This window comes from Pseudomonas sp. M2, from assembly GCF_015751845.1.
In the GTDB taxonomy this organism is placed as follows: domain Bacteria; phylum Pseudomonadota; class Gammaproteobacteria; order Pseudomonadales; family Pseudomonadaceae; genus Aquipseudomonas; species Aquipseudomonas putida_E.
Window position 1 is genome coordinate 1152501 of sequence record NZ_JADOUD010000001.1, and the last position, 227341, is coordinate 1379841.

General features: G+C 62.4%; 208 protein-coding genes, 1 tRNA gene and 1 rRNA gene (2 of these 210 only partly in view). 114 read left to right on the forward strand and 96 right to left on the reverse strand.

What is annotated here, in order from left to right:
* Nucleotides 1-654, reverse strand: a 16S ribosomal RNA gene (locus tag IWW33_RS05450) (it extends 883 nt beyond the left edge of the window).
* Nucleotides 655-1110: 456 nt separating this feature from the next.
* Between IWW33_RS05450 and IWW33_RS05455 the strand changes: the two genes are divergently transcribed.
* Both IWW33_RS05455 and IWW33_RS05460 read left to right on the forward strand, forming a co-directional pair.
* Complete coding sequence (locus tag IWW33_RS05455) at nucleotides 1111-2007, forward strand: formate/nitrite transporter family protein (protein ID WP_174142039.1); 897 nt, start codon at nucleotides 1111-1113, stop codon at nucleotides 2005-2007.
* 223 nt (nucleotides 2008-2230) lie between these two features.
* Nucleotides 2231-3316: a diguanylate cyclase gene (locus IWW33_RS05460; RefSeq protein WP_174142040.1), complete on the forward strand. Its 1086-nt coding sequence runs from the start codon at nucleotides 2231-2233 to the stop codon at nucleotides 3314-3316.
* Nucleotides 3317-3330: 14 nt separating this feature from the next.
* Here the strand turns inward: IWW33_RS05460 and IWW33_RS05465 are convergent, their stop codons facing one another.
* Nucleotides 3331-3654 carry a DUF2025 family protein gene (locus IWW33_RS05465; RefSeq protein ID WP_196914252.1) on the reverse strand — a complete coding sequence of 108 codons (324 nt, stop codon included), beginning with the start codon at nucleotides 3652-3654 and terminating at the stop codon, nucleotides 3331-3333.
* 185 nt (nucleotides 3655-3839) lie between these two features.
* Between IWW33_RS05465 and IWW33_RS05470 the strand changes: the two genes are divergently transcribed.
* Entirely contained in the window at nucleotides 3840-5021 is a 1182-nt protein-coding gene (locus IWW33_RS05470) for a GAF domain-containing sensor histidine kinase (RefSeq protein WP_115273743.1), read from the forward strand.
* A gap of 49 nt (nucleotides 5022-5070) precedes the next feature.
* On the opposite strand, the gene IWW33_RS05475 is transcribed toward IWW33_RS05470, so the two are convergent.
* The 7 genes from IWW33_RS05475 to IWW33_RS05500 all read right to left on the reverse strand — a co-directional run bounded on the left by IWW33_RS05475 (nucleotide 5071) and on the right by IWW33_RS05500 (nucleotide 9936).
* Nucleotides 5071-5937: an HlyD family secretion protein gene (locus IWW33_RS05475; RefSeq protein ID WP_115273742.1), complete on the reverse strand. Its 867-nt coding sequence runs from the start codon at nucleotides 5935-5937 to the stop codon at nucleotides 5071-5073.
* 11 nt (nucleotides 5938-5948) lie between these two features.
* Nucleotides 5949-6155, reverse strand: coding sequence for a DUF1656 domain-containing protein (locus tag IWW33_RS05480; protein ID WP_046787720.1), 207 nt, complete (start codon nucleotides 6153-6155; stop codon nucleotides 5949-5951).
* Complete coding sequence (locus tag IWW33_RS05485; RefSeq protein WP_196914253.1) at nucleotides 6142-8130, reverse strand: FUSC family protein; 1989 nt, start codon at nucleotides 8128-8130, stop codon at nucleotides 6142-6144. Before IWW33_RS05485 ends, IWW33_RS05480 begins: the two co-directional genes overlap by 14 nt.
* Before the next feature lie 180 nt (nucleotides 8131-8310).
* Nucleotides 8311-8427 (reverse strand): cytochrome c oxidase subunit CcoM, encoded by a 117-nt coding sequence (gene ccoM / locus IWW33_RS26850; RefSeq protein WP_008097462.1) that lies wholly within the window; start codon nucleotides 8425-8427, stop codon nucleotides 8311-8313.
* A gap of 135 nt (nucleotides 8428-8562) precedes the next feature.
* Complete coding sequence (locus IWW33_RS05490) at nucleotides 8563-8724, reverse strand: hypothetical protein (protein WP_174142042.1); 162 nt, start codon at nucleotides 8722-8724, stop codon at nucleotides 8563-8565.
* Between the two features lie 78 nt (nucleotides 8725-8802).
* Nucleotides 8803-9132 carry a hypothetical protein gene (locus tag IWW33_RS05495; RefSeq protein WP_046787722.1) on the reverse strand — a complete coding sequence of 110 codons (330 nt, stop codon included), beginning with the start codon at nucleotides 9130-9132 and terminating at the stop codon, nucleotides 8803-8805.
* A 108-nt stretch (nucleotides 9133-9240) separates the two neighbouring features.
* Nucleotides 9241-9936 carry a hypothetical protein gene (locus IWW33_RS05500; protein ID WP_174142079.1) on the reverse strand — a complete coding sequence of 232 codons (696 nt, stop codon included), beginning with the start codon at nucleotides 9934-9936 and terminating at the stop codon, nucleotides 9241-9243.
* Nucleotides 9937-10066: 130 nt separating this feature from the next.
* Here IWW33_RS05500 and rapA point away from each other — a divergent pair, with 130 nt between their 5' ends.
* The gene (gene rapA, locus IWW33_RS05505; protein WP_125924208.1) at nucleotides 10067-12913 is read left to right on the forward strand and encodes an RNA polymerase-associated protein RapA; all 2847 of its coding nucleotides are present in this window, start codon (nucleotides 10067-10069) and stop codon (nucleotides 12911-12913) included.
* A gap of 201 nt (nucleotides 12914-13114) precedes the next feature.
* Nucleotides 13115-15379: an EAL domain-containing protein gene (locus IWW33_RS05510; RefSeq protein ID WP_174142043.1), complete on the forward strand. Its 2265-nt coding sequence runs from the start codon at nucleotides 13115-13117 to the stop codon at nucleotides 15377-15379.
* Here IWW33_RS05510 and IWW33_RS05515 read toward each other — a convergent pair.
* Both IWW33_RS05515 and IWW33_RS05520 read right to left on the reverse strand, forming a co-directional pair.
* Nucleotides 15279-16166 carry an NAD(P)-dependent oxidoreductase gene (locus IWW33_RS05515; RefSeq protein WP_174142044.1) on the reverse strand — a complete coding sequence of 296 codons (888 nt, stop codon included), beginning with the start codon at nucleotides 16164-16166 and terminating at the stop codon, nucleotides 15279-15281. The genes IWW33_RS05510 and IWW33_RS05515 overlap by 101 nt on opposite strands.
* Nucleotides 16167-16326: 160 nt before the next feature.
* On the reverse strand, nucleotides 16327-16641 hold the full coding sequence (locus IWW33_RS05520; protein WP_046787726.1) for a DUF2288 domain-containing protein: 315 nt from the start codon (nucleotides 16639-16641) through the stop codon (nucleotides 16327-16329).
* Nucleotides 16642-17000: 359 nt separating this feature from the next.
* Here IWW33_RS05520 and IWW33_RS05525 point away from each other — a divergent pair, with 359 nt between their 5' ends.
* From IWW33_RS05525 to IWW33_RS05555, 7 genes are all read left to right on the forward strand, one after another.
* On the forward strand, nucleotides 17001-18116 hold the full coding sequence (locus tag IWW33_RS05525) for a branched-chain amino acid ABC transporter substrate-binding protein (protein WP_012313074.1): 1116 nt from the start codon (nucleotides 17001-17003) through the stop codon (nucleotides 18114-18116).
* Between the two features lie 186 nt (nucleotides 18117-18302).
* Entirely contained in the window at nucleotides 18303-19226 is a 924-nt protein-coding gene (livH, locus tag IWW33_RS05530; RefSeq protein WP_008097482.1) for a high-affinity branched-chain amino acid ABC transporter permease LivH, read from the forward strand.
* Entirely contained in the window at nucleotides 19223-20479 is a 1257-nt protein-coding gene (locus IWW33_RS05535; protein ID WP_125924211.1) for a high-affinity branched-chain amino acid ABC transporter permease LivM, read from the forward strand. Before livH ends, IWW33_RS05535 begins: the two co-directional genes overlap by 4 nt.
* Complete coding sequence (livG, locus tag IWW33_RS05540; protein ID WP_039604710.1) at nucleotides 20476-21243, forward strand: high-affinity branched-chain amino acid ABC transporter ATP-binding protein LivG; 768 nt, start codon at nucleotides 20476-20478, stop codon at nucleotides 21241-21243. The genes IWW33_RS05535 and livG overlap by 4 nt, the downstream gene beginning before the upstream one ends.
* Nucleotides 21244-21945: an ATP-binding cassette domain-containing protein gene (locus IWW33_RS05545; RefSeq protein WP_046787727.1), complete on the forward strand. Its 702-nt coding sequence runs from the start codon at nucleotides 21244-21246 to the stop codon at nucleotides 21943-21945. It abuts the gene before it with no gap.
* Between the two features lie 223 nt (nucleotides 21946-22168).
* Nucleotides 22169-22843, forward strand: coding sequence for a hypothetical protein (locus IWW33_RS05550; protein WP_115273736.1), 675 nt, complete (start codon nucleotides 22169-22171; stop codon nucleotides 22841-22843).
* 103 nt (nucleotides 22844-22946) lie between these two features.
* The gene (locus IWW33_RS05555; protein ID WP_174142045.1) at nucleotides 22947-24554 is read left to right on the forward strand and encodes an NAD(P)/FAD-dependent oxidoreductase; all 1608 of its coding nucleotides are present in this window, start codon (nucleotides 22947-22949) and stop codon (nucleotides 24552-24554) included.
* 77 nt (nucleotides 24555-24631) lie between these two features.
* Here IWW33_RS05555 and IWW33_RS05560 read toward each other — a convergent pair whose 3' ends face one another.
* The 6 genes from IWW33_RS05560 to dinG all read right to left on the reverse strand — a co-directional run bounded on the left by IWW33_RS05560 (nucleotide 24632) and on the right by dinG (nucleotide 32793).
* A complete protein-coding gene (locus IWW33_RS05560) occupies nucleotides 24632-25096 on the reverse strand; it encodes a glycine zipper 2TM domain-containing protein (RefSeq protein ID WP_012313068.1) in 465 nt (154 codons plus the stop codon).
* A gap of 200 nt (nucleotides 25097-25296) precedes the next feature.
* The gene (gene pdxH, locus IWW33_RS05565; protein WP_046787730.1) at nucleotides 25297-25944 is read right to left on the reverse strand and encodes a pyridoxamine 5'-phosphate oxidase; all 648 of its coding nucleotides are present in this window, start codon (nucleotides 25942-25944) and stop codon (nucleotides 25297-25299) included.
* A 19-nt stretch (nucleotides 25945-25963) separates the two neighbouring features.
* On the reverse strand, nucleotides 25964-26947 hold the full coding sequence (locus IWW33_RS05570; protein ID WP_174142046.1) for an OmpA family protein: 984 nt from the start codon (nucleotides 26945-26947) through the stop codon (nucleotides 25964-25966).
* A 99-nt stretch (nucleotides 26948-27046) separates the two neighbouring features.
* Nucleotides 27047-28192, reverse strand: a complete 1146-nt coding sequence (locus IWW33_RS05575) for a serine hydrolase domain-containing protein (RefSeq protein ID WP_046787732.1) — start codon at nucleotides 28190-28192, stop codon at nucleotides 27047-27049.
* 107 nt (nucleotides 28193-28299) lie between these two features.
* On the reverse strand, nucleotides 28300-30567 hold the full coding sequence (locus tag IWW33_RS05580) for a beta-galactosidase (RefSeq protein WP_115273733.1): 2268 nt from the start codon (nucleotides 30565-30567) through the stop codon (nucleotides 28300-28302).
* Between the two features lie 81 nt (nucleotides 30568-30648).
* Nucleotides 30649-32793: an ATP-dependent DNA helicase DinG gene (gene dinG, locus IWW33_RS05585; protein WP_115273732.1), complete on the reverse strand. Its 2145-nt coding sequence runs from the start codon at nucleotides 32791-32793 to the stop codon at nucleotides 30649-30651.
* 98 nt (nucleotides 32794-32891) lie between these two features.
* Between dinG and IWW33_RS05590 the strand changes: the two genes are divergently transcribed.
* Nucleotides 32892-33356 carry a CopD family protein gene (locus tag IWW33_RS05590; protein WP_046787735.1) on the forward strand — a complete coding sequence of 155 codons (465 nt, stop codon included), beginning with the start codon at nucleotides 32892-32894 and terminating at the stop codon, nucleotides 33354-33356.
* Nucleotides 33357-33372: 16 nt separating this feature from the next.
* On the opposite strand, the gene IWW33_RS05595 is transcribed toward IWW33_RS05590, so the two are convergent.
* The 3 genes from IWW33_RS05595 to IWW33_RS05605 form a co-directional block, all read right to left on the reverse strand.
* Nucleotides 33373-33648, reverse strand: coding sequence for a DUF1145 domain-containing protein (locus IWW33_RS05595; RefSeq protein WP_012313061.1), 276 nt, complete (start codon nucleotides 33646-33648; stop codon nucleotides 33373-33375).
* A gap of 19 nt (nucleotides 33649-33667) precedes the next feature.
* Nucleotides 33668-34381: an OmpA family protein gene (locus IWW33_RS05600; protein ID WP_119688370.1), complete on the reverse strand. Its 714-nt coding sequence runs from the start codon at nucleotides 34379-34381 to the stop codon at nucleotides 33668-33670.
* A gap of 87 nt (nucleotides 34382-34468) precedes the next feature.
* Nucleotides 34469-35161: an OmpA family protein gene (locus tag IWW33_RS05605; protein WP_115273730.1), complete on the reverse strand. Its 693-nt coding sequence runs from the start codon at nucleotides 35159-35161 to the stop codon at nucleotides 34469-34471.
* A gap of 159 nt (nucleotides 35162-35320) precedes the next feature.
* On the opposite strand from IWW33_RS05605, the gene IWW33_RS05610 reads away from it, so the two are divergent.
* From IWW33_RS05610 to pdeM, 11 genes are all read left to right on the forward strand, one after another.
* On the forward strand, nucleotides 35321-35815 hold the full coding sequence (locus IWW33_RS05610; protein ID WP_046787737.1) for a DUF6231 family protein: 495 nt from the start codon (nucleotides 35321-35323) through the stop codon (nucleotides 35813-35815).
* A 3-nt stretch (nucleotides 35816-35818) separates the two neighbouring features.
* Complete coding sequence (locus tag IWW33_RS05615; protein WP_046787738.1) at nucleotides 35819-36295, forward strand: YchJ family protein; 477 nt, start codon at nucleotides 35819-35821, stop codon at nucleotides 36293-36295.
* A 2-nt stretch (nucleotides 36296-36297) separates the two neighbouring features.
* On the forward strand, nucleotides 36298-36774 hold the full coding sequence (locus IWW33_RS05620; protein WP_119688369.1) for an LEA type 2 family protein: 477 nt from the start codon (nucleotides 36298-36300) through the stop codon (nucleotides 36772-36774).
* A gap of 7 nt (nucleotides 36775-36781) precedes the next feature.
* Complete coding sequence (locus IWW33_RS05625) at nucleotides 36782-36985, forward strand: SEC-C metal-binding domain-containing protein (protein ID WP_012313055.1); 204 nt, start codon at nucleotides 36782-36784, stop codon at nucleotides 36983-36985.
* Nucleotides 36986-37158: 173 nt separating this feature from the next.
* The gene (locus IWW33_RS05630; protein ID WP_115273729.1) at nucleotides 37159-39600 is read left to right on the forward strand and encodes a penicillin acylase family protein; all 2442 of its coding nucleotides are present in this window, start codon (nucleotides 37159-37161) and stop codon (nucleotides 39598-39600) included.
* 108 nt (nucleotides 39601-39708) lie between these two features.
* On the forward strand, nucleotides 39709-40047 hold the full coding sequence (locus IWW33_RS05635) for a hypothetical protein (RefSeq protein ID WP_115273728.1): 339 nt from the start codon (nucleotides 39709-39711) through the stop codon (nucleotides 40045-40047).
* Nucleotides 40048-40153: 106 nt separating this feature from the next.
* Nucleotides 40154-41170: a ligase-associated DNA damage response exonuclease gene (locus tag IWW33_RS05640; protein ID WP_115273727.1), complete on the forward strand. Its 1017-nt coding sequence runs from the start codon at nucleotides 40154-40156 to the stop codon at nucleotides 41168-41170.
* Nucleotides 41167-42828: an ATP-dependent DNA ligase gene (locus IWW33_RS05645; RefSeq protein ID WP_174142048.1), complete on the forward strand. Its 1662-nt coding sequence runs from the start codon at nucleotides 41167-41169 to the stop codon at nucleotides 42826-42828. Before IWW33_RS05640 ends, IWW33_RS05645 begins: the two co-directional genes overlap by 4 nt.
* A 97-nt stretch (nucleotides 42829-42925) precedes the next feature.
* The gene (locus IWW33_RS05650) at nucleotides 42926-44041 is read left to right on the forward strand and encodes a succinylglutamate desuccinylase/aspartoacylase family protein (RefSeq protein ID WP_046787744.1); all 1116 of its coding nucleotides are present in this window, start codon (nucleotides 42926-42928) and stop codon (nucleotides 44039-44041) included.
* Between the two features lie 68 nt (nucleotides 44042-44109).
* Nucleotides 44110-46563 carry a ligase-associated DNA damage response DEXH box helicase gene (locus IWW33_RS05655; RefSeq protein WP_174142049.1) on the forward strand — a complete coding sequence of 818 codons (2454 nt, stop codon included), beginning with the start codon at nucleotides 44110-44112 and terminating at the stop codon, nucleotides 46561-46563.
* Nucleotides 46560-47219, forward strand: a complete 660-nt coding sequence (gene pdeM, locus IWW33_RS05660) for a ligase-associated DNA damage response endonuclease PdeM (RefSeq protein ID WP_115273724.1) — start codon at nucleotides 46560-46562, stop codon at nucleotides 47217-47219. The genes IWW33_RS05655 and pdeM overlap by 4 nt, the downstream gene beginning before the upstream one ends.
* Nucleotides 47220-47232: 13 nt before the next feature.
* On the opposite strand, the gene IWW33_RS05665 is transcribed toward pdeM, so the two are convergent.
* Nucleotides 47233-47460, reverse strand: coding sequence for a hypothetical protein (locus tag IWW33_RS05665; RefSeq protein WP_046787747.1), 228 nt, complete (start codon nucleotides 47458-47460; stop codon nucleotides 47233-47235).
* Nucleotides 47461-47558: 98 nt separating this feature from the next.
* The gene (gene dcd / locus IWW33_RS05670; RefSeq protein ID WP_012313046.1) at nucleotides 47559-48125 is read right to left on the reverse strand and encodes a dCTP deaminase; all 567 of its coding nucleotides are present in this window, start codon (nucleotides 48123-48125) and stop codon (nucleotides 47559-47561) included.
* Between the two features lie 330 nt (nucleotides 48126-48455).
* Between dcd and IWW33_RS05675 the strand changes: the two genes are divergently transcribed.
* Nucleotides 48456-48665, forward strand: coding sequence for a cold-shock protein (locus IWW33_RS05675; RefSeq protein WP_012273869.1), 210 nt, complete (start codon nucleotides 48456-48458; stop codon nucleotides 48663-48665).
* Between the two features lie 200 nt (nucleotides 48666-48865).
* Here IWW33_RS05675 and apbC read toward each other — a convergent pair whose 3' ends face one another.
* The gene (gene apbC / locus IWW33_RS05680) at nucleotides 48866-49960 is read right to left on the reverse strand and encodes an iron-sulfur cluster carrier protein ApbC (protein ID WP_115273723.1); all 1095 of its coding nucleotides are present in this window, start codon (nucleotides 49958-49960) and stop codon (nucleotides 48866-48868) included.
* A 156-nt stretch (nucleotides 49961-50116) separates the two neighbouring features.
* On the opposite strand from apbC, the gene metG reads away from it, so the two are divergent.
* The 7 genes from metG (at nucleotide 50117) to IWW33_RS05715 (ending at nucleotide 55823) form a co-directional block, all read left to right on the forward strand.
* Nucleotides 50117-52162, forward strand: coding sequence for a methionine--tRNA ligase (metG, locus tag IWW33_RS05685; RefSeq protein WP_174142050.1), 2046 nt, complete (start codon nucleotides 50117-50119; stop codon nucleotides 52160-52162).
* A gap of 92 nt (nucleotides 52163-52254) precedes the next feature.
* On the forward strand, nucleotides 52255-52803 hold the full coding sequence (locus IWW33_RS05690) for an Rnf-Nqr domain containing protein (protein WP_174142051.1): 549 nt from the start codon (nucleotides 52255-52257) through the stop codon (nucleotides 52801-52803).
* Nucleotides 52804-52811: 8 nt separating this feature from the next.
* On the forward strand, nucleotides 52812-53783 hold the full coding sequence (locus IWW33_RS05695) for an RnfABCDGE type electron transport complex subunit D (RefSeq protein WP_115273720.1): 972 nt from the start codon (nucleotides 52812-52814) through the stop codon (nucleotides 53781-53783).
* Entirely contained in the window at nucleotides 53780-54382 is a 603-nt protein-coding gene (locus IWW33_RS05700) for an RnfABCDGE type electron transport complex subunit G (protein WP_046787752.1), read from the forward strand. Before IWW33_RS05695 ends, IWW33_RS05700 begins: the two co-directional genes overlap by 4 nt.
* Nucleotides 54375-54899, forward strand: coding sequence for an Rnf-Nqr domain containing protein (locus tag IWW33_RS05705; protein WP_046787753.1), 525 nt, complete (start codon nucleotides 54375-54377; stop codon nucleotides 54897-54899). The genes IWW33_RS05700 and IWW33_RS05705 overlap by 8 nt, the downstream gene beginning before the upstream one ends.
* Before the next feature lie 4 nt (nucleotides 54900-54903).
* Nucleotides 54904-55542 carry an endonuclease III gene (gene nth / locus IWW33_RS05710; protein WP_046787754.1) on the forward strand — a complete coding sequence of 213 codons (639 nt, stop codon included), beginning with the start codon at nucleotides 54904-54906 and terminating at the stop codon, nucleotides 55540-55542.
* A gap of 104 nt (nucleotides 55543-55646) precedes the next feature.
* On the forward strand, nucleotides 55647-55823 hold the full coding sequence (locus IWW33_RS05715; protein ID WP_046787755.1) for a hypothetical protein: 177 nt from the start codon (nucleotides 55647-55649) through the stop codon (nucleotides 55821-55823).
* A 45-nt stretch (nucleotides 55824-55868) separates the two neighbouring features.
* On the opposite strand, the gene IWW33_RS05720 is transcribed toward IWW33_RS05715, so the two are convergent.
* Nucleotides 55869-56495: a response regulator transcription factor gene (locus IWW33_RS05720; RefSeq protein ID WP_046787756.1), complete on the reverse strand. Its 627-nt coding sequence runs from the start codon at nucleotides 56493-56495 to the stop codon at nucleotides 55869-55871.
* 362 nt (nucleotides 56496-56857) lie between these two features.
* Between IWW33_RS05720 and IWW33_RS05725 the strand changes: the two genes are divergently transcribed.
* Nucleotides 56858-57316, forward strand: a complete 459-nt coding sequence (locus IWW33_RS05725) for a hypothetical protein (protein WP_196914254.1) — start codon at nucleotides 56858-56860, stop codon at nucleotides 57314-57316.
* Nucleotides 57317-57611: 295 nt separating this feature from the next.
* On the opposite strand, the gene IWW33_RS05730 is transcribed toward IWW33_RS05725, so the two are convergent.
* Together IWW33_RS05730 and IWW33_RS05735 are read right to left on the reverse strand one after the other, a co-directional pair.
* Nucleotides 57612-58829 carry an argininosuccinate synthase gene (locus IWW33_RS05730; RefSeq protein ID WP_046787758.1) on the reverse strand — a complete coding sequence of 406 codons (1218 nt, stop codon included), beginning with the start codon at nucleotides 58827-58829 and terminating at the stop codon, nucleotides 57612-57614.
* A 127-nt stretch (nucleotides 58830-58956) separates the two neighbouring features.
* Nucleotides 58957-59931 (reverse strand): OmpA family protein, encoded by a 975-nt coding sequence (locus tag IWW33_RS05735; RefSeq protein ID WP_046787759.1) that lies wholly within the window; start codon nucleotides 59929-59931, stop codon nucleotides 58957-58959.
* A 130-nt stretch (nucleotides 59932-60061) separates the two neighbouring features.
* Here IWW33_RS05735 and pyrC point away from each other — a divergent pair, with 130 nt between their 5' ends.
* Nucleotides 60062-61108, forward strand: a complete 1047-nt coding sequence (gene pyrC, locus IWW33_RS05740; RefSeq protein WP_046787760.1) for a dihydroorotase — start codon at nucleotides 60062-60064, stop codon at nucleotides 61106-61108.
* Nucleotides 61105-61779: a ribonuclease T gene (gene rnt, locus IWW33_RS05745; protein WP_046787761.1), complete on the forward strand. Its 675-nt coding sequence runs from the start codon at nucleotides 61105-61107 to the stop codon at nucleotides 61777-61779. Before pyrC ends, rnt begins: the two co-directional genes overlap by 4 nt.
* A gap of 123 nt (nucleotides 61780-61902) precedes the next feature.
* On the opposite strand, the gene IWW33_RS05750 is transcribed toward rnt, so the two are convergent.
* A complete protein-coding gene (locus tag IWW33_RS05750) occupies nucleotides 61903-62505 on the reverse strand; it encodes a peroxiredoxin (protein WP_012273884.1) in 603 nt (200 codons plus the stop codon).
* A 213-nt stretch (nucleotides 62506-62718) separates the two neighbouring features.
* Between IWW33_RS05750 and IWW33_RS05755 the strand changes: the two genes are divergently transcribed.
* Both IWW33_RS05755 and bfr read left to right on the forward strand, forming a co-directional pair.
* Nucleotides 62719-62940 carry a bacterioferritin-associated ferredoxin gene (locus IWW33_RS05755; protein ID WP_039601808.1) on the forward strand — a complete coding sequence of 74 codons (222 nt, stop codon included), beginning with the start codon at nucleotides 62719-62721 and terminating at the stop codon, nucleotides 62938-62940.
* 200 nt (nucleotides 62941-63140) lie between these two features.
* Nucleotides 63141-63614 (forward strand): bacterioferritin, encoded by a 474-nt coding sequence (gene bfr, locus IWW33_RS05760; RefSeq protein ID WP_046787762.1) that lies wholly within the window; start codon nucleotides 63141-63143, stop codon nucleotides 63612-63614.
* A gap of 57 nt (nucleotides 63615-63671) precedes the next feature.
* Here the strand turns inward: bfr and grxD are convergent, their stop codons facing one another.
* Nucleotides 63672-64007, reverse strand: coding sequence for a Grx4 family monothiol glutaredoxin (grxD, locus tag IWW33_RS05765; RefSeq protein WP_012313029.1), 336 nt, complete (start codon nucleotides 64005-64007; stop codon nucleotides 63672-63674).
* Between the two features lie 91 nt (nucleotides 64008-64098).
* Nucleotides 64099-66207: a molybdopterin oxidoreductase family protein gene (locus tag IWW33_RS05770; protein WP_174142053.1), complete on the reverse strand. Its 2109-nt coding sequence runs from the start codon at nucleotides 66205-66207 to the stop codon at nucleotides 64099-64101.
* 362 nt (nucleotides 66208-66569) lie between these two features.
* On the opposite strand from IWW33_RS05770, the gene argF reads away from it, so the two are divergent.
* Together argF and IWW33_RS05780 are read left to right on the forward strand one after the other, a co-directional pair.
* A complete protein-coding gene (gene argF / locus IWW33_RS05775; RefSeq protein ID WP_046787764.1) occupies nucleotides 66570-67490 on the forward strand; it encodes an ornithine carbamoyltransferase in 921 nt (306 codons plus the stop codon).
* The gene (locus tag IWW33_RS05780) at nucleotides 67487-68596 is read left to right on the forward strand and encodes an ABC transporter ATP-binding protein (protein WP_046787765.1); all 1110 of its coding nucleotides are present in this window, start codon (nucleotides 67487-67489) and stop codon (nucleotides 68594-68596) included. Before argF ends, IWW33_RS05780 begins: the two co-directional genes overlap by 4 nt.
* Before the next feature lie 38 nt (nucleotides 68597-68634).
* Here IWW33_RS05780 and ybaK read toward each other — a convergent pair whose 3' ends face one another.
* Entirely contained in the window at nucleotides 68635-69105 is a 471-nt protein-coding gene (ybaK, locus tag IWW33_RS05785; RefSeq protein WP_046787766.1) for a Cys-tRNA(Pro) deacylase, read from the reverse strand.
* A gap of 300 nt (nucleotides 69106-69405) precedes the next feature.
* Here ybaK and IWW33_RS05790 point away from each other — a divergent pair, with 300 nt between their 5' ends.
* The 4 genes from IWW33_RS05790 (at nucleotide 69406) to glpD (ending at nucleotide 74370) form a co-directional block, all read left to right on the forward strand.
* Nucleotides 69406-70257, forward strand: a complete 852-nt coding sequence (locus IWW33_RS05790) for an MIP/aquaporin family protein (protein WP_046787767.1) — start codon at nucleotides 69406-69408, stop codon at nucleotides 70255-70257.
* Nucleotides 70258-70298: 41 nt separating this feature from the next.
* A complete protein-coding gene (gene glpK, locus IWW33_RS05795) occupies nucleotides 70299-71798 on the forward strand; it encodes a glycerol kinase GlpK (protein ID WP_046787768.1) in 1500 nt (499 codons plus the stop codon).
* A gap of 113 nt (nucleotides 71799-71911) precedes the next feature.
* Nucleotides 71912-72667, forward strand: coding sequence for a DNA-binding transcriptional repressor GlpR (gene glpR, locus IWW33_RS05800; protein ID WP_115273715.1), 756 nt, complete (start codon nucleotides 71912-71914; stop codon nucleotides 72665-72667).
* 173 nt (nucleotides 72668-72840) lie between these two features.
* Nucleotides 72841-74370 (forward strand): glycerol-3-phosphate dehydrogenase, encoded by a 1530-nt coding sequence (glpD, locus tag IWW33_RS05805; protein WP_115273714.1) that lies wholly within the window; start codon nucleotides 72841-72843, stop codon nucleotides 74368-74370.
* A 36-nt stretch (nucleotides 74371-74406) separates the two neighbouring features.
* On the opposite strand, the gene IWW33_RS05810 is transcribed toward glpD, so the two are convergent.
* Entirely contained in the window at nucleotides 74407-74742 is a 336-nt protein-coding gene (locus IWW33_RS05810; RefSeq protein WP_196914255.1) for a hypothetical protein, read from the reverse strand.
* A 303-nt stretch (nucleotides 74743-75045) separates the two neighbouring features.
* On the opposite strand from IWW33_RS05810, the gene IWW33_RS05815 reads away from it, so the two are divergent.
* The 6 genes from IWW33_RS05815 (at nucleotide 75046) to IWW33_RS05840 (ending at nucleotide 81554) form a co-directional block, all read left to right on the forward strand.
* A complete protein-coding gene (locus tag IWW33_RS05815; RefSeq protein ID WP_115273713.1) occupies nucleotides 75046-75963 on the forward strand; it encodes a glutamate/aspartate ABC transporter substrate-binding protein in 918 nt (305 codons plus the stop codon).
* A gap of 142 nt (nucleotides 75964-76105) precedes the next feature.
* Nucleotides 76106-76852 carry an amino acid ABC transporter permease gene (locus IWW33_RS05820; protein ID WP_046787772.1) on the forward strand — a complete coding sequence of 249 codons (747 nt, stop codon included), beginning with the start codon at nucleotides 76106-76108 and terminating at the stop codon, nucleotides 76850-76852.
* Nucleotides 76853-77524 carry an ABC transporter permease subunit gene (locus IWW33_RS05825; protein WP_012313017.1) on the forward strand — a complete coding sequence of 224 codons (672 nt, stop codon included), beginning with the start codon at nucleotides 76853-76855 and terminating at the stop codon, nucleotides 77522-77524. It begins immediately after the preceding gene.
* Nucleotides 77521-78255 carry an amino acid ABC transporter ATP-binding protein gene (locus IWW33_RS05830; RefSeq protein ID WP_174142054.1) on the forward strand — a complete coding sequence of 245 codons (735 nt, stop codon included), beginning with the start codon at nucleotides 77521-77523 and terminating at the stop codon, nucleotides 78253-78255. The genes IWW33_RS05825 and IWW33_RS05830 overlap by 4 nt, the downstream gene beginning before the upstream one ends.
* Nucleotides 78256-78324: 69 nt before the next feature.
* Nucleotides 78325-80229: an ATP-binding protein gene (locus tag IWW33_RS05835; RefSeq protein WP_174142055.1), complete on the forward strand. Its 1905-nt coding sequence runs from the start codon at nucleotides 78325-78327 to the stop codon at nucleotides 80227-80229.
* Nucleotides 80226-81554 (forward strand): sigma-54 dependent transcriptional regulator, encoded by a 1329-nt coding sequence (locus tag IWW33_RS05840; RefSeq protein ID WP_046787775.1) that lies wholly within the window; start codon nucleotides 80226-80228, stop codon nucleotides 81552-81554. Before IWW33_RS05835 ends, IWW33_RS05840 begins: the two co-directional genes overlap by 4 nt.
* 30 nt (nucleotides 81555-81584) lie before the next feature.
* On the opposite strand, the gene IWW33_RS05845 is transcribed toward IWW33_RS05840, so the two are convergent.
* Entirely contained in the window at nucleotides 81585-82580 is a 996-nt protein-coding gene (locus IWW33_RS05845; protein ID WP_119688358.1) for an alpha/beta hydrolase, read from the reverse strand.
* Nucleotides 82581-82776: 196 nt separating this feature from the next.
* On the opposite strand from IWW33_RS05845, the gene metR reads away from it, so the two are divergent.
* Nucleotides 82777-83694, forward strand: a complete 918-nt coding sequence (metR, locus tag IWW33_RS05850) for a transcriptional regulator MetR (protein WP_012313012.1) — start codon at nucleotides 82777-82779, stop codon at nucleotides 83692-83694.
* Here metR and IWW33_RS05855 read toward each other — a convergent pair.
* Nucleotides 83678-84091, reverse strand: coding sequence for an NUDIX domain-containing protein (locus tag IWW33_RS05855; protein WP_115273710.1), 414 nt, complete (start codon nucleotides 84089-84091; stop codon nucleotides 83678-83680). The two genes, metR and IWW33_RS05855, sit on opposite strands and share 17 nt — an antisense overlap.
* A gap of 116 nt (nucleotides 84092-84207) precedes the next feature.
* On the opposite strand from IWW33_RS05855, the gene IWW33_RS05860 reads away from it, so the two are divergent.
* Complete coding sequence (locus IWW33_RS05860) at nucleotides 84208-88482, forward strand: DEAD/DEAH box helicase (protein ID WP_174142056.1); 4275 nt, start codon at nucleotides 84208-84210, stop codon at nucleotides 88480-88482.
* A gap of 101 nt (nucleotides 88483-88583) precedes the next feature.
* Nucleotides 88584-90203, forward strand: a complete 1620-nt coding sequence (locus IWW33_RS05865) for an FMN-binding glutamate synthase family protein (RefSeq protein ID WP_115273708.1) — start codon at nucleotides 88584-88586, stop codon at nucleotides 90201-90203.
* Nucleotides 90204-90317: 114 nt separating this feature from the next.
* Here IWW33_RS05865 and IWW33_RS05870 read toward each other — a convergent pair whose 3' ends face one another.
* Entirely contained in the window at nucleotides 90318-91736 is a 1419-nt protein-coding gene (locus IWW33_RS05870) for an amino acid permease (RefSeq protein WP_115273707.1), read from the reverse strand.
* A 393-nt stretch (nucleotides 91737-92129) separates the two neighbouring features.
* On the opposite strand from IWW33_RS05870, the gene IWW33_RS05875 reads away from it, so the two are divergent.
* The 3 genes from IWW33_RS05875 (at nucleotide 92130) to IWW33_RS05885 (ending at nucleotide 96653) form a co-directional block, all read left to right on the forward strand.
* The gene (locus tag IWW33_RS05875) at nucleotides 92130-95267 is read left to right on the forward strand and encodes a transglycosylase domain-containing protein (RefSeq protein WP_174142057.1); all 3138 of its coding nucleotides are present in this window, start codon (nucleotides 92130-92132) and stop codon (nucleotides 95265-95267) included.
* An 89-nt stretch (nucleotides 95268-95356) separates the two neighbouring features.
* A complete protein-coding gene (locus tag IWW33_RS05880; protein ID WP_174142058.1) occupies nucleotides 95357-95902 on the forward strand; it encodes a PadR family transcriptional regulator in 546 nt (181 codons plus the stop codon).
* Nucleotides 95895-96653 carry a siderophore-interacting protein gene (locus IWW33_RS05885; protein ID WP_115273705.1) on the forward strand — a complete coding sequence of 253 codons (759 nt, stop codon included), beginning with the start codon at nucleotides 95895-95897 and terminating at the stop codon, nucleotides 96651-96653. Before IWW33_RS05880 ends, IWW33_RS05885 begins: the two co-directional genes overlap by 8 nt.
* 9 nt (nucleotides 96654-96662) lie before the next feature.
* Here the strand turns inward: IWW33_RS05885 and IWW33_RS05890 are convergent, their stop codons facing one another.
* Together IWW33_RS05890 and IWW33_RS05895 are read right to left on the reverse strand one after the other, a co-directional pair.
* Nucleotides 96663-97343 (reverse strand): Pr6Pr family membrane protein, encoded by a 681-nt coding sequence (locus IWW33_RS05890; RefSeq protein ID WP_115273704.1) that lies wholly within the window; start codon nucleotides 97341-97343, stop codon nucleotides 96663-96665.
* 1 nt (nucleotide 97344) lies between these two features.
* Entirely contained in the window at nucleotides 97345-97566 is a 222-nt protein-coding gene (locus IWW33_RS05895; RefSeq protein WP_046787783.1) for a VF530 family protein, read from the reverse strand.
* A gap of 169 nt (nucleotides 97567-97735) precedes the next feature.
* Between IWW33_RS05895 and IWW33_RS05900 the strand changes: the two genes are divergently transcribed.
* From IWW33_RS05900 to cmoB, 7 genes are all read left to right on the forward strand, one after another.
* The gene (locus IWW33_RS05900) at nucleotides 97736-99787 is read left to right on the forward strand and encodes a TonB-dependent receptor (protein ID WP_174142059.1); all 2052 of its coding nucleotides are present in this window, start codon (nucleotides 97736-97738) and stop codon (nucleotides 99785-99787) included.
* 215 nt (nucleotides 99788-100002) lie between these two features.
* On the forward strand, nucleotides 100003-101349 hold the full coding sequence (locus IWW33_RS05905) for a carbohydrate porin (protein WP_119688354.1): 1347 nt from the start codon (nucleotides 100003-100005) through the stop codon (nucleotides 101347-101349).
* Nucleotides 101350-101377: 28 nt separating this feature from the next.
* Entirely contained in the window at nucleotides 101378-103789 is a 2412-nt protein-coding gene (locus tag IWW33_RS05910; RefSeq protein WP_174142060.1) for a glucose/quinate/shikimate family membrane-bound PQQ-dependent dehydrogenase, read from the forward strand.
* Nucleotides 103790-103923: 134 nt separating this feature from the next.
* Nucleotides 103924-106344, forward strand: a complete 2421-nt coding sequence (lon, locus tag IWW33_RS05915) for an endopeptidase La (protein WP_046787787.1) — start codon at nucleotides 103924-103926, stop codon at nucleotides 106342-106344.
* 108 nt (nucleotides 106345-106452) lie between these two features.
* Entirely contained in the window at nucleotides 106453-106845 is a 393-nt protein-coding gene (locus tag IWW33_RS05920; RefSeq protein WP_046787788.1) for a protease inhibitor I42 family protein, read from the forward strand.
* A gap of 89 nt (nucleotides 106846-106934) precedes the next feature.
* Nucleotides 106935-107678, forward strand: a complete 744-nt coding sequence (gene cmoA, locus IWW33_RS05925) for a carboxy-S-adenosyl-L-methionine synthase CmoA (protein ID WP_046787789.1) — start codon at nucleotides 106935-106937, stop codon at nucleotides 107676-107678.
* Nucleotides 107675-108631 (forward strand): tRNA 5-methoxyuridine(34)/uridine 5-oxyacetic acid(34) synthase CmoB, encoded by a 957-nt coding sequence (gene cmoB, locus IWW33_RS05930; RefSeq protein ID WP_174142061.1) that lies wholly within the window; start codon nucleotides 107675-107677, stop codon nucleotides 108629-108631. Before cmoA ends, cmoB begins: the two co-directional genes overlap by 4 nt.
* Before the next feature lie 99 nt (nucleotides 108632-108730).
* On the opposite strand, the gene pdxJ is transcribed toward cmoB, so the two are convergent.
* From pdxJ to rpoE, 10 genes are all read right to left on the reverse strand, one after another.
* Nucleotides 108731-109471: a pyridoxine 5'-phosphate synthase gene (pdxJ, locus tag IWW33_RS05935; protein WP_161872330.1), complete on the reverse strand. Its 741-nt coding sequence runs from the start codon at nucleotides 109469-109471 to the stop codon at nucleotides 108731-108733.
* A 43-nt stretch (nucleotides 109472-109514) separates the two neighbouring features.
* The gene (gene recO / locus IWW33_RS05940) at nucleotides 109515-110198 is read right to left on the reverse strand and encodes a DNA repair protein RecO (protein WP_012312994.1); all 684 of its coding nucleotides are present in this window, start codon (nucleotides 110196-110198) and stop codon (nucleotides 109515-109517) included.
* Nucleotides 110199-110251: 53 nt separating this feature from the next.
* Entirely contained in the window at nucleotides 110252-111154 is a 903-nt protein-coding gene (gene era / locus IWW33_RS05945) for a GTPase Era (RefSeq protein ID WP_046787792.1), read from the reverse strand.
* Entirely contained in the window at nucleotides 111147-111836 is a 690-nt protein-coding gene (gene rnc, locus IWW33_RS05950) for a ribonuclease III (protein WP_012312992.1), read from the reverse strand. The genes era and rnc overlap by 8 nt, the downstream gene beginning before the upstream one ends.
* Before the next feature lie 161 nt (nucleotides 111837-111997).
* Nucleotides 111998-112852: a signal peptidase I gene (lepB, locus tag IWW33_RS05955; protein ID WP_119688349.1), complete on the reverse strand. Its 855-nt coding sequence runs from the start codon at nucleotides 112850-112852 to the stop codon at nucleotides 111998-112000.
* 5 nt (nucleotides 112853-112857) lie between these two features.
* Nucleotides 112858-114657, reverse strand: a complete 1800-nt coding sequence (gene lepA / locus IWW33_RS05960; protein WP_046787795.1) for a translation elongation factor 4 — start codon at nucleotides 114655-114657, stop codon at nucleotides 112858-112860.
* Between the two features lie 182 nt (nucleotides 114658-114839).
* A complete protein-coding gene (locus tag IWW33_RS05965; protein ID WP_046787796.1) occupies nucleotides 114840-116279 on the reverse strand; it encodes a DegQ family serine endoprotease in 1440 nt (479 codons plus the stop codon).
* Nucleotides 116280-116455: 176 nt separating this feature from the next.
* On the reverse strand, nucleotides 116456-117421 hold the full coding sequence (locus IWW33_RS05970) for a MucB/RseB C-terminal domain-containing protein (RefSeq protein WP_115273696.1): 966 nt from the start codon (nucleotides 117419-117421) through the stop codon (nucleotides 116456-116458).
* 12 nt (nucleotides 117422-117433) lie between these two features.
* Nucleotides 117434-118024 (reverse strand): RseA family anti-sigma factor, encoded by a 591-nt coding sequence (locus IWW33_RS05975; protein WP_115273695.1) that lies wholly within the window; start codon nucleotides 118022-118024, stop codon nucleotides 117434-117436.
* Nucleotides 118025-118055: 31 nt separating this feature from the next.
* The gene (gene rpoE / locus IWW33_RS05980) at nucleotides 118056-118637 is read right to left on the reverse strand and encodes an RNA polymerase sigma factor RpoE (RefSeq protein WP_003252049.1); all 582 of its coding nucleotides are present in this window, start codon (nucleotides 118635-118637) and stop codon (nucleotides 118056-118058) included.
* Between the two features lie 435 nt (nucleotides 118638-119072).
* Here rpoE and nadB point away from each other — a divergent pair, with 435 nt between their 5' ends.
* The gene (nadB, locus tag IWW33_RS05985; RefSeq protein ID WP_125924242.1) at nucleotides 119073-120677 is read left to right on the forward strand and encodes an L-aspartate oxidase; all 1605 of its coding nucleotides are present in this window, start codon (nucleotides 119073-119075) and stop codon (nucleotides 120675-120677) included.
* A gap of 51 nt (nucleotides 120678-120728) precedes the next feature.
* Here the strand turns inward: nadB and IWW33_RS05990 are convergent, their stop codons facing one another.
* Nucleotides 120729-121187 (reverse strand): protein YgfX, encoded by a 459-nt coding sequence (locus IWW33_RS05990; RefSeq protein ID WP_046784945.1) that lies wholly within the window; start codon nucleotides 121185-121187, stop codon nucleotides 120729-120731.
* Nucleotides 121171-121425 (reverse strand): succinate dehydrogenase assembly factor 2, encoded by a 255-nt coding sequence (locus IWW33_RS05995; protein ID WP_008094993.1) that lies wholly within the window; start codon nucleotides 121423-121425, stop codon nucleotides 121171-121173. The genes IWW33_RS05990 and IWW33_RS05995 overlap by 17 nt, the downstream gene beginning before the upstream one ends.
* A 133-nt stretch (nucleotides 121426-121558) precedes the next feature.
* On the opposite strand from IWW33_RS05995, the gene IWW33_RS06000 reads away from it, so the two are divergent.
* The gene (locus IWW33_RS06000; protein ID WP_046784944.1) at nucleotides 121559-122500 is read left to right on the forward strand and encodes a folate-binding protein YgfZ; all 942 of its coding nucleotides are present in this window, start codon (nucleotides 121559-121561) and stop codon (nucleotides 122498-122500) included.
* A gap of 31 nt (nucleotides 122501-122531) precedes the next feature.
* Nucleotides 122532-123338 carry an HDOD domain-containing protein gene (locus IWW33_RS06005; protein WP_046784943.1) on the forward strand — a complete coding sequence of 269 codons (807 nt, stop codon included), beginning with the start codon at nucleotides 122532-122534 and terminating at the stop codon, nucleotides 123336-123338.
* A 40-nt stretch (nucleotides 123339-123378) separates the two neighbouring features.
* On the opposite strand, the gene IWW33_RS06010 is transcribed toward IWW33_RS06005, so the two are convergent.
* Both IWW33_RS06010 and IWW33_RS06015 read right to left on the reverse strand, forming a co-directional pair.
* A complete protein-coding gene (locus IWW33_RS06010) occupies nucleotides 123379-124758 on the reverse strand; it encodes a sensor histidine kinase (RefSeq protein WP_046784942.1) in 1380 nt (459 codons plus the stop codon).
* Nucleotides 124751-125422 carry a response regulator gene (locus tag IWW33_RS06015; protein ID WP_012312981.1) on the reverse strand — a complete coding sequence of 224 codons (672 nt, stop codon included), beginning with the start codon at nucleotides 125420-125422 and terminating at the stop codon, nucleotides 124751-124753. Before IWW33_RS06015 ends, IWW33_RS06010 begins: the two co-directional genes overlap by 8 nt.
* A gap of 200 nt (nucleotides 125423-125622) precedes the next feature.
* Between IWW33_RS06015 and IWW33_RS06020 the strand changes: the two genes are divergently transcribed.
* The 5 genes from IWW33_RS06020 to IWW33_RS06040 all read left to right on the forward strand — a co-directional run bounded on the left by IWW33_RS06020 (nucleotide 125623) and on the right by IWW33_RS06040 (nucleotide 131008).
* Complete coding sequence (locus IWW33_RS06020) at nucleotides 125623-126912, forward strand: OprD family porin (protein WP_161872334.1); 1290 nt, start codon at nucleotides 125623-125625, stop codon at nucleotides 126910-126912.
* A gap of 31 nt (nucleotides 126913-126943) precedes the next feature.
* Nucleotides 126944-127924, forward strand: coding sequence for a tripartite tricarboxylate transporter substrate binding protein (locus IWW33_RS06025; protein ID WP_012312979.1), 981 nt, complete (start codon nucleotides 126944-126946; stop codon nucleotides 127922-127924).
* 83 nt (nucleotides 127925-128007) lie between these two features.
* Nucleotides 128008-128466, forward strand: coding sequence for a tripartite tricarboxylate transporter TctB family protein (locus IWW33_RS06030; protein WP_115273690.1), 459 nt, complete (start codon nucleotides 128008-128010; stop codon nucleotides 128464-128466).
* Between the two features lie 3 nt (nucleotides 128467-128469).
* Nucleotides 128470-129984 (forward strand): tripartite tricarboxylate transporter permease, encoded by a 1515-nt coding sequence (locus IWW33_RS06035; protein WP_115273689.1) that lies wholly within the window; start codon nucleotides 128470-128472, stop codon nucleotides 129982-129984.
* Complete coding sequence (locus tag IWW33_RS06040; RefSeq protein WP_115273688.1) at nucleotides 129977-131008, forward strand: AbrB family transcriptional regulator; 1032 nt, start codon at nucleotides 129977-129979, stop codon at nucleotides 131006-131008. Before IWW33_RS06035 ends, IWW33_RS06040 begins: the two co-directional genes overlap by 8 nt.
* A 52-nt stretch (nucleotides 131009-131060) precedes the next feature.
* On the opposite strand, the gene ung is transcribed toward IWW33_RS06040, so the two are convergent.
* Complete coding sequence (gene ung / locus IWW33_RS06045) at nucleotides 131061-131753, reverse strand: uracil-DNA glycosylase (protein WP_115273687.1); 693 nt, start codon at nucleotides 131751-131753, stop codon at nucleotides 131061-131063.
* Between the two features lie 126 nt (nucleotides 131754-131879).
* Between ung and IWW33_RS06050 the strand changes: the two genes are divergently transcribed.
* Nucleotides 131880-132986 carry an enoyl-CoA hydratase/isomerase family protein gene (locus tag IWW33_RS06050; RefSeq protein WP_115273686.1) on the forward strand — a complete coding sequence of 369 codons (1107 nt, stop codon included), beginning with the start codon at nucleotides 131880-131882 and terminating at the stop codon, nucleotides 132984-132986.
* Nucleotides 132987-133017: 31 nt separating this feature from the next.
* On the opposite strand, the gene IWW33_RS06055 is transcribed toward IWW33_RS06050, so the two are convergent.
* On the reverse strand, nucleotides 133018-133458 hold the full coding sequence (locus IWW33_RS06055) for a hypothetical protein (RefSeq protein ID WP_125924245.1): 441 nt from the start codon (nucleotides 133456-133458) through the stop codon (nucleotides 133018-133020).
* A 246-nt stretch (nucleotides 133459-133704) separates the two neighbouring features.
* Between IWW33_RS06055 and IWW33_RS06060 the strand changes: the two genes are divergently transcribed.
* From IWW33_RS06060 to IWW33_RS06075, 4 genes are all read left to right on the forward strand, one after another.
* Nucleotides 133705-133935, forward strand: a complete 231-nt coding sequence (locus IWW33_RS06060) for a cysteine-rich CWC family protein (RefSeq protein WP_174142062.1) — start codon at nucleotides 133705-133707, stop codon at nucleotides 133933-133935.
* Nucleotides 133936-133969: 34 nt separating this feature from the next.
* A complete protein-coding gene (locus IWW33_RS06065) occupies nucleotides 133970-134662 on the forward strand; it encodes a 16S rRNA pseudouridine(516) synthase (protein WP_115273685.1) in 693 nt (230 codons plus the stop codon).
* Nucleotides 134663-135006: 344 nt separating this feature from the next.
* Nucleotides 135007-135897 (forward strand): alpha/beta hydrolase, encoded by an 891-nt coding sequence (locus IWW33_RS06070; protein WP_046784933.1) that lies wholly within the window; start codon nucleotides 135007-135009, stop codon nucleotides 135895-135897.
* Nucleotides 135898-136016: 119 nt separating this feature from the next.
* A tRNA-Gly gene (locus tag IWW33_RS06075) sits at nucleotides 136017-136090 on the forward strand.
* Nucleotides 136091-136182: 92 nt separating this feature from the next.
* Here IWW33_RS06075 and IWW33_RS06080 read toward each other — a convergent pair.
* Nucleotides 136183-137229, reverse strand: coding sequence for a glycerophosphodiester phosphodiesterase (locus tag IWW33_RS06080; protein ID WP_231386291.1), 1047 nt, complete (start codon nucleotides 137227-137229; stop codon nucleotides 136183-136185).
* Nucleotides 137230-137363: 134 nt separating this feature from the next.
* Between IWW33_RS06080 and IWW33_RS06085 the strand changes: the two genes are divergently transcribed.
* The gene (locus IWW33_RS06085) at nucleotides 137364-138377 is read left to right on the forward strand and encodes a DUF4917 family protein (RefSeq protein WP_174142064.1); all 1014 of its coding nucleotides are present in this window, start codon (nucleotides 137364-137366) and stop codon (nucleotides 138375-138377) included.
* 31 nt (nucleotides 138378-138408) lie between these two features.
* Here the strand turns inward: IWW33_RS06085 and IWW33_RS06090 are convergent, their stop codons facing one another.
* Nucleotides 138409-139638, reverse strand: a complete 1230-nt coding sequence (locus IWW33_RS06090; protein WP_174142065.1) for an SAM-dependent methyltransferase — start codon at nucleotides 139636-139638, stop codon at nucleotides 138409-138411.
* Nucleotides 139639-139737: 99 nt separating this feature from the next.
* Nucleotides 139738-140355: a membrane protein gene (locus IWW33_RS06095; protein ID WP_046784931.1), complete on the reverse strand. Its 618-nt coding sequence runs from the start codon at nucleotides 140353-140355 to the stop codon at nucleotides 139738-139740.
* A gap of 186 nt (nucleotides 140356-140541) precedes the next feature.
* On the opposite strand from IWW33_RS06095, the gene bglX reads away from it, so the two are divergent.
* From bglX to IWW33_RS06125, 6 genes are all read left to right on the forward strand, one after another.
* On the forward strand, nucleotides 140542-142833 hold the full coding sequence (gene bglX / locus IWW33_RS06100; RefSeq protein WP_174142066.1) for a beta-glucosidase BglX: 2292 nt from the start codon (nucleotides 140542-140544) through the stop codon (nucleotides 142831-142833).
* An 82-nt stretch (nucleotides 142834-142915) separates the two neighbouring features.
* Complete coding sequence (locus IWW33_RS06105; protein ID WP_174142067.1) at nucleotides 142916-144673, forward strand: ATP-binding protein; 1758 nt, start codon at nucleotides 142916-142918, stop codon at nucleotides 144671-144673.
* Nucleotides 144667-146001, forward strand: a complete 1335-nt coding sequence (locus IWW33_RS06110) for a sigma-54 dependent transcriptional regulator (protein WP_046784929.1) — start codon at nucleotides 144667-144669, stop codon at nucleotides 145999-146001. Before IWW33_RS06105 ends, IWW33_RS06110 begins: the two co-directional genes overlap by 7 nt.
* A 277-nt stretch (nucleotides 146002-146278) precedes the next feature.
* Nucleotides 146279-147598, forward strand: coding sequence for an MFS transporter (locus IWW33_RS06115; protein ID WP_046784965.1), 1320 nt, complete (start codon nucleotides 146279-146281; stop codon nucleotides 147596-147598).
* Between the two features lie 388 nt (nucleotides 147599-147986).
* Complete coding sequence (locus tag IWW33_RS06120; RefSeq protein ID WP_115273681.1) at nucleotides 147987-148274, forward strand: hypothetical protein; 288 nt, start codon at nucleotides 147987-147989, stop codon at nucleotides 148272-148274.
* A gap of 116 nt (nucleotides 148275-148390) precedes the next feature.
* Nucleotides 148391-148996, forward strand: a complete 606-nt coding sequence (locus tag IWW33_RS06125; RefSeq protein ID WP_125924252.1) for a flavin reductase family protein — start codon at nucleotides 148391-148393, stop codon at nucleotides 148994-148996.
* On the opposite strand, the gene IWW33_RS06130 is transcribed toward IWW33_RS06125, so the two are convergent.
* The gene (locus tag IWW33_RS06130) at nucleotides 148997-149230 is read right to left on the reverse strand and encodes a hypothetical protein (protein WP_115275480.1); all 234 of its coding nucleotides are present in this window, start codon (nucleotides 149228-149230) and stop codon (nucleotides 148997-148999) included.
* A 56-nt stretch (nucleotides 149231-149286) separates the two neighbouring features.
* On the reverse strand, nucleotides 149287-149580 hold the full coding sequence (locus IWW33_RS06135) for an antibiotic biosynthesis monooxygenase family protein (protein ID WP_012312958.1): 294 nt from the start codon (nucleotides 149578-149580) through the stop codon (nucleotides 149287-149289).
* Nucleotides 149581-149782: 202 nt separating this feature from the next.
* On the opposite strand from IWW33_RS06135, the gene IWW33_RS06140 reads away from it, so the two are divergent.
* On the forward strand, nucleotides 149783-150703 hold the full coding sequence (locus IWW33_RS06140; RefSeq protein WP_039604874.1) for an AraC family transcriptional regulator: 921 nt from the start codon (nucleotides 149783-149785) through the stop codon (nucleotides 150701-150703).
* Between the two features lie 12 nt (nucleotides 150704-150715).
* Here IWW33_RS06140 and IWW33_RS06145 read toward each other — a convergent pair whose 3' ends face one another.
* Nucleotides 150716-152353, reverse strand: a complete 1638-nt coding sequence (locus IWW33_RS06145) for a 5-guanidino-2-oxopentanoate decarboxylase (protein WP_174142068.1) — start codon at nucleotides 152351-152353, stop codon at nucleotides 150716-150718.
* A 113-nt stretch (nucleotides 152354-152466) separates the two neighbouring features.
* On the opposite strand from IWW33_RS06145, the gene IWW33_RS06150 reads away from it, so the two are divergent.
* A complete protein-coding gene (locus tag IWW33_RS06150) occupies nucleotides 152467-153345 on the forward strand; it encodes a LysR substrate-binding domain-containing protein (RefSeq protein WP_174142069.1) in 879 nt (292 codons plus the stop codon).
* Here IWW33_RS06150 and IWW33_RS06155 read toward each other — a convergent pair.
* Nucleotides 153339-153953: an NAD(P)-dependent oxidoreductase gene (locus tag IWW33_RS06155; RefSeq protein ID WP_174142070.1), complete on the reverse strand. Its 615-nt coding sequence runs from the start codon at nucleotides 153951-153953 to the stop codon at nucleotides 153339-153341. The two genes, IWW33_RS06150 and IWW33_RS06155, sit on opposite strands and share 7 nt — an antisense overlap.
* A 27-nt stretch (nucleotides 153954-153980) precedes the next feature.
* Entirely contained in the window at nucleotides 153981-154856 is an 876-nt protein-coding gene (locus IWW33_RS06160; RefSeq protein ID WP_174142071.1) for an MBL fold metallo-hydrolase, read from the reverse strand.
* 104 nt (nucleotides 154857-154960) lie between these two features.
* On the opposite strand from IWW33_RS06160, the gene IWW33_RS06165 reads away from it, so the two are divergent.
* Complete coding sequence (locus IWW33_RS06165; protein WP_115273676.1) at nucleotides 154961-155869, forward strand: LysR family transcriptional regulator; 909 nt, start codon at nucleotides 154961-154963, stop codon at nucleotides 155867-155869.
* 126 nt (nucleotides 155870-155995) lie between these two features.
* Complete coding sequence (locus IWW33_RS06170) at nucleotides 155996-156136, forward strand: hypothetical protein (protein WP_168216568.1); 141 nt, start codon at nucleotides 155996-155998, stop codon at nucleotides 156134-156136.
* Between the two features lie 20 nt (nucleotides 156137-156156).
* Here IWW33_RS06170 and IWW33_RS06175 read toward each other — a convergent pair whose 3' ends face one another.
* Nucleotides 156157-157026: an oxaloacetate decarboxylase gene (locus IWW33_RS06175; RefSeq protein ID WP_046784922.1), complete on the reverse strand. Its 870-nt coding sequence runs from the start codon at nucleotides 157024-157026 to the stop codon at nucleotides 156157-156159.
* 383 nt (nucleotides 157027-157409) lie between these two features.
* Here IWW33_RS06175 and IWW33_RS06180 point away from each other — a divergent pair, with 383 nt between their 5' ends.
* Complete coding sequence (locus IWW33_RS06180) at nucleotides 157410-158861, forward strand: MDR family MFS transporter (RefSeq protein WP_119688339.1); 1452 nt, start codon at nucleotides 157410-157412, stop codon at nucleotides 158859-158861.
* A gap of 71 nt (nucleotides 158862-158932) precedes the next feature.
* On the opposite strand, the gene ttgR is transcribed toward IWW33_RS06180, so the two are convergent.
* The gene (gene ttgR, locus IWW33_RS06185; RefSeq protein ID WP_046784920.1) at nucleotides 158933-159565 is read right to left on the reverse strand and encodes an efflux transport transcriptional regulator TtgR; all 633 of its coding nucleotides are present in this window, start codon (nucleotides 159563-159565) and stop codon (nucleotides 158933-158935) included.
* Nucleotides 159566-159820: 255 nt separating this feature from the next.
* On the opposite strand from ttgR, the gene ttgA reads away from it, so the two are divergent.
* The 5 genes from ttgA to IWW33_RS06210 all read left to right on the forward strand — a co-directional run bounded on the left by ttgA (nucleotide 159821) and on the right by IWW33_RS06210 (nucleotide 167760).
* Complete coding sequence (gene ttgA, locus IWW33_RS06190; protein WP_119688338.1) at nucleotides 159821-160975, forward strand: toluene efflux RND transporter periplasmic adaptor subunit TtgA; 1155 nt, start codon at nucleotides 159821-159823, stop codon at nucleotides 160973-160975.
* Between the two features lie 3 nt (nucleotides 160976-160978).
* Entirely contained in the window at nucleotides 160979-164131 is a 3153-nt protein-coding gene (gene ttgB, locus IWW33_RS06195) for a multidrug efflux RND transporter permease subunit TtgB (RefSeq protein ID WP_046784918.1), read from the forward strand.
* The gene (locus tag IWW33_RS06200) at nucleotides 164128-165582 is read left to right on the forward strand and encodes an AdeC/AdeK/OprM family multidrug efflux complex outer membrane factor (protein ID WP_046784917.1); all 1455 of its coding nucleotides are present in this window, start codon (nucleotides 164128-164130) and stop codon (nucleotides 165580-165582) included. The genes ttgB and IWW33_RS06200 overlap by 4 nt, the downstream gene beginning before the upstream one ends.
* Before the next feature lie 256 nt (nucleotides 165583-165838).
* A complete protein-coding gene (locus IWW33_RS06205; RefSeq protein ID WP_125924258.1) occupies nucleotides 165839-167092 on the forward strand; it encodes an OprD family porin in 1254 nt (417 codons plus the stop codon).
* 155 nt (nucleotides 167093-167247) lie between these two features.
* Nucleotides 167248-167760: an Mpo1-like protein gene (locus IWW33_RS06210; RefSeq protein WP_046784915.1), complete on the forward strand. Its 513-nt coding sequence runs from the start codon at nucleotides 167248-167250 to the stop codon at nucleotides 167758-167760.
* A 124-nt stretch (nucleotides 167761-167884) separates the two neighbouring features.
* Here the strand turns inward: IWW33_RS06210 and pcaC are convergent, their stop codons facing one another.
* The 7 genes from pcaC to pcaR all read right to left on the reverse strand — a co-directional run bounded on the left by pcaC (nucleotide 167885) and on the right by pcaR (nucleotide 175907).
* On the reverse strand, nucleotides 167885-168283 hold the full coding sequence (pcaC, locus tag IWW33_RS06215; RefSeq protein WP_115273674.1) for a 4-carboxymuconolactone decarboxylase: 399 nt from the start codon (nucleotides 168281-168283) through the stop codon (nucleotides 167885-167887).
* Between the two features lie 10 nt (nucleotides 168284-168293).
* A complete protein-coding gene (gene pcaD, locus IWW33_RS06220) occupies nucleotides 168294-169085 on the reverse strand; it encodes a 3-oxoadipate enol-lactonase (RefSeq protein ID WP_115273673.1) in 792 nt (263 codons plus the stop codon).
* An 11-nt stretch (nucleotides 169086-169096) separates the two neighbouring features.
* Nucleotides 169097-170449, reverse strand: coding sequence for a 3-carboxy-cis,cis-muconate cycloisomerase (locus IWW33_RS06225; protein ID WP_115273672.1), 1353 nt, complete (start codon nucleotides 170447-170449; stop codon nucleotides 169097-169099).
* Nucleotides 170450-170458: 9 nt separating this feature from the next.
* Entirely contained in the window at nucleotides 170459-171748 is a 1290-nt protein-coding gene (locus tag IWW33_RS06230) for an MFS family transporter (RefSeq protein WP_046784911.1), read from the reverse strand.
* A gap of 188 nt (nucleotides 171749-171936) precedes the next feature.
* Entirely contained in the window at nucleotides 171937-173142 is a 1206-nt protein-coding gene (pcaF, locus tag IWW33_RS06235; RefSeq protein WP_174142072.1) for a 3-oxoadipyl-CoA thiolase, read from the reverse strand.
* A 220-nt stretch (nucleotides 173143-173362) separates the two neighbouring features.
* Nucleotides 173363-174706: an MFS transporter gene (locus IWW33_RS06240; RefSeq protein WP_039602158.1), complete on the reverse strand. Its 1344-nt coding sequence runs from the start codon at nucleotides 174704-174706 to the stop codon at nucleotides 173363-173365.
* Nucleotides 174707-175031: 325 nt separating this feature from the next.
* Nucleotides 175032-175907: a pca regulon transcriptional regulator PcaR gene (gene pcaR / locus IWW33_RS06245; protein ID WP_012312936.1), complete on the reverse strand. Its 876-nt coding sequence runs from the start codon at nucleotides 175905-175907 to the stop codon at nucleotides 175032-175034.
* Nucleotides 175908-176374: 467 nt separating this feature from the next.
* Here pcaR and IWW33_RS06250 point away from each other — a divergent pair, with 467 nt between their 5' ends.
* Nucleotides 176375-176575 carry a hypothetical protein gene (locus tag IWW33_RS06250; protein WP_012312935.1) on the forward strand — a complete coding sequence of 67 codons (201 nt, stop codon included), beginning with the start codon at nucleotides 176375-176377 and terminating at the stop codon, nucleotides 176573-176575.
* A 317-nt stretch (nucleotides 176576-176892) separates the two neighbouring features.
* Nucleotides 176893-178365 carry an inorganic phosphate transporter gene (locus IWW33_RS06255; protein WP_046784907.1) on the forward strand — a complete coding sequence of 491 codons (1473 nt, stop codon included), beginning with the start codon at nucleotides 176893-176895 and terminating at the stop codon, nucleotides 178363-178365.
* Between the two features lie 207 nt (nucleotides 178366-178572).
* Here the strand turns inward: IWW33_RS06255 and IWW33_RS06260 are convergent, their stop codons facing one another.
* Nucleotides 178573-180048, reverse strand: coding sequence for a helicase HerA-like domain-containing protein (locus IWW33_RS06260; protein ID WP_046784905.1), 1476 nt, complete (start codon nucleotides 180046-180048; stop codon nucleotides 178573-178575).
* A 165-nt stretch (nucleotides 180049-180213) separates the two neighbouring features.
* On the opposite strand from IWW33_RS06260, the gene IWW33_RS06265 reads away from it, so the two are divergent.
* The 4 genes from IWW33_RS06265 (at nucleotide 180214) to IWW33_RS06280 (ending at nucleotide 185127) form a co-directional block, all read left to right on the forward strand.
* A complete protein-coding gene (locus IWW33_RS06265) occupies nucleotides 180214-182088 on the forward strand; it encodes a methyl-accepting chemotaxis protein (RefSeq protein ID WP_115273670.1) in 1875 nt (624 codons plus the stop codon).
* Between the two features lie 171 nt (nucleotides 182089-182259).
* Complete coding sequence (locus tag IWW33_RS06270; protein ID WP_046784903.1) at nucleotides 182260-183381, forward strand: glycosyltransferase family 1 protein; 1122 nt, start codon at nucleotides 182260-182262, stop codon at nucleotides 183379-183381.
* On the forward strand, nucleotides 183374-184138 hold the full coding sequence (locus tag IWW33_RS06275) for a DUF2334 domain-containing protein (RefSeq protein ID WP_115273668.1): 765 nt from the start codon (nucleotides 183374-183376) through the stop codon (nucleotides 184136-184138). The genes IWW33_RS06270 and IWW33_RS06275 overlap by 8 nt, the downstream gene beginning before the upstream one ends.
* Complete coding sequence (locus IWW33_RS06280) at nucleotides 184135-185127, forward strand: lysylphosphatidylglycerol synthase transmembrane domain-containing protein (RefSeq protein ID WP_115273667.1); 993 nt, start codon at nucleotides 184135-184137, stop codon at nucleotides 185125-185127. Before IWW33_RS06275 ends, IWW33_RS06280 begins: the two co-directional genes overlap by 4 nt.
* A gap of 188 nt (nucleotides 185128-185315) precedes the next feature.
* On the opposite strand, the gene purU is transcribed toward IWW33_RS06280, so the two are convergent.
* Nucleotides 185316-186167 (reverse strand): formyltetrahydrofolate deformylase, encoded by an 852-nt coding sequence (gene purU / locus IWW33_RS06285; RefSeq protein ID WP_012312928.1) that lies wholly within the window; start codon nucleotides 186165-186167, stop codon nucleotides 185316-185318.
* Between the two features lie 297 nt (nucleotides 186168-186464).
* Between purU and mvaT the strand changes: the two genes are divergently transcribed.
* Nucleotides 186465-186842: a histone-like nucleoid-structuring protein MvaT gene (gene mvaT, locus IWW33_RS06290; protein ID WP_012312927.1), complete on the forward strand. Its 378-nt coding sequence runs from the start codon at nucleotides 186465-186467 to the stop codon at nucleotides 186840-186842.
* 80 nt (nucleotides 186843-186922) lie between these two features.
* On the opposite strand, the gene sbcB is transcribed toward mvaT, so the two are convergent.
* From sbcB to IWW33_RS06305, 3 genes are all read right to left on the reverse strand, one after another.
* Nucleotides 186923-188359, reverse strand: coding sequence for an exodeoxyribonuclease I (gene sbcB / locus IWW33_RS06295; protein ID WP_046784900.1), 1437 nt, complete (start codon nucleotides 188357-188359; stop codon nucleotides 186923-186925).
* 46 nt (nucleotides 188360-188405) lie between these two features.
* Nucleotides 188406-188765, reverse strand: a complete 360-nt coding sequence (locus tag IWW33_RS06300; RefSeq protein WP_115275478.1) for a PilZ domain-containing protein — start codon at nucleotides 188763-188765, stop codon at nucleotides 188406-188408.
* 123 nt (nucleotides 188766-188888) lie between these two features.
* The gene (locus IWW33_RS06305) at nucleotides 188889-189275 is read right to left on the reverse strand and encodes a hypothetical protein (RefSeq protein ID WP_046784899.1); all 387 of its coding nucleotides are present in this window, start codon (nucleotides 189273-189275) and stop codon (nucleotides 188889-188891) included.
* Between the two features lie 171 nt (nucleotides 189276-189446).
* Between IWW33_RS06305 and pyk the strand changes: the two genes are divergently transcribed.
* Complete coding sequence (pyk, locus tag IWW33_RS06310) at nucleotides 189447-190901, forward strand: pyruvate kinase (protein ID WP_039604343.1); 1455 nt, start codon at nucleotides 189447-189449, stop codon at nucleotides 190899-190901.
* Between the two features lie 54 nt (nucleotides 190902-190955).
* On the opposite strand, the gene IWW33_RS06315 is transcribed toward pyk, so the two are convergent.
* A complete protein-coding gene (locus tag IWW33_RS06315) occupies nucleotides 190956-191876 on the reverse strand; it encodes an iron-sulfur-binding ferredoxin reductase (RefSeq protein WP_174142080.1) in 921 nt (306 codons plus the stop codon).
* Nucleotides 191877-192125: 249 nt separating this feature from the next.
* On the opposite strand from IWW33_RS06315, the gene IWW33_RS06320 reads away from it, so the two are divergent.
* Complete coding sequence (locus tag IWW33_RS06320) at nucleotides 192126-193649, forward strand: fumarate hydratase (protein ID WP_016488901.1); 1524 nt, start codon at nucleotides 192126-192128, stop codon at nucleotides 193647-193649.
* A gap of 73 nt (nucleotides 193650-193722) precedes the next feature.
* Here the strand turns inward: IWW33_RS06320 and IWW33_RS06325 are convergent, their stop codons facing one another.
* The 7 genes from IWW33_RS06325 to IWW33_RS06355 all read right to left on the reverse strand — a co-directional run bounded on the left by IWW33_RS06325 (nucleotide 193723) and on the right by IWW33_RS06355 (nucleotide 199247).
* On the reverse strand, nucleotides 193723-194313 hold the full coding sequence (locus tag IWW33_RS06325; RefSeq protein WP_115273664.1) for a GNAT family N-acetyltransferase: 591 nt from the start codon (nucleotides 194311-194313) through the stop codon (nucleotides 193723-193725).
* A gap of 190 nt (nucleotides 194314-194503) precedes the next feature.
* Nucleotides 194504-195082, reverse strand: a complete 579-nt coding sequence (locus IWW33_RS06330; RefSeq protein ID WP_012312917.1) for a DJ-1/PfpI family protein — start codon at nucleotides 195080-195082, stop codon at nucleotides 194504-194506.
* 52 nt (nucleotides 195083-195134) lie between these two features.
* The gene (locus IWW33_RS06335; protein ID WP_115273663.1) at nucleotides 195135-196292 is read right to left on the reverse strand and encodes a phosphatidylserine/phosphatidylglycerophosphate/cardiolipin synthase family protein; all 1158 of its coding nucleotides are present in this window, start codon (nucleotides 196290-196292) and stop codon (nucleotides 195135-195137) included.
* A 1-nt stretch (nucleotide 196293) separates the two neighbouring features.
* On the reverse strand, nucleotides 196294-196875 hold the full coding sequence (locus IWW33_RS06340) for a YceI family protein (RefSeq protein WP_174142073.1): 582 nt from the start codon (nucleotides 196873-196875) through the stop codon (nucleotides 196294-196296).
* A 44-nt stretch (nucleotides 196876-196919) separates the two neighbouring features.
* The gene (locus tag IWW33_RS06345) at nucleotides 196920-197216 is read right to left on the reverse strand and encodes a hypothetical protein (protein ID WP_046784895.1); all 297 of its coding nucleotides are present in this window, start codon (nucleotides 197214-197216) and stop codon (nucleotides 196920-196922) included.
* Nucleotides 197213-198295, reverse strand: a complete 1083-nt coding sequence (locus tag IWW33_RS06350) for a serine hydrolase (protein ID WP_174142074.1) — start codon at nucleotides 198293-198295, stop codon at nucleotides 197213-197215. Before IWW33_RS06350 ends, IWW33_RS06345 begins: the two co-directional genes overlap by 4 nt.
* 64 nt (nucleotides 198296-198359) lie before the next feature.
* On the reverse strand, nucleotides 198360-199247 hold the full coding sequence (locus IWW33_RS06355; RefSeq protein WP_174142075.1) for an acyl-CoA dehydrogenase: 888 nt from the start codon (nucleotides 199245-199247) through the stop codon (nucleotides 198360-198362).
* A gap of 141 nt (nucleotides 199248-199388) precedes the next feature.
* Here IWW33_RS06355 and olsB point away from each other — a divergent pair, with 141 nt between their 5' ends.
* Together olsB and IWW33_RS06365 are read left to right on the forward strand one after the other, a co-directional pair.
* Complete coding sequence (olsB, locus tag IWW33_RS06360) at nucleotides 199389-200144, forward strand: L-ornithine N(alpha)-acyltransferase (RefSeq protein ID WP_174142076.1); 756 nt, start codon at nucleotides 199389-199391, stop codon at nucleotides 200142-200144.
* Complete coding sequence (locus IWW33_RS06365) at nucleotides 200144-200932, forward strand: lysophospholipid acyltransferase family protein (RefSeq protein WP_174142077.1); 789 nt, start codon at nucleotides 200144-200146, stop codon at nucleotides 200930-200932. The genes olsB and IWW33_RS06365 overlap by 1 nt, the downstream gene beginning before the upstream one ends.
* Before the next feature lie 21 nt (nucleotides 200933-200953).
* On the opposite strand, the gene IWW33_RS06370 is transcribed toward IWW33_RS06365, so the two are convergent.
* Entirely contained in the window at nucleotides 200954-201535 is a 582-nt protein-coding gene (locus IWW33_RS06370; protein ID WP_115273660.1) for an ACP phosphodiesterase, read from the reverse strand.
* Between the two features lie 152 nt (nucleotides 201536-201687).
* Here IWW33_RS06370 and IWW33_RS06375 point away from each other — a divergent pair, with 152 nt between their 5' ends.
* Both IWW33_RS06375 and IWW33_RS06380 read left to right on the forward strand, forming a co-directional pair.
* On the forward strand, nucleotides 201688-201990 hold the full coding sequence (locus tag IWW33_RS06375) for a helix-turn-helix transcriptional regulator (protein ID WP_046784889.1): 303 nt from the start codon (nucleotides 201688-201690) through the stop codon (nucleotides 201988-201990).
* A gap of 18 nt (nucleotides 201991-202008) precedes the next feature.
* Nucleotides 202009-203058: an alkene reductase gene (locus tag IWW33_RS06380; RefSeq protein WP_046784888.1), complete on the forward strand. Its 1050-nt coding sequence runs from the start codon at nucleotides 202009-202011 to the stop codon at nucleotides 203056-203058.
* A gap of 132 nt (nucleotides 203059-203190) precedes the next feature.
* Here the strand turns inward: IWW33_RS06380 and IWW33_RS06385 are convergent, their stop codons facing one another.
* From IWW33_RS06385 to IWW33_RS06395, 3 genes are all read right to left on the reverse strand, one after another.
* Nucleotides 203191-204018 carry an ATPase gene (locus IWW33_RS06385; RefSeq protein ID WP_046784887.1) on the reverse strand — a complete coding sequence of 276 codons (828 nt, stop codon included), beginning with the start codon at nucleotides 204016-204018 and terminating at the stop codon, nucleotides 203191-203193.
* Between the two features lie 87 nt (nucleotides 204019-204105).
* Nucleotides 204106-205101 (reverse strand): NAD(P)-dependent oxidoreductase, encoded by a 996-nt coding sequence (locus IWW33_RS06390; RefSeq protein WP_046784886.1) that lies wholly within the window; start codon nucleotides 205099-205101, stop codon nucleotides 204106-204108.
* Between the two features lie 46 nt (nucleotides 205102-205147).
* Nucleotides 205148-206038 (reverse strand): LysR family transcriptional regulator ArgP, encoded by an 891-nt coding sequence (locus IWW33_RS06395; protein ID WP_046784885.1) that lies wholly within the window; start codon nucleotides 206036-206038, stop codon nucleotides 205148-205150.
* A gap of 90 nt (nucleotides 206039-206128) precedes the next feature.
* On the opposite strand from IWW33_RS06395, the gene IWW33_RS06400 reads away from it, so the two are divergent.
* From IWW33_RS06400 to IWW33_RS06440, 9 genes are all read left to right on the forward strand, one after another.
* Nucleotides 206129-206728: a LysE/ArgO family amino acid transporter gene (locus IWW33_RS06400; protein ID WP_046784884.1), complete on the forward strand. Its 600-nt coding sequence runs from the start codon at nucleotides 206129-206131 to the stop codon at nucleotides 206726-206728.
* A gap of 232 nt (nucleotides 206729-206960) precedes the next feature.
* Nucleotides 206961-207557 (forward strand): Fe-Mn family superoxide dismutase, encoded by a 597-nt coding sequence (locus IWW33_RS06405; RefSeq protein WP_012312902.1) that lies wholly within the window; start codon nucleotides 206961-206963, stop codon nucleotides 207555-207557.
* Nucleotides 207558-207827: 270 nt separating this feature from the next.
* A complete protein-coding gene (locus IWW33_RS06410; RefSeq protein ID WP_046784883.1) occupies nucleotides 207828-209879 on the forward strand; it encodes a GGDEF domain-containing phosphodiesterase in 2052 nt (683 codons plus the stop codon).
* Between the two features lie 146 nt (nucleotides 209880-210025).
* Complete coding sequence (locus IWW33_RS06415) at nucleotides 210026-211363, forward strand: imelysin family protein (RefSeq protein ID WP_046784882.1); 1338 nt, start codon at nucleotides 210026-210028, stop codon at nucleotides 211361-211363.
* Nucleotides 211364-211622: 259 nt separating this feature from the next.
* Nucleotides 211623-213050: a di-heme oxidoredictase family protein gene (locus tag IWW33_RS06420; RefSeq protein WP_115273656.1), complete on the forward strand. Its 1428-nt coding sequence runs from the start codon at nucleotides 211623-211625 to the stop codon at nucleotides 213048-213050.
* A gap of 18 nt (nucleotides 213051-213068) precedes the next feature.
* Nucleotides 213069-214133, forward strand: coding sequence for an imelysin family protein (locus tag IWW33_RS06425; RefSeq protein ID WP_046784880.1), 1065 nt, complete (start codon nucleotides 213069-213071; stop codon nucleotides 214131-214133).
* Nucleotides 214134-214135: 2 nt separating this feature from the next.
* The gene (locus IWW33_RS06430; protein ID WP_174142277.1) at nucleotides 214136-215233 is read left to right on the forward strand and encodes a DUF1513 domain-containing protein; all 1098 of its coding nucleotides are present in this window, start codon (nucleotides 214136-214138) and stop codon (nucleotides 215231-215233) included.
* A gap of 143 nt (nucleotides 215234-215376) precedes the next feature.
* Entirely contained in the window at nucleotides 215377-216525 is a 1149-nt protein-coding gene (locus IWW33_RS06435) for an efflux RND transporter periplasmic adaptor subunit (protein ID WP_115273655.1), read from the forward strand.
* A gap of 13 nt (nucleotides 216526-216538) precedes the next feature.
* Nucleotides 216539-219583 (forward strand): multidrug efflux RND transporter permease subunit, encoded by a 3045-nt coding sequence (locus IWW33_RS06440; RefSeq protein WP_046784877.1) that lies wholly within the window; start codon nucleotides 216539-216541, stop codon nucleotides 219581-219583.
* Between the two features lie 61 nt (nucleotides 219584-219644).
* Here the strand turns inward: IWW33_RS06440 and IWW33_RS06445 are convergent, their stop codons facing one another.
* The 10 genes from IWW33_RS06445 to IWW33_RS06490 all read right to left on the reverse strand — a co-directional run.
* Nucleotides 219645-219872: a hypothetical protein gene (locus IWW33_RS06445; RefSeq protein WP_046784876.1), complete on the reverse strand. Its 228-nt coding sequence runs from the start codon at nucleotides 219870-219872 to the stop codon at nucleotides 219645-219647.
* Complete coding sequence (locus tag IWW33_RS06450; protein WP_046784875.1) at nucleotides 219869-220570, reverse strand: lipopolysaccharide kinase InaA family protein; 702 nt, start codon at nucleotides 220568-220570, stop codon at nucleotides 219869-219871. The genes IWW33_RS06445 and IWW33_RS06450 overlap by 4 nt, the downstream gene beginning before the upstream one ends.
* Nucleotides 220571-220576: 6 nt before the next feature.
* Nucleotides 220577-221257, reverse strand: a complete 681-nt coding sequence (locus IWW33_RS06455) for a class I SAM-dependent methyltransferase (RefSeq protein WP_115273653.1) — start codon at nucleotides 221255-221257, stop codon at nucleotides 220577-220579.
* Nucleotides 221258-221364: 107 nt separating this feature from the next.
* Nucleotides 221365-222675 carry a HAMP domain-containing sensor histidine kinase gene (locus IWW33_RS06460; RefSeq protein ID WP_119688325.1) on the reverse strand — a complete coding sequence of 437 codons (1311 nt, stop codon included), beginning with the start codon at nucleotides 222673-222675 and terminating at the stop codon, nucleotides 221365-221367.
* Nucleotides 222665-223348, reverse strand: coding sequence for a two-component system response regulator ColR (gene colR / locus IWW33_RS06465; RefSeq protein WP_003255215.1), 684 nt, complete (start codon nucleotides 223346-223348; stop codon nucleotides 222665-222667). Before colR ends, IWW33_RS06460 begins: the two co-directional genes overlap by 11 nt.
* Before the next feature lie 165 nt (nucleotides 223349-223513).
* Entirely contained in the window at nucleotides 223514-225154 is a 1641-nt protein-coding gene (gene groL / locus IWW33_RS06470; RefSeq protein ID WP_046784872.1) for a chaperonin GroEL, read from the reverse strand.
* Nucleotides 225155-225202: 48 nt separating this feature from the next.
* A complete protein-coding gene (locus IWW33_RS06475; RefSeq protein ID WP_009395550.1) occupies nucleotides 225203-225496 on the reverse strand; it encodes a co-chaperone GroES in 294 nt (97 codons plus the stop codon).
* A gap of 241 nt (nucleotides 225497-225737) precedes the next feature.
* Entirely contained in the window at nucleotides 225738-226199 is a 462-nt protein-coding gene (locus tag IWW33_RS06480) for an FxsA family protein (protein ID WP_115273651.1), read from the reverse strand.
* A 66-nt stretch (nucleotides 226200-226265) separates the two neighbouring features.
* Entirely contained in the window at nucleotides 226266-226997 is a 732-nt protein-coding gene (locus tag IWW33_RS06485) for a DUF2470 domain-containing protein (RefSeq protein ID WP_119688324.1), read from the reverse strand.
* Between the two features lie 134 nt (nucleotides 226998-227131).
* Nucleotides 227132-227341: the 3' portion of a DUF481 domain-containing protein gene (locus IWW33_RS06490; RefSeq protein WP_174142276.1), read on the reverse strand. The gene runs 801 nt beyond the window's last position; the window shows 210 of its 1011 coding nt (coding positions 802-1011); its start codon lies off the right edge, out of view; its stop codon occupies nucleotides 227132-227134.

Consider the following 227341-nt stretch of genomic DNA (forward strand, 5'->3'; position numbering starts at 1 on the left):
CGTACTCTAGCTTGCCAGTTTTGGATGCAGTTCCCAGGTTGAGCCCGGGGCTTTCACATCCAACTTAACAAACCACCTACGCGCGCTTTACGCCCAGTAATTCCGATTAACGCTTGCACCCTCTGTATTACCGCGGCTGCTGGCACAGAGTTAGCCGGTGCTTATTCTGTCGGTAACGTCAAAACACTAACGTATTAGGTTAATGCCCTTCCTCCCAACTTAAAGTGCTTTACAATCCGAAGACCTTCTTCACACACGCGGCATGGCTGGATCAGGCTTTCGCCCATTGTCCAATATTCCCCACTGCTGCCTCCCGTAGGAGTCTGGACCGTGTCTCAGTTCCAGTGTGACTGATCATCCTCTCAGACCAGTTACGGATCGTCGCCTTGGTGAGCCATTACCCCACCAACTAGCTAATCCGACCTAGGCTCATCTGATAGCGCAAGGCCCGAAGGTCCCCTGCTTTCTCCCGTAGGACGTATGCGGTATTAGCGTTCCTTTCGAAACGTTGTCCCCCACTACCAGGCAGATTCCTAGGCATTACTCACCCGTCCGCCGCTGAATCAAGGAGCAAGCTCCCGTCATCCGCTCGACTTGCATGTGTTAGGCCTGCCGCCAGCGTTCAATCTGAGCCATGATCAAACTCTTCAGTTCAATACTGCTTGGGTTTTTAAGAAACCCTAAACTTGGCTCAGCAATCTCAAATGACTATGTGATTTCTCGCATGGTCACTTGTGATGCTGATAATCTTTCTGACTATCAGTCCATACTCACAAGCACCCACACGAATTGCTTGATTCGATTTGTTAAAGAGCGTTTGGTTAAGAGCTTTTCGTCTCAACCGAGGCGCGCATTCTACGCTTTCCTCATTTGCTGTCAAGCGTTTGTTTTGAAGTTTTTTTGAATCTGCTTTCTTTCAAAAGCCTTGAACTTCAACAACTTACCGCCTGCCTCGTTGCGTTCAACGCTGCGAGGAGGCGAATAATACGCGGTTTGAAATTTGAGTCAACACCTTGATCTAAAAAACTTCAAGATGCATTTTGCAGCCGCCCGGCAACTAAATGCATGAACCATCGCTCTGTAGATAAACACTCCGTGGAGGGCAATGGCATGAGCGATGCGCAGAGCGAGAAGACCCCTGGCCTGTCGGCTGATGAAGAGAAGGAAGTCAGCCATAACCAACCCCCGAGGGCGGCGGTTCTGCACGAGATCATTCGCTACCAGGGCGACCAGGAACTGGAGCGCACCCTCGCGGCGCTGTGGTGGTCGGCCCTGGCAGCAGGCCTGACCATGGGCCTTTCATTCATGGCCATGGGGCTGTTCTACGCTCGCCTGCCGGAGGGTGAGAGTGCCCAGGTTGTCGCCAGCATTGGCTACAGCGCAGGCTTTCTTGCGGTGATCCTGGCGCGTCAGCAACTGTTTACTGAAAACACCATCACAGCGGTGCTGCCGATCATGACAACGCCGACCTTCGCCAACCTCGGGCGCCTTTTGCGGCTGTGGGGCGTAGTGCTGGTCGGCAACCTGGCAGGCACCTTGCTGGTCGCCTGGGTCATGCTCGAACTACCCATTTTCGACAGCAAGACGGATGTCGCCTTCCTCGAGATCGGCCGCAAGGTGATGGAGAACGATATCAGCCAGATGTTCGCCAAGGGCATTGTATCGGGCTGGATGATAGCGACCATGGTGTGGATGATCCCGTCCATGGAGCACGCCAAGATCTGGATCATCCTGATGATCACCTACCTGATGGCCCTGGGCGACTTCACTCACATCGTCGTAGGCTCGGTCGAGGTGTCCTATCTGGTCTGGGCCGGAGACGAATCCTGGCGCAGCTTCTGGCTTGAGTTTGCCCTGCCGACCCTGGCCGGGAACATCATTGGTGGCAGCTTCATTTTCGCGCTGATCAGCCACGCGCAGGTGCGCAGCGACAGCGGCAAGCCACCTTCGCAGCTATTAAAGGATGAAAAAAAGTCTTCATTCGGCAAGCAGGACAACAAGCAATGACCTTCAGCGCACCGCCGCAGCAGGTTCAGGCCCGCCAATGGAATCCGCCATGAGCATCATGAGTGGCAAGCCCCCAGGCACAAAAAAACACGCAGCCCCCCATAGGGGCCGCATCAACCGTGAAATGGCTTGCAAGGTCATTTTTCGTCAATGGCAGACTGTTGAACACTATTGACGTGAGTTGTGCGATAAACGGCGACTCAGCAGAAGAACGACCACCATCATGGACAACCGCAGCGGCAAGGGACTTTCTTTCGTCAGGCGTATCTACCTGCCGCGCATGATCGGCCTGGGCATTGGCCTGTTCAGCGTCGCTGCAGCGGTCGCGCCACTTTCGCCCCCCACCTGGGCATGGTTGCTGCTGCTCTTCAACGGCTTGCTCTGGCCCCATGTGGCCTACCAGTGGGCACGGCGGTCGATTGCACCGTACCAGGCGGAACAGCGCAACCTGCTGCTGGATTCACTGATGGGTGGTTTCTGGACCGCAGCCATGCATTTCAACCCCCTGCCCTGCGTCACTGTGCTCTCGATGATGACCATGAACAATGTGGCCGCTGGCGGCAAGCGCTTGGTCATGCGAGGGCTAGTGGCGCAACTGGTCGGCATGCTGCTGGCCAGCGCACTGCTGGGCACAGGGCTGCAGCTCAACGCCACACCACTGCAGATCTTTGCCTGCCTGCCAATGCTGACACTCTATCCACTGGCCCTGGGCTGGGTGTGCTACCGCCTGGCGATCAAGCTTGCCGAACACAAGCGCCGCCTTCGCGACCTGAGCCTGACTGACAGCCTGACCGGGCTGCTCAATCACGGCGCCTGGAAGGACCTGCTCCTGCTGCGCTTCCAGACTTGCCAGAACTTGCAAATGCCATCAGTGATTGCCCTGATCGATATCGACCATTTCAAGACCATCAATGACACGTTCGGCCACGTGATCGGCGATTGCGTGCTGCGACAGATGAGCGACGAGCTCAGACGCAACCTGCGGGCGGGCGACCTGGCGGGGCGCTATGGTGGCGACGAATTTTGCGTGATTCTGCCCGATACCAGTGAGCGTGAGGCCAGGCAGGCCATGGAGCGTCTGCGCGAGCGCATCGTTTGCTACCGTGACCCACAACTGCCGCATTTGAAAATCAGCCTGAGTATCGGCATGTCAGCCTTCCGGGCAGACCTCCAATCCCCCGAACACTGGCTGGAAAAGGCCGACAAGGCACTCTATTGCGCCAAGCGACGCGGTCGCGATCAGGTCAATTTCGAACATGACGAGACCACGGCGCTTCAGCCGGTATCCCAGGCAGAATATCCTCGCTGACCGCCGTTGCGCTGTCAGCAGCGCAACGAGCGCTGCGCCAGAATTGCCGGCAGGTCAGTGCGCCGCAGATACTGGCGCAACGGTTCGCCAATATTCAGCCGATCGTCCACATGCTGCTCCAGCAGCAGCGCCAGGCGCTGCCGACACAGCGCCATGCGCGCGTCCTGTTCCGGCCGCCAGACGAATTCACTGCACGGGATGATGCTCTCGTCAGCCACGTCCATACCGAACGCGTCTTCGGAGAAACGCACGATATGGACGCCGCGTTTGCCATGAAAGCCGACAAAGCCTTTGAGCTGGTCGGCAGCACTGCAGATGTCCTGGGATGTGATGGCCATGTCGAAACCTCGCAAATGATTGGAAGTGACACACGCCAGGCGGGCAACGGTCGCCTCTACAGGGCGACGCGCCAGGCCAGCCTAGCTCAATCGCAGGCCGTTTTGCCAAGGTTTTTCGCCACTGGCCCAACCGCCCCGCTAGACTGATGCGCTACCCTATTCCGTCGCCAATTTTGGGACCGTTCATGACCAACGCCATCAGCGCCGATATCGCCACCATCGGACGCATCAGTGCCGTGCCCGCCATCCTTCAGGTCATCTGCGAATCCAGCGGCATGCGTTTCGCCGCCGTGGCACGGGTTACCGAATGCAACTGGACTGCCTGCGCCGTACTCGACAACCTGGGCTTTGGCCTTGAGGTGGGCGGCGAGCTCGAGGTGGCAACCACGTTGTGCCACGAGATTCGCAGCTCTCACCAGACCATCGTGATCGACAAGGCCAGCGAGGATGAACGCTACTGCCGGCACCAAACGCCGCAGCGCTATCGCTTCGAAAGCTACATATCCGTGCCGGTGTTCCGCACAGATGGCCGCTTCTTCGGCACCATTTGCGCCCTGGACCCGAATCCGGCCTCGCTCAAAGGCCAATCAATCCAGCCCATGATGGAGTCGTTCGCACGCTTGCTGGCCATCCAGATCGAGAGTGAGGAGAGTGCCCAGCACACCGAGAGCGCCCTGCGCGAGGAACGGGCGATGGCCGAAGTGCGCGAACAGTTCATCGCGGTGCTAGGCCATGATCTGCGCAATCCGCTGTTTGCCATCACCGCAGGCGCCGAACTGCTGACTCAGCGCCTGGACGAGGACAAGAACCGCGCGATCGCCCGCCACATTCACACTTGCGGGCAGCGGGCTTCACAGCTTGTGCGCGACGTGCTGGATTTCGCCCGAGGCCGGCTCGGCAGCGGCATCCCATTGAACCTGCAGCCCTGCCCCGACCTGTCCGAAGGCCTCATGCATGTCGCTGCAGAACTGCAGCACGTACACCCACAGCGGCAGATCGTCCTGCAGGTCGGTGATATCGGCGGCCTGTACTGTGACCGCGAACGGGTGACCCAGCTACTCTCCAACCTTATCGCCAACGCGCTGACCCATGGTGCGCCTGACGGGCCGGTGACGGTCAGGGCGGCGATTGCCGATGAGGAGTTCGTGCTTAGCGTGCACAACAACGGGCACCCCATCGCCCCACAAACCCTGAACCAATTGTTCCAGCCCTTCACCAGGCCTCTGTCTGCGGCGCCAAGACAGGGGCTTGGCCTTGGCCTTTATATAGCCAATCAGATTGCCCTGGCCCATGGCGGACGCATGGAGGTCATCTCCGATGAGCAACGCGGCACGCTATTCAGCTTTCACTTGCCGGCCAACGCCTGAGGCAGATGCCGGGGCCGTCGACAATCAGCCTGTCATGCATTGCCCATGATCACTCGGGCGAATCCTCGTGAACCTGCACACTGGCCGTCATCCCCGCACTGAGGTTCATGCCTTCGGGAATGTCGTCCAGCCTGATGCGCACAGGTATCCGCTGGGCCAGCCTTACCCAGTTGAAGGTTGGCTCAACCTCCGGCAACAACTGGCTGTCCGGGTTACTGTTACTGTCGGTGATACCCCGGCTGATGCTTTCCACATGCCCCTGCATGGCCTCTCCTGCCCCCATCAGCCAGACCTTCACCGAATCGCCCACACGTATGCGCGGCAATTTGGTTTCCTCGAAATAGGCCTGGATAAAAAAGGTCGAGTCATCCACCAGGGCCATTACCGACTGGCCGGCATTCACATAGTTGCCCTGAGCAAGGCGCAAATTTGTGATGTGCCCACTGCGGGGGGCTCGCACCTCGCTGCGCGCAAGGTTGATTTTCGCCACCTGCAACTGAGCTTGCGCTTCATGCAACTCACCACGGGCAATGGCGGCATTGATTTGCGCGTTTTCGCGCAGCTCGGCGCTGATCGCCCCGGGCCCCAGAGCCGTGCGCCGCGCAGCTTCGCGCTCGCGCAGGTGCAACTGCTGGGTACGCGTTTCTGCCACCGCGCTGGCCTGATCGAATGCAGCCTGAAAGCGCTCACGATCTATGCTCATCAACAGGTCGCCAGCCTTGACCCGCTGGTTGTCCTGCACCTTGAGCTCACGCACCCAGCCGGACACGTCGGGCGCGATGACCACTACGTCGGCCCGCACCCGTGCATCACGTGTCCATGGGGTGAGCATGTAGTACTGCCAGAGTTTATAGCCGGCCAGAACGGCGATGGCGACCACGCAGAGGGTCACCAGGGTACGGACGACAGCACGCATCGAATCACTCCTTACAAAGGCCCCAGCAGGCGGACTACCAGGTACAGCACACAAACGAACAGCGCTGCGTCGAACAGCGCTTCATGCCAGATCCAGCGCCCCAACGGCGTGGCGTGCACGACAAAGCGCAACAAACCGGTAAGCACCAGAGCCAACAGCACGTAGATCAGAAAAGGGCTGAGCAGCACGCCGCCCAACGCCCACTCACGCAACCCCATGGGCTTCCTCCTGCCAGCGGCACCACTTGCCCCAGCTTTTCTGCAACTGCAATACCGCCCCTTCGGCCAGGCGTAACGGGTCACTCGACGGCAGGCGTTGCAGCGCCGCGATAAATCGCTCGCTGGCGGCATCCAGGCGCTGCCCTCGTCCGGCTGCCGGCCCGCTGGCCAGGACTGTTTCCAGTTGCTGCAGATATTCACGTTCGGCATCACCCAGCGGCGCCTGGGCGACTGCCAGGCACATGCGCAAATGCAGCAGTTCGTCGCCGATGTCCAGGCCATGCAGGCCATCGTCCCAATGCTTGCGTTCGGCCTCGGGCAGCTCGCCGGCGTGCCGTGCCAATTGCATCAGACGGTCGGCCATGCGCCCGCCAAACCAGCTGTCGGCACCTCGCAGGTCGCGCCGGGCCAGGCGCACCAGGTCGCTTTGGGTCGCCGCGCGCAGGCGCCGGCCAAGCCAGGCCGGGTGGCGGAACACCAGCAGGCGAAACGCCATGACCGCCGCACCTACACCCACCAGCATGGCCAGCGCACTGTTGAGCATGCTCGCCACACCGAACTGCATGGCATTGAGCGGCGACACCAGTACGATGAAGTGCAGGCAATAAGAAGTCGCCGTGGCCCCGGTGCGCGGGTGAGCCATACCCATAGCCCCAAAGAACAGAGGTACGCCCATCCCCAGGCAAAGCATTGCAAAACTGCTCCACTGCGGCAGGATGATCTGCCCCACCAGCAATGCCGTCGGGATCGCCAGCAGGATGCCACGCAAGAAGCTCAGGCCGATCTGCGCACCATTTTCACGGCTGGCGAACAGGCTGCAGACCACACACGTCAGCACCAGGCCTCCGGGCGCGGAAGGCCAGGCAGTGGCAAGCCAGAAACCACTCATCACCAAAAATGCCAGCGCACTGCGTGAACCGAACAGCAACGCCAGCGACCAGTCGCGGTGGGCAGCCAGCCCCTGCGCCACATCCTTCGGCGCCCTGCCCACTTCGACATCATCGAGTGCCTGGGTGGCAGCCATGGCGTAGTCCAGTAGCAGGGTCATGCGCGCCAGGCAAAAATGCTCGGCAGAGCTGATCTGCTCGTCATGCGCGGCGTCCCAGATGCGCTGACGCAACAACAACAGGCTCGGCTGATCGGGCTTGGCCAACAGGGCGCGCACTTCTTCCAGCCATGGGCCAAGACGCAGGGTTTGCTGTTCATCCAGTTGCCGCCACTGGCGACGCACCGAGCGTGAGATCCGCAGCAGCACCATCAGTTTCTGGCTCAGGCCACGAATGGCCCTTGCCCGCTGGCGCCCACGCGGGCCTTCGAACCAGGCATGTTCGCGCTGGGTATCGATGGCAACGATACGCCCCAGGATCTCCAGCAGGCCTTCGCGCGCTTGGTCTTCACCGCCAAGCATGGCACTGGCCGTCTGGAAACCGCTGTGCCAGGCCTGGCGCGCCTGCCCGGCAAGTTGCTGCTCCACGCGCATCGGCCAGAGCAACGCGCTGGTGGCCGTTGCACAGAAGATCCCCAGGCAGATCTCGGTACAGCGCGCCACCGCCTGATCGAACACTTGCAGGGGCTTGTCGATCGCGGGCAAAGCAATGATCGCTGCGGTGTAGCCGGCCAGCACAAAGGCATAAGCCCAGGCGCTTCGCAGTTGGGTCGAAGCCGCGGTACACAGGGCCAGCCACAACGCCAGCGTGATGAGAAAAAGCCATGGCGTCTGCGCGAACAGGCCGATGAACAGCACTGACATGAAGGTGCCGACCAAGGTCCCGGCCAAGCGAGCAAGGCCCTTCTGTATCACCATGCCCGACAGGGGTTGGGCCACGATGAACGCGGTCATCAGCGCCCAGGCCGGCTGCTCCAGCCCCCAGCGCATGGCCAGCCACAGGGCAAGGCCGCCGCCAAGCAGGGTTTTGATGGCGAATTTGATGGCGAGGCTGCTGGGTGCGAACAGGGCCTGGAAGGTGATGGGCACGAAACGGACCTTGCGGGGGATGATCTGGTAAACGATAGACAATGAAGGGAAGGATAATGCTGAAACAAATAATTAGCTAGCTAATCATCTTTAGGCGCTGTCATATCAACCGATCAAGGCAAAAAAAAATGGGCGACCGAAGTCGCCCTAAATGCCTTGCGTGCCCGTGAACCTGGAAGGTCAGCGCGGCTTGCGCTTGTTCGAGTCCTTCCAGATGAAAATGCCAAGACCGGCAAAGAACGCGAACATCAACCCGACCGTTACCACACCAGCGATAACCACATTGTCGAAGAACATGTTGGCCTCCCGATTCGTTTGCCGTTGTCCGATGGATGCAAGGTAACGAATACGGGGGACGGGGAAATTGATCGAGGTCAATGGTGCCCGGAGCCGGGCACGCGAGGCGGGCGCAGGGTTGACCTGCGTCAAGTTTCAGCGCTTCTTGGGCTTGTTCTTGGGCTTCTTTTTCTTCGCCTTGCCCAGCGGCATGGCTTGCTCGAACGCCTGACGCACTTCGTTCAGGCGCTTTTCCTTGAGGTCGTGCACGCGCTTGGCACGTTCGGCATCGAAGTCGATGAGGTTGTCTTGGCTCATGGGCGGGCTCGAGGATCAACAGAGACTTGCATGATGCCGCCAGGCGTTGGCCATGACCAGCCCTGCGGCACAGGGCGCCTAGACTTCGATATCGACCAGCAGGCCCTGGCGCGGCTGTTCGCCCATGAGCGGGGCCACCGGTACGGTGTTGTCGCCGTTGACTTCTTCACCCGGCAAGGCACTGTAGCGCTCGTCGCCACCCTGTTTATTACGCCGCTGCTGCCGGCGCTGCTCCTCACGCAGCAGCAAGACCTGCTCCTGCGGGTCGCGTTGCTGCTTGAGGTCAATGGCGCTCTCCCCTGAGGCAGGCTGCGTGGGGACCACGGGCTTGATGTCCGGGGTCGGCTTGACCGGGTCCTGTTGCGAGGTCACTGGGGCGGCACTGAGCGGAATGATCGGCGGCAGCATGAGAATTCTCCTGTGCCCAGTGTATCGGCCGGTTGTCAGCCGCCTTGAGGGTCGGCGAATAGGGTAATGCGGCCGAAACCGGCCACGTCATGCCAGTATAGACAGCGGCTATGGAGCTTCGTTGTCAGGGTCGTCATCACTTGGCGGGCTGGCCTCGCTCCAAGGGCGCTTGAAGACCTGCTGCCAGACGGCGTTCATGTGCTCGCGCAGCACTGGCGCCGCGTTCTTCAGCGAGGCACTGTCCTCGCGCTCACCGCCGATCGGGTCTTCGCCTGCCGGGGTGATCAGCGACTGCCCAGTGATGGTGTAACTGGCCTGGCCCTCACGCATCTCGATGGCAATGTCATGCGGGTCGATGCCGCCGCCACAGAACGAATGGCTGGCCACCGTCACCTCGGCGATGCCGTCCTTGTTCAGGTCACCCACATCGCTGACATCGTTGTAGAAGTCGACATCGAGGTCCAGGCCAGGGCAGGTGGTTTCCTGCTCGATCTGCCAGCGCGGCTTGAACCCGTCGCCCTCGGTGGCTCGCCCGTACAGCGTGGCCTTGAGCTCTACCTTGTCCACTTCCTGCTCGGACTCGGCATCGACCGCCTGGCCATCGCTGCGGCTGAGCACCAGCAGGCCTTCACCGTCACGGTCACGGAAATGCACGCTCTTGATCGGCGTCTGCACACCCAGCACCTCGAGCTGCTCCACCGGGATCGCCGGCAGGCTCTCGAAGTTTTTCTGCTCGCAAGCGGCCAGCAGCGCGAGGCTGCCCACGGCCAGAGAGGCGTTCAACCAGCGGTGCTTGAGCGGCATGGCGTGCGTAGCCCTCATCGGCAAGACGGTGTTCTGCGATGAAACAGCTAGACTCTTGGACTTCAACTCTATGGTCCGCCGGGCCTATCCGTTAACATAGCCGGCTTTTCATCGCGGGAGTTCAGGCAGTATGGCGCAGCAGTATCAACCGGGGCAACGCTGGATCAGTGACAGCGAAGCGGAGCTCGGCCTGGGGACCATCCTGGCCCAGGATGGCCGCTTGCTGACCGTGCTCTACCCGGCCACTGGCGACACCCGCCAGTATTCCCTGCGCAATGCGCCGCTGACCCGCGTGCGCTTCTCGCCAGGTGACCAGATCACCCACTTCGAAGGCTGGAAGCTGACGGTACGCGAAGTCGAGGACATCGACGGGCTGATGGTCTACCACGGCCTCGACGGCCAGAACCAGCCGCGCACCCTGCCGGAAACCCAGCTGTCGAATTTCATCCAGTTCCGCCTGGCCAGCGACCGTCTGTTCGCCGGTCAGATCGACCCGCTGTCCTGGTTCAGCCTGCGCTACAACACGCTGCAGCACACCAGCAAGCAGGTCCAGTCGTCGCTGTGGGGCCTGGGAGGCTGCCGCGCGCAGCCGATCGCCCACCAGTTGCACATCGCCCGCGAAGTGGCGGACCGCAGCGCACCTCGCGTACTGCTGGCCGACGAAGTGGGCCTGGGCAAAACCATCGAAGCCGGCCTGGTGATCCACCGCCAGTTGCTGACCGGGCGTGCCAACCGCGTGCTGATCCTGGTACCGGAAAACCTCCAGCACCAATGGCTGGTGGAAATGCGTCGGCGCTTCAACCTGCAGGTGGCACTGTTCGACGCCGAACGTTTCATTGAAAGCGACGCCAGCAACCCGTTCGAGGACGCCCAGTTGGCACTGGTCGCCCTGGAGTGGCTGGTCGAGGACGAAAAGGCCCAGGACGCGCTGTTCGCCGCAGGCTGGGACCTGATGGTGGTCGATGAAGCCCACCACCTGGTATGGCACGAAGACAAGGCCAGTACCGAATACAGCCTGGTCGAGCAACTGGCCCAGGTCATCCCGGGCGTACTGTTGCTCACCGCCACCCCCGAGCAGCTTGGTCAGGACAGTCACTTCGCCCGCCTGCGCCTGCTCGACCCCAATCGCTTCCATGACCTGGCAGCCTTCCGTGCCGAAAGCGAGCACTATCGCCCGGTGGCTGAAGCCGTACAGGAACTGCTCGACGAAGGCCGCCTGTCACCCAAGGCCCACGCCACCATCCAGGGTTTCCTGGGTGCCGAGGGCGAAGCCCTGCTGGCTGCAGTCAGCGATGGCGACAGCCAGGCCAGCGCCCGCCTGATCCGCGAGCTGCTCGACCGCCATGGCACTGGCCGCGTCCTGTTCCGCAACACCCGTGCGGCCATCCAGGGTTTCCCGGAGCGCGAACTGCACCCTTACCCGCTGCCAATGCCGGAACAGTACCGCGACCTGCCAGCCGGCGAGCACGCCGAGCTGTACCCGGAAGTCGCGTTCCAGGCACAAGGTGAAGTCAGCGACGAAGAGCGCTGGTGGCGTTTCGACCCTCGCGTCGACTGGCTGATCGACACCCTGAAGATGCTCAAGCGCACCAAGGTTCTGGTGATCTGCGCCCACGCCGAAACCGCCATGGACCTGGAAGACGCGCTGCGCGTGCGCTCCGGCATTCCGGCCTCGGTGTTCCATGAAGGCATGAGCATCCTTGAGCGCGACCGCGCCGCAGCCTATTTCGCCGACGAAGAGTTCGGCGCCCAGGTGCTGATCTGCTCCGAGATCGGCAGCGAAGGGCGCAACTTCCAGTTCGCCCACCACCTGGTGATGTTCGACCTGCCGGCCCACCCGGACCTGCTCGAGCAGCGCATCGGCCGCCTTGACCGGATCGGTCAGAAGCACGTCATTCAGTTGCACATCCCCTACCTGCAGGAAGGCCCGCAAGAGCGCCTGTTCCAGTGGTACCACGAAGCACTCAACGCCTTCCTCAACACCTGCCCGACCGGCAACGCCCTGCAGCACCAGTTCGGCCCGCGCCTGCTGCCGATGCTCGAAGGCGGGGACAGCAAGGCCTGGGATGCCCTGGTAGCCGAAGCCAAAGGTGAGCGTGAACGCCTGGAAGCAGAACTGCACAGCGGCCGCGACCGCCTGCTGGAGCTCAACTCCGGCGGTGCCGGCGAAGGCCAGGCGCTGGTCGAGGACATCCTTGAGCAGGACGACCAGTTCGCTCTGCCGATCTACATGGAAACCCTGTTCGACGCCTTTGGCATCGACAGCGAAGACCACTCGGAAAACGCCCTCATCCTCAAGCCGAGCGAGAAGATGCTCGACGCCAGCTTCCCGCTGGGCGATGACGAAGGCGTCACCATCACCTACGACCGTGGCCAGGCGCTGTCGCGCGAAGACATGCAGTTCCTCACCTGGGAACACCCGATGGTGCAGGGCGGCATGGACCTGGTACTGTCCGGTTCGATGGGCAACACCGCCGTCGCGCTGATCAAGAACAAGGCGCTCAAGCCTGGCACCGTGCTGCTTGAACTGCTGTTCGTCAGCGAGGTGGTGGCGCCGCGCAGCCTGCAACTGGGCCGCTACCTGCCGCCTGCGGCGCTGCGCTGCCTGCTCGATGCCAACGGCAACGACCTGGCCTCGCGCGTGGCCTTCGAAACGCTCAACGAGCAGCTCGAAAGCGTGCCTCGGGCCAGCGCCAACAAGTTCGTACAGGCCCAGCGTGACGTGCTGGCCAAGCGCATCAGTGGCGGTGAAGCCAAGATCATGCCGACCCACGTCGAGCGTGTGGCAGAGGCGCAACGCCGCTTGGCCGCCGAAGCCGACGAAGAACTGGCGCGCCTGACCGCTCTGAAAGCCGTCAACCCAAGCGTACGCGACAGCGAAATCGACGCCCTGCGCAAGCAGCGCGAAGATGGCCTGGCAATGCTCGAAAAGGCCGCACTGCGCCTGGAGGCGATCCGCGTGCTGGTGGCTGGCTAAGACTGGATTGCAGCCATTGGGGAGGTGCCCATGCACCTCCCCTCTCCTTTATACCCGCGCGTTATCACCCCAATAACCAAATCGTTGCAATCAAAGAGCCATTACCCCGGAAGGTTTAAACACCCGTTCCTATACTCCTTTCTGGATAGTCTCCTTGGGGGTTGATTGGAGACCAGTGCGAACTCGACCATGGGGCAAGCAATGGAATGGCTGGGACTGCAACTGTTCTCCGATGTGCCGGCTAGCGGTAGCATCGTCATCGACTGCCGTCATGAACCACTACTGATCCTGATCGCCTTCGCCGTGGCCAGCGCGGCCTGCTTTGCCACCCTGGACATGGCCGAGCGCCAATCCCACAGCGAGCAACCGGCTGCCCAGAGGCAATGGCGCATGCTGGGTGCCTGCTGCCTTGCCGGCGGTATCTGGGCGATGCACTTCATCAGCATGCTGGCGTTCAGGGCACCACTGGAAATGCACTACGACGCCTCGCTGACCGGGCTTTCGCTGCTGATTGCACTGGGGGTGGCCTGGATGGCGATGACCAGCCTCGATCGCGAGCGCATGGGGCCGCAGCATTACCTGCAAAGCGCCATGCTGATCGGCCTGGGTATCATCCTCATGCATTTTGTCGGCATGGCGGCGCTGCAGACCGGTGCCAAGCAGTACTACCAAACCGAGCTGTTGCTGGCCAGCACGGCCATCGCCCTGCTGACCAGCCTGGCCGCACTGCTGATGGCCCGCTACTTCCGCAACGGCAGCGGCACTGTGCATCAAGCCCTGAAATATGGCGCGAGCCTGCTCATGGCCGGCGGCATCGTTGCCACCCATTTCACCGCAATGGCCGCGATGACGCTGGTCATTCCTGCCGACACCGCCCTGCGCTTGCCGTCCGCCGACAACAGCCTGCAACTGGGCCTGACCGTTGCCTTCATCACCCTGCTGATCAGCGCAAGCAGCATCAGCGCTGCCCTGGCCGACAAAAAGCTGCAGAGCAAGGAACACGACCTGCGCCGGGTGAACATGCTGCTCAGCCAACTGGACCAGGCCCGCGCCTCTTTGCAACAAGCCGCTCACTACGATGCACTGACCAGCCTGGTCAACCGTCGGGGCTTCAACCAGGTGTTCGCCGAACGCCTGGCCGAACAGAACCCCGAAGTGCACCGCCTGGCGGTGATGTTTCTCGACATTGACCATTTCAAACGGATCAACGACAGCCTCGGCCATGACGCCGGTGACCAACTGCTCAAGGTGATCGCCAGCCATATCAAAGCGGCCACACGCAGCCACGACCTGGTGGCACGCTTCGGCGGCGACGAATTCTGCGTGGTTACCAGCCTCAATGGGCCTGACGAAGCTCGCCATCTGGCGCAGCGCATCATGCAGCGCATGAAGGACCCCATCGACCTGGGCGGGCGGCGCATGGTCATGACCACCAGCATCGGCGTCAGTATTTACCCCGACGACGGCCTCACCGCTGAAGAGCTGCTCAAGCACGCCGACCTTGCCCTTTATCAATCCAAGGGCAGCGGGCGCAACAGCCTGCATTTTTTCAACAGCAGCCTGAAAAACCGCGCCACCCTTGAACTGCAACTGGAAGAAGAGCTGCGCATCGCCTTGCTTGAAGAACGTGGGCTGCGCGTGCATTACCAGCCCATCTATGACTTGGGTAGCGGCCAGGTAGCCAAGCTTGAAGCCCTGGTACGCTGGCAGCATCCGCAGCATGGGCTGCTGAGCCCGGACCGGTTCATCGGCATTGCCGAAGCCAACGGCCTGATCGTCGACCTGGACCTGTGGGTGTTGCGCCACGCCTGTGATGACCTGGCGCAGTTGCATCGCCATGGCTTCGCCGACCTCAAGCTCACGGTCAACTGCTCAGCGGTGACGCTGGGCCATGACGGGTTGCCCAAAGAAGTGGAAATGGCACTGTTCCAAGCGGGCCTGGCACCTCGACACCTGGAACTTGAGGTCACCGAGAATGCCCTGATGGGTGACATCCAGCGCACGCTCAGCCTGCTCAAGCGAATTCGTGGCCAAGGTGTCAGCCTTTCGATCGATGACTTCGGCACAGGGTACTCGTCACTGGCTTACCTCAAGCGCCTGCCTCTGGACGTCCTCAAGATCGACCGTAGCTTTCTTCAGGACGTGCCTGCCAGCCTGAAGGACCGTGAAATCGTCCAGGCGATCATCGCAATGGCCCATACCCTGCATCTTCAGGTGGTCAGCGAGGGTGTAGAAACTGTCGAGCAGCATGAGTTTCTGGCCGCCAACGGCTGCGACTACCTGCAGGGCTACCTGCTCAGCCGGCCGGTACCGCTGGCGGACCTGCGGCCGATCCTGGAGCGGCTCGACCGCCAGGAAGAAGCCTTCAGCGCTTGTTGCGATACAGCTCTACCAGGGTCGCCGGATCTTTTTGCAGATAACCCTGGCTACCGTGCAGGCGCATCAATTGCGCGGCGAGGCCACTGAGGGGGGTCGCCGTGCCCTGTTCGCGGGAGAACTTGACCGCACCGTCGAGGTCCTTGAGCAGCGTGCGCACATGCCATTTCACCGGTTCGAAACGGCTTTCGGCCATCTGCGGTGCCAGGATCTGCAGCGGCCTGGAGTCGGCAAAACCACCGGCCAGGGCTTGGGCGATGAGCGTTGCGTCCACACCTGACTGCTCGGCCAACGCCACGACTTCAGCAACCACCAAGGCATTGCAGGCCACGATCATCTGATTGCAGGCCTTGGTCACCTGCCCCGCCCCCACCCCGCCCATGTGCGTGACCCGCTGGCCAAGGGTAAGCAATACCGGGCGCGCTCGTTCCAGGTCGGCAGCCTCGCCGCCGACCATGATCGCCAGGCTGCCGGCCTCGGCGCCCGGCGTGCCACCGGAGACGGGCGCATCCAGCCACGCCATGCCACACAGGGCGGCCAGTTCGGCAGCCATCTCGCGGGTAGCGGTCGGCTCAAGGCTGGACAAGTCGACCAGCAGTTGCCCGCTACGCCCACGCTGGGCGATACCCTGCTCGCCGAAAACCACCTCGCGTACCACCTCCGTATCGGCCAGGCACAGCAGCACCATGTCGCTGCCCCGGCACAACCCGGCAGGGTCGGCAGCCAGCTGCGCGCCAGCCGCGACCAGCTCGGCACACTTTTCCGGGCTGCGGTTCCAGACGGTCAGCGGGTAACCTGCGGCCAGCAGGCGCCGACACATCGGCAGCCCCATCAGACCAATCCCGGCGAATCCAAGCGAAGGCAGTTCAGTGCTCATAACGACTCCTGGCAAATCCGATAGTTATCCGGGCCGTACCACGGCCCCATTACGCATCCCGTAAACTGTTACCGCCACGCCGAATTGTTACCTACCTCCACCCCACCTGAACGCCATCGAGCACCAGAATGGGGCGGCTGCGCATTTTCGCGCACCAAAATCATCCGGCGGATTTGGCGCTCTTCACCTGAATCACGATGAACGGCGAAACCACGACCGCCCATATCTCTGGATCGCGGGTTTGCAGGTCGAGCGCCTGTTCGGCCGTGACAGGGCCCACGGTGCCATCATCACGCCACTTGGCGAACATCTCGCTGCGATTCTGCGCCATCACTTCGGCAACCGCTATCAGGTCCAGGCTGGGGTCGACCCAAATCAGGTCACCCTTTGCCCAAAAACGCTCCAATGCCTTCCACTCGATAGTTGCCGTCTCGCCGAGCAATTTGGCATAGAGGGTGCTTGTTTGATCAGTCATGGGTTTTTACCGCAAATATCGGCCAATAAAAAAGGCCGGCATTTTTGCAGAAAAACCCGGTTTCAAATATGTAATTTGGTCGATTGGCCCAGAACTTGTGGGGTAGGGCCGAAGATGCAGGCGATGTAATGGCGCCTTTCTGTATCTTTGTGTCGATCATGCGACAACCCGCGAAACAGGCGCTTTTCGCCCGCTTTTCAAGCGCTCGGGCAGCGCTCTACACTGTACCGGTACAGTTCCGGGACATGTTCCGGGGGAAGGTGGGCATGCAGTGTGGCGTGGCCATACCGCAAATCCCGCCCGGTCTGTAGCCCTGGCCGCCAGGACTATAAGAATTACAACAGAATGAGTGGAGCACTATGATCAAGATTTCCAAGCTGTTCGCCGCAATGGTACTGGCCGGGGTAGCCAGCCATTCGTTTGCCGCCGATACCATCAAGATCGGCATCGCCGGTCCGAAAACCGGTCCTGTGACCCAGTACGGCGACATGCAGTTCATCGGCGCAAAACAGGCCATCAAGGACATCAACGCCAAGGGCGGCGTCGATGGCAAAATGCTTGAAGCCAAGGAATACGACGACGCGTGCGACCCTAAACAGGCCGTGGCAGTCGCCAACAAAGTGGTCAACGACGGCGTCAAGTTCGTCATCGGCCACCTGTGCTCCAGCTCCACCCAGCCAGCGTCCGACATCTACGAAGACGAAGGCGTGATCATGATCACCCCGGCCGCCACCAGCCCGGAAATCACCGCCCGTGGTTACAAGCTGATCTTCCGCACCATCGGCCTGGACAGCGCCCAAGGCCCTGCGGCCGGCAACTACATCGCCGACCACGTCAAGCCGAAGGTCGTTGCAGTGCTGCACGACAAGCAGCAGTACGGTGAAGGCATCGCCACCGCCGTCAAGCAGACCCTGGAAGGCAAAGGCACCAAGGTTGCCGTCTTCGAAGGCCTGAACGCCGGTGACAAGGACTTCTCCTCGATCATCCAGAAGCTCAAGCAGAACAACGTCGACTTCGTCTACTACGGCGGCTACCACCCAGAGCTGGGCCTGATCCTGCGCCAGGCTCAGGAAAAAGGCCTGAAAGCCAAGTTCATGGGGCCAGAAGGCGTAGGCAACGACTCGATCTCGCAGATCGCCCAGAACGCCTCCGAAGGCCTGCTGGTCACCCTGCCGAAGTCGTTCGACGCCGACCCTGAGAACAAGGCCATCGTCGATGCCATCAAGGCTGACGGCAAGGACCCGAGCGGTCCGTTCGTGTTTCCGGCCTACTCCGCCGTGGAGCTGATCGCCAAAGGCATCGAGGCTGCCAAGTCCGAAGACACCGACAAGGTGGCAGCCGCCATCCACGCCGGCTCGTTCAAGACCCCGACCGGCACGCTGTCGTACGACGAAAAAGGCGACCTCAAAGACTTCAAGTTCGTGGTCTACGAATGGCACTTCGGCAAGCCGAAGACCGAAGTCTCCCCTCAGTAACTGCGTGACTGAATAGCTGACCGTAAAAGCCCACTGTGCGAGCAGTGGGCTTTGTTTTACGAGGTTCATGGACCTGATTCCCGCGATCCGGGGGCCGGTTCACCTGAAAATCTTAAAACCGTCACTCGCGGTTTCCTGGCCTACCCCCGCCAGCGAAATGCAAATCAGGTTTTTAGGAGCGCTGTAATGCCTGAGATCTACCATTTCTTCCAACAACTGGTTAATGGATTGACCATCGGCAGCACCTATGCCTTGATCGCCATCGGTTACACGATGGTGTACGGCATCATTGGCATGATCAACTTCGCCCATGGCGAGGTGTACATGATCGGTTCCTATGTGGCCTTCATCGCCCTCGCAGGGCTGGCCATGATGGGTATCCATTCGCTGCCGATCCTGATGACCGTTGCCTTCGTCGCGACGATCTTCGTCACCAGCGCCTATGGCTACAGCATCGAACGGGTTGCCTACCGCCCCCTGCGCAACAGCAACCGTCTGATCCCGCTGATTTCCGCCATCGGCATGTCGATTTTCCTGCAGAACACCGTGCTGCTGTCGCAGGATTCCAAGGACAAATCCATCCCTAACCTGATCCCCGGGAGCTTCTCCTTCGGGCCAGGCGGTGCTGAAGAAGTCCTGATCAGCTACATGCAGATCCTGGTGTTCGTGGTCACCCTGGTGGCCATGACCCTGCTGACCCTGTTCATCTCCCGCTCTCGCCTGGGGCGCGCCTGCCGCGCCTGCGCCGAGGACATCAAGATGGCCAACCTGCTGGGCATCAACACCAACAACATCATCGCCCTGACCTTCGTCATCGGTGCCGCGCTGGCGGCGGTGGCGGCTGTGCTGCTGAGCATGCAGTACGGCGTGATCAACCCCAACGCCGGTTTCCTGGTGGGCCTGAAGGCCTTCACGGCGGCGGTACTGGGTGGCATCGGCAGCATTCCGGGCGCGATGCTCGGTGGCCTGGTGCTGGGCGTGGCCGAAGCCTTTGGCGCTGACATCTTCGGCGACCAGTACAAGGACGTGGTGGCATTCGGCTTGTTGGTTCTTGTCCTGCTGTTCCGGCCGACCGGCATCCTCGGCCGCCCGGAGGTTGAAAAAGTATGAACAGAAATCTCAAACAAGCGTTCTTCAGCGCCTTGCTGGTGTGGGCCGTGGCCTTCCCGGTGCTGGGCCTGAAACTGAGCATCGATGGCATCAGCCTGGTGGTGCACAGCCAGGGCTCGTTCACCATCGGCATCATCGCCGCATGCTCGGTGCTGATGTTCCTGCGCGTGCTGTTCGACAGGCAGTGGAGCTCGGTGATGGGCCGCCGCTCGGATCGCAAGCTGATCTCGCCCGCGGTAAGCAATTACCTGACCCTGCCCAAGACACAGCGCTGGATCATCATCGGGCTGATCGCGGTGGCGCTGGTCTGGCCGTTCTTCGGCTCGCGCGGCGCCGTCGACATCGCCACGCTGATCCTGATCTACGTGTTGCTGGGCCTGGGCCTGAACATCGTGGTCGGCCTGGCGGGCCTGCTGGACCTGGGTTACGTCGGCTTCTACGCTGTCGGCGCCTACAGCTATGCGATGCTGTCGCACTACCTGGGCTGGAGCTTCTGGGTATGCTTGCCGATCGCCGGCCTGATGGCCGCGACCTTCGGCTTCCTGCTCGGCTTCCCGGTGCTGCGCCTGCGCGGTGACTACCTGGCGATCGTGACCCTGGGCTTCGGCGAGATCATCCGCCTGTTCCTGCGAAACCTGACCGACTGGACCGGCGGCCCCAACGGCATCAGCAACATCCCCAAACCGGAGCTCTTCGGCCTCACCTTCGAGCGGCGTGCTGCCGAGGGGATGCAGACCTTCCACGAGTACTTCGGGTTGCCGTACAACTCGATCAACAAGGTCATCTTCCTCTACCTGGTGGCACTGTTGCTGGCACTGCTGGCGCTGTTCGTCATCAATCGCCTGCTGCGCATGCCCATCGGGCGCGCCTGGGAGGCGCTGCGTGAAGATGAGATCGCCTGCCGCGCGCTAGGCCTGAACCCGACTGTGATCAAGCTCTCGGCATTCACCCTGGGCGCCTGCTTCGCCGGTTTCGCCGGCAGCTTCTTCGCCGCCCGTCAAGGGTTGGTGACACCCGAGTCGTTCACCTTCATCGAGTCGGCGATCATCCTCGCCATCGTCGTGCTTGGCGGCATGGGCTCACAACTGGGCGTGATCCTCGCGGCCATCGTGATGATCCTGCTACCTGAGCTGATGCGTGAGTTCAGCGAATACCGGATGTTGATGTTCGGTGCGCTGATGGTGTTGATGATGATCTGGCGTCCGCAAGGCTTGCTGCCTATGCAACGTCCACACATGGAGCTGCGTCGATGAGCCGCGAAATTCTGCAAGTCAGCGGCCTGAGCATGCGCTTCGGCGGCTTGTTGGCGGTCAACGGCGTGGCCCTGACCGTCAAGGAAAAACAGGTAGTGGCGCTGATCGGCCCGAACGGCGCCGGCAAGACCACCGTGTTCAACTGCCTCACCGGCTTCTACAAGCCCAGCGGCGGCACCATCCTGCTCGACGGCCAGCCGATCCAGGGCCTGGCCGGCCACCAGATCGCCCGCAAGGGCGTGGTGCGGACCTTCCAGAACGTGCGCCTGTTCAAAGAGATGACCGCGCTGGAAAACCTGCTGATCGCCCAGCACCGCCACCTCAACACCAACTTCTTCGCCGGCCTGTTCAAGACCCCAAGCTTCCGCCGCAGCGAGAAAGAGGCCTTGGAGCGCGCGCAGTACTGGCTGGAGAAGGTCAACCTGACCGAGTTCGCCAACCGTACCGCCGGCACCCTCGCCTACGGCCAGCAACGCCGCCTGGAAATCGCCCGCTGCATGATGACCCAGCCGCGGATCATCATGCTGGACGAGCCGGCAGCGGGCCTGAACCCCAAGGAAACCGAGGACCTCAAGGCGTTGATCGCCTATCTGCGTGAGTCGCACAACGTCACCGTGCTGCTGATCGAACACGACATGAAGCTGGTGATGAGCATTTCCGACCATATCGTCGTCATCAACCAGGGCACGCCCCTGGCAAACGGCACACCGGAGGAAATTCGCGACAACCCTGACGTGATCAAAGCCTACCTGGGGGAAGCGTAAATGCTGAAGTTCGAGAACGTCTCCACCTTCTACGGCAAGATCCAGGCGTTGCACAGCGTCAACGTCGAGATCAATCAGGGTGAGATCGTCACCCTGATTGGTGCCAACGGTGCGGGCAAGTCAACCTTGCTGATGACCCTGTGCGGCTCGCCGCAGGCGCACAGCGGCAGCATCAAGTACCTGGGTGAAGAGCTGGTCGGCCAGCCTTCTTCGCACATCATGCGCAAGAGCATCGCCGTGGTCCCGGAGGGCCGCCGTGTGTTCGCCCGCCTGACCGTCGAGGAAAACCTCGCCATGGGCGGCTTCTTCACCGACAAAGGCGACTATCAGGAGCAACTGGACAAAGTCCTGCAACTGTTCCCGAGGCTGAAAGAGCGTTATCTCCAGCGCGGCGGCACCATGTCCGGCGGCGAGCAGCAGATGCTGGCCATCGGCAGGGCGCTGATGAGCAAGCCCAAGCTGCTGCTGCTCGACGAGCCCTCGTTGGGCCTGGCGCCTATCATCATCCAGCAGATCTTCGACATCATCGAACAGTTGCGCCGCGATGGCGTGACGGTGTTCCTGGTGGAACAGAACGCCAACCAGGCGTTGAAGGTCGCCGATCGGGCCTATGTGCTGGAGAATGGCCGGGTTGTAATGCAAGGCACGGGGGAGGCGCTGCTGACCGACCCGAAAGTGCGTGACGCCTACCTGGGCGGTTGACTGGCAAAGGGCTTCGGGTTCAGGCCAGTCAGTTAGCTTTATCAGGGCTGCTACGCAGCCCATCGCCGGCAAGCCAGCGCCTACAGGGTCAGCGCTGTTCCTGTAGCAGCCGGCTTGCCGGCGATGGGCCGCAAAGCGGCCCCAAATCGCTTTCTCTTGTGATCAGCGCCTGGCATGGGTACCGTGGCCTGCACTTCATGCAAGCATCCCGGAGCCCCGTCCCATGCGCCTCACCCCTTCCCTGCTACTCACCGCCCTGCTGCCCCTGTTCGCCGGCTGCCAGATGCTGGCCGCCCCACCAAGCGATCCGAACATCGGCACTGTGCGCATGCAGGGCGAATTGAGCGCCGGGGGCGGCCAGTTGCTGTTCAAGCCCTGCAATGAACCCCGTCGCTTCGTGATCAAGGATGTGGCCGGCACCGGCATTTTGCAGGAAGCCGCCAACCTGGCAGACGACGCCGGTGACAAACTGTTCGCCGATGTGCGCGGGCGCCTCACCGGCAGCAAGCAGGCCAACAGCGACGGCCAGCTCGAGGTGCGCCGCCTGTACCGCCTGGACCCGTCCACCCGCGCCTGCGAAGATCCCAACTTCAAGCAGCTGACCCTGCGCGCCAGCGGCCATGAGCCTGAGTGGGACATCAAGGCCAGTGGCAAAGGCATGGTGCTCAACCGCATTGGCAAGGAGCCATTGCCGCTGCCCTTCCTGGAAGAGGAAGTGCCCGGCGGCGGCCTGACCCTGAGCAGCGAAGCCAACGGCCAGCAGGTGGAACTGTGGGTCGCCCCGCAGCGTTGCGTCGATACTGCCACCGGTGCCGTGCACCACCTGCGCGCCGAACTGAGCATCGATGGCCAGACCCTGCAGGGCTGCGGCTACTACGGCGGTGCACGCGACAACTGATCGCCGGGCACTTTTATCCTGCCAGTCAGGGCGGCGAACAGCTTATACTTGGCGGTTTGTGTAAAGCCGCCGGCCGCCCATGGCCGGGATACTGGACCCTGCCATGCTACGAATCACCGAACTGAAGCTGCCCCTGGACCATCCCGACGAAGCGCTGCGCGAAGCCATTGTCCAGCGCCTGGGCATCCGCGATGAGCAACTGCTCAGCTTCAACCTGTTCAAGCGCAGCTACGATGCGCGCAAGAAGAACAGCGAATTGCTGTTCATCTACACCATCGACCTTGAAGCCAGCAACGAAGCGGAGCTACTAGCCAAGTTCGCTGACGATCGCAATATCAGCGTCGCGCCGGATGTCACCTACAAGTACGTTGGCCACGCCCCTGCCGACCTGCAGGAGCGTCCGGTCGTGGTCGGCTTCGGCCCGTGCGGTATCTTCGCCGGCCTGCTGCTGGCCCAGATGGGCTTCAAGCCGATCATCCTGGAGCGTGGCAAGGAAGTGCGCCAGCGCACCAAGGACACCTGGGGCCTGTGGCGCAAGAGCGTGCTCAACCCCGAGTCCAACGTGCAGTTCGGCGAAGGCGGTGCCGGGACCTTCTCCGACGGCAAGCTGTACAGCCAGATCAAGGACCCGCTTCACCATGGCCGCAAGGTACTGGAAGAGTTCGTCAAGGCCGGTGCGCCGGACGAGATCCTCTACATCAACAAGCCGCACATCGGTACCTTCCGCCTGACCGGCATGGTCGAGCAGATGCGCCAGGACATCATCGCCCTGGGCGGTGAAGTGCGCTTCCAGGAAAAAGTCACCGACCTGCTGATCGACGGTGGCCAACTGAGCGGCGTGGTGCTGGAGAGCGGCGAGCAGCTGCAGTCGCGCCACGTGGTGCTTGCCTTGGGCCACAGCGCCCGTGACACTTTCCGCATGCTGCACGGCAAAGGCGTGTTCATGGAAGCCAAGCCCTTCTCGGTGGGCTTCCGTATCGAGCACCCGCAAACGCTGATCGACAAGGCGCGCCTTGGCAAATATGCCGGTCACCCGAAACTGGGTGCCGCTGACTACAAGCTGGTGTACCACGCCAAGAACGGCCGCTCCGTATACAGCTTCTGCATGTGCCCCGGCGGTACCGTGGTCGCTGCCACCAGCGAACCAGGCCGCGTCGTCACCAATGGCATGAGCCAGTATTCGCGTAACGAGCGCAACGCCAACTCCGGCATCGTGGTCGGTATCGACCCTGAGCGCGATTACCCGGGCGGCCCGCTGGCGGGTATCGAGCTGCAGGAGCGCCTGGAGGCGCACGCTTATGTAATGGGCGGTAGCAACTATCAGGCACCGGCACAGTTGGTGGGTGACTTCGTTGCCGGCAAACCCTCCACCGCGCTGGGTAGCGTCGAGCCGTCTTACAAGCCGGGCGTGACCTTGGGTGACCTGGCGCCGAGTTTGCCGGATTTCGCCATCGAGGCAATCCGCGAGGCGCTGCCAGCCTTCGATCGACAGATCAAAGGCTACAACCTGCATGACGCAGTGCTGACTGGCATCGAGACACGCACCTCCTCGCCGCTGCGCATCACCCGCGGCGAGGATTACCAGAGCCTGAACGTGAAGGGGTTGTTCCCTGCAGGTGAAGGTGCCGGGTACGCCGGGGGCATTCTTTCGGCGGGTGTTGATGGCATTCGCATTGCCGAAGCCGTGGCGCGGGATATGCTCGGGCTGTAAGCCGGCGACAGGGCCAGGGCAGGCAAATAAAAAACCCCGAACGGGCCTGGCCAGTTCGGGGTTTTGTTTTGGCGCGGTCAGTGCGTAACGCGGCTGGTACCGTCGACAGTCATGATGCGCACACGCTCACCGACGCGGAAGATTTCGTTCTCCTGCACGGCCTGAACGTAGGCGCGCATGCTGCCATCGTCCTCACGCACGGTGATTTCGACACCTTGGGTGCGGGTGATGCCTTCCTCGGCAGCGGAACCCGCCAGGCCACCGGCCACGGCACCGATTACCGCTGCAACGATACTGCCACGGCCACCACCAATGGCACTGCCGGCAACACCACCGACAATCGCGCCTGCACCGCCGCCGATAGGGGTTTTGGTGCCTTCGATCTTGACCGGACGCAGGGACTCGATAGTACCCATGCGCACGGTCTGCACGCGACGGGCCTCATCACGGGAGTAGCTGTCGCCGGTCAGGCTCGAAGCACAGCCGCCCAACAACAACGACATGGTGGTAAAGGTCGCCACCAGCAAAGCGGATTTACGCATGGGTAAAGTCTCCATAAGTCAGGTGTCCATTAGACGCTGCACCTCGACGGCTGTCACGGTAGCAAAGCCATAAAATTATTTCCGTTCAGCTACGGTACAGTCTCCGAGCCGGGCCTGGAGATCTAGACAGAGGATAGTCAGGGTTTACTGCATTGAAGTGGTGACAGCATACATGGGGCTACCGCGCAGCCCCATGAACGTCACGGAGCCAGGCGCTCGCGCTGCCACTGGCCATCGACCCACCGATAGTTCAGCCGGTCGTGCAGCCGGCTCGCCCGCCCTTGCCAGAACTCGATGCGCTCGGGCAGCAGGCGGTAGCCTCCCCAATGCTCGGGGCAGTGGGGCTGGGTGTCGGAGAACCGGGCCTCAGTGGCCTTCACCAGCCCTTCGAGCGCCTCGCGGCTGGCAATCACCCGGCTTTGCGGTGACGCCCAGGCCCCAAGGCGGCTCCCCAGCGGGCGGACCTGGTAATAGTCATCCGACTCTTGGGGCGTAACCTTTTCCACACGCCCCTCAATGCGCACCTGACGCTCCAGCGCCGGCCAGAAGAAGGTCATGGCAGCGTAGGGGTTGGCCTGGAGTTGCTGGCCCTTGGCGCTGTCGTAGTTGGTGAAGAAGGTGAACCCTCGGTCGTCGAGCCCCTTGAGCAGCAAAACGCGGCAATGGGGACGGCCATCACCGTCGACCGTGGCGAGGGTCATGGCATTGGCCTCCACCGGTGCCTGCTCGGTCTTTACCGCATCGGCGAACCACTGATGGAACAGAGCGAACGGCTCGCCCGGCGCCTGGGCTTCTGCCAGGCCATCACGGGTGTAGTCGCGGCGCATATCGGCCAGGGATTGGGTCATGGCTGCGTTTCCTTGACGATCAGTTGGTCTTCGCAGGGCTGTTGGCGGCTACTTTTTTCTCGGCCGTAGCTTTCTTGGCAGCGGGCTTGGCCGGCGCGGCTTTCTTTTTGGCGGTGGTTTTAGCAGGTGCCTTGGCTTTGGCTGCAGGCTTTTTGGCAGCAGGTTTGGCCGCTGCCTTGGCGGCTGGTTTGGTAACAGCTGCCTTGGTAGCGGGTGCCTTGGTGTCCTGGACAGCGACCATCGAGGCCGGTGCCGGCGCTGGCCGCTGATATTTGGCCATCAGGGCAAGCATGGTGTTCTGCGGGGTCAGCAGCATCTCCACGCGGCGGTTAAGGGACCGGCCTTCGACGCTGTCGTTGGCCGCGCGCGGCATTTCAGAGCCCATGCCCTTGAGCGAAAGACGGTCACGCTTCAAGCCGCTCAAACGGAAGATCGCCGACACGGAAGCGGCGCGCTCCAGGCTGAGCTTCTGGTTGGTAGCAGCAGCGCCGCTGGTGTCGGCGTGGCCCAGCACCAGCACGGCAGTCTTGGGGTCGCCTTCGACGGCTTTGGCCACACGGGTAATCGGGCCCAGGCTCATAGGCAACAGCATGTTCGGACGGTCCGGGTTGTAGGAGCTGTCAGCCGGGATGGTCACAACCAACACATTCTCACGGCGCTCCAGCTCCAGTTTGCTGTCCTTGATCGCTTCACGCAGTTTTGGCTCGTACTGATCGAGCCAGGCCTGGGTGGCCTTTTCGTCGATTTTTGGTACAACCGGGCCCTTGGCCTGCTTGTCGTCACCGCCAAAGGGCCACCACCAGCGGCTGGCGCTCTCGGACTTGGCATCGGCCTTGGCGACTTTTTCGGTGACGGCCTGCTTCACTTCCTGCTCGGCGACCTCGTCCGTACCGAATGGCCACCAGCTGCTGAGGCCGCCCTTCGAGGCATCCTGGGAATGGCTGGCGCAGCCGGTCATAGCGGTCAGGCACAGGGCGAGAGCTAAGGTTTTATGTGAAGACATCAGCGATACACCATGAAATAGAAAGAAATTTTGCCCACACACTTGAGGCGTTGGCATTGAGGATAGTCAAAGGGGTTGCGCAATACCCGCGTTACCCGATCAAAGGCAAGTGCCAAGGACACGCACCAGTTGCTGGGCTCTTGGGTCCATGAGCACGTAAGGGCCAAGGGTATTGACCACGAAACCGAAGGCAACGTCGTGCTCGGGGTCGGCAAAACCGACCGAACCACCTGCGCCGGGATGCCCAAAGGCCCGCGCACCCAGGCCGAAGGTGGCGTTGGCCACTGTGGGTTGGTCCAGCATGCAGCCAAGGCCGAAACGGGTCTGGGTCAGCAGGGTACGATCCTCGCCGATGCTGTGTTCACGCGTCAGTTCATCGAGCAATTCGGACTCGAGCAAGCTGCCGTCGAGCAGGCCGGCATAGAAACCCGCCAGGCTACGGGCATTGCCGTGACCGTTGGCCGCCGGTTGCTGCATGCGGCGCCACTCAGGCTTGTTGGTGCTGGTGAGGATGGCCGGCGGGTTGGTGAACGCACGGGTAGACAACGCCTCGGGCTCACGCATGGTCACCTGCAGCAAGCGCTGGGCGGCAGCATCGCCGGCGTTGCCCTTGCCGCGTGCGATATGGGCCACGCGATCGAATTCTTCGTCCGCCAGGCCTACATGGAAGTCCAGCCCCAGCGGCCGCGCGGTACGCGCCACGATCGACTCCCCTGGGCCACGGCCATCGGCGCGGCGGATCAGCTCGCCGATCAGCCAGCCGTAGGTGATGGCGGCATAGCCGTGCGCGGTACCCGGCGCCCACCAAGGTGTTTCGGCGGCCAGCGCATCGACCATGGTTTGCCAGTCATACAGGGCCTCTGCTGGCAGCAGCTCGCGGATGGCGGGCAAACCCGCCCTGTGGCTGAGCAGCTGGCGCAGGGTGACGCTCTCTTTGCCTGCCTGGGCAAACTCGGGCCAGTAGCGCGCCACCGGAGCATCCAGCGCCAGCTTGCCCTCACCGACCAGTTGCAGTGCGGTGACGGCAGTGAAGGTCTTGGTGCAGGAGAACAGATTGGCGATGGTATCGCTGTGCCAGGCCTGCTGGCCATCTTTGTCGGCGCTGCCCGCCCAAAGGTCGATTACAGTCTCGCCACCGACCTGGATGCACAGCGCCGCGCCGCGCTCCTGGGGATCATCGAACAATGCCGCAAACGCTTCGCGCACTGCCTCGAACTTCAGCTCATAGTGACCCTGGATCTGCACCCGCCTGTTCTCCGTTCGACCTTGCTGAAAAAGGGAGGCATTGTTTCAGTAGTTGGCGGTTTTGCCTACTGGGCAAGGCTGGATGATCACGCAGAAAAGCACCCTTTTCAGGGCGCCTCGTCGGTTGGCGCGCCCGTGGTAGAGCTCCCTTCGTGCAACAGGCTGCTCAACTGACCAACGGCCTGCCGGTTACTCTTGCGCACCGCCTCGACAAAACCCGGATATGGCATATCGGTGATCGCCACCAGCCCTAGGTGCCCGTTCTCGCCATCGAGCAAACGCCCGCTGGCAGGCTGGTCGAGGTACTGGAACCAGTGAGCGCCGACGATCATCGGCTGCGCCAGTGCCGCCTTGAGGAAGTTGCCGTAGGCCGGGCCCCGATCCTCTTCACGCGCCACTTCCACCGGCCCCGGCCAGAAAGGCCCACGGTCACGGGAACCGAACTGGAACTCGGACACCAGCACCGGCTTGTCCAGCTCCGCCAGCTGGGCGAAGTCGTAGCCGTCATCGGGTTTGAGGGTATAGAAGTTGAAGCTCAGCACATCGCAGAACTCGGCGCAGGCCTTGACCGCTTCGGGTGTGCTGACGGCAAAGCGCCCGCCCAGCAGAAGGTGGTTGGGCGCATGCCAGCTCAGCGAATCGGCGATGGTCTTGAAATAGGTTTCGGCGAACACCTGCTGGAAGTGCTGGTAATCGCGTTCGATCTCAGGGTGCTCGGGGTTGGGCAGCGGCGCCTCGAAGCCTGGGTCTTCCATCAATTCCCAGGCTTGCAGGTCGATGCCCCAGGCCTTGGACAACCCCTGCTGGTTACGGTACTTGTCGCGCAGTTGCTTGAGGAAGGCACGCTTGGCCGGCACATCGGTTGTCAGACGCAGGGTGCCATAGGCAAGGCCGTAACGGGCCTTGGGGTCATTGCCAGGCGCAGCCCAGGCCAGCTCGTTATCGGCAAAGTACCCGATCAGCCAGGGATCATCCCGGTGGTCACGGGCGGCGATGGCCACGGCTCGCTCGGTGGCCATGGCGAAACGCGGATCGAACGGGTCGGGCATGCGCCCCCACCAGTCCATGCCTGTGCTGATGCTGGCATAGTCACCGACGATCGACAGCGGCAGGGTATAGGGCATGCGTTTGGCCTGGCCGAGTTCGGGGTCGCTCCAGTTGCCCAGGGTGTTGAAGCCCCAGGCCTGCAACCGATCGAGCGTATGCGCCTGCCAACGAGCGCTATACAGCGCAAGGGGCGGGCAGGGCGCGGCAGGTTGCCCCTCCTCCCCTGCCGGGCAAGGTTTGCCATGGGCGCGCTGGATGTTGGCTGCATAGAAGTCGAACCAACGCCCCTTCTTGAAGTTGCGCCCCTGCGACGATGCATTGCCATCATCGTTGTTGCCCTCGCCATAAAAGGCGGCAAGCGCGTCACCTTCGCCCGGCAGCACGCCGAACATCCCTTCGCGGCCGGCGACATAGGTACGCCCGCCATCGGCAGCCACGGCATTGACGCCCAACGAGTAGAACGGATGGCCCTCGGGGGTTACCAGGTGCCAGCGGCCGTCACGTTTTTCCGTACGGAAGAAACCCGTGGCGTCGAACGCCGGCCCCGCCAACAGGCCGCCGTAGCTGTCCAGCTGTTGCTTGTGATGCTCGGCCAGCCAGGCCTTGAGCTGTTGCTGCTCGCGGTTGTCAGCAGCTTTCAGTTGTTCATCGTTGACCACCTTTTCGGGCCAGCGGCCGCGCGTGGACTGGCCATAAGCATCGATCAGTGCGTGGTAGGCCGCCTGGTAGGCAAGGTCGTCGTCCTGAATACCGACCTTCTCGATCAGCAGGTTCTGCGCAACCTTGGGGCCGGGGATGCTCAAGCTGACAGATACCACCTGCTTGAGATCGACCTCACCGGCGCTGCTGGTCAGCAGCAACCGTTGCCCTTCATGGGTCCAGGGCATCGGTGGGCCGGCGCGCATGCCCTGGCTCAGGGGGGAACTGGCCTTGAGCGGCACCATGACCGTCTGCGCAGGCCCTGCAGGCAGGTCGATACGACTGGTCAGGGTACGGCCATCGCTGCCCAGCACCGTGACATCGACGGTCAGTGCCCAGTCCATGGCACTTTGCAGGCGCAAGGTCAGAAACTGCCCGGCCGACCAATCCCATGCGCCACTGTGAGGGCTCAGCCGCAGGGTCGGCCGTTCGACCGGGTTGAACACCACCCGCCGCAACACCTCGCCTTCTGCGGTCTGTTCTGCGTTGTACTGCGGCATCCCGGCCCCCTCAGTGGCCACATTGACGACCGAAGCCGGGCGCACGAAGCTGAACAGCGTCTGCTGCCCGGCCATTGCAGAGGCGCTGAACAACAGGGTGAGAACAGCAGGCAAGGTGCGGCGGATCATAGGGCTCAGGCTCTCCTTCCAGGCCCTCATGGGCCCGCGACAGAGTGGTGGACAACGGGCCGGCACATCATGCTCCGGCCTTCAGGAAATCTCCCGCCGGAAGGGCGGCAGCGCATTGAGAATAGCCTTGCCGTAGCGTTGGGTGACCAGACGCCGGTCAAGCAAGGTAATGACGCCCCGGTCCTGCTCGGTACGCAGCAGGCGACCGCAGGCCTGAATCAGCTTCAACGATGCATCGGGTACGGCAATTTCCATGAAAGGGTTGCCACCGCGGGCCTCGATCCACTCGGCCAGTGCCGCCTCGACCGGATCGTCAGGCACGGCGAAGGGGATCTTGGCGATCACCACATGCTCGCAGTAGGCACCGGGCAGGTCGACGCCCTCGGCGAAGCTGGCCAGACCGAACAGCACACTGTGCTGGCCATCATCGACCCGCGCCTTGTGCTTGTTCAGGGTTTCCTGCTTGGACAGGTTGCCCTGAATCAGCACCAGCTTGCGCCAGTCGCGGTCCAGGCCGTCGAAGACTTCCTGCATCTGTTTGCGCGAGGAGAACAGTACCAGCGCACCGCGGGCGTCCTCGACGATGTTCGGCAGCTCGCGGATGATCGCAGCGGTATGCGCCGCAGCATCGCGCGGGTCGGCCTTGAGGTCGGGCACCCGCAGCAGGCCGGCATCGCCATGCACGAACGGGCTGGGCACCACGCAGGTCATCGCATCGCGCGGCAGGCCCGAGCGCATGCGGAAACGGTCGAACTTGCCCAGCGCGGTCAGCGTCGCCGAGGTTACCAGCGCGCCATGGGCCACGCTCCACAGGCTGCGCCGCAGCATTTCGGCTGCCAGAATGGGGCTGGCGTTGACCTCGATGTCGAACAGCGCGCCGCTTTCGGCCAGGGTCAACCAGCGGGCCATGGGCGGGCTGTCTTGCGGGTCCTCGGCAGTGAAGGCGGTCCACAGCTCCCAGTTGCCTTGGGCGCGGGTGACCAGGCTGCCGAACAAGGGGTACCACTCTTCGGCCTGATGGCTGGCGATACCGATGTTGACCTCGCCGTCCATGCCTTCCTTGAGCAGGTCGGCCAGGCGGGTGAACAGGTCGTTGAGGCGGGCGAAGCCCTTTTTCAGCTCGATTCCGACGTCGCGGATCTGCTCGGGTACCACGCCGCCTTCGAAGCGATAGCGCGGGCGCTCACGCCCCTCCACGTCCTCGCTGGGACGGAAGTCGGCGACTTGCTCGCACAAGGTGAACATGAACTGTTGCTGGGTGCGGATTTCCCGCGCCAGCTCCGGCACCTGCTCGATCAGCTTGCCCAGATCGCCCGGCAACGGGTGCTGGGCCAACAGCTTGGTCAGGTTCTTGGCGGTCTGCTCCAGCCAGTCGGCAGTGGAGCGCAAACGGGAAAAGTGGGCGAAGTGGCCGATGGCCTTGTCGGGCAGGTGGTGGCCTTCGTCGAACACGTACATCGTGTCACGCGGGTCAGGCAGCACCGCGCCGCCACCCAGGGCCAGGTCGGCCAGGACCATGTCGTGGTTGGTGACGATCACATCGACCTTGCCCATGCCTTCGCGGGCCTTGTAGAACACGCACTGCTGGAAGTTCGGGCAGTGACGGCCGGTACATTGGCTGTGGTCGGTAGTCAGCCGCGCCCAGTCCTGGTCTTCCAGGGCCTCGGGCCAGCTGTCACGGTCGCCGTCCCAACGATTGCCGGCGAGCTTCTCGATCATGCTGTTGAACAGCTTCTGGCTGCGCTCGTCGACCTCGATGTGAAAGCCCTCTTCCTCGAACAACTGGGCAGTGGCCGATTGCGCATGGCCCTCCTGCAGCAGGATGTCGAGCTTGGACAGGCACAGGTAGCGGCCGCGGCCCTTGGCCAGGGCGAAGCTGAAGTTCAGGCCGCTGCTACGCATGAGGTCGGGCAGGTCCTTGAAGACGATCTGCTCCTGCAGGGCCACGGTCGCGGTGGCGATCACCAGGCGCTTGCCAGCCGCCTTGGCGGCCGGGATTGCGGCCAGGCTATAGGCGACCGTCTTGCCGGTACCGGTACCCGCCTCGACCGCGACCACGGCAGGCTCGCCCGCGCGGCGGCCTTCGTCGTCGCAGGCGATGTCGCCGAGTACCTTGGCCACTTCGGCGATCATCAGGCGCTGGCCATAACGCGGCTTGAGGCTCTTGGCTTCGAGAAAACGCGAGTAGGCGCCCTGGATGGTGGCTTTGAGTTCGTTGCTGATCATGGTCTGCAGGCGCCCGAAGGGCTGGATATATTTTCAGTGTTTCGCATGGGGCGGCTATCATACCCCGCTATTGCCCATTGTGCCGCATGGAGATCCGGATGCTTGCCTTTGCCCTCCCCTACACACTGCATGTCCTGGCCGCCCTTGTGTGGGTCGGCGGCATGTTCTTCGCCTGGCTGGTGCTGCGCCCGGCAACGGTTGCAGCCCTTGAGGGGCCAGCCCGGCTTCGGCTCTGGGTGGAAGTTTTCCGACGTTTCTTCAGATGGGTCTGGCTGGCGGTAGCCATTCTGGCGATAAGTGGTATCGGCATGTTGCACATGCGCTTCAACGGTTTCGAGACAGCCCCCCGGTATGTACAGGTGATGATGGGGGGCGGGATCGCCATGTTCGCGCTGTTCATGCGTATCCAGGCGCTGTTGCTGCCTGAGCTGAAGGCTGCCGTGCAGGCCGAAGACTGGGCCGCAGGTGCTGCGGCACTGGGCCGGATCCGGCGCATGGTCGGGGCCAACCTCCTGCTGGGGCTGGCGGTGGTGGCGGTGGCCAGTTCGCGGCTACCGACATAGCGAGGCAGCGCCGTGGTCAGCCACGGCGCGTCAGCTCTGCCTGCCGCGGTATGGACATCACGTGGAAAATGCCCGTCAGCAGTATCTGCAAACGATCGAACCAGCGGTGGCTGCGCCCACGCAAGCTGCCGTTGAAGAACAGCACTTCCAGAACGTGCAGCCCCAGCAAGGCGATGCCTGCGGCATTGATCAACAGATTGAACGGCAGCGGCTGTGGCAGCATCTGGTTGAACAGCACCACGCCCCAGAAAGCGATGGTCAGGGTTTTACCCACGCCCAGAATGAATTTCATCTGCCGCTCCCATCGCTGCTCAGTTCAGGTGCAGGTCCACCCGCCGGTTTTGCGCACGGCCTTGTTCGGTGTCGTTTTCTGCCACCGGCTCGCTAGCCCCGCGCCCTTCGCTCGTTACCTTCTGCGGTGCCAGGCCCTGACTGATCAAATACTGTGCGACGCTGGCCCCGCGCCGCTCAGAGAGTGCCTGGTTGTAACTGTCAGACCCGACATTGTCGGTATGGCCAACCACCTTGATCCGCGATACACCCAACTCGCTGAGCCTGGGCAACAGGCTTTGCAGCCGTTGCTGGCTGCCCACCGTCAAGTCGGCAGAGTCGAATGCGAACATCACCTGGCCCTGATCGTCGAGGGAGATCACCTCTGGCTGGGGCTCAGGTGCAGGTTGGCTGGGCGGATACTGCGGCAGCGGGCAGCCCATGTGGTCGACCGCCGTGCCGGCAGGCGTGTCAGGGCAACGGTCACGGCGATCGAAGACGCCATCCTCATCTTCGTCCCCATCCTGGGCGTAACAGATCAGGCCGCCGGCGATCGCACCCAGGGCGCCAGCGCCTGCAGCCCAGCTCGAGCTTTCGATAGCGCCCAGGCCACCGCCGGCCAGCCCACCGAGCAGGCTGCAGATGGGCCAGGTCCGTTGATTGAGGGGCGCACTGCCGTCACTGTGGGTGGCGCAGCCTGCCAGCAGACTGGAAACCACCAGCAACGGCAGCGCCGCCTTTGACATGACACTCATGATGAATGCTCCTGTGTCGTTGGCCGCAACCGGCCTACAGGAGTAAAGACGCGCCCGCGCCACTTCTCAAGGCGCGGGCGCACGCCGTCAGCGCTCGATCTTGATCTCGGTGCGACGGTTCATCGAACGCCCATCGGCTGTGGCGTTGTCCGCTACAGGCTGGGTTTCGCCGGCACCGACCACCGACACGAAGCTGGCGCGTGGCACACCACTCTCGACCAGGTAATCGGTCACCGAGTGGGCACGGCGCTCGGACAGGTTCTGGTTGTAACTGTCGGAGCCCACGCTGTCGGTGTGGCCGGTGACGCTCAGACGAGCGCTCGGCGCTTCCTGCTTCAGGCGTGTGGAAATGGTGTTCAGGCGTTCCTTGTCGGCCGCCGTCAGGCGCGCAGAGTCGAACTCGAAGTGCACGTCACGGATGACGATGACTTCCTCCTTCTGCACCACGACTTCCTCGACCACAGGCGCCGGCTCTGGCGGGCAGCCATTGGCGTCGACCTGAACACCACGCGCAGTGCCTGGGCATTTGTCACGGCTGTCCGGCACACCATCGCCATCCTCGTCACCATCGCCGTTGGCCCAGCAGTAGCCAGCTGCCAGGCCACCGCCCAGCAACGCACCCCAGCCAGCCCAGCTGGAGCTTTCGATGGCGCCCAGGGCAGCGCCGCCCACACCCCCGACGGCAGCACACTTCGGCCAGTCGGTTTTTTGCAAACCTGCACAACCAGTCAACACACTGGTGAGCAGTACCAGGGGTATCGCTGTGCGTACTATGCTCATTTCGTAGCTTCTCCTAGGGGGAATCGGCATAAGGCCGATCCATGGGAGTAAAGACCGCGCATCTCATCCCTGCCAGCAATAAGCCACGACAGGGTCATACGGTGCTTTGCCCACGGCCGACAGCCCGTTAGTCTTGGAAGACCTGAACGAGGATTGGCAATGACCGACGGTTTTTCCCAACGCACACCCCAGCAGGCCCTGGCGGCCCTGCTGGAGCGCTTCACCCCGCAACGTCTGCTGCTGGTAGGCACGCGTTTTCCTGCCCTGGAGGCGTTTGCCCAGGCACATCCGCAGGTGACGATCGAGACGTGCCAGCCAGGCGCGCTTGCAGCGCATGTTGCCGCACAACGCTTCGACCTGGCATTGCTGGTGGACTGCCTGGAACATTTGCCCAAACGCGCTGGCCTGGAACTGCTGGGTGGCATCCGCAACCTCAACGCCAGCCGTGTCGCCGTGCTGGCCGACCTGCACGCCTGTGGCTGGCAGGAGACCGATTTTTTTGCCCTGGCCCTGTCGGCCAGCGAGAAATTCCGACGCGACGAGCAGGTCTTGAGCCTGTTCACCTATGATCTACATGACTACAAGCAGGTCCCCGACTGGCTCAACGCCAGGTTCTGGGCCAACCCTGAAAACTTCGGCAAGTACTGGTGGTGATCAATGAGTGTCTCGGTTTGCCCCTGTGGCAGCGGTAACCTGCTGGACGCCTGCTGCGGGCACTACCACGCCGGCACCCCGGCACCGGATGCCCAGGCACTGATGCGCTCGCGCTACAGCGCCTACGTGCTCGGCCTGATCGATTACCTGGTAGGCACCACCTTGCCAGCCCAGCAGACGGGTCTGGATCGCAACGCGATTGCGGCCTGGAGCGCCCAGAGCACCTGGCTTGGCCTGGAGGTGGAGAACGCCGAGGTGCTCGGAGGCCAGCCTGAGCATGCCTTTGTCACGTTCACGGCGCGCTGGCACGATCTGGAGGGTGATCACCAGCACCGCGAGCGCTCCGCCTTCGTGCAGCATGACGGGCGCTGGTACTTCATCGACCCGACCGTTGAGCTCAAGGCTGGCCGCAATGACCCCTGCCCCTGCAACAGCGGGCAGAAATTCAAGAAATGCTGCGCCGGCTACGTCGGTAACTGAGCGTGATCGCCCTGGCCCGCCTGTTCCTGCTCAGCGCTCTGCTGACGTTGCCGGCGGGTTGCGCGATATGGGGTGACGATGACTGGCGCGACCCGCAGGTGCACCTGGTCAGGGTCGAAACAGTCAAGGCGCGCTTGCTGGAGCAGGAGTTCGTCTTGCACCTGCGTGTCGACAACCCCAATGACAGCCGCCTGTTCATTCGTAACCTGGCTTATTCGGTCTGGCTCAACGACCTGATGCTGGTAGAGGATCAGGCCAGTGTCTGGCGCAGTGTCGGCGGGCATGCCCGGCGCACCTTCAAGATCACTGCGCGGACCAATCTGTGGCGCCAGCTCAAGCCGTTGGCCAAACTGCTCAAGAGCGAGCAGCCGCTGCACTACCGCTTGCAAGGCGAACTCGAGACCGGGCTGATCATCCACCGGGACCTGCACTTATCGCGCAGTGGTGAGATAATCCCCGGTGATTTCTTACCGGAGTAACCCTGCAATGACCCAACAACCCCATGTTCATGGCCCCGACTGCAACCACGGACACGATCATCACCACGATCACGACCACGGCCATGTGCACGGCCCGCATTGCAATCACGGCCATCAGGAGCCGGTTCGCAATGCATTGAAGGACGTCGGCCGCAACGACCCGTGCCCGTGCGGCAGCGAAAAGAAATTCAAGAAGTGCCACGGGGCCTGATCAAGCCTTAAAGCGGCAAGCTTCAAGTTGCAGGAAAATGCAGGCCCGCACCTCATGCAGCTTGAAGCTACCGACCGCTGGTAAATAAAGCTTCACCGCACCTTGCACGGCGCCTGCGCGCTCACTACCTTAGCGCCATTCGAACCCCGCCACGCCTTGCAGGAGCCCTTGTCATGGCCGCCCCCGTCCTTCCTCCCTTCCGCCCACGGTTCGCCACCGCTGCCACGCTGCTCGGCATGCTCGGGCTTGCCGGTTGCCAGATGGGCGGCTATCAGGACAGTGTGCCACCGACCACCGGCGTGCAGCCGCTCAAAGGCCTGGCGCAGAATGTTTCGGTGCGCCGCAACGCCATGGGCGCACCGCTGATCGAAAGCAGCAGCTTCCATGATGCACTGTTCAGCCTCGGCTACGTCCACGCCGGCGACCGTATCGGGCAAATGCTCGCCATGCGCCTGCTGGCCCAAGGCCGCCTGGCGGAACTGGCCGGAAGCGAGGCGCTGGACATCGACCGCCTGATGCGCGCTGCCAACCTCAAGCACAACGCCACCCAGCTGTACGCCGATGCTTCGCCCCGGCTCAAGCGCTTCTTCGAAGTCTACGCCCGCGGGGTCAATGCCTACCTGTTCCGCTACCGCGACAAACTGCCGGCCAACCTCGCCAGCAGCGGCTACCGCCCGGAATACTGGAAGCCCGAGGATTCGGCGCTGATCTTCAGCCTGTATGCCTTCAGCCAGTCGGTGAACCTGCAGGAAGAACTCAGCGCCCTGACCCTGGCGCAAAAGGTCGGCAGCGATAAGCTGCCTTGGCTGCTGCCTGGCGCGCCAGACGAACCCCTGGCTGAAGCTGAGGCAGACAAGCTGAAGGGTCTGAACCTGAGCAGCCAACTACCGGGCCTGGCTGCGCTGGCAGCCGCCAGCCAGAAGCTCGCCGACCTGAACCTGCTCGGCAGCCCGGGCTCGGCCAACCTGGCCCTGGGCCCGCAACGCAGCCGCAGCGGAAAAAGCCTGTTGGCAAGCGACAGCCGCGCAGCCTGGGCCCTGAGCCCGGTGCAGATCCACACCGGCAAGTACCAGGTTGCAGGCCTGTCGTTGCCGGGCCTGCCCATCGTCCTGGCCGGCTACAACGGCAAGCTGGCCTGGAGCAGCAGCGCGGTGATGGCCGACAACCAGGACCTGTACCTGGAACGGCTGCGCCATCAGGGCAGCCAGGTCAGCTACCTGGCCGACGGCAAGTGGTTGCCCGCTCGCGCACGCAGCGAAACCTTCTTCGTCCGTGGCCAACGCCCGCTGCGCGAAGTGATGTACGACACCCGCCACGGTACCCTGCTCGCCCAGACCGGCAGCCCCAGCCTTGGGCTGGCCCTTAACTTGCCGCAGCCCAAGGGTGATCGCAGCCTGGATGCGCTGTTCGACCTGACCCGAGCGCAAACCGTGGAACGCGCGTTTGACAGCACCCGCGAGGTGGCGGCTGCCGCACTCAACTTCGTGTTTGCCGAACCTGAGCACATTGGCTGGCAAGTCAGCGGCCGCTACCCGAACCGCCGTGAGGGCCAGGGCCTGCTGCCATCTCCGGGCTGGGAGGGTCGCTACGACTGGGACGGTTACGCCGACCCGATGCTGCACCCCTACGACCAGGACCCGCCGGCCGGCTGGATCGCCCATGCCAACCAGCGCAGCTTGCCACGCGGCTACGGCATGCAGCTGTCCAACACCTGGTATTACCCCGAACGCGCCGAGCGCCTGGGCCAGCTGGCCGGCAATGGCCGTCACGACAGCCGCAGCCTGATGGCCCTGCAAAACGACCAGCAGACGCTGCTGGCCGACAAGCTCAAGCAGATGTTCGACGCCCCTGGCATGGCCCAACCGCTCAAGCAAGCGATCGACGCTCTGCCAGCCGCCCAGCGCGACAAGGCCCGCGACGCGCTGGCCCGCCTCAAGGCGTTCGATGGTCGCCTGAGCCCGGTATCAGCGGATGCCGCGCTGTATGAGCTGTTCCTACAGGAAGTGGCGCTCCAGACCTTCCTCGACGACCTCGGCCCGCAATCCGGCACTGCCTGGCAGGCGTTCGTCAGCAATGCGCGCCTGTCCTACTCGGCCCAGGCCGACCACCTGCTTGGCCGCGAAGACAGCCCGTTCTGGGATGATCGCACCACGGCGCAGAAGGAAGACAAACCGGCCATCCTGGCCCGCAGCCTGGCCGCTGCCGTGGATGCAGGTACAGCCCAGCTGGGTGCCGACCGCCGCGCCTGGCAATGGGGCAAATTGCACCAATATCGCTGGCCTGCCCCTGCTTACCACGGCCTGGGCGATGCGCTCAGCCGATCGCCACAGGCGGCTGGCGGTGACTTCAGCACCCTGGCCCTGACGCCTTATGCGTGGGGCAGCGATTTCGACACCCGCCTGCCGGCCTCGGCACGCATGATCGTCGACTTTGGCCAGGCAGAACCACTACAGGTACTGACCAGCACCGGACAATCCGGTAACCCGGCCAGTGCCCATTTCAGCGATGGGCTCGATGCCTGGTTCAAGGGCCGGTTCATGAGCCTGCCAATACAGCCGCAGCATTTTGCCCGGGCCTATGGCAACCAGCGGCTGACCCTGGTGCCAGGCCGATAGGCCCAGCGTTTCCATCTGTATCCCTCAAGCCTCGGTGCTTAGCATCCTTTCTTGCCGCGCTCGTTCAGACAGCGAGTGCGGTCAACCCATCAAAAAAGGATGTTCAGCATGAGCAAAGAAACCCTCACGATCGAAGTGTCCTGGCCTGCATCGCTGGCCGTACCGGAGGGCAGCACCATTGACATTCAGCTGTGGGCCGGTAACGACAAGGCAGGCTACAGCATGATCGACGGCGATTTCTCGACGCCAGCAACCGCGTCGCCAGTCACCCTCGAAATCCCTTACGACAGTCAAGACCTGCAGAGCCATGACGGCACCACCACCTGGGACTACTTCCATACCTCCCCACGGCTGGTGCATGGCGGCTTCATCAAGAACATCGCCTACGCCGAAAAAATCAGCGTGGCGCAGACCAAAGGCGCGGCCTGGAAAATGGCCCTGCGCTGAATAGCCCGCAGCCAGCCCTGACGTGCAGGGCTGGCTGCCAACACCACGCGAACTTCCACGCCCCGCTGATGCTCTGAGCCTGTAAGCCCTCTTGCCAGGCATCGCCATGGACCTCGTCATCGCCCGCCCCGAAGGCCTTTACTGCCCGCCCGGTGATTTTTACATCGACCCTTGGCGGCCCGTGGAGCGCGCCATCATCACCCACGGCCATGGCGATCATGCCCGTCGTGGCAACACTCATTACCTGACCGCAGCCCCAGGGGCCGGCATACTGCGCAGCCGCCTGGGCCAGGATATCGACCTACTGGCCCTGCCCTACGGCGAGCGTATCCGCCACCACGGCGTCACCCTGAGCCTGCACCCGGCCGGGCACGTACTGGGCTCGGCACAGGTGCGCCTGGAACATGACGGCGAAGTCTGGGTTGCCTCCGGGGACTACAAAGTCGAGCCGGATGGCACCTGTGCTCCGTTCGAGCCGGTGCGCTGTCACACATTCATCACCGAGTCGACCTTCGGCCTGCCCATCTACCGCTGGCCCAGCCAGGCACAGGTATTAGCGGGGGTGAATGAATGGTGGCGGGCCAATCGCGAGCAGGGCAAGGCCAGCGTGCTGTTCTGCTATGCGTTCGGCAAGGCTCAACGAATCCTCCATGGCCTGGATCCGAGCATCGGGCCGATCCTGGTACATGGCGCAGTAGAGCCGCTGAACCAGGTATACCGAGAGGGCGGTGTACACCTGCCACAAACCCTTTATGCCGGTGATATTCCCCGTAATGACCCGCTCATGCGCCAGGCCATCGTGTTGGCGCCCCCCTCTGCCGCCGGCAGCAGTTGGATGCGTCGCTTCGGTGATTACAGCGATGCCTTCGCCAGTGGCTGGATGCTGCTGCGCGGCACGCGACGCCGGCGCGGCGTAGACCGCGGTTTCGTACTCTCCGACCACGCAGACTGGCCTGGGCTGCTATGGGCCATCGAACAGACCGGCGCCGAGCGGGTTATGGTCACCCACGGCTCGGTCAACGTGCTGGTACGCTACCTCAGCGAACGTGGCCTCGATGCCCGAGCGTTCGTTACCGAGTACGGTGACGAGGACGACGCTCCAGCAATGGAAGCTGAGGCATGAAGGCCTTTGCCCAGCTCTACCTGCGCCTGGATGCCACCACCTCCAGCAATGCCAAACTGCAAGCGTTGCGCGACTACTTTGCCGCAGCCCCCGCCGAGGACGCCGCCTGGGCTGTCTATTTTCTGTCCGGTGGCCGGCCACGGCAGTTGGTGCCCACCCGGGTGCTGCGCGAGCTGGCAACGGCATTGGCCGGGCTGCCGGGCTGGTTGTTCGAAGAAAGCTATCAGGCCGTGGGCGACCTGGCGGAAACCATCTCTTTGTTGCTGCCTGAAAACCAGCAAGGTAGCGAGAGCGGGCTGGCCCATTGGGTCGAAGCCCATCTGCTGCCACTGCGTGGGCTGCCCGCCGAAGAGGTCCAGCAGCGCCTGCCGCCACTGTGGGCACAGTTGGATCGCCCCAGCCTGATGCTGTGCCTGAAGCTGATCACTGGCAGCTTTCGCGTGGGCGTGTCCAAGCTGCTGGTCACCCGGGCACTGGCGCAGCTGGCGGGGCTGGATGCCAAACGCATAGCTCAGCGCCTGGTGGGCTATACCGACATCAGCCATCGCCCGACAGCCAACAGTTACCACAAGCTGATCGCCGCTGAATCGGCCGACGAACATAGCCAACGTGGTGGCCAACCATACCCGTTCTTCCTGGCGCATGCCCTGCAGGCCCCCATCGAACAGTTCGACGCCCTGCTCGGCCCGCCCAGCGCCTGGCAGATCGAGTGGAAGTGGGATGGCATCCGCGCACAAGTGGTCAAGCGCGATGGCCAGGTGTGGGTGTGGTCACGCGGCGAAGAACTGGTCACCGACCGCTTCCCGGAGCTGCACAGCCTGGCGCAGAGCCTTCCCGACGGCGTCGTGCTCGACGGTGAGATCCTGGTCTGGAAGCCTGATTCGGGCAACGACCAGGCACTGGCCGTGCAACCTTTCGCACTACTGCAGCAGCGCATTGGCCGCAAGACGCTGGGCAAGAAGCTGCTGGCCGATGCGCCGGTGGTATTGCAGGCGTACGATTTGCTGGAATGGCAAGGCGAGGACTGGCGTAGCCGCCCCCAATATGAGCGCCGCCAGCAATTGCAGCGTGTCGTGGAAAGCTATCCCTTGGCCCCGGTACTGCTTTCGCCTCTGCTCGAAGGGCAGACTTGGCACGCGCTTGCCATCCAGCGCGAACGATCGCGCAGCCTGGGCGTCGAGGGCCTGATGCTCAAACAGCGCGATGCGTTGTACGGGGTGGGCCGGACCAAGGACATGGGGGTGTGGTGGAAGTGGAAGATCGACCCGTTCAGCGTAGATGCCGTGCTGATCTATGCCCAGCGCGGCCACGGCCGGCGTGCCAGCCTGTACAGTGACTACACCTTCGCGGTCTGGAGCGGGCCACCCGGCGACCCCGAGCGTGCCTTGGTACCTTTTGCCAAAGCCTACTCGGGCCTGAGCGATGAAGAAATGCGCAAGGTCGATGCAATCATTCGCAAGACCACGGTAGAGACCTTCGGACCGGTGCGCAGCGTCAAGCCAACCCTGGTGTTCGAACTGGGGTTCGAGGGCATCGCCCTGTCAAAACGGCACAAGAGCGGTATAGCCGTGCGCTTTCCGCGCATGCTGCGCTGGCGCCTGGATAAACCTGTGGAGGAGGCCGATGACCTGGCGACCCTGCAGGCACTGCTGGCCTGAAGAAGGCAGCACGGTGAAGCATACTGGCTAAAATTATGCTTCTATCTTTGTGCCGACCCGTGTCGCAGACCGTTTTCGCCACGCAGCCAGGACCACCATGCACCATTCGACACACGACCTGCTCTCGCCCGTACCGGGCATCATTCGCCAACTCCACAGCTTCCACTTCGGCCCGCGCGGTGGCGCCAAGGTGTACATACAGGCCTCGCTGCATGCCGATGAGTTGCCCGGCATGCTGGTCGCCTGGCACCTCAAGCGTCGCCTGGCCGAACTGGAGCAGCAAGGGCGCCTGCGCCGCGAAATCGTCCTGGTGCCGGTGGCCAACCCGGTAGGCCTGGAGCAAGTGATGCTGGACGCACCACTGGGTCGTTTCGAATTACAGAGCGGCGAGAACTTCAACCGCAACTTCGTCGACCTTTCCGACAGCATTGGCGACCAGGTGGAGGGCCATCTGACCCAGGACGCCGACCACAACCTTGCCTTGATTCGTGAGTATCTGCGCCGTGGCCTGGATGCACACCCGGCACACACCCCCCTGCAGTCCCAGCGCCTGACCCTGCAGCGGCTGGCCTGCGATGCCGACCTGGTCCTGGACCTGCACTGCGACTTCGAGGCGGTAGAACACCTCTACACCACCCCGGAAGCCTGGCCTCAGGTCGAGCCGCTGGCTCGCTACCTGGGTGCGCAGGCCAGTTTGCTGGCCACCGACTCCGGCGGGCAGTCGTTCGACGAATGCTTCAGCCTGGTCTGGTGGCAGTTGCAGCAACGCTTCGGCAAGCGTTTCCCGATCCCTTTGGGTAGCGTGTCGGTAACTGTCGAGTTGCGCGGCCAGGCCGATGTCAGCCATGACCTGGCCAGCCATGACTGCCAGGCGATCCTCGATTACCTGATTCACGCCGGAGTCATCGAAGGCCCTGCAGTGCCCTTGCCACCCCTGCCCCGGGCTGCGACCCCGTTGGCCGCCGTCGAGCCGATATCGGCCCCGCTGGGCGGGCTGCTGGTGTATCACGCCCGCCCCGGTCAGTATCTGGAAGCCGGGCAACTGGTCGCTGAAGTCATCGACCCGCTCAGCGACCGGGTGACTGCCGTGCACAACCGCCAGCCTGGCCTGCTGTATGCCCGCAGCGTTCGGCGCATGGCCACGACGGGCATGGTCATCGCACATGTCGCCGGTGAACAGGTGTGTCGCAGCGGCTACCTGCTGGCCAACTGACCCGGTAAAACCAAACCGCCGGGCCGGTGGTCAGTAGAAGCACAACCTTCGAAGGACCCGACGGCCCCATGCCAAGCCCTCCCGACATTGCCAATGCCTGGTTTCGCATGCGCGGCTGGAAGCCCTTCGCCTTCCAGCGCCAAGCCTGGGCCGCAGTCGGCCGTGGCGAGTCGGGGCTGCTGCATGCCAGTACCGGCGCCGGCAAGACCTACGCCCTCTGGCTGGCGGCACTGCGCACCTTCGCCAAGCCGCGCGCAGGGCGTCAGCCGGCGCCATTGCAGGTCGTGTGGATTACCCCGATGCGCGCGCTGGCGGCCGATACCGCACGCGCATTGCAAGCGCCGCTGGACGACCTTGGCCTGAACTGGAGTGTCGGCGTGCGCAGCGGCGACACTGGCAGCGCCGAGCGCGCCCGCCAGGCCCGACGCCTGCCGAGTACATTGATCACCACACCCGAGAGCCTGACCCTGCTATTGACGCGTGCGAATGCCTGCGATGATTTCGCCAGCCTGCGCATGGTGGTGGTGGATGAATGGCACGAACTGCTCGGGAACAAACGCGGCGTACAGCTGCAATTGGCCCTGGCACGCTTGCGTCGCTGGCATCCGCAACTGGTGACCTGGGGGCTGTCTGCCACCCTGGGCAACCTGCCGCATGCGCTCGAGGTACTGGTGCCAAAGGGTGGCCAGCTGATAAAGGGCCGCCAGGACAAGCGCCTGGTCGTCGACACACTCCTGCCCGAGGCCATCGAACGCTTTCCCTGGGCCGGGCACATGGGCCTGAAGATGCTCGCTCAGGTTGCCCGGGAGCTCGACAGCAGCGCCAGCAGCCTGGTTTTCACCAACACCCGTGCCCAAGCCGAACTGTGGTACCAGGCCCTGCTTGACGCCCGTCCCGACTGGGCCGGGCAAATTGCCCTGCACCACGCCTCGCTGGCCCGCGCTACCCGCGACTGGGTGGAACTGAGCCTCAAGCAGGGCACGCTCAAGGCAGTGATCTGTACCTCCAGCCTGGACCTGGGTGTGGACTTTCTGCCCGTGGAACGGGTGTTGCAAATTGGCTCGGCCAAAGGCGTCGCCCGCCTGATGCAACGGGCCGGGCGCTCCGGGCACGCCCCGGGGCGCCAGTCGCGGGTCACCCTGGTGCCGACTCACAGCCTGGAGCTGGTCGAGGCCGCAGCCGCTCGCAGTGCACTTGCGGCGGGCCATATCGAGGCCCGTCGCTCCCCGCGCCTGTGCATGGATGTACTGGTTCAGCACCTGGTCAGCATGGCGTTGGGCTGCGGCTTTCGCCCCGCTGAGCTACTCGCCGAGGTACGTAGCACCTGGGCTTTTTGCGATCTGCGCGACAGCCAGTGGCAGTGGGCACTGGACTTCGTCTGCCACGGCGGCAGCTCGCTCAGTGCCTACCCCGATTACCAGCGCGTCGAGGCCCACAGCGATGGCGTATGGCGGGTCGTCAGCGAGCGCCTGGCGCGGCGCCACCGCATGGGCATCGGCACCATCGTCAGCGACGCCAGCCTGCAGCTCAAGTATTGGAGCAAAGGCGGCGGCGGAAAGCATCTGGGCAGTGTCGAGGAAGCCTTCATCGCCCGCCTGCGTCCAGGCGATACCCTGGTGTTCGCCGGGCGGATACTCGAGCTTGTGAGGGTGGAGAACATGACCGCTTATGTACGCCGCAGCACCGCCCGTAAAGCCGCCGTAGCCCGCTGGAATGGCGGGCGCATGCCGCTGTCCAGCGAACTGGCCGATGCCCTGGTGGAGAAACTCGACGCCGCAGCCCGCGGCCATTTCGATGATCCAGAAATGCGCACGGTGCGGCCCTTGCTCGCACTCCAAGGCCAGTGGTCGGCCTTGCCTACCACGCAGACGCTGCTGGCCGAAACCCTTGCCACACGCCAAGGCTCGCACCTGTTTGTCTACCCGTTTGCCGGCCGCATGGCCAACCTTGGTCTGGCCAACCTGATTGCCTGGCGAGTCAGCCGCAACCAACCGCTATCGGTATCCATTGCCGTCAGCGACTACGGCTTCGAACTGCTTAGCCCGGCCCCTGTGGACTGGGCAGGCCACCTGCCCGCAGCGATGTCCACCGAGCACTTGCTGGACGATGTACTGGCTAGCCTGAACGCCAGTGAAATGGCCTTGCGGCGTTTTCGCGAAATCGCCCAGATCTCCGGGCTGGTGTTCGGCGGATACCCAGGCGCGCAGAAAAGCACCCGGCAGATCCAGGCTTCCAGCGGGCTGTTCTACGAGGTGTTTCGCAAGCATGACGCCGATAACCTGCTGCTTGGCCAGGCGCGGGATGAGGTGCTGCGTGAGGAACTGGAGATCGAACGCTTGCAAGGTCAATTGGCCAGGATGAGCAAGCTGCGCCTGGATGTGCGTGAATTGCAACGGCCCGGGCCACTGGCTTTCACGTTACTGGTCGAAGGCATGCGTGAGACCCTGACCACAGAGAAACTGGCCGATCGCATTGCGCGCATGGTCGCGGACCTTGAACAAGCAGCGAGCAGGAAGGCATGAGTACGCACCTGGTCATCGAGCATTGCGGGCAAACACTGTGGTTGATGCCGGACCGCGCGCTCTATTGGCCTGCCCGGCGAGCGTTGCTGGTCGCTGACGTGCATATCGGCAAAGCCGCCAGTTACCGCGCGCTGCATCAACCCGTGCCGCGCGGTACCACCCAAACCACGCTCAAGCGCCTGGACGCTCTGCTGGCAGCCTGTGAGTGCGAACAATTGATCATTCTTGGCGATTTCCTGCACGCCCGAACGGCGCACGCGCCTGCAACGATGGCTCAGTTACAGGCCTGGAGAGAACAGCACGGCGGTTTGCGCATCGTGCTGGTACGCGGCAACCATGACCGCCATGCCGGCGATCCACCAGCCCAGCTGGACATTGAAGTGGAGGAAGACCCTTGGCTGCTGGCACCGTTCGCGCTCCAGCACGAACCGGTCGCACACCCTGATCACCCGGTGCTGTGCGGCCATGTGCATCCGGTATTCGTCTTGCGCGGGCGCGCTCGTCAGCGGCTCAGGCTGCCCTGCTTCCTGATGGACCAGCAGGTCAGCCTGCTACCGGCGTTCGGTGAATTCACCGGGGGATGGACTGTCGAGCCCGGCCTAGGGAGTCGCATCTACCTTGCGGGCACAGATCAAGTCTGGGCCCTGCAAGTCTGATCTCATCGAGCGTTCATGCCACCGGCGCAGGTGGAGGTTCGTCGGGCAGGGTTGGCTCACCCGGCTCCATGGGCGGCGTATCGCCAGGTTGGGCCGGTTGCGGGGTATCCGGGTCGGGCTGACCGGGTACGCCGCCCAGATGCATCGGGGCAGGATGGGCCAGCAGGGACCATGCCAGCAAGCCGATCTGGTTGGGCTGCAGCACAGCCAGCTTCGCACTGATTACGGGATCGAGTTTCATGGGCAACTCCTGACGAGGGCCGCCACGCATCATGCATGGCGGCACTGTTCATTAGCTTGGAGTACCCGAGCGAAAACTAATTCCCCGCGCTCGTCGGCTCAGGTGCGTGGCAGGGTGACGCCGCGCTGGCCCTGATACTTGCCACCACGGTCTTTGTACGACACTTCGCATTCTTCATCGGATTCGAGGAAAAGCATCTGCGCCACGCCTTCGTTGGCGTAGATCTTGGCCGGCAAGGTGGTGGTGTTGGAGAACTCCAGCGTCACGTGGCCTTCCCACTCTGGCTCGAGCGGGGTGACGTTGACGATGATGCCGCAACGGGCATAGGTGCTCTTGCCCAGGCAGATGGTCAGGACGTTGCGCGGAATGCGGAAGTATTCGACGGTGCGGGCCAGGGCAAAGGAGTTCGGCGGGATGATGCAGACATCGCTCTTGACGTCGACGAAGCTGCCGGCGTCAAAGTTTTTCGGGTCGACGGTGGCCGAATTGATGTTGGTGAACACCTTGAATTCGTCGGCGCAACGCACGTCGTAACCGTAGCTGGAGACGCCGAACGAGATCACCCGGCTGTCGTGCTCGCCGCGCACCTGGCGCTCGACGAACGGTTCGATCATGCCGTGTTCCTGCGCCATGCGGCGAATCCACTTGTCCGATTTGATGCTCATGGCGGGGGTGTCCTGAGAGTTGCGAGGTGAAAAAACGAGAAGCGCATATTACCGGTCCCGGCGCTCAGGTTAAAGTTCCATACCACATCCCGCGTCAGATGGGGCTTGGCGCCCGCCGCCGATCTGAATTTCATCAAAGGCCATCTTGGTGATTGGCAGGTTGCGGAAAGTGGGTTAAGGTGACACCACTGTGCTGCACGTGACACCGAGAATCTCTAGTTTGATGCACGATCCTGATCGGCCCAACGCTGAATTTTCTGCTCTCTTTGCGCTCAGTCCCGGGCAGGGTTTTTCCTGACCGTTATCAACTTTGTCCAAGGAGACAGAAAAATGTCCAACCGTCAAAACGGTACTGTTAAGTGGTTCAACGACGAGAAAGGCTACGGCTTCATCACCCCTCAGTCGGGTGACGATCTGTTCGTACACTTCAAAGCCATCCAAGCTGACGGCTTCAAAACCCTGAAAGAAGGCCAGGCTGTTACTTTCGTCGCTACCCGCGGCCAGAAAGGCATGCAGGCTGAAGAAGTTCAAATCGCCTAAGTCGATTTAGCTTCCTCGCTTTCAAAAAAACCCGCCTTCTGGCGGGTTTTTTTATGGCCGTTTGCAAGGGCTGCCTTGCCGGGGCGCCGGACCGGTCGTAAAGGGCCGCAAAGCGGCCCCGGCATTTCATGCGGCGGGCCATGTCGCCCGTGGAGCTGCATCATCGCCAACATGCAGGCTGCGCAGGCTCCCCCGCTTATTCAATCCTCGCTGATGGTAATGCTCGGCATCGCCGGTGCTGCCGCTTCCTGCAGCACGATCCGCGCACCCACCTGACGGGCGAGCTCCTGGTAGACCATGGCGATCTGGCTTTCCGGCTCGGCAATCGCCGTCGGCTTGCCGCTGTCAGCCTGCTCACGGATCAGCATCGACAAGGGCAGCGAAGCCAATAGCTCGACACCATACTGCGCGGCCAGCTTCTCGCCGCCACCTTCACCGAACAAGTGTTCGGCATGGCCGCAGTTCGAGCAGATGTGCACCGCCATGTTCTCCACCACGCCAAGCACCGGGATGTTGACCTTGCGGAACATCTCCACACCTTTCTTGGCATCCAGCAGCGCCAGGTCCTGCGGCGTGGTGACGATCACTGAACCTGCCACCGGCACCTTCTGCGCCAGGGTCAGCTGGATATCACCGGTTCCCGGGGGCATGTCGATCACCAGGTAATCGAGGCCATCCCAGGCTGTCTGGGTCACCAGCTGCAGCAACGCGCCGGAAACCATCGGGCCACGCCAGACCATCGGCGTGTTGTCATCGGTGAGGAACGCCATCGACATGACCTCCACGCCGTGCGCCTTGATCGGTACAAACCATTTCTGCTCGCGGATCTGCGGGCGGGTACCTTCGGCGATGCCGAACATCACCCCTTGGCTGGGGCCATAGATATCCGCATCGAGAATGCCTACCCTCGCACCTTCGCGAGCCAGGGCCAGCGCCAGGTTGGCGGCTGTGGTCGATTTGCCGACGCCCCCTTTGCCCGAAGCCACGGCAATGACGTTCTTGACGTTGGCCATGGCCGGCACCTGGGCCTGCGCCTTGTGCGCGGCGACCACGCAGTCGATCGTTACCTGGGCCGAGCTGACACCGTCTAGGTTCTCGATTGCGGTCTGCAGCACCTGCGCCCAGCCATTTTTGAACAAGCCGGCGGCATACCCCAGTTGCAGCTGCACAGCGACCTGCCCGCCCTGGATGTCGATGGCACGCACACAGCCGGCGCTGACCGGGTCCTGGTTCAGATAAGGGTCGGTGTACTGACGAAGCACGCCTTCGACGGCGGCACGGGTGACGGCACTCATGGAGGCTCCCATTGGCATACGATTGATCGAACAGGCGCCTATCCTAACCCGTCAATCGTCAGCCGTTGCGTCCATGGGGTGAAATATATTCGCCAGCCCTTTATAGTGGCCGATCACCTTCAATTTACCCCGAGCCAGATAAGTAGCCGAGCCACCATGTCCGAGCCACGTCAGATTCTCGTCACCAGCGCCCTGCCCTATGCCAATGGGTCCATCCACCTTGGCCATATGCTCGAGTACATCCAGACGGATATGTGGGTTCGCTTTCAGAAGATGCGCGGCAACCAGTGCATCTACGTCTGCGCCGATGACGCCCACGGTTCGGCCATCATGCTGCGCGCCGAAAAGGAAGGCATCACGCCGGAGCAACTGATTGCCAATGTACAGGCCGAGCACAGCAGCGATTTTGCCGACTTCCTGGTGGATTTCGACAACTTCCACTCCACCCACAGTGAAGAAAACCGCGAGCTGTCCAGCCTGATCTACTCGCGCCTGCGCGACGCCGGTCACATTGCCACCCGTTCGGTCACCCAGTACTTCGACCCTGAAAAGGGCATGTTCCTGGCCGACCGTTTCATCAAGGGCACCTGCCCAAAGTGTGCGGCTGACGACCAGTACGGCGACAACTGTGAAAAATGCGGCGCCACCTACGCGCCGACCGAACTGAAAAACCCCAAGTCGGCCATCTCCGGTGCCACCCCGGTGCTGCGCGACTCGCAGCATTTCTTCTTCAAGCTGCCGGACTTCCAGGCCATGCTGCAGCAGTGGACCCGCAGCGGCACCTTGCAGGATGCGGTGGCCAACAAGCTCGCCGAATGGCTGGACTCCGGGCTGCAAGAGTGGGACATCTCGCGTGATGCGCCGTACTTCGGTTTCGAGATCCCGGGCGAGCCTGGCAAGTACTTCTACGTCTGGCTGGATGCGCCGATCGGCTACATGGCCAGCTTCAAGAACCTGTGCGCGCGCCGCCCAGAGTTGGACTTCGATGCGTTCTGGAACAAAGACTCCAAGGCCGAGCTGTACCATTTCATCGGCAAGGACATCGTCAACTTCCATGCCCTGTTCTGGCCAGCCATGCTCGAAGGCGCGGGCCTGCGCAAGCCGACAGCGGTCAACGTGCACGGCTACCTGACCGTCAACGGCGCGAAGATGTCGAAATCGCGCGGCACCTTCATCAAGGCCCGCACCTACCTGGATCACCTGCAGCCCGAATACCTGCGTTACTACTACGCAGCCAAGCTGGGGCGCGGCGTCGATGACCTCGACCTGAACCTTGAGGACTTCGTGCAAAAGGTCAACTCAGACCTGGTCGGCAAAGTGGTCAACATCGCCAGCCGCTGCGCAGGCTTCATCCACAAAGGCAATGACGGCGTGATGGTTGCCGGCGACGCAGCCCCGGAGCTGACCGAGGCATTCCTGGCTGCTGCCCCGGGCATCGCCGAAGCCTACGAGGCCCGCGACTTTGGCCGCGCCATGCGCGAGATCATGGCCCTGGCTGACCGTGCCAATGCCTGGATCGCCGACAAAGCCCCCTGGTCGCTGGCCAAGCAGGAAGGCAAGCAGGACGAAGTGCAGGCGATCTGTGCCCAGGGCATCAACCTGTTCCGCCAACTGGTGATCTTCCTCAAGCCGGTACTACCGGTGCTGGCTGCCGACGCCGAGGCATTCCTGAATGTCGCGCCACTGGCCTGGAGCGACCACCTGTCGCGCCTGGAAAGCCACAAGCTCAACCCGTTCAAGCCCCTGATGAGCCGCATAGAACCTGCCAAGGTCGAAGCCATGATTGCCGCCAGCAAGGAAGACCTGCTGGCAGCCGAAGGCCAGGCGCAGGCACCGGCCGGCAATGGCGAACTGGCCAAGGACCCGCTGTCGGCAGAGATCGAATTCGACACCTTCGCTGCCGTCGACCTGCGCGTGGCGCTGATCGTCAAGGCCGAAGCGGTGCCGGGTGCCGACAAGCTGCTGCAACTGACCCTGGACATCGGTGACGAACGCCGCAATGTGTTCTCGGGTATCAAGTCGGCCTACCCTGATCCATCCAGGCTCGAAGGCCGCCTGACCATGATGGTTGCCAACCTCAAGCCACGGAAAATGCGCTTTGGCGTCTCCGAAGGCATGGTCATGGCAGCAGGCCCTGGCGGTGATGAAATCTACCTGCTCAGCCCTGACAGTGGCGCAAAGCCAGGCCAGCGTATCAAGTAACCCCCCTCAGCCCCGGCCTCACCGCCGGGGCTTTTTCATCCTCCTTGCGCATTGCCGGACAGCGCAGGCGATTCACGGCTATCGTCATTTGCATGAACGACTATGTCCTGATTCTGATCAGCGCCGCACTGGTCAGCCACCTGCTTTTGCACCGACAGCCTGCCTCCCGGCTGCGCGTACATGTGTGCGGCCTGGCCTGCGCGTTGTCGATAATGTTGGCAGTCACCGGCGGCCAACTGCTTGAACACTGGATCGTGGCGCCTTGGCAACTGCAGGAGCTGCGTATGTTCCTGCTGCTGCCCTGGCAGGCGCTACTCGCGTGGGGCATCCCCCAGACGCTTGCCAGGCTGCGCCCGCAGTGGCCCACGCAGAGCCTCATGTGGCCGATACTGGGGAATGTCATGGCACTGGGCATGACACTTCAGGCAATAGGTGAACAGGGCGAATGGCTGGCCACGCTGAGCTGGGGGGTTCTGGCGGGGCTTGGCTTCTGGCTGGCGCTGGCGTTGTTCGACGACCTCCGTCAGCGCTGCGAACACGCACAGGTGCCAGGCGCACTGCGCGGCCTACCCATCGCCCTGCTTGGCGCCAGTGTGATGGGTATGGCGTTCTCTGGCCTCAACGGCATATTCACGCAATGAGCCCGACCATGGCACCACCTGACCCACGCCTGCGCAAAGCCATGGGCCTGGTCTTGTTGGCCTGCCTGCCTGGCCTGCTGGCTTCGTTCTGGCTACTGGGGTGGGGCCTGCTCTGGAGCCTGGGGCTGTGCGCGATCACCGCTGTTTGCTGCGAGGCGGCAGCGCTGGCGTTGCGTAACCAACCGGTCACATCGGCACTGAGCGATGGTAGCGCCTTGGTCACTGCAGTGCTCCTGGCCCTCGCCCTGCCCACCGGGGCGCCGTGGTGGTTGCCGGTGATTGCAGCGGGGGTTGCCATAGGCCTGGGCAAGCAAGCTTTCGGCGGGGCCGGCCGTAACGTGTTCAACCCGGCGATGGTTGGGTACGCCTTCGTGCTGCTGAGCTTCCCATTGCAGATGAACCACTGGCCGGCACAAGCGCCAGGCTTGAGCGATAGTCTGCAGTTGGTCTTTGCCCATGGCGAGCAGATCGATGCGTGGGCTGGGCCCACCGCACTCGACGGCCTCAGGCACAACCGTAGCCTGACCATCGATGAGCTGTTCGCCAGCCACCCAGGCTTCGGCAACGTTGGCGGCCATGGCATCGAATGGGTCAATCTGGCGTTCCTGTCGGGTGGGCTTTTTCTGTTGCAGCGCAAGGTGTTCAGTTGGCATGCGCCTGCAGGTTTGCTGGCAGGATTGTTTCTGTTCAGCCTGCTGGCCTGGAATGGCTCCGGCTCGGACTCCAACGGCTCACCACTGCTACACCTGCTCAGCGGCTCGACCATGCTGGCAGCGTTTTTCATTGCCACGGAACCTGTTTCCGGCCCCAAGACCGACGTTGCCAGGCTGCTGTTCGGGCTGAGCGCAGGGGCTTTGATCTACCTGATCAGGACGTGGGGCAGTTACCCCGATGGTACCGCTTTCGCCATCCTGCTGATGAACCTTGCGGTACCCTCGCTGGACCGCCTTGCCTTGCGGTACCGGCAGGTGAGGCCATGAGGCGCCACGTGCGCAGCGCATTGATACTGCTGGCAGTGGGCAGCCTGGCACTGGCGAGCACGTTGGCCTGGCAGCGCTGGACCCGCGCCCCCATCGCCGAGGCCGAGCAACAGTTTTACGCACGCCGGTTTCTCTCGGTGCTGCCCCCCCACAGCTATGACAATCAGCCACTGAGCACCCCGGTGCCACTCCCTGCAGAACAACCGCCGCATAGCCGCATAATGGCCGCCTACCGTGCTGACCGCGGCACGACCCCCGTAGCCGTCGTCCTGGTTAGCCAGGTACAGGGTTACGCCGCACCAATCCGTTTGACCATTGCCATAAACGTGCAAGGTCGACTGATCGGCACACAAGTGATCGACCATCAGGAAAGCCCGGGGCTCGGAGGACGCATCAGCGACCCGCAAGTGAACTGGCTCGCGCAATTTGCCGACCGTCGCCTGGAGGATCGCTGGGCACTCAAGCGCGACCAAGGTGATTTCGACCAGCTGGCCGGCGCGACGGTCACTTCGCGTGCGGTGATCGAGGCACAGCAGGATGCCCTGCGCTACTTCGACCAGCATCGTGCACTTCTGCTCGGGACGCTCGCCCATGACTAGGTTCTGGCTTTTGGTGGCAGGCCTTGCGCCTGTACTCGGCGCCACACGCACGCTCACTCAAGCCGCCGTCATCGGCACCAGCATGCTGGTGCTGACGGTGCTTCACCAGGCCCTGCTGACTCTTGTGCGCTCAAGGCTTGGCGGTGCGCTGTACACGCTGGCAAGCCTGCTACTGCTAGCGGCCCTTGTCAGTTGCCTGCAGATGGCATTGCGCGCCTGGGCGTTGCCGCTTGCCCTGGCGCTGGGTTACTTCCCGGCGCTGATCTGCCTGCAGTGCCTGGTTACGGACCACCTGTTGGTAGACAAGGACCGCTGGCGTCAACTTTGCCTGCAGATGACCGGCCTGATGGGCCTCTGCCTGTCGCTTGGCGTTATCCGTCAGTGGCTGACCGAGGGGCTGGGCATACCCTTGGCCAGTCTTGCTCCCGGCGCACTGATACTGCTCGGCATGCTGCTGGCCTTGTACAATCGTCTACGCCCGGGCCCCGCCCTCTCACGTCGTCAAGGAAAGCGTTGACCCCATGAATGCCGCAAAACGCCTGGAGATCTTTCGCAGGCTGCACGAAGACAATCCCGACCCCAAGACAGAGCTGGCTTACACCACCCCTTTCGAACTACTCGTGGCCGTGACACTGTCTGCACAGTCCACCGACGTCGGCGTCAACAAGGCCACTGCCCGCCTGTTCCCGGTCGCCAACACCCCCCACGCCATCTACGCACTGGGGGTCGAAGGCCTGAGCGAGTACATCAAGACCATTGGGCTGTATAACAGCAAGGCCAGGAATGTGATCGAAGCCTGCCGCTTGCTGATCGAACGGCATGGAGGCGAAGTTCCGCAAAGCCGTGAAGCGCTAGAGGCGCTGCCCGGTGTTGGCCGCAAGACCGCCAACGTGGTACTCAATACAGCCTTCCGCCAGCCCACCATGGCGGTCGACACGCATATTTTCAGGGTCAGCAATCGCACCGGTATCGCGCCGGGCAAGACCGTGCTGGAAGTCGAGAAAAAACTGCTCAAGTTCGTACCCAAGGATTATCTGCTCGATGCCCATCACTGGCTCATCCTGCACGGGCGTTACGTGTGCCAGGCACGCAAGCCACGTTGCGGCAGTTGCCGGATCGAAGACCTGTGCGAGTTCAAGCAGAAGACGTCGGACGATTGATTCGATAGCGACTTCATGCACGTCCCGATTGAAAAAATCTTTTTTACCAAACTTCGCTTTCTCGCTATAAGGACGGCCAATGGCCCCTTGGCTTGGAGCGACTCATGAGTACCGATAAAGACGAACTGTCGATCGAAGAAGACTTTGTCACAGCTGAAGACGACGCCGAACCTCTGGTTGAAACCGCAAAGACCAACCTGAGCAAGCGTCGCACCATTGACAACCTCCTCGAAGAGCGGCGCCTGCAACGGCAACTCGCCGATTTCGACTACGACCTGTAACGACACCGAGAAAGCCTCCCTCAAGGAGGCTATCTGTATTCAGGGTCACGTCAGGCCATGGCGCCGGGCCAATTCGATCAAGTCCACCAGCGAGTGAGCATTGAGCTTGAGCAGCAAACGGGTCTTGTAGGTACTGACCGTCTTGTTGCTGAGGAACATGCTGTCGGCTATCTCCTTGTTGGACCTGCCCCGGGCAAGTTGCTGAAGCACCATCATTTCCCGTGCCGACAGGCGATCGACCATCTCCGTCTCGCTGGCTCCCCCAACCCGGCCGCGCGACTTGTGCAATGCCTGGTTGGGAAAATAGCTGTAACCAGACAGCACGGCCTTGATCGCACTGAGCAGTTCGGTGAGCTCCTGTTGCTTGCACACATACCCTGAAGCCCCCGCCTGCATGCAACGCATCGAGAAATGCCCGGGCGCCTGCGAGGTAAGCACCAGCACCCGGCTGCCCGGGCTTGCCGAGGCCATGCGGGCAATGACCTCCAACCCGTCGAGCTTGGGAATGCCGATATCCAGCACCACGATATCGGGCAGGTGCTTCCTGGTTAGCTGCAAAGCTGCCACGCCGTTGTCGGTTTCCGCGACCACATCGTATCCATGCCGCTCCATCAGCATGCGCACTGCCAAGCGTATGACAGGATGATCATCCACGATAAGGACTTTATTCATGCGATATCCATTCATTCATTATTTGCTTTGACGACGCGCCACCATAACCGAGCAGCACGCATTATGGCGCGCCAATTCTCCGCGCAAACACATGAATAGATGAACCTTACGTCGGTTTAGGAATTTTCCTACAAAGCACAACTAATCATCCAATAGGAATACCTGTTTAGCCGCAGAAGCGCATTCTTCCTCGAAACAGAGATGAAAACCTGCATAATTCAACAATCAATCCAACATCAAAATAAAAACCTGTTTCAGACATTCCGAAATGCCGGGATCAATTTCCCCCCCCGGAAACGGTGCATAATTTGGTTGAGCGGCTCGGTAGGGTATTGATTGCAAAAACGCAGGAGGCCAACATCATGGCTGCAAACCAACCCACCGCCCAACCCACCGCCCCAATGACGATCATCGCCATCTTTGCAGGCATCATCGAGGCCTCTGCACTGGCAACACTTCAGTTTCTCAGCGAAAAAAGTCAGAGTCTCTATACCTGGTTTTTAGTGGGCTTTCCATTTTTTCTGACGGGGCTATTTTTCCTGACACTCAACTTCAATTACAAATCACTTTACAAGCCCGAAAGTACTTCCGTTGACGGTGCAACCAGTACGCCGCAACCGACAACTTTCGAAGCAGAACCTGTAACGGTCATGCTCTCGGGCCCTGATGCGCAAAGAATGATCGAGCAACATGTACTGAGGACGCTTGCACAACCTCAAGTTACAGGGGGCACCTGGATATACTGCAATCTGGACAAGCAGCAGTGTTTTCGCGTGTCGGTCTGTGAGTTACCGGAAAACGCGACACACCTGAGAAATTGAGCGGTACACGATCTTGCAGCCGAGGAAAACTTCTTCACGGATTGTCGGGCAGGTGGGTATTGGGAAGTGCATACAAAAACCCCGGCCGGGGCCGAATGCCAGTCAGTTAAGCCATATGGGGCCGCTTTGCGGCCCATCGCCGGCAAGCCAGCTCCCACAGGGGCCGCGCAGTACTTGAGGTCTGCGCTGTACCTGTAGGAGCTGGCTTGCCGGCGATGGGCTGCGTAGCAGCCCTAATGACGCTAACTGACTGGCATTAGCCCCAAGCCGGGGTTCATGCAATACGCTTGAAGCCTTAGAGCAACGCGCGGCCTTTGTTGGCAGCGATACGCATGCGCAGTGCATTGAGCTTGATGAAGCCCGCAGCATCGGCCTGGTTGTAGGCGCCGCCATCTTCTTCGAAAGTCGCGATGTTGGCATCGAACAGCGAGTCGTCGGACTTGCGGCCGACCACGGTGACATTGCCCTTGTACAGCTTCAGGCGCACAACACCGTTCACGTTGACCTGCGAAGCATCGATCATCTGCTGAAGCATCAGACGCTCCGGGCTCCACCAGTAACCGGTGTAGATCAGGCTGGCGTACTTGGGCATCAGCTCGTCTTTCAGGTGAGCGACTTCGCGGTCGAGAGTGATCGACTCGATTGCACGGTGAGCCTTGAGCATGATGGTACCGCCCGGAGTCTCGTAGCAGCCGCGCGACTTCATGCCCACGTAACGGTTTTCGACGATGTCCAGACGGCCGATACCATTGGCACCGCCAATGCGGTTCAGGTCGGCCAGGACAGTGGCCGGGCTCTTCTCGACGCCATCGATGGCGACGATGTCACCATTGCGGTAGGTCAGTTCGAGGTAGGTCGCCTGGTCCGGAGCATTCTCCGGCGAGACGCTCCAGCGCCACATGTCTTCTTCGTGCTCGGTCCAGGTATCTTCCAGAACACCGCCTTCGTAGGAGATATGCAGCAGGTTGGCGTCCATCGAGTACGGCGACTTCTTCTTGCCGTGGCGCTCGATCGGGATACCGTGCTTCTCGGCGTAGTCCATCAGCTTCTCGCGGGACAGCAGGTCCCACTCGCGCCATGGGGCGATGACCTTGACGCCCGGCTTGAGTGCATAGGCACCCAGCTCGAAACGGACCTGGTCGTTGCCTTTGCCGGTGGCGCCGTGGGAAATGGCGTCAGCGCCGGTTTCGTTGGCGATTTCGATCAGGCGCTTGGCGATCAGCGGACGTGCGATGGAAGTACCCAGCAGGTACTCGCCTTCGTAGACGGTGTTGGCGCGGAACATGGGGAAGACGAAGTCACGCACGAACTCTTCGCGCAGGTCGTCGATATAGATCTCTTTGACGCCCATTGCCTGGGCTTTGGCGCGAGCCGGCTCGACTTCTTCGCCCTGACCCAGGTCAGCGGTGAACGTCACCACTTCGCAGTCGTAGGTATCCTGCAGCCACTTGAGAATCACCGAAGTATCAAGGCCGCCGGAATACGCCAGTACGACCTTTTTTACGTCCGCCATGCCATCACTCCACGGGGTTGTACGGAAAGGGGTCGATTCTACCGGCGTTGCGGATAAATTTACAGTGGGGCGACAGCTTCTGACGACAAAGCGACAGGAACTGTCAAAGGGGCGACGCCCTGCAGCGTCAGGAAGGTTTCGCAGCAGGCGGCACAGGAGCAGCGCTGGCGGGGCCTGGCGCAGGCGCCGTAGCGGGGGCCGTCGCTGGGGCCGGATGCTGGACAGGTTGGGCCGCAGGTTTCTCGACCGGCGTGACACGATCCAGTTCGATATTGACGCGCCGGTTGCGTGCGCGGTTTGCGGCGCTGTTGTTCTTAACCAACGGATAACGTTCGCCATGGAAGCGCACGGTAATCTGCTCCTCCGGTACCCCATGGGCCTTGAAGTAATCAGCAACCGCCAACGCACGGCGCCGTGAGGTATCACGGTTGGTCAAGCGATTGCCGCTGTTGTCGGAGTGGCCATTGAGCTCGATATGGTTGACCGTCGGATCGGCCTTCAAGTAATCCAGGACCACATCCAGTCGCGCCCGCGCCGCGGCATCCAGGTCGATGCCCCCTCCAGGGAACCCCACCTGCGTCTGGCGCACCTGGTCATAGTTCATCGCCAACATCTTGCCGGCACACGCCTGATAATCACTCCACGCCTTGGCAAAGCTCACCGGCAGCACACGCACTTCGATCGGCCGCCCCGCCTCCCCGGTATAGCTTCGCACCACCGTACTGCGGCCATCGAGCAGGCCATTGATCAAGCGGCTGGCCTGGCCTTGGGATGAACTGAACAGCACCCCAGTGCGCGCCAGCCGCACCGCCCCCAGGTTGATATCGCCACGGCCCGGCTGCCAAGGGGCCGCAGCCGCCAGCAGCGTAGCGGAACCGGCCCCCAGCACATTACTGCCAGAACGCAGCTGGAACACTGGCTGCTCCCCCGCCCGGCGCACGAACTCACCACTGCCGAAACCATCGATCGGCTGAATCAGGCGGCATTCGAACTGATCACCCTCGACTTTCCAGGCGATGTTTTCCATGCGGGTCTGGAAGGTCAATGCACCGGCCGGCAGGCTGGCGAACAGGGTCAACAGGGCTAGGTAACGCTGGCGCACGGGAGGCTCCACTAATTCTGACGGCTTACAGGCAGGCTATCGGACGCTTGCCGGAAAACTTGATAGCCGTGCTCGGGCGAGGGTTTTCCGGTAGCATTGGCGCCTGAGTTCGACCCGCCTGGAATCCCCAATGTCCGATCGCCTGACCCTCCTGCGTCCCGACGACTGGCACATCCATCTGCGCGATGGTGCCGTCCTGCCCCATACCGTTGGCGATGTGGCGCGTACTTTCGCCCGTGCCATCATCATGCCCAACCTGGTTCCACCGGTACGCAATGCCGACGAAGCCGGGGCCTACCGTGAGCGCATCCTCAGTGCCCGTCCGGCCGGTAGCCGCTTCGAGCCGTTGATGGTGCTGTACCTCACCGACCGCACCAGCCCCGAGGACATCCGCGCGGCCAAGGCCAGCGGCATCGTGTACGCCGCCAAGCTGTATCCGGCCGGCGCCACCACCAACTCCGATTCCGGGGTGACCAGCATCGACAATATCTTCCCGGCCATCGAAGCGCTGGCTGAAGTCGGCATGCCGTTGCTGGTGCATGGTGAAGTGACCCGCAGCGAGATCGACGTGTTCGACCGCGAAAAACGCTTCATCGACGAACACATGCGTCGCCTGGTCGAGCGCTTCCCCACGCTGAAAGTGGTGTTCGAACACATCACCACCGCCGATGCAGCGCAATTCGTCACCGAGGCGCCTGCCAACGTCGGTGCGACCATCACCGCACAGCATCTTTTGTACAACCGCAACCACATGCTGGTCGGCGGCATTCGGCCACATTTCTACTGCCTGCCGATTCTCAAGCGCAACACCCACCAGGTGGCGCTGCTGGACGCGGCCACCAGTGGCAACCCGAAGTTCTTCCTCGGCACCGACTCGGCACCCCACGCCCGCCACGCCAAGGAAGCTGCCTGCGGTTGTGCCGGTTGCTACACCGCCTATGCGGCCATCGAGATGTATGCCGAAGCCTTCGAACAGCGCAATGCGCTGGACAAACTGGAAGGTTTCGCCAGCCTGCATGGTCCGGCCTTCTACGGCCTGCCGGCAAATACCGACACGATTACCCTGGTCCGTGAAGAATGGACTGCCCCGGACAGCCTGCCGTTTGGCGAGCAGACCGTGATCCCGCTGCGCGCCGGTGAAAAACTGCGTTGGCGCCTGCTGGAGGACAACGCGTGAGCGAAGACCTCTACGAAGACGAGCAGGACGGCCAGGCCAGCAGCGGTTCACGCCACCCGATGGCCGAGCGCTTCCGTGGCTACCTGCCGGTAGTGGTGGATGTCGAGACCGGCGGTTTCAACAGCGCCACCGATGCCCTGCTGGAAATCGCCGCAGTGACCATCGGTATGGACGAGAAGGGCTTCCTATTCCCGGAGCACACCTACTTCTACCGTGTGGAGCCGTTCGAGGGGGCCAATATCGAGGCTGCCGCGCTGGAGTTCACCGGCATCAAGCTGGACCACCCGCTGCGCATGGCGGTGAGCGAGGAAAGCGCGCTGACCGACATCTTCCGCGGCGTGCGCAAGGCATTGAAGGCCAACGGCTGCAAGCGGGCGATCCTGGTCGGCCACAACAGCAGCTTCGACCTGGGTTTCCTGAATGCGGCGGTGACGCGCAACGATCTGAAGCGCAACCCGTTCCACCCGTTCTCCAGCTTCGACACCGCCACCCTGGCTGGCCTGGCGTACGGCCAGACCGTGCTCGCAAGGGCCTGCCAGAGCGCGGACATCGACTTCGACGGCCGTGAGGCGCACTCGGCACGTTACGACACCGAGAAGACAGCCGAACTCTTCTGCGGCATCGTCAACCGCTGGAAAGAGATGGGCGGCTGGCGCGATTTCAACGATTGAGGCACAGAGCGGCAAGCTGCACGCTGCAAGAAAGAGCAGCCCGCATGCGCTCTGCTTTTCGCTTGAAGCTTGCAGCTAAAAAAAAACCGGCCACGAAGGCCGGTTTTTTTATGCGCTCGGCAATTACAGCTTGCCAGCGTTCTCGCTCAGGTAAGCAGCAACGCCTTCTGGCGAAGCGTTCATGCCCTTGTCGCCTTTCTTCCAGTTGGCCGGGCAGACTTCACCGTGCTCTTCGTGGAATTGCAGGGCATCGACCAGGCGCAGCAGCTCGTCCATGTTACGACCCAGCGGCAGGTCATTGATGATCTGCGAACGGACAACGCCGTTGGTGTCGATCAGGAAGGCACCACGGAAAGCCACGCCGCCTTCGGACTCGACGTCGTAGGCCTTGCAGATTTCGTGGGTCATGTCGGCTGCCAGGGTGTATTTGACCTGGCCGATACCGCCATTGTTGACCGGGGTGTTACGCCAGGCGTTGTGGGTGAAGTGCGAGTCGATCGAAACGCCGATCACTTCAACGTTGCGGGCCTGGAAGTCCGGAATGCGGTTGTCCAGGGCGATCAGCTCGGACGGGCATACGAAGGTGAAGTCCAGTGGGTAGAAGAACACCAGGCCGTACTTGCCCTTGATGGCCGAGGCCAGGTTGAAGCTGTCGACGATTTCGCCATTGCCCAGTACAGCCGGGACGGTGAAGTCGGGGGCTTTTTTGCCAACGAGTACGCTCATTGCAATCTCCTGATGAGGGTGAAGAACCGTTTGCCAGGCCAAGGCGGGCTTGCCCGACATCCAACAAAGGCCGACCATCATACACGGCTTCCGGTGACAGGCCGAATCCAACCGCCGGTCGCTCAAGCACGGCACTTACAGAAAGTGTTTTGACAAGCATTCTCATTACCATTACTCTCCACCCATCGACTCAACCAGCGATGGTCCGACTTTATGTATGTGTGTCTTTGTGTCGGCGTGACCGACGGACAGATCCGCGATGCGATCTATGAAGGATGCTGCAGCTACAAGGACGTCAGAGCCGCGACCAATGTCGCCAGCCAATGTGGCAAATGCGCGTGCCTGGCCAAGCAGGTAGTCCGCGAGACCCTGACCGAGCTTCAGGTGAGCCAGCAAGCCGCCCTGCCCTATCCGGTGGAATTTACTGCCGCCTGATATCGCCCAATTCGAAGAACCGGACCTCGTGTCCGGTTTTTTTATGCCTACAATTCAATAAGTTAGCGTCCCAACGCGGTTCACAAACATTCTTATTCCTATTAATTTTCACTTATTATTCAAGAACTTAGGTTTGACAGCCCTAAGTATCAGGCTCAAACTTCCCTGTATCGGCACACTTCTCAGGGCAGGAACCCGCAATGAAAGGCGACGTAAGCGTCATCCAGCATCTCAACAAGATCCTCGGAAACGAGCTGGTCGCGATCAACCAGTACTTCCTGCACGCACGCATGTACGAAGATTGGGGCCTGAACAAGCTCGGCAAGCACGAGTACAAGGAATCCATCGATGAGATGAAACACGCTGACAAGTTGATCAAGCGTATTCTCTTCCTAGAAGGCATCCCGAACGTACAGGACCTGGGCAAGCTGCTGATCGGCGAGCACACCAAGGAAATGCTCGAATGCGATCTGAAGATCGAGCAGAAAGGCCTGGTCGATCTCAAAGCCGCCATCGCCCACTGCGAAACCGTCGGTGACTTCGGCTCGCGTGAACTGCTTGAAGACATCCTCGAATCCGAGGAAGAACACATTGACTGGCTGGAAACTCAATTGAGCCTGATCGACAAGATCACCATCGAGAACTACCTGCAGTCGCAGATGGGCGAAGAGTAAATTCCGGCCCCATAAAAAAACCCGCCATGAGCGGGTTTTTTTATGCTTGCCGAAAGATCAGGCTTCGGAAGCCTTGGCCTTGGCAGCGGCGTCCTTGATCAGTGTCTGCAGCTCACCGTTCTCGAACATCTCCAGCATGATGTCGCTACCGCCGACCAGCTCGCCAGCTACCCACAGTTGCGGGAAGGTCGGCCAGTTGGCGTATTTAGGCAGGTTGGCGCGGATTTCCGGGTTCTGCAGGATATCCACGTAAGCAAACTTTTCGCCACAACCCATCACAGCTTGCGATGCCTTGGCCGAGAACCCGCATTGCGGGGCATTCGGCGAGCCCTTCATGTAAAGCAGAATGGTGTTGTTGGCAATCTGCTCTTTGATCGTTTCGATGATATCCATGGAACACCTCGTCTGAACTTTCCGACTCGATGGTCGGCACGGTGACGCATTGTATCGGAAACCTGAGCCTAATGCTCGGCATTGCCGGTGCTCAGGCGGCGCTCACCTGCACGGGTACGCCATTGAGCGCCGCATTCCCGGAAACAGCGTCACGCAGACGCTCATCGGTCAGGTCATTGGCACTGATGCCGGGTTGCGCCTGGGCGATCTGCAGGTTGACGCCCTGGCGGCCATGACCAAAGCCATGCGGCAGGCTGACCACACCAGGCATGATGTCCTCACAGGCCTGCACCTCGACTTCCAGGTCACCGGTGCGCGAACGGATGCGTACCCGCTGGCCATCCTCCAACTGCCGCTGGCGCATGTCCTGCGGATGCATCAACAACTGATGGCGTGGCTTGCCTTTGACCAGGCGATGGTAGTTGTGCATCCACGAGTTGTTGCTGCGTACATGGCGACGCCCGATAAGCAGCAAATCACCCGCTACTGCCGGTACGCATTCGGCCAACCGGCGCAAGTCCTCCAGCACAATCTGGGGCGCCGCCTCCACGGCGTTGCTGGCAGTCGCCAGGCGCCCTCGCAGATTAGCGCCCAAGGGGCCCAGATCGAGGCCATGAGGGTATTGATCAAGCGTTTCAAGCGAAAGCTTGCGGGGACTTTCGTCGCCATAGCGGCCCTTGCGCAACGCCAGGTCGATCATCTGCGCAGGTGCCATGGTCGGTTTCAGTTCCAGTTCTGCACGCTTGGCAAAGGCTTGCGCCAGGCCAACGAAAATTTCCCAGTCGTGCAAGGCGCCTGCAGGCTTGGCCAGTATGGCCCGGTTGAAGCGGGTGACATTACGCACAGCCAGCAGGTTGAAGGTGCTGTCGTAATGGTCGTTTTCCAGTGCCGAAGTAGACGGCAGGATCAGGTCGGCGTGGCGGGTCGTCTCGTTGATGTAAAGGTCGATGCTGAGCATGAACTCCAGCCCCTGCAGCGCCGCATCCAACTGCCTGCCATTGGGGGTGGACAGCACCGGGTTACCGGCGACGGTCACCAGGGCCCGCACCTGCCCCTCGCCGGGCGTGAGCATTTCCTCGGCCAGGGCCGCCACGGGCAGCTCACCAGCGTATTCGGGCAACCCCGACACGCGGCTCTGCCAGGCATTGAAATGCCCGCCCGAGGTGCTCGCCACCAGGTCCACGGCAGGCTCGGTGCACAGCGCACCGCCTCGACGATCCAGGTTGCCGGTTACCAGATTGATGACTTGCACCAGCCAGTGGCACAAGGTGCCGAAAGCCTGTGTCGACACGCCCATGCGGCCATAGCAGACCGCCTTGTCGGCAGCGGCGAAATCCCGTGCCAACTGCCGAATGCTGGCAGCATCGATGCCGCACTGGGCGCTCATGGCTTCGGCGGTGAACGGCTTGATCGCCGTGCGCACCTGCTCCAGGCCATTGACCGGCAGATGCGAACCACGCGCCAGGCCTTCATCGAAGAGGGTATTGAGCAAACCGCACAGCAGCGCCGCATCGCCGCCGGGGCGCACGAACAGGTGCCGGTCGGCCATGGCGGCAGTTTCACTGCGTCGCGGGTCCACCACAACCAGTTGCCCGCCTCTCGCTTTCAAGGCCTTGAGGCGCTTTTCCACATCCGGCACGGTCATGATGCTGCCATTGGAGGCCAAAGGATTGCCCCCGAGGATCAGCATGAAATCGGTGTGATCGATGTCCGGGATCGGCAACAGCAGGCCGTGGCCATACATCAGGTAGCTGGTCAGGTGCTGAGGCAACTGGTCCACAGAGGTGGCGGAAAAACGGTTACGTGTCTTGAGCAGCCCCAGGAAGTAATTGCTGTGGGTCATCAAGCCGTAGTTGTGCACGCTCGGGTTACCCTGGTAAACCGCCACCGCGTTACGCCCATGTGCCTGCTGTATCGACCACAGCTTATCGGCGGCCAGGGCAAAGGCCTCCTCCCAACTGATGGCCTGCCATCGCTCCCCCACCCGTCGGTGCGGTTGGCGCAGGCGGTCCGGGTCATCCTGGATATCCTGCAAAGCCACGGCCTTGGGGCAGATGTGGCCACGGCTGAACGGATCCAGGGGGTCGCCCTTGATTGCACTGATGCGCGCGCTCCCGTCGCTTTCATGGCTGACTTCGATGTTCAGCCCGCAGATCGCCTCACACAGGTGGCAGGCACGGTGATGCAGGGTCTTGGTCATGGCTGCCTCTGCCTTGCAATTGTTGAAAACCGACTATGCCCCCTGCCCTTGCACCCTGCCAGCGCGCTTCGCAGCGTGAATCTCCCGACATCAGGCGCACGATTTGCGACAGCCATTTGCCAAATTGCCAGCAAGCCGTGTACAACCTCTGTAGCAAATAAAAAACAGCGCAGGCTCAAGGGGTAACGACACCCTTTGCAACAGAGCCGCTGTTCCCCCTCTTGGTTTTAGGCGACATTTAATTATAGTATTGCGCCTTTCCCTATTTCGTCCGCCCCGTGCGGCTTACGCCGCAGGTCACTCCCGTTGTCAAAAAAACCATACGGTCGACCTGCATACCGTTGCAGATAAGGTAGTCAATCATGAGCGCAAGGCACTTTCTCTCCCTGCTGGATTTCACCACCGACGAATTGCTCGGTGTGATCCGCCGAGGCATCGAGCTGAAGGACCTGCGCAAGCGCGGCGTGCTGTTCGAACCGCTGAAAAACCGTGTCCTGGGCATGATCTTCGAAAAATCCTCCACCCGGACCCGGGTGTCGTTCGAAGCCGGCATGATCCAGCTCGGTGGCCAGGCTATCTTCCTGTCGCCACGCGACACACAGCTGGGCCGGGGCGAACCGATCAGCGACAGCGCCATCGTGCTGTCGAGCATGGTCGATGCGGTGATGATCCGCACCCACGCGCACAGCACCCTCACCGAGTTCGCCGCCAATTCACGCGTACCGCTGATCAATGGCCTTTCCGATGAGTCGCACCCCTGCCAATTGCTGGCCGACATGCAGACGTTCCACGAGCACCGTGGCGCTATCCAGGGCAAGACCGTGGCCTGGATCGGCGATGGTTTCAATATGTGCAACTCGTACATCGAGGCTGCCCGGCAGTTCGATTTCCAGCTGCGCATCGCCTGCCCGGAAGGTTATGACCCTGACCCACGCTTCATGGCACTGGGCGCAGACCGCGTGCAGATCATCCGCGATCCACGTGAAGCCGTACGTGGCGCGCATCTGGTGACCACCGATGTCTGGACTTCCATGGGCCAAGAAGAGGAAACTGCACGGCGCCTGGCGCATTTCGCGCCTTACCAGGTCACCCGCGAACTGCTTGACCTGGCGGCACCCGATGCCCTGTTCATGCACTGCCTGCCCGCCCACCGCGGCGAGGAAATCAGCCATGACCTGCTCGACGACCCCCGTTCGGTCGCGTGGGACCAGGCTGAAAACCGCCTGCATGCACAGAAGGCCCTTCTCGAATTCCTTGTCGAACCGGCTTACCACCACGCATGAGTCAACCCCTACTGCTCAACCTGCGCAACCTCGCCTGCGGCTACGGCGACCAGCGCATCGTCCAGAACCTCAACCTGCACCTGAACGCAGGCGACATCGGTTGCCTGCTGGGTTCGTCGGGTTGCGGCAAGACCACCACCCTGCGCGCCATCGCCGGCTTCGAGCCGGTACACGAAGGTGAGATCCAGCTCGCGGGCGAAGTCATTTCCCGCGCCGGTTTTACCCTGTCCCCGGAGAAGCGCCGCATAGGCATGGTGTTCCAGGACTATGCGCTGTTCCCGCACCTGACCGTGGCGCAAAACATCGCCTTCGGCATCGCCAAGCACCCATCCCAGGGGCAGGTGGTCGAAGAAATGCTCGAGCTGGTCAAGCTCGGTGGCCTCGGCGGGCGGTACCCGCATGAGCTCTCAGGCGGCCAGCAACAGCGCGTGGCCCTGGCCCGGGCGCTGGCCCCAGAGCCGCAATTGCTGCTGCTGGACGAGCCGTTTTCCAACCTGGACGTCGAATTGCGCCGACGCCTGAGCCACGAAGTCCGTGACATCCTCAAAAGCCGTGGTACCAGCGCGATTCTGGTTACCCATGACCAAGAAGAAGCCTTCGCGGTCAGCGACCATGTGGGCGTGTTCAAGGAAGGCCGCCTGGAGCAGTGGGACACGCCCTACAACCTCTACCATGAGCCGCAGACGCCATTCGTCGCCAGTTTCATCGGCCAGGGTTATTTCATCCGTGGCCAGATGAGCAGCCATGAGTCAGTCAACACCGAGCTCGGAGAGCTGCGGGGTAACCGCGCCTACATCATGGCCCCCGGCAGCTCGGTAGACGTGCTGCTGCGCCCTGACGATATCGTCCCTGACGCCGACAGCGCACTGCGCGCAAGCATCGTCGGCAAGAGTTTCCTGGGCGCATCGACACTGTACCGCCTGCAATTGCCGACAGGCAGCCAGCTGGAAGCGATCTTCCCGAGCCATATCGATCACCAAATTGGCGAGCAGGTCGGCATTACCGTCAAAGCTGACCACCTGGTGCTGTTCCCGGTACCCGGCAGTGTCGCGGCGCAGTTGCCACGGCAGGAAAACGGAGTGCGTCGCTACAGCTCGGCGACCTGATTCAGCAACGTGGGGCTGCCAGGCGACCCCTGCGCAGCTCAACCCCGACCGATACCGGCGAAGGTGCCCTGGGTCTGCTCGGCCAGTACAGCAGCAGCCAGTTCCACTTCCAACCCCCGTCGCCCGGCACTGACATGGATGGTGGCAAAGTTCTGCGCCGAATCGTCGATGAAGGTGCGCAGACGCTTTTTCTGCCCCAGCGGACTGATTCCGCCCACCAGGTAACCTGTGGCACGCTGAGCTGCCGCGGGGTCGGCCATCTCGCATTTCTTCACGCCTGCGGCATGGGCAAGCGCCTTGAGGTCCAGCGTGCCCACAACAGGCACCACGGCCACCAGCAACTCGCCCTTCTCACTACAGGCCAACAAGGTCTTGAACACCTGCTGCGGTTCCAGCCCCAGTTTTTCAGCCGCCTCCAGCCCATAAGACGCCGACTTTGGATCGTGTTCATAACTGTGCACGCGATGTTGCGCGCGCGCCTTTTTCAAAAGATCGAGGGCCGGGGTCATGCAGTGCTCCGCTCCGAGACAATTCGGCGGCTACTTTAGGACAAATCCTACACTCCAGCCAGTTCACAGCTGACACGCCGCTCTAGCGTGGGATTCGCGCCCGCATTCAACGCTCATATCGTGACCGATCGTTCACTTTCGACCTTTGACATAAGCGTTTCTTGTCTATATTTTTTCGTTTCTGAATAAATGGTGCACTTTTTAAGTGCATTCCTACATGCGCCCGGGGTCAATGGGGATGGACGCCGGGCTTTGCTGTCGAGCGCTTAGCGCCTCACAACAAAAAAAAAGAGGTCATACATGACGACTGCTCTACGCGAACCTACGCTGTCCAGCCAATGCCTGGCCGAATTCCTCGGCACGGCGCTGCTCATCTTTTTCGGCACAGGATGCGTCGCCGCCCTCAAGGTCGCGGGCGCCAGCTTTGGACTGTGGGAAATCAGCATCATCTGGGGCGTCGGCGTGAGCATGGCGATCTACTTCACCGCCGGTATATCAGGTGCGCACCTGAACCCGGCCGTCAGCATCGCCCTTACCCTGTTCGCAAGCTTCGACAAACGCAAACTGCCGTTCTACATGCTGGCCCAGGTTTGCGGCGCCTTCTGCGGCGCGGCGCTGGTCTACACCCTGTACAGCAACCTGTTCTTCGATTTCGAACAAACCCATGCCATGCTGCGCGGCAGTAGCGAAAGCCTGGAACTGGCGGCGGTGTTCTCCACCTACCCACACCCTTCGCTTTCCACCGCACAGGCGTTCCTGGTCGAAGTGGTGATCACTGCAATCCTGATGGCGGTCATCATGGCCCTGACCGACGACAACAACGGCCTGCCCCGTGGTGCGATGGCACCGCTGCTGATCGGCCTGTTGATCGCCGTGATCGGTAGCGCCATGGGCCCGCTGACCGGCTTTGCGATGAACCCGGCCCGCGATTTCGGGCCCAAACTGATGACCTTCCTGGCCGGCTGGGGCGAAATCGCCTTCACTGGCGGTCGGGATATCCCTTATTTCCTGGTTCCGGTGTTCGCGCCGATCTTCGGCGCTTGCCTGGGTGCTGCGACCTATCGTGGCTTGATCGCCCGCAACCTGCCGACGGCACCAAGCGCGAACCCAGAGACAAACGGCAATCGCCAGGGCGATACTCAAGCCAACTGATGCTGGCGCCCTGACTTCCTCATTTTGCAAGGCCTATGACCATGACAGATACCCAGGACAAGAACTACATCATCGCCCTGGACCAGGGCACCACCAGCTCGCGGGCCATCATCTTTGACCGCGACGCCAATGTGGTCGGCACCTCCCAGCGCGAGTTCGCCCAGCATTATCCACAAGCCGGCTGGGTCGAACACGACCCGATGGAGATCTTCGCCACACAGAGCGCGACCATGGTCGAAGCCTTGGCACAGGCCGGCATCAGCCATGCGCAGGTCGCCGCACTGGGCATCACCAACCAGCGTGAAACCACAGTGGTATGGGACAAGGAAACCGGCCGCCCGGTGTACAACGCCATCGTCTGGCAGTGCCGGCGCAGTACAGAGATCTGCGCACAACTCAAGCGCGACGGGCATGAACAATACATTCGCGAAACCACCGGCCTGGTCACCGATCCGTACTTCTCCGGCACCAAGCTCAAGTGGATCCTCGACAATGTAGAGGGCGTACGTGAGCGGGCCGAACGCGGCGAACTGTTGTTCGGTACCGTGGATACCTGGCTTATCTGGAAGTTTTCCGGCGGCAAGGTGCATGTCACCGACTACACCAATGCCTCGCGCACGTTGATGTTCAACATCCACAGCCTGCAGTGGGATGAAACGATGCTCGACATTCTCGGCATCCCGCGCCAGATGCTGCCCCAGGTGCGCCCGTCTTCCGAAGTCTACGGCCACACCAAGAGCGGCATAGCCATTGCCGGTATCGCCGGTGACCAGCAGTCCGCGCTGTTCGGCCAGATGTGCGTGGAACCCGGTCAGGCCAAGAACACCTATGGCACGGGTTGTTTCCTGCTGATGAACACGGGCGACAAAGCCGTAACCTCCTCCCACGGCCTGCTGACCACCATTGCCTGCGGGCCACGTGGCGAAGTGGCCTATGCCCTGGAAGGCGCAGTGTTCAACGGTGGTTCCACCGTGCAATGGCTGCGCGACGAACTCAAGATCGTCAACGATGCCCTGGACACCGAGTACTTCGCCAGCAAGGTCAAGGACAGCAACGGGGTTTACCTTGTGCCCGCCTTCACCGGCCTGGGCGCACCGTACTGGGACCCTTACGCCCGCGGCGCGCTGTTCGGCCTGACGCGCGGGGTGAAAGTCGACCACATCATCCGTGCTGCGCTGGAGTCGATCGCCTACCAGACCCGCGACGTACTGGACGCCATGCAGCAGGACTGCGGCCAACGCCTGTCCGAGTTGCGTGTCGACGGTGGCGCGGTGGCCAACAATTTCCTCATGCAATTCCAGGCCGACATTCTCGGCACCTGTGTGGAACGCCCGAAAATGCGCGAAACCACTGCCCTTGGCGCCGCTTACCTGGCGGGCCTGGCCTGTGGTTTCTGGAGTGGCCTGGACGAGTTGCGTGACAAGGCGATCATCGAGCGCGAGTTCAGCCCGCAACTCGATGAAGCGAAGAAGGAAAAACTGTACGCCGGCTGGCGCAAAGCCGTCGAGCGTACCCGCGACTGGGAAGATCACGAGGCCTGATCGCCCTGGGCAGGGGCTGCTTCGCGGCCCCCGTCACCCCACGGCCTACTGGCCGTAGTCCCTTTCCTACGGCATCATTGCAGAATTTGTCCGGCAGCCCATAAGGACCGCCCATGAATCTGCCCCCACGCCAACAACAAATCCTCGAGCTGGTACGCGAACGCGGCTACGTCAGCATCGAAGAAATGGCGCAGCTGTTCGTCGTCACCCCGCAAACCATCCGTCGCGACATCAACCAGCTCGCCGAGCTCAATCTGCTGCGCCGCTACCACGGTGGCGCCGCCTATGATTCGAGTATCGAGAACACTGCTTACGCCATGCGCGCCGACCAGATGCGCGACGAAAAACAGCGTATTGCCGACGCCGTGGCCCGGCAAATTCCTGACCATGCCTCGCTGTTCATCAACATCGGCACCACCACCGAATCGATTGCCCGGGCGCTGCTCAACCACAACCACCTGAAGGTCATCACCAACAACCTGCACGTTGCTGCGATCCTTGCCGCCAAGGATGATTTCGAAGTATTGGTCGCAGGCGGCACAGTACGCCGTGACGGGGGCGTGGTTGGCCAGGCGAGCGTCGATTTCATCAGCCAGTTCAAGGTCGACTTCGCCTTGGTCGGCATCAGCGGTATCGATGAAGACGGTAGCCTGCTGGACTTCGACTACCAGGAAGTACGGGTTTCCCAAGCAATCATCGCCAACGCCCGTCAGGTCATCCTGGCTGCCGACTCCAGCAAATTCGGGCGTAACGCCATGGTACGCCTGGGCTCGATCAGCCTGGTCGATTGCCTGGTGACCGACCAGCAGCCATCCCCTGCACTGGGTGAGTTGCTCAACCAGTACAAGATCCGGCTCGAGGTGGTTTAAACCGCAAGCGGGTCCAGAAGGGCCCGCGATTTTCGATATTGTTCATTTTATTGTCATCTCATCAGTTTTTTCTATAAACACTGACTGGCGATGGCCGTTCTGTTGCGCTAGTATTTTCGGAAACGAACATTAATGTTCATATTCGATGTGAACAGCCCCAGGAGGCCTTGCCCGTGTCCCAGCCCGTTTCGTCCCAGCCCCTACTTGCCGATTGCTATGATCTTGCCGTGATCGGCGGTGGCATCAACGGCGTGGGCATTGCTGCCGACGCCGCCGGGCGTGGCCTCAAGGTCTTCCTCTGCGAAAAGGACGACTTGGCCCAGCACACCTCCTCGGCCAGCAGCAAGCTGATCCATGGCGGCCTGCGCTACCTGGAACACTATGAATTCCGCCTGGTCCGCGAGGCACTGGCCGAGCGCGAAGTGCTACTGGCCAAGGCACCGCACATCGTCAAACCAATGCGCTTCGTGCTGCCGCACCGCCCGCACCTGCGCCCGGCCTGGATGATCCGTGCCGGCCTGTTCCTCTACGATCACCTGGGCAAGCGCAAGCGCCTGGGCGCCTCGCGCAGCCTGCGCTTTGGCCCGGGCTACCCGCTCAAGCCGGCCATCACCCGCGGTTTCGAATATGCAGACTGCGCGGTAGACGACGCCCGCCTGGTAGTACTCAATGCCATGGCTGCACGCGAGCAAGGTGCGCACATTCATACCCGCACCCGCTGCCTGCGCGCAGAACGTGTCGATGGCCTGTGGCAGGTAGAGCTGCAGCATGCCGACGGCAGCCTGCAGACGATTCGCGCGCGTGCCTTGGTCAACGCCGCCGGTCCGTGGGTCGCCCGGTTCATCAAGGATGACCTCAAACTCGATGCACCGTACGGCATACGCTTGATCCAGGGCAGCCACCTCATCGTGCCGCGCCTGTACGAGGGGGATCACGCCTACATCCTGCAGAACGAGGACCAACGCATTGTCTTCTGCATCCCCTACCTGGACCGCTTCACCCTGATCGGCACCACCGATCGCGAATACAGCGGCGATCCGGCCAAGGTGGCGATCACCGGGCAGGAAACCGACTATCTGCTCAAAGTGGTCAACGCACACTTCAATCATCAGTTGAGCCCCAGCGATATCCTGCACACCTACTCTGGCGTGCGGCCGCTGTGCAACGACGAATCGGACAACCCGTCCGCAGTCACGCGTGACTACACCCTCGCGCTGTCCACGACCCAAGGCGAGGCGCCGTTGCTGTCCGTGTTTGGCGGCAAGCTGACCACATACCGCAAGCTTGCAGAATCGGCCATGGCAGAACTCAAGCCGTTCTTCACCCAGATGGGCAAAAGCTGGACAGCCAGCGCCACACTGCCAGGTGGTGAAGACATGAGTACACCTCAGGCACTGGTCGACGACCTGCTTGCGCGCCATCAATGGCTCGCGCCGGACATCGCCAAGCGCTGGGCGGTAACCTACGGCAGCCGCACCTGGCAATTGCTGGAAGGTGTGAGCGGCCCGCAGGATCTGGGCCAAGCGATTGGGGGTGGCCTCTTCACCCGTGAAGTCGATTACCTGCGCCAAACCGAATGGGCCGTCAGCAGTCAGGATATTCTCTGGCGCAGGACCAAGCTGGGCCTGTTCACCAGCGAGAGTGAACAGCGCGCACTGGCTGACTACCTGGCACAGGGCAACGCACGCAGCAACGCCGCCTGAACCTTGTAGGGCGACCGCATGGCGGTCGCCCTACGCTCAGGCTTCCCGCCCATACGCCTCTTTTGCCAATGCCAGGTAAAGGGCCCGTTCCTCGCTATTGAGCGCTTCCATCAATGCCGCAGCGTGCTCAAGGTACTGCTGCTCACCCGACTCGCCAGCCTGACGCTCATAGGCTTCCAGCTGTTCATGATACGGCGCGGCCAGGGCTTCGAAGCGCTCGGGATTGAGATTGCGCACAAACCCTTGCCAAAACTCTCGTTGCGCCAGTGCATTGCTTAACACGTCGATGTTTTCACCGGCGATGACGGTATTGCCCGCCCGCATGATCCGTGTGCGCGTGAGCTCCTGATAAAGAGGCAGCAAGCTCAACATGTGCTTTTCATGCAGGGGTGTTATTTAAAGCTGACGCCACGGACTCTGCGAGGCGCCCACCGTTCGGATTGCCGAACACAATAGAGGCACTCATTCGGCGTTCCGACCACGTGGCTTTGCGCAAAAACCTTCATATAGGGTTCATGCCCAGGCTTTTCGCGGGGTTATGATCATTGTGAGAGCTTGGCACGAGTCATGCTCTACACTTGGAAGCCGAATGCACAACGCTTCATGCTGCATGCGTTGAACGAAAGAGTCCGCCAACGGCTCCATAAAAAAAACAAACACGTCGAGGAAAATTTGATGCGTATCGTTCGTCAATTGCTGGGGGCCGCCATCGCGGCTGCAGTCATCGCTTCGCCCGCCATGGCCGAGGAGCTGACCGGCACCCTGAAGAAGATCAAGGAGTCGGGCACCATCACCCTGGGGCACCGTGACTCCTCCATTCCGTTTTCCTACCTGGCTGGCAAGCCGCAACCCGTGGGTTACTCCCATGACATCCAGCTGGCAGTGGTCGAAGCCCTGAAGAAACAACTGGGTACTGACATCAAGGTCCGTTACAACCTGGTCACTTCGCAAACCCGTATCCCGCTGGTGCAGAACGGCACCGTCGACCTGGAATGCGGCTCCACCACCAACAACGTCGAGCGCCAGCAGCAGGTCGCCTTCTCGGTGGGTATCTTCGAAGTCGGCACGCGCCTGCTGACCAAGGTCAAGGATGGTCAGCCGTCCTATAAAGACTTCCCGGATCTGGCCGGCAAGAACGTGGTGACCACCGCCGGCACCACCTCCGAGCGCATCCTCAAGGCGATGAACGCCGACAAGCAGATGAAGATGAACGTGATTTCCGCCAAGGACCACGGTGAAGCCTTCAACATGCTTGAAAGCAACCGTGCCGTGGCCTTCATGATGGACGACGCTCTGCTGGCCGGTGAAATGGCCAAAGCGCGCAAGCCTGCGGACTGGGTGATCACCGGAACGCCACAGTCTTACGAGATCTATGGCTGCATGATGCGCAAGGGCGACGAGACCTTCAAGAAAGCCGTCGACGATGCCATCGTGGGCTATTTCAAGTCGGGCGAAGTCAACAAGAGCTACGACAAGTGGTTCCAGCAGCCGATTCCGCCAAAAGGCCTGAACCTTCAGTTCCCGATGAGCGACGAACTGAAAAAGCTGATCGCCGAGCCGACCGACAAGGCCGCAGACGAGAAGAAATCCTGATCCTCAGTTAGTGGCCTGGTGCGCAAGCGCACGAATCAACGCTGCAAGCCACTCATTAGTGTCTAACCTTTCATCCGAGGGCGCCAAGCGCCCCCGGATGCTCGAAGGTGCCCGTGAAACAACCGTCTGAGGGGAAATCCCGATGAATTACAACTGGGACTGGGGCGTGTTCTTCAAGTCCACCGGCGTGGGCAGCGAAACCTATCTGGACTGGTACATCACCGGCCTGGGCTGGACCATCGCCATCGCCATTTCCGCCTGGATCATCGCGCTGCTGCTGGGCTCGCTCCTTGGCGTCATGCGTACCGTGCCGAACCGCCTGGTATCGGGTATCGCAACCGCCTACGTGGAGCTGTTCCGCAACGTGCCGCTGCTGGTGCAACTGTTCATCTGGTACTTCCTGGTACCAGACCTGCTGCCTGAGGGCCTGCAGGTATGGTTCAAGCAGGACCTCAACCCGACCACCTCGGCATTGATCAGCGTGGTCATCTGCCTGGGCCTGTTCACCGCAGCCCGCGTCTGCGAACAGGTACGCACCGGCATCCAGGCACTGCCGCGCGGTCAGGAAGCTGCCGCCCGCGCCATGGGCTTCAGCCTGCCGCAGATCTATAACAACGTGCTGTTGCCTCAAGCGTACCGGATCATCATTCCGCCGCTCACCTCCGAGTTCCTCAACGTGTTCAAGAACTCTTCGGTAGCCTCGCTGATCGGCCTGATGGAGCTGCTGGCACAGACCAAGCAGACCGCTGAGTTTTCCGCCAACCTGTTCGAGGCGTTCACCCTGGCTACGCTGATCTACTTCACCCTGAACATGGGCCTGATGCTGCTCATGCGTCTGGTCGAGAAGAAAGTCGCCGTGCCTGGCCTGATTTCCGTGGGGGGCAAGTAAATGGAAATGGATTTCAGCGAAATCATCCCGGCCCTGCCTGCCCTCTGGGAAGGTATGGTCATGACCCTCAAGCTGATGGTCATGGGCGTGATCGGCGGTATCGTGCTGGGCACACTCCTGGCATTGATGCGCTTGTCGTCGAACAAGCTGCTCTCGAACATCGCCGGTGCCTACGTCAACTACTTCCGCTCGATCCCGCTGCTGCTGGTGATCACCTGGTTCTATCTGGCGGTGCCGTTCGTGCTGCGCTGGATCACCGGCGAGGACACCCCGGTGGGTGCCTTCACCTCCTGCGTGGTCGCCTTCATGATGTTCGAGGCCGCGTACTTCTGCGAAATCGTCCGCGCCGGCGTGCAGTCGATCTCCAAAGGCCAGATGGGCGCGGCACAGGCACTGGGCATGAACTACGCCCAGACCATGCGCCTGATCATCCTGCCCCAGGCCTTCCGCAAGATGACCCCGCTGCTGCTGCAGCAGAGCATCATCCTGTTCCAGGACACCTCGCTGGTCTACACCGTGGGCCTGGTGGACTTCCTCAACTCGGCACGTTCCAACGGCGACATCATCGGGCGCTCCCATGAGTTCCTGATCTTCGCCGGGGTCGTCTACTTCCTCATCAGCTTCTCCGCTTCGTGGCTGGTCAAGCGCCTGCAAAAAAGGATCACCGTATGATTTCCATCAAGAACGTCAACAAGTGGTACGGCGACTTCCAGGTACTGACCGACTGCAGCACCGAGGTCAAGAAAGGTGAAGTGGTGGTGGTGTGCGGCCCTTCGGGCTCTGGTAAATCCACGCTGATCAAGTGCGTCAACGCCCTGGAGCCGTTCCAGAAGGGCGACATCGTGGTCGATGGCACCTCGATTGCCGACCCCAAGACCAACCTGCCCAAATTGCGCTCGCGGGTCGGCATGGTGTTCCAGCACTTCGAGCTGTTCCCGCACCTGACCATCACCGAGAACCTGACCATCGCCCAGCGCAAGGTACTGGGCCGCAGCGAAGCGGAGGCCACCAAGAAGGGCCTGGCCCTGCTCGAACGGGTCGGCCTCAGCGCCCATGCCAAGAAGCACCCCGGCCAGCTCTCTGGTGGCCAGCAGCAACGTGTGGCGATCGCCCGCGCCCTGGCCATGGACCCGATCGTCATGCTGTTCGACGAGCCGACCTCTGCGCTGGACCCGGAAATGGTCAGCGAGGTGCTGGATGTGATGGTGCAGCTGGCCAACGAAGGCATGACCATGATGTGCGTGACCCACGAGATGGGCTTTGCCCGCAAGGTCGCCAACCGGGTCATCTTCATGGACAAGGGCTGCATCATCGAAGACTGCACCAAGGAAGAGTTCTTCGGTGACCAGGGTACCCGCGACCAACGCACCCAGCACTTCCTCAGCAAGATCCTGCAACACTAAGCCGGCCACAGTATCTGCTGCCCCGGGCCCCACCGGGCAGCGGATGCTGGTCGTGACAAGGCCACTGTGATGAAATGCGACCCCTCGCTACTTCTCCCTGCCAAGCCTGCCGTGAAATCCCGCCTGATCCGCCAATTGCTGCTGCCGCCCCTGATCATCCTGCTGATGGTCGGGCTGGGCCTGTCTGGCTACCTGATCAGCGAAAGCAATGGCATACGCGCCCTTAGTGAAAACGGCGAGCGCCAGCTGGAGTTGCACGCGCGTACGGTCGAGAGTGAAATCAGCAAGTACACCTACCTGCCGAGCCTGCTGGAGCTGGAAGACAGCGTCTCGCACCTGCTCACCGACCCAGACGGCGGCTCACGCCAGGCCGTCAACGAATACCTCGAAGGCCTCAACCGCCGCAGCCGCAGCCGGGCTATCTTCGTGCTCGATACCAATGGCCGGGTACAGGCCACCAGCAACTGGCGCGATGCCGACTCGTTCCTCGGTGAAGACCTGTCCTTCCGCGCCTATTTCCAGACCGCCGTGCGCGGCGAGCCGGGCCGTTTCTACGGCATTGGCAGCACCACCGGCGAGGCCGGCTATTACCTGGCCCATGGCCTGGAAGAACACGGCAAGATCATCGGCGTGGCGGTGATCAAGGTGCGCCTGGACACCTTGGAAGAACGCTGGCAACGCGCCCGCCTGGAAGCGTTCGTCAGCGACGAAAACGGCATCATCATCCTCTCCAGCGACCCGGCGCGGCGCCTGAAGTCGGTGCGCCCCATGACCCCGCAGATCAAGGAGCGCCTGGCGCGCAGCCTGCAATATTACTGGTGGCCGCTGAACGAGCTGCAGCCGCTGGCCCGCGAGACGCTGGCCGATGGCGTAGAGAAGCTGACCTTCCCGGCCAACAGTGAAACCGCCCACGGCAAAGCGCAGGAGGTGGCCTACCTGGCGCAAACCCGGCGCCTGGTGGATACCCCCTGGCATTTCACCCTGCTCACTCCCCTGCAGGACCTGCGCCGCGAATCGATGGTGCAAGGCATTCTGGTAGGCGTGGCGTTCGCCCTGCTGGCGATCCTGGGTATCGCCTGGAACGAGCGGCGCAAGGTGATCGCCACCCGCCTGGCTGCACGCGAAGCGCTCGAAGAAGCCAACAGCCAGCTGGAGCGGCGCATTGCCGAGCGCACCGCCGACCTGCGCGCCAGCAACGAAAGGCTCAAGGGGCAGATCCGTGAACGCCGTCACGCCGAGCAAACCCTGCGCCACGCCCAGGACGAACTGGTTCAGGCCGGCAAATTGGCAGCCATCGGGCAGATGTCCACCAGCATCGCCCACGAGCTCAACCAGCCGCTGGCGGCGCTGCGGACACTGTCCGGCAACACCGTGCGCTTTCTCGAACGCGGCGCGCTGGACACCGCCAGTACCAACCTGCGCACCATGAACGAACTGATCGACCGCATGGGCCGCATCACCGCCAGCCTGCGTTCGTTCGCCCGGCGTGGTGACGACCGCGGCCAGGCATCGCTGGCCAAGGCCGTGGAGGCCACCTTGCAGGTGCTGGCCAGTCGCATCAGTGGCTGCCACCTGAAGCTGCACAGCCAGTTCGACGACCTGCAACTGGCCATTGACCAGACCCGCCTGGAGCAGATTCTGGTCAACCTGATCGGCAATGCCCTGGACGCCATGGCTGCCCAGCCGGCACCTGAGCTTTGGCTGGAAGGCGAGTTGCAAGGCGACAAGTACCGCCTGCGGGTACGCGACAATGGCCACGGCATCGATGACGAGGCGCGCAAGCACCTGTTCGAACCCTTCTTCACCACCAAACCGGGCGAACACGGCCTGGGCCTGGGCCTGACCCTGTCGGCGAGCCTTGCCGCCGCCGCCAAGGGCAGCCTCAACGTCGAGCACCCTGTCAGTGGCGGAACGGCCTTCGTTCTCGCCCTGCCGCTGGTGTCCCCCCCTAATGAATCGGCAGAGCTCCCATGAACCAAGCGCCTCTTACCGTCCTGATCGTTGAAGACGACCCGCATGTGCTGCTCGGCTGCCAGCAGGCGCTGGCCCTGGAAGACATCGCCTGCGAGGGTGTCGGTAGCGCCGAACAGGCGCTGGAACGGATCGGTGATGACTTCGCCGGCATCGTCGTCAGTGACATCCGCCTGCCGGGCATCGACGGCCTGGAACTGCTCAACCGCCTCAAGGCGCGCGACCGCAGCCTGCCGGTGGTACTGATCACCGGCCATGGCGATATCGACATGGCCGTCGGCGCCATGCGCAATGGTGCCTACGACTTCATGGAGAAGCCCTTTTCGCCGGAACGCCTGGTCGACGTGGTGCGCCGCGCGCTCGAACAGCGCGGGCTATCGCGCGAAGTGCTGGCCCTGCGCCGCCAACTGGCCGAACAGAGCAGCCTGGAAGGCCGCATCATCGGCCGCTCGCCCGCCATGGAGCAATTGCGTGAGCTGATCGCTAACGTTGCCGACACCTCGGCCAACGTGCTGATCGAAGGCGAGACCGGTACCGGCAAAGAGCTGGTCGCCCGTTGCCTGCACGATTTCAGCCGGCGCCAGAACCAACCGTTTGTGGCGCTCAATTGTGGCGGCCTGCCGGAAAACCTGTTCGAGAGCGAAATCTTTGGCCACGAGGCCAACGCTTTCACCGGCGCAGGCAAGCGCCGTATCGGCAAGATCGAGCACGCCAATGGCGGTACCTTGTTCCTCGATGAAGTCGAGAGCATGCCGATCAACCTGCAGATCAAACTGCTGCGGGTACTGCAGGAGCGCACCCTGGAGCGCCTGGGCTCGAACCAGAGCATTGCGGTGGACTGCCGGGTGATCGCCGCAACCAAGGCCGACCTCGACCAGCTCGGCCAGAGTGGGCAGTTCCGCAGCGACCTGTACTACCGCCTCAACGTGGTAACCCTGGAGTTGCCGCCACTGCGCGAGCGCCGTGAAGATATCCTGCAACTGTTCGAACACTTCCTGCAGCAGTCGGCGCTGCGCTTCGACCGGGACATGCCGACACTGGACAGCCAGACCCTGTCGCGCCTGATGGCCCATGACTGGCCCGGCAATGTGCGGGAACTGCGCAACGTTGCCGAGCGCTATGCCCTGGGCCTGCCAGCGTTCAAGAAAGGCCCGAGCGGTGGCGCCAGCCAAGGGTTGGGCTTTGCCGAAGCGGTAGAGGCGTTCGAGCGCAATCTGCTCAGCGATGCCCTGCAACGCACCGGCGGCAACCTCAGCCAGGCCAGCCAGGAGCTGGGCATGGCCAAGACCACGCTGTTCGACAAAGTGAAAAAGTACGGGCTGGGCTGAACGTCTGCGAGAGGAAGGCCTACGCCACTTTCATAACCCGGCAATATGTGTCACGTCCTCGCGATGTGACTGCAGGTAAGGCAGCACGGCCCCCAGCAACGGTGCCTTGAAGGGCTCCTGGAACCGATGTGCCAACCCCGGGATCAGCCGCAGCTGGCTACCGCGGATATGCGCCGCCAGGTGCACCCCATGCATCACCGGCAACAAAGGGTCAGCCGTCCCATGCACCACCAATGTCGGTACGCGCAGCTGGTTGAGCAGCGCTACCCGGCTTGGCTCGGCCAGGATCGCCATGATCTGACGCTTGGCACCTTCAGGGTTGAACGCCCGGTCATAGGCCTGCGCGGCCTGCTGTACCAAAGCGGCCCGGTCATCATGCACCTGGGGGCTGCCCAACGCCGCCAGCAGGTCGGCCTGCTGCTCGATGGCCACTTCCCGAGTCGGCGCACTGCGCCGGGCCAGCAACTGCACCAGCGCTGGGGCTGGCGCCGGCAGGCCTGCAGCGCCAGAACTGGACATGACCAGTGTCAGGCTGCGCACCCGCTCCGGCGCCATTGCAGCCATGTGCTGGGCGATCATCCCACCCATGCTGACACCCAGAACATGGAATTGACCAATCCCCAATGTGTCCATCAGGCGCAGCCCGTCACCCGCCATGTCGGTCAGCGTATAGGGCGCGGCAACCGGCAGGCCGAACTTGTAGCGCAACAGCTCGACCGTGAGATTGGCCGAGGGAGGCTGTTGGTTCCAGCGCGACAGGCCAACGTCACGGTTGTCGTAGCGAATGACCCGAAAGCCTTGTCGACACAAGGCCTCGACCACATCATCCGGCCAGTGGATCAGTTGCCCACCCAAGCCCATGACCAGCAGCAAAGCCGGGTCCCGTGGCGCGCCGACACTTTGGTAAACCAGGCTCAGATCGCCTGCTTCGGCCCGTTGGACCGGTACTTGAGTGTCACAACGCTGATCGGCGAAGCTCGCCGGCACGCTGACAAGGAACAAGAAAAAAAGCAAAAAAGCCCGCATGAAAGAAACACCAGAATGCAGATCCCCAGTAGAGCGCGAGTCTGATGAAATTTGTTCGGGCGCGCTGCCACAGTTCCGTGACAGTTTGATGAAGCCCGCCCAGTGGTGCGGCGCAAGGTCCAGTCGACAGCGGGACCAACATGAGGGAAACTCAACTCATTCTCTGTTCACTCAAATTATGCTCTCGGAGTCAGCCGTGCTGGAGATCCGCCACCTGAAAACCCTTCATGCCCTGCGCGAGGCCGATAGCCTGGTGGAGGCTGCCGAGCGTCTGCACCTGACCCAGTCGGCGCTGTCGCATCAGTTCAAGGAGCTTGAAGAACGCCTGGGCCTGCCGCTGTTCGCACGCAAGACCAAACCTATCCGCTTCACCAGCGCCGGCCTGCGCTTGCTGCAACTGGCAGATGCCACCCTGCCGCTGCTGCGTGGTGCGGAACGTGACATCGCCCGCCTGGCCGGGGGTACTGCCGGGCGCCTGCACATGGCCATCGAATGCCACAGCTGCTTCCAATGGCTGATGCCCACCATCGACCAGTTCCGTGATGCTTGGCCGGAAGTGGAGCTGGACCTGGCTTCGGGCTTCGCATTCGCGCCGCTGCCCGCCCTCGCCCGTGGCGACCTGGACCTGGTAGTGACCTCCGACCCACTGGACCTTGCCGGCATCACTTACGTGCCGCTGTTCACCTATGAAGCCATGCTCGCCGTGGCCAACCAGCACCCGCTGGCCAGCAAGCCTTACATCGTGCCCCAGGATCTGCTCGACCAGACGCTGATCACCTACCCGGTGGAGCGCGACCGGCTGGACATCTTCACCCGCTTCCTGGAACCAGCCGACATCGAGCCGGCGGCCGTACGCACCTCGGAGCTGACGGTGATGATGATGCAACTGGTGGCCAGCGGCCGCGGAGTGTGTGGCATGCCGCACTGGGCGCTGCATGAGTACAGTTCGCGCGGGTATGTGAAGGGCAAGCGCCTGGGCGAGAAAGGCCTGTTCGCCACACTCTATGCGGGAGTACGCACCGACATGCTCGACGCTCCCTACATGCGCGACTTCCTGCTCACCGCCAAGGACACCTCGTTCGCCACGCTCGATGGGGTCAGCGCGGTACGCTGAGGGCCTTGCGGTAGAGCGGCAGTATCAGGTCGCGGGTCAGCGGCGCCAGCTCAGGCATCGGTGCCTGGTCAGCGGCCAGCCAGATCACTTCCTCGATTTCCGCCGCCGGGACCACGGCCTCGGCGCTGTCGACCCGGAACAGCTCGGCCTGCACCTCAAAGCCGGGCTCGTTGGCGGCCGGTGCGCTGAAACGGCCCAGCGGGATGGCCCGAGCAGGGTCAATGCGCAACCCTAATTCCTCATGCAGTTCGCGCACCAGTGCGTCCAGCGGCGTTTCACCCGCATCGATCTTGCCCCCAGGCTGCATGAACGCCTGAGTACCACGTTTGCGTACCAGCAGGGTTCGACCCAGTGGGTCGATCAACAGGGCAGCGGCGATGCGGATAACATTGGGCATGGTCAGGCTCACTCAGAAAAGCCCGTGAGGATCCCATGGAGCCCTGTCGCCGGCAAGCCGGCTTCACAGACGAACGGTCCCTTGCCAATCTGCCAGCGACCCTCCATAACCTTCTCATGAACCTGCCTGCCCAACAGCACCCGGTGCTTGAGCTGTTCCTCCCCGCCATCGGCACCTGGTTCCGTCGCCATTTCGCCACGGTCACCGACGCCCAGGCCCGCGCCTGGCCGTTGATTCACGCCCGCCAATCGATGCTGCTGGCCGCGCCGACCGGCTCGGGCAAAACCTTGAGCGCCTTTCTCGCGGTGCTCGACGAGCTGTTCCGTGAGGGCCTTGAACACAACGGCGAACTGCCCGCGCAAACCCAGGTAGTGTACGTTTCGCCGCTCAAGGCACTGTCCAATGACATTCGCCTGAACCTGCAGGCGCCGCTCGAAGGCATCAGCCAGGCACTGCTAGACCAGGGGCTGACGCCGCCGCGCATCACCACTGCCGTACGCACCGGCGACACACCGCAAAAAGAACGCGCGGCCATGCGCAAACTGGCCCCGCACATCCTCGTGACCACGCCTGAGTCGCTCTACGTGCTGATGGGCTCTGCCTCGGGCCGCGCTGGCTTGAGCGGCGTGCACACGGTGATCGTCGATGAGATTCACGCCTTGGCCGGCAACAAGCGCGGCGCTCACTTGGCACTGACGCTGGAGCGCCTCCAAGCGCTCACCGGGCGGGGGCTGCGGCGCATAGGGTTGTCTGCCACCCAGCGCCCGGTGGAGCGCGTGGCCGCGTTCCTGGCCGGCCACCAACGACCTTGCGCAATCGTCGATATCGGCCACGCCCGCCAGCGCGACCTTGCCCTTGAAGTGCCCCCCGTGCCCTTGGGCGCGGTCATGGCCACGGATGTGTGGAACCTGGTCTACGATCGCCTGGCAGCTCTGGCCCGTGAACACCGCACCACGTTGGTATTCGTCAACACTCGGCGCCTGGCCGAACGCCTCACCCGCCACCTCAGCGACCGCCTTGGCAAAGAGGCCGTGGCCGCACACCACGGCAGCCTGGCCAAGGAGCTGCGCCTGGATGCGGAGCAGCGCCTGAAAAACGGCCAGTTGCAGGTGCTGGTCGCCACGGCTTCCCTGGAGCTGGGTATCGATATCGGTGATGTCGACCTGGTTTGCCAGATCGCCTCGCCAGGCTCCATCGCCGCGTTCTTGCAGCGGGTCGGCCGCTCCGGGCACCAGGTCGAAGGCATCCCCAAAGGGCGCCTGTTCGCCACCTCGCGGGATGACCTGATCGAGTGCACGGCCCTGCTCGACTGTGTGCAACAGGGCGAGCTCGAGCAGTTGCACATACCCCATGCGCCACTGGACGTACTGGCCCAGCAGATCGTCGCCGAAACCAGCAACCAGCCGTGGCAGGAACAGGCATTGTTCGACTGCCTGCGCAAGGCAACGCCCTACACCGGGCTGGACACCAAGCATTACCAAGCGCTGCTAAGCATGCTCGCCGAAGGCTACAACGGACGCCAAGGCATTCGCAGCGCCTACCTGCACCGCGACGCGGTGAGCGGCACATTGCGCGGGCGCCGCGGTAGCCAGCTGACCGCGCTCACCAGCGGCGGCACCATCCCCGAAACCGCCGACTACGCTGTGCTGCTGGAGCCGCAGGCGCTGAACATCGGCAGCGTCAACGAAGACTTTGCCGTGGAGAGCATTGCTGGCGACATCTTTCAGTTGGGCAATGCGTCCTATCGGATCCTGCGGGTGGAACCCGGCCGGGTAAGGGTCGAAGACGCCCACGGCCTGCCGCCGACCATTCCGTTCTGGCTAGGAGAGGCGCCGGGACGCAGTGACGAATTGTCCGCCGCCGTTGCCCGCCTGCAGGCACGTATCGATGAGCAACTGGGGCTGAGTAACGGCGCTTTCGCCCCAGTGCTGTCATGGCTGCAAAGTACTTATGCACTGGACGAGGCCTGCGCCAGCCAACTGCTCGATTACCTGGGGCGTACCCGTGAAGTGCTGGGCGCCCTGCCCTCGCAACACACGCTGGTGATGGAGCGCTTCTTCGACGAGTCCGGTGGCACCCAGTTGATCATCCATTCGCCCTACGGCAGCCGCATCAACCGCGCCTGGGGCCTGGCGCTGCGCAAACGCTTCTGCCGCACGTTCAATTTCGAATTGCAGGCGGCAGCCAGCGAGGACGCCATCGTGCTGTCACTGTCGACCAGCCACAGTTTCGAGCTGGACGAAGTCTGGCGCTACCTGTCCAGCCGCAACGCCGAGCACATTCTCATCCAGGCCCTGCTCGATGCGCCCTTGTTCGGGGTGCGCTGGCGTTGGAACGCGGCAGTGGCAATGGCCTTGCCGCGCTACGTCGGGGGACGCAAGGTGGCGCCGCAGATCCAGCGAATGAAAAGCGAAGACCTGATTGCCGCCGTGTTCCCCGACCAGATCGCCTGCCTGGAAAACATCGTCGGTGAACGGCAAATCCCGGATCACCCGCTGATCGAGCAGACCCTCGACGACTGCCTGCACGAAGCCATGGACAGCGAGGGCTGGATGGCACTGTTGAGGCGCATGGAAAGCGGCCAGGTGCGCTTGCTGAGCCGCGACCTGCCGGCCCCCTCGCCGCTGGCCTCGGCCATCCTCAACGCCAGGCCATATGCGTTCCTTGATGATGCACCGCTGGAGGAGCGCCGAACCCAGGCGGTACTCAACCGACGCTGGAACGAGGTGCACAGTGGCGACGACCTGGGCGCGCTGGACGCCGATGCCATCAGCGCTGTCCAGGCAGAGGCCTGGCCGCAACCCGGCAGCGCCGACGAAATGCACGAAGCCTTGATGAGCCTGGGCGCCATCAGCCAGCACGAAGTCCAGGCCAACCCGACCTGGGGCTTGCTGCTCAGGCAACTGGCCAAGGCGGGCCGGGCGTTACGCTTGCCCGACGAACACCTGTGGCTGGCCCGCGAGCGCCTGAGCCTGCTCCAAGCGCTGTATCCGGATGCACGTCTGGAGCCCGCCCTCCACGTGCTCCCCGGCTTCGACCAGGCCCTGGACCCGGACAGTGCACTGAGCGAGCTGCTGCGCGCCCGCCTGAGCGGCCACGGCCCGCTGACCCTGGCGCAGATCGCGGCACCACTGGGCAAGCCGCAGGCAGCCATCGAACAGGCACTGGCCCGCCTGGAAGCAGAGGGCTACGTACTGCGCGGCCAGTTCAGCCCAGGTGAGGTGCAACGGCAATGGTGCGAACGCCACCTGTTGGCGCGTATCCATCGCTACACAGTCAAACGCCTGCGCCGGGAGATCGAGCCGGTAAGCCTGCAGGACTTCATGCGCTTTGTGTTTGACTGGCAGCACCTTGCGGCCGACGAAAAATTGCGTGGGCCGCACGCTGTGGCCGAGGTGCTTGAGCAGTTGCAGGGTTTCCCAGCCGCGGCCGGCGCCTGGGAGGCAGAGCTGCTGCCGGCACGGATCAAGGACTACAGCATTCACTGGCTCGACGAGGCGTGCCGTAGCGGGCAGTTCGCCTGGAGCCGCCTGGCGGGCAAAGTGTCGAGCAGTACGCTGGCGAGTACGCCGCTGGTGCTGTTGCCACGTCAACACCTGGGCTTGTGGCGCAGCCTTGTACCTGCGCCGGCTCTGGACGAGCTAAGCCCGCGTGCGCAACGTGTGCATCAGGTATTGCAGGCGCATGGCGCTCTGTTCTTCGACGAACTGACCCAGCAAGCCCACTTGTTGCCCAGCGAGCTGGAAACGGCGTTACAGGAATTGGTCGGTTCGGGCCTTGCAAGTGCCGACAGCTTTACCGGGCTGCGTAGCCTTATCACCCCGGCGGCAAAGCGCTCATCGCGCAACAGCCGGCGCGGCCATGCGCCGATTTCCACCAGCATGGCGCACGCCGGGCGCTGGGCGCTGTTACGCAGGGGCAATGCCGAAGTGGACGACGGGCAACGGTTGGAACACCTCGCCCGCACCCTGTTAAGACGCTATGGCGTGATCTGCTGGCGGCTGCTGGAGCGCGAGAGTGATGTGCTGCCACCCTGGCGTGAGCTGCTGCGCTGCTGCCACCGGCTTGAGGCGCGCGGCGAGATTCGCGGCGGGCGCTTCATCGCCGGCTTGGCCGGGGAGCAGTTCGCCCTGCCCGAAGCGGTCGGGCTGCTGCGCCAGGTACGCCGGCGCGAGATGGAGGGCGCGCTGGTGGTGGTCAGTGCCAGTGACCCACTGAACCTGATCGGGTCGCTGCTGCCCGGAGCGAAGGTGCCGGCGGCCGGTGGCAATCGTGTGTTGTACCGCGATGGCGTGCCGGTGGCAGTGCGAGTTGCCAACCGCTACGCCTACCTGGTGCAAGCGACGAATGAAGAGCAGCAACGGTGGCGGCAGAAACTGCTGCGCGAATGATTTTCGATACCCCGATTTTCATGTTCAGCGCTGCGCAACCGGGCTATGGTCGGGGTTTGCCCCAGGCCCTGAGCCTGACCGCGCCATCGTAAGGACCCCGTATGAGCCTGTCACTTCTCAGTCGCTATGCCGTGTTTGCCGCCTGTGTTCTGTTCACCGTGGCGAGCCTGCCGTTCCTGAACCATGAATGGCTGTGGCCGTTCACCCTGATTACGGCCGTGCTCAGCCTGATCGGTTTGTTCGACCTGCTGCAGCAACGCCACGCGGTACGCCGCAACTACCCGATACTGGGCAACATCCGCTACCTGGTCGAGGGCATTCGCCCGGAGATCCGCCAGTACCTGCTGGAAGCCGACAGCGATGCCCTGCCCTTCTCCCGCGCCCAGCGCTCGCTGGTGTACGCGCGGGCCAAGAACGAAGCGTCGGACAAGCCCTTCGGTACGCTGATCGACGTGTACGAGTCTGGCTTCGAGTTCATCGGCCACTCCATGCGCCCGGCCCCGCTGGCCGACCCCTCAAGCTTCCGGATCATCATTGGCGGACCGCAGTGCAGCCAGCCCTATTCGGCATCGATCTTCAACATTTCCGCCATGAGCTTTGGCTCGCTGAGTGCCAATGCCATCCGCGCGCTCAACCAAGGGGCCAAGCTGGGCAACTTCCACCATGACACCGGCGAAGGCAGCATCAGCCCCTACCACCGCGAACACGGCGGCGACCTGGTGTGGGAACTGGGCAGCGGCTACTTCGGCTGCCGCACAGCGGACGGGCGCTTCGACCCCGAGCGTTTTGCCGCCCAGGCGCGCAGCCCGCAGGTGCGGATGATCGAGATCAAGATGAGCCAGGGCGCCAAGCCCGGCCACGGCGGCATCCTGCCCAAGCACAAGGTCACCCGGGAAATCGCCGAGACCCGCGGCATTGTCATGGGTGAGGACTGCATCTCGCCATCCCGCCACAGCGCGTTCTCCACACCCATCGAGATGATGCAGTTCATCGCCCGTCTCCGTGAGCTGTCCGGCGGCAAGCCGGTGGGCTTCAAGTTCTGCCTGGGCCACCCGTGGGAATTCATGGGCATCGCCAAGGCCATGCTGGAAACAGGCATCCTGCCCGACTTCATCGTGGTCGATGGCAAGGAAGGTGGTACCGGTGCCGCACCGGTGGAGTTCACCGACCATATCGGTGTGCCGCTGCGCGAAGGGCTGCTGTTCGTGCACAACACCCTGGTCGGCCTGAACCTGCGCGACAAGATCAAGCTTGGCGCCAGCGGCAAGATCGTCAGCGCCTTCGACATCGCCAGCGTGCTGGCCATCGGTGCCGACTGGGCCAACTCTGCTCGCGGCTTCATGTTCGCCATCGGCTGCATCCAGTCGCAGAGTTGCCATACCAACAAATGCCCCACGGGCGTGGCCACACAAGACCCGTTGCGCCAGCGTGCGCTGGTGGTCCCGGACAAAGCCCAGCGGGTCGTGAACTTCCACCACAACACCTTGCGCGCCCTGGCAGAAATGCTCGCAGCGGCCGGCCTGGAACACCCCGCGCAACTGGAAGCCAAGCACTTGGTGCGGCGCGTGTCGGCTACCGAAATCAAGCTGTTCTCGCAGATGCATGTGTTCTTGAAGCCGGGGGAGTTGCTGACTGGCGAGGTGGACGGGCAGTTCTATTCGCGGATGTGGCAGCTGGCGCGGGCGGACAGCTTCGAGCCGCACAGTGAGGTGGCGGCCTGATAGACCCCTGGGGCTGCTGCGCAGCCCTTTCGCGACACAAGGCCGCTCCTACCGGGATACGCTATCTGCTGTTGTGTCGCGAAAGGGCCGCAAAGCGGCCCCGGCTATCTCACATCAGGAAGCGTTACCGGCTACACCCTGTAGTTCTTTCGGCGCCAGGCGGAACGCGTAGTACAGCACCGTCAGCAGCACCAGGAACGCCGGGCCAATGTACAGCGCCACACGGGTATCCTCGAAGTACGCCATCAAGCCAACCACCAGCACCAGGAAGCCCAGCGCCAGGTAGGAACTGAGCGGCCACAGCCACATGCGGTACTTCAAGCCCTTGCGCTCGGCGGCCGACAGCCCGGCGCGGAACTTGAGCTGCGCCAGCAGGATCATCACCCAGGTCCAGATCGCGCCGAAGGTGGCGATCGACGTCACCCAGACGAACACCTTCTCTGGCACCAGGTAGTTGGCCAGCACCCCCAGCAGCAAGGCACCGATGGACAGCAGCAGCGCGTTACGTGGCACGCCGTTTTTCGAAGTACGGGCAAAGACGGCTGGCGCCTGGCCATTTTGCGCCAGGCTGTAGAGCATGCGCCCGGTGCTGAAGATACCGCCGTTGCAGGACGACAGCGCGGCAGTGATCACCACGAAATTGATGATGCCGGCTGCTGTCTTGATACCCAGGCGCTCGAAGGTCATGACGAACGGGCTGCCCTGGCTGCCGATTTCATTCCACGGGTAGATCGACAGGATCACGAACAAGGCACCGACGTAGAACAGCAGAATGCGCCAGAACACCGAGCCAATGGCCTGCGGGATGGTTTTTTGCGGGTTGCGGGCTTCGCCGGCAGTCAGGCCGATCATTTCCACGCCCAGGTAGGCGAACATCACCATCTGCAGCGACATCAGTACACCGGTCACGCCATTGGGCATGAACCCGCCATTGCTCCACAGGTTGGAGATACCGACTGCCACACCGTCGTTGCCCAGGCCGAAGGCGATGATGCCGATGCCGCCCAGGACCATGGCGATGATGGTGACGATCTTGATCAAGGCAAACCAGAATTCGAACTCGCCGAAAGCCTTGACCGCGATCAGGTTCACCGCGCCCATGCTGCCCAGCGCCGCCAGGGCCCAGATCCAGCGTGGCACGTCCGGGAACCAGATGCCCATGTAGATGGCCACGGCGGTGATTTCCGCGACGCAGGTCACCAGCCACAGGAACCAGTAGTTCCAACCGGTCAGAAAGCCCGCCAACGGGCCAAGGTAGTCCTGGGCATAGCGGCTGAACGAACCGGCGACAGGGTTGTGCACGGCCATCTCGCCGAGGGCACGCATGATCACCAGGATCGCCAGGCCACCGATGATGTAGGAAAGCATGATCGCGGGGCCGGCCATCTCAATGGCTTTGGCCGAACCGAGGAAAAGACCGACGCCGATACAGGCGCCTAGCGCCATCAGACGGATGTGCCGTTCGCCCAGTTCACGCTTGAGCGGGCCGCCTTGTGCGGTCTCGCCATGGGCAGGGTGGTTGCCGACGGGCATAGCAATACAACCTCATTTTGTTATTGGATTTGACCTTCGTGCAGCGCCGGCCATGCCGATAGGCGTGGCGTTGGCTTGCCAGGCTGGCCTTGTGGGCCGGCCCGTGTGCCGGTGTAGAGCGGCCCGGCAGGGCGAAGGGGCCGAGCAGTATAGGAAGCTCGCTGTAGGGCTTTTCACTATAAATAACTCAAAATTTGGAGAGAAACCCGCAGACCTACCGCTGCCTCCTGGCTCACCCCCACTACCCTAGCAACTTGGTTGTAAGAAGAAACCCACACCAAAGGCGCATATCCCACATGGGGTTTCTGCACTTTCTACAAATTTTTCACCTACTGCCTTCAACGTCTAAGCTTCAGACAAGCAAGACGAAAATACCTGGCCGGATTGAAGACTATGGGCGCACTGTGGCAATCGGAACCATCCAGAACGGAAGCACCCGAAACACCTCTGGCCGACACGCCGCAGCCAAAGTCCCCACGTCAGCGTCGGCTTTGGTGGCGGCTGATCCTGCTGATCCTGCTGGTGGCGATCACCACCATCGGCTTTGCCGCCTATGACGAGTTCCGTACGTCCGACCTGCAGTCCCGCGAGTTCAGCAAGCTGGCCAGCACCCTTACCTATTCACTGCAGCCGGGGCCCAGTGACGCCATCGTCTACCCCGGCGAGGGGCCGTTCGACAAACGTCTGGGCTATAGCGCGCTGGGCGAGTTCCTGCCGCGCCTGCTCAAGCGCGACTACCTGATCAGCGAGCAGGTACGGTTTTCGCCTGCCTTGATGAACTACGTGGACCACGGCCTGTTCGCGCCCTACATCGAGAAAATCCAGGCCGGATTGTCGATCATCGATTGCCGCGGCGACACGCTGTACCAGTACAACTACCCGCAATACCTGTATCCGAACTTCGCCGCAATCCCACCGGTGATGGTCAACAGCCTGCTGTTCATCGAAAACCGCGACCTGCTGGACCCGAAGGACCCGAAAAACAACCCGGCAGTCGACTGGCCGCGCTTCGCCAAGGCCGCCTACAGCCAGGTGGCCAAATACCTGGCCTTGCCCGGCCAGTCCGCCGGTGGCAGCACGCTGGCCACGCAGCTGGAAAAATACCGCCATTCACCGGACGGCCTGACGGTCTCCGGTGCCGAGAAGATCCGCCAGATGATTTCCGCCAGCGTGCGCGCCTACCAGGGCGGGCCTGATACCACCGAGGCACGCCAGCGCATCGTGCGCGACTACCTCAACAGCGTGCCGCTGTCGGCGGTGCCCGGCCATGGTGAAGTGCATGGCATGGCCGAAGGCCTGCGTGTGTGGTACGGCGCCGATTTCGACCAGGTCAACCAGGCCCTCACCTCGACCGCGACAGACCCCGAAAGCATGGCCGCACGTGGCTTGGCATTGCGTCAGGTGCTGTCGTTGATGATCGCCCAGCGCCGCCCCTCGCATTACCTGACCAAGGGCCGCGTCGAACTGGCCGAACTCACTGATTCGCACATCCGCGTGCTCGCTGGCAACGGCATCATCGAGCGCGCCCTGGCCGACGCAGCGCTGGCCAGCAAGGCGCTGTACCGCGACTGGGTGGCACAACCGACCATCGTTCCGATCATCACCAACAAAGGCATCAGCCTGGCTCGCAACCGCCTGTCAGGCATGCTCAACCGCCCGCTGTATGACCTGGACCGCCTTGACCTCTCGGCAACGAGCACCTTGCAGGCCGACCTTCAGCTCCAGGTCAGCCAGTACCTGAAGAACCTCTCCGACCCTGAATTCGCTGCGCAGATCGGCCTGATCGGTGAGCGCCTGCTGACCAGCAAGACCACCGACCAGGTGCGCTACAGCTTCACCTTGTTCGAACGCACCGTCGATGGCTCACGGGTGCGGGTACAGACTGACAGCACCGACCAGCCCTTCGACATCAACGAAGGCAGCAAGCTTGAACTGGGCTCGACGGCCAAGCTGCGGGTGCTCACCACCTATCTGCAGATCATCGCCGAACTGCACGACAAGTACGCTGGCATGCCCGCCGCCGAGCTGAAGAAGGTCGAGGTCGCCGAGCTCGATCGCATCACCCAATGGTCACTGGAATGGCTGGCGCTGAACAGCAAGAACCAGAGCCTGGATGCCATGCTCGACGCAGCCCTGGAGCGCAAGTACTCGGCCAACACCGGCGAAGCGTTCTTCACCGGCGGCGGCATGCACGTGTTCAACAACTTCCGCAAGGAGGACAACAGGCGCAACCCGACCCTCAAAGAAGCCCTGCGCGAGTCGATCAACCTGCCCTTCATTCGCCTGATGCGCGACCTGGTGCGCTACGTGACCTACCAGCAGCCATTCAACCGCGTGCCGCTGCTCAAGGACGATTCGGACCCGCGCCGCCAGGAATACCTGGCACGCTTTGCCGACAAGGAAGGCACCAGCTACCTGATGCGCTTCTGGAGGAAGTACCAGCGCAAAACCTCCCAGCAACGCCTGGATACGTTCCTCGACAGCATGCGCGTCACGCCGCAGCGCCTGGCCGCAGTACACCGCTATCTGTTCCCGGCGGCTGGCCAGGAAACCTTCAATGCATTTGTTCGCGCGCATATCAAGGAAAACAAGGTCGCCCTGAACAGGCTCACCGATGGCCGTCTGGCAGAGATGTACGAGGCCTACGGCCCCGGCAAATATGACCTGCCTGACCAAGGCTACATCGCCAAGGTTCACCCGCTGGACCTGTGGCTGCTCGGCTACCTGCTGAGGAACCCGAGCGCCTCGCTGACCGAGATGGTCAACGCCAGCCGCTTCGAGCGTCAGGAAGTCTATGGCTGGCTGTTCAAGAGCCGCCACCAGGGTGCCCGGGACAGCCGTATCCGCACCATGGTGGAAATCGAAGCCTTCCTCGATATTCACCAGCGCTGGAAGAGCGTGGGTTACCCCTTCGATCACCTGGTGCCGTCACTGGCCACCGCCATCGGCAGCTCCGGCGACCGTCCTGCGGCTCTGTCCGAGCTGGTCGGCATCATTCAGAACGACGGTGTGCGCCTGCCCACACTGCGCATCGATACGCTGCACTTCGCCGCCGATACGCCCTACGAAACCAGGCTGAACAGCGACCCCGACCGTGGCCAGCGAATTCTCCCGGTGGAAGTGGCCCGGGCACTCAAAGGCGCCATGTCGCAAGTGGTCGACGCAGGTACGGCGCGGCGTATTTCCGGCAGCTTCAAGCTGCAGGACGGCACCCCGCTGGTGATGGGCGGCAAGACCGGTACAGGCGACAACCGCATCGAAAGCTTCGGCGCCGGGGGCCGGTTGATCGGCTCGCGTTCGCTGAACCGCACCGCCACCTTCGTGTTTTTCCTCGGCGACAACCACTTCGGCACGCTGACCGCCTTCGTGCCAGGGCGCTCTGCGGAGGCGTTCAAGTTCACCTCGGCGCTGCCTGTGCAGGTGCTCAAGGGGATGGCGCCCATCCTCATGCCGTACCTTGAGCCTGGCAATCCGAACGCGTGCAAACCGCCGCAGGTTGCGATGCTTGCGAGTGACCCATCTAAAATTTAAATGATAACCATCGGCATTTGACCGCTTGTGTTTAGATATATCTTGAGTAATATCTTGCGATATATCTAAACACACGGAGCCTCGCTGCCATGCGTGAACATTCCGCCCACGACCCCTTCGAACGCCGCCCCGGCCGGGGTGAACGCGGTCCAAGGGTATTCGCCCCCGGCGACCTCAAGCTGTTGATGCTGTCGCTGCTGGCCGAGCAACCTGGCCACGGCTATGACCTGATCCGCCAGATCGAGAACTTGTTCGATGGCAGCTACACGCCCAGCCCCGGGGTTATCTACCCCACCCTCAACTTTCTCGAGGAAGCAGAGCTGATCAGCGGCCAGGTGCAAGGCGGCAAACGGCTCTACGCCATTACCCAGGCCGGCCGCACCGCCCTGGCTGATCAAGCCGTGGCCCTGGACGGCGTGCGCATGCGCATTGAAGTCAGCAAGCGCGCCCTGCGTGGCCACGACCGCCCGCCAGAAATTCACGAAGCGGTCGGCAACCTGCGCCATGCCCTGCACATGCACAGCGGCCGCTGGACAGCGGAAGAAATCGAACGGGTCCGCACCCTGCTCAACGACACTGCCAAGGCCATCGCCGCCGGGCCGGCCGCCCCTGCCACGGAGAACCTCCATGAGTGACACCATCCACCGCGTCAATCACGAAATCCGCCAGCGCCGCCTGCAGGTACTGCGGGTTACCGACCTCACCCCACGCATGCGCCGCATCACCCTCAAAGGCGCCGAGCTGGAAGGCTTCACCAGCCTGGGCAGTGACGACCACATCAAGCTGCTGTTCGCCGAAACAGCCGAACAACAACAGGCCATCGACGCCCGCAATATGGGCCGCGACGGCGGCGCGCGGCCTACCATGCGCGAATACACGCCGCGGCGCATCGACCTGGTCAATCATGAACTGGACATCGATTTCGTCCTGCATGGCGATGGCCCTGCATCAACCTGGGCTGCACAGGCTGCACCGGGGCAGACGCTGAACATTGCCGGGCCACGGGCTTCGATGGTGGTCCCGGATATCTTCGACAGCTACCTGCTCATTGGTGACGAAACAGCCATTCCGGCCATCGGGCGACGCCTTGAAGAACTGCCAGCAGGCCGGCGGGTGCTGGCGGTCATCCAGATCGAGGATGAGCAGGAGCGCCAACCTCTGCCGAGCAAGGCTGAAGTGGAAGTCATCTGGGTGAAGCGGGATGAGGATTTACTGGCGCTGGTGCAGGGGTTGAACTTGCCTGAGGGCAAGCTGTACAGCTGGGTGGCACTGGAGAAATCGCTGACCCGGCAGGCCAAGGCGCTGCTGCTGGAGAAAGGTGCGCCGGAAGATGCCCTCAAAGCGGCTGCCTACTGGCGGGCAGAAGGGACAGCGGACGACGAGTGATGTGCGTCGTCAGGCCCGGTCCTTTCGCGGTTTCACCCGCGAAGGGGCCTGCACAGGCCGAGCAAGCCGCCGCCCGCGCCAGCGATCGAGCCCAAGCAGTACCAGCGCAATTGCCCAGAACCCCGCCAGTACGCCCAAGGCATTGAGCATGACCTGCCCGTAGCCAAGGCTTGCAACGTCGATGAACGGATACGGGTAGACCCCGATCTCACTCCCCCGCCACAGTGCGTAGCCGAAATACACCGCCGGGTACAGCGCCCACGGCCCCAGGTGCCAGAGCCGCAAATGCCCCTTGGGCACGGCGAACCACCAGTACGCAATGTACAGTGCCGGCATCACGTCGTGCAGCAGTTCGTCCGCCAGCCATTGCCACCCCTCGGGTTGCCACAGATGCCGCAGCAACACGCTGTAGGCCAGCGCCACCAGCACGATGCTGGCGGCCACGGCGGAACTTACCGAGGGCGACAGGAAGAAGCGCTTGGCGCCTGATTCCCTGCCGAACGCCGCATAGCTGAGCACCGTCGCCACCAAGGTATTGGTCAACACCGTGAAATAGCCGAACACATTGATCAGCCCGCCGATCAGGCTCGCCGCTTCCTGCCAGCGCGCCAGCAGCACCAGGTACACCTGCACAGCCAGGCCCAGCCAGCCAAGCACTGCGGCCAGGGTCAGCCAGGGATGACGCGGCATCTCAGGCGTTGCGCTGCAGTTTCACGTACAGCTGCTCGACTTTTTCCCGGGCCCAGGGCGTCTTGCGCAGGAAGGTCAGGCTCGACTTGATGGTCGGGTTGCTCTTGAAGCAGCGCACATCCACGCGCTCGGCCAGGCCCTGCCATTGGTAGTGCGCCACCAGCTCGGTGAGGATCTGCTCGAGGGTCTTGCCGTGCAGCGCGTTGTGGTTGGCCGTGCTCATGCCAGTACTCCCGCGGATAAAAAGATGCGCACATTACACGAGTGTAGTGATGAAGGGGGCGCGGCACCGTCAATACAAAAACCGCTGGCAAACGCTGAAACCTCTGTGCTGAAATAGTGATGTTATACAGTAACAATATAAAAGACTCTGCCAAGGACCGTCACTTTCCATGTTGTACTCTCCCCTACGCCTCTCTCCCCTCGCCGTCGCCCTCTGGCTCGCCTCATCACCCAGCCAGGCCGTGGAACTCGAACCCCAGATCATCACCGCCAACCCACTGGGCAACCGCGAGCTGGCTGCCCCCAGCACCGTGCTCGAAGGCGACGACCTGCTGCAGCAGCAGCACGGCAGCCTGGGTGAAACCCTCAACAAACAGCCCGGTGTCGCCTCCACCTGGTTTGGCCCAGGCGCCAGCCGCCCGGTGATTCGCGGCCTGGACGGTGACCGTATCCGCATCCTGCGTAACGGCGTCGGCGCCATCGACGCCTCGGCGCTGTCTTACGACCATGCCGTGCCACTGGACCCGGTCACCGTCGAGCGCGTCGAAATCGTCCGTGGCCCCGCCGCCTTGCTCTACGGCGGCAACGCCATCGGCGGGGTGGTCAATACCTTCGACAACCGCATCCCCGACGCGCCCATCGAAGGCATTCACGGTGCCGGCGAACTGCGTTACGGCGGTGCCGATACCACGCGCAGCAGTGCCGGCAAGCTGGAAGCCGGTGACGGCACCTTCGCCCTGCACCTGGATGCCAACAGCCGCCAGTTCAACGACCTGCGCATCCCAGGCTACGCCCGCAGCTCGAAGGTGCGCGACGCTGATGAGCCCGGCAGCAAGCACCGCCTGGAAAACAGCGACGGGCGCCAGGATGGCGGCGCAGTGGGCGGGTCCTACCACTGGGATCACGGCTATGCGGGCCTGTCCTACAGCCGCTACGACAGTAACTACGGCTCGGTGGCCGAGTCCGGCGTGCGCCTGGACATGAAGCAGGATCACTACGGCTTCGCCTCCGAACTGCGTGACCTCGAGGGCCCTTTCAGCTCGGTCAAGGTCGATGCCGGTTACACCGATTACGAGCACAGCGAAATCGAAGAAGGCGAAGTGCACACCACCTTCAAGAACAAGGGCTATGAGGCACGTATCGAGGCCAGGCACCAACCGATCGGCCCGCTGGAAGGCGTGATCGGCGCCCAGGTTAGCCGCAATGAATTCTCGGCACTGGGTGAAGAAGCCTTCGTGCCGCACACCGATACCGATAGCCTGGCGTTGTTCATGCTTGAGCAATGGCAGGCCACCGAGCGCCTCGACCTGAGCCTGGGTGCGCGCCTGGAACACACCCGCGTCGACCCGGATGCCAAAGGCAACGAAAACTTCGTCGCTGCCGACAGCGCCAGCAGCTTCAATGCCTTGAGCCTGTCTTCGGGGGCGGTGTACCAACTCGACCCGGTCTGGGCGCTCGCTGCCAACGTCGGTTACACCGAACGTGCCCCGACCTTCTACGAGCTGTACGCCAACGGCGCCCACGTCGCCACCGGGGCTTATGAAGTCGGTGATGCCAGCCTGAACAAGGAGAAAGCCATCTCCGCCGACCTGGCCCTGCGCTTCGACAATGGCACCCACAAGGGCAGCGTCGGGGTGTTCTACAGCCATTTTCGCAACTACATCGGCCTGATCGGCACGGGCAACATGCGAGAGGGCCATGACCACGACCATGGCGACGATGATCATGGCCACGATCACGATCACGAAGACGGCGGGTTCCCTGAGTACCAGTACCAGGGCGTGCGGGCGCGTTTCTACGGCATCGAGGCCCAGGATCGCTGGCAGTTGGTCGAGAACCGCTACGGCAGTTTCGCCCTCGAGCTTTCGGGCGACTACACCCGGGCCAAGAACCTCGACAGTGGCGAGCCGCTGCCGCGCATTGCGCCTTTGCGGCTGAACAGCGGACTGGTCTGGGAGCTGGACCGTTGGCAGGCACGCGTTGATGTGCAGCATGCCGCGTCGCAGCATCGCAAGCCGGCGAATGAGACCAGCACCGATGGTTACACCACCCTGGGAGCAAGTGTGGGTTATCGCTTCGATATCGGCCAGAGCCAGTGGCTGGCGTTCGTGCGCGGTGAGAACCTGACGGATCAGACCGTGCGTTACGCCAGCTCGATTCTGCGCGATATCGCACCGGCGCCGGGGCGTAGTGTGGAAGTAGGCCTGCGCACGACCTTCTGATCTTCAAGGGGCGCTGTGCGCCCCATTCCCGCACTGTTACCGTGGGCGTAACAATCAACTGCGACAATTTGTCTTTTTTTCTTACAACTTCCCCTATATCCTCCCCGCCGCAAGCTGAATCGCTTCACTCACCTTTCCTGTCGCCATTTCCATCGAAGAGCTCGCTCATCGGTGCGCTTGCCGTTTTTTCGACAATCAAAAGATAGCGCTATCTCATGTTCTTACTGCCCAACATTCGCTACACCGGCACCGCCCTGATTGCCTTGGCCGCCTGTTTTTCGTCCACCACCAGCGCCAGTGAAATGTTCGCCAGCGACTCACCGTGGATGCTTGGTGACTGGGGCGGCACCCGCAGCGAGCTGCTGGAAAAAGGCTACGACTTCACCCTTGGCTACACCGGCGAGATGGGCAGCAACCTACACGGCGGTTACGACCACGACCGCACCGCGCGTTACAGCGACCAGTTCACCTTTGGCAGCCACCTGGACCTGGAAAAGATCCTGGGCTGGCAAGACACCGAACTGCAGCTGACCATCACCGAACGCCACGGGGACAACATCAGCAACGACCGCATCAACGACCCGCGGGTCGGCGGCTTCACTTCGGCCCAGGAAGTCTGGGGCCGAGGTGAAACCTGGCGGCTGACCCAGATGTGGATCAGGCAGAAATACTTCGATGGCGCCCTGGACGTGAAATTCGGCCGCTTCGGTGAAGGCGAGGACTTCAACAGTTTCCCCTGCGACTTCCAGAACCTGGCCTTCTGCGGCTCGCAGGTGGGCAACTGGGTCGGGGGCATCTGGTACAACTGGCCGGTCAGCCAGTGGGCGCTACGTGTGCGCTACAACATAAACGACGCCCTCTATGCTCAGGTCGGGGTGTTCGAGCAGAACCCCTCCAACCTCGAATCCGGCAACGGTTTCAAACTCAGCGGCAGCGGTACCCAGGGTGCGGTAATGCCGATCGAACTGGTGTGGAGCCCGCGGGTCAATGGCCTGAAAGGGGAATATCGCGCCGGGTACTACTACAGTAATGCCAAGGCACAGGATGTTCTGAAGGACAGCAACGGCCAGCCGGCCGCCATCAGTGGCGCCACCTACCGTAGCAGTTCGAGCAAGCACGGCCTGTGGATCGGCGCCCAGCAGCAGGTTACCTCGCTGGCCACTGACCAGTCGCGCGGCCTGAGCCTGTTCGCCAACGCCACAATGCACGACAAGAAGACCAATGCCATCGACAACTATGTGCAGGCAGGACTGGTATACAAGGGCCCCTTCGATGCCCGCGCCAAGGACGACATCGGTTTCGCCCTCGCCCGCGTGCACGTCAACCCCGCCTACCGCAAGAACGCCCGCCTGGCCAACCAGGCGGCCGGCCTCGACGACTACGACAATCCGGGTTTCCTGCCCGTGCAGGACACCGAGTACAGCGCTGAACTCTATTACGGCATTCACCTGGCCGACTGGCTCACGGTGCGCCCGAACCTGCAGTACATCCGCCATCCGGGCGGGGTGTCGCAGGTGGACGACGCCCTGATCGGCGGCCTGAAGATCCAAAGCACTTTCTGACAACCCTTCACCTAACGGAGAACATACGATGAGCACTGACGGTGCCAAGAATGGAAGCCGCTGGCTACCGCGCCTGATGGGCGTACTGCTGCTATTGATGGGCCTGGCCTTGCTGGCGGGCGGCATCAAGCTCAGCCAGCTCGGCGGGTCGCTGTATTACCTGATCGCCGGTATCGGCTTTGCCGCTTCGGGCGCACTGCTGCTGGCTCAGCGCCGACTTGCCCTGGGCCTGTACGGCCTGGTGCTGCTGGGCAGCACGGCATGGGCACTGCTGGAAGTGGGCCTGGACTGGTGGCAACTGGTACCGCGCCTGGCCATCTGGTTCGCCATCGGCGTTGTGCTGCTGCTGCCTTGGGCACGCCGCCCGCTGACCGGCCCGGGCAACAAGGCCAATACCGCCCTGCTCAGCATTGCCGTGATCGCCTCTGGCGCTTGCGCGCTGGGCAGCCAGTTCACCCACCCGGGCGAAGTGTTTGGCGAACTGGGCCGCGACAACAGCGAAATGGGCAGTGCCGCACCGGCCATGCCCGACGGCGACTGGCAAGCCTATGGCCGCACCGAGCATGGTGACCGTTATTCGCCGCTGCGCCAGATCACCCCGCAGAATGCCTACCGCCTGGAAGAAGCCTGGCGCATCCGCACCGGTGACCTGCCAACGGACAACGACCCGGTCGAGTTGACCAACGAAAACACCCCGCTGAAGGCCAACGGCATGCTCTATGCCTGCACCGCCCACAGCAAGGTGCTGGCCCTGGACCCGGACACCGGTGCCGAGATCTGGCGCTACGACCCGCAGATCAAGACCCCGGTGGGTACGTTCAAGGGCTTCGCCCACATGACCTGCCGCGGCGTTTCGTACTATGACGAGAACAACTACGTCAGCCGCGACGGCAGCCCGGCACCGAAAGTCTCCGACGCAGGCCAAGCCGTGGCCCAAGCCTGCCCGCGCCGCCTCTACCTGCCGACTGCCGACGCCCGCCTGATCGCCATCAATGCCGACAACGGCAAGGTCTGCGAAGGCTTCGCCAACCAGGGCGCGATCGACCTGACCACCGGTATCGGCCCGTTCACCGCCGGCGGTTATTACTCCACCTCGCCGGTGGCGGTCACCCGCAGCCTGGTGATCATCGGCGGCCATGTCACCGACAACGAGTCGACCAACGAGCCTTCCGGCGTGATCCGCGCCTATGACGTGCACGATGGCCGCCTGGTCTGGAACTGGGACAGCAACAACCCCGAAGATACCCAGCCACTGGCCCCGGGCAAGACCTACAGCCGCAACTCGGCCAACATGTGGTCGCTGGCCAGCGTCGATGAAGACCTGGGCATGGTCTACCTGCCGCTGGGCAACCAGACACCCGACCAGTATGGCGCCAACCGTACCCCGGGTGCGGAGAAGTACAGCGCAGGCGTGGTCGCCCTGGACCTTGCTACCGGCAAGGCGCGCTGGAACTACCAGTTCACCCACCACGACCTGTGGGACATGGACGTTGGCAGCCAGCCCACCCTGGTTCATCTGAAGACCAAGGAAGGCGTCAAGCCTGCGATCATCGTACCGACCAAGCAGGGCAGCCTGTACGTGCTCGACCGCCGCGACGGTACCCCCATCGTGCCGATCCGCGAGATCCCTGTACCGCAAGGTGCGGTCAAGGGTGACCACACTGCACCGACCCAGGCCCGCTCCGACCTCAATCTGCTCGGCCCGGACCTGACCGAACAGGCCATGTGGGGTGCCACACCGTTCGACCAGATGCTGTGCCGCATCCAGTTCCGCGAACTGCGCTATGAGGGCCAGTACACCCCGCCGTCCGAGCAAGGCTCGCTGGTCTACCCAGGCAACGTGGGTGTGTTCAACTGGGGCGGCGTCTCGGTCGACCCGGTGCGCCAACTGCTGTTCACCTCGCCCAACTACATGGCCTTCGTGTCGAAGATGGTGCCGCGCGAACAGGTTGCCGCCGGCAGCAAGCGCGAAAGCGAAACCAGCGGCGTGCAGCCCAACACCGGCGCGCCTTACGCCGTGATCATGCACCCGTTCATGTCGCCGCTGGGCGTGCCGTGCCAGGCACCGGCCTGGGGTTACGTGGCGGCCATCGACCTGTTCACCAACAAAGTGGTGTGGAAGCGCAAGAACGGCACCACCCGTGACAGCACGCCGATACCGATCGGCATGCCGGTAGGCGTGCCGAGCATGGGCGGCTCGATCGTCACTGCCGGTGGTGTCGGCTTCCTCAGCGGCACTCTGGACCAGTACCTGCGTGCTTATGACGTGAACAATGGCAAGGAGCTGTGGAAAGCCCGCCTGCCAGCGGGCGGCCAAGCCACGCCGATGACCTACACCGGCAAGGACGGCAAGCAGTACGTGCTGATCGTCGCCGGCGGCCACGGTTCGCTGGGCACCAAAATGGGCGATTACATCATCGCTTACAAACTCGCCGACTAAGCGGCAAGCTACAAGCGAAAGCGGGGCCTGCGAGGTCCCGCTTTTTTCTTGCGGCTTGAAGCTTGCAGCTTGAAGCTTGAAACCCATTCCCCCGCGCCCCATCTAAGCACCATAGCCATTCACGCAGGTGCCCCATGAGCGACCAGCAGGATTTTCCGGAACAACCCGACGAAAACAGCGAAATCGAACACCTTGATGGTCAGGCCCAAACCGGCCACGCCCTCGCCCTGCCCGGCCAGCAATTGCCGGACAAGGTCTACGTGATTCCGATCCACAACCGCCCGTTCTTCCCAGCACAAGTACTGCCGGTCATCGTCAACGAAGAGCCTTGGGCCGAAACCCTCGACCTGGTGGCCAAGACACCGGACCACTGCCTGGCCCTGTTCTTCATGGACACCCCTCCCGAAGACCACCGCCATTTCGACACTGCGGCCTTGCCGGAGTACGGCACCCTGGTCAAGGTGCACCATGCCAGCCGCGAAAACGGCAAGCTGCAGTTCGTCGCCCAGGGCCTGACCCGTGTACGCATCCGCACCTGGCTCAAGCACCATCGCCCGCCTTATCTGGTCGAAGTCGAATACCCACGCCAGCCAAGCGAGCCGACCGACGAGGTCAAGGCCTACGGCATGGCCCTGATCAATGCGATCAAGGAACTGCTGCCGCTCAACCCGCTGTACAGCGAGGAGCTGAAGAACTACCTCAACCGCTTCAGTCCCAACGACCCATCGCCACTGACCGACTTTGCCGCCGCACTTACCTCGGCCACCGGCAACCAGTTGCAGGAAGTGCTCGATTGCGTGCCCATGCTCAAGCGTATGGAAAAGGTCCTGCCGATGCTGCGCAAAGAGGTCGAAGTTGCGCGCCTGCAGAATGAGATTTCCGCCGAGGTCAACCGGCAGATCGGCGAGCACCAGCGCGAATTCTTCCTCAAGGAACAGCTCAAGGTCATCCAGCAGGAGCTTGGCCTGACCAAGGACGACCGCAGTGCCGACCTCGAACAGTTCCAACAGCGCCTGCAAGGCAAGACCCTGCCGGAGCAGGCAAAAAAGCGCATCGATGAAGAAATGGCCAAGCTGGCCATTCTTGAAACCGGCTCCCCCGAATACGCCGTCACCCGCAACTACCTGGATTGGGCCAGTGCGCTGCCCTGGGGTGTATATGGCAAGGACAAGCTCGACCTCAAGCATGCGCGCAAGGTGCTCGACCAGCATCACGCGGGCCTCGATGACATCAAGGAACGCATCCTGGAGTTCCTCGCCGTGGGCGCCTGGAAGGGCGAGATCAGTGGTTCGATCGTGCTGCTGGTGGGCCCGCCAGGCGTGGGCAAGACCAGCATCGGCAAGTCCATCGCCGAATCGCTTGGGCGCCCGTTCTACCGGTTCAGCGTCGGCGGCATGCGCGACGAGGCCGAGATCAAGGGGCACCGGCGCACCTACATCGGCGCCCAACCAGGCAAGCTGGTGCAGGCGCTGAAGGATGTCGAGGTGATGAACCCGGTGATCATGCTCGACGAAATCGACAAGATGGGCCAGAGCTACCAGGGCGACCCGGCCTCGGCGCTGCTGGAAACCCTGGACCCCGAACAGAACGTCGACTTCCTCGACCATTACCTGGACCTGCGCCTGGACCTGTCCAAGGTGCTGTTCGTGTGTACCGCCAACACGCTGGACTCGATCCCCGGCCCTCTGCTCGACCGTATGGAAGTGATCCGCCTCTCCGGCTACATCACCGAAGAGAAACTGGCCATCGCCAAGCGTCACCTATGGCCCAAACAGCTGGCAAAGGCCGGCGTGGCCAAGACCAGCCTGGCCATCAGCGATAGCGCCCTGCGCGCCGTGATCGAGGGCTATGCCCGCGAAGCCGGCGTACGCCAGCTGGAAAAACAGCTGGGCAAACTGGTGCGCAAGGCCGTGGTCAAGCTGCTCGAAGCCCCGGATGCCAAGCTCAAGATCGGCACCAAGGACCTGGAGGCCGCACTCGGCATACCCGTGTTCCGCAGTGAACAGGTGCTGGCAGGCAAAGGCGTGATTACCGGCCTTGCCTGGACCAGCATGGGTGGCGCGACATTGCCGATCGAGGCAACCCGCATCCACACGCTCAATCGCGGCTTCAAGCTCACCGGCAAGCTGGGTGACGTGATGAAGGAATCTGCCGAGATCGCCTACAGCTACGTCAGCTCCAACCTCAAGCAATTTGGTGGTGATCCGGCTTTCTTCAACGAAGCCTTCATTCACCTGCACGTGCCAGAAGGCGCCACGCCCAAGGATGGGCCGAGCGCCGGTATCACCATGGCCAGCGCACTGCTGTCGCTGGCCCGTGACCAGGCACCGAAAAAAGGGGTGGCCATGACCGGCGAGCTGACCCTCACCGGCCAGGTACTGCCGATTGGTGGTGTGCGCGAGAAGGTCATCGCAGCGCGGCGGCAGAAGATTTTCGAACTGATCCTGCCCGAGCCCAACCGCGGGGACTTCGAAGAATTGCCTGAGTACTTGCGTGAAGGGCTGACCGTGCACTTTGCCAAGCGCTTTGCCGACGTGGCTAAAGTGCTGTTCTGACCCGCAACGCCCTCATCGCCGGCAAGCCGGCGATGAGGGCGGCACTGATAGCACAAAACCCATCTATCATCGGTTATCCTCAGGCCTTCGCCAGCCTCTGGAGCTACCATGACTGTCCCTCGTCTGCTCGTTCCCCTGAGCCTCGTCCTGCTTACCGCCTGCGCCCAGCAGCCCAGGCAAACCGTCGAACTGGACGCTGAAAGCGAATGCCCCAAGCGCATGCAGGTCGGCCAGGCGCTCACCCTGACCCTGCCCAGCAACCCCTCCACCGGCTACCGCTGGCTGGTGCAGAACCCGGCCTCGAACATCTTGCGCAGCCTCGGCCCCGAGGTCTACAGCGCCCCCGAGGAAGCCGGCATCGTCGGCAGCGCGGGCATTTCCACCTGGCGCTTCGAAGCCCGTGCCGCAGGCGAAGGCCACCTGGTGCTGGTCTATCAGCAGCCCTGGGCCCCGGAAGTTCGGCCTGTACAGACCTTCGACTGCGCGGTGCAGGTCAACTGAACGCACAGCGCTGGTCAGCCGACCATGCATCCTTGGCGCGGTTTGGCTAGAATGCCGGCCCTGCCAATTGTCAGCCGCCTGGATTCACCGTGAGCAAACAACCCGACCGCCTTTTCGCCCAGCCTCTGGAGCAAGTTCCCGACTTCGTGTTCAACGAAGACGTGGTGCGCGTGTTCCCGGACATGATCAAGCGCTCGGTGCCCGGTTACCCGACCATCGTCGAGAACCTTGGTGTGCTCGCGGCGCGCTTCGCCCAGCCCGATACCGCCCTGTATGACCTCGGCGCGTCCCTTGGCGCCGTTACCCAGTCGCTGCGCCGCCATGTGCGCAGCGAGGGCTGCCGGGTGATCGCGGTGGACAACTCCGCGGCCATGGTCGAACGTTGCCGCCAGTACCTCACCGCGCAGGACTCGATGTTCCAGGAACTGCTGCCGGTTCAGGTACTGGACGCCGACATCCTGGCCCTGCCCTTCGAGCCTGCCTCGGTGGTGGCGATGAACTTCACCCTGCAGTTCATCGCCCCTGAACAGCGCCTGGCGTTGCTCGGCCGCATCCGTCAGGCATTGCTGCCCGGTGGCGCGCTGATCCTCTCGGAGAAACTGCATTTCGCCGATGACCAGGAGCAGACCCTGCTCAATGAACTGCACCTGGACTTCAAGCGTGCCAATGGCTACAGCGAACTGGAAATCGCCCAGAAGCGCAGCGCCATCGAGAACGTGATGAAACCCGACACCCTGCACACCCACACCGAGCGCCTGCGCGCGGCGGGTTTCAGCAAGGTGGTGCCTTGGTTCCAATGCCTTAATTTCGCCTCGCTGATAGCCCTGCCATGATCGATCTGTCCCCCCTCGTCCGCCGCCTGGCGGGCACCCCACTGGCTTTATGGTCGCAAGGCCTGCAAGCACAACTTCAAGCCAAGCTGGAGAAAGGCCACGGCGATCTCGAGCGCTGGCGCGGTGCGCTGGACGCCTTGCCGGCACTGCAGCCAAGCGAAATCGACCTGGCCGACGGCCTGCGTCTGGACTGTGACTGCGACGACGCCACCCGCGCGCAGATGCGCCAGGCCCTGATGGGCCTGGCGCCCTGGCGCAAAGGGCCGTTCGACCTGTTCGGCGTGCATGTCGACACTGAGTGGCGCTCGGACTGGAAGTGGTCGCGCGTGGCACCGCACCTGGACCTGCAGGGCAAGCGTGTGCTCGATGTCGGTTGCGGCAACGGCTATTACCAATGGCGCATGCTCGGTGCAGGCGCCGACATGGTCATCGGGGTTGACCCCAACTGGCTGTTCTTCTGCCAGTTCCAGGCCGTGCAGCGGTACCTGCCCGACTTGCCGGCCTGGCACCTGCCGTTTGCGCTGGAGGAACTGCCAGCCAGCCTGGAAGGTTTCGACACGGTGTTTTCCATGGGGGTGTTCTACCATCGCCGCTCCCCCATCGAGCACCTGCTGGCGCTCAAGGACTGCCTGGTCAAAGGGGGTGAGCTGGTACTGGAGACGCTAGTGGTCGAGGGCGACGAGCAGCAGGTACTGGTGCCTGAAGACCGCTACGCGCAGATGCGCAATGTCTGGTATCTGCCGTCGGTCCCGGCGCTGGAGCGCTGGTTGCGCCGTGCGGGTTTCAGCGATGTGCGCTGCGTGGATGTCAGTGTGACCAACGTCGAGGAGCAGCGCAGCACCGAATGGATGCGCTACCAGTCGCTGGAGGACTTCCTCGACCCGAACGACCATAGCAAGACCATCGAGGGGTTGCCCGCCCCACGCCGCGCCACGCTGTTGGCGCGCAAATGAAAAGCCCCCACCGGGACTGCGCAGCTCTTGAGGCCTGCGCTGTACCTGTGGGAGCCGGCTTGCCGGCGATGGGCCGCCTGCATAACGCAGCGCAGATGATCAGCGCGAAGCTGCGACGATCAGCGCCTTCATCTCTGCCACCGCTGCCTTGAAACCTACGAACAGTGCATGGGCCACCAAAGCGTGGCCAATGTTCAATTCATTGATGCCCTTGATTGCCGCCACCGCCTCGACATTGTGGTAATGCAGGCCATGCCCGGCATTGACGATCAGCCCCTGACCGACGCCAAAAGCGACGCCGTCGACGATCCGCTTGAGCTCCTCAGCCACCTCAGTCGGCGTCTGGGCATCGGCATAACGACCGGTATGCAGCTCGATGGCCGGGGCACCCACACGGCGCGAGGCTTCGATCTGCCGCTCGTCGGCGTCGATGAACAGCGACACTTCGGCGCCAGTGCGCGACAGGCGCTCTACCGCAGCCTTGATGCGTGCCTCCTGCCCAGCCACATCGAGGCCGCCCTCGGTGGTCAGTTCCTGGCGTGTTTCAGGTACCAGACAGATATGCGCCGGGCGAATGTTTTCGGCGAACACCATCATCTCTTCAGTGACGCCCATCTCGAAGTTCATGCGGGTTTGCAGCACGTCCTTGAGCAGCACCACATCGCGCTCCTGGATGTGCCGGCGGTCTTCGCGCAAGTGCACGGTGATGCCATCGGCGCCTGCTTCCTCGGCATCCAGCGCAGCCTTGACCGGGTCCGGATAGCGTGTGCCGCGGGCCTGGCGCAAGGTAGCCACGTGGTCGATGTTGACGCCGAGAAGCATGCGGTTGCTGTGAGTCACGAAAGGCTCTCCTGAAGATTTAGCCCCACAGCATACGACGAGCTCAGCGCTTGCGAAACAGTTCCCGGCTGACCAGCGGTTTTGGCCCCAGATGGACCGCCAACGCCTGACGCATCAGGCGCTTGGCCGCGAGCAGCGCACCAGGTGCATCCCAGTCGGCCTGGGCGAGGGCCAACAGTTCGGCGCCATTGAACAAGCCAGGCTGAACCAGGTAAACGCGTTCAAGGCCGGCATCGACCTGCAAGCGGTACAGCCCGTCGGCCTCGATCGGCTCGTCGCTGACGTCGTGGTCAAGCGCAAAGGCGTAACCCAGGTCTTCCAGCAGCCGCCATTCGAAGGAACGCAGCAGTGGCTCCAGCGGGCGCCCGGCGGCCAGGGCCTGCAAGGTCAGAGCGTAGTGCTCGAACAGTTCCGGTTGTGGTGCTTCGGCAGGTAGCAGGCGCATCAGCAGTTCATTGAGGTAGAGGCCGCTGAACAGTGCATCGCCGTGCAGCCAGGCCGCGATGCCCATGCTGTCCAGGCGCCCGACGTTTTTTAGCTCACTGCGGCCGCGCAGTTCCACTTCCAGCGGCACGAACGGCCGCACCAGGCTGCCACCCTTGCCCCTTGCACGGCGCAACACCGCGCGCACGCGCCCCTGCGGCGTGAAGAAGTCCACCAGCGCGCTGGTTTCCTTGTAGGCACGGCTGTGCAGCACGTAGGCCGGCTGGCCGACAGGTTGTTCCATGAAGTGTGGCCTGAAAGCAGAGCGGCCCGGAGAGATCCGGGCCGCTGGAGGGGTTACAGGTCGCCGTAGCCCAGCGAGCGCAGTGCACGCTCGTCATCGGACCAGCCGCCTTTGACCTTGACCCAGAGGTTGAGCATGACCTTGGCGTCGAACAGGGTTTCCATGTCCTTGCGCGCGTCGGAGCCAATGCGCTTGATGCGCTCGCCCTTGTCGCCAATGATGATCTTCTTCTGGCCGTCACGCTCCACCAGGATCAACGCATGGATGTGCAGCACATGGCCCTGCTGCTTGAACTCCTCGATCTCCACGGTGATCTGGTACGGCAATTCCGCACCCAGCTGGCGCATGATTTTCTCGCGCACCAGTTCAGCGGCCAGGAAGCGGCTGCTGCGGTCGGTGATCTGGTCTTCCGGGAAGAAGTGATCATTCTCCGGCAGGTGCTTGGCAATCAGCGCCTCGAGCGCGTCCAGATTGTGCCCCTGCTGGGCAGAGATGGGTACGACCTCGGCATTGGGCAGTTGCTCCTGCAGCCACTGCAGGTGCGGGATCAGCTCGGCTTTTTCGTCCATGCGGTCGGTTTTGTTGACTGCAATGATCAGCGGGCCGGTCACGTACTGAACGCGTTCGAGCACCAGTTGGTCCTCATCGGTCCAGCGCGTACGGTCGACCACGAAAATCACCACATCGACGTCCTTCAGGGCCGCCGAGGCATTGCGGTTCATGTAGCGGTTCAAGGCCTTGTCGTTGGCCTTGTGCATGCCGGGGGTGTCGACGTAGATGGCCTGCACATCACCCTCGGTCTTGATGCCGAGCATGTTGTGGCGGGTAGTCTGTGGCTTGCGCGAGGTGATCGCCAGCTTCTGGCCGAGGATATGGTTGAGCAAGGTCGACTTGCCCACGTTGGGGCGGCCGACGATGGCCACGTAACCGCAGCGGGTCGGATTGTTCTCAGTCATTGCCATTCTCCACGCCCAGGGCGATCAATGCGGCGGCGGCGGCGACTTGCTCGGCAATACGCCGGCTCACGCCCTGGCCACGGCTCTTGTTGTTCAGCAGCACCACTTCGCATTCGACGAAGAAGGTACGGCAGTGCGGTTCGCCCTGGATGTCCACCACCTCGTAGCGAGGCAGCTCACAGCTACGCGACTGCAGAAACTCCTGCAGGCGGGTTTTCGGGTCTTTGTTGGTGTCGACAAGGGTCAGGCTTTCGAACTCGTCGGTCAGCCAGGCCAGCACGCGCTCGCGGGCGGTCTGCATGTCGGCATCAAGGTAGATGGCGCCGATCAGGGCTTCGAGGGCATCGGCCAGGATCGACTCGCGGCGGAAACCGCCGCTCTTGAGCTCACCGGAGCCCAGGCGCAGGTACTCACCCAGATCGAAACCGCGGGCCAGCCGGGCCAGGGTTTCGCCCTTGACCAAGCGCGCACGCAAGCGCGACAGCTGGCCTTCGCGGGCCTGCGGGAAGCGCTCGAACAGCGCCTCGCCGGCCACGAAGTTCAGAATGGCATCGCCGAGAAACTCCAGGCGCTCATTGTTGCGCCCGGCGTAGCTGCGATGGGTCAGGGCCAGCACCATCTGGTCCTGGTCTTTGAAGGTGTAACCGAGCTTGCGCTCGAGACGGGCAAGGGAAGCACTCATGCAGCCACCCGTTGGTTGTTCAACGCGTTGTTCAAATCAACATCCTGAAAGACTGTTTGGCTGTGGCCCGTCGCGGCGAGCGACGAATCTCTCGATCCCTGAGAACACAGCCTATGTCAGAAATGCATTCGGCGCTGTCTGCTGGACAGCGCCGAAGGGTATCAATGGATCAGGCCGACCCGCGACAGGTTGGGCAAGTGGCTGAGCTTGGGCTCTGGCCAGCTCATCCAGACCGCGAAGGCCTTGCCGACGATGTTCCGGTCCGGAACCATGCCGTGCAGTTCCTTGGGAATGTTCGGGTCATCCCAGTAACGGCTGTCGTTGGAGTTGTCGCGGTTGTCGCCCATCATGAAGTAATGGCCGGCCGGCACGGTCCACTGCTGGTCCGGCGGCATGCGATAACGGGTCATTTCCTTGCGGATCAGGTGCTCGGCTTCGCCCAGCTTTTCCTTGTACAGCTCGGCGCTGCCCAGGGTGCCGGGCTCGGCGCCGACCAATTGCTCGGCAATGGGCTTGCCATTGACGAACAACCGCTTGTCGCTGGTGTAGCGGATCTGGTCACCTGGCAGGCCCACCACACGCTTGATGTAGTTGACGTTCGGGTCGCTTGGGTAGCGGAACACCATCACATCACCGCGTTGCGGGTCACCCACCTCGATGACCTTCTTGTCGATCACCGGCAGGCGAATGCCGTACGAGAACTTGTTCACCAGAATGAAATCGCCCACTTCCAGGGTCGGTTTCATCGACCCCGAGGGGATCTGGAACGGCTCTACCAGGAACGAGCGCAGCACCAGTACGATGAACAGCACCGGGAAGAACGACTTGCCGTACTCGACCAGCAGCGGTTCCTTGTTCAGGCGCTCGACCACGGCCATTTCTGGCTGGGTGACGCTACCTTGGTAGTTGGCGACTGCCGCCCGCCGGCGCGGGGCCAGGAACAGCAGGTCGATCAAGCCCAACAGACCGCAAACGGCTACGGCGATGACTAGCAACAGCGGGAAATTTAGCGACATAGGACCTAGCTATCCAACCTGAGCACGGCGAGGAAGGCTTCTTGTGGAATCTCCACGTTGCCCACCTGTTTCATGCGTTTCTTACCGGCCTTCTGCTTCTCCAGCAGCTTTTTCTTACGGCTGACGTCACCACCGTAGCACTTGGCCAGTACGTTCTTTCTGAGCGCCTTGACGGTTGTCCGCGCGATGATCTGGCCGCCAATGGCTGCCTGGATCGCCACATCGAACATCTGCCGAGGGATCAGTTCCTTCATCTTCTCGGTCAACGCACGGCCTTTATAGGCCGCGTTGTCGCGGTGCACGATCAATGCCAGGGCATCGACCTTGTCGCCGTTGATCAGTACATCCAGCTTGACCAGGTTGGCCGACTGATAGCGATCGAAATGATAGTCCAGCGAAGCATAGCCGCGGCTGGTCGACTTCAGGCGGTCGAAGAAGTCCAGCACCACTTCGTTCATCGGCATGTCATAACGCACCTGCACCTGGCTGCCGAGGAACTGCATGTCGCGCTGCACGCCACGCTTCTCGATGCACAGGGTGATGACGTTGCCCAGATGCTCCTGCGGCACCAGGATGGTCGCGGTGACGATCGGCTCGCGGAAGTCCGTGACAGCCGAAACATCAGGCAGCTTCGACGGGTTGTCGACAACGATGGTTTCGCCGGTCTTGAGTTCCAGCTCGTAGATCACGCTCGGAGCCGTGGTGATCAGGTCCAGGTCATATTCGCGCTCCAGGCGCTCCTGGATGATCTCCATGTGCAGCATGCCCAGGAAGCCGCAACGGAAGCCGAAGCCCAGTGCATCGGAGCTTTCGGGCATGTATTGCAGCGACGAGTCGTTCAGGGTCAGCTTCTGCAGGGCGTCGCGGAAGTCCTCGAAATCGTCGGAGCTGACCGGGAACAGGCCGGCATAAACCTGCGGCTGGATCTTCTTGAAACCGGCCAGCATTTCGACCTCGGGAGTCGAGGACAAGGTCAGGGTGTCACCGACCGGCGCACCATGGATGTCCTTGATGCTGGCAATGATGAAGCCTACTTCACCGGCTTTCAGATCAGCGGTCTGGGTATGTTTCGGGGTGAAGACACCCACGCTGTCGACCAGGTGCACCTTGCCGGTGGACTTGACCAGGATCTTGTCGCCCTTCTTGACGCGGCCCTGACGCACGCGCACCAACGAAACCACGCCCAGGTAGTTGTCGAACCAGGAGTCGATGATCAACGCCTGCAGCGGGGCATCGATCTCGCCCACAGGCGCGGGAATGGTGTGGACCAGGCGCTCGAGCACCTCGTCGACGCCCATGCCGCTCTTGGCACTGCACGCCACCGCGTCGGTAGCATCGATGCCGATGATCTTCTCGATCTCGTCCTTGACCCGATCAGGGTCGGCCTGAGGCAGGTCCATCTTGTTCAGGACCGGCATGACCTCAAGGCCCTGCTCGATGGCGGTGTAGCAGTTGGCCACCGACTGGGCTTCGACACCCTGGCCGGCGTCCACCACCAGCAGCGCACCTTCGCAGGCCGCCAGCGAACGCGAGACTTCATAGGTGAAGTCGACGTGGCCGGGCGTATCGATGAAGTTCAGCTGGTAGGTCTTGCCGTCCTGCGCCTTGTAGTGAAGCGTGACGCTGTGGGCCTTGATGGTGATCCCGCGTTCGCGCTCCAGGTCCATGGAATCCAGAACCTGAGCTTCCATTTCGCGTGCCGACAGGCCACCGCACATCTGGATGAAACGGTCGGCCAGCGTCGACTTGCCATGGTCGATGTGGGCGATGATGGAGAAATTGCGGATATGACTCAAATCACTCACGGGTCAACACTCGAAAAGGCTGCGAGCCGGACGCCCGCCGAAAAATAGCCGGGAATTGTACCTCAACCAGCAGGGATATGGGAGATTCCTCTGACGCACGATACAGGCTGACTCCCGCCAAGAATTGTGAACTCTCATGAAAAAGGGCAGCCGAAGCTGCCCTTTGCAACCGGCAAGCCGGCTTATTCAGCAAGCTTGAAGGTGATGAAGCTCGCCCGGCCTTGGCGCAGCACGCGCATGGATACCGAACGGTTCTTCGGCAGGTCCTTGGCAATTTCGGTGAACTGCTTGGCCGAGGCGATCGCCTGGTTGTTCAAGTGGCTGATAACGTCACCCGGACGCAGACCAATCATGGCTGCCGGGCCATCCTGGACTTCTTTGATGACGACGCCACCCTTGAGCTCCAGCGATTTCTTCTGCTCGGCGGTCAGGTCAGAGACGGAAACACCCAGGCGGTTGCTGCTGCGCTCTGCACTGCCATCGGCACCCGTACCAGTACCGATATCGGCATCGTCATCAGGCATCGCACCAATGGTCACATCCAGGTTCTGGCGCTTGCCATTACGGATGATCTCAAGCTTGGCCTTGGCGCCAGCCTTCAGGGTGCCTACCAGATGCGGCAGGTCGGCCGACATGACGATCGGCTGGCCGTTCATGCTCAGGATCACGTCGCCCACCTGCAGGCCGCTCTTGGCTGCCGGGCCATCTTCAAGCACCTGCGCCACCAGGGCACCGGCCGGCTTGTCGAGGCCGAAGGATTCAGCCAGGTCCTTGTTGACTTCCTGAATGACCACGCCCAGCCAGCCGCGGCTGACCTTGCCGTCCTTCTTCAACTGGTTGGAGACATCGATCGCGACATCGATCGGGATGGCGAACGACAGGCCCATGAAACCGCCCGAACGGGTGAAGATCTGCGAGTTGATACCCACTACTTCGCCATTCATGTTGAACAGCGGCCCGCCGGAGTTGCCTGGGTTGATGGCCACGTCGGTCTGAATGAAGGGCACGTAGGTGTCATTGGGCAGGGTGCGGCCTTTGGCGCTGACGATCCCTTTGGTCACCGAATGATCGAAACCGAACGGCGAACCGATGGCCAGCACCCACTCACCTACCTTGAGCTTCTCGGAGTCGCCCAGTTTGACGGTGGGCAGGTTCTTGCCGTCGACCTTGAGCAGGGCCACATCGGTGCGCGGGTCGGTGCCGACCAGTTTGGCCTGCAGCTCGCTGCGATCGGACAGACGGACGATGATCTCGTCGGCATCGGCAACCACGTGATTGTTGGTCAGCACATAACCGTCACTGGAAATGATGAAGCCTGAGCCCAGCGACTGGGCCTCGCGCTGGCGGTCACCACGTGGCGAGCGCGGCTGTTGCGGCATGTTGCGCTCGAAGAACTCGCGGAACATCGGCGGCAAGCCTTCGAGGTCCGGCATCTGACCGGCAGCGACACGGCGGTCAGGCAGCTTTTGCTTGGTACTGATGTTGACGACGGCCGGCGAGGCCTGCTCGACCAAGGTGGTGAAGTCCGGCAGGGCCTCCTCGGCCTGGGCGGTCAGCACCTGGCCAAGCATCAGCACGGCGGCGAACATCGATAGGTAGGATTTCAAGCGTGGTATTGACATACGGCTCCCGTCACAACGAGCGTAGTTAGCGTAAGACCGCCTGCAAAAGCAGGAAAGGCCAGACTCCAAGAAGCCTGACCTATAGAAAATTTACAGATGGATTGCAAATGACAATGCTTTAATTTCATTTCAGCCGCATGTCCGTGCGCCTTGGCATGAGCCGAAAAAGGGCGCCATTACTGACGCGCCTGAGCATCCTGTGGGCGCATCGACAATGCGACGCGTTCTGCAGTACCTAATGGAATTTCGCCGACCACAGTGACCATCACCTTACCCTTGGGCGTGTTAAGGCGACGTGAAACGGCCGAAGTAGGGCCTAGCTGAGTACGCACATCAGCGCTGGCATCTTCCGTGACCAGCTCCAGAAACACCGAGAAGCGTGCCAGGCCATCGTCATACATGAGGCTGCTGATGGTGCTATCGCCAGAAGGGTCACGCCGTACGGTACTGTTGATCAGCTCGAAACCCGGTGGCAGCCAGTCCGAGCGCCAGCCTGCAACGGCTTCGGTCTTGGGGCGGGCCACACGCTCTACCGGTTTGCAGGCGGCACTGGCCTTCAAATCGGCATCGGTAGGCAGGTCATCGGTATCAAGGCGCGTCATCTGGAAGCGCTCGAGCAACTGCCCCTTGTCGTTGAGCATCAACGAGCGTAGCGGCAGGCCGGTTTTGCTGTCCAGGTGCATTTCAAATGCGTAGCGGTGCTGGTCGCGCGGAGTAAGCGTGACAATGACCGCGTCGCGCCCGGCGACCCGTGCCTTGCCCGCTACAGCCAAATCGTACCAGCTCATCAGTTTGAGGGGGTCGAGCATGCGCGGCGCGGCATCGGGCAAGTTGCTCACGCCACTGGCCAATGCACCACTGACGCATTGCACCTTGCCGTCCACCCGCACGATTTCCTGGGCGGCACCGTCAAGCTGGAGCAATCGCTCGCTGACCTTGCCGTCCTGAACCCGATGCCAGATGTCGTGGGAGGAAAAGCTGCCGTTTCGTTCGTAAACGAAGGAGCCCTGATAACTCTGCCTTTGTTCGGCCTGTGCCAGCTTGTTCAACCATTCGCTTGCCTGGGGCGACGAATTGGCTGCCAACGCCGGCACCGTCATGCAACTGCCTACAAGCAGTGACAGGAGAGGTAGCGCGCGCATGATCCTCCTTACTTAGCGGTTTTCCAGGCTGGCGGCGCGGGCATACGGCAGGGCAGTTTCAGTACCCTTGAGCGCGGATTCCTGCGCGTGCTGGCGCAGATACCCCGGCAGACGCTGATCCCAGCCGGCCTGGTTCTGCAGCACGCCATTGGCCATCGGCCCGGTCGGTTGCTCACTGCCTTCACTATAGCCTGCCAAAACAGCCGGGCCCTGAGTTTGTGGCATGCTCAGGCCTTGCTGGGCAGGTTGCTGCGAAGCCAGCTCGGCGCCGGTGATCTCGTCCTGGTTGTACATGCGTACGCCAGCCAGCACAGCAACGGTAACCGAGGCGGCAACGGCCAGGCGGCCAATGCTGCGCCATGGGCTTTGCTTGACTTTGGCCGGTACGGCTTCGTCAGCCAGGGCGGCAGACACCGCCGAGGCGATATCCAGTTTCGGCAGCAACAGCTCCTTGTGCATCGCTGCGCGGGCTACCTGGTAACGCGACCAGGTGGCACGGGTTTCGGCATCGTCGACGGCGCTCAGCACCCGTCGCAATTCCAGTTCGTCCGCTTCGTTATCCATTACCGCGGACAGCGATTCCTGCAAAGCTTCACGACTCATGGCGGTTCCTCTCTTGGCTGTCGCCGCTGTCTCAGGTTTCCTGCAACAAGGGCTGCAGGGCTTTGTCTATGGCCTCCCGAGCGCGGAAGATTCGAGAGCGCACGGTACCCACCGGACATTGCATGACACTGGCAATGTCTTCGTAACTCAACCCGTCGAACTCACGCAGGGTCAGAGCCGTGCGCAAATCTTCAGGCAGTTGCTGGATGGTGCGATGGACTGTGCCTTCGATTTCATCCCGCAACAGGGAGCGTTCTGGGGACTCGAGATCCTTGAGGCCATGATCGCCGTCGTAAAACTCCGCATCCTCGGAGCTCACATCGCTGTCTGGCGGCCGTCTTCCACGGGACACCAGATAGTTCTTCGCCGTATTGATGGCGATGCGGTACAGCCAGGTATAAAACGCACTGTCACCGCGGAAATTGCCAAGCGCACGGTAGGCCTTGATAAAGGCTTCCTGCGCTACATCCTGGGCCTCGTGGGTATCGTGAACGAACCGCACGATCAACCCGAGAATCTTGTGCTGATACTTCAGCACCAACAGATCGAACGCTCGCCTGTCACCGCGCTGCACGCGCTCGACAAGCTGCTGATCCTCTTCCTGGGTTAGCATGAACACTCCTCAGTGAACTCGAAGGAGCGTTGCATCAGCCATCGTTCGGGCTTGCAAACATAGACTCGGGCTTTTCGCAAAAGTTCTCTCCTCCAAGCAAGTTTCCTGCGGCCCTTGACTGGCTCGCACGGAAGACGCGGCGCGGGCACGGCCGGCAGCGTCGATAATCAGGTTTCGGATACGCAGGTGTCAGCCCGGATAGAGCCGCCGCCACGCGTCGCCGCGCGAAATGATGGCGCACGGGCAGCCTTCATAGGATTTCCAGCCATGTAGGAAAGTTCCCACGAAGATTGCCCTAACGTCGCAAGTGGCATGGAAATTGGCCACCGCAGGCTGCTATAAAGGCAACCCGGCCTCTATTCACGATAGTTTCACAATGCCATCTACGCGTGTCTATTGTGCCGTGCCCCCTCCGAAGATTACTAGTGTCCCGACATGAGCCAACAATTCCAACATGATGTCCTGGTGATCGGCAGCGGCGCAGCCGGTCTCAGCCTGGCACTCAACCTTCCCGCCCACCTGCGCATCGCCGTACTGAGCAAGGGCGACCTGGCCAATGGCTCGACTTTCTGGGCCCAAGGTGGCGTGGCCGCGGTACTGGACGACACCGATACCGTGCAGTCCCATGTCGAGGACACTCTCAATGCCGGCGGCGGGCTGTGCCACGAAGATGCCGTGCGATTCACCGTCGAGCACAGCCGCGAAGCCATTGAGTGGCTGATCGAACAGGGCGTGCCCTTTACCCGCGATGAGCACTCCAGCGTTGACGATGGCGGCTTCGAATTTCACCTGACCCGCGAAGGCGGGCACAGCCACCGGCGCATCATCCATGCCGCCGATGCCACGGGCGCAGCCATTTTCACCACGTTGCTGGAGCAAGCCCGCAAACGCCCCAACATCGAACTGCTTGAGCAACGAGTGGCGGTCGACCTGATTACCGAGCGGCGCCTGGGCTTGCCAGGCGCGCGGTGCCTGGGCGCCTACGTGCTGAACCGCAACAGTGGTGAGGTGGACACCTTCGGGGCGCGCTTTACCGTGCTTGCCACCGGCGGCGCCGCCAAGGTCTACCTGTATACCAGCAACCCCGATGGTGCCTGCGGCGATGGCATCGCCATGGCCTGGCGCGCCGGCTGTCGGGTTGCCAATCTGGAATTCAACCAGTTCCATCCCACCTGCCTCTACCATCCGCAGGCCAAGAGCTTCCTGATCACCGAAGCCCTGCGCGGCGAAGGCGCCCTGCTGCGCCTGCCCAATGGTGAACGCTTCATGCCGCGCTTCGACCCACGCGAAGAACTGGCTCCGCGCGACATCGTAGCCCGGGCCATCGACCATGAGATGAAGCGCCTGGGCGTGGACTGCGTCTACCTGGACATCACGCACAAGCCGGCCGACTTCATCAAAAGCCATTTCCCAACGGTCTATGAGCGTTGCCTGGCCTTCGGTATCGACATCACCCGTCAGCCGATCCCGGTAGTGCCCGCCGCCCACTACACCTGTGGCGGGGTGGTGGTCGACGATCGCGGCCATACCGACGTCCCGGGCCTGTACGCCATCGGCGAGACCAGCTTCACCGGCCTGCACGGCGCCAACCGCATGGCCAGCAACTCGCTGCTCGAGTGTTTCGTCTACGGCCGTTCCGCTGCCGCGGACATCGAGGCCCGCCTGGCCCAGATCGCCATGCCCAAAGCCCTGCCCTGCTGGGATGCCAGCCAGGTCACCGACTCGGATGAGGATGTGATCATTGCGCACAACTGGGACGAACTGCGGCGGTTCATGTGGGACTACGTGGGTATCGTGCGCACCAGCAAGCGCCTGCAGCGTGCCGAGCACCGCGTGCGCCTGCTGCTGGACGAGATCGACGAGTTCTACAGCAACTACAAGGTCAGCCGCGACCTGATCGAGTTGCGCAACCTGGCACAGGTGGCGGAGCTGATGATCCGCTCGGCCATGCAGCGCAAGGAAAGCCGCGGGTTGCACTACACCCTGGATTACCCCGGGATGCTGGCTGAGGCCAAGGACACCATACTGAGCCCAGCCTGAAGATCGATGCCCTTCGCGGGTAAAACCGCAAAGGGGCGACGCGGCACCTGACTAGCGTGCCGCGACCTCAGCCCACCTGCGCCGACTGAATTTCAGCCGTACCCGCAGGCGCCGATGCTGATCCGCCGCCAGGGCATCGCCGACAACACATTGACTCTCGCCCAACCAGCGCCCAGGCCTTGCGAACCGCAATACCACCAGGCCCGGCAGCGCCACGCTGTCGCGACACAGACGCACCGCCTGCCAGCCCCCGGCACGGCTGAAAAGCTGCCAGCCGCAAGCATCCCGGCGCAGGCCAGTGACGGCTTGAGCATGGGTCAGCAGTATGCGTCGGGGGATCACCCAGCAGGCATGGGCCAGACAAGCGACGGAGGCAGGAAGGGAAAGCCACCAGGGCAGCGCACTCAGCCACAAGGCAAGCAACGCCAGCACCTGGCAGATCAGGTAGGCCGTGAGCAGCAGGCGCGAGCCCTGCCAACGGCACTCGAAACACTCACTTGGGCTGGACACGGTCCAGAATGATGCGGACCATGCGCTGCAGCTCCGGGTCTTCGGACTCGGTGCGCTCCATGAACCAGCCGAACATGTCCTGATCCTCACAGCTCAACAGGCGAACGTAGAGTTCGCGATCGGCTTCGCTCAGGGTCGGGTAGACCTCCTGGGTGAAAGGCACCAGCAGTACGTCGAGTTCCAGCATGCCGCGGCGGCTGTGCCAGAAAAGCCGGTTGAGTTCAGTTTGTTCGACCATGGGGCCCTCCTCAAATGGGCGGCCAGTATACAGCCAGGCGCACGAAGCGGCACGAGGCGTTGGTCTAGTCACCTACCTATTTTGTTACTGGCGTTCTATGATGGCCGCCAGTCTTTAGCCACCGCGATCCCCCATGGCCGATTCCGCTTTCTACAGCCCCCTGTCCCACGAGGGCATCCTCGCCGTCCGCGGCTCCGACGCCGGCAAGTTCCTGCAGGGCCAGTTGACCTGCAACATCAACTACCTCAGCCCCGAGCACGCAAGCCTTGGCGCCCGCTGCATGGTCAAGGGGCGCATGCAGTCGAGCTTCCGCATCCTGCCCGAAGGCAACGGCTACCTGCTGGCCATGGCCAGCGAACTGCTCGAGGCGCAGCTGGCCGACCTGAAAAAATACGCCGTGTTTTCCAAAGCCACGCTCAGCGACGAAAGCGCCGCCTGGGCGCGTTTCGGCCTGCAGGGCGGTGATGCGGCGCTGCGGACTCTGGGTTTGAAGGTGCCGACCAGCGCCGGCGCCACCGAACGCCATGAAGGCCTGATCGCCGTGGCCGTCTCCGAAGGTCGCGTGGAACTTTGGGTACCGGCGGACGCCGCCGCCAGCGTGCGTGAACAACTGGCAAGCGCATTGCCGCAAGGGCCTCTCAACGACTGGCTGCTGGGGCAGGTCCGTGCCGGCATAGGCCAGGTCATGGGCCCGACCCGTGAGCTGTTCATCCCGCAAATGATCAATTTGCAGGCGGTCGATGGCGTGAGTTTCAAGAAGGGCTGCTACACCGGCCAGGAAATCGTCGCCCGCATGCAGTACTTGGGCAAGCTCAAGCGACGTCAGTACCGCTTGCTGCTGGACCAGCAGGATATTCCTGCCCCGGGTGCGCAAATCTTCTCGCCGACCCATGGTTCATCGGTCGGGGAAGTGGTCATCGCGGCCAGCACGGGTCAGGGCTGCGAGCTGCTTGCGGTACTCAGTGCCGAGGCCGTGGAAGACGACAACCTGCACCTGGGCAGCCTGCAAGGCCCACGCCTGCAGGTCTCGAGCCTGCCTTACGAACTGGATCGCGACCGGGAAATCCAGCGCTGACCAGCCCGCCACCCCTGCTGTAGAGAAGTACATGAACAAGCTGGCCGAGATGGTTCAAGCACAGTTGCTGGCTGCCATCGCCAACGATGACCTGGTCCTGCCGACCCTTCCGGAAGTTGCGCTGAGCATCCGCGAGGCTGCCGAGGACACGGAAATCAGCGTTGCTGCCCTGAGCAAGGTGATTGGCCGCGATGCTGCCCTCTCCGCCCGCCTGATCAAGGTGGTGAACAGCCCGCTGCTGCGGGCGGCGATCGAGGTCACCGACCTGCACACGGCCATCACCCGCCTGGGTATCAACTACAGCTGCAACCTGGCCATCGGCCTGGTGATCGAGCAGATCTTCCATGCACGCTCATCGGCAGTTGAGCAAAAATTGAGGGATATCTGGGCAAACAGCCTCGAAGTCGCGGGCATCAGCTACGAAATATGCCGCCGCTTTACCCACCTCAAGCCTGACCAGGCCACCCTCGGCGGCCTGGTCAACCAGATCGGCGCGCTGCCGGTGCTGATCTACGCCGAAGAGCACAACGAACTGCTCTCCGACCCGGTATGCCTGCACTACGTGATCGAGCAGATCCAGCCTGTGCTGGGCGACAAGATACTTTCGTCATGGGAGTTCCCCGAGCAACTGGTCAACCTGCCAAGCCAGGTTCAAGACCTGGACCGGCGCACCGACAAAGTGGACTACATCGACGTGGTGCAGATTGCCCGCTGCCTCAGCCAGCGCGGACGCAGCCGGCCGCTGGCGGCGTTGCCGGCCTATCGGCACCTGGGGTTGCCGTTTGGCACGGAGCTGGAGATTGGCGAACTGCTGGAAGCGCGGAGCATGCTGCGCTAGCCAGCGTCTTGCCCGCCAAAGGTTCTGCACAGGCAAGCCATCAGTCAGCGATAAAACTCACTCGCACTTTCAACCCCCCATTCTCGCCGTCATGCAGACTGATCTGCGCCAGGTGCGCGCGACAGATCTCACCCACAATCGCCAACCCCAAGCCAGTTCCCTGGGCACTGCGGCGATAGAAGCGCTCGAATACCCGCTCGCGCTCATCCTCGGGGATACCCGGGCCATCATCTTCGACCTCCAGTACCGCTGGCGCCAGAACCCGCAAGATCACATTACCGCCCGCCGGGGTATGTGCCAGCGCGTTGTCCACCAGGTTGCTGAGCAACTCGTTGAGCAGCGTCGGCTCCCCCTTGAGCCACACCGGCGCCGCGGCCTCCAGCGCCAGGGCCACGCCCCGTTTATGCGCCAGCGGTGCCATCGCCATGCCCAGCTCGCGTGCCAGCTGACTCAGGTCCAGGCGCTGAGCGCCACCTTCGGCGATTGCCCGAGCGCCATTTTCCACCCGTGCCAACGATAAAAGCTGGTTGGCCAGATGGGTCAGCCTGTCAGTGCCTTGGGCGGCAGACTCCAGCGTCTGGTGCCACTGTTCGGGCTGCTTCGAGCGCAAGCCCAACTCGACCCGCGCCTTGAGCGCTGCCAATGGCGTGCGCAGTTCGTGGGCGGCCTCGGCAATGAACTGCGCCTGGCGCTCGAACTGCCCTCGCAAGCGTTCGGTGAAGTGATTCAAGGCACGCACCAGCGGGTCAAGCTCACGCTGCACCTGCACCCGCGGCAGCGCGCGCAGGTCATCCGGCTGGCGCTCTTCCACGGCTTTGCGCAGACGCTCCAGCGGGCGCAGCGCCGCACTCACGGCGAACCAGACCATCCCCAATGCCCCCAGCGCCAGCATGCCCAGGCGCAGCAGGGTATCGGCCATCAGCCCGCGCGCCATCCTCACCCGCGCCTCCTCCGTCTCGGCCACACGGATTTCAGCCATGCCGTTCATGTTTGGCTCGCTGACCGCCTTGAGCAGACTGACCACACGCACGTCCTGCCCGAGGTAGGTGGCGTTGTAGAAGCGCGCCAGCGCCGGGTAATCGTCGGTACGCGGTGTGCCCGGCGGGGGTGGCGGCAGGTTCTCGTAGCCCGAGATCAGTTTCTGGTTGATGTCCAGCACCTGGTAGTAAATGCGCCCGGCACTGTCGTAGGCAAACGTGTCCAGCGCCACGTAGGGCACGTCCGCGCTGAGCGTGCCGTCGCGCTGGGACAGGCCGGCAGCGATGGTCCGCGCCGATGCCAGCAAAGTACGGTCGTAGGCGGTATCGGCCGCCTCGCGGCCATTCCAGTAGGCGCTCAGGCCGCTGGCCAGCATCAGCACTACCAGCAACAGCGCCAGGTTGCCCAGCAAGCGCCCGCGCAGGCTGCCATTGTCACGCATCGCGGTGCTCGAGCAGGTAGCCGAGGCCGCGGAACGTGACAATGGCCACCGACTGGCCGTCGAGCTTCTTGCGCAGGCGGTGGATGTAGATTTCGATGGCGTCGGGGCTGGCCTCTTCGTCCAGGCCGAAGACCTGGGCGGCCAATTGCTCCTTGCTCATCACCCGGCCGGGGCGTGCGATCAGCGCCTCAAGTACGCTCTGCTCACGGGAGGTCAGCGTCAGGTTGTCCTCGCCCAGGGCGAACCGCCGGGTATCAAGGTCATACACCAGCGGGCCGCAGCGCTGCTGACGCTCGCCGCCGAGCACGCTGCGGCGCAGCAGGGCCTTGACCCGTGCTTCCAGTTCGGTCAGCTCGAAGGGCTTGGCCAGGTAATCGTCGGCGCCCAGGTTCAGGCCATGCACCCGGTCCTTCACATCGCTGCGCGCCGTCAGCATCAACACCGGCAGGGTCTTGCCGCGCCCGCGCAGGCGGGCCAGCACCTCAAAGCCGTCCATGCGCGGCAGGCCCACATCGAGCACGGCAACGGCGTACTCCTCGCTGGCCAGAGCCAGATCGGCGGCCACGCCGTCATGCAGCACATCCACGGTCAAACCATGGCTCTTCAGGGCCTGGGCCACGCTTTCGGCCAGTTGTACGTGGTCTTCGACCAGCAGCACACGCATCGGATTCTCCCTGCTCGGGTGGGGCGGTGGCGCGGAGTGTACCGCTGTAGCCCGGTCTGTGAAGCCCCTTGTAACAAACCTTTCAGGCTGAAAGGTTAGCGAAAGGTTCGTTACCTAGCATCGCACCACGGTCGCCCCACGCGCCGAAATAAAGCACCAGCAAGGTGCAACGAATAAGAACAATAACGGAGTCATCCCCGATGCTGTCATCGCAGCCGCAGGCGTTCGCGCCTACCCGTTCCCCATCCGCACGCCCATACGCCTATGCCTGCGCCCTTGCGCTTGCCGGCGTCGCCCCGATGAGCCAGGCCGCCTTCTTCGAAGACAGCACGGCAACCTTCGAAACCCGCAACATGTACTTCAACCGCGACTTCCGCGACGGCACCAGTGCACAGCAATCCAAGCGCGAAGAGTGGGCCCAGGGCCTGATGCTCAACTTCGAGTCCGGCTACACCGACGGCCCCGTGGGCTTTGGCCTGGACGCCCTGGGCATGCTCGGCATCAAGCTCGACTCAAGCCCCGACCGCGCAGGCTCCGGCCTGTTGCCGACCCACGATGATGGCAAGGCCGCCGATGAGTACTCCAAGCTCGGCCTGACCGGCAAAGTGAAAGTGTCCGAGACCGAACTGAAAATCGGCTCACTGATCCCCGAACTGCCGACCCTGCAGCCCAACGACGGGCGCATCCTGCCGCAGACCTTCGAGGGCGGCCTGGTCACCTCGAAAGAAATCCAGAACCTCACCTTCACCGGCGGGCGCCTGGAAAAGGTCAAGGATCGCAACGACACCAACTGGGAAGACCTGACCCTGAACAACAAGAACGGTCGCTTCGGCGGCACGTTCGCGGCAGACAACCTCGACCTGGCGGGCGTCGACTACCAATTCACCGATCGCATCACCGGCAGCTACCACTTCGGCCAGCTCGACGACATCTACCGCCAGCACTTCCTCGGCATGGTCGCCACCCAGCCTTGGGGCCCGGGCACCTTCGGTGCAGACCTGCGCCTGGCAGTGAGCGATGATCAGGGCCAGGCCAAGGCCGGCAACATCGACAACACCACCGTCAACGGCATGTTCAGCTATGCCTTGGGCGGGCACAAGGTGAGCGCCGCCTACCAGCACCTGTCAGGTGACAGCGCCTTCCCTTATGTCGATGGTGCCAACCCGTACCTGGTCAACTTCGTGCAGATCAACGACTTCGCCGGCGCCGACGAGCGCTCCTGGCAAGTGCGCTACGACTACAACTTCGCAGCGCTGGGCGTCCCTGGCCTGACCTTCATGACCCGCTACATCAACGGCGACAACGTCAGCCGCGCCGATGGCAGCGAGGGCAAGGAGTGGGAGCGCAATACCGAGTTCAAGTACGTGGTACAAAGCGGCCCGTTGAAAAACGTCGCCGTGCGCCTGCGCAACGCCACCTTCCGTTCGAATTTCGCCCGCGATGCCGACGAAGTGCGGCTGCTGGTGAGCTACAGCGTCGCCCTGTGGTAACCCATAACAACAACGCTCACGGAGATAGACGATGACCTTTTCACTGCGCCGCCTCGCCCTGGCTACCGGCTGCCTGCTGCTGGCCGGCAATGCCCTCGCCGCCGAACCCAAACGCCCAGAATGCATCGCCCCGGCCTCGCCCGGCGGCGGTTTCGACCTGACCTGCAAACTGGTGCAAAGCGCCCTTGTGCAGGAAAAGATCCTCAGCAAACCGATGCGCGTCACCTACATGCCAGGCGGTGTCGGCGCAGTGGCCTACAACGCCGTGGTAGCGCAGCGCCCGGGCGATGCCGGCACGCTGGTGGCGTGGTCCAGCGGCTCCTTGCTCAACCTGGCCCAGGGCAAGTTCGGCCGCTTCGACGAAAATGCCGTGAAATGGCTGGCGGCGGTCGGCACCAGCTACGGCGCCATTGCCGTGAAAAGCGATTCGCCCTACAAGACCCTCGATGACCTGGTCGCAGCGCTGAAGAAAGACCCGAGCAAGGTGGTGATCGGCTCCGGTGGCACCGTCGGTAGCCAGGACTGGATGCAGACTGCCCTGATCGCCAAGGCCGCCGGCATCAACCCCCGCGACCTGCGCTACGTGGCCCTGGAAGGGGGCGGTGAAATCGCCACCGCGCTGCTAGGTGGCCACATCCAGGTCGGCTCCACCGACATCTCCGACTCCATGCCACACATCCAGAGCGGCAACATGCGCATCCTTGCGGTGTTCTCGGAAAACCGCCTGGACGAGCCGGAGATGAAAGACATCCCCACCGCCAAGGAACAGGGTTACGACATCGTCTGGCCGGTGGTGCGCGGTTTCTACCTTGGGCCGAAAGTGAGCGATGAAGAGTACGCCTGGTGGAAGGACTCCTTCGACAAGATGCTTGCCTCTGAAGACTTCGCCAAGCTGCGTGACCAGCGCGAGCTGTTCCCGTTCGCCATGACAGGTGACGAACTGGACGGCTATGTGAAGAAGCAAGTGGCGGACTACAAGGCACTGGCCAAGGAATTCGGCCTGGTTCAGTAAGCCTGGGTGCATGTACTGGCCCCATCGCCGGCTTGCCGGCGAAGGGGCCTTTACGGCCACTGCAACCTCAATGAGGATTCCCAATGATCCTGCAACGCATCTTCGCCCTGGCTTTGCTGGCGCTGTGCGCCGTCCTGGCCGTGATGGCCTGGCCCTACCAGGCGGCCTTTTCCTACGAACCGGTCGGCCCACGTGCCTACCCGCTGTTGATGCTTGGGCTGATGAGCCTGGGCCTGCTCTATCTCGCCATACGCCCCACGCCCATCGTGCACAAGGACGACGAGCCTGCGCTGGACCGCGCAACCCTGACCAAGATTGCCGCCTGCGTCGGCCTGCTGCTGCTCTTCGCCAGCACCTTTGAAGCCTTGGGCTTCATCCTCAGCGCCATCTTGGTTGGCATCCCTATGGCCCGCTTGTACGGCGGCCGCTGGTTACGCAGCACCCTGGTGGTGGTGGGCATGAGCCTGTTCCTCTACTGGCTGTTCGACCGCGTGATGGATGTGCCCCTGCCCCTCGGCCTGCTGAGCGTACTGGAGAACTGACAGATGGATACCTTGAGCTACCTGGGCCAGGGCTTCGGCGTCGCCCTGAGCCCCTACAACCTGGTTACCGCCCTTTCGGGCACCCTCATCGGCACCGTGGTCGGCCTGCTGCCGGGGCTGGGCCCGATCAACGGCGTGGCGCTGCTGATCCCGATCGCCTTCGCCCTTGGCCTGCCCCCAGAGTCGGCACTGATCCTGTTGGCAGCGGTGTACCTGGGCTGTGAATACGGCGGGCGGATCAGTTCGATCCTGCTGAATATCCCGGGCGAGGCCTCGACCGTGATGACCACCCTCGACGGCTACCCGATGGCCCGCAACGGCCTGGCTGGCGTTGCCCTGTCGCTGTCGGCGTGGAGTTCGTTCATTGGCGCACTCATCGCCACCTGCGGCATGGTGCTGTTCGCCCCGCTGCTGGCGAAATGGGCGATTGCCTTCGGGCCGGCGGAGTACTTCGTGCTGATGGTGTTCGCAATCGTTGCTTTGGGCGGCATGGCCGGGGACAAACCGCTGAAGACCTTCATCGCCGCACTGATCGGCCTGTTCCTGTCAGCGGTCGGTATCGACGCCAACAGCGGCGTATACCGCTTCACCGGTGATAGCGTGCATCTGGCCGACGGTATCCAGTTCGTTGTGCTGGTGCTGGGCCTGTTCTCGATCAGCGAAATCCTGCTGCTGCTGGAGAAGACTCATCATGGGCATCAAGCGGTCAAGGCCACAGGGCGCATGCTGTTCAACTTCAAGGAAGCGGCCTCGGTGTTCGTCGTCAACATCCGCTGCGGCCTGCTTGGGTTCATCATGGGCGTGCTGCCAGGTGCGGGAGCGACCTTGGCCAGCGCCGTGGCCTACATGAGCGAGAAGCGCATCGCTGGGGAAAGCGGCAAGTTCGGCAAGGGCGATGCCCGTGGCCTGGCTGCCCCGGAAACAGCCATCGGCGCATCCTGCTGCGGCGCGCTGGTACCGATGCTGACCTTGGGTGTTCCCGGGTCGGGCACCACGGCGGTGATGATCGGTGCACTGACCCTGTACAACATCACCCCCGGCCCCCTGCTGTTCGAACAGCAACCTGACATTGTCTGGGGGCTGATCGCTTCGCTGTTCGTCGCCAACATCATGCTGGTGATCCTGAACATCCCGATGATCCGCATCTTCACCCGCATCCTCGCCGTGCCGAACTGGGCGCTGGTGCCGGTAATCGCGATCATCACCGCGATCGGTGTATACGCGGTGCACGCCACCACCTTCGACCTGTTCCTGATGGTCGGCATCGGCATCATGGGCTACATCCTGCGCAAGCTGGACTTCCCGCTGTCGCCTATCCTGCTCGGCTTCATCCTGGGCGGCCTGATGGAGCAGAACCTGCGCCGTGCGCTGTCGATTTCCAATGGCGAGCTGGGCATTCTGTGGTCGAGCTCGATCAGCATGGGCATCTGGGTACTGGTGGTGTGCATGCTCTGCCTGCCGCTGCTGCGTATCTGGCGCAAACGTAGCCTGCAGCGTCGGGCGATGGCCGATGCCTGATCGGTCGTTGCCGCTGTACTGGGCGACAGGGCTGGTCGGCCTGGCGGGCGGGTATCTCGCCAGCCAGGTCGGCTGGCCCTTGCCCTGGATGGTCGGCTCATTGCTGGCGATCATCCTGGTGCGCTGCCTGACGCCCTGGCAGCTTTCGGAAATCCCCAATGGCCGCAAGTGCGGCCAATGCATCATCGGCCTGGGTATTGGCCTGCACTTCACCCCAGCGGTGATCGAGCAGGTCGCCAGCCATTTCGTGCTGATCTTCTTTGCCGCACTGCTGACCACCGTTTCCAGCGTGGTTGGCGTGTGGCTGCTGCGGCGTACCGGCGAAGACCGTGCCACGGCATTTTTTGCCAGCATGCCCGGTGGTTCCGGTGAGATGGTCAACCTCGGCGCGCGTAACGGCGCGGTGCTCAGCCAGGTGGCGGCGGCGCAAAGCCTGCGTGTGCTGGTGGTGGTGCTGTGCGTACCGGCGCTGTTCAAGTTCCTGATCGGTGACGGTGTACCGCTCAATCATGCCGGCAGCGTGAGCTGGGGCTGGCTGGCGCTGATCGCACCGCTGGGTGTAGCGGTCGGTTTCGCCTGGCAGCGCTTGCGCCAGCCTAACCCCTGGCTGTTCGGGCCACTGCTGGTGGCCGCCACGCTAAGCCTGGCGGGCAACTTGCAGATCGCCCTGCCCGACGGTGCCAGCCAGATCGGCCAATGGCTGATCGGGAGTGGCCTGGCCTGCCACTTCAATCGCGCATTCTTCCGCCGTGCTCCATCGTTCTTGCTGCGCACGTTGCTCGCCACGGCGCTGTGCATGCTGATCGCGGGCACTGCCGCCTGGGGGTTGAGCGTGATGACTGCGCTGGATCTGCGCTCGCTGACGCTGGGCATGATGCCGGGCGGCATTGCCGAGATGAGCCTGACCGCAGAGACATTGCAGCTGTCGGTGCCGTTGGTGACGGCGTTGCAGGTGATGCGCTTGCTGTTCGTGCTGTTTCTGGCCGAACCGCTGTTCAGATGCTGGGTGAAAGGCCAGCACTGAAAGCTTTGCAGGTGATCGCCGGCAAGCCGGCCACTGAGCACCGGCTCGCCCCTTAAAGCGGCGGTAACGCCCAGTTGATCGGCGCCAGGCCACGCTGTTCGAGGAAGCCGTTGGTCCGGCTGAAATGCCCACAACCCAAGAACCCGCGGTACGCAGACAGTGGCGACGGGTGCACCGATTTGAGCACCAGGTGCTTGGTGCCATCGATCAGTTTCTGCTTGCTCTGGGCATGCGCGCCCCACAGCAGGAACACCACATTCGGGCACTGCTCGCTGACCACCTGGATGATCCGGTCGGTAAAGAATTCCCAGCCTTTCTTGGCATGCGAAGCGGCATTGGCGCGTTCGACGGTCATGGTCGTGTTGAGCAGCAGCACTCCCTGCTCGGCCCAGCTCTGCAGGTAACCATGGCTGGCGATGGGAATGTTCAGGTCGCGCTGCAGCTCCTTGTAGATGTTGACCAGCGACGGCGGCGTCGGCACACCCGGCTGCACCGAGAAGCACAGGCCGTGTGCCTGGCCCGGGCCGTGATACGGATCCTGGCCGAGAATGACGACTTTCACCTGCTCAAGCGGGGTGGAGTTGAGCGCATTGAAGATCATCGGGCCTGGCGGGTAGATTTCCTTGCCGGCGGCGTGCTCCTGGCGCAGAAACTCACGCAGCTGGTGCATGTAGGGCTGATCGAACTCGGCACGCAGGGCGTTTTTCCAGCCGGGTTCAAGTTTGATGCGATCGTCGTCAGTCATGAGGCCATCCGTAAACAATGGCGCGACACTAGGTAAGCCATCCCCCCTTGTCAATCGGTCTGACCTATGGCCTGCATGATCGCCCAGGCAGGCCATACTTGAGCGATGACTTGAACGAGGTAGTCCATGGCCATTCATTGCGAGGTACTCACCGGCGCCGATGGCGCCCGCATCGGCATTGCCACACTGGATGCGCCCAAGGCGCTCAATGCCCTGAACCTGCCGATGATCGAAGTGCTCGGCGAATACCTGCAAGACTGGGCCCGCGACCCGGGCGTTGTCTGTGTATTGCTGCGTGGCAACGGCGCCAAGGCATTCTGCGCCGGCGGCGATGTACGGGCTCTGGCCCAGGCCTGCCGCGACCACCCCGGCAGCGTGCCACCGCTGGCTGCCACGTTCTTTGCCGCCGAATACCGCCTCGACTATCTCCTGCACACCTACCCCAAGCCGGTGCTGTGCTGGGGCCACGGCCATGTGCTGGGGGGCGGCATGGGGCTGTTGCAGGGGGCGGGGATACGCATAGTCACGCCTAGCAGCCGCCTGGCAATGCCAGAAATCAGCATTGGCCTCTACCCCGACGTGGGCGCCAGCTGGTTTCTTGCGCGCCTGCCGGGCAAGCTCGGGCTGTTTCTGGGGCTCACCGGCGCCCCCATCAATGCCCGGGACGCCATCGACCTGGGCCTGGCGGACCGATTCTTTGGCGAGCATCAACAGGAAGGGCTTATCGAAGAATTGTTGCAACTGAACTGGCAAGAGCAGACCGACCTGCAGCTGAACAGCCTGCTCAAGGCCGAACAGCACCGCGCCTATGCCGAACTGCCGGAGGCGCAATGGCTGCCCCGGCGCCAGGTGATCGATGCGCTGCTCGATGTTGCCGACCCGGCGGCCGCGTGGCGTGCACTGGAGGGGCTCAAGCAGCATAACGACCCATTGTTGGCTGATGCAGGCCAACGCCTGCAGGAGGGCTGCCCGCTCACGGCGCACCTGGTCTGGGAACAGATCCGTCGGGCCCGACACCTGTCATTGGCCCAGGTATTCCAGATGGAATACAGCATGAGCCTCAATTGCTGCCGTCACCCCGAATTCAGCGAAGGCGTGCGCGCCCGCCTGCTGGACAAGGACAACCACCCACGCTGGCACTGGCCGGATGTTGCGCAAGTGCCGGCGGCCGTGGTCGAAGCCCATTTTGTGAAGGTATGGGAGGGGCGCCACCCGTTGGCCGATCTTGCCTGACCTGGGCCGTTCCGCGCGCCCCCGTCAACCTTCACCGTCGCCAGTTGCGATCACCACTGCGCCCACCACCGGGACGGCGGTCACCATCACCCCGTCCATTGGAGTGCCAACGGTCGTTCTGGTACCGCCGGCTGTCGTTGCGGTAATCATGCCGGTCACGATCACGGCCGTAGTCATAACGCTGGCGGTTGCCGTAGTCGTGACGCGGGTTGCCATGCCACTGCTTCATCCCCGGCTGCGGGTGCGGACGGTATTGCGGCACGGGCGCAGGCCGGTAGTAACGCGGTGCCGGCGGGTAGTAATAGCGCGGTTGGGGGGCTACGTAATAGCGGTCATGGCGGTAATAACCCGGCGAGGCATACCGGTCAGCGGTGTAGTAATCCGTACGATAATAACGGCCTCCCTCGTGGTAAGGCACGCAGGCGGTTGTCATCAGGCCCAACAGGGCGATCAACAGAATTCGATAGGACATGGCGGCCTCCTGGACCGCTGGGGTGCCCGTACAGCGGCGCTGCCGAGCGTCGAAGCCAAAGCGAACATCGACAATGATTGAGACATTGTCGCCATCGTGCAGTGCCATTTGCGCAATAATTTGAAATAGCTTGGATACCCCAATAAACCTGCAGTCTTTTTCCGGCCATATCACTAGAATGAGCACCTCGACGATGCAAGCAGGCCGGCCGCAACCGTGCCTGCATTGAACACCCCGGACTAGTGTATGAATGACAGCCAGCACTGCCCTGCCTGCGGCGCCCTCAACCAATGCACCCTGGCCGACCCGCGCACCGCGCCAGCAGCCTGCTGGTGCTACGCCGTGAACATCGACCCCGCAGTTCTGAAGGCCCTGCCAACCGAGCTGCGCGACAAAGCCTGCCTCTGCCCGCGCTGCGCCGCAGGGGCAGGTCTGCCCGAGAACGCGCCCGCCCAGGTCGAGGCAGAAAAGCGCTAGACTGCGCGCCACTCCCCTCGACGTCCTTGATGCCATGCGCCTTGACCGCTTCCTCGCCAACCTGCCCAGCTATAGCCGCCAGCAAGTACGCCTGCTGCTGGTACAGCGCCGCGTGCGCGTGGATGGCGAAACGGTAGCCGACCCACGGGCTGAAGTCCGCGAATTCAGCCGTATCGAGGTGGATGATCAACTACTCCAGACGGGGCGCCCGGCGCGCTACCTGATGCTGCACAAACCGGCCGGCTGCGTCAGCGCCACGCACGACCCACAGCACCGCACCGTACTCGATTTGCTGCCTGCGCCGTTGCGCGAGGACCTGCACATTGCCGGGCGGCTCGACTACAACACCACCGGGCTGATGATCCTGACCAACGACGGCCAATGGTCGCGGCGCCTGACCCAGCCGGCGACCAAGCTGCCCAAGCACTACCTGGTGGAAACGGAAGATGAAATTGGCGCGCATTACGTCGACAAGTTTCGCACAGGCTTCTACTTCGCCTTCGAAGACCTGACCACCCTCCCCGCGCAACTGGACATCCTTGGCCCGCGCACGGCGAGGCTGGCCATCATTGAAGGGCGTTATCACCAGGTCAAGCGCATGTTCGGCTACTTCGACAACAAGGTTGTAGGGTTGCACCGGGAAACCATGGGCGCGATCCAGCTCGATCCAGGGTTGGCGCCGGGTGAATTCCGGGCGCTCACGGCTACGGAAATCGCCTCGGTCTAGGCCGCTTCAGGCACTGTCCGGACGTCATACGACCGCCCGGCGACAAAAGTCACAATTTCACCCAGCCGGCACTTGCGTGATCCTCAACCCACTGCTTGACTCCTAACTTGTCGGTCCGTGCGTGACTCGCCAGTCACACCGCGCGCCAGACACCTTTTTGCCGGCTACCCAAGGCCACGATGCCTTGGAGCACGGCAAATTGCCCGCCAAAAACAATACCGTCGACACGTGTGCCAAGGATCGACACAGGGCCCCGGTAATTCCTTCAGGCAAATGCCTACCTGTCATAAAGAACGTGCACCCTAGGTGACGCGAACACCCTTTTTGCGCCAGGAGTCGATGACATGAGGCCAGAAATCGCTGTACTTGATATCCAAGGTCAGTATCGGGTTTACACGGAGTTCCATCGCGCGGATGCAGCCGAGAAGACGATCATCCTGATCAATGGCTCACTGGCCACCACGGCTTCGTTCGCCCAGACGGTGCGTAACCTGCACCCACAATTCAACGTCGTGCTGTACGACCAGCCCTACTCCGGCAAGTCCAAGGCACATAACCGCCAGGAACGCCTGATCAGCAAGGAAGACGAGGCGCATATCCTGCTTGAGCTGATCGAGCACTTCCAGGCCGACCACGTGATGTCGTTCTCCTGGGGCGGTGCCTGCACCCTGCTGGCGCTGGCGCACCAGCCTCGCATGGTGAAAAAGGCGGTGGTCAGCTCGTTCTCACCGGTGATCAACGAACCGATGCGCGACTACCTGAACCGTGGTTGCCAGTACCTGGCTGCCTGCGATCGCTACCAGGTCGGCAACCTGGTCAACGACACCATTGGCAAGCACCTGCCATCGCTGTTCAAGCGCTTCAACTACCGGCACGTCAGCAGCCTGGACAGCCACGAGTATGCGCAGATGCACTTCCACATCAACCAGGTGCTGCAGCATGACCTGGAACGGGCACTGCGAGGCGCGCGCAACATCGACATCCCGGTGCTGTTCATCAACGGCGACCGTGACGAGTACACCACCGCAGAAGACGCTCGCCAGTTCGGCAACCATGTCGGCAAGAGCCACTTCACGGTGATCCGTGATGCCGGGCACTTCCTGGACATGGAGAACAAGACGGCCTGCGAAGCCACACGCAGCGCGTTGCTCGGCTTCCTCAAGCCGACCGTGCGCCAGGCCCGGGCACGCACCCCGTACAACGCCAGCCAAGAGCAGCATGCATGGGCCATCTGAGTGCATCGGCGCCCTGTAGCCATGGCCTGCAGGCTATGGGCGCCGACAGCTTTTTTTCACCGGTTTATAACGAGGGCTTCTAATTCCAGGCAGGTTCTGGTAAAAAGTCGGGCGCAGACGCGGGTATAGTTTAATGGTAGAACAGTAGCTTCCCAAGCTTCCGACGAGGGTTCGATTCCCTCTACCCGCTCCACACCGCATTACCGCATGGCGTTCAACCAGCGTCATCGCTGCCCCTGAGGCGAAGATCATCCGCAAGTCGATCTGCTTGCCGCCTTCAACAGCTCAGTACCCCAGCCTTTTCAGCAAACCTGGCTCACTTTCAGCCGGGCGATCATAAAAGCGCAGTAGCGCACCCGCCCTGTTGGTAAAGATCCCATCCACCCCTGCCTTCATGCTTGCGGCGAAGTCCTGCGCGTCATCGAGCGTATAGACGTGCACCAGCAGCCCGCGCTCATGGCTGGCCTGGTTCATCCATGGCTGAATGAGATCGGCATAGCTCTGTTCGCCCAGCTTGCTGCGCTTGGCAGAAGGCCCGGTACCGATCGCACCGCCCTGCTTGGCGAAGTCCAGCCAGCGCAGGAACTCAGCCCGGCTCTTCGGTTGCTGGCGTGCATAAAAAGCGGCCTTGTCGCTTTCGCCTGAATCCGCCAAATCTTGCCCCGAGGCCGGTGCTATGGCCTTGGTACCCACCCACAGCAGCAGAATCTTCGGTACCTGCGGCATCGCCTCGTGCAGCAACGCCAGGCTGTTGCGATCGAATGTCTGCAGCACCACGCGCCCAGGCCGATCGAGCCAGCCACGGGCCTCCAAGCGCTCTTTGAGCTGCCGTTCAATGCCTGGAAACTGGCTGGGAACCTTGGTCTCGATATACAAACCGGGCTGGCGCTGCGGGTTGCCTTCGGCAATATCGATGACTTCGTCAAGGGTAAGGATCGACAGTTTGGCGAACGATGCCCTGGCACGTGCCGGGTAGGCGTTGTTGAACCAGCTGCCGGCGTCCAGTGACCTGAGCTCGGCGAGACTGAAGGCACTGACCGGGCTGTGTTTGCGCTCGGGGAAACGCTCGGCGACATCGCTGGTACGTGACAGCTCATCGTCGTGGACCACGACCAGCACGCCGTCGCGCGTGCGCTGCAGGTCCAGTTCCAGGTAGTCGGCGCCCAACTCGCGGGCCAACAGGTAGGCAGGCCTGGTGGATTCCGGTGCGTCGTAAGAGGCGCCGCGGTGAGCGATCACGGCCGGGTATGGTATGCCGTGGGCTGCGGCGAGGGCTTTGCCGTCCGTTGCCAAGGCCACTGAGCTCGGCCCCAGTGCTGCCAAGGCCAGCATCCCGATCAAACACTTGCGCATGTGAAGTCCTCTTTCATTCTGCGAACCTTGTCGTGGCTGTAGCGCAACCCTCGCACACATTGCATGACATGCTAAAGTCGCCCCCGTTTCCCGCTCCAGCGAATGGACCCATCATGCCCGCACTAGACGCCCACCTCGCCACCTGGCAGGAACTCGCCCAACGCCACCCCTGCGATGCCCTGCTACTGGGCAACGGCGCCAGCCGCGTGCTGTGGAAATCATTCGGCTATTTCTCGCTGTTCGAGGAGGCCCAGCGCGCCGGCCGCAAGAAAGGCCTGGCAATCAGCGACCAGGCCTTGTTCAAGTCCTTGGGCACTGAATTGTTCGAGCCGGTGCTGAGCACGCTGAACCAGACTGTGCGCGCCAACGCCGCCCTGGCGATCAACTCCACCGCGCCGCTGAACCGCTACTACTCGATCAAGGAAGCGCTGATCCACGCCGTGCGTACCGTGCACCTGCCATGGCCAAAGATGCCAGCGACAACCCTGGCATCGATCAACCAAGCCTTGCGCGGCTACCGCAGTGTCTATACCAGCAACTACGACCTGATCCTGCCTTGGGCAGTGCAGCACGCACCCCAGGGCTTCGCCACGCTGTTCGATGAGCAAGGCTTCTTCGACGTACGCCGCACCCGCAGCGAAGGGACGCGCGTGCTGCATTTGCACGGCGGCCTGCACCTGCTCAAGCTGCCCGACGGTACCACCCGTCAGCGCAGCGCCGAAAGCGCCGAGCTGCTGGACGGCTTTGCCGTGAACATTCCGGGTGAAGTACCGCTGTTCGTCAACGAAGACCGCAGTGACGAAAAACTGCGCGCCATCCGCAACTCGGATTACCTGGCCTGGTGCCTGGGCCAGTTGGCCCAGGAAAACCAGGGGCTATGCCTGTTCGGGCACCATCTGGACAGCAGTGACCAGCACTTGCTCGAAGCGATTCGCCAGGCGCGGCCGCGCCATCTTTCGATTGCCATACGGCCATTGAGCGAGGCTTCGGTGGTCAATCAGAAGCAGCACTTTGTGGACCGCTTTGGTGATCTGGCGGGGACAGCGCTGCATTTCTTTGATGCGGGTACGCATCCGTTGGGGTTGGCGGAGTACGCGATAAAGATGCCAGTGCATGCAGAACACTGACAGGCGCTCGGGGACGAGCGCCACAGCCGACTTACGCTGAGATGGGGGGAATCAACCCGTCGTTGCGCAACAACGTCTCCAGGCAATGCTCCTGCACCCCATAAAACGCTTTCAGTTGCGCAATCTTTTCCAGCAGCGCTTGCGCCGCTACGGGCTGCTTGCGCTTCACCGCAAGAATCATCTTGTTCTTGTTGGTGTGCTCAAGCGAGATGAACTCGAACACCTTGGTCTCGTAACCACAGGCTTCCAGATACAGCGCGCGCAAGCTGTCGGTGAGCATCTCGGCCTGCTGCCCCAGATGCAGGCCGTATTGCAGCATCGGCTGCAGCAAGCCCGGGCTGTGCAGTTGCGGGCGAATCTGCTTGTGACAGCACGGCGAGCACATGATGATCGCAGCGTTGCAACGGATTCCGGTGTGGATCGCGTAATCGGTGGCAATGTCGCAGGCATGCAGGGCGATCATCACCTCGATGGCCTCGGGTACTACGCTGCGCACGTCACCGCATTGAAACTCCAGGCCCGGATGCTCCAGACGCGAAGCCGCTGCATTGCACAAATCGACCATGTCCTGACGCAGCTCCACCCCAGTCACCTGGGCTGCGCGGCCCAGGCTGTTGCTCAGGTAGTCGTGCATGGCGAAGGTCAGGTAGCCCTTGCCTGAACCGAAATCGGCCACCCGCAGCACCTGGCCAGCCGGCACCGGCGCATTGGCCAGTGCGTGATCGAACACTTCAACGAACTTGTTGATCTGCTTCCACTTGCGCGACATGGACGGGATCAGCGCACCCTGTGCGTCGGTCACGCCCAGATCACGCAGGAAGGGCCGCGACAGTTCCAGGTAACGCTTCTTCTCGCGGTCGTGGCCCGTGCTGGCAGCAGCCTCGCGCGGCGCCTGGGCACCGTGGCGCTGGAGCATCGGCTTGCCCTTTTTGCTGAAGGTCAGTTGCACTTCGCCGTCGGCGTCGAACAGGTGGGCGTTGCGAAAGCTCTGCCCCAGCAGCTCGGCGATCAGTGCCTGGGCCTGGTCCAGCGGCACGTTGCGGGTGATGTCGCGGGTCTGGTGGCGGTAGACCAACGAAAGGGTGGGCTGCCCTTTTACCTGCACCGGCTTGGCGATGATCCGCTGTAGGGTCTGGTCGGCGCCGACATGGCGCGCCAGCACCAGTTTGACCAGGGTATTGCCGTGCAAGGCAGCGCTCAGCAGGTCGAGAAACTGGGCGCGCGCGTCCGGCGCGATAGAAGCGGAAGTACTGGCGGACATGGAAAACAGGTGCCTCGGATAGCGGTGAGCGCGTTGCGCAATGCCGCGCATTCTACGTTGATGCCTGGCTCAGGCGAAGGTTTTCGCGATGGGCGTGGTTCACTCTAGAATCACCAGACGGTTCGGCAGCTCGTTGCGTGCGTGGGTGCGTGGCACGTGCTCGCACAGCCGTTCACCGCAGGCCTCGATGCACTCGACAAACCCCTGCAAGGTACGGCCCTGGCGCACCTGTTCGGCGAAGCGGGCACCGATCACCGCACGCGAGTGTGCATCGAGGTGGCAATCGATACCTTGATCGACCAGGATCTCCACATGCAGCTCCGCCTCGGCCACGAAGATCAGCACCCCGGCCCCCTTGGCCGTGCAATGCAGTTTCTGCTCGCGAAACTGTTGCCGGGCCAGGCGCGATGCCTGCCAGCGGCGCAGCGCAGGGGGGACCAACCAGGCGTTCAGGCGTGGGGTACGTAGCAGCGCACAAAGGCCGATGAACAGCAGCAGGTTGGCCACCAGCAGCCCGTGCCCAACGGGCCAGCCCAGCAGCAGCTGCAAAAGGCCAGGCACCACCAGCGCCAGCACGGCGGCCCAAAACAGTGGAAGGTAGGCGTAATCATCGGCACGCCGGGCCAGCACGGTCACCAGCTCGGCATCGGTGCGCCGTTCCACGCGCGCGATGGCCTCAGCGATCTGGCGCTGCTCGTATTCGTCGAGGGAAGTCATGCCTTCGGTCTCTGATCGTTTTTATAGTTGTTGTCCCGGCACTCGGGTGATCCTCAGCGAGCGCCATAATCAGGCATAATCCGCCGCTGGAATTAATGCCGGTGAATCGTACAACAATAGCCGCCTGAAAACTTCGGCCGCGCGCGTATCACCGTGGATACGGCACAGGCCTCGACAACGGAATTCATGATGAAACTGTCTTTGCTGGGCCTGGCCTTGGGCCTTGCCAGCCAGGCGGCCCTTGCCGCCCCCACCGCCCCGCCCCTGCAGGACAAGCAGGCATTCATCGAGCATCTGATCAGCCAGATGACCGAGGCTGAAAAGATCGGCCAGCTGCGCCTGATCAGCATCGGCCCGGAGATGCCACGCGACAAGATCCGCGAAGAAATCGCCGCAGGCCGTATCGGCGGTACCTTCAACTCGCGCACTGCCCCCGAGAACCGGCCCATGCAGGACGCCGCCATGCGCAGCCGCCTGAAGATTCCGATGTTCTTCGCCTACGACACCATCCACGGCGAGCGCACCATTTTCCCGATCGGCCTGGGGCTGGCTGCCACCTGGGACATGGACGCCATCGCCAAGGTCGGCCGCACCTCGGCCATCGAAGCCGCCGCCGACGCCCTGGACATGACCTTTGCACCCATGGTCGACATCGCCCGCGACCCTCGCTGGGGCCGCACCAGCGAGGGTTTCGGTGAGGACACCTACCTGACCTCGAGGATCGGCCAGGCGATGGTCCGCTCGTTCCAGGGCAGCAGCCCGGCCAACCCGGACAGCATCATGGCCATCGTCAAGCACTTCGCCCTGTATGGCGCGGTGGAAGGCGGGCGCGACTACAACACGGTCGATATGAGCCTGCCGAAGATGTACAACGACTACCTGCCGCCCTACCGCGCCGCGCTCGACGCCGGTGCCGGCGGGGTGATGGTGGCGCTGAACTCGATCAACGGCGTGCCGGCCACCTCCAATACCTGGCTGATGAACGACCTGCTGCGCAAGGAGTGGGGCTTCAAGGGCGTGACCATCAGTGACCACGGTGCCATCCAGGAACTGATCCGCCACGGCGTCGCCCACGATGGTCGCGAAGCGGCCAAGCTGGCGATCAAGGCTGGCATCGACATGAGCATGAACGACACCCTGTATGGCGAAGAGCTGCCAGGGCTGCTCAAGTCAGGCGAGGTGACCCAGGCCGAACTGGACCAGGCCGTGCGCGAAGTACTGGGCGCCAAGTATGAAATGGGCCTGTTCAAGGACCCATACGTGCGGATCGGCAAGGCCGAAACCGACCTGAAGGATTACTACGGCGAAGACCGCCTGCACCGTGACGCCGCGCGCGACGTGGCGCGCCGCAGCCTGGTGCTGCTGGAAAACCGCAAGCAGACCCTGCCGCTGAAAAAAGCCGGCACCATTGCCTTGGTCGGCCCGCTGGCCGATGCGCCGATCGACATGATGGGCAGCTGGGCTGCCGACGGCAAACCGATGCACTCGGTCACCGTGCGCGAAGGCCTGCGCCGCGCCGTCGAGGGCAAGGCCAAGCTGGTCTATGCCAAAGGTTCCAACGTTACCAGCGACAAGGCGATCGTCGATTACCTCAACTTCCTCAACTTCGATGCTCCGGAAATCGTTGACGATCCGCGCCCGGCCGCTGTGCTGATCGATGAAGCGGTCAAAGCAGCGAAGCAATCCGATGTGGTGGTGGCGGTGGTGGGCGAGTCCCGCGGCATGTCCCACGAGTCGTCCAGCCGCACCACCCTGGAGATCCCGGCCAGCCAGCGCGAGCTGATCAAGGCCCTGAAAGCCACTGGCAAGCCGCTGGTACTGGTGCTGATGAACGGCCGGCCGCTGTCGATCGCCTGGGAACGCGAACAGGCCGATGCCATCCTGGAAACCTGGTTCGCTGGCACCGAGGGCGGCAATGCCATCGCCGACGTGCTGTTCGGTGACTACAACCCTTCGGGCAAGCTGGCCATCACCTTCCCGCGTTCGGTCGGGCAGATCCCGATGTACTACAACCACACGCGCATTGGCCGCCCGTTCACCCCAGGCAAGCCGGGCAACTACACCTCACAGTACTTCGAAGAGCCAAACGGCCCGCTGTACCCGTTCGGTTACGGCTTGAGCTACAGCACCTTCGAGCTGTCGGGGCTGAACCTGTCGCACAAGGACCTCAAGCGTGGCGACACGCTGGAGGCCAAGGTGACGGTGAAGAACACCGGCAAGGTGGATGGCGAGACCGTGGTCCAGTTGTACCTGCAGGACGTAGCAGCATCCATGAGCCGCCCGGTGAAGGAGCTTAAAAACTTCCAGAAAGTGATGCTCAAGGCCGGTGAGTCGCGGACCTTGGCCTTCCGCATAAGCGAAGAAGACCTGAAGTTCTTCAATGGGCAGCTGCAGCGGGTGGCTGAACCTGGCGCTTTCAATGTCCAGGTCGGGCTGGACTCAGAGGCCGTGCAGCAGAAGAGCTTCGAACTGCTGTAACCGGTCTGCAAGCATTACCGTCCTGTCGCCGGTTTGACGGCGATAGGACGGTACTGACAACTCCTTCATCCGGACCCGCCCCATGCCATTTTCCTTTCGCGCCCTGCGTTTGGGGCTGATCACCCTGCTGATCCTGGCCGGCACCGCGCTCAGTGCGGGCTGGGCCATGCAGCAGGCCAAGCGTCAAGCCATGGAGGATGACGCCCGCCGCGCCAGCCAACAGTTGGGGCTGTACGCCACGTCGCTGCATACCCTGATCGAACGCTATCGCGCCCTGCCCGCCGTCCTGGCGCTGGACCCGGAACTGATCCAGGCACTGCGCGGCCCGATCAGCGAGCAGGTACAGGACGCACTCAACCGCAAGCTCGAACGAATAAATGGTGCAGCCAATTCCTCCACCCTGGAGCTGCTCGACCACACCGGGCTGGCCGTGGCGGCCAGCAACTGGCGCTTGCCCACCACCTACGTAGGTTCCAACTACGGCTTTCGTCCGTATTTCAAGCAAACCCGCAGCCAGGGCAGCGGCCGCTTCTATGCCGTGGGCGTGACCAGCGGCGTGCCGGGGTATTTCCTGTCCAGTGCAGTCACCGACGAACAAGGGCGCTTTCTCGGGGCCATGGTGGTGAAACTGGAGTTTCCCGAACTTGAACGCGAGTGGCGCCAGGGCAGCGACATCCTGCTGGTCAGCGACGCACGCGGCATCACCTTCATCGCCAACCAGGACGGCTGGCGTTACCGCGAGCTGCAACCGCTCAGCGGGCCCGATCGGGCAGAGCTGGCCCAGACCCGCCAGTACGACAAGCAGCCGCTGGTACCGCTGCAGCATCAGGTACTGACCCGTTTCGCCAGCAACAGCACCCTCAGCCGCGTGCAGGGGCCTGATGGGCCTGCCGAGTACCTGTGGGAAAGCCTACCGCTGGAAAGTGAAGACTGGACCTTGCACCTGTTGCGCAAACCACAACTGGCCGCTGATGGCCGTAATGCAGCCCTGGGCGCAGCTGCCGCGTGGCTGAGCCTGGTGTTCGCTGCACTGTTCGTCAGCCAGCGCCTGCGCCTGGCCCGCTTGCGCCGGCGCAGCCGTGAAGAGCTCAAGCGCCAGGTCGAAGAGCGCACCCGCGAGCTGCGTACCGCCCAGGAGGGCCTGGTGCAGTCGGCCAAACTGGCCGCACTGGGGCAGATGTCAGCCGCCATGGCCCACGAGATCAACCAGCCGCTGACGACCCAGCGCATGCAACTGGAAACCCTGCGCCTGCTGCTCGATCACGGCCGCTACGACGAGGCACGCCAGGCCCTGGAGCCGCTGGAGCAGATGCTCACGCGCATGGCCGCGCTCACCAGCCACCTGAAAACCTTCGCCCGTAACAGCCCGGTCGGCCTGCGCGAGCGGCTGGACCTGGCGACCGTTGTCGATCAGGCCCTGCACCTGCTGGACACACGCATCCGCAGCGACGAGGTCGAAGTGGCCCTCTACCTGGCGCGCCCGGCATGGGTGCGCGGTGATGCGATCCGCCTGGAGCAAGTGTTGATCAACCTGCTGCGCAACGCCCTCGACGCCATGGCCGACAAACGTTACAAACGCCTGGAAATCCGCATCGAACCCGAGCACGATCAATGGCGACTGAGCGTGCTCGACTCTGGCGGCGGGATTGCCGAGACCGACCTGGCCAGGGTTTTTGACCCCTTCTTCACCACCAAACCGGTGGGTGAAGGGCTCGGCCTGGGCCTGGCGATTTCCTATGGCATCATCCATGAAGCCGGCGGCCAGTTACAGGCCGAAAACCTGCCAGGCGGTGCGCGCCTGAGCCTTACCCTGCCCCGCGACCTGGAGCCTGCATGTTGAATTCAGTGATCGTTGTCGATGATGAAGCCAGTATTCGCAGCGCCGTCGAGCAATGGTTGAACCTGTCCGGTTTCAACGTGCAGTTGTTCGCCCGCGCCGAGGACTGCCTGGCTCAGTTGCCCTGTCATTTTCCAGGGGTTGTCATCAGTGACGTGCGCATGCCGGGCATGGGCGGCTTGCAGCTGCTCGAGCGCCTGCAGGCCGATGATCCGGACCTGCCGGTCATTCTTCTGACCGGGCATGGCGATGTGCCGATGGCGGTCGAGGCCATGCGCAACGGCGCCTACGATTTCCTGGAAAAACCCTTCACGCCACAGCACCTGCTCGGGAGCCTGCGCCGCGCGCTGGAGAAGCGCCAGCTGGTGCTGGAGAACCGCCGCCTGCATGAGCAGGCAGACCTCAAGTCGCGCCTGGAATCCACGCTTCTGGGTATGTCCCAAGGCCTGCAGCAATTGCGTCGGCAGGTGCTGGACCTGGCCAGCCTGCCGGTCAATGTGCTGATTCGCGGCGAAACCGGGAGTGGCAAGGAGCGCGTGGCGCGCTGCCTGCACGACTTCGGCCCGCGTGCAGGCAAGCCCTTCGTGGCGCTCAACTGTGCAGCCATCCCTGAGTCGCTGTTCGAAGCCGAACTGTTCGGCCACGAAAGCGGTGCCTTTACCGGCGCCCAAGGCAAGCGCATCGGCAAGCTCGAATATGCCAACGGCGGCACGGTGTTTCTCGATGAAATCGAGAGCATGCCATTGGCCCAGCAGGCCAAGCTGCTGCGGGTGATCCAGGAGCAGAAGCTGGAAAGGCTGGGGGCCAATCAGAGCATCAGCGTCGACCTGCGAATTATCGCCGCAACCAAGCCCGACCTGCTCGAAGAGGCACGCGCCGGGCGTTTTCGCGAAGACCTGGCCTATCGCCTGAATGTCGCCGAACTGCGCCTGGCACCGTTGCGCGAGCGGCGCGAGGACATCCCGCTGCTGTTCGAACACTTCGCCCACGCTGCAGCCCAGAAGCTCGGCCGCTCAGCCCCGCCGTTGTCGGGTACGCAACTGGCGCAGCTGCTGTCACATGACTGGCCGGGCAACGTGCGGGAACTGGCCAATGCCGCCGAACGCCACGCGCTGGGCTTGGGTTCGCCGAGCCTTGACAGCTTGCCTGCAGGCCAATCCCTGGTAGAGCAGATGGAGGCGTTCGAGGCGCAATGTCTGCGTGTGGCGTTGCGCTTGCACAAGGGTGAGATCAAGGGCGTGATGCAAGACTTGCAACTGCCCAGGCGCACCCTCAACGAAAAAATGCAGCGCCATGGGCTGGTACGCGAGGATTTCGTCGTGCGGGAATGAGCGGAAATCCGCCTATTGGTTAATCTCAATAAGCAAAAATCCGCTTACTTTTACTCTTTTTCCTAAGCCTGCCCTGCAGTTCATCACGTGCAGGCGCAGGCCGATGCAAACCGCGGCCGGCCAGCGGCAGCGCGGCTTCCATGCAAGCTGCAGCTCCGTGAACGGCGCCACGCGCCCTCAAATGAATCACCACGCACCCGTTTGGCACACCTTCTGCAATCTCGCTGGCAAGCTGCGCTTCGGCGCGCTCCACAAAAACAACGAGAAGGTATCCCTGATGGATAACGCCACCTCCCTGCCAACCGGGGCAGCCGTCGCGCCCGCCGCAGAAAGAACCACCGCCAGCCGCCTCAAGTCGATTTTCAGCGGTTCCATCGGCAACATGGTCGAATGGTACGACTGGTACGTCTACGCCGCATTCTCGCTGTATTTCGCCAAGGCCTTCTTCCCGGCCGGCGATTCCACCGCACAACTGCTCAACACCGCCGCGATCTTTGCCGTGGGCTTCCTCATGCGCCCGATCGGTGGCTGGCTGATGGGCCTGTACGCCGACCGCAAGGGGCGCAAGGCCGCGCTGATGGCCTCGGTTCTGCTCATGTGCGCCGGCTCTCTGGTCATCGCCCTGACCCCGGGTTACGAAACCATCGGCGTCGCCGCCCCGGTCCTGCTGGTCATCGCCCGCCTGCTGCAAGGCCTGTCGGTAGGGGGTGAATACGGCACCTCGGCCACCTACCTCAGCGAAATGGCCAGCAAGGAGCGCCGTGGTTTCTTCTCCAGCTTCCAGTACGTGACCCTGATCTCCGGTCAGCTCATCGCCCTGGCGGTGCTGATCGTTCTGCAGCAGACGCTGACCACCGAGCAACTGTATGCCTGGGGCTGGCGCGTACCGTTCGTGATTGGCGCGCTCTGCGCGGTGGTCGCGCTGTACCTGCGCCGCGGCATGGAAGAAACCGCCTCGTTCACCAAGAAGGAAAAGGCCAAGGAAAGCCTGATGCGCACCCTGATGCGCCACCCCAAGGAACTGATGACCGTGGTCGGCCTGACCATGGGCGGTACTTTGGCCTTCTACACCTACACCACCTACATGCAGAAATACCTGGTCAACACCGTTGGCATGAGCATCAGTGACTCGACCACCATTTCGGCGGCCACACTGTTCCTGTTCATGTGCCTGCAGCCTATCATCGGCGGCCTGTCGGACAAGATCGGCCGTCGCCCGATCCTGATCGCCTTCGGCGTACTGGGCACCCTGTTCACCGTGCCGATCCTCAGCACCCTGCACACCATTGAGTCCTGGTGGGGCGCGTTCTTCCTGATCATGGCTGCGTTGATCATCGTCAGCGGTTACACCTCGATCAATGCCGTGGTCAAAGCCGAACTGTTCCCGACCGAGATCCGCGCCCTGGGTGTTGGCCTGCCTTACGCCCTGACCGTCTCGATCTTCGGCGGCACCGCAGAATACGTAGCCCTGTGGTTCAAGAGCGCCGGGATGGAGAGCGGTTTCTACTGGTACGTCACGGCGTGCATCGCTTGTTCGCTGTTGGTGTACGCGACCATGAAGGACACCAAGCAGCATTCGCGGATTACGACTGACTGACAGTAACCCTGCGGTTTGAAAAGGGGCGCCCCAGTAACTGGGCGCCCCTTTTTTTGGTTGCTCGCAAAGCTTTTGTGATGTCGCTGGTTGCATCGTTTGAGTGTTCTGGCGCCCTTGACACTCACCCGACAGCCCACCAAATCCCCGCCTTAACCCCGAATTAATACCGCTGCTGCATCCTGCGTAGGCTGGAGAGCCCAATTGCACTGCGCAACGCATCCCTGGCGTTGCCGGGCCGTACCCAGTGCAAAGTGACAATCGGTACGCCCAAAATGATCTGATAATTCGATTATTTAACGCCAATTTTTGCGCTTTTTAATCAAATTAATCGGCGTAGCATTGGACCCATAGAAACAAACAACCTCTTGAACCCAACGGAGCAACGACCATGAAAAACAAACTGATCCTCACCCTGGCCCTCTCGGTTTTCGCCACTGGCGCCTTCGCCGAAGATGGCTTCGAGCGCACCAACGCCCACAGCTTCGCAGCGGCCCAGAGCCAAGCGGCCACTTACGCTGAAGACGGTTTCGACCGCACTGGTGCACAACGCTTCGCCGAAGACGGCTTCGACCGCACTGGCGCACAACGCTTCGCCGAAGACGGTTTCGACCGCACTGGCGCACAACGCTTCGCCGAAGACGGCTTCGACCGCACCAACGCCCACCGCATCAGCTGATCCCTGATGCGTGCAACCAGCCCGGCCTCGGTCGGGCTTGATCATTTCCAGGCGGGCACAAGCTTGGCACACTAGGCGCCTCGTCCCCTCTGGAGGTAGGGCCACAGGCCCGACAGATGTACTACTACGAACCCGCCAAAGGCCACGGCCTGCCCCACGACCCGTTCAATGCCATCGTAGGCCCACGCCCGATCGGCTGGATCTCATCCCAGGACCGCGAAGGCCGTTTGAACCTCGCCCCCTACAGTTTCTTCAACGCCTTCAACTACATCCCACCGATCATCGGTTTCTGCAGCGTCGGGCGCAAAGACAGCCTGAACAATATCGAGCAGACCGGTGAGTTCGTCTGGAACCTGGCCACCCGCCCGCTGGCCGAAGCCATGAACCAGAGCTGCGCAGCCGTACCGGCAGAGGTGAACGAGTTCGACTTGAGCGGGTTGACGGCAACCCCGTCGAGCCTGGTGAAGGTGCCCCGCGTGGGCGAAACCCCGGTGGCTTTCGAATGCAAGGTGAGCCAGATCGTCCAGCTCAAGCGGGCCGACCAGGAACATGTGCCGAGCTGGCTGATCCTCGGCGAGGTGGTGGCGGTGCATATCGCTGAGCACCTGCTCAAGGACGGTATCTACGATACCGCGGCCGCCGAGCCGATCTTGCGAGGCGGTGGCCCGGCGGACTACTTCGAGCTGGGCAACCTGTTCAAGATGAGAAGGCCGCAGGCCTGATCACCAGACCAACTCGCCTTCTTCACCAACGCCCTTGAGGCGTTCGAGTTCGGCGCAGGCGGCCTCATCGGCCGCCATGGCGCTCTTGAACACCTGGCCATCGAGCACCTTGTGAAAGCGCGGCGCACCGCCCATGCCCAGCGCCTTGACCGCGATAGCGGCGTTGTAGCCGCCGCCTTCCACCGGGACCATCGCCGAAACCGCTTCGAAATGCGGGAATTCTTTACGTGCCATGTTGCAATCCGCGTCGTTGATCGAGGGGCGGCATTTTACCCTGCGCGGCATGGCATTCAACCGAAGGTATGCAGATCCAGGCTGCTGACCACCTGGGCCTGCACCAGTTCGCCAAACACCTGCAAGGTCGGCGACTCGAAATAACCTGTCATCGCCTGTTGGTCACGCCAGCTCCCACTGAGCAGCCAAAGATCGGCATCGGCCTGCGAACGCTGTACGGTAAAGCTCAGGCAGCCAGGCGCGCTCAGCGAAGGCTCAAGCAGGTCCCGCAGGCGCGCGCCGAGCTCCGCCGAACGACCGCTGCTGGCACGGATGAAAGCCAAATGGGTGACCGGTTGTAGAAGGGCCATTGCACGATCTCCTTGGAGCAGACGGACGGGAAAACCAGGCTGCCAAGGTTAGTGGCGCGCTCGCGCGGCGCGTTAGGCCATTACTGCACGTCGATTGCCTGATCCTGCCGCACGGCAGGATCAGGCAATCGACGTGCAGCTTTGGACTAGCGCCCGCCATTGCCCAAACCTATGCTGCGTCGGTCAGCAGAGGAAAGCCATCATGACCACCGCCCCGTCCATTGATCCGACCCTGGAAGTGCAGCGCCAGGAACTGGCCGAGCTGATCGGGCGCCATGCCGGCGAAGCCCACGGCCCCGCGTCGGCCATCGATGATCTGTACCTGGTGCGCTACACCGAGAACGTGCGCTCGGTGCCAACCCTGGCCCAGCCTGCCCTGTGCGTCCTCGCCCAAGGCAGCAAAAGCCTGTTTCTGGGCGACGAGCAGTATGCCTACGACCCGCTGCATTACATGGTGGTGTCGGTGACCCTGCCGCTCAGCGGTGCCAAGCTCGATGCCAGCCCGGAAAACCCCAGCCTGGGCCTGCGTCTGGACCTTGACCCGGCCGAGATCAGCCAGTTGATTGCCGAAAGCGGGCCGATGCTGGTGCCCAATCTGCCCTCAGGTCGCGGCCTCTATGTGGAAAGGACAGATCCGCAACTGCTCGACGCACTGCTGCGCCTGATTCGCCTGCTGGACGCCCCGCGGGACATTGCCATGCTGGCGCCGCTGATCCGGCGGGAAATCCTCTATCGCCTGTTGCGCGGCCCTCAGGGTTACCGCCTGTATGAAATTGCCCTGGCCAACAGCCAGACGCACCGGGTGTGCCAAGCCATCACCTGGCTCAATCAGAATTACCAGCAACCGCTGCGCATCGAGGACCTGGCTCGGGAGGTCAACCTCAGCACGTCAACCTTGCACCACAGGTTCAAAGCCGTGACCTCCATGAGCCCCTTGCAGTACCAGAAGCAGTTGCGCCTGCAGGAGGCCCGCCGGCTAATGCTCAACGATGGCCTCGAGGCAGCGGTGGCGGGTTATCGGGTGGGTTATGAAAGCCCATCACAGTTCAGCCGCGAGTACAGCCGGCTGTATGGCGCGCCGCCGATCCGGGATGTGGCGCGCTTGCGGGCCAGTGCCGGGTAACAGAGTGCACAATCAGCCTTCTACCACCGCCTGCCACTGGTTCTGATCGACCTGGATCAACGTCGGCCCCTTACGCTCCACCGCCCGCCCCAGGGCCACCTGCAACTGCTGCACATCGCCAACCTGTTCCGCTTCAGCCCCCAACGCACGTGCCACGCCAATGAAATCCGGGGTATGGATATCGACCCCTACCGGCTCGATGGCACGATTGACCATGTATTTCTTGATCTCTTCATAGCCCTGGTTATTCCACAGCAGCACGATCAACGGCACCTGCGCCTCCACCGCACTGGCCAGCTCCGGCAGGGTGAACTGCAGCCCACCGTCCCCGATCAGGCACACTGCCGGGGCACGCGTGGCCGGTTGCTCGGCGCTGCCCAGCCACGCCCCCATCGCCGCCGGCAGTGCATAACCCAAGGTGCCGTAACCGGTCGAGGCATTGAACCAGCGGCGTGGCTGATCCATATCCAGGGTCAGGTTGCCGGTGTACACAGGTTGAGTCGAATCGCCCACCAGGATGGCGTTGGGCAAGCGTTCCAGAATGCTGGTCAGCAGGCGGGTCTGGCTCAGGGTTGGCTGGTCCCAGGTAGCGTTCAGTGACGTGCGCAGGCGCTGCGCGCGTGCCGCCCCCCACGTGCCATCGCGGGCAGGCTGTGGCAGGTCGTGCAAGGCATCGAGCAATGCCTGTGCTGCCAGCTCGGCATCGGCGACCAGCGCCAGCTCCGGCAGGTAATTGCGCACGGTCTGGTCCGGGTCGATGTCGATGCGCAGCAGTGCCCCGGGGATTTCAAAGCCGCCCTTGAACGTCACGTCGTAGTCAGTTTCAGCCAGCTCGGTGCCAATCGCCAGCACTACATCAGCCTCAGCCACCAGCGCACGGGTGGCGACCAGCGACTGGGTCGACCCGATCTGCAACGGATGGTCAGAGGGCAGCAGGCCCTTTGCATTGATGGTCAGAGCCACAGGGGCCTGCAGGTACTCGGCCATGCGCGCAAGCGCAGGGCCAGCAGCCAAAGCACCGCCGCCTGCCAGGATCAAAGGCTTGCGCGCCTTGGCCAGGCGTTCGGCCATCAGTGCCACAGCCTGCGGCGCGGCGCCCGCGCGGCTACTGCGTACAGGGCGGCCCGGCAGCAGGTGGTCAGCAGGCTCGACCAGCACGTCCAGCGGAATCTCGATATGCACCGGACGCGGCCGGGCGCCATCGAACACGGCAAACGCGCGCGCCAGTACCTGTGGCAAGTCATCAGCGCTCATCAAGGTTTGCGAGAAGGCAGCCACCCCAGCCACCAGGGCGCTCTGGTTGGGCAGCTCGTGCAGCTTGCCACGGCCACCACCCAGCTGGCTGCGCGACTGCACGCTGGAAATCACCAGCATCGGGATCGAATCGGCGTAGGCCTGGCCCATCGCGGTGGTGATGTTGGTCATCCCAGGACCGGTGATGATGAAACATACACCCGGCTTGCCACGCGTACGCGCATAGCCGTCAGCCATGAACCCGGCGCCTTGCTCATGGCGCGGTGTGATATGGCGGATGGACGAGCCCGCCAGCCCTCGGTAGAGCTCCACGGTATGTACGCCGGGGATGCCGAAGACATGGTCCACGCCATAACCTTCGAGGAGTTTGACCAGTACTTCGCCGCACGTTGCCATCGGTTTCACCTTGGATCTTGTTGGAATCTGTGCGTATTGGACCCAACCCAAGGCTATCGCCACAAGGCAAAAAAACACATACTAGCCATGTCCTTTAATCATGGCTTGCCACGATGAAACGCCTTCCGCCCCTCCCCGCCCTGCACACCTTTCTGGTCACCGCGCAGCACTGCAACTTCACCCGTGCCGCACAGCAGCTGCATATCACCCAGGGCGCCGTCAGCCGGCAGATCGCCGGGCTCGAAGAACACCTGGGTTATGCCTTGTTCCAGCGTCAGGCCCGCGGCCTGAGCCTGACGCGTGAAGGCCAGGACTGGCTGCCGCGCGTGCAACAGGTGTTCGCCTTGATCGAACAGGGTGTGCGCGAGGTGGGCGGGCGCAGCACGACCTTGCAGCTCAAGGCGCCGACCTGCGTGATGCGCTGGCTGTTGCCGCGCCTGATGGAATGGCAGGCACTGCGCCCGGATGTGCCAGTAGAGCTGACCACCACGGTGCAACATGGCGTGGATTTTCGGCGCGAAGGGTTCGATGCGGCGGTGGTCTATGGCAGCTTGCCCAATCATGGGCTGCGGGTGCGCAAGCTGTTCGATGAGCAACTCACGCCCGTCTGCGCGCCATCGTTACTGGCTGGGCCTTTGCCACTGAAGCAGGTCGAGGACCTGGCGCGCCATATGCTGCTGCACCCATCGCGGGATGAGCATGACTGGCGCCTGTGGCTGCAAGCGGCCGGTGCGTCACTCGACCTGCACGGGCCGAAGCAGCACTTCGAGACGCTGGACATGGCCATGGCCATGGCATCCCAGGGCACTGGGGTTGCCATTGGCGATTGGGCATTGATTGGCGATGACCTGCGCGGCGGGCGTTTGTGCATGCCCTTCGGGTTGAAGGTGACCACCGGCAAAGCCTATTACCTGGCCTGCCAGTCCAAAAGCTTGCCAGCAGGGTTGGCCGAGCTGATGGACTGGCTGGAGGGCCGTGCCGAGGCTCAGTAACCGACGGTAAAACGCTGCCGCGAATGCGCCGGTTTCTCCAGTTCATCGAGCATGGCAATGGCGTAGTCGGCAAAGGTAATCCAGCTCTTGCCATCGGCGCCGATCAGCAGGTGGTCCTTGCCCAAGGTGTAATGCCCTGTCCGCTCCCCTTCGACGAACTCAGCCGACGGCGACAGGAAGGTCCAGTCCAGGTTCTGTTCCTGGCGCAGCACCTCAAGAAAGCGTACACCGGCGCTGGCCTCGGCCTTGTAAGCCTCGGGAAAGTCCGGGCTGTCGATGACCCGATGCCCGGAAGGCAACAGCAGGCTGCCGGCGCCCCCGACCACCAACAGGCGTTTGACGCCCGCACGCTTGACCGGCTCGATGATCGCATGCGGCTCGATGGTCGAAAAATGCGCAGCGCTCAGCACCGCATCCACACCCGCCAGCGCCTTGTGCAGCGCCGCGCTGTCCTTGACGTCGAGCGCCTGCACGGTCACGCCCGCGCGCCCCTGCAGTGTCGAAGGGTCGCGGGCAATGGCGAGCACACTGTGCCCGCGGCGCAACGCCTCTTCCAGCAGTTGGCTGCCAGCGCGGCCAGTAGCACCGATGATTGCGATCTTGCTCATGAGGAACACTCCTTCAGTTGAATGGAATTACCACTTCATCTCGCCCTTGGCGACCTTGGCACCGAGCTCCAGCGAGCTCTCGTCGGCCAGGCCCGGGTAACGCTTCTTCATTGCGCCGATCAGCCCATCGGCGTCTTTGGCCTTGGCCGCTTCAACATCGAACGCCTGGATGTAGCTCGCCGTGAAATGCACGGCATCGAGCGAATGATCGCTCTGCCCCAAGTAGTGGCCGGCCACGACAGTACGCGGTGCCAGCTGCTCGATGTGCTTGAGCGTGCCAAGCCAATCCGCATGCGACTTGGCTGACTGGGTATCGGCCATCCAGACATGGATGTTTTCGGAGACCACCACCCCACCCACCACTGCCTTGATCGACGGAATCCAGACAAAACTGCGCTCAGGTTGCGGGCCATCCAGCCCCATGACTTCGAGCGGCTGCCCCTCCAGCATCAGGCGATTGCCATCGAGCACCTGTGGCACCACCAGCCGCGCCGGTTTGTCGGAGCCCATCTGCGGGCCCCAGTAAGCCAGCTTGGCATCCATGGTCTGGCGGATATGGGCAACGGTGGCGGCCGAAGCAACCACGCTGACCTCAGGGAAGGCCTGGGTCAGGGTGTCGAGGCCGAAGTAGTAGTCCGGGTCGCCATGGCTGATGTAGATGGTCGTCAGGTGTTTGCCGCCAGCACGCAGGCGTTGCGCCAGCTGTTCGGCCTGGGCCTTGCCGAACTGGGCGTCGACCAGGATGGCGTCCTTTTCGCCACTGACGATTACCGAGCTGACCGGGAAGATGGCCTCATGGCCTGGGTTGTAAATGTCCAGTTGCAACGGCTCGGCAGCCTGGGCCTGGCCAGCCAAGGCGACACATGCCAGCACCAGGCTGCGCAAGGGAGTGAATATCGACATGCTCTGTGACCGTCCGCGAGAAGAATGATCAACAGCTTAGTTGCCCGATCCATGACAAAAAATGCGATGCTCGAACATAGTTTGTTTCTGAAATCGGGCAAATCATGGACCGTCTGAACGCGATGCGCGTTTTTGTCACCGTCGTCGACCTGGGCAGCCAGTCGGCGGCGGCCGATCAACTGCAGCTGTCCCGCCCGGTGGTCTCGCGCTACCTCGCCGAGCTGGAGGACTGGGTTGGCGCGCGCTTGATGCAGCGCACCACGCGCAAATTGAGCCTGACCGCCGCTGGCCTGGAGACCCTGCCCCGCTGCCGGCATCTGCTGGAACTGGCCGGCGACCTGCAGGCCGCCGTGCAGCAACCGGCGGATGCGCCCCGTGGCGCCCTGCGCATCAGCGTCAGTACCTCATTCGGCCAGGCACAACTGGTGGATGCGGTAGCCGCGTATGTGCGCCGCTACCCTGGGGTGAGAGTCGAGCTGCAGATGCTTGATCGCACGGTCAACCTGGTGGACGAGCGCATCGACCTGGCCATCCGCACCAGCAACGACCTGGACCCGAACCTCATCGCCCGGCGCCTCACTGTATGCCGCTCAGTCGTCTGCGCGGCACCCGCCTACTTGCATGAGCATGGCACCCCGCAACGGGTCGAGGAACTGAGCCAGCACAATTGCCTTACTCATGCCTACTTCGGCCACAGCGTCTGGCATTTCGAAGTGGGCGGCCAGCCGATCACTGTCCCGGTCGAAGGTAATATCAGTGCCAACGAGGCCATGACCCTGCAGAAGGCGGCACTGGCCGGTGCGGGGGTCGCCATGCTGCCGACTTACCAGGCTGCCGCGGCCCTGCGTACAGGCGAACTGGTGCGCCTGCTGCCTGATGCACGCCCGCAGGAGCTGAACCTGAATGCGGTGTACACATCACGCAAGCATATGCCGGCGACCTTGCGCAGCATGCTGGATTTTCTGGCGCAGCGGTTCAGGGACGAACCGGAGTGGGATAAAGATTTGTTGTGAACTGCCGCGCAACCGGGCTGTTGCGTCAAGCGTCCACCTGTGATTGACCTATGCTTGAGGTATCACCTGTTTTTGCAACAGGAGGTGAGCACCATGGGCATCAAATCAAGAAGAGTCGCCCTTGTCATGGCAATGACTGCAGCCGTCGGGCTTTACGGCTCCGCCTGCTGGCGCGCCGAGCTGCTACGCAGCCAGCCCAACGCGGCAGCCAGTTGCGAGCAGGCGCACTGCGTGCCGCACACCGCCACCTTGAGCGCCGTCCGCTGAGCCGAACGGCGCAATGCCGATCACTCGTCGACGCTCATGTATTCCTTGGCCCAGCGGATATAGTCCTCAGGCTGGGTGTAGGTGTGCGACAGCTCGGTGGCCGTGAGGTTTTCCGACTTGTTCTGCTGGCCGCGCTGCAGGCGCAGGCAGTCATAAGTGGCCTTGATCGCGGCAAAGTAGGCGGCATGGCCATCGACCACGATCCGTACGCCAAGGCGTGCCAGGCGCTCATCGTCGCGCAGGTTCGGGTTGGCATAGGTCACCAGCATCAGCGGCACGCTGAGGTGCTCGGCGATCTGCTCCAGTTGCTCGAAGTCTTTGACACCCACCATGCAGATAGCATCGGCACCGGCCTTCTGGTAGCTCTGGGTGCGCACGATGATTTCTTCGGTGCTGAGCACGCCGGCGTTAGTGCGGGCGATGATCGAGAGCGACGAGTCGACCCGGGCCTCCAGCGCCGCACGGATCTTGCCAACGCCCTCTTCGACCGGGATCAGGTCGGTGGACTTGCGCCCGAACTGGGCCGGCAGCAGCGTGTCTTCGATAGTGAGCGCAGCCACACCGGCGCGTTCCAGTTCGATGACCGTGCGCATGACGTTCAGCGCATTGCCATAACCGTGGTCGGCATCGGCGAGCACCGGCAGCTGGGCCACACGGCCGATGCGGGTAGCCTGCTCGACGAACTCACTCAGTGTGATAAGGGCGAAGTCTGGTGCGGCCAGCACCTGCAGCGAGGCGACCGACCCGCCGAGAATGCCGACTTCGAAGCCCAGGTCAGCGGCAATACGCGCCGACATCGGGTCGAACACGGAGGCCGTGTGATAGCAGGAACCTGAAGCGAGCAGCTCGCGGAAGGCAAAACGCAGATCTTGATGGGAAGCCTTGGGCATGATCACTCCGCTTATACGTGAAATTGAACGGTTGCTACCGACCCCTGAATCGGGTCTACCTGACCTGTTCCAACCGTCGCCATCGGGGCGCTCATGCTCGACATGCAGGCAGAGGAATAAAAGGTGTGGGATACAGCGGCACTGGAATCCTGCGACATCATGCTGCACCAAGCTGGTGCGACCCGCGGATTCAAGGCTCTGCGGTCCATGCACGATATCACGCAGCCATGCAGCACTGGATGAATGCGCCAATGCCGATCTTGCATGGGCGATGCTGATAGTACATAGGTAGCTACCTAAGTCAGGTTACAATCGCGGTATTGGTGCCGGCCCGCTCGTGGGCCAGCAAAGCCACTGCTGTCTTTCAAACAAGGTGCCCCTCCGTGACCGCCGCACTGCCCCCGACCGCCCTGCGCAGCGTCCTCACCGCGTTGATGCTGGCCATCTTCCTTGGCGCCCTCGACCAGACCATCGTCGCCGTTTCACTGCCTGCCATCTCCGCCCGGTTCAATGACGTCGGGCTGCTGGCCTGGGTGATATCGGGCTACATGGTGGCGATGACCGTGGCAGTGCCGATCTACGGCAAGCTGGGGGACCTGTATGGGCGCCGCCGCATGATCCTTACCGGCATCAGCCTGTTCACCCTGGCCTCCATCGCCTGCGCCCTGGCCCAGGACATGCAGCAGCTGGTGCTGGCGCGGGTGCTGCAGGGTATCGGTGCGGGCGGCATGGTTTCGGTGAGCCAGGCGATCATTGGCGACTTCGTACCACCCCGGGAGCGTGGCCGCTACCAGGGCTATTTCAGCAGCATGTATGCCGCAGCCAGCGTGGCCGGGCCGGTACTGGGTGGCTGGCTGACCGAATACCTGTCGTGGCGCTGGGTGTTCTGGATCAACCTGCCCTTGGGCCTGGCCGCCCTGTGGGCCATCCACCGCGCCCTGGAGGGCATGCCCGTGCAACGCCGTCAGGCCCAGGTGGACTATGTGGGGGCGGTGTTGTTGATCATTGGCCTGGGCAGCCTGCTGCTGGGCATTACCCTGGTCGGCCAGGGCCACGCCTGGACTGCGCCTGCCGTGATGGCCCTGTTCGCCTGTGCCGGGCTTGGCACAGCCTTGTTCATCGGGCATGAACGTCGTTGCCAGGAACCGTTGCTGCCACTGGGGCTGTTCGGCAACCGGGTGGCCGTGCTGTGCTGGGCGGTGATTTTCTTCGCCAGTTTCCAATCGATCTCTCTGACCATGCTGATGCCCCTGCGCTACCAGGGCATCACCGGGGCCGGGGCCGACAGCGCCGCGCTGCACCTGCTGCCCTTGGCCATTGGCCTGCCCATCGGTGCATTCACCGGCGGGCGCATGACCAGCTTCACTGGCCGCTACAAGCCGCAGATCCTCGCCGGTGCGTTGCTGATGCCGGTGGCGATCTTCGCCATGGCCATCACCCCACCGCAGTCGGGCGTTCTCAGTGCGCTTTTCATGTTGTTCACAGGCATCGCCTGTGGGCTGCAGTTCCCGACATCGCTGGTAGGCACCCAGAGCGCTGTGGATAGCAAGGACATCGGCGTGGCCACCAGCACGACCAATCTGTTCCGCTCACTTGGCGGCGCCATGGGCGTGGCCTGCATGTCCAGCGTACTGCTGGCACTGCTGCATCAGGGGGGGTTCGAATTGGCGGGTAATCCGTTGCTGGGGAGCCTGCAGGCTGGGGAAGCGGATCCTGCAACCCAGGCACGATTGCTGGAAACCTTCAGGCACCTGTTGCTGGGCAGCGCCACGGTGGCGCTGCTGGGGCTGGTGGCGGCAGTGGCATTGCCGGACCGGCAGTTGCGTGGGCGCTAGGGGAGCACCTTAGGTTTTAATCATCCCTTAATGCTCAGGGAAAACACTCCCTCACAATCCTTAACAAAGTGTCAATTGCGCAAGGCAGGGCTCCAGCGCAGCATATCCAGCCCGGTGTCCACCCATTTTTCGGCATCGCGCAGCAGATCGACGCTGTCTGGCAGTAGCAACCAGCGCCCGATCAGGCCATCGACATAGGCAAACAGGGCCACGGCTGCCCGTTCTACATCCAGCCCGGCCGGCAACTGCTCACGGCGCACGGCATTGGCCAACGCCAGGGTAATGCCCTCATGGCAATCCAGCACCGCACTTTGGCGCTGCTGGCGAATTTCACACATGTCATCGGTGAACTCGCACTTGTGATGCAAGATCTCATTGATACGCCGGGTCCGGGCGTCGAGCACCAGCCCGTTGAACACTTGCAGCAGCAGCTTGCGCATGCAGCCGAGTGGGTCCAGTTCGTCCTCGCTTTCACTGGCACGCGCCAAGTGGTCATGGGTTTCGTGCAGGCTGTCGAGCAGCGCCTGCACCAACTCCGCCTTATTGTTGAAATGCCAGTAGATAGCACCGCGGGTCACGCCCGCCAGTTCGGCGATGTCAGCCAGGGTGGTTCGCGCAACCCCACGCTTGTAGAAAGCCTTTTCCGCCGCCTCGATGATCTGGGTTCGGGTTTCCTGGGCTTCTTCTTTGGTTCGACGGACCATGGCAGTACAACCTCATCTGGGCCCGCAGGCACGTTGCTTGCGGGGAATCCGCCGGGGTCACCTCTGAAGGGTGCCTCCGGATGGGCTAATCAAGGGGCCGGATAGTAGCCAAGTACTACCCAACGGTATTTACAAACAACCATGAATGTAAGTATATTCGTTAGTAAGCTATTTATCCACCTGATAGCATTTTTTCTGACAAGACTCTTCCATTACTCTTGAGCGTCTCCCTGCTCTAGCGACCCGAGGATCCTCATGCAATTCAAGCCAGCCGTTACCGCTCTGGTTTCCGCCGTCGCCCTGGCAACTCTGCTAAGTGGCTGTAACAAAGAAGAAGCCGCGCCCGCAGCACAGGCTCCTCTGGTCGGCGTCGTGACAATCCAGCCCCAAGCCTTCACCCTGACGTCCGAGCTGCCGGGGCGCACCAGCGCCTATCGCGTGGCCGAAGTGCGCCCTCAGGTCAATGGCATCATTCTCAAGCGCCTGTTCAAGGAAGGCAGCGACGTCAAGGCCGGTCAGCAGCTGTACCAGATCGACCCTGCCGTATACGAGGCCACCCTGGCCAACGCCCAGGCCAACCTCCAGGCTACCCGCTCGCTGGCCGAGCGCTACAAGCAGCTGATAGACGAACAGGCGGTGTCCAAGCAGGAATACGACGACGCCAATGCCAAACGATTGCAGGCCGAGGCAGCGCTCAAAAGTGCCCAGATCGACCTGCGCTATACCAAGGTACTGGCGCCGATCAGCGGTCGTATCGGTCGCTCGTCGTTCACTGAAGGTGCGCTGGTGAGCAATGGCCAGACCAATGCCATGGCCACCATCCAGCAACTCGACCCGATCTACGTCGATGTCACCCAGTCCACCGCCGAGCTGCTCAAGCTGCGCCGTGACCTGGAAAGCGGCCAGCTGCAGAAGTCCGGCGACAACGCCGCGTCCGTCCAGCTGGTGCTGGAAGACGGCAGCCTGTTCAAGCAGGAAGGTCGCCTGGAGTTCTCCGAAGTGGCGGTCGACGAGACCACAGGTTCGGTGACCTTGCGCGCCATCTTCCCCAACCCTGATCACACCCTGCTGCCTGGCATGTTCGTGCACGCGCGGCTCAAGGCCGGGGTCAACAGCAATGCCATCCTGGCCCCGCAGCAAGGCGTGACCCGTGACCTCAAGGGTGCACCGACCGCGCTGGTAGTCAACCAGGAGAACAAGGTCGAACTGCGCCAGCTCAAGGCCAGCCGCACCCTGGGTAGCGACTGGCTGATCGAAGAAGGCCTGAACCCGGGCGACCGCCTGATCACCGAGGGCCTGCAGTACGTGCGCCCGGGTGTCGAGGTCAAGGTCAGCGATGCCACCAACGTCAAGAAACCGGGCAGCCCTGATCAGGCCAGCGCGGCCAAAGCAGACGCCAAAGCGGAGTAAACCATGTCGAAGTTCTTTATCGATCGCCCGATCTTCGCCTGGGTGATCGCCTTGGTGATCATGCTGGTCGGCGCTTTGTCGATCCTGAAGCTGCCGATCAACCAGTACCCAAGCATCGCGCCGCCGGCCATCGCCATCTCCGTGACCTACCCGGGCGCCTCGGCGCAAACCGTGCAGGACACCGTGGTGCAGGTGATCGAGCAGCAGCTCAACGGTATCGACAACCTGCGTTATGTGTCCTCGGAGAGCAACTCCGACGGCAGCATGACCATCACCGCCACCTTCGAGCAGGGCACCAACCCTGATACCGCGCAGGTTCAGGTACAGAACAAGCTGAACCTGGCCACCCCACTGCTGCCGCAGGAAGTACAGCAGCAAGGTATCCGCGTCACCAAGGCAGTGAAGAACTTCCTGATGGTGATCGGCCTGGTGTCCGAAGACGGCAGCATGACCAAGGATGACCTTGCCAACTACATCGTTTCCAACATGCAGGACTCGATTTCGCGCACGGCAGGTGTCGGTGACTTCCAGGTGTTCGGTGCACAGTACGCCATGCGTATCTGGCTCGATCCGGCCAAGCTGAACAAGTTCCAGCTGACTCCGGTCGACGTCAAGACCGCGGTCGCCGCGCAGAACGTGCAGGTGTCGTCCGGCCAGCTCGGCGGCCTGCCTGCCATACCCGGCACCCAGCTGAACGCCACCATCATCGGCAAGACTCGCCTGCAGACCGCCGAGCAGTTCGAAAATATCCTGCTCAAGGTCAACAGCGATGGCTCGCAGGTTCGCTTGCGCGATGTTGCCCAGGTCGGCCTGGGCGGCGAAAACTACGCCATCAGCGCCCAGTTCAACGGCAAGCCGGCCTCGGGCCTTGCGGTCAAGCTGGCGACCGGCGCCAACGCCCTGGATACCGCCACGGCCCTGCGCAAGACCATCAGCGACCTGGAGCCGTTCTTCCCGCCAGGGGTCAAGGCGGTGTTCCCGTATGACACCACGCCGGTGGTCACCGAATCGATCAGCGGGGTCATACACACCCTGATCGAAGCCGTGGTCCTGGTATTCCTGGTGATGTACCTGTTCCTGCAGAACTTCCGCGCCACCATCATTACCACCATGACCGTACCGGTGGTATTGCTGGGCACCTTCGGCATCCTTGCCGCCGCGGGCTTCAGCATCAACACCCTGACCATGTTCGCCATGGTCCTGGCCATCGGCTTGCTGGTGGACGACGCCATCGTCGTGGTGGAGAACGTCGAACGGGTCATGTCCGAGGAAGGCTTGCCGCCCAAAGAGGCGACCAAGCGGTCGATGGAGCAGATCCAGGGCGCGCTGGTGGGTATCGCCCTGGTGCTGTCGGCAGTGCTGCTGCCGATGGCCTTCTTCGGCGGCTCCACGGGTGTGATCTACCGGCAATTCTCCATCACCATCGTCTCGGCCATGGGCCTGTCGGTGCTGGTGGCACTGATCTTCACCCCGGCGCTGTGCGCCACCATGCTCAAGCCGCTTAAAAAGGGCGAGCACCATGTGGCCAAAGGTGGCTTCTTCGGCTGGTTCAACCGCAACTTCGACCGCAGCGTGAACGGCTACGAGCGCAGCGTGGGTACCATCCTGCGCAACAAGGTGCCGTTCCTGCTGGGCTACGCCTTGATCGTCGTCGGCATGATCTGGCTGTTCGCCCGCATCCCTACCGCGTTCCTGCCCGAGGAAGACCAGGGCGTACTGTTCGCCCAGGTGCAGACACCGGCCGGTTCCAGTGCCGAGCGCACCCAGGTGGTGATTGACCAGATGCGTGAGTACCTGCTCGAGGACGAAGCCGATACCGTGTCGTCGGTGTTCACCGTCAACGGCTTCAACTTCGCCGGTCGCGGGCAAAGCTCGGGCATGGCGTTCATCATGCTCAAGCCGTGGGACGAACGCTCCAAGGAGAACAGCGTGTTCGGCCTGGCCGAGCGTGCCCAGCAGCACTTCTTCAGCTTCCGTGATGCGATGGTGTTCGCCTTTGCTCCGCCTGCGGTACTGGAGTTGGGTAACGCCACCGGCTTCGACGTATTCCTGCAGGATCGTGGTGGCGTCGGCCATGCGAAACTCATGGAGGCGCGCAACCAGTTCCTGGCCAAGGCTGCCCAGAGCAAGGTGCTCAGCGCCGTGCGTCCGAACGGCCTGAACGATGAGCCGCAGTACCAGCTGACCATCGATGACGAACGTGCCAGCGCCCTGGGCGTGACCATCTCCGACATCAACAACACCCTGTCGATTGCCTTGGGTGCCAGCTACGTCAACGACTTCATCGACCGCGGCCGGGTCAAGAAGGTGTACATCCAGGGCGAACCGAACGCCCGGATGAGCCCGGAAGACCTGCAGAAGTGGTACGTGCGCAACGGTGCAGGCGAGATGGTGCCGTTCTCCTCCTTCGCCACAGGTGAATGGACCTACGGTTCGCCCAAGCTGTCGCGCTACAACGGTGTCGAGGCAATGGAGATTCTCGGTGCACCGGCCCCAGGCTACAGTACCGGTGAAGCCATGGCCGAGGTGGAGCGGATCGCTGGCGAACTGCCGGACGGCATCGGCTACTCCTGGACCGGCATGTCCTACGAGGAAAAGCTCTCCGGCTCGCAGATGCCGGCACTGTTCGCCCTCTCGGTCCTGTTCGTGTTCCTGTGCCTGGCAGCACTGTATGAAAGCTGGTCGATCCCGATCGCCGTCGTGCTGGTCGTTCCACTGGGCATCATCGGTGCGCTGATCGCCACCAGCCTGCGCGGCCTGTCCAATGACGTGTACTTCCTGGTAGGCCTGTTGACCACCATCGGCCTGGCGGCGAAGAACGCGATCCTGATCGTGGAATTCGCCAAGGAACTGCACGAACAAGGCAAGAGCCTGTATGACGCAGCGATCGAGGCATGCCGCATGCGTCTGCGCCCGATCATCATGACCTCGCTGGCATTCATCCTCGGCGTGGTACCGTTGACCATTTCCAGCGGCGCTGGCGCGGGCAGCCAGCATGCCATCGGTACCGGGGTAATCGGCGGCATGATCAGTGCGACCGTGCTGGCCATCTTCTGGGTACCGCTGTTCTTCGTCGCAGTGTCGTCGCTGTTCGGCAGCAAAAAGCCGGAACAGGACGCCACCCCTGAAACTCCACGTTATGAGGCTGGGCAATGACCAAGTCTTTGTTGTCCCTGGCGGTAACCGCTTTCATTCTCGGCGGCTGCTCGCTGATCCCTGATTACCAGACGCCGGAAGCACCGGTGGCAGCGCAGTGGCCGCAAGGCCCTGCGTACTCGCCGACCGAGTCGGCCGACGTGGCCGCCGCCGAACAGGGCTGGCGCCAGTTCTTCCACGACCCGGCACTGCAGCAGTTGATCCAGACTTCGCTGGTGAACAACCGTGACCTGCGCGTGGCGGCACTGAACCTCGACGCCTACCGCGCGCAGTACCGCATCCAGCGCGCCGACCTGTTCCCGGCGGTTTCAGCCACCGGCAGCGGCAGCCGCCAGCGCGTCCCGGCGGACCTGTCGACAACCGGTGAGGCCAACATCACCAGCCAGTACTCGGCCACGCTGGGCGTCAGCGCCTACGAGCTGGACCTGTTCGGCCGCGTACGCAGCCTGACCGAGCAGGCCCTGGAAACCTACCTGTCCAGTGAGCAGGCGCGTCGCTCCACGCAGATCGCCCTGGTGGCCAGCGTGGCCAACGCCTACTACACCTGGCAGGCCGACCAGGCACTGTTCAAGCTGACCGAAGAGACGCTCAAGACCTACGAGGAAAGCTACAACCTGACCCGCCGCAGCAACGAAGTCGGTGTAGCTTCGGCGCTCGACCTCAGCCAGGCGCGCACCGCCGTGGAAGGGGCACGGGTCAAGTATTCGCAGTATCAGCGCCTTGTCGCCCAGGACCTCAACAGCCTGGCCGTGCTGGTGGGTACCGGCATCCCGGCCAACCTGCCCAAGCCGCTGGAGCTCGATGCCGACCAGCTGGCGGAAGTGCCGGCTGGCCTGCCGTCGGACATCCTCCAGCGCCGCCCGGACATCCAGGAAGCCGAGCACCTGCTCAAGGCCGCCAACGCCAACATTGGCGCAGCGCGAGCAGCGTTCTTCCCGAGCATCAGCCTGACCGCCAACGCCGGCACCCTGAGCCCGGACATGGACGGGCTGTTCAAAGGTGGTTCGGGGACCTGGCTGTTCCAGCCGCAGATCAACCTGCCGATCTTCAACGCCGGCAGTCTGAAGGCGAGCCTGGACTACTCGAAGATCCAGAAGGACATCAACGTCGCCAAGTATGAAAAGACCATCCAGACCGCCTTCCAGGAAGTCTCCGATGGCCTGGCGGCACGCAAGACCTTCGAAGAGCAGTTGCAGGCGCAACGTGACCTGGTGCAGGCGAACCAGGATTACTACCGCCTGGCCGAACGCCGTTACCGCATCGGTATCGACAGCAACCTGACCTTCCTCGACGCCCAGCGCAACCTGTTCAGTGCACAGCAGTCGCTGATCACCGATCGCCTGTCGCAGCTGACCAGCGAGGTCAACCTGTACAAAGCGCTCGGCGGTGGCTGGTACGAGCAGACCGGGCAGGCCAATCAGCAGGCATCGGCGGCAACACCGAAGAGCTGACTGTTCAGGTAAACACAAAAACCCACCCCTCGCGGTGGGTTTTTTGTTGCGCACAACGCTGCCTGACAAATAATTAACCAACTGGAACATTCCGTTCGATTATCGCCCGCTTCCGCTTGCGACGAATTGCCTCACTGCTGCCCTCCCCGCACCATCCTCTCCAGCAACACGTTGCCAATTTGACAAAAAGACCCGCCCTGCAGGCTGCACTCTGCAGCGCACCGGTTCGCCAATAAAAACAAGAGATCCACGACAGATGAGCATTTCGCACCCCGCACGCCAGCTGCTGCCCGGCCTGTTGGCCATGTCCTGTGCCCTCCCCGCATTGGCCGCCGAAGGCGGTTTCATGGAGGACGCCAAGGCCACCCTCAACCTGCGCAACTTCTACATCAACCGCAACTTTGTCGACCCGGCTCACTCCCAAGCCAAGGGAGAGGAATGGACGCAAAGCTTCATCCTCGATGCCCGCTCCGGCTTCACCCAGGGCGTCGTAGGTTTCGGCGTGGATGTACTGGGCATGTATTCGGTCAAGCTCGACGGCGGTAAGGGCACCACCAATACCAACCTGCTACCGGTCCACGATGACGGCCGGCCCGCCGACGACTTCGGCCGCCTGGGCGTTGCACTGAAAGCCAAGCTGTCGCAGACCGAACTGAAAGTAGGCGAATGGATGCCAGTGCTGCCGATTCTGCGCTCGGATGACGGCCGCTCGCTGCCGCAGACCTTCCGCGGCGGCCAGCTCACCTCGAAAGAAATCGAGGGCCTGACCCTGTACGCGGGTCAGTTCCGCGCCAACAGTCCGCGCAACGACGCCAGCATGGAAGACATGTCGCTCAATGGCCGAGCGGCGTTTACCTCCGATCGTTTCAACTTCGGTGGTGGCGAATATACCTTCAACGACAAGCGCACGATGATCGGCCTGTGGGATGCCCAGCTCAAGGACATCTACCGTCAGCAATACATCAACCTGGTGCATAGCCAGCCGCTGGGCGAATGGACCCTGGGCGCCAACCTCGGCTATTTCATCGGCAAAGAAGACGGGGCCGAACGCGCAGGCCAGCTGGACAACCGCACGGCCTCGGCCATGCTCTCGGCACGCTACAAGGGCAACACCTTCTACGTCGGCCTGCAGAAAGTCAGTGGCGACGATGCCTGGTTGCGGGTCAACGGCACCAGCGGTGGCACCCTGGCCAACGACAGCTACAACTCCAGCTTCGACAATGCCAAGGAACGTTCCTGGCAGGTGCGCCATGACTTCAACTTCGTCACCGTCGGTATCCCCGGCCTGACCCTGATGAACCGCTACATCAAGGGCGACAATGTCACCTCTGGCAGCATCGACGACGGCAAGGAATGGGCGCGGGAAACCGAACTGGCCTACGTGGTGCAGTCGGGGTCATTCAAGGACCTTTCGCTGAAATGGCGCAACTCCACCATGCGCAGGGACTTCAGCACCAACGCGTTCGATGAGAACCGCTTGATCGTGAGTTATCCGTTGAACCTGTTGTGATCTCACCGGCCATCAGCCATGCGCACTGCCACCATTCGCTAAGCTGATGATAGTGGTGCGCCACAGGCTATCCTGAGCAGTATGAGTGGCCTGTGCCCGCCAACAGTGCGGCACAGGCTACACCATGCAAACAGGCCACCCAGGGAGGAACAACAATGAAAAACCTCGTTGAACACCTGAGCCAATACGCCAGCTACCACCGCGACCCACGCAATATCGCTACCCACTTCGTCGGCATTCCGCTGATCGTGCTGGCCGTGACCATCCTGCTGTCGCGCCCGGGCTGGGACGTCGCCGGGATCTGGCTGTCCCCTGCCCTTGTGGCAGCGGCAGCGTCGGTGTGGTTCTACCTGCGCCTGGACCTGCGTTTCGGGCTGGTGATGGGCTTGCTGCTGGGGCTGTGCCTGTGGGTTGGCCAGGCACTGGCGCTGCAAAGCACCGCGCTGTGGCTCAGTGCTGGGGCAGGGGCATTTGTGGTGGGCTGGATCATCCAGTTCGTCGGGCATTACTACGAAGGCCGCAAGCCGGCGTTCGTCGACGATATCAGCGGGCTGATCATCGGGCCGCTGTTCGTGGTGGCGGAGGCGGCGTTCATGCTGGGAATGTGCCCGGCGCTCAAGCATGCAGTTGAGGCCAATGCCGGGCCGGTGGCGCTGCGCTCTGCGTAGGAGCGGCCTTGTGTCGCGAAAGGGCTGCGAAGCGGCCCCATCAATTTCAGCGACGCTGCAACCATCCTGGGGCCGCTTCGCAGCCCTTTCGCGACACAAGGCCGCTCCTACAGGTGCGTGAGCTTCACGACTGTTGACGAGACTCTACACCTAACTCATCCCACACCGATTCTGCCAGGTGGAAGGTGGCATTGGCTGCCGGAATACCACAGTAGATAGCGCTCTGCATCAGCACTTCCTTGATCTCTTCACGGGTCACGCCGTTGTTGGCCGCCGCGCGCAGGTGCAGCTTGAGTTCATCGTTGCGGTTCATGCCGATCAGCATGGCGATGGTGATCAGGCTACGCGTGTGCCGTGGCAGGCCTGGGCGGGTCCAGATATCACCCCAGGCATGGCGAGTGATCATTTCCTGGAACTCGCCATTGAAGTCGTTGAGTTTCTCCAGGCTGCGATCCACGTGGGCATCGCCGAGTACTGTGCGGCGTACTTGCATGCCGGCGTCGTAACGTTGTTTCTCATCCATGGCAGATTCCTCAGCGAGCCAGCAGGAAGTCAAGCACGCGAAGGCTGAACGCCTCGCCGATCTCGACATTGGAAAGGTGCGCTGCCGGGAATTCGGCATAGGTGGCACCGATGATCGCGGCCTGCATGAAGCGGCCATGTTCCGGCGTGGTCACCACGTCCTCGGTACCGGCAACGACCAGCGTAGGCACCTGGATACGGCCGAGTTGCTCACGGTAATCGGCGTCGCGTACTGCCGCGCAGTTGGCGGCATAGCCCTGTGGAGAGGTCTGCGCGAGCATCTGACAGATGCGCTGCGCCTGCTCAGGTTGGGCCTGGGCAAACGCGGGGGTGAACCAGCGAGCGATCGAGGCGTCGCGCAGGTCGGCCATGGCCTGCTGGCCGCCTTTGAGCACCATGTCGATGCGGGTATTCCACACTTCGTCATTGGCGATCTTGGCCGCGGTATTGCACAGGGTCAGGCTGTGCAGACGCTCGCCCGCATTGATACCCAGCCACTGGCCGATCAGGCCACCCATGGACAAGCCGACGAAGTGGGCATGCCGGATATCCAGTGCATCGAGCAGCGCCAGCACATCGCCGCCCAGTTGCTCGATGCTGTATGGGCCATCGGTGACCAGCGAAGCGCCGTGACCGCGAGTGTCGTAACGCAGTACACGCAAGTGCTCGCTCCACAGCGGAATCTGACTGTCCCACATGCCCAGGTCAGTCCCCAGGGAGTTGGACAGCACCAGCACCGGGGCATCGTCCGGGCCATCGAGTCGATAGTTCAGTACGCCATCGGCCAGTTGCAAATGCGCCACAGCGGTCTCCTTCAGGCAGTGAATCGTTGATGTTCAGCCACAGCGCGCGCCACCCAGACGCGGGCCTGGCCAAGGTAATGGGCAGGGTCGAGCAGACGGTCTAGCTCTTGTTCAGTCAGTTCGGCGGTCACCTGCGGCTCGTCGCCCAACACAGCGCGCAAATGGCGCTGTTCGGCCACGGCGCGCTGGCAGCATTGCTCGAGCAAGTGATGGGCGCGGTCGCGGCCAAGGCGTTGGGCCAGGACGATGCTCACCGCCTCGGCCAGCACCAGGCCTTGGGTCAGGTCGAGGTTGCGGCGCATGCGCTCGGCGTCCACCTCCATGCCTTCGACGATCACCTGGGCCTGACGCAAGGCGCCTGAAACCAGGCAGCAGATCTCCGGCAATGTTTCCCACTCGGCATGCCACAGGCCGAGGCTGCGCTCGTGCTCCTGGGGCATGGCTGCGTAAAGCGTCGATAGCAGCCCCGGCACCCGGGTGGCGGCACCGATCAGCACTGCAGCGCCCACCGGGTTGCGCTTGTGCGGCATGGTCGACGACCCACCCTTGCCAGGCGCGGAAGGCTCGAACACCTCGCCCGCCTCGGTCTGCATCAGCAGGCTGACATCGCGGCCCAGCTTGCCCAGGCTACCGGCAATAAGGCCCAGCACCGAGGCGAATTCCACCAGGCGATCGCGCTGGGTGTGCCAGGGTTGCTCGGGCAAGGTCAGTTTCAACTGTGCGGCCAGGCCCTCGGCGACCGGCAGTGCTTTGCTGCCCAAGGCCGCCAAGCTGCCGGAGGCGCCACCGAACTGCAGTACCAACAAGCGCGGACGCAGCTCCTGCAGCCGTTGACGGTGGCGCGTAACGGCGCCCAGTATGCCGGCCAGCTTCATGCCCAGAGTCACCGGGGTGGCGTGCTGCAGCCAGGTACGCCCCACCAGCGGTGTGTCGGCGTGCAGCAGGGCCTGGCGCGACAAGGTTTCGGCCAACGTGGCGAGGTCAGCCTCGATCAGCGCCAGTGCATCACGCAACTGCAGCACCAGCCCGGTATCCATCGCGTCCTGGCTGGTGGCGCCCAAGTGCACATAGCGTTCGGCCTCGGGAACACCACTGGCGATCACCTTGCCCAGCGCCTTGACCAGCGGGATTGCCGAGTTGCCTGCCGTGGCAATGGCATCGGCGAGCGCGCGAACGTCAAAGCGCTCGGCCTGGCAGGCCGCCTCGATGGCCGCTACCGCGCTGTGCGGCACCAGGCCGGCAGCAGCCTCGGCACGGGCCAGGGCAGCTTCGAAATCGAGCATGCCCTGCAGACGGCCGCGGTCGGAAAAGATCTCGCGCATGGCCGGGGCGGTGAAATAGGCGTCGAACAGTAGGTTGCTCATGCAACGTCCTTAATCATCATGGTGCAGGTACGCCGCCTGTTTCGGCAGGCGCAGGCTGAACAGGAACGCGATTGCCATCATCGCCGTCACGTACCAGTAAAAGGTGTTCTCCATACCCAGGCTTTTCAAGCCCAGGGCCACATACTCGGCCGAGCCGCCGAACATTGCGTTGGCTACCGCGTAAGCCAGGCCTACACCAAGCGCACGCACCTGCGGCGGGAACATCTCGGCCTTCACCAGGCCACTGATCGAGGTGTAGAAACTGACGATGCACAGTGCCAGGGTCACCAGTACGAAGGCCATGAACGGGCTACTGACGGTCTTTAGCGCCATCAGCAACGGCACGGTGAACAGCGTCCCCAAGGCACCGAACAGCAGCATCGAGTTACGTCGGCCGATACGGTCGGAGAGCATGCCGAAGAACGGCTGCATCACCATGTACAGGAACAAGGCGCCGGTCATCACGAAGCTGGCGTTCTTCGCGGTCATGCCCGCAGTGTTGACCAGGTACTTCTGCATGTACGTAGTGAAGGTATAGAAGATCAGCGAGCCACCGGCGGTATAGCCGAGCACGGTGATGAAGGCTGCCGTGTGGTTGCGGAACAGGCCTTTGATGGAACCTGCGTCCTTGTCCTTGCGGGCTTCGGCGCTGCTGGTCTCGTGCAGCGAGCGGCGCAGCATCAGCGAGATTAGCGCAGCGATGGAACCGACCACGAACGGAATGCGCCAGCCCCAGGCACGCAGTTCATCTTCGGTCAGCAGTTGCTGAAGGATCACCACCACCAGCACTGCCAGCAATTGGCCGCCGATCAGGGTGACATACTGGAACGAAGCAAAGAAACCACGCTGGCCACGCAGCGCCACCTCACTCATGTAGGTCGCGGTGGTGCCGTACTCGCCGCCTACCGAAAGGCCCTGAATCAAGCGGGCCAGCAACAGCAATGCCGGGGCCCAGGTGCCAATGCTCGAGTAGGTGGGTAAGCAGGCAATCATCAAGGAGCCGAAACACATCATCAGCACCGAGATCATCAGGGAATTCTTGCGGCCATGGCGGTCCGCCAGGCGACCGAAGATCCAGCCACCGATAGGCCGCATCAGGAAGCCAGCGGCAAACACGCCAGCGGTATTGAGCAATTGAACAGTGGGGTCGTCAGAGGGGAAGAAGGCCGGGGCAAAATAGATTGCACAGAAGGCGTAGACATAAAAGTCGAACCATTCCACCAGGTTGCCTGAAGAGGCACCGACGATGGCGAAGATGCGCTTACTGCGCTCTTCACCGGTGTAATAGGTTGAGGTCATGACGGCTTTACTCCTGGAGTGTGCTAAGTAGGTCTAGACATACTTAGTAACACACTCGTTCCGCTTCTGGGCTGGCTATTGGCCTTGTGTCTCATAAGTCCGGCCTCTTCGCGAAACAAGCCCGCTCTCACAAGAGAGGCGTGGTCCCCTGTGGGAACGGGCTTGTCCCGCGAAAAGGCCGGGACAGGTCAAACCCGCTCGATGGCCAACGCCAGACCTTGGCCAACACCGACACACATGGTCGCCAAGCCCTTGCGCCCGCCGCTCTTCTCCAGTTGGTGCAGTGCGGTCAGCACCAGGCGCGCTCCACTCATGCCCAGCGGGTGGCCCAGGGCAATCGCACCGCCGTTGGGGTTCACTTGCGGCGCATCATCGGCCACGCCCAGCTCACGCAGCACCGCCAGGCCTTGGCTGGCAAACGCTTCGTTGAGCTCGATCACATCGAAATCGCTCATGGCCACACCCAGGCGCTCGGTCAGCTTGCGCACCGCCGGTACCGGGCCAATGCCCATCACCCGTGGCGCTACACCGCCGCTGGCCATCCCCAGAACACGGGCACGCGGGGTCAGGCCGTGCTTCTTCACCGCTTCAGCCGAGGCCAGGATCAGTGCAGCAGCACCGTCGTTCACGCCCGAGGCATTGCCAGCGGTGACCGTCTTATCCGGGCCGTTGACCGGCCTGAGCTTGGTCAGTGCCTCGAGGGTGGTTTCCGGCCGCAGATGCTCATCGCGATCGACGATGGTTTCGCCCTTCTTGTGGGCGATACGCACAGGCACGATTTCTTCGGCGAAGAAGCCGGCAGCCTGGGCTGCTGCGGCCTTCTGTTGGCTGCGCAGGGCGAATGTATCCTGGTCGGCACGCGAAACCTGGTAATCGTCTGCGACGTTATCAGCGGTTTCAGGCATGGAGTCCACACCGTACTGGCTCTTCATCAGCGGGTTGATGAAGCGCCAGCCGATGGTCGTGTCTTCAAGCTTCATGTTGCGCGAGTAAGCGCTCTCGGCTTTGCCCATGACAAACGGCGCGCGCGACATGGACTCGACGCCGCCGGCAATGGCCAGCTCCATCTCGCCGCTGGCGATGGCACGGAATGCAGTACCGATGGCGTCCATACCCGAGGCGCACAGGCGGTTCAGGGTCACACCCGGGATACTCTCGGGCAGGCCCGCCAGCAGCAGGGCCATGCGTGCCACGTTGCGGTTATCTTCACCGGCCTGGTTGGCACAGCCAAAAAACACTTCGTCGACCTGATCCCACTGCACACCCGGGTTACGCTCGATCAGCGCCTTGAGCGGTACAGCGGCCAGATCATCGGCACGCACGCCGGCCAAGGCGCCGCCGAAGCGGCCGATGGGGGTGCGAATAGCGTCACAGATAAATACGTCGCGCATCAAGCTTCTCCTGCCAGTGGGCCATGGGCCTCGGCGGTGCGGGTTTCAAAGTCACGCAGCGCACCCAGGTCGACCTCGGTTCAGGGTGCTACGTTGGGCTCAGATTAAGGAGAGTGGCGGGTCGCTGACAATCCGATAATCGACTATCCGTGCGTTTATCGAACATATTGTCACCCAGCCATCCCTTTCCCAAGGGGCCGCAACGCGGCCCGTCAGCGCAGGCTCAGGTCGCGTCGGCGTGGCTCACCAGGCCTTTCACGATCACGCCTACCGTGGCCAGCGCAGCTGGCACCAGCAATGCCGTCAGCACCTGCTCGAAGTTCCAGCCCAGGCCAAGCAGGGTCGCACCACTCCAGGCGCCGAGGATCGCGCCAAAGCGGCCGATGCCGAGCATCCAGGAAACACCGGTGGCACGCGCTTGGGTCGGATAGAACCGCGCCGCCAGCGAAGGCATGGCCGATTGCGCGCCGTTCACACACATCCCGGCTACCAGCACCAGAGTGGCAAGCACGGTAATGTTGCCCAGGCTCTGCCCTACCGCATAAGCGAACACGCCCGCCAGCAAGTAGAAGATACCGATGACCTTGTGCGGGTTGTAACGGTCCATGGCCCAGCCTACTGCCACGGCACTGAGTACGCCACCGAACTGGAACAGCGCACCGATGAACGCGGCCTGCTCCATGCTTGCGCCGCTGTCACGCATCAGCGTCGGCAGCCAGCTGGTCAGCAGGTAGACGATGACCAGGCCCATGAAGTAGGTCAGCCACAGCAGCATCGTGCCCAGGCCATAGGTGCCGGAGAAGATCACTGCGAACACGTTGCGCGCGGCCACAGCCTTCTGTTCCGGCACACTGAAGCTGGCTGCCTGCGCAACGACGGCCGGTGCAATCGGCGCCAGGGTCTTGCGCACCTTGTCGGTACCGCGGTTGCGTACAACCAGAAAGCGTGCCGACTCAGGCAGCCAGACCATCAGCACCACAACCAGCAGCAGCGGCAGCACGCCGCCCACTACCAACAGGCTATGCCAGCCGTAGGCCGGGATCATCTTCGCGGAAATGAACCCACCACCAGCCATGCCCAGGTTGAAACCGCAGAACATGCTGGTCACCAACAGTGACTTGAGGCGCTCTGGGGTGTATTCGGAAAGCAGTGTGGTGGCATTGGGCATACCGGCACCCAGCCCGAGGCCGGTCAGAAAGCGCAGCATCAGCAACTGGTCGACGTTGCTGGCGTAGGCCGAGGCCAGGCTGAAACCACCGAACACCAATACCGCACCTACCAGCACGACCTTGCGGCCAAAGCGGTCGGCCAGCGGCCCTGACCCCAAGGCACCGAACACCATCCCGATCAATGCGGCGCTCATCACCGGGCCAAGGCTGGCGCGGTCGATACCCCATTCCTGGGACAATGCCGGAGCGATAAAGCCCATGGCCGCAGTATCCAGACCGTCGAGGAAGACAATCAGGAAGCAAAGGATCACCACGCGCCACTGGTAGCGCGACAGCGGTTGTTCATTGATGAAGGATTGAACGTCGAGGCAGTTCCCGACAGATTGTGGCTTGTTCATTGTTGTTATCCAGAAATTGGGCACAGTCGAGCCACTGCACAAGGGCAACCGGTACAGGGTTCAAAGTCGATGAAATGCGGCCTGATTCAGCCTGGATACAACGGAACTGCGTGCGGGTGCGGCCGCAGCAGCAAAGTGACAGTGGTCATGGTGTGCGCCTCTTGTGTTTTTCTTGTTCGGTCGGCACAGCCGACCGCTGCGAGAGACATTAATCAGCCAATGGAGGGCGCGCAATTCGTCCAGAGCGACACTGTGCGTTTATCGAACAGGAAACGGTTGGCATGTTCGATAACAGTGCACAGCGGCACGACGGGCTGTACGTGTTTCAGCCAAACAACTGATGGCAAAGATCGCGACTGGATGCCAGCAGGATCGGTAAGAACCGCTGTTCCAGCTCGCTTCGGCTCACACGCCCCACATGGGTACTGACATTCAACGCCGCAAGTACCTGCCCGGAAGCATCATAGATCGGCACAGCAATCGAGCGCAGCCCCTGCTCCAGTTCCTGGTCGACTACGCACCAGCCCTGCTCACGCACCTGCTGAATACAAGCGAACAGCGACTCCGGATCATGCAAGGTACGGCTGGTGCGGGCCTTGAGGTCGGCGCGGTCGAGGTACTCGCGCAAGCTGGTGTCGTCCATCGCTGCCAACAGAATGCGCCCCATCGACGTGCAGTAGGCCGGCAGCCGCCCACCGACTGACAGATCGACCGATATCAACCGCTCCACAGTGGCCGAGCGGGCTATATAAAGAATATCGTCGCCTTCGAGGGTGGCCATGTTGGCAGCCTCGTGCAATTGATCGCTGATGCGGTCCAGATAGGGCTGGGCCGACATCGCCAGGGGCGTCGACGAAAGGTAGGCATGGCCGAGGGTCAGCACCTTGGGCAGCAGCGAATAGGTACGCCCGTCGGTCGTGGCGTAGCCGAGCTTGATCAGCGTATGCAGGCAACGACGCACCGCCGCTCGTGGGATCTCGGTGCGGTGGCTGATCTGAGCGATGGTCAGATGGCGCTTGCGCTCCTGAAATGCCTGGATTACGGCAAGGCCCCGCGCCAGCGAGGTCATGAAGTCCGGGTCACCAGTAAATGCCTGAATACGCTTGGCTGGCGAGGCCACGATCGGCGGTGCCAAGGCAGGAGCGCTCGGGCGTACCGACTCCGGGCTGGCAGATTCGTTGGCCGGGATTTCGTCACTCATCGCTCACCTCAAAAAAATCGCTGCTTCGTGCGATTATCGAACAAACGGCCGATAATCGCAATTGACCGCTGACACGTTTGCTTATACCTTTCTTCTGCCACTTGTGGCTTCTTTGGAGAGACTGGTCAGGTACCCACCGTAGAAGTCCCCAGGCAACGGCCTCGCCTTTGTGCGAGGCCGTTTTTATTTCCCAGCCTGGTATCTGAACAGCAGCGAACTTTCCAAGCGCCGGCCGTTCAAACTTTGCACAAGCAGCCATTACCCGCAACTTGAACGACGGTTGTAAGGGCTGGGTAAATAACACTGTCTGGCGTTTTATCGATTGCTATAATCCAGTCGGCTGGCCCGGATCCGCATTCGGGCAAGGCACTTACGGCCTGACCCTTATCCGACGACCAGCACGCCCTGTGCATGGGCAACGTGCACGTGCACGCACTACCGGCCACTTTTTACATTCAGGTACTACTGTGACGAAAGATGAACTGCGCGCGGAACTGGAGCGCCAGGCTGAACGTTACAAGGAAGTTTACGGTGGTGAAGTCACCACTTACGCCGCTCAACCGGAACCGGAGCGCAAACCTTGGCGCAAACGGGCCACGGTCCAGGATCAGGCCTTCAACCAGGAACTGGAAAAGATGGAGAAAGAGTTGCGCAACGAAGACACCTGAGCCGTTTGCCGCGGGCAATTGCATTGGCGGTCGAGGGCGGCGCTCGCGGGACCGATCGTTACCGACAGGCCGAGTATGAAATGGAATTACACAAATTTCATACAGTCGTTTTAATCATGAATGGCCATTCCCGTTTACAGGAATACGGCGAAATTCGGCGTTTTTTGTGATTTTTAGCGAAACCTTCTACGCATTACTCCGTGGAAGACAACGTTTGGAAGTCGATCAAAAGACTGCCATCGGTCAGCTGCGGGTGCATCGATTGCCAAGGTTTTCTGGCATAATCCCGCCCCCCAAATGACCGCCAGACAACCTTCATGATCGATTTATTCAGCGGACTGGATGCCTGGGTATTGGTGAGCCTGCTGCTCGCCCTGACCTTCGTGCTCGCATTCGAGTTCATCAATGGCTTTCATGACACCGCCAACGCGGTAGCCACCGTCATCTATACCAAAGCCATGCCACCACACCTGGCCGTGTTCTTCTCCGGGGTGTTCAACTTCCTTGGCGTTCTGCTGGGCGGTGTCGGGGTGGCTTACGCCATCGTTCACCTGCTGCCGGTCGAGTTGCTGATCAATGTGAACACCGGGCATGGCCTGGCCATGGTCTTCTCGTTGCTGGCTGCGGCCATCACCTGGAACCTGGGTACCTGGTATTTCGGCATCCCGGCCTCGAGCTCGCACACCTTGATCGGTTCGATCCTTGGCGTTGGCTTGGCCAATGCCCTGATCAGCGACATTCCCTTGGGTGACGGCGTCAACTGGCAGAAGGCGATCGATATCGCCATGTCACTGGTCATTTCGCCCATGGCCGGCTTCGCTGTAGCTGCGCTGTTGCTGCTCGGCCTGAAATGGTGGCGCCCGCTGTCGAAGATGCACAAGACGCCAGAACAGCGCCGCAAGCTCGACGACAAGAAGCACCCACCCTTCTGGAACCGCCTGGTGTTGGTGATTTCGGCAATGGGCGTGAGCTTCGTACACGGCTCCAACGATGGCCAGAAAGGCATCGGCCTGATCATGCTGGTACTGATCGGCATTGTTCCGGCCAAGTTCGTGCTCGACCTGAACAGCACTACCTACCAGATCGAGCGCACCCGCGACGCGACGATGCACCTGAGCCAGTTCTACCAGCGCAATGCCGCCACCCTGGGCGAGTTCCTGGCACTGGGCAAGGCACAGGCCAGCGACCTCCCGGAGCAGTTCAGTTGCAACCCGCAGCAGACCGAGCCCACCATCGCAGCATTGCAATCCTCGCTGCAGGGCGTGACCGATTACCGTGCCCTGGAAGCCGACAAGCGCGTGGAAGTGCGCCGCTACCTGCTGTGCCTGGATGACACGGCGAAGAAGGTCGGCAAGCTGCCGGGACTGGATGCGCGTGAAAAGGCCGACCTCGACAAGTTGCGCAAGGACCTCACCGCCACCACCGAATACGCCCCGTTCTGGGTAATCGTCGCCGTCGCCCTGGCTCTGGGCCTGGGCACCATGGTCGGCTGGAAACGCGTGGTACTGACCGTAGGCGAGAAGATCGGCAAACAGGGCATGACCTATGCCCAGGGCATGTCGGCGCAGATCACCGCAGCATGCGCCATCGGCATGGCCAACGTATTCGCCCTGCCGGTTTCGACTACCCACGTGCTGTCGTCCGGCGTGGCCGGCACCATGGTTGCCAACAAGAGCGGCCTGCAAGGCGGCACAGTAAAAACCATCCTGCTGGCCTGGGTATTGACCCTGCCGGCGACGATGGGCCTGGCGGCTGGCCTGTTCTGGCTGGCGTCCAAGGTGATGGGCTGAACCATAGCGGCGCAGTGAAAAGGGCCGCTTTGCGGCCCATCGCCGGCAAGCCGGCTCCCACAGAGACCTCGCAGCTCTTGAGGTCTGCGCTGTACATGTGGGAGCCGGCTTGCCGGCGATGGGCTGCGTAGCAGCCCTGATAACGCCAACTGACTGACACTAGCCGTCAAGGCGACTTTTATTGCACAGAGGCCAGCATTGCCAGTGCTAACGCTTCTTGCCCCCGAGCAATGACCCCATCAACCCCCGCACCAGCTGGCGCCCCAACTGGTTGGCCGCCTGACGCACCGCCGACTTGATCGCCTGCCCCGCCGCGCTCTGCAAGAAATCCCCGGCCTTGTCGACCAGGCTGTCATCATCCGCCTTGGGCGCCGGCACGGGCTCTACCGGCTCGCCTTTGCGCCGGGCCAGCATTTCGTACGCCGACTCCCGGTCAATAGGCTTGTCATAGCGCCCCGCCAACGGTGACCCTGCTATCAGCGCACTACGCTCGGCCACACCCAACGGCCCGATTCGCGATTGCGGCGGCGCAATCAGCACCCGCTGAACCATCGCCGGAGTGCCCCTTTCTTCAAGCGTACCCACCAGAGCCTCGCCAATCCCCAGCTCGGTCAGCACTGCCAGAGTGTCGAATGCCGGGTTCGGGCGAAAGCCGTCTGCCACGGCCCGCAGCGATTTCTGCTCCTTGGCGGTAAAGGCCCGCAGCCCATGCTGGATGCGCAACCCCAGTTGGGCCAGCACGCTGTCGGGCAGATCGCCCGGCGACTGGGTGACAAAGAACACCCCCACGCCCTTGGAGCGAATCAGCCGAACCACCTGCTCCAAGCGATCCTGCAGGGCTTTCGGGGTGCCGTTGAACAGTAGATGCGCTTCATCGAAAAACAGCGCAAGTACCGGCTTGTCGGCATCGCCTCGCTCCGGCAACTGCTCGAACAGCTCGGCCAGCAGCCACAGCAGGAAGGTGGCGTATACCTTCGGGGCCTCATGCACCAACCGGCTGGCATCGAGCAGGTGAATTCGCCCACGACCATCAGCGTCCGTGCGCAACAGGTCCTCAAGTTGCAATGCCGGCTCACCGAACAGCGCCTCGGCACCCTGTTGCTCCAGCGTTGCCAAACGCCGCAACAATGCCTGGGTCGAGGCCGTGGTCATCAGCGCACTGTCTTCGCCCAGCAACTGGGGATTGTCTTTAAGGTGGGCCAGCAGCGCCTTGAGGTCCTTGAGGTCGAGCAGCAGCAACCCGTCACGGTCAGCCACCTTGAATGCGGCATACAACGCAGCCTGCTGGCTGTCGGTCAGCTCAAGCAGATTGCCGAGCAACAGCGGCCCCATCTCACTGAGGGTGGTGCGCAGCGGGTGGCCGGACTGCCCGGCGATATCCCACAGGCTCAGCGGGTAGGCCTGCGCCTTGTAACCCAGCCAAGGCATGCCGGCAATGCGCTCGGCCACCTTGCCCTGGGGCGCACCCGCCGCACCGACACCGCACAGGTCACCTTTGACATCGGCGGCGAACACTGCCACACCAGCATCACTGAACACCTCCGCCAGGTGTTGCAAGGTCACGGTCTTGCCGGTACCGGTGGCACCGGCAACCAGGCCATGGCGGTTAGCCAGGCGCATGGCTTGAGTCACAGGCTGGCCATCCGGGCCAGCGCCTACAACTATGGTCGAAGTTTCCGACATCTTTTTAATCCTCTGCTCAAGCTTGACCACCCACCAGCCGATAGCTCTGGATGATATTCGCCTTTGAAGACAGAACACCCCTGAAAGGACTTTCGGGATGTTGCACTGTTTTAAGCGGTACTCGTGCGAACGCCCGATAAAAACCTTAGCGGAACCGATCACGCCATGAACAAAAGCCTTCGTTTCAGCCACAAGATTCTTTTGGCCGCATCACTGATCGTGATACTCGCCTTCAGCCTGTTCACCCTCTACAACGACTATCTCCAGCGTAATGCCATCCGTGAAAACCTGGAGAATTATCTGGCTGAAATGGGCACATCCACTTCGAACAACATTCGCAACCTGTTTGAAGGCCGTATAAAACTGGTTGAAAACCTGGCGCAGAACATCGCCCAGCAACCTGCCAGCGCAGAAACGCTGATGGGCCAGAGCGCCCTGACGTCAAGCTTCCTGACCGTCTACCTGGGCAAGGTCGACGGTGGCTTCAGCGTGCGACCCGACTCGAAGATGCCTGATGGCTACGACCCACGTACCCGCCCCTGGTACAAGGATGGCATGAGCGCCCCGGGCGCCATCCTCACCGAGCCCTACATCGACATGACCACCAACCAGATGGTCATCGGCATCCTCAGCAAAGTGTCCGCGGGTGTCGGCGTGGTCGGTGGCGACCTGGCCCTGGACGGCCTGGTGCAGATCATCAACTCGCTGAATTTCGGCGGCATGGGCTATGCCTTCCTGGTCAACGACCAAGGCAAGATTCTGGTGCACCCGGACAAGGCACTGGTCATGAAATCGCTGTCGGACCTGTTCCCGCAGCACACGCCGAAACTGACCGGCGAGCTCACCGAAATCGAGGCCGATGGCCAGACCCGCCTGCTGACCTTCACCCCGATCAAGGGCCTGCCATCGGCCAACTGGTACATCGGCCTGTCGGTGGACAAGGACAAAGCCTTTGCCATGCTCAGCAACTTCCGTACGTCGGCCGTGATCGCCACGGCGGTGGCGGTCGTGATCATCATTGGCTTGCTGGGCCTGCTGATCCGCGTGCTGATGCAACCCTTGCTCACCATGACCCGCGCCATGGAAGACATCGCCGAAGGTGAAGGCGACCTGACCAAACGCCTGAAAATCCACAACCATGATGAGTTCGGCATCCTCGGCACCGCCTTCAACCGCTTCGTCGAGCGCATCCACGGCTCGATCCGCGAGGTGTCCTCGGCCACCGAGCAGGTCAACGAAGTGGCCCTGCGCGTGATCAGCGCCTCCAACTCGTCGATGACCAACTCGGACGAGCAGTCCAACCGCACCAACAGCGTTGCCGCGGCCATCAACGAACTGGGTGCCGCCGCCCAGGAAATCGCCGGCAATGCCGCCCAGGCTTCGCAACATGCAAGCTCTGCACGCCTGTTGGCCGAAGAGGGCCAGCAAGTCGTGACGCGCAATATCGAGGCGATGAATCGCCTGTCGGACCTGATCGTCACCTCCAGCGCGCACATCGAAACGCTCAACAGCAAGACGGTGAACATCGGCCAGATCCTTGAGGTGATCACCAGTATTTCCCAACAGACCAACCTGCTGGCGCTGAACGCCGCCATCGAAGCCGCACGGGCTGGAGAAGCCGGGCGTGGTTTTGCCGTGGTCGCCGACGAAGTACGCAACCTGGCGCACCGTACCCAGGAGTCGGCGCAACAGGTACAGGCGATGATCGAGGAGCTGCAGGTCGGTGCCCGCGAGTCGGTCGATACCATGGGCCAGAGCCAGCGCCACAGCCAGGACAGCATGGCGATCGCCAACCAGGCCGGGGAGCGCCTGGACAGCGTCACCGTGCGCATCGGTGAAATCGACGGCATGAACCAGTCGGTGGCCACTGCAACCGAGGAGCAGACAGCCGTGGTCGACTCGATCAACATGGACATCAATGAGATCAACATGCTCAACCAGGAAGGGGTCGAGAACCTGCAGGCCACCCTGCGGGCGTGCTCGGACCTGGAGCAGCAGGCCTCCCGCCTCAAGCACCTGGTAGGCAGCTTCCGCATCTAGCGCCAAGCGGCAAGCTGCAAGCTGCAAGTAAAAGCGGATTTGGCGCCGCCTCTTGCTTGCAGCTCCCACCCAACCCAACCGAACAAACTATCCTTCAGGTAGGTCAACCTTAGGCGCGTCATCCCCGGCCTGTTACAGCCCGATGACGGACCAAAAGTCGATCCCGGAGGGATGCTGATCGTGCACATCGCTGACATCACCATGTTCTACGCCCCGGCCAGCGGCGGCGTACGCACTTATCTTGATGCCAAACACCACCGTCTCGACGCCATTGACGGCGTACGCCACAGCCTGTTGATTCCCGGAGCCAGCGCTCGCCAGGAAGACGGCATCTATCAAGTTCCGGCTCCGCCCCTGCCCTTCGGCAAAGGCTACCGCTTCCCGGTGCGGCTGGCCCCCTGGTGCAATGTGCTGCGCGGCCTCAAGCCCGACCTCATCGAGGTGGGTGACCCCTACCTGACCGCCTGGGCGGCCCTCGAGGCGCGGCGTCAGCTGGATGTACCCGTGATCGGTTTCTATCACTCCGACTTGCCGCTGCTGGTCAGCAACCGCATGGGCAACTGGTTCATGCCAAATGTAGAAGCCTATGTCAGCAAGCTGTACGGCAATTTCGACCGAGTGCTGGCGCCCAGCCAGGTGATGGCCGACAAGCTTCGCCGCCTGGGTGTGCGCGATGTCCATGTGCAGCGCCTGGGCGTCGATCTGGCCACGTTCAACCCGCAACACCGTGACCCGCAACTGCGCGCCGAACTGGGCATACCCGATACCAGTCGCCTGCTGGTCTTCGCTGGCCGTGGCTCGCGGGAAAAAAACCTGCCCGTACTGCTCGATTGCATACAGCGTCTTGGCCGCCCTTACCACCTGTTGCTGGTGGGCTCGAACATGCCAGCCAACGTCCCTGACAACGTCAGCGTGATCAATCGATTCTGCGCGCCGCAGGACGTCGCCAGGCTGGTGGCCAGCGCCGACCTGCTGGTGCATGCCGGCGACCAGGAAACCTTCGGCCTGGTCATCCTTGAAGCAATGGCCAGCGCCACTCCCGTGGTGGCCGTGCACGCCGGGGCCTTCGGCGAGATCGTCAATGAGCAGTGCGGGCGCCTGTGCCGGGCAAACGATGGGCAGGCCATGGCCACTGCAGTGCGTGAGGTGTTCGAAGCCGGCGTGCGCAAGCTCGGGGCCCAGGCCCGCAGCCACGTTGAGCAACATTATTCGTGGGACAATGTCGTCGCCGGCTTGCTGCAGCACTATCAAGCGGTGCTTGGCCATCAACCACAGGTACGCGCCCATGCTTGAGGCCAGCACCGCGCCGGGCAGCCTGATGCTCGTGCTGCACGATATCGCGCCTGAGACCTGGCCGGACTACCAGCCCTTCGTTCAGGCGGTCGACGAAATGGGCCATGTGCCCATGACCTGGCTGGTAGTGCCGAACTTCCATCACCGCAACCCGCTGGCAGGCTCCCCAGCATTCTGCCGCCTGCTCGAACGGCGCCTGGCGCGTGGCGATGAACTGGCGTTGCATGGCTTGTATCACGCCGACGATGGGCCATCGCCAAGCAGCCTGCGTGAGTACTTCATGCGCCGCCTGTACACCCATGAAGGTGAATTCTATGCCTTGAACCAGGCGCAGGCCATGCAACGCCTGGAGGCCGGCCTTGAAGTCTTCGCCCGGCAAGGCTGGCCCGTCGCAGGCTTCGTCGCCCCGGCCTGGCTGATGAGCCAAGGCACCCGCCAGGCCCTGAGCCAACTGCCGTTGCGCTACACCAGCACACCACAGCACCTGTATCGCTTGCCGGACTTCACTGCGTTCAATGCCCCCGGCCTGGTCTGGAGTGCCCGCAGCACCTGGCGCCGCAGCGTGTCGCGAGTGGTCTGTGACTGGCAATGCAGGCGCTGGCGCAACGCGCAAACCCTGCGCCTTGGGCTGCATCCGGTGGACATGCGCCACCGCTCCTCACGAGATTACTGGCTGCGAACGCTGGACAAGCTGCTGATGCAAGGCCGCGCCCCCCTGACCAAGTCGGCCTGGCTACAGCGCCAGGCAAACGGATGAACCGTCTGGGCTGGCTGGCCATGGCTTTGGTGACGGCCATGGTGATACCGGCCCTGCTGGGGGGAAGCGAACTGCTGCCCCGGCTCAAGGCCTTCGACCCCGGCTTGATGCTGACCCTGCTGGGCATGATCCTGCTGTGCTGGGTGATCAATGCCGTGCGGCTGCGCCTGCTGCTTGGCCAGCAGGGAGCAAAGCTTGGGCACGTACGCAGCCTCGGCGTGGTGATGGCCACCGAATTCGCCATTTGCACCACCCCAGGCGGCAGTGGTGGGCCGCTGACACTCATGGCGCTGCTGGCCCGCGACCGTATCGGCCCGGCACGCAGCGGTGCGGTGTTTGCCATGGATCAGTTGAACGACCTGCTGTTCTTCTTCTGTGCCATGTTGGCAATAGCCGGTTACGCACTGTTCCACAGCCTTGGCCGCAGCCAGCAGAGCATGTTGCTGGGCAGCGCGCTGTTGCTGTGCTCGGCACTGGCGGCAATAGTGGCGCTGCTACGTTACCGACGGACGGTGATGCGCCTCAACGGGCGGCTTTTGCAGCGCATGGGGATGGCGCCGGCGCGCAAACGGCGCTGGGCACGCAAGCTGTTGCATTTCATCGATGCCTTGGCGCAGACCTGGCAGCTTCCCAAAAGCACGTTGGTGCTTGTGTTCACCCTCACCTGCGCGCACTGGAGCCTGCGCTACAGCGTGCTGTACCTGGTGTTGCAAGGCTTGGGCGTGGAGTTGTCGTGGATCCCGAGTTTTCTGGTGCAGATGCTCTCGCTCAGTGCCGGGCAATTCAGCCTGCTGCCGGGCGGAGCCGGGGCCGCCGAGCTGACATCGGCAAGCCTGTTGACGCCTCTGGTGGGCAGCTCCACCGCTGCCGCAGCGATCCTGATCTGGCGTGCGGTCACTTACTATTTTTACCTGCTGGCCGGGGGGCCGGTGTTCGTCTGCCTGCTGGCGCGCCCGCTACTGGAGCGCTGGCGGCGTCAGACGGGTTGAGCTGGCGCCAGAGCTCGGCGGCACCGGGAAAATCGGTGCCGTCCTGTTCGCTCAGGGCATCGGGGTCGTAGCGGGCAAGGCAGCCTTCACCGAGGGTGGGCGGTGCTGATGCGGTGGGTTTGTTGCGTGAGCTTGTCATGTTGCATCCCCTGCATAGCTGGGGCTGCGTTGCAGCCCCAAAGCCCGTATCAGTCGAACACGACAGTCTTGTTGCCGTGCACCAGCACGCGGTCTTCCAAGTGATAGCGCAGGCCACGGGCAAGCACCATCTTCTCGACATCGCGACCGAAGCGGACCATGTCCTCGATGCTGTCGGCATGGCTCACACGTACCACGTCCTGCTCGATGATCGGGCCTGCGTCCAGCTCTTCAGTCACGTAGTGGCAAGTAGCACCGATCAGCTTCACCCCACGCAGGGCGGCCTGGTGGTAAGGCTTGGCACCGACGAACGACGGCAGGAAGCTGTGGTGGATGTTGATGACTTTTTCGGCGTAATCCTGGCACAACTGCGGTGGCAGGATTTGCATGTAACGCGCCAGCACCACCACATCGGCCGCATGTTCCTGAACCAGGCGCGACACTTCAGCAAACGCAGGCGCCTTGTCTTTCGGGTCGACCGGTACATGGAAGAACGGGATGCCGTGCCACTCGACCATGCTGCGCAGATCGTTGTGGTTGGAAATCACGCAGGGGATCTCGCAATCCAGTTCATCGGTGTGCCAGCGGTGCAACAGGTCAGCCAGGCAGTGGGATTCGCGGCTCGCCATCAGCACCACGCGCTTTTTCTGAGCCGAGTCAGTAATGCGCCAGGCCATGGAAAACTCTTCGGCGATCGGCGAGAAGGCTTCACGGAAGGCCTCGATACCAAATGGCAGCGATTCGGCGCGGATTTCATGGCGCATGAAGAACCAGCCACTCTGCTCATCGGAGTGGTGGCTCGCTTCGTTGATCCAGCCATTGTACAAAGCCAGGAAATTACTGACTTTCGCCACGATACCAACACGGTCGGGGCAAGCGATCACCAGACGATAGGTGCGCATGAATAAGACTCCAGAACTTCGCAAAGGCGCTCATTCTAGCGGCCCGCCCGGAAAAACGCAGTAATCATTGCACCCCACCGCCGCCCGCCTCCTCGCTTACACGCAAGCTGCGGCACGCTGCAACAGCGAGGGTGAAACATGACGAATTGCGGGGCCTTATGTAAATATTTTTTTAACCTTGAGATATTTTGTCACAGCGACATAAACAGTTGAGGAACTGATTAATAGGTTTACTTGAGAGTTTCGCCTGTCTATTATTGCTCCACACATTTCCGAACACGCATTAAGGAACACTCCATGTCCCTGATCAACGAATACCGCGCCACCGAAGAAGCCATCAAGGAACTTCAGGCCCGCCTGGCCAACCTGTCGCAGGATGACAAGCTGAAAAAAGAACTGGAGTTCGAAGGCAAACTGCGCACCCTGATGGGCGAATACTCCAAATCGCTGCGCGACGTCATTGCCCTGCTCGACCCGGAGTCGAAACTGAGCAAAGGGCCACGTGGCGCCGTCAAGACCACCGCCACCAAACGTGCGCGCAAGGTCAAGCAATACAAAAACCCGCACAATGGTGAAGTGATCGAAACCAAAGGCGGCAACCACAAAACCCTGAAAGAGTGGAAAGCCAAATGGGGTGGCGATGTGGTTGAAAGCTGGGCGACCCTGCTGGACTGATTGTCCGCTCGATCGCTGTACTGCTAAAAACAAAAACGCCGGCACGATGCCGGCGTTTTTGTTTGCTTGTATAAAACCACTCAAACACTGATGGCAAACTGCTCCGCCAGTTGTCGGGCATGCGCCTGCCAGGCATCCAGCACCTGACGCCCGGCCTCGTCCGCGTTGGCCCAGGCGCTTTGGCGCGCCTGCTCGAAGTCACCCAGCGTGTTGGGTGCACCCCAATGCGGATCGCTCAGCCGCTGCTGGCAGAAACCATACCAGCGTTGCCGCTCTTCGCTATTCAAGGTTTCCGGGAAGTTGCGCGCCCGATACCGGAACAACAACTCAGGCATGCGCGGGTCATCGAACATCCAGTGGCCTTGCCCCAACTGTGCAGGGTCCAGCGTTCTTACTTGTTCGCACAGCCGGCGGTCGCGGTCGCCGAGAAACCCTTCATACAATTGCTGTTCCGGATCGTCACTCGGAACAAAGTCGTCCTTGCCGTAAATGTGTTCCAGCTTGTGTTGCCAAGCATTCTGTTGATTGGCCAACTCTTCAGCGCGTGATTGCACGAGCGCCAAATCGATACCGAGCCGTTGCTGATCGGCCGCGCGCAATACCGAGAGCGGCGCCACTACCGGGCAGCGATTGATCTGCACCAACTTCAGCGGTATGGGTAATTGCCCGTCAGACAATTCCTCACGACGCGTGTACAAACGTTCACGAAGCACCTCGGCACTTTCCCTTAATAAGGGTAGGGTTTCCTGTTGCAGGTCGCACACAATCAGCGCGTTGCGATTACGTGGGTGCCAGGCCAAAGGCAAGACCACCCCCAGATAATTGCGCGCCGCCGAGAACCGCCCCGATATATGCACCAACGGCTGCAGCAGACGGATTTGCTCCATCACTTTGTGCTTGCTGCGCAACTGGAACAGCCACTCATACAACTTGGGTTGCTTGTGCCGGATCAGACGCGCCAGTGCGATGGTGGCCCGCACGTCGGAAAGTGCCTCGTGTGCATGCCCATGCTCGATGCCATTGGCCTTGCTGAGCAGTTCAAGACGCAGGCTGGTGCGCCCGTCCTGTTGCGGCCAGACGATGCCTTCAGGGCGAAGGGCATAAGCAGTGCGTACCACATCGATCAAGTCCCAGCGGCTATTGCCGCCCTGCCACTCCCGGGCATAGGGGTCGAAGAAGTTGCGGTACAGGCTGTAGCGGGTAACCTCGTCGTCGAAGCGCAAGGTGTTGTAACCGGCGCCGCAGGTCCCCGGGAGGGCCAGTTGCGCGTGCACCCGCGTCATGAACTCGGCTTCGCACAGGCCTTGGCTGGCCAGTTGCTGCGGGGTGATACCCGTCACCAGGCAGGCCGCCGGGTGCGGCAGGATATCGTCGCTGGGGCGGCAATAAAGACTGATCGGCTCGTCGATCTCATTGAGCTCGAAGTCGGTGCGCACTCCGGCCACCTGCAACGGCCTGTCGCAGCGCGGGTTGATACCGGTGGTTTCGTAGTCGTGCCAGAAAATGCTAGAGGTCACGGGGACGTCCTGATCAAAGGTCGCCCCGATTCTAGCGGACATGGCCTCAGACGGAAGCGTTGGCCGGGTGGAAACTGAAATAGTCGCGCAACGAGCGCACGAATTCGTCGTATTCGCGTGGTGCCTGCAGCAGCATGAAGCCCGAATCGTAATGGCCAGGCGTCTGGTCCTCACGGCACCACAGGCAACTGGCGGTCAGGTTGATGAACTGAAAGCCGCCACCGGGCAGCGGCAGGCGCAACTGCAACTCGAAATCCGGCCCTACCAGCACCGGTAACTGGCTGATCAACATCAAGCCATCTTCCGAGGCATTGCCCAGCTGCCCGATCGGCTGATCGGTAAAGCGGTTGAAGACCTTCAGTACGCAAGGTAACTGATGGCGTTCGATATGACGCTGATTGAACATGGTCACAATTGCAGTCCGTACCCGATGCCAGGAATACGAGGTACTGGCGGTTGTTGTAACAACTGAGTTACAGGTTAACGCAGCGCACGCGGCAAATCCCGTGAAATAAACGATACCTTGGTGTTAACGCCAAGGAGAGGTATTCACCGGGCTGGCCATCGCACCCTCGCCAGCGCGGTAGTGGCCCAGCTTCTCCAGAGTCTGCAGTCGCGCCTTGGCCCGGTAGGCATACTCGTTGCGCGGATACTGCTGGATCAGGTATTCGTAGGTTTGTGCTGCGTCCACGAAAAGCTTCTGGCGCTCCAGGCACTGACCCCGCAGCAACGACACTTCCGGATGGATGAACGGCCGCGCGCGGCTGGTACGGTCGACCTGTGACAGCTCGAGCATGACCCGCTGGCAATCGCCTCGGTCGTACGCACGATAGGCGTTGTTCAGATGGTGGTCCATGGACCAGCGGGTACAGCCGACGGCGCTGGCCGCCAGGGCAAAAACGATCAGGGCTCGCATGGGGATCTCCTTTAATAAAGAGTATATCGGCGTGCCGGTATATTTCTTCAGCTTGCAACTTGCAGCTTGCAGCTGCCCTATCGTACCCGCCTGCAGGTAGTGCAACGGAACAATGACTACAGGGCGATTCAGGAGTAGCCTTTCGCTGCGCTTCACTATAGGAGTCTGTGCATGACCATCCGCCGTACCAAAATCGTCGCCACCCTCGGCCCCGCCAGCAATTCGCCGCAAGTGATCGAACAACTGATCCTCGCCGGCCTGGACGTGGCACGCCTGAACTTTTCCCACGGCACCCCGGACGAGCACAAGGCGCGCGCCCGCCTGATCCGTGAAATCGCTGCCAAGAACGGCCGCCATGTCGCATTGCTGGGCGACCTGCAGGGTCCGAAGATCCGCATCGCCAAGTTCAGCAACAAGCGCATCGAACTGAAGATCGGTGACAAGTTCACCTTCTCCACCGCCCACCCGCTGACCGAAGGCAACCAGGACATCGTCGGTATCGACTATCCCGACCTGGTCAAGGACTGCGGCGTTGGTGACGAACTGCTGCTCGACGACGGCCGTGTGGTCATGCGCGTCGAGACCGCTACCGCAGATGCACTGCACTGCGTGGTGATCATCGGTGGCCCGCTGTCGGACCACAAAGGCATCAACCGCAAAGGTGGCGGCCTGACCGCGCCGGCCCTGACCGAAAAAGACAAGGCCGACATCAAGCTGGCCGCGGAAATGGACCTGGACTACCTGGCCGTGTCCTTCCCGCGTGACGCCAGCGACATGGAATATGCCCGCAAGCTGCGCGACGAGTCCGGCGGCAGCGCCTGGCTGGTGGCCAAGATCGAGCGTGCCGAAGCCGTTGCCGACGACGAAACCCTCGACAAGCTGATCGCCGCCTCCGATGCCGTGATGGTTGCCCGTGGCGACCTGGGCGTGGAAATCGGCGACGCCGAGCTGATCGCCATCCAAAAGAAGATCATCCAGCACGCACGCCGCAACAACAAGGCGGTGATCGTGGCGACCCAGATGATGGAGTCGATGATCCAGAACCCGATGCCGACCCGCGCCGAAGTGTCCGACGTGGCCAACGCCGTGCTGGACAACACCGATGCGGTGATGCTGTCGGCCGAAAGCGCCGCCGGTTCCTACCCGATCGAAGCGGTACAGGCCATGGCGCGCATCTGCCTGGGCGCTGAAAAGCACCCGACCAGCCAGAAGTCCAGCCACCGCCTGCACACCACCTTCGAGCGCTGCGACGAAAGCATCGCCCTGGCGGCCATGTACACCGCCAACCACTTCCCCGGCGTCAAGGCGATCATCGCCCTCACCGAGAGTGGCTACACCCCGCTGATCATGTCGCGCCTGCGCTCGCACGTGCCGATCTACGCACTGTCGCCGCACCGCGCTACCCAGGCGCGCGCGTCGATGTTCCGCGGCGTCTACCCGATCGCGTTCGACCCGGCTTCGCTGCCGGCCGACAAGGTCAGCCAGGCGGCGGTCGACGAACTGCTCAAGCGTGGCCTGGTGGCGCAAGGTGACTGGGTGATCCTGACCAAGGGCGACAGCTACCACACCATCGGTGGTACCAACGGCATGAAGATCCTGCATGTCGGTGATCCGCTGGTCGGCTGATCTGCCTCAACCGGCGCCGCTCTGCGGCGCCGGTTCAATCACTGCACACTGTCTTCAGGCATGCTCGACGAACACATCGGCAAATACCTGATTCCTCGGTACCCCCGCAATGAACAGCCGCCGCGCGAACCGCTCCACACTTCCCGGCGAGCCACACACCAGCGCAATGGTCTGCCGCGATGATGGCCGCAATGTCGCCAGCGCTGCATCCAGCTGATCCGCCAGTACCCGCTCGACAATCACGCCTTCGATCTGCATCAACGGCTCAGCCAGGTAATGCCCGGCGTCATCATGCGCCACATGCATCACCCTGATCTCCCCCCGATGCCCCTGCCGCACCGCCTCGCGCAAGATGCCCCACAATGGCGCAAGCCCGGTACCTGCTGCCAGCAACCATAGCGCCCGCCCCTGCCAGTCCAGGTCGTAATGCAGCGCCCCACCGCGCAGTTCCCCCAGGCGCAGCGTATCGCCAACTTGCAAACCACGGGCCTTGTCGCAAAAGGCGCCCGGGCGCTGGCAGTCGATATGGAACTCAAGGAAGTCATCTTCGCCCGGCAGGCTTGCCAATGAATAGGGCCGGGCCACCGCACCGTTCCACAGCACCACATGCTGACCGGCCTGATAACGCAATGCCTGCTCCGGCCGCAGGCGCAAGCGCAGCACATCACCGAACCAGTCCAGCGCACAGACCTGTGCAGAGATGCCGTCCTGCAGGGGGTCGAACACCGCTACGCGCAGGTCGTCAATCACCCGGCACTGGCATGCCAACCGCCAGCCCTGTGCGTGTTTTTCCAGCGCCAGGGCCTCGGGCCGTGCATCGGCGGGTTGCCCGTCCAGGCAATGCACCAGGCAGGCGTGACAGCTACCTGCACGGCAGCTGTAAGGCACATTCAGCCCCGCGTCGTTCAGGGCATCGAGCAGATTGCTGCCGGTGGGCACCGTCCAGCGGCGCTCGCCCACACAGAGTTCAGGCATGGTCATCACTTCTCCGGCTATACATCGCCACTCTAAGGCAAGCCGGCATCGGCAGCAAAAAGGATGCCCGTCGCCTGCAGACCATGGTCCAGACCACACGCAGGTGTTTCGCAGGCACAGGCGCGCTATACTGCCGCGCCTTTTTGCGTCGGCCTGACCTGTCGACGCCTTGCCAGGCGTTTCGACACGCAGGTGTGCAGTGTCGGAAGGCCTTTACGAATGTTCCCGTCTTTAAGAGGAGCGCGCTGCATGACCGTGATCAAGCAAGACGACCTGATTCAGAGCGTCGCCGACGCCCTGCAATTCATTTCGTACTACCACCCCGTCGATTTCATCCAGGCGATGCACGAGGCCTACCTGCGTGAAGAGTCGCCTGCCGCGCGCGACTCCATCGCCCAGATCCTGATCAACTCGCGCATGTGCGCCACCGGCCACCGGCCGATCTGCCAGGATACCGGTATCGTCACCGTATTCGTGCGCGTCGGCATGGACGTGCGCTGGGACGGCGCCACCCTGAGCGTCGACGACATGATCAACGAAGGTGTGCGTCGCGCCTACAACCTGCCTGAAAACGTTCTGCGCGCTTCGATCCTGGCCGACCCGGCCGGTGCCCGCAAGAACACCAAGGACAACACTCCAGCCGTCATCCACTACTCGATCGTCCCTGGCGACAAGGTCGAAGTCGATGTGGCAGCCAAAGGCGGCGGCTCGGAAAACAAGTCGAAGATGGCCATGCTCAACCCGTCCGACTCGATCGTCGACTGGGTCCTGAAGACCGTCCCGACCATGGGTGCCGGCTGGTGCCCGCCTGGCATGCTCGGTATCGGCATCGGCGGTACCGCCGAAAAAGCCGCAGTCATGGCCAAGGAAGTGTTGATGGAGTCCATCGACATCCATGAACTCAAAGCCCGTGGCCCGCAGAACCGCCTCGAAGAGATCCGCCTGGAGCTGTTCGAGAAGGTCAACCAGCTGGGCATCGGCGCCCAGGGCCTGGGTGGCCTGACCACCGTGCTCGATGTCAAGATCATGGACTACCCGACCCACGCCGCATCCCTGCCGGTGTGCATGATCCCCAACTGCGCCGCCACCCGTCACGCGCATTTCGTGCTCGACGGCTCCGGCCCGGCCGAGCTGGAAGCCCCGTCGCTGGACGCCTACCCGGAAATCGTCTGGGAAGCCGGCCCGAGCGCCCGCCGCGTCAACCTCGACGACATCACCCCGGAAGAAGTGGCCAGCTGGAAGCCGGGCGAGACCATCCTGCTCAACGGCAAGATGCTCACCGGCCGCGATGCCGCGCACAAGCGCATGGTCGAGATGCTCAACCGTGGCGAAGCGCTGCCGGTTGACCTCAAAGGCCGCTTCATCTACTACGTCGGCCCGGTCGACCCGGTCGGTGACGAAGTGGTAGGCCCGGCTGGCCCGACCACCGCCACCCGGATGGACAAGTTCACCCGCCAGATCCTTGAACAGACCGGCCTGCTGGGCATGATCGGCAAGTCCGAGCGTGGCCCGACCGCCATCGAAGCGATCAAGGACAACAAGGCCGTTTACCTGATGGCCGTCGGCGGCGCTGCCTACCTGGTGGCCCAGGCGATTCGCAAGTCCAAGGTTCTGGCCTTCGCCGAACTGGGCATGGAAGCGATCTACGAGTTCGAAGTCAAAGACATGCCAGTCACCGTCGCGGTGGACAGCAACGGTGAGTCGGTGCACATCACCGGCCCTGCGCTGTGGCAGAGCAAGATCGCCGAAAGCCTGGCGGTAGAAGTCAAGTAAGCGGTATCGGGGCTGCTTTGCAGCCCCGATCGTTCATGCACCCCTATGGTTCACTGGCAGCCCGCCACGCGGATCATATGGGTAGTTCCTTGAGCCAGAATGACATGATCTTGTTGCTGCTTTCCTGTTCGCCCAAATCGCGCCAAGCGTAATGAGTGCGCAGGGATGGGTCATGCAGGAAGCCCCGGTTTCGCCAGAAACCGTGCAATGGCTTGTAGTTGGCAGGCCGTCTGGGGTGCATGCCAGGGCGCTCGACGGTGCAGAATGCGCAGTAGTCGAATTCGGCCAGCTTGTGCGCGTAGGACTCACGCTCGATGAAGAAGCGCACACCCAGGCCTTGGCCACGATATTCGGGCAGCACCAGCGATTCGCCGAAATAGTACACGCTGGCAGGGTCGCGCCCCTGCGCCAGGAACGGCTGCTGAAACTTGGGCGCAACGTCCACCAGTGGCAGGCCGGTCGAGGCGCCAACCACACGCCCATCGTCCAGGGCCAGCACTACCAGGCTGCGGCCGGAGCGGGCATAGGCTGCCATGTGCTCGGCCTCAAACTCTACTGTGCCGTCATACAGATAGGGGAACTCGCGCAACACAGTCAGGCGCAGGCGAGCGAGGTCATCGATGTAAGGCGCGATAGCGGCACCGTGCAACAGGCGTATTTCCATGCTTGGCGGTCGTTCTGTCGAGGTGGGTGACGCGCTCGGCTAAGCCGGGCTTGAGGGGAAACCCTAACATCCGTACCAATGCCCCACCTTTTCCCCACACGACAGGAACTGTTCCAGGACCGCTACCGAACGGGTAAATGCCCACTACGCAGCTTTCAATGCCGGTGCACCCCAGCTTTCCTTGACTCGCTCAGCTGATACGCGTCCCCAGCACCTTGAGGAAGGCCGCAAGCCATGCCGGGTGCGCCGGCCACGCAGGAGCCGTCACCAGGTTGCCATCTACGTGAGCCTGGTCCACGGCGATGTCGATGAACTTCCCCCCTGCCAGACGTACCTCCGGCGCACACGCCGGATACGCACTGCACTCACGCCCTTCCAGCACGCCAGCCGCCGCCAGCAACTGCGCACCATGGCAAACCGCCGCAATCGGCTTGCCGGCCTGATCAAAAGCCTTTACCAGCGCCAGCACACGCTCATCCAGGCGCAAGTACTCCGGAGCTCGGCCACCTGGGATCAGCAAGGCGTCGTAGCTTTCGGCACGGACCTGGACGAAATCATGGTTCAGGGCAAAGTTGTGGCCTGGCTTCTCGCTGTAGGTCTGCTCGCCTTCAAAATCGTGGATCGCCGTGCGCACCGTCTGGCCCGCGATTTTTTCCGGGCACACCGCATGCACCGTGTGGCCCACCATGCTCAAGGCCTGGAAAGGCACCATCGCCTCGTAGTCCTCGACGTAGTCGCCCACCAGCATGAGAATCTTCTTCGCAGTCATCGCATCCACTCCTTCGGTAGTTTGGGGAACAACCACTGCACGATAGTCTGCTTCAGTCGCGACGGTCGAGCAGGTTGACCACAAGGCGGTCGAGCCAGCCCCACACCCGCTGCTTCACGCGGCGCCACAACGGCCGGGCGTGCCAGTGGTCAAGATCGACCTCGTCACTCAGGCTGAAGTCGCGCTCGAAGCTGGCGACCACGGCGGCCGTCAGCGGCGGGTCCAATGCCTCGACGTTGGCCTCCAGGTTGAAGCGCAGGTTCCAGTGATCGAAGTTGCACGAGCCGACGCTGACCCAATCATCCACCAGCGCCATCTTCAGGTGCAGGAAGCACGGCTGGTATTCGTAGATACGTACCCCCGCGCGTAATAAACGAGGGTAGTAACGATGACCGGCGTAGCGTACCGAGGGGTGATCGGTCCGCGGGCCGGTGAGCAGCAGGCGCACATCGACACCCTTGCCTGCCGCCCGGCGCAGCGAGCGGCGCACGCTCCAGGTAGGCAAAAAGTAAGGTGTGGCCAGCCAGACCCGCTGTTTACCGCTGTTGAGCGCACGCACCAGCGAATGCAGGATGTCACGGTGCTGGCGGGCGTCGGCATAGGCCACCCGGCCCATGCCCTGGCCCTGCACCGGCACCTTGGGCAGGCGCGGCAGGCCGAAGCCTTCAGCGGGGCGCCAGGCCGTACGGCGGTTGTTGGCCTGCCACTGGCGGTTGAACAGTAGCTGCCAATCACTGACCACCGGGCCGCGCATCTGCACCATCACCTCATGCCACTCGCTGGTCGCTTCACCCGGCGTCCAGAACTCATCGGTGACACCGGTACCACCGACCACCGCCAAGCGCTCGTCAACCAGCAGCAACTTGCGATGGTCGCGATACAGGTTGCGCACGCCGCGGCGCCAGCGCAGGCGGTTGTACCAGCGCAGGTACACACCGGCATCCAGCAGGCGTTGGCGCAAAACAGCATTGAAAGCCAACGAGCCGTAGTCGTCGAACAGGCAACGCACGCGTACACCGCGCCGGGCCGCCTGCTCCAGTGCCTGGACCACCGCCTCGGCGCAGGCACCAGCCTCGACCAGGTACAGCTCAAGATCGACCTGGGCTTGAGCACCCTCGATCGCCTGGAGCATGCGTGGAAAGAATTCGGGGCCGTCGATCAGCAGTTCGAACTGGTTGCCATCGCGCCAGGGAAAGACCGGCCCCGGCATGTCAGCGGGCGTTGAAAATCAGCACCGCATTGACCGGTACCGTCGGGTTGATGGATTTGAGCTTGGCGAACTTGCGCAAGGTTTCCAGGCCGGGCAGCAGGCCGAAGTCGTGGGCGTGCAGTATCAACGGTTCGAGGGTCACCACCTGGAAGCGCCGCGCATCGAGGCGGGTTGCCAGCAACAAGGCGTTGTAGCTGTGCGACTGGCCATGCAGCGTAACGGTCAGTGGCAGGCGCAATTCGACCTGCGCGCCGTCGGCCAGGTCGTTTATCGGCCGCAGGTCGAGTTGGGCCTTGACCGTCGCTTCGGCAAAGCGGCCGACCTCGAACAGGTCGTCACGCATGCGCTCGTCCCGTAACGGGATACCACTGCTCACCGAGTCCATTTCGATACGCAGCCCGGCTGTGCCCTTGCGGTCGACGGTGCCATGCAGTACCAGAAAACGATGGACCTCGGCCGTATCGCCGTCCTTGCCGGTGACGAATGAAAGGCGTGAGGATTCACCATCGAGGTGCCAATTGGCGTGGGCGGGCAGGCACAGAGCCAGCAACAGTGCGGGTAGAAGACGGGGCAGCTTGAACATGACAGATCTCGTGAAACCAGACCGTCAACCTTACCCGGCCGTCTTCATGGCAGCAAGCGGCAGCCAGCCTGCGCCCCCTGCCATGCCGCCTGATTGCGCTGGCCCAGGCCCGCTGCGACAACCAGACGCTGCTGGCTGTCCTCCTCCAGCATGCTCAACGGCAACCACTGCGCGACATAACCCCGGCAATACGCGGGGTCCAAGCCCATGACAAAACGGCAGGAGCAATATTCCTTGGCCGAATAAGCCGAAAGAATACCGGGGAAATCCGCCAATGCCTGGCGTTCCAGCCAGGCCCAGCCCAACAAGGCAACCATCACCAGCCCCAGCAGGCGCTTCATGCACCCTCCTTGGCCAGCGCTGCCAGCACACGCTTGAGCAGTTCGTTATGGTGGTAACTGCCATCACGGTCGTCGGCGTAGCGGACGATGACCAGCTTGTGGGTCGGCAGTATGTAAAGGGCCTGGCCCCAGTGGCCGAGGGCGGCATAGGTGTCTGCCGGCGCGTCAGGCCAAGGTGAAGCACTGCCCGGCAGTGGCTGGTTGAGCCACCAGTGGCCACCCGGGTTGGCTTCGCCGGGCAGCGGTGTAGCCTGGCTGAACAGGGTACGGTTGAAAGCAACCCAGCTTGCCGGCAGCAACTGGCGGCCACCCCAGCGTCCTTCACGCTGCATCAACAGGCCGATGCGCGCCAGGTCGCGGGCACTGAGGTAGAGGTAGGAAGAGCCAACGAAGGTGCCACTGCCATCGCGTTCCCAAACGGCGCTGTGAATGCCCAGAGGGGTGAACAGCGCCTGCCAGGGGTAGTCAGGGTAAGCACTGCCCTTGAGCATGCCGCGCAATGCGGCGGCCAGGACATTGCTGTCGCCACTCGAATAAATGAATCGCTGCCCGGGCTTTTCGGCGACGGGCCTTGAAGCGGTATAAGCCGCCATGTCATGGCGCCCGCGCGTGTAGAGCATGGCCACTACCGAGGATTTCAGCGGTGCGTATTCGTAGTCTTCCTGCCAGGCCAGGCCACTGGCCCAATGCAACAGATCGGCCAGACGCACGTCGGGGTGTGCCTGCATGGGCGGGTAAAAGCGGGCCGCAGGGTCCTGCAGTTGAAAACGCCCCTCACCTTGGGCCACGCCCAGCACTGTCGCCAGCACGCTTTTGCTCACCGACCAGGTCAGGTGGGCGGTTTTCGCGGTGGTAGGTGCGGCATACCGTTCGTGCAGGATACGGCCGTCACGGATGATCAGCAGGGCGTCGCTGCGAATGCCGCGGCGCTTGGTGGCGTCGCGTTCAGGGAAGGCATAGCTGTCGACAGCCTGCCAGTCGATGGCCGTGATGTCGGCCTGCCAATCCGGTAGGGGCCAGTCCTCTGCCCTGGCCGAACCGACCGCCACCGCCAGGATCAACAACCCTGCCCTCAACATAAACGCCTCTTGGGGCCGCAAGGCGACCCGGGTTTTCAACGGATCAGGCGATCCTGGCAGGCGTTCATGACAATCCGGCAGCCTCCCAAGCCTTGGCCAGGCGCTTTTCCCGAGCAGCCGTCGCCAGCGCCATCACCCCCTGATCACGCTGCCACAGCTGCGCCCATTGCGCCGGCCCGGCCGACAGCGCTTTGTCGATGGCCCCTTTCAGTGCCTGAAACTGCGCAAACAAGCCCGCCAACAACAAATGGCAGCCAACACTGTCGGCGCACTGGCGGCTGGCCTCGGCACAGCCGGCCAACAAGGCAATCAGGCGCAACCGCAGCTCCTGTTGCCAGTCGCATTCCTGCGCTACGCCATACAACCAGGCAACCATCGCCGCCAGTACGTACAAATCTTCCAGCGAGCGAAACGGTTTGACGTACGCATCCCAACCATCACCTGCCAACAACTCGCAGGCAGCCTGGTGCAGTTGCAGGCGCCCGTGGCCGACCTCAGGCATCAAAGGCAGGGTCGGCAACGCCTCCAGGGTCACTCCTGGCTCACCCGGATAAACCACTCCCAGGCTCAGGCGCGGTGCTTCACCCTGCCCTTCGCTGCGCGCCGCCACCAGCAGCCATTCGGCGTCAAGCCCGGCGGTCACGAAGTCCTTGCTGCCGGTCAGGCGTAAACCCTCCAGGCGCGTCTGCATGTCCGCAGGGCGCACGCTACGCCGCTCGGTGGCGCATAACGCGCCGAGACTGGCCGGGGCGCTAGGCCACAGCATGCGCAAGGCGGCCTGGTAGCCAATGAGAAACGCCAGGCCGGGTGTGGCCATGGCGCGCCCACCCAGCACCGCCAGCTCGAACGGCGTGCACCCACCGAGGCGCTCGAGCTGCGCGGCATATGCCTCACCCAAAGTACCGGCCATAGGCTGGCGGAACGGATCGTTGAGTCGTTGCAACCAGGCCATCGGACGCTCCTCGCTTGTCAGGGGGTGTCACGCAAGCATCACCAAAGGTTCACAGGGGTGACACCGCGCCTACCTAGGCTGACTTTGCACAACAAAGCCGACCGGCCGCAACCCTTCATGGCTGGCTTAGGGAGACTCGCAATGACTCGGACAGCTCGCTCTGGCGACAACAGCACTGAACGCCGTCTGCAAGCCGAACGCCTGGTCGGCGCCGCGGCCCTGCAGGAAGCACAGGCCCTGCGCTACAAAGTGTTCAGCGCAGAATTCAAGGCCAGGCTCAAGGGCGCTGAACTGGGCCTGGACATGGATGACTACGACGTACATTGCCGGCACATCGGTGTACGCGACCTGAACACCGGCGAACTGGTCGCCACCACCCGCCTGCTCGACCATCAGGCCGCCAGCAGCCTGGGGCGCTTCTACAGCGAAGAAGAATTCAGCCTGCATGGCCTGCTGCAACTGCAAGGCCCAATCCTCGAACTGGGCCGCACCTGCGTCGACCCCGGCTACCGCAACGGCGGCACCATCGCTGTGCTCTGGGGTGAGCTGGCCGAAGTGCTCAATGAAGGCCGCTACAGCTACCTGATGGGCTGCGCGAGCATCCCCATGCAGGATGGCGGGGTTCAGGCCCATGCCATCATGCAACGCCTGCGTGAGCGTTACCTGTGCAACGAACACCTGCGTGCGGAGCCAAAGAACCCGCTGCCCACCCTGGCCCTGCCGAACAACGTCATCGCCGAAATGCCGCCGCTGCTGAAGGCCTACATGCGCCTGGGTGCGAAGATCTGCGGTGAACCCTGTTGGGATGAGGACTTCCAGGTGGCCGACGTGTTCATCCTGCTCAAGCGTGATGACCTCTGCCCACGTTACGCCCGCCACTTCAAGGCAGCGGTCTGATGCCCAAACTGCGGGTGTTCGCCCGCCTCGCAAGGCTGTTGCTGGTACTGCTTTTCGGCATGCTCATGGCCAGCGTGATCGCCATCGGTGAACGCATGGGCATGAAGGCCTCCATCGAGCGCCGCCAGCGCTGGACCTGCCTGTTCATGAAACGCCTGGTCGCTGCCCTGCCCTTCGACGTGCGGGTAATCGGTGAACTGCCCAAACGGCCGATGTTGTGGGTCAGCAACCACGTGTCCTGGACCGATATCCCGCTGCTCGGCATGCTGCTGCCGCTGTCGTTTCTGTCCAAGGCCGAAGTCCGCCACTGGCCCGTGGCTGGCTGGCTGGCGGAGAAAGCCGGCACATTGTTCATCCGCCGCGGCGGCGGCGATAGCCAGCGCTTGCGTGAACAGATCAGCGCACAACTGGGCGACGCCAGGCCGCTGTTGATCTTCCCCGAGGGCACCACCACCGACGGGCGCCAGTTGCGCACCTTCCATGGGCGTTTGCTGGCAGGCGCCATCGATCAGGGTGTGGCGGTGCAGCCTGTTGCCATTGAGTACCTGCGCAACGGCGAGGCTGACCTGGTTGCGCCGTTCATCGGTGATGATGACCTCGTGTCACACCTGATGCGGCTGTTCGCCGAGCCGCGGGGTGAGGTGTGCATCCACCTGTTGCAGCCGATCAGCAGCGTGGACAAAGAACGCGCGGCGTTGGCATTTCAGGCGCAACAGGCTATCCAGATGGCGTTGTTCGGGGTTGGCGAAGTCGAGGTGGCAGCGCGCCGGCAGGCCCGTGCTGCTTGATGCCTGATTGGCAGTACACCGCTATCGGCCAGATCTCTGTGCGGCGGCAAACGTCTGCAACTGCGGATAGAACTCACGGAAATCAGCCAGCAACGGCTCGTACAACCGCTCAAGCTCCGCCATCACACCCATCATGCCTTCAGGCCGGGACAAGCGTCGCCCAATGCCGTTGAAGACCTGCTCCAGGGTGGAAAAATCGCCATACGCCCCCAGCCAGTCATCTGCGGCCATCAAGGGCGCAATGCGCGCCAGCCGCCCTGGCAACTCGGGCTCGGCCAGCAACACGCGATAGAACGCACCGGTGAACTGCTCCAGCGGCTGTTCGGCATAGTCGCCCCAGTGTTGCGCCAGGCAATGGTCGAAGAACACATCCACAATGATCCCGGCATAGCGGCGCCGCTCCCGGGGGAACCGCGCCAGCGCCGCCAATACCAACGGGTGCTGATCGGTGTAGCTGTCGATGTGCCGATGCAGCCGAATGGCAGCCTCCAGCGTCGGCGCAAAGCGCCCCTCCAGCGAGCCTTTGACGAAATCGCCGTACAGGCTGCCAAGCAGTTGTTGCGGCGCCGGGCCGCCCAGGTGCAGGTGTGCGAGGTAATTCATGGGCGCAGTTTAGCACTGCGCATCCGTATATCGTTATAACGCGATATAACGATTCGCGCTCAGCTCAGAACCACTTCATATTTCTATATCGCGAAATACCGATTTATATTTCGTCATATCGCGATATACCGCTACACCACGAGCCCCACACCATGCCTCTCGATCTCGACGACATAATAAAAGCCCTGGCCCACCCGGTCCGGCGAGAAATCCTCAACTGGCTGAAAGACCCGGCAGCGCACTTTCCCGCCCAGCACCACAGCACCGAGCACGGTGTCTGTGCCGGCCAGATCGATCAACGCTGCGGCCTGTCGCAGTCGACCGTTTCTGCCCACCTGGCAACGTTGCAGCGCGCAGGCCTGATCAGCAGCCAGAAGATCGGCCAGTGGCATTTTTTCAAACGCGACGAAGCCACCATCCAGGCGTTCCTCGAACAACTGCGCCAAGCGCTTTGACAAGGTAGGTAACCCGTTATGACCACGCTTTTCGATCCGATCACACTGGGCGATGTGCAACTGCCCAACCGCATCATCATGGCGCCGCTCACCCGCTGCCGCGCCGACGAAGGCCGGGTGCCCAACGCGCTGATGGCCGAGTACTACGTGCAGCGCGCCAGCGCCGGGCTGATCCTCAGTGAAGCGACCTCGGTCTCTGCCATGGGCGTCGGCTACCCTGATACGCCAGGCATCTGGAACGACCAGCAGGTACGCGGCTGGAACAACGTGACCAAGGCCGTGCACGGCGCGGGCGGTCGTATATTCCTGCAGTTGTGGCATGTTGGCCGCATTTCCCACCCCAGCTATTTGAACGGTGAACTGCCGGTGGCTCCCAGCGCCATCCAGCCCAAGGGCCATGTCAGCCTGGTGCGCCCGATCACCGAATACCCGACCCCACGGGCCTTGGAAAGCGAAGAAATCGCCGACATCGTCGAGGCTTACCGCAGTGGCGCAGAGAACGCCAAGGCTGCCGGTTTCGATGGCGTGGAAATTCACGGTGCCAACGGCTATCTGCTCGACCAGTTCCTGCAGAGCAGCACCAACCAGCGCACCGACCGCTACGGTGGTTCACTGGAAAACCGTGCCCGCCTGCTGCTGGAGGTGACAGACGCCGCCATCGGCGTGTGGGGCGCAGGCCGTGTCGGCGTGCACCTTGCACCGCGCGCAGACTCCCATGACATGGGTGATGCCGACCGCGCCGAGACCTTCACCTATGTAGCGCGGGAACTGGGCAAGCGGGGTATCGCCTTCATCTGCTCTCGGGAGAAAGAAGCCGATGACAGTATCGGCCCGCTGATCAAAGCAGCGTTCGGTGGCCCTTACATCGTCAACGAGCGGTTCGACAAGGCCAGTGCCAATGCCGCGTTGGCCAGTGGCAAGGCGGATGCGGTGGCATTTGGCGTGCCGTTCATTGCCAACCCGGACCTGCCGGCACGGCTGGCAGCCGATGCGCCGCTGAACCAGGCGCACCCGGAGACCTTCTATGCAAAAGGGCCGGTGGGGTACATCGATTACCCGCGGCTGTAAGTCAGATCGCCGGGGCCGCTTTGCGGCCCTTCGCGACACAAGGCCGCCCCGACAGTCGACCGCTCAATTTCGTGTAGGAGCGGCCTTGTGTCGCGAAAGGAGGGCGAAGCCCTCCCCTAAGGCCCTAAGGCCCTAAGGCCGAGCATTGATCTGCTGCTGCAAATTCTGAATCTGGCTCTGCAAGGTGTTGAAGTTACGCGTGGTCTGCCCACGAAACGCATCGAACTCCTGCACCGAAGCGCCACTTGCTGGCGCCGCAGCCGGGCGATTGTCCACCTGGCTCTTCAATACCAGCACGTCCTGCTCCAGGCTCTCGATCGCCGCTTTCGGGTTGCCCTGCTTCTTCAGTGCGGCCACCTCCTCGCTAAGGCTCTTGAGCTGCCCATCGAGCTTGCCGCCATCCACCTGGCCTGACTTCAACGCCGCCAGCTCGGCATTCACCGCCTTCAACTGCGCCTGTAACTGGGTTTGCAGCTCAGTTACCGCCTTTTGCTGCTCGCGGGTATCGGCCAGCACCTGCTCCAGACGCTTGCCCAGGTCACCCGTCTGCCCGGCCACCCCCTGCTGTTGCTTGCCCTGCTCGGCCAGGCTGGCCTGCAGTTGGCGGATCTGCAGCTTGAGCGCCTCACTGCCGGTGCTGGTAGAGCTCTCGGTGGCAGCGACCTTGCCACTGATCGCCTGCAAGCGCCCCGCCGCTTCCTCGCTGATGCGCGCAAAGCTTTCCTGAGTGGCCACCAGTTGCTGCTCCATCAGCGAGATCTGCTGAAAGCTCCACCAGCCGAGCCCGGCCAGCGCGATGAACGAAGCCCCCAGCAACGCCCACAGTGGGCCGGTACTGGCGGGTCTGGTGGCCTTCTGGCGGTTGCGCGACACACGCGCCGGCAACAGTTCGTCGTCATCCGGGGTGCCGGCACGCAGGGTTGGCACATCATCAAAATCGTCGTGGGCATCGTTACGCATGGATAGTTTCAACCGCGGTAGTAGCAAAGAGACATGAGTATAAACCGCTCACGCGGCGCACTGATGACCATCATCCTGGCGCCTGGTTCACTGGCCAAGGGGCTGGTGCTTCCACCACGCGCAAAATTCATCCAGCGCCGTCCACAGGCTGACCTTGGGCTGATAGTCCAGGTACTGCCGGGCGCGGCTGATATCCAGGGTGAAATCGCGGCTCATCACTTGCATCCCCAGGCGCGTGAGGGTGGGCTGGGGTCGCCCGGGCCAGAGCATGCAAGCGGCCTCGTTCAGCGCCGCCATGCTGTAGGCCATGCCGTAGGCGCGATAACGGGTCACCTGGGGCAACTGCATCTGGCGCATCACGTAATTGACCACATCCCACAATGGCAACGGTTGACCATTACTGATGTTGTAGGCCTGCCCTAACGCGCGATCATCGGCGAACAGCGCGCCAAGCAGTGCCTCATTGAGATTGTGCACGCTGGTGAAATCGACTTTGTTCAGGCCGTTGCCGATGATCGCCACACGGCCCTTGCGCTGCATCTGCATCAGCCGCGGGAAAATACTGGCATCACCGGCTCCGGTTACAAAGCGCGGGCGCAGGGCCAGAACTTCGAGCCCAAACTCCTGGGCGCCGAAGACCTTTTGTTCAGCAAGGTATTTGGTCTGCGCGTAATGATGGTGAAAGCGGCGCGGTACCTGGTCCTCGCGGATATCCAGGCGCGAACGGCCATTGAAGTAGATCGACGGCGACGACAGGTGTACCAGGCGACGGACATGCTCCTTCAAGCAGCCCTCGACCACGTTCTCGGTGACCACCACATTGCCCTGGTAAAAATCCTGATAGCGCCCCCAGGTGCCCACCGCCCCCGCGCAATGCACCACCGCCTCGACGCCCTGGCACAGGCGCCGGGCCAGTTCGGCGTCACCGAGGTCGCCGGGGATGAACTGCGCACCGCGCTTGACCAGGTGCTCGACGCCCTCGGCGCGCCGGCCGCTGACCCGCACATCCAGGCCTTGCTCCAGGGCGAAGCGCGCAAAGCGCCCGCCGATGAAGCCGCTCGCGCCAGTGACCAGAATTCGCATGTAACACTCCGCCTCAGATTTCAGATGCAACAGACGCCAGCCGCCACTACAAGGGCACCAGCCAATGCTGTGCCGTGTGCCGCAGGTGTTCGGTCAGTTGCGCGAGCAGTTGCCCGCCGTTACGCCAATGATGCCAGTACAGCGGCACATCGATGGGGGTATCGGCACAAATTTCCACCAGTCGCCCACTACTCAACTGCTCACGGGCCTGCAACTCAGGCACCAGGCCCCAGCCCAGGCCAGCTTCGGTCATGCGCAGGAAGCCTTCGGACGACGGGCAAAGGTGGTGCAGGAAGCCATCTTCGATACCGAGAGAAGCGAGGTATCGGTGCTGCAGAAAATCGTCCGGGCCGTACACGATCGCCGGCGTGCGGGCCAGGCGCCGGGCCTCGAAACCCATTGGGAAATAGCGCGCCATGAATGCCGGGCTGGCCAGCGCCCGGTAGCGCATGGCACCCAGCGGCATGCTGCGGGCGCCGGCCACCGGCCGCTCACTGCCGCACAGGCAGGCCGCCACCTCCCCGGCACGCATGCGCTTCAGGCCAACCTCCTGGTCTTCCACCACAAGGTCGGTGAGTACCTGCTGCTCGGCGCAAAACGAACCCACCGCAGCTGCCCACCAGGTCGCCAGGCTATCAGCGTTGAGCGCAATGCGCAGACGCTCTGGCATGCCCTCTTCATCGAGTGCCGGTACCTGGCGCTGCAGGTCACGTTCGAGCAGCCGCACCTGCTGCACATGGTTGAGCAACTGTCGCCCGACCTCGGTCGGGCTCGGTGGCGCGGCGCGCACCAGCACCGGCTGACCAACCCGCGCCTCGAGCAGCTTGATGCGCTGTGAGATAGCCGATTGCGACAGCCCCAGCACCTGCGCTGCACGTTCGAAACCACCTTGCTCGATCACCGCCGCGAGCGCGGCAAGCAGCTTGTAGTCGAACATCGATTTTCCTAATGACGGATCAGCACTATTTGTTTTTCTTATACAGGGGGGATCCGCACAATAGCCAGCATCTTCTCTGGAGTATCTGCCATGTGGCAAAGCTATCTGAACGGCATGCTGGTGGCCTTCGGCCTGATCATGGCCATTGGCGCACAGAACGCCTTCGTCCTGGCGCAGAGCCTGCGCCGTGAACATCACCTGCCGGTGGCAGCACTGTGCATCGTCTGCGACGCCCTGCTGGTAGCCGCCGGTGTATTCGGCCTGGCCACGGTGCTGGCGCATAATCCGACGCTGCTGGCGATTGCACGCTGGGGTGGCGCGGTGTTTCTGCTCTGGTACGGCGCCAAGGCCCTGCGCAGTGCATGCTCCAAACAGAGCCTGCAGCATCAGCAAGGCCAAGGCATGCGCTCGCGGCGTGCGGTGCTGCTCAGTGCACTGGCCGTTACCCTCCTGAACCCGCATGTGTACCTGGACACCGTGTTGCTGATCGGCTCGCTGGGCGCACAGCAGACCGTGCCGGGCGCCTATGTGGCAGGGGCCGCCAGCGCTTCGCTGCTATGGTTCTCGACTTTGGCGATCGGTGCTGCATGGCTGGCGCCCTGGCTGGCCCGCCCGGCCACCTGGCGGATGCTCGACCTGATGGTGGCCGTGATGATGTTCGCCGTGGCGGCGCAGCTGATCTTTGCTTGAGCTGCAAGCTGCAAGCTGCAAGCTGCAAGCTTGCAACGGAGCGCCACCCGTCGGCGGCAGGCAACCGCTCTGGAACCTCTATTCCCTATCTTTGTTGCGTGGTTATGCGGCGGGGCTGGTGCTATGATCCAGCCCTTGCGTCGCAAAGAGTACAAACTCGCCGACGCACATAGGGCCGCCCGTGATCGGCCTTGCGCAAACCGCGAACTAGACCTGAATCAGGAGATCCACCATGGCTTTTGAATTGCCGCCGCTGCCGTACGCCCACGATGCCCTGCAGCCGCACATCTCCAAGGAAACCCTGGAGTATCACCACGACAAGCACCACAACACCTACGTCGTGAACCTGAACAACCTGGTCCCAGGCACCGAATTCGAAGGCAAGACCCTGGAAGAGATCGTCAAGAGCTCTTCGGGCGGCATCTTCAACAACGCCGCTCAAGTCTGGAACCACACCTTCTACTGGAACTGCCTGTCGCCAAACGGTGGTGGCCAGCCTACCGGTGCGCTGGCTGAAGCCATCAACGCCGCATTCGGTTCCTTCGACAAGTTCAAGGAAGAGTTCACCAAGACTTCGGTTGGCACCTTCGGTTCCGGCTGGGGCTGGCTGGTCAAGAAGGCCGACGGCTCCCTGGCCCTGGCCAGCACCATCGGTGCCGGCTGCCCGCTGACCAGCGGCGACACCCCGCTGCTGACCTGCGACGTCTGGGAACACGCCTACTACATCGACTACCGCAACCTGCGTCCGAAGTACGTAGAAGCATTCTGGAACCTGGTCAACTGGGCCTTCGTTGCCGAGCAGTTCGAAGGCAAGACCTTCAAGGCCTGATCTTGCGCCTTGAACTGAAAACCCGGCCATGCGCCGGGTTTTTTTATGGCCGGTGCCGGCATCACAGGCTCCCAACGAACAGTTTTCCCGGCGGCTCTTGCTCCCCCCGCAGAGCGCGCTAACATCAAACGTCTGAAAGTTCGCTACAGCGCACTCAAGTTGCAGGGTCAGGCAACCGATACACTGCTCAGGGCAGCTCCACCGGCCGATAGTGTATCGCCAAGGTTAATGGCAAAATGATGTCATTCGCATGGATTAAGGAAACCCCCATTGAAGCTGGAATTGCGGAACAGCTTATCGGTCAAGTTGCTCAGGGTCGTGCTCCTTTCGGCGCTGGCGGTCGGTGTCGTTCTTAGCTGCGCGCAGATCGTCTATGACACCTACAAGACCCGTCAGACCGTCGACAGCGACGCCCAGCGCATCCTCGACATGTTTCGCGATCCCTCGACCCAGGCGGTCTACAGCCTTGATCGGGAAATGGGCATGCAGGTCATGGAAGGCCTGTTCCAGGACGAGTCTGTACGCCAGGCTTCCATCGGCCACCCCAATGAAACCATGCTCGCCGAAAAGTCCCGCCCGCTGCAGGACTCTCCCGTACGCTGGTTGACCGACCTGCTCCTTGGCCAGGAACGCACCTACACCACTCAGTTGGTCGGCCGCGGCCCCTACAGCGAGTACTACGGTGACCTGAGTATCACCCTGGACACTGCCGCCTACGGTGAAGGCTTCCTGCTCAACGCCATCATCATCTTCATTTCCGGCGTGCTGCGCGCCCTGGCCATGGGCCTGGTGCTGTACCTGGTCTACCACTGGCTGCTGACCAAACCGCTGTCGAAAATCATCGAGCACCTCACCCAGATCAACCCTGACCGCCCCAGCCAGCACCAGATTCCGCTGCTCAAAGGCCATGAAAAAAACGAACTGGGCATCTGGGTCAACACCGCCAACCAGCTGCTGGCCTCGATCGAGCGCAATACCCATCTGCGCCACGAAGCCGAAAACAGCCTGCAACGCATGGCCCAATACGACTTCCTGACCGGCCTGCCGAACCGCCAGCAGCTACAGGCACAGCTCGACAAGATCCTTATAGACGGCGCCCGCCTGCAGCATCGCGTCGCCGTACTGTGCGTGGGCCTGGACGACTTCAAAGGCATAAACGAGCAGTTCAGCTATCAGGTCGGCGACCAGTTGCTGCTCGCCCTGGCGGACCGCCTGCGCGCCCACAGTGGCCGCCTGGGGGCGCTGGCACGCCTGGGTGGCGACCAGTTCGCCCTGGTGCAGGCCACTATCGAACAGCCCTACGAGGCCGCAGAACTGGCGCAGAGCATCCTCGATGACCTGGAAGCACCGTTCGACCTGGATCACCAGCAGATTCGCCTGCGCGCCACCATCGGCATCACCCTGTTCCCCGAAGACGGCGACAGCACCGAGAAGCTGCTGCAAAAGGCCGAGCAGACCATGACCTTGGCCAAGGCCCGCTCGCGCAACCGCTACCAGTTCTACATCGCCAGCGTCGACAGCGAGATGCGTCGACGCCGTGAATTGGAAAAGGACCTGCGCGAGGCGCTGTCGCGCAACCAGTTGTTCCTTGTCTACCAGCCGCAGATCAGCTACCGCGATCACCGCGTGGTCGGCGTCGAAGCCTTGCTGCGCTGGCAGCATCCTGAACTTGGCATGGTCCCGCCGGACCAGTTCATCCCGCTGGCCGAACAGAACGGCAACATCATCACCATCGGCGAGTGGGTACTCGACCAGGCCTGCAGGCAACTGCGCGAATGGCACGATCTGGGCTTCAGCGAACTGCGCATGGCAGTCAACCTGTCCACCGTGCAACTGCATCACAACGAACTTCCGCGCGTGGTCAACAATCTGCTGCAGGCTTACCGTCTGCCACCGCGCAGCCTGGAACTGGAAGTGACCGAGACCGGCCTGATGGAAGACATCAGCACCGCCGCCCAGCACCTGCTCAGCCTGCGCCGCTCCGGTGCGATGATCGCCATCGACGACTTCGGCACCGGTTACTCGTCGCTCAGCTACCTCAAGTCGCTGCCACTGGACAAGATCAAGATCGACAAGAGCTTCGTCCAGGACCTGCTGGACGACGATGACGATGCCACCATCGTTCGGGCAATCATCCAGTTGGGCAAAAGCCTGGGCATGCAGGTGATCGCCGAGGGCGTGGAGACGTCCGAGCAGGAAGCCTACATCATCGCCCAAGGCTGCCACGAAGGTCAGGGCTATCACTACAGCAAGCCACTGTCAGCGCGCGAGCTGACCAGTTTCCTGCGCCAGGCCCAGCGCAATCAGGTTTCTGCGTTATAACCCCTGCCCCTGTTGGTTCCAGGCCTTAACCGGCATTTACATAATTGCGCCCCACCCCTTTACAGCAAATGCAAATCTTTCGCATGATGTTGTAGTTTTACGTGCCACGGCGCACTGTCCAACCACACGACGCAGGGAAACCAACAATGATTCGTATGCCTCTGGCCTCCGCCAGTCTGCTGGCCATCGCCATCGCTCTCGCCGGTTGCGGTGAAAGCAAGGACGAGAAGGCCGCCGCCCCGCAAGCTGCGGCACCTGCCGCCGCGAGCACCGCCGCCGCAGCACCGGCTGCTGTCGACGAAGCGGCCGGCAAGGCCGTGGTCAAGCATTACACCGAGATGGTCTACGCCGTTTACAGCGACTCGCTGAGCACGGCCAAGTCCCTGCAAACAGCCATCGATGCATTCCTCGCCAACCCCAACGACGACACCCTCAAAGCTGCCAAAGAAGCCTGGGCTGCAGCGCGCGTACCGTACCTGCAGAGCGAAGCCTTCCGCTTCGGCAACACGATCATCGACGACTGGGAAGGCCAGGTGAACGCCTGGCCGCTTGACGAAGGCCTGATCGACTACGTCGACAAGAGCTACGAACATGCGCTGGGCAACCCGGCTGCCAGCTCGAACATCATTGCCAACACCGAAATCCAGGTCGGTGAGGAGAAGGTCGATGTCAAGGACATCACCCCTGAGAAACTGGCCAGCCTGAACGAACTGGGCGGCTCCGAAGCCAACGTCGCCACTGGTTACCACGCCATCGAATTCCTGCTCTGGGGCCAGGACCTCAACGGTACCGGCCCGGGCGCAGGCAACCGCCCTGCTTCGGACTACCTCGAAGGTAAAGGCGCCACCGGCGGCCACAACGAGCGTCGCCGCGCCTACCTGAAGTCGGTCACCGAGCTGCTGGTCAAGGACCTCGAAGAAATGGTCGGCAACTGGGCCCCGAACGTCGCCGACAACTACCGCGCCACGCTGGAAGCCGAGCCTGCCACCGACGGCCTGCGCAAGATGCTGTTCGGCATGGGCAGCCTGTCGCTGGGCGAACTGGCTGGCGAGCGCATGAAGGTCTCGCTGGAAGCCAATTCGCCGGAAGACGAACAGGACTGTTTCAGCGACAACACCCACTACTCGCACTTCTACGACGCCAAAGGCATCCGCAACGTCTACCTGGGTGAGTACACCCGCGCCGACGGTACCAAGCTGACCGGCCCAAGCCTGTCGTCGCTGGTGGCCAAGGCCGACCCGGCTGCCGACGCTACCCTCAAGGCCGACCTGGAAGCGACCGAGGCGAAGCTTCAGGTCATTGTCGACCACGCGCTCAAAGGCGAGCATTACGACCAACTGATCGCAGCCGACAACGCTGCCGGCAACCAGGTCGTACGCGATGCCATTGCCTCCCTGGTCAAGCAGACCGGTGCGATCGAGCAGGCTGCGGGCAAGCTGGGCATTGCCAACCTGAACCCGGACACTGCCGATCACGAGTTCTGATTCGGCATTGGCAGGCAAAAAAGGCTAACGCCAGTCAGTTAGCGTTAGTAGGCTGCTACGCAGCCCGTCGCCGGCAAGCCTGCTCCCACCGGGGCCGCGCAGTTTTTGAGTTCTGCGCGGTATCTGTGAGGGCTGGCTTGCCTGCGGCAGGGCCAAAACTGACAGCAGTTTCATCCAGCAATTGCAAATTCCTCTTATTCAAACATTCTCAGCCTGCTAAGCTTGCACGCCGGTTTTTCGCCTACGCCCAGGATTTTGCATGTCCTTGTCGCTGTCCCGACTCTCCCCTCCGCTGCTGGCCCTCGCCCTTGCCGCCTGTGACGACGCCCCGCGTTTCACTCAGGCAGAGCCTGGCGAAGCGCTGTCCGGTGGCCAGGCGACTGTCCAGCGCAACGACCGCAATGCCTTTTCCCTGCCCTCGGCCAACCTGTCGCCCGAGCGCCGCCTGGACTTTGCCGTAGGCAACAGCTTTTTCCGCAACCCCTGGGTGATCGCCCCGTCCACCACCACTGCACGCGATGGCCTGGGCCCACTGTTCAACACCAACGCCTGTCAGAACTGCCACGTACGCGACGGCCGTGGCCATCCGCCAGAGCCTGGCGACAGCAACGCGGTGTCGATGCTGGTGCGCCTGTCGATCCCCGACCAGCCTTACCTGGCAAAAGAAATCGAGCGCCTGGGCGTGGTCCCGGAGCCTGTCTATGGCACCCAGTTGCAGGACATGGCCAACCCTGGTGTGGCCCCGGAAGGCAAGGTGCGCGTGACTTACGACAACCAGACCGTCAGCTTCAACGACGGCCATCAGGTCGAACTGCGTCGCCCTACCCTGCAAATCACCCAGCTCGGCTATGGGCCGATGCACCCTGACACCCGCTTCTCTGCACGGGTGGCACCGCCCATGATTGGCCTGGGTCTGCTCGAAGCCATCCCCGAAGCTCAGGTTCTGGCCAACGAAGACCCCGACGATCGCAACCGCGACGGTATTCGCGGCCGGGCCAACCGGGTTTGGGACGACGCCCAGAGCAAGACCGTGGTCGGTCGCTTTGGCTGGAAGGCCGGGCAACCGAACGTCAACCAGCAGAACGTGCACGCCTTTGCCGGTGACATGGGTTTGACCAGCAGCCTGCAGCCCCGGGACGACTGCACCCCGGCGCAGCGCGATTGCCTTGCAGCCCCCAATGGCGACGGCACCGACGGCGAAAAGGAAGTCAGCGACAACATCCTGCGCCTGGTCACCTTTTACACCCGCAACCTGGGCGTGCCAGCCCGGCGCGATGTCGGCGCCCCGCAAGTGCTGGCCGGCAAGAACCTGTTCTATCAGGCCGGCTGCCAGGGTTGCCACACCCCGCAGTTCACCACTGCCGCCGACGCCCCCGAGCCAGAGCTGGCCGGGCAAGTGATCCGCCCCTACAGCGACCTGCTGCTGCACGACATGGGCCCGGGCCTTGCCGACGATCGCACCGAATTTGCCGCCAACGGCCAAGACTGGCGAACCCCGCCGCTGTGGGGCATCGGCCTGAGTCCAGCGGTCAGTGGCCACACCCAGTACCTGCATGACGGCCGCGCCCGCAACCTGCTCGAGGCCGTGCTCTGGCACGGCGGCGAAGCGCAGGCAGCGCGCGACCATGTTCTGACTTTCAATGCCGAGCAGCGCGCTGCGCTGCTGGCTTTCCTGAACTCACTTTAAAAGCGCAAGGAGCCGGGCATGTTCCGACCCAAACTGTTGTTCACCAGCCTCGCCGCACTCGCCCTCGGTGCCTGTTCACCGCAAGACCCGCAGGCCGTGACCTCCGCCGCCATCGCCAAGCAGGTGATCCTGCCCACCTACAGCCGCTGGGTCGAAGCCGACCGCCAGCTGGCCGCCAGTGCCTTGGCCTACTGCGAAGGCAAAGAGAGCCTGGACAGCGCTCGCGCCGATTTCCTCAACGCGCAAAAAGCCTGGGCCGAGCTGCAGCCATTGCTGGTCGGCCCGCTGGCCGAGGGCAACCGCGCCTGGCAGGTGCAGTTCTGGCCCGACAAGAAGAACCTGGTCGGTCGCCAGGTCGAGCAACTGGTCAATGGCGACAAGCCGATCGACGCCCAGACCCTGGGCAAGTCCAGCGTCGTGGTGCGCGGCCTGTCGGCCTACGAATACATCCTGTTCGACAGCAAGCCGGATGTCGCCACCGCCGAACAGAAAGCCCGCTACTGCCCGCTGCTGGTCGCCATCGGTGAGCACCAGAAGGCCTTGGCTGAAGAGATCCTCAAAGGCTGGAACAGCACCGACGGCATGCTCTCGCAGATGACCAAGTTCCCCAACCAGCGCTATGCCGACTCGCACGAGGCGATCGCCGACCTGCTGCGTGCGCAGGTGACTGCGCTGGACACCCTGAAAAAGAAGCTCGGCGCACCGATGGGCCGCCAGAGCAAAGGCATTGCGCAGCCACTGCAGGCCGAAGCCTGGCGCAGCCACGCCTCGCTGAAAAGCCTGGAAGCCAGCCTCAAGGCCGCCCAGGCGGTCTGGGTCGGGGTCGACAACCAAGGCCTGCGCGGCTTGCTGGGCAGCGACCAGAAAGCCCTGGCGCAAAAGATCGACGACGCCTACGCCACCTCGGTCAAACTGCTGACCGATAACCAGAAGACCTTGGGCGAGTTGCTGGCTGACGAAGATGGCATGCAGCGCCTCAACCAGATCTACGACAGCCTCAACGTCGTTCACCGCCTACACGAAGGCGAACTGGCCAAGGCGTTGAACATCCAGCTGGGCTTCAATGCCAACGACGGTGACTGATCATGCTGCGACGCCAGGCACTCAAAATCGGTAGCGTTCTGCTCAGCGCCCTGACCTTGGGGGGCTGGAGCCTGATGCGCAACAAAGGCAGCGATCCTTTGCTGCTGTCGGCGCGTGACGATGGCGACAGCAAGCACTATGCCGTCGGGTTCCGCCTGGACGGCACCCGGGTGTTCAGCACCCAGGTGGCCCAGCGTTGCCATGCCATCATCAACCATCCAGAGCTGCCGATCGCCCTGTTCGTCGCACGCCGTCCCGGTACCGAAAGCTACCTGATCGACCTGCGCGACGGGCGCTTGTTGCAGACCGTCTCGTCGCAGCCTGACCGGCACTTTTACGGCCACGCCGTGATTCATAAAGGCGGCGAATGGCTGTATGCCACCGAGAACGACACCACCGATCCAGGGCGTGGCGTACTGGGTGTGTACCGCTTCGAGGGTGAACGCCTGGTTCACACCGGCGAGATCCCCACCCACGGCATCGGCCCGCATGAAGTGGCATGGCTGCCCGATGGCGAGACTCTGGTCGTGGCCAATGGCGGTATCCGCACCGAGGCCGAAAGCCGGGTCGAGATGAACCTCTATGCCATGGAGCCGAGCCTGGTACTGATGCAGCGCGACGGCACGTTGCTGAGCAAGGAAACCCTGGCCCAGCAAATGAACAGCGTGCGCCACCTGGCAGTGGGCAGCGATGGCACCATCGCCGCCTGCCAGCAGTTCATGGGCGATGCCGATGAAACCGCCGAGCTGCTGGCAATCAAGCGCCCAGGCGAGCCGTTCAAGGCCTTCCCGGTGCCAGAGCGCCAGCTGCAAGCCATGGCCCAGTACACTGCCAGCGTCGCCATCCACAGCGACCTGCGCCTGGTGGCACTGACGGCGCCGCGGGCCAACCGCCTGTTCGTCTGGGACCTGGACAGTGGCGCAGTCAGGCTGGATGCGCCGATGCCGGACTGTGCCGGGGTGGGCGCGGTGAAGGATGGTTTTGTCGTGACGTCCGGGCAAGGGCGTTGCCGGTTCTATGATTGCCGCAAGCAGGAATTGATCGGCCAGCCGATGGATTTGCCTTCCGGTTTCTGGGACAACCACCTGCACCTGGCCTGATCAGGCCTGCGCGCCCCTACGGGGGCGCAATCCATTTCCCCTCAATCGAAAAACAGTCAATACTTCCCCCATCCGCACGTGGGCAGGACCGCCCGTTGTCGTGTCAAAACCAATAACAACCTCGCATCCAAGGAACCGGACTTATGCTGCGCCGCCGCATGCTCATCATGTTGGCCGTCGTTCTGCTGATCGTGCTGGCCCTGGGGGGCTACAAGGCCTTCTCGATCTACCGGCAGATCCAGGTGTTCACTGCCCCCAAGCCTCCCATCACCGTGGCGGTGGCCATGGCCGAGCAGCGCGAGTGGCAGCAGCGCCTGCCCGCCGTCGGCAGCCTCAAGGCCCTGCAGGGTGTCGAGCTGAGCCTGGAGGTGGAAGGCATCGTTCAATCCCTGCACTTCGACTCCGGTCAGAAGGTCAAGGCCGGGCAACTGCTGCTCAAGCTCAATGACGATCAGGAAACCGCCCTGCTGGGGACTGCCCAGGCCGACCTGGGGTTGGCCAAAGTGGACTTCGGCCGCGGCAGCCAGCTGGTGGGTGATTCGGCCATCTCCCGCGGCGAATATGATCGCCTCACTGCCCAATACCGGCGCAACCAGGCGGTTGTCGACCAGCTCAAGGCCGCAAAAACCAAGAAGAGCATCAGTGCCCCGTTCAGCGGTACGATCGGCATCCGCCAGGTGGATGTGGGTGACTACCTGGCGGCCGGCTCTGTGATCGCTACCCTGCAGGACCTCTCCAGCCTTTACGTCGACTTCAATGTACCGGAGCAGGCACTGCCACAGCTGAGCCTCGGCCAGCAGGTACAGGTGCAGGTGGCGGCCTACCCTGGCCAGACTTTCCCTGCCAGCCTCAGCGCCATCAACCCCAAGGTTGAAGAGAGCACGCGCAACCTGCTGGTGCGCGCGACAATGGCCAACCCGGATGGCAAGCTGCTGCCGGGCATGTTCGCCAACCTGCTGGTGCTGCTGCCTGACCCGCGCCCACAGGTGGTAGTGCCCGAAAGCGCCATCACCTACACGCTGTATGGCAATTCCGTGTATGTCGCCACGCCGAAGAAAGACAAGGACGGTAATCCCGAGCGGGACGACAGTGGCCGGCCGCAGCTTAGCGCCGAACAGCGCAGCGTGCAGACCGGCGAGCGGCGCGACGGCGTGGTGGTGGTCAGCAAAGGGCTCGCAGCGGGCGAACAGGTGGTCACCGCCGGCCAGCTCAAGCTGAGCCCTGGCGCGGCGATCCGCATCGGCCAGGACGCAGCGCTCGAACCCGAACAAGGCGCCCCACGCGCGGACTGATAAGGAGGCAGGCATGGCGTTCACCGACCCGTTCATCCGCCGCCCGGTGCTGGCCAGCGTGGTCAGCCTGCTGATCCTGCTGCTGGGTTTCCAGGCCTGGAACAAGCTGCAGATCCGCCAGTACCCGCAGATGGAAAACGCCCTGATCACGGTGACCACGGCCTACCCCGGCGCCAACGCAGAAACCATTCAGGGCTACATCACCCAACCGCTGCAGCAGAGCCTGGCCAGCGCCGAAGGCATCGACTACATGACCTCGGTGAGCCGGCAGAACTTCTCGATCATCTCCATCTATGCGCGCATCGGCGCCGACAGCGACCGCCTGTTCACCGAGTTGCTGGCCAAGGCCAACGAAGTGCGCAACCAGTTGCCGCAAGACGCAGAAGACCCGGTACTGAGCAAAGAAGCCGCAGATGCCTCGGCGCTGATGTACATCAGCTTTTACAGCAAGGAAATGAGCAACCCGCAGATCACCGACTACCTGTCACGGGTCATCCAGCCGAAACTTGCAACCTTGCCGGGCATGGCCGAGGCAGAGATCCTCGGCAACCAGGTGTTCGCCATGCGCATCTGGATCGACCCGGTCAAACTGGCAGCGTTCGGCCTTGCCGCCACCGACGTGACCAGCGCCGTACGCCGTTACAACTTTCTCGCCGCCGCTGGTGAGGTGAAGGGCGAATACGTGGTCACCAGCATCAACGCCAACACCGAACTGAAGTCGGCCGAGGCTTTTGCCGCATTGCCGCTCAAGACCTCCGGCGACAGCCGTGTATTGCTCGGTGATGTGGCACGGGTCGAGATGGGCGCGGAAAATTACGACACGGTCAGCTCGTTCGATGGCACGCCTTCGGTCTACATCGGCATCAAGGCCACCCCGGCCGCCAACCCGCTGGAGGTGATCAAGGAAGTACGCCGCATCATGCCGGAGCTGCAAAGCCAGTTGCCGTCCGCGCTCAAGGGGTCGATTGCCTATGACGCCACGCTGTTCATCCAGGCCTCGATCGACGAAGTGGTCAAGACCCTTGGCGAAGCGGTGCTGATCGTCATCGTGGTGGTGTTCTTATTCCTCGGCGCGCTGCGCTCGGTACTGATCCCGGTAGTGACCATCCCACTGTCGATGATCGGGGTGCTGTTCTTCATGCAGATGATGGGCTATTCGCTCAACCTGCTGACCCTGCTGGCAATGGTGCTGGCCATCGGCCTGGTGGTGGACGATGCCATCGTCGTGGTGGAAAACATCCACCGGCACATGGAGGAAGGCAAGTCACCGGTGGACGCGGCGCTGGAAGGTGCGCGGGAAATCGCCATGCCAGTGGTGTCGATGACCATCACCCTGGCCGCGGTATACGCACCGATCGGCTTCCTGACCGGGCTCACCGGCGCCTTGTTCAAGGAGTTCGCCCTGACCTTGGCAGGGGCGGTGATCATCTCGGGCGTCGTCGCCCTGACCCTGTCGCCGATGATGTGTGCCCTGCTATTGCGTCGTGAGCAGAATGCCAGCGGCCTGGCCCATCGCCTTGACGTGCTGTTCGAGCGGATCAAGGGCCGCTACCAGCGCCTGCTGCACACCACCCTGGACAGCCGCCCGGTGGTGCTGGTGTTCGCCGTGATCATCCTGTGCCTGATCCCGGTGCTGCTCAAGTTCACCCAGAACGAGCTGGCACCGAACGAAGATCAGGGGGTCATCTTCATGATCAGCAGCTCGCCACAACCAGCCAACCTCGACTACCTCAATGCCTACACCGACCAGTTCACCCCACTGTTCAAGGCCTTCCCCGAATACTACTCGTCGTTCCAGATCAACGGATTCAACGGTGTGCAGAGCGGCATCGGCGGTTTCCTGCTCAAGCCCTGGAACGAGCGCGACCGCACGCAAATGGAGTTGCTGCCCCTGGTACAGGCCAAACTCGACAACATCAGCGGCCTGCAGATCTTCGGCTTCAACCTGCCGTCACTGCCGGGGACCGGCGAAGGCCTGCCGTTCCAGTTCGTCATCAATACCGCAGGTGATTACCCGGCGCTGCTGGAGGTTGCCCAACGGGTCAAGGAACGCGCCCAGGCATCGGGCAAATTTGCCTTCCTCGACATCGACCTGGCGTTCGACAAGCCCGAAGTGGTAGTCGACATCGACCGCGCCAAGGCTGCACAGATGGGTGTATCCATGGACGTCCTTGGCGGCACCTTGGCGACCTTGCTGGGCGAGGGGGAAATCAACCGTTTCACCCTCGAAGGCCGCAGCTACAAAGTCATCGCCCAGGTCGAACGGCCCTACCGCGACAACGCCGGCTGGCTCAACAGCTATTACGTCAAGAACGACCAGGGCCAACTGCTGCCACTGTCCACACTGATCACCCTTAGCGACCGAGCGCGTCCACGCCAGCTCAACCAGTTCCAGCAACTGAACTCGGCAATCATCCAGGGCGTGCCTTTGGTCAGCATCGGCGAAGCCTTGCAGACAGTGCGGGATATTGCTGCCGAGCAGGCGCCGGAAGGGTTCTCCTTCGACTATGCCGGCGCGGCACGGCAGTACATACAGGAAGGCAGCGCGCTGTGGGTGACCTTCGGCCTGGCGTTGGCGATCATCTTCCTGGTACTGGCGGCACAGTTTGAAAGCTTCCGCGACCCGCTGGTGATTCTGGTGACGGTACCGCTGTCGATCTGCGGGGCGCTGTTGCCGCTATTCCTGGGTGTTTCCAGCATGAACATCTATACCCAGGTCGGGTTGGTGACGCTGATCGGGCTGATCAGCAAGCACGGTATCCTGATCGTCGAGTTCGCCAACCAGTTGCGTGAGGAAAAAGGGCTGAGCGCAAGGGAGGCGATCGAGGAAGCTGCGGCCATTCGTCTACGCCCGGTGCTGATGACCACCGCCGCAATGGTATTTGGCATGGTGCCGCTGATTCTGGCGACCGGGGCCGGGGCAGTGAGCCGCTTTGACATCGGTACGGTGATTGCGACGGGGATGTCGATCGGGACGTTGTTTACCTTGTTTGTGCTGCCGTGCATTTACACCCTGTTGGCGCACAAGACAGCGGCGACGGAACCTGTCGTAGCCTGAGCGGGCCAACTCCAGAAAGCAAAGGCCCCGCAATAGCGGGGCCTCTTGTGCTCAAAGCAGGTCAGCCTGCAGGCCGCAAGCCCTGCCGCAGCCCGAACAGAAGCAACAGCAAATCCTGGTCCGGCTGGGCCTGGACCTGCTGCTTCACGTCCCTGGGCAACGCGCATTGTTCTGCCTGTTCAGCCTTGCTGAACACTCTGGGCCGTGGCTCTTCCCACGCCGCTACCGCCACGGTGGTCACAGCCAGACCCGCTATCAGAAACAATGCTCGAGCGATTTCTAGTTTCATTGCCCTAACCCTTTGACAGCGCTGCCAAACGCCATCTGGTAAAAGTAGAGCAACGATTGCCATTCCGCGTCATTGAGCGACGAATGGCGGCGCAACTGACGCAGGTCATTGCCCGCCGCGCGCTGGCAGCTGATACGGCGGCGGCACTTCTCCAGATCGAGCAATGCCACTTCAACACGGGCCTGTTCGCCCTCGCCGATCACTTTGACGAATACGTGCTTGCCATACAGGCAGCCATGCTGCCAGTGGCCCAGGTGCATGCGGGCCAGGTTGTCAGCCAACTCCTTGAGCATGCGTTCATGTACCACTTGCGGGTAGTGCTCGCGCGCACCTTGGGCATGCCAGGCATCGAGTTCGATGAAACCATCGAGCGCTTCGCTGACCAGCAGCGCACGCCATTGGTGGTCGGCATCGCGCTCGGCCCCACAAAATACGATGCGCGGGACACGCACGCCCAGTTGCTCGAAGCTGTTCAGCGCGTCGAGCTCACGCAGCACCGTCGGCCTGCCGAAGGGGTGCAACAGGCTGCGGTAGATGTGCCCGACCTGGCGCTTGGCATACAGCAACTTGCCATCGGCATCGTTGAGGCGTTGCACGCCACTTTCACCACCGCGGCGCTGGTTGGGTTCCTCGACCCATTCGCCCTGCTGACGCCAGTAATAATCGAAGCGTGACTCCCCGCTCTGGGCTACAGCCATCAAACACTACCCCTTACGTAATACATAGACCCGCCACATGGCATAGAACGGCAGGAAATCGAGGCGTTCCTGGATCCTGAAGCCGGCGGCCTTGAATTCTTCTTCGACTGTCTCTGCCGGTAACACGAAACGATTCTGGTAACTGCCCGGCTCGGCTTTGGCACTGCGCCGTTGCTCGAGCTTTTGACGCCGCCAGGCCTTGAAGTTTCCGTCCACCCACAATGACAGGATTACGCTGTCACGGCTAACCCTTTGAAACTCCGAAAGAATCGTTTTTCTGTGGGCTGCCTCACCGATGTGGTGAAACAAGCGCATGCAAAAAATGCTGTCGACCGAGTTGTCCGGCAAGTCGATGGCGAACGCTGACGTTTGCAAAGGGCGTACCCGCGCTACCACCTCTGGCGGTTGTGCGGCACAGGCAGTCTCGATCATCGCCTCGGAATTGTCGGCACCAATGATTACCCTGTTGGGTTTTTCTGCCAGCAGTGGCCAGAAACGGCCCGCGCCGCAAGGCAGATCCAGCACCAACCCCGGTTCTCCGGCCAGCGCCAAGGCTCGACGGGCCAATTGCTCATCGCGCTTGTGGGAAAGGCGACGTGCCAGACCATCCTGGTGCTTGAGGAAATACTCCCGAGCATGTTGCTGGTCGTACTTCTTGGAAAATTCGAGTTTGATCGGGCTACGCATTGGGCATCTCCTGGCTCCATTGCATGTACCTTAAGTAACACTGCGTAGGAAACAGGTCATGCCAATGTGAAAAAAGTGTTATCCCTAAAGGAATATAGCCCAGTAATTTACTCGCAAAGCTTCAACGGATCGGACTTTTCAGCGCCTTGGCTCAAGTCCACCTGAAAACGGCAACCATGGGGGGCGGTAGAAGTCAGCGTAACGCGCCAACCCTGGTCGTCACAGATCCGTTGTACCAGCGATAAGCCAAGCCCCAGACCTTCGCCGCGTCGCTCATCACCACGCACGAACGGTTTGAACATCGCCTCGCGCTGCTCCTCCGGAATGCCGACCCCGCTGTCCTCGACGCTGAACCCATTGGCTTCAAGACTCAGGCGGATGTAACCACTGTCGGTGTAGTGCGCAGCGTTGCGCAACAGGTTGCCCATCACCGATTGCAGGAACGTCGCGTTGTACAGCAGCGGGCCTGCACTGACGCGGCCATCGAAGTACAGCGTCAGCCCTTTCTGCTCGATGGTGTCGCGCCATACGCCTATCAGATCGTCGGCCACCTCGCGCAGCGTCGCCTGGGAGGCCACGGCACCTTGGTCGCGCTGGGCACGGGCGAGCATCAGGAAGGTTTTGACCAACTCGCGCATTTCTTCGGTGGCCCGGGCGATGCGTTCCACCTGGGCGCGTGAGCGGCTATCCAGATTGGGGTTTTCGATCAACAGCTCGCAGGAGGTGGCCAGCACCATCAGCGGCGTGCGCAATTCGTGGCTGACATCACTGGTGAACAGACGCTCGCGGGTCAGTGCATCGCGCAAACGGCCAAGGGTATCGTCGAAGGCCACGGCTAGCTGGCCGACTTCATCGGCTGCGTAATCGGGTGCCAAGGGCGGTGCCAGGCCAAGAAGCTGATCACGATGGCGTACTTGCCGTGCCAGGCGGATCACCGGTGCCATCACTCGCCGTGCCAGCAGCCAGCCGAGGAACACCGCCAGTACCAGGCTGAGCACGAAGCCCACCATGACGACGGCGAACAGTACCCGCTCGCGCTCTTCGAAATCGCTTTGGTCCTGCAGCAATACATAACGTCGGCCGTCTACGATTTCCACCATTGCGTGGTAGGAAAGCTGGTCGCGAAATACCTCATGAAAGCCTGCATCGAGGTGGCGCAAGTCTCTTGGTAGCTCGAAGTCATCGCGCCCACCGCTGAAGTAGAACAGCTGGTCAGGGCGCGGCCGATGGCTCCAGTCACTGATGCTGTCCATGCGCAACAGGCGCTGCAGGTCGCCGCCCAGCACCGAGGAGATCAAGCGCTCTTCAACCAGGTGGACAGTGGCGACGATACCGAAGGCGAACGCCCCAGCCACCAGCGCGCTCATCAGCGCAAACGCGATGATAATGCGCTGCGCCAGGCTTTGCTTAAACTCCATCGCGACCCTCGGCGAGGCGATAGCCGACGCCATGGACGGTATGCAGCAACGGCTTTTCGAACGGTTTGTCGATTACTTGGCGCAGCTGGTGTACATGGCTGCGCAAGCTGTCGCTGTCGGGGCAATCATCACCCCACAGCGCCTCTTCCAGTACCTCGCGGCGCAACACGTGGGGGCTTTTCTGCATCAGCACCGCGAGCAGCTTGAGGCCGACAGGGTTGAGCTTGAGCAAGCGCCCCTGGCGAGTGACTTCGAGGGTGTCCAGGTCGTAACTCAGGTCGGCAACCTGCAGGGTACGTCGCCCGCCGCCCTGGGCGCGGCGCAGCACGGCTTCGATGCGCGCAGCGAGTTCGGACAGGGCGAACGGTTTGAGCAGGTAATCGTCGGCGCCGGAGCGGAAGCCCTGCAGGCGGTCGTCGAGTTGGTCGCGGGCGGTCAGCATGATCACCGGCGTATCGCGACGGGCATCCTCGCGCAGGCGCTTGCACAGGGTGTAACCGTCGATTCCAGGCAGCATGATATCGAGCACGATCAGGTCGTAGTGCTCGGTGGCAGCCAGGTGCAGACCTGACAGGCCGTCCTGGGCGCAGTCGACGGTATAGCCCTTCATGCCCAGATAATCAGCCAGGTTGGCAAGGATATCGCGGTTGTCTTCAACCAAAAGAATGCGCATCGGGTTCTCCTGTGCGGCGCTTCGCTATGGTGCGCGGCAGGCGCAGCTTAAGGCCATCGCACGGACAGTGCCAGTGCTGGTGGAAATTCAACGAAGTTGACGCAAACGAAAAAGCCCCGGTTCTCACGAACCGGGGCTTTTCCTGTTACAGGGGGTGAGGCTGGCTTACATCATGCCGCCCATACCGCCCATGCCGCCCATGTCTGGCATGCCGCCAGCTGGCTTGTCTTCCGGCAGGTCGGCAACCATGGCTTCGGTGGTGATCATCAGACCGCCGATCGAAGCAGCTGCTTGCAGGGCCGAACGGGTGACCTTGGCTGGGTCAAGGATACCCATCTCGATCATGTCGCCGTATTCGCCGGTAGCGGCGTTGTAGCCGTAGTTGCCCGAACCTTGCTTGACCTTGTCGGCCACAACGCTTGGCTCGTCGCCGGCGTTGGCAGTGATCTGGCGCAGCGGCGCTTCAACAGCGCGACGCAGCAGGGCGATACCGACGTTCTGGTCTTCGTTGTCACCTTTGAGGTCGACAATGGCGCCCAGGGCGCGAACCAGAGCAACACCACCGCCAGGCACCACGCCTTCTTCGACGGCTGCACGGGTAGCGTGCAGGGCGTCTTCAACGCGGGCTTTCTTCTCTTTCATTTCAACTTCGGTGCCAGCACCGACCTTGATCACGGCAACACCGCCAGCCAGCTTGGCCAGGCGCTCTTGCAGCTTCTCACGGTCGTAGTCCGAAGAGGTCTCTTCGATCTGGGCACGGATCTGCTTGACGCGTGCTTCGATGTCGGCGTCCACACCAGCACCGTCGATGATGGTGGTGTTTTCCTTGGACAGGATGACGCGCTTGGCGTTACCCAGGTGCTCCAGGGTGGTGGTTTCCAGGGTCAGGCCGATTTCTTCGGAGATGACCTGGCCGCCGGTCAGGACGGCGATGTCCTGCAGCATGGCCTTGCGACGGTCGCCAAAACCTGGTGCCTTGACTGCAGCAACCTTGACGATGCCGCGCATGTTGTTGACGACCAGGGTAGCCAGGGCTTCGCCTTCGACGTCTTCAGCAACGATCAGCAGTGGGCGGCCGGCCTTGGCAACGGCTTCCAGAACTGGCAGCAGCTCACGGATGTTGGAGATTTTCTTGTCGACCAGCAGCAGCAGCGGGCCTTCCAGCTCGGCAACCATGGTGTCCGGCTTGTTGACGAAGTACGGCGACAGGTAGCCGCGGTCGAACTGCATGCCTTCTACGACGGACAGTTCGTTTTCCAGGCCCGAGCCTTCTTCAACGGTGATCACGCCTTCTTTGCCGACTTTTTCCATGGCTTCAGCGATGATTTCGCCGATGGAGTTGTCGGAGTTGGCGGAGATGGTGCCAACCTGAGCGATGGCCTTGGAGTCGGCGCATGGCTTGGACAGGTTTTTCAGCTCGGCGACGACGGCAGCGGTGGCCTTGTCGATGCCGCGCTTGAGGTCCATCGGGTTCATGCCGGCAGCGACAGCCTTCAGGCCTTCGTTGACGATGGCCTGAGCCAGAACGGTCGCGGTGGTGGTGCCGTCACCGGCAGCATCGTTGGCCTTGGAAGCGACTTCCTTGACCAGTTGGGCGCCCATGTTTTCGAAGGCGTCTTTGAGTTCGATTTCTTTGGCGACGGAAACGCCGTCCTTGGTGATGGTCGGCGCGCCGAAGCTCTTGGCCAGGACCACGTTGCGGCCTTTCGGGCCCAGGGTCGCTTTTACCGCGTCAGCCAGAACGTTGACGCCAACCAGCATTTTTTTACGGGCGGAATCGCCGAATTTTACGTCTTTAGCAGCCATGATCGTTTAATCCTTGAAATTCTTTGGAGTAACGGGAAGTCGGGGAAATCAGCCTTCGACAACGGCGAGGATTTCGTTCTCGCTCATTACCAGCAGGTCTTCGCCATCGACTTTCACGGTGTTGCTGCCCGAGTAAGGGCCGAAAACCACTTTGTCACCCACTTTGACGGCCAGCGCACGTACTTCGCCGTTGTCCAGGATGCGACCGGTGCCGACGGCGACAACTTCGCCACGGTTTGGTTTTTCAGCGGCCGAACCCGGCAGGACGATACCGCCAGCGGTTTTCGATTCTTCTTCGCTGCGACGGATGACTACGCGGTCATGCAGAGGACGAAGCTTCATTGTCGATCTCTCCCAATTTGTGGTTTTCATCGGCCGGTGTCGACACCGGCGGGTTGATGCGGTCCGGCGTTGCCGGGGGTGGCCCGCGACGGGCGAACCACCTGTGTATTGTCTGGCGTTGCCACCAGAAACCTTGCGGTGACCACATACATGAGGCCGGCATGATCAATTACAAGGCTTGCTGCAGAAAATTTTTCAACGAGCAGAAAAGCTTGGGGCCGCAAAGCGGCCCCGGGGATGTCTACTTGTCGCGACGTTCGTATTCGCCTTCGATCACATTGGGCCGATGGCCGCTGTCGCGCGGCTGTGCCTGAGAGGGGTCGTCCTGGAACGCGCGCTGGCGCATGGCCTGGGCCTCGGCACGCTGTCGCATCTTGCGTGCGGCCAGATGGCGGGTGAAGGGCAACAGGCAGAGCAGGCCCAGCACGTCACTGATGAAGCCCGGAAGCAGCAGGAGGCCACCGCCCACCGCCAGCATCATGCCCTGGAACATGTCCTCGGCGGGCAGTTCGCCACGCTGCAGGCTTTCACGGGCACGCAAGGCGGTGGCCAGGCCGGCCACACGCATCACCAGCACACCCAAGGCGGAACCTGCGATTATCAACAGCAGCGCCGGGAAGAAACCGATGGCTGAGCTGACCTTGACGAAGACGAACAACTCCAGCACAGGGAAAAGCAGAAACAGCAGTAGAAAAACACGCATCAAGGATTCCTCGACGGAAGACTATCTTCCTTTAAGACCATCAGATGGATGCGTGCGCTCGGTTTTTCAAGCTTCGACTTCTGTCGCGGCCGGCCATTGGTCGGCGCGCGCCAGTAAAACCAAGGCCTCGCGAACTTGTGTCGGCGTATTGCAATTGCTTGGGAAAGCCAGCCAATGGATACCTTGGCCTATGCGCAGGTGCATGCCTTCGCTGTCGATGCCGACCATCTGCGCTGGCGCGCTACGCGGCAGGTCGCTCAATTCGACGTAGTGGGCGATGGCGTTGGCATGATCGCTGTTCATGTGCTCGATCATGCTGGCCTCCGCCTTGCCGGCGAAGGGGTTGGCCAACGTCACCTGATCGAGCCAGTGGATCGCCCCGAAGCCACCTATGTAACGATGGCGCACCGGCTGCAGCACCCAGAAGTCGAAATCGTGCGCCTTGTGATAGTTGGCGGCATCGGGGAAGTAACGGTAATAGCGCTCGGCAGCGGCGTCGACGGCAGCCTCATCGACCAGCTTGTGCGCCTCGGCCATGATCGTCAGGCGGCCAACGGCCTGCACGTCCTCGGCTTCCCGCTCCCCCACCAGCAAGGAGCACTTGGGGTCTTTCTGCAGGTTGTGGGTGTGCTGGGCGATGCGGCTGATGAGGATCAGCGGGTTGCCCTCGGCATCCAGGCAATAAGGCACCACAGAACCGAAAGGGAAGCCAGGCATGGACTTGGAATGGGTCGAGAGTACACCGCGGTACTCCTTGAGCAGCAGTTCCCGGGCGGGGCGGATGGCCTTCTGACTCACGTCTGACTCCTCGACAGGTGGCTATTGGGTTGCAAGCTACCTGTAAGCTTCAAGCTTCAAGCTTCAAGCTGCAAGAAAAAGCAGGAGCGAGGCGCCATGCCACTCGCTTTTAGCTTGCAGCTTGAAGCTGACCCCTACCAGGTCACGCCAAAGCCTGCGGTATAGCGCGTCTTGTCCAGATCACTCTCACGCGTGCCGGTGATGATGTCTTTTTCTGCCTTGAGATTGAGCGAGGCCCATTCGGTCACTTTGTAGCGCAGCCCCACCTCGGCATCCAGCGAATAGTCGGCAACGCCCCCCAGCGGCTTGGCGAACTCACCGTTGGTGAACAGCTGGACATTCTT

Excerpts from the sequence above, each read along its gene's own strand:
- lon (WP_046787787.1), top strand. The coding sequence starts at position 103,924 with ATGAGCGACCAGCAGGATTTTCCGGAACAACCCGACGAAAACAGCGAA.
- IWW33_RS06445 (WP_046784876.1), bottom strand. The coding sequence starts at position 219,872 with ATGAAACTAGAAATCGCTCGAGCATTGTTTCTGATAGCGGGTCTGGCT.
- dinG (WP_115273732.1), bottom strand. The coding sequence starts at position 32,793 with ATGATCAGCAACGAACTCAAAGCCACCATCCAGGGCGCCTACTCGCGT.
- IWW33_RS05500 (WP_174142079.1), bottom strand. The coding sequence starts at position 9,936 with ATGCCGCTCAAGCACCGCTGGTTGAACGCCTCTCTGGCCGTGGGCAGC.
- metG (WP_174142050.1), top strand. The coding sequence starts at position 50,117 with ATGTCCGAGCCACGTCAGATTCTCGTCACCAGCGCCCTGCCCTATGCC.
- IWW33_RS05895 (WP_046787783.1), bottom strand. The coding sequence starts at position 97,566 with ATGAGCACGGCCAACCACAACGCGCTGCACGGCAAGACCCTCGAGCAG.
- purU (WP_012312928.1), bottom strand. The coding sequence starts at position 186,167 with ATGCGCACCTATCGTCTGGTGATCGCTTGCCCCGACCGTGTTGGTATC.
- pdeM (WP_115273724.1), top strand. The coding sequence starts at position 46,560 with ATGAGTACGCACCTGGTCATCGAGCATTGCGGGCAAACACTGTGGTTG.
- IWW33_RS06405 (WP_012312902.1), top strand. The coding sequence starts at position 206,961 with ATGGCTTTTGAATTGCCGCCGCTGCCGTACGCCCACGATGCCCTGCAG.
- IWW33_RS05590 (WP_046787735.1), top strand. The coding sequence starts at position 32,892 with ATGCTTGCCTTTGCCCTCCCCTACACACTGCATGTCCTGGCCGCCCTT.
- IWW33_RS06015 (WP_012312981.1), bottom strand. The coding sequence starts at position 125,422 with ATGCGTGTGCTGCTGGTCGAAGACCACGTACAACTGGCCGAAAGCGTG.
- IWW33_RS05560 (WP_012313068.1), bottom strand. The coding sequence starts at position 25,096 with ATGCGTAAATCCGCTTTGCTGGTGGCGACCTTTACCACCATGTCGTTG.
- rpoE (WP_003252049.1), bottom strand. The coding sequence starts at position 118,637 with ATGCTAACCCAGGAAGAGGATCAGCAGCTTGTCGAGCGCGTGCAGCGC.
- ybaK (WP_046787766.1), bottom strand. The coding sequence starts at position 69,105 with ATGACCCCGGCCCTCGATCTTTTGAAAAAGGCGCGCGCGCAACATCGC.
- IWW33_RS06255 (WP_046784907.1), top strand. The coding sequence starts at position 176,893 with ATGATCGATTTATTCAGCGGACTGGATGCCTGGGTATTGGTGAGCCTG.
- IWW33_RS05880 (WP_174142058.1), top strand. The coding sequence starts at position 95,357 with ATGCGTGAACATTCCGCCCACGACCCCTTCGAACGCCGCCCCGGCCGG.
- IWW33_RS06325 (WP_115273664.1), bottom strand. The coding sequence starts at position 194,313 with ATGGAAATACGCCTGTTGCACGGTGCCGCTATCGCGCCTTACATCGAT.
- IWW33_RS06315 (WP_174142080.1), bottom strand. The coding sequence starts at position 191,876 with ATGCCTGAACTCTGTGTGGGCGAGCGCCGCTGGACGGTGCCCACCGGC.
- IWW33_RS06385 (WP_046784887.1), bottom strand. The coding sequence starts at position 204,018 with ATGCGTAACGATGCCCACGACGATTTTGATGATGTGCCAACCCTGCGT.
- IWW33_RS06225 (WP_115273672.1), bottom strand. The coding sequence starts at position 170,449 with ATGAGCAACCTACTGTTCGACGCCTATTTCACCGCCCCGGCCATGCGC.
- IWW33_RS06085 (WP_174142064.1), top strand. The coding sequence starts at position 137,364 with ATGCCCGCACTAGACGCCCACCTCGCCACCTGGCAGGAACTCGCCCAA.
- IWW33_RS05555 (WP_174142045.1), top strand. The coding sequence starts at position 22,947 with ATGCTACGAATCACCGAACTGAAGCTGCCCCTGGACCATCCCGACGAA.
- IWW33_RS06300 (WP_115275478.1), bottom strand. The coding sequence starts at position 188,765 with ATGTTCAATCAGCGTCATATCGAACGCCATCAGTTACCTTGCGTACTG.
- IWW33_RS05730 (WP_046787758.1), bottom strand. The coding sequence starts at position 58,829 with ATGGCGGACGTAAAAAAGGTCGTACTGGCGTATTCCGGCGGCCTTGAT.
- IWW33_RS05715 (WP_046787755.1), top strand. The coding sequence starts at position 55,647 with ATGAGTACCGATAAAGACGAACTGTCGATCGAAGAAGACTTTGTCACA.
- IWW33_RS05525 (WP_012313074.1), top strand. The coding sequence starts at position 17,001 with ATGATCAAGATTTCCAAGCTGTTCGCCGCAATGGTACTGGCCGGGGTA.
- IWW33_RS06105 (WP_174142067.1), top strand. The coding sequence starts at position 142,916 with ATGCCATTTTCCTTTCGCGCCCTGCGTTTGGGGCTGATCACCCTGCTG.
- IWW33_RS06070 (WP_046784933.1), top strand. The coding sequence starts at position 135,007 with ATGAGGCCAGAAATCGCTGTACTTGATATCCAAGGTCAGTATCGGGTT.
- IWW33_RS06120 (WP_115273681.1), top strand. The coding sequence starts at position 147,987 with ATGAAAAACAAACTGATCCTCACCCTGGCCCTCTCGGTTTTCGCCACT.
- glpR (WP_115273715.1), top strand. The coding sequence starts at position 71,912 with ATGAATCTGCCCCCACGCCAACAACAAATCCTCGAGCTGGTACGCGAA.
- lepB (WP_119688349.1), bottom strand. The coding sequence starts at position 112,852 with ATGTCGCTAAATTTCCCGCTGTTGCTAGTCATCGCCGTAGCCGTTTGC.
- IWW33_RS05725 (WP_196914254.1), top strand. The coding sequence starts at position 56,858 with ATGGCTGCAAACCAACCCACCGCCCAACCCACCGCCCCAATGACGATC.
- IWW33_RS05535 (WP_125924211.1), top strand. The coding sequence starts at position 19,223 with ATGAACAGAAATCTCAAACAAGCGTTCTTCAGCGCCTTGCTGGTGTGG.
- IWW33_RS05650 (WP_046787744.1), top strand. The coding sequence starts at position 42,926 with ATGCACCATTCGACACACGACCTGCTCTCGCCCGTACCGGGCATCATT.
- IWW33_RS06320 (WP_016488901.1), top strand. The coding sequence starts at position 192,126 with ATGACCGTGATCAAGCAAGACGACCTGATTCAGAGCGTCGCCGACGCC.
- IWW33_RS05630 (WP_115273729.1), top strand. The coding sequence starts at position 37,159 with ATGGCCGCCCCCGTCCTTCCTCCCTTCCGCCCACGGTTCGCCACCGCT.
- dcd (WP_012313046.1), bottom strand. The coding sequence starts at position 48,125 with ATGAGCATCAAATCGGACAAGTGGATTCGCCGCATGGCGCAGGAACAC.
- IWW33_RS06260 (WP_046784905.1), bottom strand. The coding sequence starts at position 180,048 with ATGTCGGAAACTTCGACCATAGTTGTAGGCGCTGGCCCGGATGGCCAG.
- IWW33_RS06340 (WP_174142073.1), bottom strand. The coding sequence starts at position 196,875 with ATGTTCAAGCTGCCCCGTCTTCTACCCGCACTGTTGCTGGCTCTGTGC.
- IWW33_RS05495 (WP_046787722.1), bottom strand. The coding sequence starts at position 9,132 with ATGCTGCCGCCGATCATTCCGCTCAGTGCCGCCCCAGTGACCTCGCAA.
- IWW33_RS06335 (WP_115273663.1), bottom strand. The coding sequence starts at position 196,292 with ATGCCGGGGCCGGTCTTTCCCTGGCGCGATGGCAACCAGTTCGAACTG.
- IWW33_RS06140 (WP_039604874.1), top strand. The coding sequence starts at position 149,783 with ATGACCACCGCCCCGTCCATTGATCCGACCCTGGAAGTGCAGCGCCAG.
- IWW33_RS06395 (WP_046784885.1), bottom strand. The coding sequence starts at position 206,038 with ATGTTCGACTACAAGCTGCTTGCCGCGCTCGCGGCGGTGATCGAGCAA.
- IWW33_RS06440 (WP_046784877.1), top strand. The coding sequence starts at position 216,539 with ATGGCGTTCACCGACCCGTTCATCCGCCGCCCGGTGCTGGCCAGCGTG.
- IWW33_RS06065 (WP_115273685.1), top strand. The coding sequence starts at position 133,970 with ATGCGCCTTGACCGCTTCCTCGCCAACCTGCCCAGCTATAGCCGCCAG.
- IWW33_RS06275 (WP_115273668.1), top strand. The coding sequence starts at position 183,374 with ATGCTTGAGGCCAGCACCGCGCCGGGCAGCCTGATGCTCGTGCTGCAC.
- IWW33_RS06055 (WP_125924245.1), bottom strand. The coding sequence starts at position 133,458 with ATGTCCTATCGAATTCTGTTGATCGCCCTGTTGGGCCTGATGACAACC.
- IWW33_RS05510 (WP_174142043.1), top strand. The coding sequence starts at position 13,115 with ATGGAATGGCTGGGACTGCAACTGTTCTCCGATGTGCCGGCTAGCGGT.
- IWW33_RS05770 (WP_174142053.1), bottom strand. The coding sequence starts at position 66,207 with ATGACCAAGACCCTGCATCACCGTGCCTGCCACCTGTGTGAGGCGATC.
- IWW33_RS05610 (WP_046787737.1), top strand. The coding sequence starts at position 35,321 with ATGACCGACGGTTTTTCCCAACGCACACCCCAGCAGGCCCTGGCGGCC.
- IWW33_RS06010 (WP_046784942.1), bottom strand. The coding sequence starts at position 124,758 with ATGCGTGACAATGGCAGCCTGCGCGGGCGCTTGCTGGGCAACCTGGCG.
- IWW33_RS05580 (WP_115273733.1), bottom strand. The coding sequence starts at position 30,567 with ATGATCCGCCGCACCTTGCCTGCTGTTCTCACCCTGTTGTTCAGCGCC.
- pyk (WP_039604343.1), top strand. The coding sequence starts at position 189,447 with ATGACCATCCGCCGTACCAAAATCGTCGCCACCCTCGGCCCCGCCAGC.
- olsB (WP_174142076.1), top strand. The coding sequence starts at position 199,389 with ATGACTCGGACAGCTCGCTCTGGCGACAACAGCACTGAACGCCGTCTG.
- IWW33_RS06030 (WP_115273690.1), top strand. The coding sequence starts at position 128,008 with ATGATCCTGCAACGCATCTTCGCCCTGGCTTTGCTGGCGCTGTGCGCC.
- rnc (WP_012312992.1), bottom strand. The coding sequence starts at position 111,836 with ATGAGTGCTTCCCTTGCCCGTCTCGAGCGCAAGCTCGGTTACACCTTC.
- IWW33_RS06035 (WP_115273689.1), top strand. The coding sequence starts at position 128,470 with ATGGATACCTTGAGCTACCTGGGCCAGGGCTTCGGCGTCGCCCTGAGC.
- IWW33_RS05460 (WP_174142040.1), top strand. The coding sequence starts at position 2,231 with ATGGACAACCGCAGCGGCAAGGGACTTTCTTTCGTCAGGCGTATCTAC.
- IWW33_RS05845 (WP_119688358.1), bottom strand. The coding sequence starts at position 82,580 with ATGCGGGCTTTTTTGCTTTTTTTCTTGTTCCTTGTCAGCGTGCCGGCG.
- IWW33_RS06090 (WP_174142065.1), bottom strand. The coding sequence starts at position 139,638 with ATGTCCGCCAGTACTTCCGCTTCTATCGCGCCGGACGCGCGCGCCCAG.
- IWW33_RS05490 (WP_174142042.1), bottom strand. The coding sequence starts at position 8,724 with ATGAGCCAAGACAACCTCATCGACTTCGATGCCGAACGTGCCAAGCGC.
- IWW33_RS05995 (WP_008094993.1), bottom strand. The coding sequence starts at position 121,425 with ATGGTCGAACAAACTGAACTCAACCGGCTTTTCTGGCACAGCCGCCGC.
- IWW33_RS05920 (WP_046787788.1), top strand. The coding sequence starts at position 106,453 with ATGACTGTCCCTCGTCTGCTCGTTCCCCTGAGCCTCGTCCTGCTTACC.
- IWW33_RS05475 (WP_115273742.1), bottom strand. The coding sequence starts at position 5,937 with ATGCGTGCTGTCGTCCGTACCCTGGTGACCCTCTGCGTGGTCGCCATC.
- IWW33_RS06365 (WP_174142077.1), top strand. The coding sequence starts at position 200,144 with ATGCCCAAACTGCGGGTGTTCGCCCGCCTCGCAAGGCTGTTGCTGGTA.
- IWW33_RS05870 (WP_115273707.1), bottom strand. The coding sequence starts at position 91,736 with ATGCCCGTCGGCAACCACCCTGCCCATGGCGAGACCGCACAAGGCGGC.
- IWW33_RS06390 (WP_046784886.1), bottom strand. The coding sequence starts at position 205,101 with ATGCGAATTCTGGTCACTGGCGCGAGCGGCTTCATCGGCGGGCGCTTT.
- IWW33_RS06480 (WP_115273651.1), bottom strand. The coding sequence starts at position 226,199 with ATGCGTGTTTTTCTACTGCTGTTTCTGCTTTTCCCTGTGCTGGAGTTG.
- pcaC (WP_115273674.1), bottom strand. The coding sequence starts at position 168,283 with ATGGATGAGAAACAACGTTACGACGCCGGCATGCAAGTACGCCGCACA.
- IWW33_RS05855 (WP_115273710.1), bottom strand. The coding sequence starts at position 84,091 with ATGCCCAATGTTATCCGCATCGCCGCTGCCCTGTTGATCGACCCACTG.
- IWW33_RS05570 (WP_174142046.1), bottom strand. The coding sequence starts at position 26,947 with ATGTCTTCACATAAAACCTTAGCTCTCGCCCTGTGCCTGACCGCTATG.
- IWW33_RS05825 (WP_012313017.1), top strand. The coding sequence starts at position 76,853 with ATGGAAATGGATTTCAGCGAAATCATCCCGGCCCTGCCTGCCCTCTGG.
- IWW33_RS06380 (WP_046784888.1), top strand. The coding sequence starts at position 202,009 with ATGACCACGCTTTTCGATCCGATCACACTGGGCGATGTGCAACTGCCC.
- era (WP_046787792.1), bottom strand. The coding sequence starts at position 111,154 with ATGACTGAGAACAATCCGACCCGCTGCGGTTACGTGGCCATCGTCGGC.
- IWW33_RS05690 (WP_174142051.1), top strand. The coding sequence starts at position 52,255 with ATGAACGACTATGTCCTGATTCTGATCAGCGCCGCACTGGTCAGCCAC.
- IWW33_RS05545 (WP_046787727.1), top strand. The coding sequence starts at position 21,244 with ATGCTGAAGTTCGAGAACGTCTCCACCTTCTACGGCAAGATCCAGGCG.
- IWW33_RS06020 (WP_161872334.1), top strand. The coding sequence starts at position 125,623 with ATGCTGTCATCGCAGCCGCAGGCGTTCGCGCCTACCCGTTCCCCATCC.
- IWW33_RS05890 (WP_115273704.1), bottom strand. The coding sequence starts at position 97,343 with ATGCCGCGTCATCCCTGGCTGACCCTGGCCGCAGTGCTTGGCTGGCTG.
- IWW33_RS06305 (WP_046784899.1), bottom strand. The coding sequence starts at position 189,275 with ATGCGAGCCCTGATCGTTTTTGCCCTGGCGGCCAGCGCCGTCGGCTGT.
- IWW33_RS05675 (WP_012273869.1), top strand. The coding sequence starts at position 48,456 with ATGTCCAACCGTCAAAACGGTACTGTTAAGTGGTTCAACGACGAGAAA.
- IWW33_RS05465 (WP_196914252.1), bottom strand. The coding sequence starts at position 3,654 with ATGGCCATCACATCCCAGGACATCTGCAGTGCTGCCGACCAGCTCAAA.
- IWW33_RS05720 (WP_046787756.1), bottom strand. The coding sequence starts at position 56,495 with ATGAATAAAGTCCTTATCGTGGATGATCATCCTGTCATACGCTTGGCA.
- IWW33_RS06060 (WP_174142062.1), top strand. The coding sequence starts at position 133,705 with ATGAATGACAGCCAGCACTGCCCTGCCTGCGGCGCCCTCAACCAATGC.
- IWW33_RS05705 (WP_046787753.1), top strand. The coding sequence starts at position 54,375 with ATGACTAGGTTCTGGCTTTTGGTGGCAGGCCTTGCGCCTGTACTCGGC.
- IWW33_RS06170 (WP_168216568.1), top strand. The coding sequence starts at position 155,996 with ATGGCAATGACTGCAGCCGTCGGGCTTTACGGCTCCGCCTGCTGGCGC.
- IWW33_RS06135 (WP_012312958.1), bottom strand. The coding sequence starts at position 149,580 with ATGGCCCTTCTACAACCGGTCACCCATTTGGCTTTCATCCGTGCCAGC.
- IWW33_RS05820 (WP_046787772.1), top strand. The coding sequence starts at position 76,106 with ATGAATTACAACTGGGACTGGGGCGTGTTCTTCAAGTCCACCGGCGTG.
- IWW33_RS05910 (WP_174142060.1), top strand. The coding sequence starts at position 101,378 with ATGAGCACTGACGGTGCCAAGAATGGAAGCCGCTGGCTACCGCGCCTG.
- argF (WP_046787764.1), top strand. The coding sequence starts at position 66,570 with ATGAGCGCAAGGCACTTTCTCTCCCTGCTGGATTTCACCACCGACGAA.
- ung (WP_115273687.1), bottom strand. The coding sequence starts at position 131,753 with ATGACTGACGACGATCGCATCAAACTTGAACCCGGCTGGAAAAACGCC.
- IWW33_RS05830 (WP_174142054.1), top strand. The coding sequence starts at position 77,521 with ATGATTTCCATCAAGAACGTCAACAAGTGGTACGGCGACTTCCAGGTA.
- pyrC (WP_046787760.1), top strand. The coding sequence starts at position 60,062 with ATGTCCGATCGCCTGACCCTCCTGCGTCCCGACGACTGGCACATCCAT.
- IWW33_RS06350 (WP_174142074.1), bottom strand. The coding sequence starts at position 198,295 with ATGTTGAGGGCAGGGTTGTTGATCCTGGCGGTGGCGGTCGGTTCGGCC.
- IWW33_RS06000 (WP_046784944.1), top strand. The coding sequence starts at position 121,559 with ATGGCCGATTCCGCTTTCTACAGCCCCCTGTCCCACGAGGGCATCCTC.
- IWW33_RS05965 (WP_046787796.1), bottom strand. The coding sequence starts at position 116,279 with ATGTCAATACCACGCTTGAAATCCTACCTATCGATGTTCGCCGCCGTG.
- IWW33_RS06095 (WP_046784931.1), bottom strand. The coding sequence starts at position 140,355 with ATGACTTCCCTCGACGAATACGAGCAGCGCCAGATCGCTGAGGCCATC.
- IWW33_RS06205 (WP_125924258.1), top strand. The coding sequence starts at position 165,839 with ATGAGCATTTCGCACCCCGCACGCCAGCTGCTGCCCGGCCTGTTGGCC.
- ccoM (WP_008097462.1), bottom strand. The coding sequence starts at position 8,427 with ATGTTCTTCGACAATGTGGTTATCGCTGGTGTGGTAACGGTCGGGTTG.
- IWW33_RS05905 (WP_119688354.1), top strand. The coding sequence starts at position 100,003 with ATGTTCTTACTGCCCAACATTCGCTACACCGGCACCGCCCTGATTGCC.
- IWW33_RS05865 (WP_115273708.1), top strand. The coding sequence starts at position 88,584 with ATGAGCCTGTCACTTCTCAGTCGCTATGCCGTGTTTGCCGCCTGTGTT.
- IWW33_RS05860 (WP_174142056.1), top strand. The coding sequence starts at position 84,208 with ATGAACCTGCCTGCCCAACAGCACCCGGTGCTTGAGCTGTTCCTCCCC.
- ttgR (WP_046784920.1), bottom strand. The coding sequence starts at position 159,565 with ATGGTCCGTCGAACCAAAGAAGAAGCCCAGGAAACCCGAACCCAGATC.
- nadB (WP_125924242.1), top strand. The coding sequence starts at position 119,073 with ATGAGCCAACAATTCCAACATGATGTCCTGGTGATCGGCAGCGGCGCA.
- nth (WP_046787754.1), top strand. The coding sequence starts at position 54,904 with ATGAATGCCGCAAAACGCCTGGAGATCTTTCGCAGGCTGCACGAAGAC.
- grxD (WP_012313029.1), bottom strand. The coding sequence starts at position 64,007 with ATGGATATCATCGAAACGATCAAAGAGCAGATTGCCAACAACACCATT.
- groL (WP_046784872.1), bottom strand. The coding sequence starts at position 225,154 with ATGGCTGCTAAAGACGTAAAATTCGGCGATTCCGCCCGTAAAAAAATG.
- glpK (WP_046787768.1), top strand. The coding sequence starts at position 70,299 with ATGACAGATACCCAGGACAAGAACTACATCATCGCCCTGGACCAGGGC.
- IWW33_RS06175 (WP_046784922.1), bottom strand. The coding sequence starts at position 157,026 with ATGCCCAAGGCTTCCCATCAAGATCTGCGTTTTGCCTTCCGCGAGCTG.
- IWW33_RS06115 (WP_046784965.1), top strand. The coding sequence starts at position 146,279 with ATGGATAACGCCACCTCCCTGCCAACCGGGGCAGCCGTCGCGCCCGCC.
- IWW33_RS05755 (WP_039601808.1), top strand. The coding sequence starts at position 62,719 with ATGTATGTGTGTCTTTGTGTCGGCGTGACCGACGGACAGATCCGCGAT.
- IWW33_RS06270 (WP_046784903.1), top strand. The coding sequence starts at position 182,260 with ATGCTGATCGTGCACATCGCTGACATCACCATGTTCTACGCCCCGGCC.
- IWW33_RS06025 (WP_012312979.1), top strand. The coding sequence starts at position 126,944 with ATGACCTTTTCACTGCGCCGCCTCGCCCTGGCTACCGGCTGCCTGCTG.
- IWW33_RS05750 (WP_012273884.1), bottom strand. The coding sequence starts at position 62,505 with ATGAGCGTACTCGTTGGCAAAAAAGCCCCCGACTTCACCGTCCCGGCT.
- recO (WP_012312994.1), bottom strand. The coding sequence starts at position 110,198 with ATGGAACAACCTGTCGGCCAGCCGGCCTACGTGCTGCACAGCCGTGCC.
- IWW33_RS06200 (WP_046784917.1), top strand. The coding sequence starts at position 164,128 with ATGACCAAGTCTTTGTTGTCCCTGGCGGTAACCGCTTTCATTCTCGGC.
- IWW33_RS05790 (WP_046787767.1), top strand. The coding sequence starts at position 69,406 with ATGACGACTGCTCTACGCGAACCTACGCTGTCCAGCCAATGCCTGGCC.
- IWW33_RS05885 (WP_115273705.1), top strand. The coding sequence starts at position 95,895 with ATGAGTGACACCATCCACCGCGTCAATCACGAAATCCGCCAGCGCCGC.
- IWW33_RS06375 (WP_046784889.1), top strand. The coding sequence starts at position 201,688 with ATGCCTCTCGATCTCGACGACATAATAAAAGCCCTGGCCCACCCGGTC.
- IWW33_RS06125 (WP_125924252.1), top strand. The coding sequence starts at position 148,391 with ATGTACTACTACGAACCCGCCAAAGGCCACGGCCTGCCCCACGACCCG.
- IWW33_RS05615 (WP_046787738.1), top strand. The coding sequence starts at position 35,819 with ATGAGTGTCTCGGTTTGCCCCTGTGGCAGCGGTAACCTGCTGGACGCC.
- IWW33_RS06210 (WP_046784915.1), top strand. The coding sequence starts at position 167,248 with ATGAAAAACCTCGTTGAACACCTGAGCCAATACGCCAGCTACCACCGC.
- livH (WP_008097482.1), top strand. The coding sequence starts at position 18,303 with ATGCCTGAGATCTACCATTTCTTCCAACAACTGGTTAATGGATTGACC.
- ttgA (WP_119688338.1), top strand. The coding sequence starts at position 159,821 with ATGCAATTCAAGCCAGCCGTTACCGCTCTGGTTTCCGCCGTCGCCCTG.
- IWW33_RS05520 (WP_046787726.1), bottom strand. The coding sequence starts at position 16,641 with ATGACTGATCAAACAAGCACCCTCTATGCCAAATTGCTCGGCGAGACG.
- IWW33_RS05780 (WP_046787765.1), top strand. The coding sequence starts at position 67,487 with ATGAGTCAACCCCTACTGCTCAACCTGCGCAACCTCGCCTGCGGCTAC.
- IWW33_RS06230 (WP_046784911.1), bottom strand. The coding sequence starts at position 171,748 with ATGACCTCAACCTATTACACCGGTGAAGAGCGCAGTAAGCGCATCTTC.
- colR (WP_003255215.1), bottom strand. The coding sequence starts at position 223,348 with ATGCGCATTCTTTTGGTTGAAGACAACCGCGATATCCTTGCCAACCTG.
- IWW33_RS05700 (WP_046787752.1), top strand. The coding sequence starts at position 53,780 with ATGAGGCGCCACGTGCGCAGCGCATTGATACTGCTGGCAGTGGGCAGC.
- IWW33_RS05835 (WP_174142055.1), top strand. The coding sequence starts at position 78,325 with ATGAAATGCGACCCCTCGCTACTTCTCCCTGCCAAGCCTGCCGTGAAA.
- IWW33_RS05655 (WP_174142049.1), top strand. The coding sequence starts at position 44,110 with ATGCCAAGCCCTCCCGACATTGCCAATGCCTGGTTTCGCATGCGCGGC.
- pdxH (WP_046787730.1), bottom strand. The coding sequence starts at position 25,944 with ATGACCCAATCCCTGGCCGATATGCGCCGCGACTACACCCGTGATGGC.
- IWW33_RS05625 (WP_012313055.1), top strand. The coding sequence starts at position 36,782 with ATGACCCAACAACCCCATGTTCATGGCCCCGACTGCAACCACGGACAC.
- IWW33_RS06240 (WP_039602158.1), bottom strand. The coding sequence starts at position 174,706 with ATGAACAAGCCACAATCTGTCGGGAACTGCCTCGACGTTCAATCCTTC.
- IWW33_RS06050 (WP_115273686.1), top strand. The coding sequence starts at position 131,880 with ATGGCCATTCATTGCGAGGTACTCACCGGCGCCGATGGCGCCCGCATC.
- IWW33_RS06280 (WP_115273667.1), top strand. The coding sequence starts at position 184,135 with ATGAACCGTCTGGGCTGGCTGGCCATGGCTTTGGTGACGGCCATGGTG.
- IWW33_RS06435 (WP_115273655.1), top strand. The coding sequence starts at position 215,377 with ATGCTGCGCCGCCGCATGCTCATCATGTTGGCCGTCGTTCTGCTGATC.
- IWW33_RS05480 (WP_046787720.1), bottom strand. The coding sequence starts at position 6,155 with ATGGGGTTGCGTGAGTGGGCGTTGGGCGGCGTGCTGCTCAGCCCTTTT.
- IWW33_RS06145 (WP_174142068.1), bottom strand. The coding sequence starts at position 152,353 with ATGGCAACGTGCGGCGAAGTACTGGTCAAACTCCTCGAAGGTTATGGC.
- IWW33_RS06130 (WP_115275480.1), bottom strand. The coding sequence starts at position 149,230 with ATGGCACGTAAAGAATTCCCGCATTTCGAAGCGGTTTCGGCGATGGTC.
- IWW33_RS06005 (WP_046784943.1), top strand. The coding sequence starts at position 122,532 with ATGAACAAGCTGGCCGAGATGGTTCAAGCACAGTTGCTGGCTGCCATC.
- IWW33_RS06155 (WP_174142070.1), bottom strand. The coding sequence starts at position 153,953 with ATGAGCAAGATCGCAATCATCGGTGCTACTGGCCGCGCTGGCAGCCAA.
- apbC (WP_115273723.1), bottom strand. The coding sequence starts at position 49,960 with ATGAGTGCCGTCACCCGTGCCGCCGTCGAAGGCGTGCTTCGTCAGTAC.
- IWW33_RS06080 (WP_231386291.1), bottom strand. The coding sequence starts at position 137,229 with ATGCTGGCCTTGGCAGCACTGGGGCCGAGCTCAGTGGCCTTGGCAACG.
- IWW33_RS06430 (WP_174142277.1), top strand. The coding sequence starts at position 214,136 with ATGCTGCGACGCCAGGCACTCAAAATCGGTAGCGTTCTGCTCAGCGCC.
- IWW33_RS06150 (WP_174142069.1), top strand. The coding sequence starts at position 152,467 with ATGAAACGCCTTCCGCCCCTCCCCGCCCTGCACACCTTTCTGGTCACC.
- IWW33_RS06420 (WP_115273656.1), top strand. The coding sequence starts at position 211,623 with ATGTCCTTGTCGCTGTCCCGACTCTCCCCTCCGCTGCTGGCCCTCGCC.
- mvaT (WP_012312927.1), top strand. The coding sequence starts at position 186,465 with ATGTCCCTGATCAACGAATACCGCGCCACCGAAGAAGCCATCAAGGAA.
- IWW33_RS05695 (WP_115273720.1), top strand. The coding sequence starts at position 52,812 with ATGGCACCACCTGACCCACGCCTGCGCAAAGCCATGGGCCTGGTCTTG.
- IWW33_RS06355 (WP_174142075.1), bottom strand. The coding sequence starts at position 199,247 with ATGGCCTGGTTGCAACGACTCAACGATCCGTTCCGCCAGCCTATGGCC.
- cmoB (WP_174142061.1), top strand. The coding sequence starts at position 107,675 with ATGATCGATCTGTCCCCCCTCGTCCGCCGCCTGGCGGGCACCCCACTG.
- IWW33_RS05600 (WP_119688370.1), bottom strand. The coding sequence starts at position 34,381 with ATGAGTGTCATGTCAAAGGCGGCGCTGCCGTTGCTGGTGGTTTCCAGT.
- bfr (WP_046787762.1), top strand. The coding sequence starts at position 63,141 with ATGAAAGGCGACGTAAGCGTCATCCAGCATCTCAACAAGATCCTCGGA.
- IWW33_RS06330 (WP_012312917.1), bottom strand. The coding sequence starts at position 195,082 with ATGACTGCGAAGAAGATTCTCATGCTGGTGGGCGACTACGTCGAGGAC.
- IWW33_RS06370 (WP_115273660.1), bottom strand. The coding sequence starts at position 201,535 with ATGAATTACCTCGCACACCTGCACCTGGGCGGCCCGGCGCCGCAACAA.
- IWW33_RS05815 (WP_115273713.1), top strand. The coding sequence starts at position 75,046 with ATGCGTATCGTTCGTCAATTGCTGGGGGCCGCCATCGCGGCTGCAGTC.
- IWW33_RS05665 (WP_046787747.1), bottom strand. The coding sequence starts at position 47,460 with ATGAAACTCGATCCCGTAATCAGTGCGAAGCTGGCTGTGCTGCAGCCC.
- IWW33_RS05470 (WP_115273743.1), top strand. The coding sequence starts at position 3,840 with ATGACCAACGCCATCAGCGCCGATATCGCCACCATCGGACGCATCAGT.
- bglX (WP_174142066.1), top strand. The coding sequence starts at position 140,542 with ATGATGAAACTGTCTTTGCTGGGCCTGGCCTTGGGCCTTGCCAGCCAG.
- IWW33_RS06460 (WP_119688325.1), bottom strand. The coding sequence starts at position 222,675 with ATGGAGTTTAAGCAAAGCCTGGCGCAGCGCATTATCATCGCGTTTGCG.
- IWW33_RS05840 (WP_046787775.1), top strand. The coding sequence starts at position 80,226 with ATGAACCAAGCGCCTCTTACCGTCCTGATCGTTGAAGACGACCCGCAT.
- IWW33_RS06160 (WP_174142071.1), bottom strand. The coding sequence starts at position 154,856 with ATGTCGATATTCACTCCCTTGCGCAGCCTGGTGCTGGCATGTGTCGCC.
- IWW33_RS05810 (WP_196914255.1), bottom strand. The coding sequence starts at position 74,742 with ATGTTGAGCTTGCTGCCTCTTTATCAGGAGCTCACGCGCACACGGATC.
- IWW33_RS05975 (WP_115273695.1), bottom strand. The coding sequence starts at position 118,024 with ATGAGTCGTGAAGCTTTGCAGGAATCGCTGTCCGCGGTAATGGATAAC.
- IWW33_RS05455 (WP_174142039.1), top strand. The coding sequence starts at position 1,111 with ATGAGCGATGCGCAGAGCGAGAAGACCCCTGGCCTGTCGGCTGATGAA.
- IWW33_RS06110 (WP_046784929.1), top strand. The coding sequence starts at position 144,667 with ATGTTGAATTCAGTGATCGTTGTCGATGATGAAGCCAGTATTCGCAGC.
- IWW33_RS06165 (WP_115273676.1), top strand. The coding sequence starts at position 154,961 with ATGGACCGTCTGAACGCGATGCGCGTTTTTGTCACCGTCGTCGACCTG.
- IWW33_RS06455 (WP_115273653.1), bottom strand. The coding sequence starts at position 221,257 with ATGCGTAGCCCGATCAAACTCGAATTTTCCAAGAAGTACGACCAGCAA.
- IWW33_RS06040 (WP_115273688.1), top strand. The coding sequence starts at position 129,977 with ATGCCTGATCGGTCGTTGCCGCTGTACTGGGCGACAGGGCTGGTCGGC.
- rapA (WP_125924208.1), top strand. The coding sequence starts at position 10,067 with ATGGCGCAGCAGTATCAACCGGGGCAACGCTGGATCAGTGACAGCGAA.
- pcaR (WP_012312936.1), bottom strand. The coding sequence starts at position 175,907 with ATGAGTGACGAAATCCCGGCCAACGAATCTGCCAGCCCGGAGTCGGTA.
- IWW33_RS05595 (WP_012313061.1), bottom strand. The coding sequence starts at position 33,648 with ATGAAATTCATTCTGGGCGTGGGTAAAACCCTGACCATCGCTTTCTGG.
- IWW33_RS05550 (WP_115273736.1), top strand. The coding sequence starts at position 22,169 with ATGCGCCTCACCCCTTCCCTGCTACTCACCGCCCTGCTGCCCCTGTTC.
- IWW33_RS05970 (WP_115273696.1), bottom strand. The coding sequence starts at position 117,421 with ATGCGCGCGCTACCTCTCCTGTCACTGCTTGTAGGCAGTTGCATGACG.
- IWW33_RS05635 (WP_115273728.1), top strand. The coding sequence starts at position 39,709 with ATGAGCAAAGAAACCCTCACGATCGAAGTGTCCTGGCCTGCATCGCTG.
- IWW33_RS06450 (WP_046784875.1), bottom strand. The coding sequence starts at position 220,570 with ATGGCTGTAGCCCAGAGCGGGGAGTCACGCTTCGATTATTACTGGCGT.
- ttgB (WP_046784918.1), top strand. The coding sequence starts at position 160,979 with ATGTCGAAGTTCTTTATCGATCGCCCGATCTTCGCCTGGGTGATCGCC.
- IWW33_RS06475 (WP_009395550.1), bottom strand. The coding sequence starts at position 225,496 with ATGAAGCTTCGTCCTCTGCATGACCGCGTAGTCATCCGTCGCAGCGAA.
- IWW33_RS06415 (WP_046784882.1), top strand. The coding sequence starts at position 210,026 with ATGATTCGTATGCCTCTGGCCTCCGCCAGTCTGCTGGCCATCGCCATC.
- IWW33_RS05645 (WP_174142048.1), top strand. The coding sequence starts at position 41,167 with ATGAAGGCCTTTGCCCAGCTCTACCTGCGCCTGGATGCCACCACCTCC.
- IWW33_RS06400 (WP_046784884.1), top strand. The coding sequence starts at position 206,129 with ATGTGGCAAAGCTATCTGAACGGCATGCTGGTGGCCTTCGGCCTGATC.
- IWW33_RS06425 (WP_046784880.1), top strand. The coding sequence starts at position 213,069 with ATGTTCCGACCCAAACTGTTGTTCACCAGCCTCGCCGCACTCGCCCTC.
- IWW33_RS06265 (WP_115273670.1), top strand. The coding sequence starts at position 180,214 with ATGAACAAAAGCCTTCGTTTCAGCCACAAGATTCTTTTGGCCGCATCA.
- IWW33_RS05515 (WP_174142044.1), bottom strand. The coding sequence starts at position 16,166 with ATGAGCACTGAACTGCCTTCGCTTGGATTCGCCGGGATTGGTCTGATG.
- IWW33_RS06345 (WP_046784895.1), bottom strand. The coding sequence starts at position 197,216 with ATGAAGCGCCTGCTGGGGCTGGTGATGGTTGCCTTGTTGGGCTGGGCC.
- IWW33_RS05900 (WP_174142059.1), top strand. The coding sequence starts at position 97,736 with ATGTTGTACTCTCCCCTACGCCTCTCTCCCCTCGCCGTCGCCCTCTGG.
- IWW33_RS05875 (WP_174142057.1), top strand. The coding sequence starts at position 92,130 with ATGGGCGCACTGTGGCAATCGGAACCATCCAGAACGGAAGCACCCGAA.
- livG (WP_039604710.1), top strand. The coding sequence starts at position 20,476 with ATGAGCCGCGAAATTCTGCAAGTCAGCGGCCTGAGCATGCGCTTCGGC.
- IWW33_RS05640 (WP_115273727.1), top strand. The coding sequence starts at position 40,154 with ATGGACCTCGTCATCGCCCGCCCCGAAGGCCTTTACTGCCCGCCCGGT.
- IWW33_RS05605 (WP_115273730.1), bottom strand. The coding sequence starts at position 35,161 with ATGAGCATAGTACGCACAGCGATACCCCTGGTACTGCTCACCAGTGTG.